At 61.8% G+C, this 230,081-nt stretch carries 203 protein-coding genes and 1 tRNA gene (2 of these 204 running past the window's edge); 84 read left to right on the top strand and 120 right to left on the bottom strand.

Annotation, left to right across the window (positions count from 1 at the left end; all coding sequences use genetic code 11):
- From ACQY7R_RS02470 to ACQY7R_RS02450, 5 genes are all read right to left on the bottom strand, one after another.
- Window positions 1-220: the beginning of a Uma2 family endonuclease gene (locus ACQY7R_RS02470; protein ID WP_428304018.1), read on the bottom strand. It extends 335 nt beyond the left edge of the window; only the first 220 of its 555 coding nucleotides appear in the window; it begins with the start codon at window positions 218-220; its stop codon lies off the left edge, out of view.
- A 35-nt stretch (window positions 221-255) separates the two neighbouring features.
- The gene (gene sufB / locus ACQY7R_RS02465; RefSeq protein WP_428304017.1) at window positions 256-1,662 is read right to left on the bottom strand and encodes a Fe-S cluster assembly protein SufB; all 1,407 of its coding nucleotides are present in this window, start codon (window positions 1,660-1,662) and stop codon (window positions 256-258) included.
- 140 nt (window positions 1,663-1,802) lie between these two features.
- On the bottom strand, window positions 1,803-2,621 hold the full coding sequence (gene sufC, locus ACQY7R_RS02460; protein ID WP_428304016.1) for a Fe-S cluster assembly ATPase SufC: 819 nt from the start codon (window positions 2,619-2,621) through the stop codon (window positions 1,803-1,805).
- A 100-nt stretch (window positions 2,622-2,721) separates the two neighbouring features.
- Window positions 2,722-3,330, bottom strand: coding sequence for an NADH-quinone oxidoreductase subunit B (locus ACQY7R_RS02455; RefSeq protein WP_152099039.1), 609 nt, complete (start codon window positions 3,328-3,330; stop codon window positions 2,722-2,724).
- A 148-nt stretch (window positions 3,331-3,478) separates the two neighbouring features.
- Window positions 3,479-4,108 (bottom strand): helix-turn-helix transcriptional regulator, encoded by a 630-nt coding sequence (locus ACQY7R_RS02450; protein ID WP_428304015.1) that lies wholly within the window; start codon window positions 4,106-4,108, stop codon window positions 3,479-3,481.
- 208 nt (window positions 4,109-4,316) lie between these two features.
- On the opposite strand from ACQY7R_RS02450, the gene ACQY7R_RS02445 reads away from it, so the two are divergent.
- The 3 genes from ACQY7R_RS02445 to ACQY7R_RS02435 are packed head-to-tail and all read left to right on the top strand — an operon-like array spanning window position 4,317 to window position 6,648.
- Window positions 4,317-6,005, top strand: coding sequence for a sodium-dependent transporter (locus ACQY7R_RS02445; RefSeq protein ID WP_428304014.1), 1,689 nt, complete (start codon window positions 4,317-4,319; stop codon window positions 6,003-6,005).
- Complete coding sequence (locus ACQY7R_RS02440) at window positions 6,002-6,166, top strand: hypothetical protein (protein WP_428304013.1); 165 nt, start codon at window positions 6,002-6,004, stop codon at window positions 6,164-6,166. Before ACQY7R_RS02445 ends, ACQY7R_RS02440 begins: the two co-directional genes overlap by 4 nt.
- 47 nt (window positions 6,167-6,213) lie before the next feature.
- Window positions 6,214-6,648: a DUF2721 domain-containing protein gene (locus tag ACQY7R_RS02435; protein WP_428304012.1), complete on the top strand. Its 435-nt coding sequence runs from the start codon at window positions 6,214-6,216 to the stop codon at window positions 6,646-6,648.
- A 99-nt stretch (window positions 6,649-6,747) separates the two neighbouring features.
- On the opposite strand, the gene dusB is transcribed toward ACQY7R_RS02435, so the two are convergent.
- The gene (gene dusB / locus ACQY7R_RS02430) at window positions 6,748-7,800 is read right to left on the bottom strand and encodes a tRNA dihydrouridine synthase DusB (protein WP_152099043.1); all 1,053 of its coding nucleotides are present in this window, start codon (window positions 7,798-7,800) and stop codon (window positions 6,748-6,750) included.
- Window positions 7,801-7,873: 73 nt separating this feature from the next.
- A complete protein-coding gene (locus ACQY7R_RS02425; RefSeq protein ID WP_428304011.1) occupies window positions 7,874-9,223 on the bottom strand; it encodes a hypothetical protein in 1,350 nt (449 codons plus the stop codon).
- A 628-nt stretch (window positions 9,224-9,851) separates the two neighbouring features.
- Between ACQY7R_RS02425 and ACQY7R_RS02420 the strand changes: the two genes are divergently transcribed.
- The 5 genes from ACQY7R_RS02420 (at window position 9,852) to ACQY7R_RS02400 (ending at window position 14,151) form a co-directional block, all read left to right on the top strand.
- Window positions 9,852-10,154: a hypothetical protein gene (locus tag ACQY7R_RS02420; protein ID WP_428304010.1), complete on the top strand. Its 303-nt coding sequence runs from the start codon at window positions 9,852-9,854 to the stop codon at window positions 10,152-10,154.
- A 541-nt stretch (window positions 10,155-10,695) separates the two neighbouring features.
- Window positions 10,696-11,088, top strand: a complete 393-nt coding sequence (locus ACQY7R_RS02415) for a PEP-CTERM sorting domain-containing protein (RefSeq protein WP_428304009.1) — start codon at window positions 10,696-10,698, stop codon at window positions 11,086-11,088.
- A gap of 732 nt (window positions 11,089-11,820) precedes the next feature.
- Window positions 11,821-12,099: a hypothetical protein gene (locus tag ACQY7R_RS02410; protein WP_428304008.1), complete on the top strand. Its 279-nt coding sequence runs from the start codon at window positions 11,821-11,823 to the stop codon at window positions 12,097-12,099.
- Window positions 12,100-12,151: 52 nt separating this feature from the next.
- Window positions 12,152-13,237, top strand: coding sequence for an alkene reductase (locus ACQY7R_RS02405; protein ID WP_428304007.1), 1,086 nt, complete (start codon window positions 12,152-12,154; stop codon window positions 13,235-13,237).
- A 323-nt stretch (window positions 13,238-13,560) separates the two neighbouring features.
- On the top strand, window positions 13,561-14,151 hold the full coding sequence (locus ACQY7R_RS02400) for a hypothetical protein (RefSeq protein ID WP_428304006.1): 591 nt from the start codon (window positions 13,561-13,563) through the stop codon (window positions 14,149-14,151).
- 144 nt (window positions 14,152-14,295) lie between these two features.
- Here ACQY7R_RS02400 and ACQY7R_RS02395 read toward each other — a convergent pair whose 3' ends face one another.
- Entirely contained in the window at window positions 14,296-14,514 is a 219-nt protein-coding gene (locus ACQY7R_RS02395; protein WP_428304005.1) for a hypothetical protein, read from the bottom strand.
- A gap of 109 nt (window positions 14,515-14,623) precedes the next feature.
- On the opposite strand from ACQY7R_RS02395, the gene ACQY7R_RS02390 reads away from it, so the two are divergent.
- Complete coding sequence (locus ACQY7R_RS02390; protein WP_428304004.1) at window positions 14,624-15,049, top strand: hypothetical protein; 426 nt, start codon at window positions 14,624-14,626, stop codon at window positions 15,047-15,049.
- Here ACQY7R_RS02390 and ACQY7R_RS02385 read toward each other — a convergent pair.
- The gene (locus ACQY7R_RS02385; RefSeq protein ID WP_428304003.1) at window positions 15,003-15,401 is read right to left on the bottom strand and encodes a hypothetical protein; all 399 of its coding nucleotides are present in this window, start codon (window positions 15,399-15,401) and stop codon (window positions 15,003-15,005) included. The two genes, ACQY7R_RS02390 and ACQY7R_RS02385, sit on opposite strands and share 47 nt — an antisense overlap.
- 112 nt (window positions 15,402-15,513) lie before the next feature.
- Here ACQY7R_RS02385 and ACQY7R_RS02380 point away from each other — a divergent pair, with 112 nt between their 5' ends.
- The 4 genes from ACQY7R_RS02380 (at window position 15,514) to ACQY7R_RS02365 (ending at window position 17,721) form a co-directional block, all read left to right on the top strand.
- The gene (locus ACQY7R_RS02380) at window positions 15,514-15,996 is read left to right on the top strand and encodes a hypothetical protein (RefSeq protein WP_428304002.1); all 483 of its coding nucleotides are present in this window, start codon (window positions 15,514-15,516) and stop codon (window positions 15,994-15,996) included.
- A gap of 348 nt (window positions 15,997-16,344) precedes the next feature.
- A complete protein-coding gene (locus ACQY7R_RS02375) occupies window positions 16,345-17,025 on the top strand; it encodes a hypothetical protein (RefSeq protein WP_428304001.1) in 681 nt (226 codons plus the stop codon).
- Window positions 17,026-17,033: 8 nt separating this feature from the next.
- Window positions 17,034-17,342 (top strand): DUF7693 family protein, encoded by a 309-nt coding sequence (locus ACQY7R_RS02370; protein ID WP_428304000.1) that lies wholly within the window; start codon window positions 17,034-17,036, stop codon window positions 17,340-17,342.
- Between the two features lie 127 nt (window positions 17,343-17,469).
- Window positions 17,470-17,721, top strand: a complete 252-nt coding sequence (locus ACQY7R_RS02365) for a hypothetical protein (protein WP_428303999.1) — start codon at window positions 17,470-17,472, stop codon at window positions 17,719-17,721.
- Window positions 17,722-17,824: 103 nt separating this feature from the next.
- On the opposite strand, the gene ACQY7R_RS02360 is transcribed toward ACQY7R_RS02365, so the two are convergent.
- From ACQY7R_RS02360 to ACQY7R_RS02350, 3 genes are all read right to left on the bottom strand, one after another.
- Window positions 17,825-18,172, bottom strand: coding sequence for a hypothetical protein (locus ACQY7R_RS02360; protein ID WP_428303998.1), 348 nt, complete (start codon window positions 18,170-18,172; stop codon window positions 17,825-17,827).
- A gap of 134 nt (window positions 18,173-18,306) precedes the next feature.
- Window positions 18,307-18,975, bottom strand: a complete 669-nt coding sequence (locus tag ACQY7R_RS02355; RefSeq protein WP_428303997.1) for a hypothetical protein — start codon at window positions 18,973-18,975, stop codon at window positions 18,307-18,309.
- A 1,131-nt stretch (window positions 18,976-20,106) separates the two neighbouring features.
- Window positions 20,107-20,562 (bottom strand): PEP-CTERM sorting domain-containing protein, encoded by a 456-nt coding sequence (locus ACQY7R_RS02350; RefSeq protein ID WP_428303996.1) that lies wholly within the window; start codon window positions 20,560-20,562, stop codon window positions 20,107-20,109.
- A 413-nt stretch (window positions 20,563-20,975) separates the two neighbouring features.
- Between ACQY7R_RS02350 and ACQY7R_RS02345 the strand changes: the two genes are divergently transcribed.
- Complete coding sequence (locus tag ACQY7R_RS02345; protein WP_428303995.1) at window positions 20,976-21,293, top strand: hypothetical protein; 318 nt, start codon at window positions 20,976-20,978, stop codon at window positions 21,291-21,293.
- Between the two features lie 144 nt (window positions 21,294-21,437).
- Entirely contained in the window at window positions 21,438-21,659 is a 222-nt protein-coding gene (locus ACQY7R_RS02340) for a hypothetical protein (RefSeq protein ID WP_428303994.1), read from the top strand.
- Between the two features lie 525 nt (window positions 21,660-22,184).
- Here the strand turns inward: ACQY7R_RS02340 and ACQY7R_RS02335 are convergent.
- Complete coding sequence (locus ACQY7R_RS02335) at window positions 22,185-22,673, bottom strand: PEP-CTERM sorting domain-containing protein (RefSeq protein ID WP_428303993.1); 489 nt, start codon at window positions 22,671-22,673, stop codon at window positions 22,185-22,187.
- 264 nt (window positions 22,674-22,937) lie between these two features.
- Here ACQY7R_RS02335 and ACQY7R_RS02330 point away from each other — a divergent pair, with 264 nt between their 5' ends.
- On the top strand, window positions 22,938-23,606 hold the full coding sequence (locus tag ACQY7R_RS02330; RefSeq protein ID WP_428303992.1) for a DUF2306 domain-containing protein: 669 nt from the start codon (window positions 22,938-22,940) through the stop codon (window positions 23,604-23,606).
- Here the strand turns inward: ACQY7R_RS02330 and ACQY7R_RS02325 are convergent.
- Genes ACQY7R_RS02325 through ACQY7R_RS02310 form a run of 4 tightly spaced genes read right to left on the bottom strand, consistent with a single transcriptional unit; the run spans window position 23,571 to window position 26,898 of the window.
- Window positions 23,571-24,362 (bottom strand): DUF1559 domain-containing protein, encoded by a 792-nt coding sequence (locus tag ACQY7R_RS02325; protein ID WP_428303991.1) that lies wholly within the window; start codon window positions 24,360-24,362, stop codon window positions 23,571-23,573. The genes ACQY7R_RS02330 and ACQY7R_RS02325 overlap by 36 nt on opposite strands.
- 47 nt (window positions 24,363-24,409) lie before the next feature.
- On the bottom strand, window positions 24,410-25,195 hold the full coding sequence (locus ACQY7R_RS02320) for a DUF1559 domain-containing protein (RefSeq protein ID WP_428303990.1): 786 nt from the start codon (window positions 25,193-25,195) through the stop codon (window positions 24,410-24,412).
- Between the two features lie 56 nt (window positions 25,196-25,251).
- Window positions 25,252-26,079: a DUF1559 domain-containing protein gene (locus tag ACQY7R_RS02315; protein WP_428303989.1), complete on the bottom strand. Its 828-nt coding sequence runs from the start codon at window positions 26,077-26,079 to the stop codon at window positions 25,252-25,254.
- 18 nt (window positions 26,080-26,097) lie between these two features.
- A complete protein-coding gene (locus ACQY7R_RS02310) occupies window positions 26,098-26,898 on the bottom strand; it encodes a DUF1559 domain-containing protein (protein WP_428303988.1) in 801 nt (266 codons plus the stop codon).
- 196 nt (window positions 26,899-27,094) lie between these two features.
- On the opposite strand from ACQY7R_RS02310, the gene ACQY7R_RS02305 reads away from it, so the two are divergent.
- The 3 genes from ACQY7R_RS02305 (at window position 27,095) to ACQY7R_RS02295 (ending at window position 30,681) form a co-directional block, all read left to right on the top strand.
- On the top strand, window positions 27,095-27,628 hold the full coding sequence (locus tag ACQY7R_RS02305; RefSeq protein WP_428303987.1) for a hypothetical protein: 534 nt from the start codon (window positions 27,095-27,097) through the stop codon (window positions 27,626-27,628).
- 287 nt (window positions 27,629-27,915) lie between these two features.
- A complete protein-coding gene (locus ACQY7R_RS02300) occupies window positions 27,916-29,790 on the top strand; it encodes a phosphodiester glycosidase family protein (protein WP_428303986.1) in 1,875 nt (624 codons plus the stop codon).
- Between the two features lie 117 nt (window positions 29,791-29,907).
- Window positions 29,908-30,681, top strand: a complete 774-nt coding sequence (locus ACQY7R_RS02295) for a DUF3050 domain-containing protein (protein WP_428303985.1) — start codon at window positions 29,908-29,910, stop codon at window positions 30,679-30,681.
- Window positions 30,682-30,802: 121 nt separating this feature from the next.
- Here the strand turns inward: ACQY7R_RS02295 and ACQY7R_RS02290 are convergent, their stop codons facing one another.
- Window positions 30,803-31,210 carry a winged helix-turn-helix domain-containing protein gene (locus ACQY7R_RS02290; protein ID WP_428303984.1) on the bottom strand — a complete coding sequence of 136 codons (408 nt, stop codon included), beginning with the start codon at window positions 31,208-31,210 and terminating at the stop codon, window positions 30,803-30,805.
- A 233-nt stretch (window positions 31,211-31,443) separates the two neighbouring features.
- Here ACQY7R_RS02290 and ACQY7R_RS02285 point away from each other — a divergent pair, with 233 nt between their 5' ends.
- Entirely contained in the window at window positions 31,444-31,977 is a 534-nt protein-coding gene (locus ACQY7R_RS02285; RefSeq protein ID WP_428303983.1) for an MgtC/SapB family protein, read from the top strand.
- Between the two features lie 175 nt (window positions 31,978-32,152).
- Here the strand turns inward: ACQY7R_RS02285 and ACQY7R_RS02280 are convergent, their stop codons facing one another.
- On the bottom strand, window positions 32,153-32,479 hold the full coding sequence (locus tag ACQY7R_RS02280) for an HU family DNA-binding protein (protein WP_152099069.1): 327 nt from the start codon (window positions 32,477-32,479) through the stop codon (window positions 32,153-32,155).
- Between the two features lie 492 nt (window positions 32,480-32,971).
- Between ACQY7R_RS02280 and ACQY7R_RS02275 the strand changes: the two genes are divergently transcribed.
- The 13 genes from ACQY7R_RS02275 (at window position 32,972) to ACQY7R_RS02215 (ending at window position 57,414) form a co-directional block, all read left to right on the top strand.
- A complete protein-coding gene (locus ACQY7R_RS02275; protein ID WP_428303982.1) occupies window positions 32,972-37,600 on the top strand; it encodes a PQQ-binding-like beta-propeller repeat protein in 4,629 nt (1,542 codons plus the stop codon).
- Between the two features lie 34 nt (window positions 37,601-37,634).
- Window positions 37,635-38,669, top strand: a complete 1,035-nt coding sequence (locus ACQY7R_RS02270; protein WP_428303981.1) for a prenyltransferase/squalene oxidase repeat-containing protein — start codon at window positions 37,635-37,637, stop codon at window positions 38,667-38,669.
- A gap of 131 nt (window positions 38,670-38,800) precedes the next feature.
- A complete protein-coding gene (locus tag ACQY7R_RS02265; protein WP_428303980.1) occupies window positions 38,801-39,856 on the top strand; it encodes an AAA family ATPase in 1,056 nt (351 codons plus the stop codon).
- Window positions 39,822-40,721, top strand: coding sequence for a DUF58 domain-containing protein (locus ACQY7R_RS02260; protein ID WP_428303979.1), 900 nt, complete (start codon window positions 39,822-39,824; stop codon window positions 40,719-40,721). The genes ACQY7R_RS02265 and ACQY7R_RS02260 overlap by 35 nt, the downstream gene beginning before the upstream one ends.
- Window positions 40,722-40,851: 130 nt before the next feature.
- Window positions 40,852-43,077, top strand: a complete 2,226-nt coding sequence (locus tag ACQY7R_RS02255; RefSeq protein ID WP_428303978.1) for a BatA domain-containing protein — start codon at window positions 40,852-40,854, stop codon at window positions 43,075-43,077.
- Window positions 43,074-45,635, top strand: coding sequence for a hypothetical protein (locus tag ACQY7R_RS02250; RefSeq protein WP_428303977.1), 2,562 nt, complete (start codon window positions 43,074-43,076; stop codon window positions 45,633-45,635). The genes ACQY7R_RS02255 and ACQY7R_RS02250 overlap by 4 nt, the downstream gene beginning before the upstream one ends.
- 31 nt (window positions 45,636-45,666) lie before the next feature.
- Window positions 45,667-48,030, top strand: a complete 2,364-nt coding sequence (locus ACQY7R_RS02245; protein WP_428303976.1) for a hypothetical protein — start codon at window positions 45,667-45,669, stop codon at window positions 48,028-48,030.
- A 3-nt stretch (window positions 48,031-48,033) separates the two neighbouring features.
- Window positions 48,034-49,932, top strand: a complete 1,899-nt coding sequence (locus tag ACQY7R_RS02240) for a hypothetical protein (protein ID WP_428303975.1) — start codon at window positions 48,034-48,036, stop codon at window positions 49,930-49,932.
- Complete coding sequence (locus ACQY7R_RS02235) at window positions 49,932-51,005, top strand: hypothetical protein (RefSeq protein ID WP_428303974.1); 1,074 nt, start codon at window positions 49,932-49,934, stop codon at window positions 51,003-51,005. The genes ACQY7R_RS02240 and ACQY7R_RS02235 overlap by 1 nt, the downstream gene beginning before the upstream one ends.
- Before the next feature lie 48 nt (window positions 51,006-51,053).
- Window positions 51,054-52,280 carry an NPCBM/NEW2 domain-containing protein gene (locus ACQY7R_RS02230; protein ID WP_428303973.1) on the top strand — a complete coding sequence of 409 codons (1,227 nt, stop codon included), beginning with the start codon at window positions 51,054-51,056 and terminating at the stop codon, window positions 52,278-52,280.
- Window positions 52,277-54,055 (top strand): S1C family serine protease, encoded by a 1,779-nt coding sequence (locus ACQY7R_RS02225; RefSeq protein ID WP_428303972.1) that lies wholly within the window; start codon window positions 52,277-52,279, stop codon window positions 54,053-54,055. The genes ACQY7R_RS02230 and ACQY7R_RS02225 overlap by 4 nt, the downstream gene beginning before the upstream one ends.
- Before the next feature lies 1 nt (window position 54,056).
- Window positions 54,057-55,319 (top strand): S1C family serine protease, encoded by a 1,263-nt coding sequence (locus ACQY7R_RS02220; protein ID WP_428303971.1) that lies wholly within the window; start codon window positions 54,057-54,059, stop codon window positions 55,317-55,319.
- A gap of 10 nt (window positions 55,320-55,329) precedes the next feature.
- Window positions 55,330-57,414, top strand: a complete 2,085-nt coding sequence (locus ACQY7R_RS02215; protein ID WP_428303970.1) for a PDZ domain-containing protein — start codon at window positions 55,330-55,332, stop codon at window positions 57,412-57,414.
- Between the two features lie 100 nt (window positions 57,415-57,514).
- Here ACQY7R_RS02215 and ACQY7R_RS02210 read toward each other — a convergent pair whose 3' ends face one another.
- The 3 genes from ACQY7R_RS02210 to ACQY7R_RS02200 form a co-directional block, all read right to left on the bottom strand.
- Window positions 57,515-58,606 (bottom strand): hypothetical protein, encoded by a 1,092-nt coding sequence (locus tag ACQY7R_RS02210; RefSeq protein ID WP_428303969.1) that lies wholly within the window; start codon window positions 58,604-58,606, stop codon window positions 57,515-57,517.
- A 93-nt stretch (window positions 58,607-58,699) separates the two neighbouring features.
- Window positions 58,700-60,517: a Gfo/Idh/MocA family protein gene (locus ACQY7R_RS02205; protein WP_428303968.1), complete on the bottom strand. Its 1,818-nt coding sequence runs from the start codon at window positions 60,515-60,517 to the stop codon at window positions 58,700-58,702.
- Between the two features lie 2 nt (window positions 60,518-60,519).
- The gene (locus ACQY7R_RS02200; protein ID WP_428303967.1) at window positions 60,520-61,653 is read right to left on the bottom strand and encodes a DoxX family protein; all 1,134 of its coding nucleotides are present in this window, start codon (window positions 61,651-61,653) and stop codon (window positions 60,520-60,522) included.
- Between the two features lie 286 nt (window positions 61,654-61,939).
- Here ACQY7R_RS02200 and ACQY7R_RS02195 point away from each other — a divergent pair, with 286 nt between their 5' ends.
- Both ACQY7R_RS02195 and ACQY7R_RS02190 read left to right on the top strand, forming a co-directional pair.
- On the top strand, window positions 61,940-62,917 hold the full coding sequence (locus ACQY7R_RS02195) for a D-2-hydroxyacid dehydrogenase (protein ID WP_428303966.1): 978 nt from the start codon (window positions 61,940-61,942) through the stop codon (window positions 62,915-62,917).
- A 381-nt stretch (window positions 62,918-63,298) separates the two neighbouring features.
- Window positions 63,299-64,405, top strand: coding sequence for a serine/threonine-protein kinase (locus tag ACQY7R_RS02190; RefSeq protein ID WP_152099088.1), 1,107 nt, complete (start codon window positions 63,299-63,301; stop codon window positions 64,403-64,405).
- 168 nt (window positions 64,406-64,573) lie between these two features.
- Here ACQY7R_RS02190 and ACQY7R_RS02185 read toward each other — a convergent pair whose 3' ends face one another.
- Window positions 64,574-65,020, bottom strand: a complete 447-nt coding sequence (locus ACQY7R_RS02185; protein WP_428303965.1) for a transposase — start codon at window positions 65,018-65,020, stop codon at window positions 64,574-64,576.
- Between the two features lie 223 nt (window positions 65,021-65,243).
- On the opposite strand from ACQY7R_RS02185, the gene ACQY7R_RS02180 reads away from it, so the two are divergent.
- The 5 genes from ACQY7R_RS02180 to ACQY7R_RS02160 all read left to right on the top strand — a co-directional run bounded on the left by ACQY7R_RS02180 (window position 65,244) and on the right by ACQY7R_RS02160 (window position 69,037).
- Window positions 65,244-66,434 carry an FAD-dependent monooxygenase gene (locus ACQY7R_RS02180; RefSeq protein ID WP_428303964.1) on the top strand — a complete coding sequence of 397 codons (1,191 nt, stop codon included), beginning with the start codon at window positions 65,244-65,246 and terminating at the stop codon, window positions 66,432-66,434.
- Window positions 66,435-66,483: 49 nt separating this feature from the next.
- Window positions 66,484-66,891, top strand: coding sequence for a GNAT family N-acetyltransferase (locus ACQY7R_RS02175; RefSeq protein WP_428303963.1), 408 nt, complete (start codon window positions 66,484-66,486; stop codon window positions 66,889-66,891).
- A gap of 325 nt (window positions 66,892-67,216) precedes the next feature.
- Window positions 67,217-68,182, top strand: a complete 966-nt coding sequence (locus ACQY7R_RS02170) for a glycosyltransferase family 2 protein (RefSeq protein ID WP_428303962.1) — start codon at window positions 67,217-67,219, stop codon at window positions 68,180-68,182.
- Between the two features lie 109 nt (window positions 68,183-68,291).
- Window positions 68,292-68,630 (top strand): hypothetical protein, encoded by a 339-nt coding sequence (locus ACQY7R_RS02165; RefSeq protein WP_428303961.1) that lies wholly within the window; start codon window positions 68,292-68,294, stop codon window positions 68,628-68,630.
- 83 nt (window positions 68,631-68,713) lie between these two features.
- Window positions 68,714-69,037, top strand: coding sequence for a YbjQ family protein (locus ACQY7R_RS02160; RefSeq protein WP_428303960.1), 324 nt, complete (start codon window positions 68,714-68,716; stop codon window positions 69,035-69,037).
- Window positions 69,038-69,077: 40 nt separating this feature from the next.
- On the opposite strand, the gene ACQY7R_RS02155 is transcribed toward ACQY7R_RS02160, so the two are convergent.
- Window positions 69,078-70,550: a sulfatase family protein gene (locus ACQY7R_RS02155; protein ID WP_428303959.1), complete on the bottom strand. Its 1,473-nt coding sequence runs from the start codon at window positions 70,548-70,550 to the stop codon at window positions 69,078-69,080.
- Window positions 70,551-70,716: 166 nt separating this feature from the next.
- Between ACQY7R_RS02155 and ACQY7R_RS02150 the strand changes: the two genes are divergently transcribed.
- On the top strand, window positions 70,717-72,270 hold the full coding sequence (locus tag ACQY7R_RS02150) for a serine hydrolase (RefSeq protein WP_428303958.1): 1,554 nt from the start codon (window positions 70,717-70,719) through the stop codon (window positions 72,268-72,270).
- Window positions 72,271-72,392: 122 nt separating this feature from the next.
- Here the strand turns inward: ACQY7R_RS02150 and ACQY7R_RS02145 are convergent, their stop codons facing one another.
- The 3 genes from ACQY7R_RS02145 to ACQY7R_RS02135 all read right to left on the bottom strand — a co-directional run bounded on the left by ACQY7R_RS02145 (window position 72,393) and on the right by ACQY7R_RS02135 (window position 75,116).
- Window positions 72,393-72,764: a hypothetical protein gene (locus tag ACQY7R_RS02145; protein ID WP_428303957.1), complete on the bottom strand. Its 372-nt coding sequence runs from the start codon at window positions 72,762-72,764 to the stop codon at window positions 72,393-72,395.
- Window positions 72,765-72,838: 74 nt separating this feature from the next.
- Complete coding sequence (locus ACQY7R_RS02140; protein ID WP_428303956.1) at window positions 72,839-73,321, bottom strand: DinB family protein; 483 nt, start codon at window positions 73,319-73,321, stop codon at window positions 72,839-72,841.
- A gap of 214 nt (window positions 73,322-73,535) precedes the next feature.
- Complete coding sequence (locus ACQY7R_RS02135; RefSeq protein ID WP_428303955.1) at window positions 73,536-75,116, bottom strand: sulfatase; 1,581 nt, start codon at window positions 75,114-75,116, stop codon at window positions 73,536-73,538.
- Between the two features lie 164 nt (window positions 75,117-75,280).
- Between ACQY7R_RS02135 and ACQY7R_RS02130 the strand changes: the two genes are divergently transcribed.
- Entirely contained in the window at window positions 75,281-76,612 is a 1,332-nt protein-coding gene (locus tag ACQY7R_RS02130) for a sulfatase-like hydrolase/transferase (protein WP_428303954.1), read from the top strand.
- Between the two features lie 463 nt (window positions 76,613-77,075).
- Here the strand turns inward: ACQY7R_RS02130 and ACQY7R_RS02125 are convergent, their stop codons facing one another.
- The gene (locus ACQY7R_RS02125) at window positions 77,076-77,504 is read right to left on the bottom strand and encodes an OsmC family protein (RefSeq protein WP_428303953.1); all 429 of its coding nucleotides are present in this window, start codon (window positions 77,502-77,504) and stop codon (window positions 77,076-77,078) included.
- 416 nt (window positions 77,505-77,920) lie between these two features.
- Here ACQY7R_RS02125 and ACQY7R_RS02120 point away from each other — a divergent pair, with 416 nt between their 5' ends.
- The 3 genes from ACQY7R_RS02120 to ACQY7R_RS02110 all read left to right on the top strand — a co-directional run bounded on the left by ACQY7R_RS02120 (window position 77,921) and on the right by ACQY7R_RS02110 (window position 81,794).
- Window positions 77,921-78,658: an ELWxxDGT repeat protein gene (locus ACQY7R_RS02120; protein ID WP_428303952.1), complete on the top strand. Its 738-nt coding sequence runs from the start codon at window positions 77,921-77,923 to the stop codon at window positions 78,656-78,658.
- The gene (locus tag ACQY7R_RS02115; RefSeq protein WP_428304975.1) at window positions 78,633-81,320 is read left to right on the top strand and encodes an ELWxxDGT repeat protein; all 2,688 of its coding nucleotides are present in this window, start codon (window positions 78,633-78,635) and stop codon (window positions 81,318-81,320) included. The genes ACQY7R_RS02120 and ACQY7R_RS02115 overlap by 26 nt, the downstream gene beginning before the upstream one ends.
- An 81-nt stretch (window positions 81,321-81,401) precedes the next feature.
- Window positions 81,402-81,794: an HPF/RaiA family ribosome-associated protein gene (locus ACQY7R_RS02110; RefSeq protein WP_428303951.1), complete on the top strand. Its 393-nt coding sequence runs from the start codon at window positions 81,402-81,404 to the stop codon at window positions 81,792-81,794.
- A gap of 157 nt (window positions 81,795-81,951) precedes the next feature.
- Here ACQY7R_RS02110 and ACQY7R_RS02105 read toward each other — a convergent pair whose 3' ends face one another.
- Window positions 81,952-83,019 (bottom strand): hypothetical protein, encoded by a 1,068-nt coding sequence (locus tag ACQY7R_RS02105; protein ID WP_428303950.1) that lies wholly within the window; start codon window positions 83,017-83,019, stop codon window positions 81,952-81,954.
- A gap of 17 nt (window positions 83,020-83,036) precedes the next feature.
- A complete protein-coding gene (locus tag ACQY7R_RS02100; RefSeq protein ID WP_428303949.1) occupies window positions 83,037-83,798 on the bottom strand; it encodes an NTP transferase domain-containing protein in 762 nt (253 codons plus the stop codon).
- A 558-nt stretch (window positions 83,799-84,356) separates the two neighbouring features.
- Here ACQY7R_RS02100 and ACQY7R_RS02095 point away from each other — a divergent pair.
- Entirely contained in the window at window positions 84,357-87,110 is a 2,754-nt protein-coding gene (locus tag ACQY7R_RS02095; RefSeq protein WP_428303948.1) for a hypothetical protein, read from the top strand.
- Between the two features lie 106 nt (window positions 87,111-87,216).
- On the opposite strand, the gene ACQY7R_RS02090 is transcribed toward ACQY7R_RS02095, so the two are convergent.
- On the bottom strand, window positions 87,217-87,837 hold the full coding sequence (locus ACQY7R_RS02090; protein WP_428303947.1) for a TetR/AcrR family transcriptional regulator: 621 nt from the start codon (window positions 87,835-87,837) through the stop codon (window positions 87,217-87,219).
- Window positions 87,838-88,252: 415 nt separating this feature from the next.
- Between ACQY7R_RS02090 and ACQY7R_RS02085 the strand changes: the two genes are divergently transcribed.
- The 3 genes from ACQY7R_RS02085 (at window position 88,253) to ACQY7R_RS02075 (ending at window position 94,363) form a co-directional block, all read left to right on the top strand.
- A complete protein-coding gene (locus ACQY7R_RS02085; RefSeq protein WP_428303946.1) occupies window positions 88,253-89,485 on the top strand; it encodes an efflux RND transporter periplasmic adaptor subunit in 1,233 nt (410 codons plus the stop codon).
- Between the two features lie 6 nt (window positions 89,486-89,491).
- Window positions 89,492-92,692: an efflux RND transporter permease subunit gene (locus ACQY7R_RS02080; RefSeq protein WP_428303945.1), complete on the top strand. Its 3,201-nt coding sequence runs from the start codon at window positions 89,492-89,494 to the stop codon at window positions 92,690-92,692.
- A 306-nt stretch (window positions 92,693-92,998) separates the two neighbouring features.
- On the top strand, window positions 92,999-94,363 hold the full coding sequence (locus ACQY7R_RS02075; protein WP_428303944.1) for a Gfo/Idh/MocA family oxidoreductase: 1,365 nt from the start codon (window positions 92,999-93,001) through the stop codon (window positions 94,361-94,363).
- A gap of 567 nt (window positions 94,364-94,930) precedes the next feature.
- Here the strand turns inward: ACQY7R_RS02075 and ACQY7R_RS02070 are convergent.
- The 17 genes from ACQY7R_RS02070 to ACQY7R_RS01990 form a co-directional block, all read right to left on the bottom strand.
- Window positions 94,931-96,343, bottom strand: coding sequence for an aspartate aminotransferase family protein (locus tag ACQY7R_RS02070; RefSeq protein ID WP_428303943.1), 1,413 nt, complete (start codon window positions 96,341-96,343; stop codon window positions 94,931-94,933).
- Between the two features lie 45 nt (window positions 96,344-96,388).
- On the bottom strand, window positions 96,389-97,678 hold the full coding sequence (locus ACQY7R_RS02065) for a Gfo/Idh/MocA family protein (protein ID WP_428303942.1): 1,290 nt from the start codon (window positions 97,676-97,678) through the stop codon (window positions 96,389-96,391).
- Between the two features lie 74 nt (window positions 97,679-97,752).
- Entirely contained in the window at window positions 97,753-98,439 is a 687-nt protein-coding gene (locus ACQY7R_RS02060; protein ID WP_428303941.1) for a GntR family transcriptional regulator, read from the bottom strand.
- Window positions 98,440-98,575: 136 nt separating this feature from the next.
- A complete protein-coding gene (locus tag ACQY7R_RS02055) occupies window positions 98,576-99,841 on the bottom strand; it encodes a Gfo/Idh/MocA family protein (protein ID WP_428303940.1) in 1,266 nt (421 codons plus the stop codon).
- 53 nt (window positions 99,842-99,894) lie between these two features.
- Window positions 99,895-100,851: a Gfo/Idh/MocA family protein gene (locus ACQY7R_RS02050; RefSeq protein WP_428303939.1), complete on the bottom strand. Its 957-nt coding sequence runs from the start codon at window positions 100,849-100,851 to the stop codon at window positions 99,895-99,897.
- A gap of 214 nt (window positions 100,852-101,065) precedes the next feature.
- On the bottom strand, window positions 101,066-101,323 hold the full coding sequence (locus ACQY7R_RS02045) for a DUF5985 family protein (protein WP_428303938.1): 258 nt from the start codon (window positions 101,321-101,323) through the stop codon (window positions 101,066-101,068).
- Between the two features lie 2 nt (window positions 101,324-101,325).
- Complete coding sequence (locus ACQY7R_RS02040; protein WP_428303937.1) at window positions 101,326-101,583, bottom strand: DUF5985 family protein; 258 nt, start codon at window positions 101,581-101,583, stop codon at window positions 101,326-101,328.
- Window positions 101,583-101,972, bottom strand: coding sequence for a hypothetical protein (locus ACQY7R_RS02035; RefSeq protein ID WP_428303936.1), 390 nt, complete (start codon window positions 101,970-101,972; stop codon window positions 101,583-101,585). The genes ACQY7R_RS02040 and ACQY7R_RS02035 overlap by 1 nt, the downstream gene beginning before the upstream one ends.
- An 89-nt stretch (window positions 101,973-102,061) precedes the next feature.
- Window positions 102,062-103,714, bottom strand: a complete 1,653-nt coding sequence (locus ACQY7R_RS02030) for a response regulator (RefSeq protein WP_428303935.1) — start codon at window positions 103,712-103,714, stop codon at window positions 102,062-102,064.
- Window positions 103,711-110,004 (bottom strand): HAMP domain-containing protein, encoded by a 6,294-nt coding sequence (locus ACQY7R_RS02025; RefSeq protein ID WP_428303934.1) that lies wholly within the window; start codon window positions 110,002-110,004, stop codon window positions 103,711-103,713. The genes ACQY7R_RS02030 and ACQY7R_RS02025 overlap by 4 nt, the downstream gene beginning before the upstream one ends.
- Window positions 110,005-110,251: 247 nt before the next feature.
- On the bottom strand, window positions 110,252-111,580 hold the full coding sequence (locus ACQY7R_RS02020; RefSeq protein WP_428303933.1) for a PQQ-binding-like beta-propeller repeat protein: 1,329 nt from the start codon (window positions 111,578-111,580) through the stop codon (window positions 110,252-110,254).
- Between the two features lie 62 nt (window positions 111,581-111,642).
- Window positions 111,643-115,176, bottom strand: a complete 3,534-nt coding sequence (locus tag ACQY7R_RS02015) for a DUF7133 domain-containing protein (protein ID WP_428303932.1) — start codon at window positions 115,174-115,176, stop codon at window positions 111,643-111,645.
- Between the two features lie 66 nt (window positions 115,177-115,242).
- Window positions 115,243-117,063 (bottom strand): hypothetical protein, encoded by a 1,821-nt coding sequence (locus ACQY7R_RS02010; RefSeq protein ID WP_428303931.1) that lies wholly within the window; start codon window positions 117,061-117,063, stop codon window positions 115,243-115,245.
- A gap of 110 nt (window positions 117,064-117,173) precedes the next feature.
- Window positions 117,174-118,178, bottom strand: a complete 1,005-nt coding sequence (gene rbsK / locus ACQY7R_RS02005; protein ID WP_428303930.1) for a ribokinase — start codon at window positions 118,176-118,178, stop codon at window positions 117,174-117,176.
- An 81-nt stretch (window positions 118,179-118,259) separates the two neighbouring features.
- Window positions 118,260-119,273 (bottom strand): hypothetical protein, encoded by a 1,014-nt coding sequence (locus tag ACQY7R_RS02000; protein WP_428303929.1) that lies wholly within the window; start codon window positions 119,271-119,273, stop codon window positions 118,260-118,262.
- A 38-nt stretch (window positions 119,274-119,311) separates the two neighbouring features.
- Entirely contained in the window at window positions 119,312-120,883 is a 1,572-nt protein-coding gene (locus tag ACQY7R_RS01995; RefSeq protein WP_428303928.1) for an ADP-ribosylglycohydrolase family protein, read from the bottom strand.
- Window positions 120,884-121,004: 121 nt separating this feature from the next.
- Window positions 121,005-122,039, bottom strand: a complete 1,035-nt coding sequence (locus tag ACQY7R_RS01990) for a LacI family DNA-binding transcriptional regulator (RefSeq protein ID WP_428303927.1) — start codon at window positions 122,037-122,039, stop codon at window positions 121,005-121,007.
- A 370-nt stretch (window positions 122,040-122,409) separates the two neighbouring features.
- On the opposite strand from ACQY7R_RS01990, the gene ACQY7R_RS01985 reads away from it, so the two are divergent.
- The 5 genes from ACQY7R_RS01985 to ACQY7R_RS01965 all read left to right on the top strand — a co-directional run bounded on the left by ACQY7R_RS01985 (window position 122,410) and on the right by ACQY7R_RS01965 (window position 132,084).
- Window positions 122,410-124,293: an autotransporter-associated beta strand repeat-containing protein gene (locus tag ACQY7R_RS01985; protein ID WP_428303926.1), complete on the top strand. Its 1,884-nt coding sequence runs from the start codon at window positions 122,410-122,412 to the stop codon at window positions 124,291-124,293.
- A 159-nt stretch (window positions 124,294-124,452) separates the two neighbouring features.
- Window positions 124,453-125,493 (top strand): DUF1559 domain-containing protein, encoded by a 1,041-nt coding sequence (locus ACQY7R_RS01980; protein ID WP_428303925.1) that lies wholly within the window; start codon window positions 124,453-124,455, stop codon window positions 125,491-125,493.
- A 44-nt stretch (window positions 125,494-125,537) separates the two neighbouring features.
- Window positions 125,538-127,010, top strand: a complete 1,473-nt coding sequence (locus ACQY7R_RS01975; RefSeq protein ID WP_428303924.1) for an arylsulfatase — start codon at window positions 125,538-125,540, stop codon at window positions 127,008-127,010.
- 279 nt (window positions 127,011-127,289) lie between these two features.
- On the top strand, window positions 127,290-130,886 hold the full coding sequence (locus ACQY7R_RS01970) for a sulfatase-like hydrolase/transferase (protein ID WP_428304974.1): 3,597 nt from the start codon (window positions 127,290-127,292) through the stop codon (window positions 130,884-130,886).
- A 466-nt stretch (window positions 130,887-131,352) separates the two neighbouring features.
- Window positions 131,353-132,084, top strand: coding sequence for a PEP-CTERM sorting domain-containing protein (locus tag ACQY7R_RS01965; protein ID WP_428303923.1), 732 nt, complete (start codon window positions 131,353-131,355; stop codon window positions 132,082-132,084).
- 325 nt (window positions 132,085-132,409) lie between these two features.
- On the opposite strand, the gene ACQY7R_RS01960 is transcribed toward ACQY7R_RS01965, so the two are convergent.
- Window positions 132,410-133,141 (bottom strand): PEP-CTERM sorting domain-containing protein, encoded by a 732-nt coding sequence (locus ACQY7R_RS01960; RefSeq protein ID WP_428303922.1) that lies wholly within the window; start codon window positions 133,139-133,141, stop codon window positions 132,410-132,412.
- A gap of 228 nt (window positions 133,142-133,369) precedes the next feature.
- Window positions 133,370-133,690, bottom strand: a complete 321-nt coding sequence (locus ACQY7R_RS01955; protein ID WP_428303921.1) for a hypothetical protein — start codon at window positions 133,688-133,690, stop codon at window positions 133,370-133,372.
- Between the two features lie 39 nt (window positions 133,691-133,729).
- Between ACQY7R_RS01955 and ACQY7R_RS01950 the strand changes: the two genes are divergently transcribed.
- Entirely contained in the window at window positions 133,730-134,206 is a 477-nt protein-coding gene (locus tag ACQY7R_RS01950) for a hypothetical protein (protein WP_428303920.1), read from the top strand.
- A 124-nt stretch (window positions 134,207-134,330) separates the two neighbouring features.
- A complete protein-coding gene (locus tag ACQY7R_RS01945; RefSeq protein ID WP_428303919.1) occupies window positions 134,331-134,471 on the top strand; it encodes a hypothetical protein in 141 nt (46 codons plus the stop codon).
- 103 nt (window positions 134,472-134,574) lie between these two features.
- Here the strand turns inward: ACQY7R_RS01945 and ACQY7R_RS01940 are convergent, their stop codons facing one another.
- Together ACQY7R_RS01940 and ACQY7R_RS01935 are read right to left on the bottom strand one after the other, a co-directional pair.
- Window positions 134,575-134,763 carry a hypothetical protein gene (locus ACQY7R_RS01940; protein ID WP_428303918.1) on the bottom strand — a complete coding sequence of 63 codons (189 nt, stop codon included), beginning with the start codon at window positions 134,761-134,763 and terminating at the stop codon, window positions 134,575-134,577.
- On the bottom strand, window positions 134,760-135,104 hold the full coding sequence (locus ACQY7R_RS01935; protein WP_428303917.1) for a hypothetical protein: 345 nt from the start codon (window positions 135,102-135,104) through the stop codon (window positions 134,760-134,762). Before ACQY7R_RS01935 ends, ACQY7R_RS01940 begins: the two co-directional genes overlap by 4 nt.
- Before the next feature lie 34 nt (window positions 135,105-135,138).
- Here ACQY7R_RS01935 and ACQY7R_RS01930 point away from each other — a divergent pair, with 34 nt between their 5' ends.
- Entirely contained in the window at window positions 135,139-135,441 is a 303-nt protein-coding gene (locus ACQY7R_RS01930; protein WP_428303916.1) for a hypothetical protein, read from the top strand.
- 251 nt (window positions 135,442-135,692) lie between these two features.
- Here the strand turns inward: ACQY7R_RS01930 and ACQY7R_RS01925 are convergent, their stop codons facing one another.
- The 34 genes from ACQY7R_RS01925 to ACQY7R_RS01760 form a co-directional block, all read right to left on the bottom strand.
- Window positions 135,693-138,086 (bottom strand): hypothetical protein, encoded by a 2,394-nt coding sequence (locus ACQY7R_RS01925; RefSeq protein WP_428303915.1) that lies wholly within the window; start codon window positions 138,084-138,086, stop codon window positions 135,693-135,695.
- Between the two features lie 3 nt (window positions 138,087-138,089).
- The gene (locus ACQY7R_RS01920; RefSeq protein WP_428303914.1) at window positions 138,090-138,557 is read right to left on the bottom strand and encodes a hypothetical protein; all 468 of its coding nucleotides are present in this window, start codon (window positions 138,555-138,557) and stop codon (window positions 138,090-138,092) included.
- Between the two features lie 107 nt (window positions 138,558-138,664).
- Window positions 138,665-139,645, bottom strand: coding sequence for a hypothetical protein (locus tag ACQY7R_RS01915; protein ID WP_428303913.1), 981 nt, complete (start codon window positions 139,643-139,645; stop codon window positions 138,665-138,667).
- The gene (locus ACQY7R_RS01910; RefSeq protein ID WP_428303912.1) at window positions 139,645-141,411 is read right to left on the bottom strand and encodes a hypothetical protein; all 1,767 of its coding nucleotides are present in this window, start codon (window positions 141,409-141,411) and stop codon (window positions 139,645-139,647) included. Before ACQY7R_RS01910 ends, ACQY7R_RS01915 begins: the two co-directional genes overlap by 1 nt.
- Window positions 141,412-141,651, bottom strand: coding sequence for a hypothetical protein (locus tag ACQY7R_RS01905; protein ID WP_428303911.1), 240 nt, complete (start codon window positions 141,649-141,651; stop codon window positions 141,412-141,414).
- A 20-nt stretch (window positions 141,652-141,671) separates the two neighbouring features.
- Entirely contained in the window at window positions 141,672-142,091 is a 420-nt protein-coding gene (locus tag ACQY7R_RS01900; RefSeq protein ID WP_428303910.1) for a hypothetical protein, read from the bottom strand.
- Between the two features lie 49 nt (window positions 142,092-142,140).
- Window positions 142,141-142,452, bottom strand: coding sequence for a hypothetical protein (locus ACQY7R_RS01895; RefSeq protein ID WP_428303909.1), 312 nt, complete (start codon window positions 142,450-142,452; stop codon window positions 142,141-142,143).
- A 53-nt stretch (window positions 142,453-142,505) separates the two neighbouring features.
- A complete protein-coding gene (locus ACQY7R_RS01890) occupies window positions 142,506-142,955 on the bottom strand; it encodes a hypothetical protein (RefSeq protein ID WP_428303908.1) in 450 nt (149 codons plus the stop codon).
- Between the two features lie 4 nt (window positions 142,956-142,959).
- Window positions 142,960-143,454: a hypothetical protein gene (locus tag ACQY7R_RS01885; protein ID WP_428303907.1), complete on the bottom strand. Its 495-nt coding sequence runs from the start codon at window positions 143,452-143,454 to the stop codon at window positions 142,960-142,962.
- A complete protein-coding gene (locus tag ACQY7R_RS01880; protein ID WP_428303906.1) occupies window positions 143,454-143,972 on the bottom strand; it encodes a hypothetical protein in 519 nt (172 codons plus the stop codon). The genes ACQY7R_RS01885 and ACQY7R_RS01880 overlap by 1 nt, the downstream gene beginning before the upstream one ends.
- Complete coding sequence (locus ACQY7R_RS01875) at window positions 143,973-144,350, bottom strand: head-tail adaptor protein (protein WP_428303905.1); 378 nt, start codon at window positions 144,348-144,350, stop codon at window positions 143,973-143,975. It lies immediately after the preceding gene.
- Window positions 144,350-144,955, bottom strand: coding sequence for a head-tail connector protein (locus ACQY7R_RS01870; RefSeq protein ID WP_428303904.1), 606 nt, complete (start codon window positions 144,953-144,955; stop codon window positions 144,350-144,352). The genes ACQY7R_RS01875 and ACQY7R_RS01870 overlap by 1 nt, the downstream gene beginning before the upstream one ends.
- 13 nt (window positions 144,956-144,968) lie before the next feature.
- On the bottom strand, window positions 144,969-145,187 hold the full coding sequence (locus ACQY7R_RS01865) for a hypothetical protein (RefSeq protein WP_428303903.1): 219 nt from the start codon (window positions 145,185-145,187) through the stop codon (window positions 144,969-144,971).
- A 101-nt stretch (window positions 145,188-145,288) separates the two neighbouring features.
- Window positions 145,289-146,728 (bottom strand): phage major capsid protein, encoded by a 1,440-nt coding sequence (locus ACQY7R_RS01860; protein ID WP_428303902.1) that lies wholly within the window; start codon window positions 146,726-146,728, stop codon window positions 145,289-145,291.
- A 189-nt stretch (window positions 146,729-146,917) separates the two neighbouring features.
- Window positions 146,918-147,631, bottom strand: a complete 714-nt coding sequence (locus ACQY7R_RS01855; RefSeq protein WP_428303901.1) for a head maturation protease, ClpP-related — start codon at window positions 147,629-147,631, stop codon at window positions 146,918-146,920.
- Window positions 147,624-149,270 (bottom strand): phage portal protein, encoded by a 1,647-nt coding sequence (locus tag ACQY7R_RS01850; RefSeq protein WP_428303900.1) that lies wholly within the window; start codon window positions 149,268-149,270, stop codon window positions 147,624-147,626. The genes ACQY7R_RS01855 and ACQY7R_RS01850 overlap by 8 nt, the downstream gene beginning before the upstream one ends.
- A gap of 5 nt (window positions 149,271-149,275) precedes the next feature.
- Window positions 149,276-151,006, bottom strand: a complete 1,731-nt coding sequence (locus tag ACQY7R_RS01845) for a terminase large subunit (RefSeq protein ID WP_428303899.1) — start codon at window positions 151,004-151,006, stop codon at window positions 149,276-149,278.
- Window positions 150,987-151,478 (bottom strand): P27 family phage terminase small subunit, encoded by a 492-nt coding sequence (locus ACQY7R_RS01840; protein WP_428303898.1) that lies wholly within the window; start codon window positions 151,476-151,478, stop codon window positions 150,987-150,989. The genes ACQY7R_RS01845 and ACQY7R_RS01840 overlap by 20 nt, the downstream gene beginning before the upstream one ends.
- Before the next feature lie 169 nt (window positions 151,479-151,647).
- A complete protein-coding gene (locus ACQY7R_RS01835; RefSeq protein ID WP_428303897.1) occupies window positions 151,648-152,229 on the bottom strand; it encodes an HNH endonuclease in 582 nt (193 codons plus the stop codon).
- Between the two features lie 194 nt (window positions 152,230-152,423).
- On the bottom strand, window positions 152,424-154,673 hold the full coding sequence (locus tag ACQY7R_RS01830; protein ID WP_428303896.1) for an SGNH/GDSL hydrolase family protein: 2,250 nt from the start codon (window positions 154,671-154,673) through the stop codon (window positions 152,424-152,426).
- 49 nt (window positions 154,674-154,722) lie between these two features.
- Window positions 154,723-155,571: a hypothetical protein gene (locus ACQY7R_RS01825; RefSeq protein ID WP_428303895.1), complete on the bottom strand. Its 849-nt coding sequence runs from the start codon at window positions 155,569-155,571 to the stop codon at window positions 154,723-154,725.
- A gap of 14 nt (window positions 155,572-155,585) precedes the next feature.
- The gene (locus ACQY7R_RS01820) at window positions 155,586-155,834 is read right to left on the bottom strand and encodes a hypothetical protein (RefSeq protein ID WP_428303894.1); all 249 of its coding nucleotides are present in this window, start codon (window positions 155,832-155,834) and stop codon (window positions 155,586-155,588) included.
- Window positions 155,831-156,340, bottom strand: a complete 510-nt coding sequence (locus tag ACQY7R_RS01815; protein WP_428303893.1) for a thermonuclease family protein — start codon at window positions 156,338-156,340, stop codon at window positions 155,831-155,833. The genes ACQY7R_RS01820 and ACQY7R_RS01815 overlap by 4 nt, the downstream gene beginning before the upstream one ends.
- 97 nt (window positions 156,341-156,437) lie before the next feature.
- A complete protein-coding gene (locus ACQY7R_RS01810) occupies window positions 156,438-156,707 on the bottom strand; it encodes an SEC-C metal-binding domain-containing protein (protein ID WP_428303892.1) in 270 nt (89 codons plus the stop codon).
- A gap of 263 nt (window positions 156,708-156,970) precedes the next feature.
- On the bottom strand, window positions 156,971-157,324 hold the full coding sequence (locus ACQY7R_RS01805) for a hypothetical protein (protein WP_428303891.1): 354 nt from the start codon (window positions 157,322-157,324) through the stop codon (window positions 156,971-156,973).
- An 85-nt stretch (window positions 157,325-157,409) separates the two neighbouring features.
- Window positions 157,410-158,249: a hypothetical protein gene (locus ACQY7R_RS01800; RefSeq protein ID WP_428303890.1), complete on the bottom strand. Its 840-nt coding sequence runs from the start codon at window positions 158,247-158,249 to the stop codon at window positions 157,410-157,412.
- Window positions 158,250-158,260: 11 nt separating this feature from the next.
- Window positions 158,261-158,479: a hypothetical protein gene (locus tag ACQY7R_RS01795; protein WP_428303889.1), complete on the bottom strand. Its 219-nt coding sequence runs from the start codon at window positions 158,477-158,479 to the stop codon at window positions 158,261-158,263.
- A gap of 22 nt (window positions 158,480-158,501) precedes the next feature.
- Window positions 158,502-159,821: a S1C family serine protease gene (locus tag ACQY7R_RS01790; RefSeq protein ID WP_428303888.1), complete on the bottom strand. Its 1,320-nt coding sequence runs from the start codon at window positions 159,819-159,821 to the stop codon at window positions 158,502-158,504.
- A gap of 4 nt (window positions 159,822-159,825) precedes the next feature.
- Complete coding sequence (locus ACQY7R_RS01785; protein WP_428303887.1) at window positions 159,826-160,005, bottom strand: hypothetical protein; 180 nt, start codon at window positions 160,003-160,005, stop codon at window positions 159,826-159,828.
- Entirely contained in the window at window positions 160,002-160,700 is a 699-nt protein-coding gene (locus ACQY7R_RS01780; protein ID WP_428303886.1) for a hypothetical protein, read from the bottom strand. The genes ACQY7R_RS01785 and ACQY7R_RS01780 overlap by 4 nt, the downstream gene beginning before the upstream one ends.
- Window positions 160,701-160,733: 33 nt before the next feature.
- Window positions 160,734-161,153 (bottom strand): hypothetical protein, encoded by a 420-nt coding sequence (locus ACQY7R_RS01775; protein WP_428303885.1) that lies wholly within the window; start codon window positions 161,151-161,153, stop codon window positions 160,734-160,736.
- Entirely contained in the window at window positions 161,150-161,335 is a 186-nt protein-coding gene (locus tag ACQY7R_RS01770) for a hypothetical protein (RefSeq protein WP_428303884.1), read from the bottom strand. Before ACQY7R_RS01770 ends, ACQY7R_RS01775 begins: the two co-directional genes overlap by 4 nt.
- 11 nt (window positions 161,336-161,346) lie before the next feature.
- Window positions 161,347-161,598 carry a hypothetical protein gene (locus ACQY7R_RS01765; RefSeq protein ID WP_428303883.1) on the bottom strand — a complete coding sequence of 84 codons (252 nt, stop codon included), beginning with the start codon at window positions 161,596-161,598 and terminating at the stop codon, window positions 161,347-161,349.
- Window positions 161,599-161,749: 151 nt separating this feature from the next.
- Window positions 161,750-162,001 (bottom strand): hypothetical protein, encoded by a 252-nt coding sequence (locus ACQY7R_RS01760; RefSeq protein WP_428303882.1) that lies wholly within the window; start codon window positions 161,999-162,001, stop codon window positions 161,750-161,752.
- 64 nt (window positions 162,002-162,065) lie between these two features.
- Between ACQY7R_RS01760 and ACQY7R_RS01755 the strand changes: the two genes are divergently transcribed.
- Window positions 162,066-162,335, top strand: coding sequence for a hypothetical protein (locus ACQY7R_RS01755; protein WP_428303881.1), 270 nt, complete (start codon window positions 162,066-162,068; stop codon window positions 162,333-162,335).
- 197 nt (window positions 162,336-162,532) lie between these two features.
- On the opposite strand, the gene ACQY7R_RS01750 is transcribed toward ACQY7R_RS01755, so the two are convergent.
- Window positions 162,533-163,174 (bottom strand): SOS response-associated peptidase, encoded by a 642-nt coding sequence (locus ACQY7R_RS01750; RefSeq protein ID WP_428303880.1) that lies wholly within the window; start codon window positions 163,172-163,174, stop codon window positions 162,533-162,535.
- A gap of 45 nt (window positions 163,175-163,219) precedes the next feature.
- Between ACQY7R_RS01750 and ACQY7R_RS01745 the strand changes: the two genes are divergently transcribed.
- The gene (locus ACQY7R_RS01745) at window positions 163,220-163,441 is read left to right on the top strand and encodes a DUF551 domain-containing protein (protein ID WP_428303879.1); all 222 of its coding nucleotides are present in this window, start codon (window positions 163,220-163,222) and stop codon (window positions 163,439-163,441) included.
- Here ACQY7R_RS01745 and ACQY7R_RS01740 read toward each other — a convergent pair.
- The 9 genes from ACQY7R_RS01740 to ACQY7R_RS01700 all read right to left on the bottom strand — a co-directional run bounded on the left by ACQY7R_RS01740 (window position 163,438) and on the right by ACQY7R_RS01700 (window position 167,181).
- Complete coding sequence (locus ACQY7R_RS01740; RefSeq protein WP_428303878.1) at window positions 163,438-163,707, bottom strand: hypothetical protein; 270 nt, start codon at window positions 163,705-163,707, stop codon at window positions 163,438-163,440. The two genes, ACQY7R_RS01745 and ACQY7R_RS01740, sit on opposite strands and share 4 nt — an antisense overlap.
- Before the next feature lie 154 nt (window positions 163,708-163,861).
- On the bottom strand, window positions 163,862-164,128 hold the full coding sequence (locus ACQY7R_RS01735) for a hypothetical protein (protein ID WP_428303877.1): 267 nt from the start codon (window positions 164,126-164,128) through the stop codon (window positions 163,862-163,864).
- A complete protein-coding gene (locus ACQY7R_RS01730; RefSeq protein WP_428303876.1) occupies window positions 164,125-164,334 on the bottom strand; it encodes a hypothetical protein in 210 nt (69 codons plus the stop codon). The genes ACQY7R_RS01735 and ACQY7R_RS01730 overlap by 4 nt, the downstream gene beginning before the upstream one ends.
- Window positions 164,334-164,723, bottom strand: coding sequence for a hypothetical protein (locus ACQY7R_RS01725; RefSeq protein WP_428303875.1), 390 nt, complete (start codon window positions 164,721-164,723; stop codon window positions 164,334-164,336). Before ACQY7R_RS01725 ends, ACQY7R_RS01730 begins: the two co-directional genes overlap by 1 nt.
- Window positions 164,724-164,874: 151 nt before the next feature.
- Complete coding sequence (locus ACQY7R_RS01720; protein ID WP_428303874.1) at window positions 164,875-165,936, bottom strand: hypothetical protein; 1,062 nt, start codon at window positions 165,934-165,936, stop codon at window positions 164,875-164,877.
- Window positions 165,937-165,977: 41 nt separating this feature from the next.
- Complete coding sequence (locus tag ACQY7R_RS01715; protein ID WP_428303873.1) at window positions 165,978-166,403, bottom strand: RrF2 family transcriptional regulator; 426 nt, start codon at window positions 166,401-166,403, stop codon at window positions 165,978-165,980.
- Between the two features lie 24 nt (window positions 166,404-166,427).
- Window positions 166,428-166,649: a hypothetical protein gene (locus ACQY7R_RS01710; RefSeq protein ID WP_428303872.1), complete on the bottom strand. Its 222-nt coding sequence runs from the start codon at window positions 166,647-166,649 to the stop codon at window positions 166,428-166,430.
- Complete coding sequence (locus ACQY7R_RS01705) at window positions 166,642-167,007, bottom strand: VVA0879 family protein (protein WP_428303871.1); 366 nt, start codon at window positions 167,005-167,007, stop codon at window positions 166,642-166,644. Before ACQY7R_RS01705 ends, ACQY7R_RS01710 begins: the two co-directional genes overlap by 8 nt.
- Window positions 167,008-167,181 carry a hypothetical protein gene (locus ACQY7R_RS01700; RefSeq protein WP_428303870.1) on the bottom strand — a complete coding sequence of 58 codons (174 nt, stop codon included), beginning with the start codon at window positions 167,179-167,181 and terminating at the stop codon, window positions 167,008-167,010. It lies immediately after the preceding gene.
- A gap of 70 nt (window positions 167,182-167,251) precedes the next feature.
- Here ACQY7R_RS01700 and ACQY7R_RS01695 point away from each other — a divergent pair, with 70 nt between their 5' ends.
- Entirely contained in the window at window positions 167,252-167,533 is a 282-nt protein-coding gene (locus tag ACQY7R_RS01695; RefSeq protein WP_428303869.1) for a hypothetical protein, read from the top strand.
- A 141-nt stretch (window positions 167,534-167,674) separates the two neighbouring features.
- Here ACQY7R_RS01695 and csrA read toward each other — a convergent pair whose 3' ends face one another.
- From csrA to ACQY7R_RS01665, 6 genes are all read right to left on the bottom strand, one after another.
- Window positions 167,675-167,872: a carbon storage regulator CsrA gene (csrA, locus tag ACQY7R_RS01690; RefSeq protein ID WP_428303868.1), complete on the bottom strand. Its 198-nt coding sequence runs from the start codon at window positions 167,870-167,872 to the stop codon at window positions 167,675-167,677.
- 413 nt (window positions 167,873-168,285) lie between these two features.
- Entirely contained in the window at window positions 168,286-168,621 is a 336-nt protein-coding gene (locus ACQY7R_RS01685; RefSeq protein WP_428303867.1) for a hypothetical protein, read from the bottom strand.
- A 46-nt stretch (window positions 168,622-168,667) separates the two neighbouring features.
- Window positions 168,668-169,003: a hypothetical protein gene (locus ACQY7R_RS01680; protein WP_428303866.1), complete on the bottom strand. Its 336-nt coding sequence runs from the start codon at window positions 169,001-169,003 to the stop codon at window positions 168,668-168,670.
- 226 nt (window positions 169,004-169,229) lie between these two features.
- On the bottom strand, window positions 169,230-170,294 hold the full coding sequence (locus ACQY7R_RS01675; RefSeq protein ID WP_428303865.1) for a tyrosine-type recombinase/integrase: 1,065 nt from the start codon (window positions 170,292-170,294) through the stop codon (window positions 169,230-169,232).
- Between the two features lie 512 nt (window positions 170,295-170,806).
- Complete coding sequence (locus ACQY7R_RS01670) at window positions 170,807-171,241, bottom strand: hypothetical protein (protein ID WP_428303864.1); 435 nt, start codon at window positions 171,239-171,241, stop codon at window positions 170,807-170,809.
- Between the two features lie 165 nt (window positions 171,242-171,406).
- A tRNA-Phe gene (locus tag ACQY7R_RS01665) sits at window positions 171,407-171,479 on the bottom strand.
- Window positions 171,480-171,953: 474 nt separating this feature from the next.
- Between ACQY7R_RS01665 and ACQY7R_RS01660 the strand changes: the two genes are divergently transcribed.
- From ACQY7R_RS01660 to ACQY7R_RS01625, 8 genes are all read left to right on the top strand, one after another.
- The gene (locus tag ACQY7R_RS01660; RefSeq protein WP_428303863.1) at window positions 171,954-173,540 is read left to right on the top strand and encodes a hypothetical protein; all 1,587 of its coding nucleotides are present in this window, start codon (window positions 171,954-171,956) and stop codon (window positions 173,538-173,540) included.
- Window positions 173,541-173,636: 96 nt separating this feature from the next.
- Window positions 173,637-174,269 carry a MotA/TolQ/ExbB proton channel family protein gene (locus ACQY7R_RS01655; RefSeq protein WP_428303862.1) on the top strand — a complete coding sequence of 211 codons (633 nt, stop codon included), beginning with the start codon at window positions 173,637-173,639 and terminating at the stop codon, window positions 174,267-174,269.
- Window positions 174,270-174,287: 18 nt separating this feature from the next.
- Complete coding sequence (locus ACQY7R_RS01650; protein ID WP_428303861.1) at window positions 174,288-174,779, top strand: ExbD/TolR family protein; 492 nt, start codon at window positions 174,288-174,290, stop codon at window positions 174,777-174,779.
- Window positions 174,776-175,390, top strand: coding sequence for an ExbD/TolR family protein (locus ACQY7R_RS01645; RefSeq protein WP_428303860.1), 615 nt, complete (start codon window positions 174,776-174,778; stop codon window positions 175,388-175,390). The genes ACQY7R_RS01650 and ACQY7R_RS01645 overlap by 4 nt, the downstream gene beginning before the upstream one ends.
- 99 nt (window positions 175,391-175,489) lie before the next feature.
- Window positions 175,490-176,425, top strand: coding sequence for a hypothetical protein (locus tag ACQY7R_RS01640; protein WP_428303859.1), 936 nt, complete (start codon window positions 175,490-175,492; stop codon window positions 176,423-176,425).
- A 51-nt stretch (window positions 176,426-176,476) separates the two neighbouring features.
- On the top strand, window positions 176,477-179,953 hold the full coding sequence (locus ACQY7R_RS01635) for a PQQ-binding-like beta-propeller repeat protein (protein ID WP_428303858.1): 3,477 nt from the start codon (window positions 176,477-176,479) through the stop codon (window positions 179,951-179,953).
- A 41-nt stretch (window positions 179,954-179,994) separates the two neighbouring features.
- Window positions 179,995-182,496, top strand: a complete 2,502-nt coding sequence (locus ACQY7R_RS01630) for an ABC transporter substrate-binding protein (RefSeq protein ID WP_428303857.1) — start codon at window positions 179,995-179,997, stop codon at window positions 182,494-182,496.
- An 86-nt stretch (window positions 182,497-182,582) separates the two neighbouring features.
- A complete protein-coding gene (locus tag ACQY7R_RS01625; RefSeq protein ID WP_428303856.1) occupies window positions 182,583-184,001 on the top strand; it encodes a hypothetical protein in 1,419 nt (472 codons plus the stop codon).
- A gap of 110 nt (window positions 184,002-184,111) precedes the next feature.
- Here ACQY7R_RS01625 and ACQY7R_RS01620 read toward each other — a convergent pair whose 3' ends face one another.
- Together ACQY7R_RS01620 and ACQY7R_RS01615 are read right to left on the bottom strand one after the other, a co-directional pair.
- The gene (locus ACQY7R_RS01620; RefSeq protein ID WP_428303855.1) at window positions 184,112-185,482 is read right to left on the bottom strand and encodes a serine/threonine-protein kinase; all 1,371 of its coding nucleotides are present in this window, start codon (window positions 185,480-185,482) and stop codon (window positions 184,112-184,114) included.
- A gap of 141 nt (window positions 185,483-185,623) precedes the next feature.
- Window positions 185,624-186,667, bottom strand: coding sequence for a substrate-binding domain-containing protein (locus tag ACQY7R_RS01615; RefSeq protein ID WP_428303854.1), 1,044 nt, complete (start codon window positions 186,665-186,667; stop codon window positions 185,624-185,626).
- 103 nt (window positions 186,668-186,770) lie between these two features.
- On the opposite strand from ACQY7R_RS01615, the gene ACQY7R_RS01610 reads away from it, so the two are divergent.
- The 4 genes from ACQY7R_RS01610 (at window position 186,771) to ACQY7R_RS01595 (ending at window position 190,117) form a co-directional block, all read left to right on the top strand.
- Complete coding sequence (locus ACQY7R_RS01610) at window positions 186,771-187,595, top strand: DNRLRE domain-containing protein (RefSeq protein ID WP_428303853.1); 825 nt, start codon at window positions 186,771-186,773, stop codon at window positions 187,593-187,595.
- Between the two features lie 8 nt (window positions 187,596-187,603).
- Window positions 187,604-188,632 carry a DUF1559 domain-containing protein gene (locus tag ACQY7R_RS01605; protein WP_428303852.1) on the top strand — a complete coding sequence of 343 codons (1,029 nt, stop codon included), beginning with the start codon at window positions 187,604-187,606 and terminating at the stop codon, window positions 188,630-188,632.
- Window positions 188,633-188,798: 166 nt separating this feature from the next.
- A complete protein-coding gene (locus ACQY7R_RS01600) occupies window positions 188,799-189,413 on the top strand; it encodes a hypothetical protein (RefSeq protein ID WP_428303851.1) in 615 nt (204 codons plus the stop codon).
- Complete coding sequence (locus ACQY7R_RS01595) at window positions 189,410-190,117, top strand: hypothetical protein (protein WP_428303850.1); 708 nt, start codon at window positions 189,410-189,412, stop codon at window positions 190,115-190,117. The genes ACQY7R_RS01600 and ACQY7R_RS01595 overlap by 4 nt, the downstream gene beginning before the upstream one ends.
- A gap of 119 nt (window positions 190,118-190,236) precedes the next feature.
- Here the strand turns inward: ACQY7R_RS01595 and ACQY7R_RS01590 are convergent, their stop codons facing one another.
- Window positions 190,237-190,941, bottom strand: coding sequence for an RluA family pseudouridine synthase (locus tag ACQY7R_RS01590; protein WP_428303849.1), 705 nt, complete (start codon window positions 190,939-190,941; stop codon window positions 190,237-190,239).
- Window positions 190,942-191,391: 450 nt separating this feature from the next.
- Here ACQY7R_RS01590 and ACQY7R_RS01585 point away from each other — a divergent pair, with 450 nt between their 5' ends.
- The 5 genes from ACQY7R_RS01585 (at window position 191,392) to ACQY7R_RS01565 (ending at window position 198,723) form a co-directional block, all read left to right on the top strand.
- Window positions 191,392-192,003 (top strand): Maf family protein, encoded by a 612-nt coding sequence (locus ACQY7R_RS01585; protein ID WP_428303848.1) that lies wholly within the window; start codon window positions 191,392-191,394, stop codon window positions 192,001-192,003.
- A 260-nt stretch (window positions 192,004-192,263) separates the two neighbouring features.
- Entirely contained in the window at window positions 192,264-193,253 is a 990-nt protein-coding gene (locus ACQY7R_RS01580) for a Gfo/Idh/MocA family protein (protein ID WP_152099234.1), read from the top strand.
- A gap of 726 nt (window positions 193,254-193,979) precedes the next feature.
- Complete coding sequence (gene tkt / locus ACQY7R_RS01575; RefSeq protein ID WP_428303847.1) at window positions 193,980-196,037, top strand: transketolase; 2,058 nt, start codon at window positions 193,980-193,982, stop codon at window positions 196,035-196,037.
- A 77-nt stretch (window positions 196,038-196,114) separates the two neighbouring features.
- Entirely contained in the window at window positions 196,115-196,798 is a 684-nt protein-coding gene (trhA, locus tag ACQY7R_RS01570; protein ID WP_428303846.1) for a PAQR family membrane homeostasis protein TrhA, read from the top strand.
- A 158-nt stretch (window positions 196,799-196,956) separates the two neighbouring features.
- A complete protein-coding gene (locus ACQY7R_RS01565; RefSeq protein WP_428303845.1) occupies window positions 196,957-198,723 on the top strand; it encodes a hypothetical protein in 1,767 nt (588 codons plus the stop codon).
- 31 nt (window positions 198,724-198,754) lie between these two features.
- Here the strand turns inward: ACQY7R_RS01565 and ACQY7R_RS01560 are convergent, their stop codons facing one another.
- The 8 genes from ACQY7R_RS01560 to ACQY7R_RS01525 all read right to left on the bottom strand — a co-directional run bounded on the left by ACQY7R_RS01560 (window position 198,755) and on the right by ACQY7R_RS01525 (window position 209,173).
- Entirely contained in the window at window positions 198,755-199,933 is a 1,179-nt protein-coding gene (locus tag ACQY7R_RS01560) for an amidohydrolase family protein (protein ID WP_428303844.1), read from the bottom strand.
- Window positions 199,934-199,993: 60 nt separating this feature from the next.
- On the bottom strand, window positions 199,994-202,327 hold the full coding sequence (locus ACQY7R_RS01555) for an ABC transporter permease subunit/CPBP intramembrane protease (protein WP_428303843.1): 2,334 nt from the start codon (window positions 202,325-202,327) through the stop codon (window positions 199,994-199,996).
- 18 nt (window positions 202,328-202,345) lie between these two features.
- Complete coding sequence (locus ACQY7R_RS01550) at window positions 202,346-203,113, bottom strand: ABC transporter ATP-binding protein (protein ID WP_428303842.1); 768 nt, start codon at window positions 203,111-203,113, stop codon at window positions 202,346-202,348.
- 173 nt (window positions 203,114-203,286) lie between these two features.
- Window positions 203,287-204,432, bottom strand: coding sequence for a cyclic dehypoxanthinyl futalosine synthase (gene mqnC / locus ACQY7R_RS01545; protein WP_428303841.1), 1,146 nt, complete (start codon window positions 204,430-204,432; stop codon window positions 203,287-203,289).
- Window positions 204,410-205,243, bottom strand: coding sequence for a menaquinone biosynthetic enzyme MqnA/MqnD family protein (locus ACQY7R_RS01540; protein WP_428303840.1), 834 nt, complete (start codon window positions 205,241-205,243; stop codon window positions 204,410-204,412). Before ACQY7R_RS01540 ends, mqnC begins: the two co-directional genes overlap by 23 nt.
- A 253-nt stretch (window positions 205,244-205,496) precedes the next feature.
- Window positions 205,497-207,311, bottom strand: coding sequence for a putative ABC transporter permease subunit (locus ACQY7R_RS01535; protein WP_428303839.1), 1,815 nt, complete (start codon window positions 207,309-207,311; stop codon window positions 205,497-205,499).
- Window positions 207,312-207,329: 18 nt separating this feature from the next.
- Window positions 207,330-208,052, bottom strand: coding sequence for an ABC transporter ATP-binding protein (locus ACQY7R_RS01530; protein ID WP_428303838.1), 723 nt, complete (start codon window positions 208,050-208,052; stop codon window positions 207,330-207,332).
- Window positions 208,053-208,144: 92 nt separating this feature from the next.
- Window positions 208,145-209,173, bottom strand: a complete 1,029-nt coding sequence (locus ACQY7R_RS01525) for a hypothetical protein (RefSeq protein WP_428303837.1) — start codon at window positions 209,171-209,173, stop codon at window positions 208,145-208,147.
- 744 nt (window positions 209,174-209,917) lie between these two features.
- Between ACQY7R_RS01525 and ACQY7R_RS01520 the strand changes: the two genes are divergently transcribed.
- Window positions 209,918-210,160 (top strand): response regulator, encoded by a 243-nt coding sequence (locus ACQY7R_RS01520; RefSeq protein WP_428303836.1) that lies wholly within the window; start codon window positions 209,918-209,920, stop codon window positions 210,158-210,160.
- Window positions 210,161-210,263: 103 nt separating this feature from the next.
- Here ACQY7R_RS01520 and aroA read toward each other — a convergent pair whose 3' ends face one another.
- Entirely contained in the window at window positions 210,264-211,559 is a 1,296-nt protein-coding gene (gene aroA, locus ACQY7R_RS01515; RefSeq protein WP_428303835.1) for a 3-phosphoshikimate 1-carboxyvinyltransferase, read from the bottom strand.
- Window positions 211,556-212,872, bottom strand: a complete 1,317-nt coding sequence (locus ACQY7R_RS01510; protein ID WP_428303834.1) for a PQQ-binding-like beta-propeller repeat protein — start codon at window positions 212,870-212,872, stop codon at window positions 211,556-211,558. Before ACQY7R_RS01510 ends, aroA begins: the two co-directional genes overlap by 4 nt.
- Before the next feature lie 204 nt (window positions 212,873-213,076).
- Between ACQY7R_RS01510 and ACQY7R_RS01505 the strand changes: the two genes are divergently transcribed.
- Window positions 213,077-215,365: a molybdopterin-dependent oxidoreductase gene (locus ACQY7R_RS01505; protein ID WP_428303833.1), complete on the top strand. Its 2,289-nt coding sequence runs from the start codon at window positions 213,077-213,079 to the stop codon at window positions 215,363-215,365.
- A gap of 72 nt (window positions 215,366-215,437) precedes the next feature.
- On the opposite strand, the gene ACQY7R_RS01500 is transcribed toward ACQY7R_RS01505, so the two are convergent.
- Window positions 215,438-216,418, bottom strand: a complete 981-nt coding sequence (locus tag ACQY7R_RS01500) for a hypothetical protein (protein WP_428303832.1) — start codon at window positions 216,416-216,418, stop codon at window positions 215,438-215,440.
- A 553-nt stretch (window positions 216,419-216,971) separates the two neighbouring features.
- Between ACQY7R_RS01500 and ACQY7R_RS01495 the strand changes: the two genes are divergently transcribed.
- Window positions 216,972-218,096: an Lpg1974 family pore-forming outer membrane protein gene (locus ACQY7R_RS01495; protein WP_428303831.1), complete on the top strand. Its 1,125-nt coding sequence runs from the start codon at window positions 216,972-216,974 to the stop codon at window positions 218,094-218,096.
- Window positions 218,097-218,208: 112 nt separating this feature from the next.
- Here the strand turns inward: ACQY7R_RS01495 and ACQY7R_RS01490 are convergent, their stop codons facing one another.
- From ACQY7R_RS01490 to ACQY7R_RS01475, 4 genes are all read right to left on the bottom strand, one after another.
- Window positions 218,209-220,173: a preprotein translocase subunit SecA gene (locus ACQY7R_RS01490; RefSeq protein ID WP_428303830.1), complete on the bottom strand. Its 1,965-nt coding sequence runs from the start codon at window positions 220,171-220,173 to the stop codon at window positions 218,209-218,211.
- 357 nt (window positions 220,174-220,530) lie between these two features.
- Window positions 220,531-221,628 carry a hypothetical protein gene (locus ACQY7R_RS01485; protein ID WP_428303829.1) on the bottom strand — a complete coding sequence of 366 codons (1,098 nt, stop codon included), beginning with the start codon at window positions 221,626-221,628 and terminating at the stop codon, window positions 220,531-220,533.
- A 525-nt stretch (window positions 221,629-222,153) separates the two neighbouring features.
- A complete protein-coding gene (locus ACQY7R_RS01480) occupies window positions 222,154-222,639 on the bottom strand; it encodes a hypothetical protein (RefSeq protein WP_428303828.1) in 486 nt (161 codons plus the stop codon).
- Window positions 222,640-223,184: 545 nt separating this feature from the next.
- Entirely contained in the window at window positions 223,185-224,684 is a 1,500-nt protein-coding gene (locus tag ACQY7R_RS01475; protein ID WP_428303827.1) for an FAD-binding oxidoreductase, read from the bottom strand.
- Between the two features lie 181 nt (window positions 224,685-224,865).
- Between ACQY7R_RS01475 and queG the strand changes: the two genes are divergently transcribed.
- From queG to ACQY7R_RS01455, 4 genes are all read left to right on the top strand, one after another.
- Window positions 224,866-225,996: a tRNA epoxyqueuosine(34) reductase QueG gene (gene queG / locus ACQY7R_RS01470; RefSeq protein WP_428303826.1), complete on the top strand. Its 1,131-nt coding sequence runs from the start codon at window positions 224,866-224,868 to the stop codon at window positions 225,994-225,996.
- Between the two features lie 432 nt (window positions 225,997-226,428).
- Window positions 226,429-227,505, top strand: coding sequence for a tRNA dihydrouridine synthase (locus ACQY7R_RS01465; RefSeq protein ID WP_428303825.1), 1,077 nt, complete (start codon window positions 226,429-226,431; stop codon window positions 227,503-227,505).
- A gap of 180 nt (window positions 227,506-227,685) precedes the next feature.
- A complete protein-coding gene (locus ACQY7R_RS01460; protein WP_428303824.1) occupies window positions 227,686-229,167 on the top strand; it encodes an MATE family efflux transporter in 1,482 nt (493 codons plus the stop codon).
- 194 nt (window positions 229,168-229,361) lie between these two features.
- Window positions 229,362-230,081: the 5' portion of a transposase gene (locus ACQY7R_RS01455; protein WP_428303823.1), read on the top strand. It continues 159 nt past the right edge of the window; the window shows 720 of its 879 coding nt (coding positions 1-720); it begins with the start codon at window positions 229,362-229,364; its stop codon lies beyond the right edge, outside the window.

Raw genomic sequence — 230,081 nt, 5'->3', positions numbered from 1 at the left:
CTAACTGCACGAGAAACGCAACGTTGTCTCCGTACGCCCGTCCGCCGTGGAGTTTGGCGTAGGTTCTGAGGCTGACGGCGATCTCCATTCCGGCGCTGCCAGGCTCATCTCCCGTTGGGCTCATGTACACAATCCTGCCATCAACAATTTCAGCCTTGCCTTCAACTGTATAAAGTTCGGCAACAAGCTTCTCAGTGATTGGATCAACGACCGTGCTCATGACAGTCCTTCCTCGCAATTGAGGCTCGGGCGCTCTTACCCCACGCTCCCTTCCATCTGCAGTTCAATCAACCGGTTCATCTCGACGGCGTACTCCATCGGCAGCTCTTTGATCAGAGGTTCGATGAACCCGCTGACGATCATCGAGCTCGATTCGGCTTCGCTCAGGCCGCGGCTCATCAGGTAGAAGAGCTGCTCCTCGCCGATGCGCGAGACGCTCGCCTCGTGCTCGATCTGGACGTCCGACTCTTCCACTTCGATGTACGGGTAGGTATCGCTGCGGCTTTGCGGGTCGAGAATCAGCGCGTCGCACACGACGTTGCTCTTGCATCCGGTGGCGCCGTCTTCAACCTTGCACAGGCCGCGGTAGCTGGCGCGACCGCCGTTCTTGCTGATGCTCTTCGAGATGATGCGGCTCTTGGTGTTCGGAGCACAATGCACCACCTTGGCGCCGGCGTCTTGATGCTGGCCCTTCGACGCGAACGCGATCGAGAGGATCTCGCCGCGGGCGCCTGGCTCCATCATGTAGACGGCCGGGTACTTCATCGTGAGGCGACTACCGAGGTTGCCGTCGATCCATTCCATGAGGGCGCCTTCGTAGGCCATCGCCCGCTTGGTCACGAGGTTGTAAATGTTGTTCGCCCAGTTCTGGATCGTCGTGTAACGGCAACGGCCATGTTTCTTGACGACGATTTCCACAACCGCCGAGTGCAAGCTTTCCGACGAGTACATCGGCGCCGTGCAACCTTCGACGTAGTGCACCTCGGCGCCTTCGTCGACGATGATCAGCGTCCGCTCGAACTGGCCCATCCGCTCGGCATTGATGCGGAAGTAGGCCTGCAGCGGGAATTCGATCTTCACGCCCTTGGGGACGTAGATGAACGAACCGCCCGACCAGACGGCCGAGTTGAGCGCCGCGAACTTGTTGTCCTCTGGCGGGATGATCTTGCCGAAGTATTCCCGCAGCAGATCGGGATGTTCGCGAATCGCGGTGTCGGTATCGGTGAAGATGACCCCCTTCTTGCCGAGGTCTTCTTGCAGCGAGCCGTAGACGACTTCGCTCTCGAACTGGGCCTTCACGCCGGCGAGGAACTTCTTCTCCGCTTCAGGGATGCCGAGCCGGTCGAAGGTTTCCTTGATCTCCTGCGGCACGTCGTCCCAGGTCTTGCCCTGTTCGTTCGTCGGCTTCAGGTAGTAGTAGATGTCCTGGAAGTCGATGCCGATGTTGCCGCCCCAATTGGGCATCGGCTTCGATTCGAAGATCTTCAGCGAGCGGAGGCGGAAGTCGCGCATCCACGCCGGCTCTTTCTTCATCTCGGAAATCTGCTCGACGATCGTGCGGTTCAGCCCCTTCGCGGCGCGGAACACGTCGTGCGACGGCGTGATGAAGTCGTACTTATTGATATCGCCTAAGGCGTCTTGTTCGAGCACGTCGGAGGACATGGCTATGCCTGTTGCTTTTCTTGACAGGGTTGCAGGATTGCGCGGATCAACGGGATGAATTGAGCGAAGGGCTTTTCAATTCCGTTGACTCTGTAAGTCCTGCTGTCCTGTCGAAAGATTCTTATCTGTTCTGTTTCCAATTAAACGGCGGCAGCGGTCGATTGCTGCATCTCGGCGTCGACCGCCGCGGCTTCCGGGTACGCGGCGCGGATGCGGTCGTAACCCTCGGTGTACAGTTCACGGGCGAGTTCAACGCCGCCCGTTTCGACGATGCGGCCGCCGAGCATCACATGCGTGAAGTCGGGCGTGTTGTAGTCGAGCAGCTTGTCGTGGTGGGTGATGATCAGGATGCCCATTTCCGAGCCGCCGATCTCCGCGATGCTCTGGCTGGCAAGCTTGACCGCGTCGACGTCGAGACCGCTGTCGGTTTCGTCGAGGATCGCGAACTTTGGCCGCAGCATGGCGAGCTGCAGGATCTCGGCTCGCTTCATTTCGCCGCCGGAGAAGCCGTCGTTGACATAGCGGCGAGCGAACTCGACGTCCATCTTCAGCTGGTCCATCTTCTCGGTTAGTTCCTTACGGAACTGGCGCATCGGGATTAGCTCTTCGCCTTCCTTGCGGCGCGGGTTGCGGACGTTGGTCGTCGCATGACGGAGGAAGTCGGCCATCTTCACGCCGGGGACCGACATCGGCCGCTGGAACGCCATGAAGATGCCGCCGCGGGCCCGTTCCGATGCGTCCATCGCCAGGACGTCTTCGCCGTTGAGCGTGATCGAGCCTTCGGTCACCTCGTAATTCGGGTGGCCCATGATCGCGTTGCCGAGCGTGCTCTTGCCGGAGCCGTTCGGTCCCATCAAGGCGTGAATTTCGCCACGGTTGATGGTGAGGTTCACGCCCCGGAGGATTGGCTTGCCTTCGACGGAGACATGGAGGTTCGTAATCTTCAGCGTTTCAGCCATCGCAACAATAATTTCACTTTCGAGACTTGTTGTGAACTAAGCAGCGAGCCGGGGCGTCTCGCCCCCGGCGCACTCATACTCATTAATCTCAGCGTTTCACTTACCCAGTAATCTTCTGGTGATCGAACACCGGCGTCACGTCGATTTGCGGCGCGACGTAACCGCTGTGATGCGGCACCGGCAGTTCGTCTTCGACCTTCTTGCCGATCGCCTGGCCGGCGACGCGAGCAATCCGGTGTCCTTTGATCTTGTCCTGAATTCTCATTAGCCCTTCGAGCAGCGCCTCGGGCCGCGGCGGGCAACCGGGAACGTACACGTCCACCGGGACCACCAAATCAACCCCCTTCACCACGTGGTAGCCATACTTGAAGTACGGTCCGCCGCCGACGGTGCAGGCGCCCATCGCGATCACGAATTTCGGATCGGGCATCATGTTGTAAAGTCGCCGCACGCGGCTGGCCATTTTGTAAGTGACCGTGCCCGCGACGATCATCAAATCGGCCTGACGCGGCGTGGCGCGAAACGCCCCGGCGCCAAACCGATCCATGTCGTAACGACTCGCTCCCGCCGCCATCATCTCGATCGCACAGCAAGCTAACCCGAACGTCAGCGGCCAAATGCTGGCTTGCCGCGCCCAGTTGATCGCTTGCTCGACGGTCGTCGTGATGACGTTCTCCTCAAATCTTCCTTCAATCCAAGGCTGCGACATGGCGGTTCAATCGTCCTGTGAGTTGTTACCACGAGTTCGATAGCCACTAGCCGGGCTTCCGCAGCGTCTCCGCGCCAGCGGCTAAGCCCTTACGGTGAAAGGCTTAGCGTATCACGCTAGCTTTCGGCCGCCTAGGAGCCGAACTTCGCTACCCGGCTGCTCCGCTCGCCTCGAAGGTGCAACAGTTTGCACCGTCGAGACGGCACGAACTCAGCCGCACCGACTCTCCCAATACGCTCGACAGCAACATCTTCTCCATCGCACAAATCCCCCGATCTTGTTCCGCCAGATCGGGGTAGGGGCAGGCCAGCGCGGTGAGCACCGGCAACTGCTCCAACTCCTGTAGTTCAAACGGCATGTCCTGGCTCGCCATCAGGCGGGCTAAGTCAGCCATGCGCTCCTGCAGCGTTTCGCCATGCACCTCGTTGCGATAGGTCTCGGCCAACCGCTCCGAGATTCGCTTCAACAGCCCGCGACGCACCTCGATGTCGCGAATCTCGCGGATTTCGTTCCACAAGACCTGCACGAGTTGGTCGTAATTGTTAGCGCCCGAGCGGACGCCGGCGGGCGTGAGCGAATACCGATGGGTTGGCCGACCGCGGCCGACGACCTCTGCTTCTCGCGCGAGCAGCCCTTGCTCCATCAGCCGAACGAGCCGCTGGCGGACGGCGGTGGCCGTGACGCCGGTGAACTCGACCATATCGCCCACCGTCGCCGCGGGGTGGCGGCGGAGGTAGTCGACAATCGTGCGGTCGGAGAGGTCGGTAATCGCGCTCATGATCCCATCGCAGGTTGGGAGTCCCACCGACGGCAGGCCGTCGCGTGGATACTCAATCCTACAGGTGATCTGATTTATGACAACCGGCTGTTTGAAAAATGCCTAGTTGCGTCAAACCGAACGAGCGTAAGTGATTGACCCGCCGAGGCTTATCGTATAAAAGCGGGCCTGCCAGCTGCCCTTTTTAAATCGGTGACGAGCGACGCCCATGTCTGAGAAGCCCGGCGGTGAACAGTGGACCTCCCGGATGGGGGTGATCATGGCCGTGGCGGGGTCGGCCGTCGGGATCGGCAACTACCTACGGTTCCCCGGACTGGCGGTCGAGCACGGCGGGGGGGCGTTTATGCTCCCCTATTTCGTCGCCTTGCTGCTGCTCGGCATCCCCCTTTCCTGGGCGGAGTGGACGATGGGCCGCTACGGCGGCATCCGCGGGTTCAACTCGGCGCCCGGTATTTACAGCGTCATTTGGCGGCATCCAGCGGCCAAGTACTTTGGCGCCCTGGCGCTGATGATCCCGCTGATCGTCTACATGTATTACGTCCTCATCGAGGCGTGGTGCCTGAGTTATGCGATCGACTACCTCACCGGCGACCTGATGACGGGCCACGGCGGGCGGATCGATCAGGTGATCGCCGGGATGGACGTCGCGGGCGACGGGGCCGAGTTGAGTTCCGCCACCAAGGTCGCCGCGTTCAGCAAGTACTTCGACGAGTTTATTGGCGCCGGCCAGGATGGTTCGGCGATCTTCGGCGGGCGAGGCGTGTGGCTCGTCATTCTCACGTCGGTTTTTCTGCTGAACTTCGCCTGCATTTACCGCGGGCTGAGCCACGGCATCGAAAAGCTCTGCAACATTGCCATCCCGGTGCTGTTTGTCCTCTCGTTCGCGGTGCTGTTCCGCGTGCTGACGCTCGGTACGCCCGACCCCTCGAAGCCCGATCAGAACCTCATGAACGGCCTCGGCTTCATGTGGAACCCGAGCGAGAAGGCGATCGCCGAACTCGCGGACCCAAAGACCTGGCTCGATGCGGCGGGGCAGATCTTTTTCACGCTGGGCGTCGGGTTCGGAATCATCATCAATTATTCAAGCTACCTCCGTCGGAAGGATGACATCGCGCTCAGCAGTCTCACGGCGACTTCGATCAACGAGTTCTCCGAAGTTTGCCACGGCGGCCTCATTACCATTCCGGCTGCATTTGTCTTTCTCGGCATCGGCGGGCTGGCGGCGACGAATCTCGACTCGACGTTTGCCGTTGGCTTTGTCGCGCTGCCGAACGTCTTCGATGCGATGTGGGGCGGGCGGCTCTTCGGGTTCATGTGGTACTTCATGCTGTTCACGGCGGCGATCGCGGCGTCGGTCTCGATGCTACAGCCGTGCATTGCGTTTCTAGAAGAAGGCTTTGGGTTGAAGCGTCGCGCGTCGGCCGCGATCCTTGGCGGCGTCTCGGCGTTTGGCTGCACGTTTGTGCTCTACTTCTCGAAGGGAAGCGTGGCGCTCGATACGTTTGATTTCTGGGTCGGCACCTTCCTCATGTTCATGCTCGCCTTGGTGCAAACCATCCTCTACGGCTGGGTGCTCGGCATCGAGCGCGGGCACAGGGAACTCCACCAAGGCGCCAACTTGAACGTCCCCTACTTCGTCCAGTACGTGCTGAAGTACGTGACGCCGACGTATCTGGTCACGGTGTTGATCGCCTTCATTTGGCTGAAGCTTGGATCGCAGCTGGAGGCGGTCGGCAAGAGCGTCGTCGCGCAGCTGTCGCTGGGGATCATCGCGATCTTGCTCGGCGGCCTCATGGTGATGACATGGAGCGCGGGGAGGCGGTGGAGCCGTGAGGGGCGATTTAACGGGCTCGATTCGATCGGCGAGCAAGGACTCGAACCAGGAGAGAAGCGATGAATCCGGCTGGCTGGGCGATCATGATCGTTTCGATTGGTTCGGTGTGCGCGCTGTCGGCGTTTTGCTTTTACCGACTGCTGATGCTGCCGCCGCGGGAACTGCTGGAGCATGAGAAGGCGCCGCTCGACATTGATACGCGCGACACGGATGAATCGCGGTAGTCGCTGCTCACGCGTGCGATCGCCCTCAGCATGGATGTAAACCACCTGTGCCGCTCAACGAACTCATTCCCGTCCTGCAAACCGCGATTGGTCCGGTGATTCTCATCTCCGGCATCGGGGCGCTGCTCCTCTCGATGAATCATCGGCTGGGGCGAATCATCGATAGGTCGCGGAACCTCGTCGATCTGCGGCGGACAGCGAGCGAGAAGCGGCTACTGCGGATCGAGCTGCAGCTCGGCATTTTGTGGCGGCGAGCGCGGATCTTGCAGAAGGCGATCACCCTGGCGGTGACGACGGCGCTGCTGGCCGTGACGATCGTGATCGTGCTGTTCATCGGCACGCTATTGGTGCTGCCGATTTCGGTGGTGATCGTGATTCTGTTCAGCGCGTGCCTCGCGTGTTTGGCGGCATCGCTGAGTTTCTACCTGAAAGATATCAACCTCTCGCTGCGGGCGCTGGCGCACGAGCTCGATCAGGAGTAGGTCGCGCTTCCTAGCCCCGGGGTTCGCCCGGGGGTGACGTAACGCCACGCGCGACGATGTCGATCGGAATGGAGAGCGACCCCCGGGCGGAGCCCGGGGCTAGAGGGGGAAGTAGCGTTCCACCACGTCGAAGAATTCCTGCGGCGTCGAGATCGTGGCGACGTACTTGCGAAACTCGCGGGCGCCGGGGCGGCCTTGGGCGTAGCAGCAGGCGTACTTCCGCATCAGGACGCTCGCCTTCTCCTCGCCGAAGCGTTCGCAGACGAGCTGGTAATGGTGGAGCATCAGCTCCTTTTGCTCGGGGAGCGTCGGATCGGGCGGGATCGGCTCGCCGCGCACCGCGGCGGCGGCTTGGGCGTAGAGCCAGGGTTTGTTGAGCGCCGCGCGGGCGATCATCACGCCGTCGACGTCATAGCGCTTGAACGCATTGACGACCTTTTCGGCCGAATCGAGGTCGCCGTTGCCGATGAGCGGGATCCGCTTGAGGTGCGGCTTGATCGAACTGATGCGATCCCAATCGGCCTCGCCGGTGAACATGTCGGCCGCGGTACGGCCATGCACGGTCAGCGCCGAGGCGCCGGCGCCTTCGACAACCTGGGCGACGTCGATCGCGTTGATCTGGTCGCGAGTGCAGCCGAGGCGGATCTTCGCCGTGACCGGCGTCGGCGCGCAGGCGGCGACGACGCGCTCGATAATCTGCCCCATCAGCTCGGGGAACCGCAGCAGGTAGGAACCGCTATGGGCCCGCTGCGTTACCTGCCGCACGGGGCAGCCGAAGTTGATGTCGACGACGCTCACCTGATACTCGGTGGCGAGGCGATGGCCGACCTTGGCGAGTGTTTCGGGCTCGTTGTCCCAAATTTGCACGGCGAGCGGGCGGGCTTCGGCGGCGACGCCCCACAGGCGGTCGGGGTGTTCGGCCTCGTGCTCGTCCATCCAAACGAAGCCGCGAGCGTTGACCATCTCGGTGGCGAGGAGCCCGGCGCCGCCAAACTCGCGAACGATCTGGCGGAAGGCGTAGTTGGTGAACCCCGCCATCGGAGCCTGCAGGATCGGCGGGTCGACCAGCTGCGTGCCGATGTAGAACGGCTTCGCCAGCGGTCGCGGGAGGTCGGCGAAGTCGATCGAGGTTTCGGTCGTGGCGGCTGGCATGATGTGCGAAGAGCCCCCGGAATGAACCCGGGGGCTCGCTAGTTGTTATGTTCTCGCTACTTTTCCCGAACGCTTAGTCGCGATCAAGGACGTCGCGGAGGTGGCGGACGACGATCGAACGCTCGCGTTCGCGGCCGAGGAGCCGTTGTAGCGGGCGGCGGACTTCCTGGTGGCGTTCGGCGAACGTCGACGGCGTGCCGTCATTCTTCCTAGTCGCTTCGGCGCCTTCAGTCGGCGTCACCGGCTCGGTCGCGGCGACCGGCTCAATGCCGCCTTGGCTCCAATTCAATGGATCGGTCGTCGTCGAGACGCGGATCATCATCGCTACCAGCCGATCGGCCGGCACTTCCGCGGGAGCGGCAAGCTCCGTGTAAGCGGCGATCTCTTGGTTGTACTCGCGAGCGCGAGCGACGAAGGCCCGACGCTGGAGAGAGAGCAACTGTTGTGCGGCGAGCAGGTCGCTGCCGTCGCCCGACGGGTTGCGGTTGGCGCTGACCAACGCGCGGAAAGCTTGGGCGTCTTCGATCGCTTGGGTCATGTCGCGGAGTTCCGCGTGGCGGAGCGAGAGCACTTCAGCGAGCTTCTTCGCCACCAGATCTTGGCGCTGGGCGAAGATCTCTTCGTACTCAGCGTTGTAGCGACCGCAGTGGGGGACGTCGGCCGGCAGCGGGAGCGAGGAGAGGCCGCCGCCGAGGAGGTTATGAAGTTGCAGTTGAGCGGCTTGAGCCGCCTTCTTTGCTAGGTCAACGCGGCTCGCCAATTCTGTACCGCGGGCGTCCCATTGCTGGCCGGGGAGGTTGACGCCGGCTCGCAACGTGGCGAGTTCCTGCGATTCGAGCAAGGCGAGATAGTAGTCGGCCGTCGCGGCGGCGAGATCCCAGTAGGCCTTCGCCCGTTGGGTTTGGTCTTGGCGAGTGCGGGAGTCGCGGACCGCTTCGCCGAGCGTGACCGGCGTTCCGGTGAGCGTCGCCGTGGCGGGGGCCTGCATCAGGTCCTGCATCATCTTCGAGGGCTTGGGGCCCTTGGTGAGGAGCGACCGTTGATCGCTGCCGGCGGGTTCGAGCGCTGCGGCGGCAGCCGGTGGCGTGTGAACCGCGGCGGCGCTGGCGGCGGGATCCGCGACCGGGTTGAATTCAGCGGCGGCGGGAGCCGGAGCTGTGAACGGGTTGCCGGCAGGCGTCGGCTCGGCGGCGCCGGCGGGCGGGGCCGCGATCGTCGGAGCGGGCGACGCGTCGAACATGTTCTTCAGGTCGGCTTGCGCCTCGGCGGCTTCTGCGGGAGCGGCGGCCGGTTGGCTCGCCTCGGCTGCGGGAGCCGATTCATGGGCTGCGGCTGGGCTGCCGGATTCGGAGTAACGGCCTTCTTGAGCGTGGGCGACATGCCCGAGACAAGCCAGGGTCATCCCGGCGAGAAGCAGCCTCATCGTGTAAATCCTCCGTCGGTGGTCGGCGCCGGCGTGGCGGGCGAGATGCGTTGGCAGGCGGGCGAAGTAGGCGGGGGGTGTCCGAATCCCCGGAAAGCAGAAGGTATTAGGGTCGCACGGTGTGGGCCGGGAGTCAATCGTTTGGCGGGCTTCCGAGGGGAGAGATTGGGGCCGAAGTAGCCACTTCGGCTGAGCTTGGGAGGGGTGGGCAGTTCGGGGTGAGTTGCGGGCAATAATATGCGGTCGGGATGTCGTGTCGCGTTCCTCTAAGGAGCAAAAGCGATTTCAGGCGACACTAAGGAGTTGTCGTTAAGTCCTTATGGTACAATCGGTTGCATTGCCTCCGGTCGTCACTGATGTCGCATTGAAGGCGACACTCGAAGCGATACGACACGCAGACGGTTGCGGCACTGGCGGACTCATCAGTCGGAGTTCCAGGTAGGTCGTGTGGTGTGTACGGGTGTTCATTGTCGCTGGTGGCGCGGCCAAATGCAAGTCGAGAAATGCTATATTTGCTCGGCCGAAGCTGCCGGAGCCGCGGGAAGACGTTTCCGGAACACGGATACAATGTCTGCCGCGGTTGGAGCGGAACCAGGCGACTCAAAATGGACCCCATGGCGCGAAGCCGATGAAAAGCGATCCCACACCCGCCGCCTCTACTGAGGAGGTTGCCGCGCTGGCGGCCTCGGCAAGCGAGTCGTGCGTCCGGAAGCAGGGGGCCGTGGCCGTGGGGGCGCAGGCTTCGGGGGCGATGGCGATCGCCGCGTTCACGGTCGGCGCGTTGGCCGTGGGAGCGGTGGCGATCGGGGCGCTCGCGATTGGCCGCCTGGCGGTGAGGCGGCTGACGGTGCGGCAAGCTCGGTTTAACCGACTGGAAATTGACGAGCTTTCGGTGGGGAAACTGCGGGTGCGCGAGATTGTGACTGACTAGCGCGGTGCGCTGGGCCCGTACCGCGCTGGTGTGGAAGGCGTGCGCGCCGCCTCTTGCCAACTACGCCGCCCCGGTAGGCGAGTATGCCAACCGGGGCTAGTTAATGTTTGATGGGGAGACGCCAACTCTCGACCCATCATGTCGACGCTTCGCGACGACGTGTCACTCGCCGCCGTCTATTGGGCGCTCAACTGTCTGATTTGCTGAGATACGCAGCGATGCGTATATTGGCCGATATTGTACTCTTCCCCCAAATGACGAGGGTCTCATGAGATCGTTAGGAATAGCCGCCTCGATTCTCCTCTGTTTACGTTGCGTTGTCGTTGAGGCGGCATCCACTCCGTTGCTATCCGTGGACCCGGCAGTAGACGCTTGGTTTGTCGAGCCTGCGAACAACAAAACGTGGGGGTACTTGTTCGAGGTCAAGTCGCCGATCACCGCGACTCATCTTGGATGGAACGACACGGGTCGTAACGGTCTTTCCCACTCACACCAAGTCGGGATTTGGAAAGACACCGTAGGGAATGGTCAGCCTACCACGTTGTTGACTAGCGCAACGATTCCGGCTGGTTCAGTTGCCGAACTCAGCGGGCCATGGCGCCGCATCCAAATCGCACCGCTTGTACTCCAGCCAGGGTTTTACTCGATTGGCGGGCAGAACAAGGCGCAATCCACTGACGACATGGTCTACATCGGCGACCCGCCGCTATCGGTCGTCGACCCGCGCGTGGACATTATCAGCTTCGACTTCAATATCAATGGCCCCGACGGATTTCATCCGCCCGGTTCGGCGCCTTCGGGGTGGTACGCTTTTCGAGGCGTCGAATTGGGGCCAATGCTCTTTGTTGAAGCTGTCCCCGAACCAGCCACAGCGTCGCTCTTCTTGATTGGATTAGCGTTTCTCGCCGGGCGGAAGCGGCGCAAATTAAGGTGACTCAATTCGTCGGTGATTTGCAACTATATCGACGAAGGCGCGGTCTGCTAACGGTTGAAAAAGCGGGTTGGCGTAGGCCGAGAGCGATAAGGGTTAAGGTGAGCATCAATTTACGCGCATGGCCTTTTTGCTGCGTTTGGGCGCATTAATTTTATGGTTTTCCACGTCAATCGGCTGGAGATTGCCGAGCTGTCGGTGGGGAATTTGCGAGTGCGGAGGTTGTTGCTGACTGACGGTAGTTGGCAACGCCGCTTCGCTGGGATCGTTGAGCTGATGCCTCTTGCGGCTTCGCCGCCCCGGTAGGCGGATACGCCAACCGGGGCTGCCCGACGCCTTACGACGACATGCCACTCGCCGCTGATTTGTAACGTCGCGTGTAGACGCTCGCGCTGGCATGGCATGCAACGCGTCCACCGCGACCACCGCGACCAACGGTCGCGGCTTTTTGTTTGATCGCGGCGTTTGCTACACTGCTGAGATGCGGTTCAGCGTTCGTTACATTCTTATGTGCGTGATGCCATACGTTGCGATCGTGGCTTGGGTCAATTCGTTAGATCACGATCGGCTTTCAGCGAGAGCGCGCATTCTCGTGACATTGCTGTTTCTCGTGATCTGGGCAAGCGTTTTCGTCGTGCCCGAACTTCGCGCCTTGCGCGGTCCTAAACGCCGCGTTAACGACGAGTAGCATTGGCGAATGCGTCGACTTGACGTTCCCGTTTTGGAGTTTGTGCGATGAGTGGTGCGAAAGATGGAGCCGACGAAGCCAAAGAACGAGACGACGTGCGAGACGATCTGCAGCAAGAAGTTCACGAGCACTTGGCTGAACTCCAAGAACTGCTCGAAGATCCCAAGTCTCGCGCTCGATCCTTGGCTAACGGCGATATCGATTTGGGCGAGCTGTTGTCATATCACGATGCGCTGATCAAAGCTTGCGAGAAGTTCGCGCTGACGGAAGAGCTGGAATTGCTTGCCGAAATGCGGGAACATCCTGTGCAATGGTTGCGGGAGTAAAGCTCTTTTCGCGGCGAGGTAAGGCGGCGGTCTTCATTGAAAGAGTATTGCGATGAACGATAACGATGTGTTGTTTCAACCGCTGCAGGTCGGGGCGATCGAGTTCCCGCATCGGATTGTGATGGCGCCGCTCACGCGGGCGCGGTCGACTGGTCGTGTGCCGAACGCGATGATGGCTGAGTATTACCGCCAGCGGGCCGGGGCGGCAATTATCGTGACCGAGGCGACGGCGATCAGCGCCGAGGGGTATGGCTGGCACGGGGCGCCGGCGATGTACACCGATGAGCAGGCGGCCGGTTGGGCGCGTGTGGTCGCGGGCGTGCACGAGGCGGGTGGCCGGATCGTGCTGCAGTTGTGGCACATGGGGCGGGTGTCGCATCCCGATTACCAGGCGGGCGGCGCCGCGCCGGTGGGGCCGAGCGCGATCGCGGCCGCGGGCGAAGCGCACACGCCGACGGGGAAGAAACCGTACGTCGTGCCGCGGGAGTTGACGGTCGCCGACGTCAAGCGAATCGTCGGCGACTACGCGACGGCGACGCGGCGGGCACGCGAGGCGGGATTCGACGGCGTCGAAATCCATGGCGCCAATGGGTATCTCATCGATCAGTTCCTGCGCGACGGTTCGAACCAGCGGCGCGACGAGTATGGCGGTTCGATTGAGAATCGCAGCCGGTTTCTCCGCGAGGTGATCGAAGCGGTGACGGCGGCGTGGTCGGCCGATCGGACCGGCTTGCGAGTGAGCCCGACGATGAACGGACAGGGGATGTCGGACAGCAATCCGATCGCACTCTATTCGTATGTCGGCGAGATGCTCAATCAGTATGGGCTCGCCTATTTGCACGTGGCGGAGTCGATTCGGCCGGGGCGGTTATTCAACGCCGACGCGCCGCGGGTGACGCCGTCGATTCGCGCGGCGTATCGCGGCGTGTTGATTGCCAACGGCGGCTACGACAAGCAGACCGCGGCGGCGGCGATTCGCGACGGCGCGGCCGATGCGATCGCGTTTGGGCAGCCATTCATTGCGAACCCCGATTTACCGGCGCGGCTGCGGAGCGATGCGCCGCTGAATGAGCCGAACGTGGCGACGTATTACTCGGAGGGGGCGGCAGGGTATACGGACTATCCGGCGTTGGCGTGAAATCGCCTCGTTTTCGGCAAATCGCAAACTGTCCAACGCATGTTCTAACGCACGGGCGACATCGTTGCCGTCGCCATGCAGGCCTCGCCAGCTAGTTCTGGCGGTTCGTTCTTTTACCGCTCGAACTTTGGCCCACGTCGCGCGAGCAGCGTCTCGGCGCGGGCAAGAAGTCGTCGATTTTTACGCCATGCTATCAATTTTAAAAAAGATAGAGAAGGGAGTAAATGTGTATTGATTTACGGATTAAGTTGTTTCTAATGCGGGCAATTCTTATCAACGCGACACATTCTGTCGCTAACGCCCGCATTCAAAGGAGTTCGACGATGCGAAGAACAAGATTGGCGTATTTTGCAATCGCTTGCTTAGCCGTCGCGTTCGCAGGCGGCACTGCGATTGCCGCGGACGTCGAGTATCAGATCTTCATCAATGGCGTGCGAGCCGCCACCCATCAGCTTTCGCCGGGTTGGCATACGATCACGATCAAAGGAAAGGTTTCCAACAATGTGATCGTTACCGGAATCGACGGCGGGTTCCTCCAATCGGCAGTTAACCTCAGCGACACTAACGACGAAGTTCTCTGGGAGGAGGCGGGCACTTCAGGAACATGGGATTCGACGGCAAACGCCTCTTTCGATGGTCATTTCCCTGGGACGCTCGTCGACGGGGACACTGAATTCATCGCGGAGACGGCCTATGTCACTCCAGGAAACTGGAACACGAAGTACGACGCCATCGGCGCCGACGTCTTCGACATCGTCGCAACCGGCGATTTCTACTGGAGCGGGGAAGAAAGTACGATCGACCTGGACGCCTACACCGACGAGATCGGGGTGGCGACGCTCAAAGGGTCAAACATTGGATTCAAAATGCCGGATAGCGTCACCGGCGACTCCACTTCGCTGGAGCAGCCTTAGGATTTCGTTCCAGCGCTGATGAAGTTGTCGCTTTGAGAGGGACCGGCACTTGCTTGCCGGTCCTCTTTTCGTTGCGTCGAGGATAGCCAACCTTCCGCTGGCTGCTTTTTGACTAACGCGGAGAGGGGCTGCTTAAGAAAGGGATTAGTTACGATGCCTCGCCGAATAGTCCTTCGGACGCCAACGAACCTTCGCAGCCAAGTCCTGGATGAAGGCGTCTCCCTCTACCTCGTACCGCTGGCGTTCAGCTTCATTGAGGGCTATCGTCACCACGAATTCCCCGATGGCGCCGCACAGTACGCTAAGCACCAACTCGGGGCCATCGTCACGCAGCAGCACGCCGTATTCGATCTCCTTTTCCATGCCTCTCACTATAGCGGCGGTGATCGTGTTCGCCCGCGCCGTCCGCTATACTTCCCCGATGCTCACCAACCTGCGCTACGCGCTGGCGACGATCTGATTCGCGCTTAGCGTGGCATGCTTGGGGCTGTGGGGATGGACAAACTGCTACAGCAATCACCGGCTAGTCGTCGAACACATCCATAAGGAGCATGCGCCGTTCGAAACAGTCAGCGAGCTGGTAGTAGTCATGGATGGTGGAGCGAAACTGATAGTTCCCGCGAGCGCCCGCATCGGCCGCTACCGCAAGGCCTTCGTTGAGGAACTTCACTCAGTGGCGAAGGCGCACATTACTCGCAACTGGGAGGGCGAGGGCTATTTCTATGCATTGGAGCACTGGCCGTACACTGCCTATCGATTCCCCCTCTGGTACGCCGCCCTCGTCTTCGTCCTCGCTGGCGTCGGCGCTCTCCGTCTTGGTCGCCGCTTCACGCTCCGTTCGGTGAGCATCGCTACGACGGTTGTGGCTGGGCTGATGGGGATGGTGGTGGCGTTGTGACGGATATCGGTCTCCCAAGCAATTCCAGCAACTTTTCGCCAACGGCACGATAGTGCGGCTGCATTTGCCGGTAGTACAAGCGACGTTCCTCGATGGTGCGCCCGTCCCTGACGTAGGCATGCCGGTCGTCGTAGTAATTGCGGGACGCAAATTCAATCAGCATTTTTTGCATAGCGAGACGAGCTGACTCCGGCAGAATCCCTAAGCATGGCTCGGCGGCCGCCAATTCACTTTCCATAACCACGACCAGAAATTCATTTGCGAGTTCATCATCGCAAAAGCCATTGGCGTTGCGGTCACGGAACGACGAGAGTTGAGTAATCCTGCGGATTGCGGATTCTGCGTCGGTCACTGCTAGGGTCCTGATTGTAAATGATCGCTGAAGCATTCACTGATACACTAGGTTCTGTTACCCCAGCTTAGCAAAGTTCCCACTCGCTTCGGCGGCGGCTAGAATGAGCGGTATGACGCTCGATGAGGCTAAACACGCTGCAAAGATCATGGCTGGCGAGAAAGGCGTCGTCTTGGGCGAGTTGCTCTGGAGTCAGGCCGCGATTGAAGAAGGCGCATGGGCTTTAGGATACGCGGTGACAGACGAGTCGCTGTGTTTTTCCTGGAACTTTCTGCTCCGCCCGTCACGCCAGAATGAAATTATGGTCTGCGCGCCGAACGTCCCGAAAAGCTGGCGTCCCGGCACGGGTGGAGTGCTAAGCATGAAATGGAAGAATGTCTTAGGTGCTCTATTTGTGCTCTTCGCCGCCCTGGCGTTTCTGTACGCCACAGGACTCACTGTCGTTTTGGTTCAGGCCTCCGAGTTTAAAGAGGCCTCGTTCGTCTGGGCTGTTGGAGCATTTATCGCGATAGTCCTGCTCGTCGCGAGCGGAATAGCGTGGGCTGGTGTTCGGCTTCTCCGTCGGCCTAACCCTGCCCCGGAATCCGGCGACTAGGTCCGCTCACAAGGGCGCTCAGTATGGATGGCCGATTAATACTATCGGGAATGCCGCTGGCGACTGCTGTCTTTGGGCTTTGGTTAGCAGGCCGATTTCGCGGCCGCCAACGCAATGCGACCAAGGAAGAAAAAACTCTCGCGGCGGTCGTGTTGGCGTGGTCAGCTCTGCCGCTAATCATTTACTACGGGCTGTACTGGCTGTCACTTGAAGGAGGCTAGGTCTGCTTTCACTGGGGAGCGGCGAGAAGTAGAATGCCTATTGCGGCTATTTGGGTCGTATAGCGTCGTGCAGCTTCGATTGACATTCCCGAGGTGACTAGTGAATTTGAGGCACATTGTAGGCGTCATGGCGTTGCTTGCGGCGTACTACGCGCCGGCTACGACCTCTGCCAGTTTGGATCAGTATTTCACGCCGAGCACGGTTAGCGGGGCTCTCAACGTGGGCGACTCGAACCAAGTCGACTGGGCGCAAACGTTTACTGTGGGAATGACGGGAACGTTATCCGGTTTCGATATCTGGATCGAGCGACATCCGACGGTTCAATTGCCTCTACTCTTCGACATCCGCACCACGTCAGGCGGTCTACCTACCCTGTCGGACGTGGGTCCGCACATACTGATTGCAGGCGAGAAAGCCGCATCAGATATTCCAGTCGATCGACACGATCTCTCTTTGCCGCTTGAGCTCGTGCATTTCGATTTGTCGTCAGCCTCCATTGCTGTAACAGTCGGCGACGTTCTAGCAATCGTGCTACGCAGCGACGACCCAAGCGGTCAACCGGATGGGCTGACATACAGTTGGTTCGCAGCGTCTGCAGGCGGGGTGAATCCATTCTATCCCGGTGGAGAGTCCTACGCGTTCTCCGGCGGTTGGTTTGATTTGCCGGCAGCAGGCGACGCCGTGTTCCGCACTTACGTGACGCCGATTCCAGAGCCCACAGCCTGCTGCCTCTTGGGATTGGGCTGCGTAATGTTCGGAATGGCTCGATCGAGACGCTTTCACCCCGCCCGTCGCCAGCGGATGTAGTGAGGGGCATGGGAGACGAAGTACTTCATCTGCTACGTTGCGTTGGTAAAGGAGACGTTTTTCCAGTCCTTATCGATCTGCCTTCCGCGATCGAGATAGGGCTCGTTTCTTTTGGCGTGGCCGATTGGACTGTGCGGATCTTTTTTGATGTCGGCGCTTTTGACTACGTTGACAGAGCAATCTCCCCAAACGGCCAAGCAATTGAGTTTGGCGAACGCCCGGAAAATTCTCCTGACAATGCGTTGCAGCTCGAATCATCAAGCCTCTATGCAGCTATGGTGAACGCGTTTGAAAGTGCGACGCAGCAGCAGCTTTAATCGCATATCCTGCGGTCGGCGGCGGGACGGGGGGGTGGGGGAAGCGGGAAGAAACTGGCCAAGCTTCCTGAAGCGGCGGCGAATAGAATGAGTTCGGCAGTTTCCCAATCACCTTCAAGCTTTCCTTATGAAAAACAACGTCGCCATCGCTTTGATCATCATGGGAACCATGCTAGTCATGGCGCCAGCCGTCTCCGACTTCCTTTATCAACTGAACGTCGTCACCGTTCTATCTCAAGCAAAATCGGAAAGCGTCACATTGCAGGGGCAGATGGGCGACTATTACCGCTTCGCCTGCTGGGCGACGGGCGCCGGCATGATCGCCGCTGCGACATACTGTTCGCTTTTCAGAAAAGAGCCGTGCGTTGCAACGGCATAATTTGCGGCCGGGAGGCGAGGGCGGTAGAGCGGCGGGCAAAACGGGCTCACGATGACTCCAATTCGAAAACGATCGCTGCTGCTGAATCTCCTCGAAATCATCATTACCCGTCTTCATCGCTTTCTGGCGGGCAATATATTTCGACGTACACCTTGTCGGCTTCAGGAAATAGCGATTCGATCTCTTGCTCGTACACGGCGTCGCCCCCTTCGTAGGCCGGCCCCACGCCCCAGATCTCCGAATAGCCATGCTCGCCGAAGAGGGAGAGTATTCCGGGGGCTCGCACTGCTGGATCTGGCTCGGCCATGATCGCGCCTCGTGCTAGGCAGTCACGGCGTTGCTGGAGCCAGTTCATCTGGCGCCACATGAGAAGCGAGAGCAACGTCATCGCCGCGAGGAGCACCCGCAGGGAATAACGAGGTAGCCAGCGATTGATGATTTCAACACTCATGGCCGCCAATCTCTTTTCGGAACGTTTGCTTTACAAGCGTCCCGAATTTTTCGCCGCATAGATTGAGCGGTGGTGCGTCTGCGGCGGTTGGCGATGGGAATCAGGCGCGCAGGCGACGGGGTGCGTTCAGGGCGCTAGCGCCCTGAACGCGACGCCCATGATTTCCGCCGAGCCACTACTGCCACTGTGCTCGCGACGGCAAGCAAAACAGCGCTCGGTTCAGGAACGGTGACGTAGCTAACGTCGTCCATTCCGTATCGCTCTAATTTATCGTTGGCATTGCGGATATCGACCTCACTGAACGGCGTTGTTGACACCACCCCGAAGAAGTTAGAGAGATAACCTCCGGGCCCGAAGGGTGATATTCGAAAGGATTCGCCGGCGACGCGAACGTCATCAATACCGCGGTCGTCGAGGGCGCCGAAATTTGCTGCAAACGCCGTGATCGGTTGGTGGAACACAAGCGTGTTGAAATGCGGTCGGGACCACTCTGGACTATGAACGTCGCCCACGAAGTAGGCGCCGGTTAAGTACGGAGTTTCGTAAACGCCATCAGCGCCGTTATCTACGCCAATGCGGCCGTGGTTGGCGTCAACGACGATGTCGAATGCCGGCGTAACGAACGTTCCACCGATTTGCGGCAACTCTGTGAAGTCGGTAAACGACTCGAATGTTTCCGTCTGATGTGGCCCTGCCGCGGCCGCCCATGCAGTCCGATCGGTGTAAATCGTGAGAGCTGCGTTCGTGCGGCTCGCCGTGAAGATCGCGGCGGCTGCGGCGATCAATGCGGTGGTTCGGTTCATGAGATCTGGCGCTAAGTGGATAGTGAATGAGGACAGGCCGCAGTGTAATCGATCGGGCTGCCAATCTCAAAGAACTTGCCTTCCCTCAATCTTCATGTGCTTCTGCTGAAAAATTCGGTACTCGGGCATCCTCGCCCGCTACCTACGGGGGATGAAGCGCGAGGACGACAAGGTTCAGCGCTAACGACCCGACCAACTGGGGCCTCAAGCTGGCCAACCAACTGATGCAGGAGATAGAAGAGGGCGAGTCGATTGACCTCGACGACTGCTGCCCGACCGCGGTGGAGCGTGTGGCTGCTGATGCTCGTCGCGTTAGCGTCAAGCGGGATGTGATTCCGTTTCGGGCAAAGCGACAAGAATAAGGCGTGTAGTCGTTTTGCAGCTTTTCAATGCCGCGCGGGCAGACAGCGGGGTTATTTGCGAGGGCGGAGGGCGGCGAAGTCGAACACGGCACCTACGATCGCCCCCAAAATAGCTCTCTTTAAGAATTCGACTCGACTTATCGCGAATGTCGTATCTAAGGGCTCCAAGTAAACAAAGCCTAGTAGCGAGGCGCCTAGCAGCATGCAAATCGTCAAGCGAATCGGATTGATGATGTTGTCCCACTGCGAGTCGTAAGTGATCCTCGCCAGCAAATCATGTAATCTGGCGACTCCCAGCAGCAGGGCAAAGCAGAAAACTAGGATCGCCGGCATTGAGCCGAGCGTACCACCAATGGCCGCGGCGGCTGGCGAGGCGTACACGATCGTGTCAACTATCCCAATGCGCTTCATTATTGCAACAGTATATCGCTCCCGGTGACCAAACGCCCCCCGAGTATAGTAAAACGTCGGCGAGCAAAGCACTTAATGTGGTGATTGAGACTGTCAGCGAGCACGGGGTCAGCGGTGAGAGCGGATAGCGGTGTCGTATGCGGGGATCAGGACGCTAAGCAAGTCCCCAACAAGGAAGGCGACGGCGAATACGATTATCCATTCCCAGCCGATTGGTTTTCTGAATCTCATGCTCTGCATTCCAACCGCCGGCTCGTGCTAGAGTGCAGTCCAACCGAGACCGAACCGACACGTTTTCGTTGACGTCGAGCAGAAAAGCCCGGGAAGTGCGTGGGGCGGGAGCGGGACCTAGGGAGTGTTAACTACGGCGGCGGAGCGCTGCGAGGGCGAGTGGTACTCCGCCAACCAACGCAAGAGTCGAGGGCTCCGGAATGTCGGCAACGTAAGTACGGAAGGCGTAGCCTTGCACGGTGTCCCATCCTCCCCACTTCTCGTAGCCAAACCCGCTTAGATAGAAAGCGTCGCCGCCGTCGTAAACATGGTCGAAGTAGCATGCCAACTGGACCGGTTGAGCCGCGTTTTGGCGGTTACCGACCGCGATAGCGAACTTGTCGCCTACGGAGACGGGCATCGCAACGTCAATACCAGCCCACGTAAAATCGCCGCCGAAGGAGTCGCCAGTTTTTAAGAGATCGATCGTGGCAGAAGTAATTCGGTCACTGAGCAATTCGCTTGGGCGATCGTCATTAGTGACGGCGAGGAGGTGAAGTTCGACCGACACGCGTTCCAGGTCGTTGTCGGGTCGTATAGCCAACTCAACGCGGGACAGTATGCCTGACCGTCCCACAGTGAAAACTTGCGCCGGCGCGGGTGCAGACGCGAAGCCCGAGTGAAGTCGCTCGACTGCTTGGTCAATCGTGCCAACTGGACTGGCAAAGCACTGCGCAGAGGTGTGCAAGAAGAGCACGAGAAGAAGTTGTCTCATTAGCCTCTAGCTCCCGTGTTGTTCCCCCCACGGTCAGCTCTGGCTGAGCATAAGAAGTTCGGAATGCTGAGTCAACGGAATTTTGGATACCCCTGTGTTTGTTACCCCTAACCTTTGGAGACCCGCCAATCGCAAGCTTAAGCGAAGGCGCCGAAGGGCGTCGCATCTATTTCAAGAGCGCGAATGGTTCGCGGCCGATTATCTATTGCACTCGGAGGACTAAGAAGCAGTCTGAGGGCGTAATGCGGCGCCTGAACGACCTGGAGCGTTGCCGAATCGATGGCAGCATACCGGCGGCGGCGACGGGCGTTTCGAGCGATGGCCGCGAGATATGGGAACTGACGCGCGACTATCGGCTTTCCTTGTGGGCGACCGGCGCGTTGGGGGCGTTGCTGTGGTGTTTCTACTGCGCGACGGCGGCAGGCGTCGGAGTCGTTGCGGCGGCGGTCGTCCCGGTGATTTGGCTTATTGACTTCTGGCGGTCGCAGTGGGTGCGGCAGGTGTTCGTCTATCCGCTCGCCGATTCAGCAGCGGCCGGTGCTGCGGATTCGCTGCGGTGATCCGCATGGCGGCGACGCCGCGACGAGGCACAAATTTCTGAACCTGAAGCGGATCTTATCTTCACCTCACCGGGGTCTCAGCCGGCTGGGCGATGATTCATGCAGAGTTGATTGGCAACTCTCTGTGAGTCAAAGGAGCCAGCCATGCGTCACACGTCGCCCCAGCAACTTTCGTCGCCCGCCCACCAATCGCCGGAACGGAGCCTCGCCATCGCGACGGCGATCGCCTGCCTGATCGCGGTCGCGTGCCGGTTGCTGGCCCGGCTGATTTCCGACCACCACGCGGAGCTCGACGGCTTTATTTTCCTGGCCGCGATCATCGCGACGCTCGGGGCGGGACTGCTTGGCGCGGTGGTCGCTCTGTAGGGCGCCGCCGCGGTAAGCTTTGAGCATAGTTCGGTTGGCGGCCGCATCCCTAGCCCCGGGCTCCGCCCGGGGGTTGTTCTACGCGGGGCGAAACGTCACGGAATGGTTAGTAACCCCCGGGCGGAGCCCGGGGCTAGTTGTTCGCCGCGAGCCAGTGCTAGTGTGAATTCAGAGCAGCGCTTTCGCAACGCTGAGAGCGAGCAAGACGCCGGCTGAGACGAGTAAAGCGGCGCCGGTGCGCCCAAACAACGCACCCAACGCTAGTATGGGCCAGCAGGTAACGGCGAGCACTTGGAGACAGTGCAAAAGGAGGACTCCGTCGAACAAATTCGGAGCCCAGTGGGAATCTCGGAGATCTCCGACGACGAGCTGAGTCAGGCCCGCGGCGACCCAAAACGTTGCTAAAAGTGCGTTTTGCAGTTTGAATCGAAAGCGGCTGCTCAACTGCGAGACGATGCTAAAGGCCATCCGCACCTCGAGGTTACCTACTTCGCTCCGCTATTGGCGGAGTGAGTATCGCCCGCCCTAAGCAACTTGTCGAGAGCAGCGACGGACCGAAGCGAGCGCAGTCAACCCGCAGAGTAAGAGAACTGTCGTCGCGGGTTCGGGAACTTGAATAATCGTCCCCTTGCGTAACGCCACTGCGTTATAAGGATCGTAGTAGCTTAACTCTTCGATCGGCGTTCCTGGAGGAACAAGTCCGCGAAGCAACACTGAGTCTAAGTTGAACTCTCGCGGCCAGAGAACAAAGGTTTCACGCGGGGTCATGCGGAGGTACTGTGGAATCAGCGGCTGCGATGGGAAAAAGTCGATCGAAGCAATTGAATAGTTGACGTCGAAGAGGCTAGACGCTGAGAAGATGTGGAAACTAGTCAGGCGAGGTCCGCTCATTCCTTTGACGCGCACGTCTCCCGTCGCGGGATTATATTCTGCGTAGGCGGGCGCCTGCGCCGACGCCGTCGGCAGGTTGAGGAACGCGAAGAGAGCAGAGAGAACGAGAAGAGAGGGCCGCATCGCTTGGACTCCGGCGTGGATCGGCATTTGCGAACGAAAATCATCATACAATTAATTTCTGGAGTATCAAGAAGCATTTCGTGACCGCAAGCAGCGGTGAAGTTTCAGCGTTGAGCCGCGTATCGGCAGCGTTCCCGGAAGGGGCGGTTGGCGGTAGGCTGGAGCACGGAAGAGGCGAGAACGACGGTTGAACTACGGGCTTCCCAATCCCCAAACTGTTCGAAGCGCGTCGGCTCGTGCGGCCGGCTCAGTGAGAGCGCGAACTTGAAACGAATTATCGCCCTGCTGGCCTCGCTGCTGATCGTTAAAGTCACGATCGGCGTCGTACTGAACTACGGCGACTATTTTCCGGTTAGCTTCCGCGCCGACTTTTTGTTGGGACGGGCCTCGTATTTCTTTGGCGCCTACTCGTGGGCGTTTTATGCCCACATCGTCACGGGGCCGGTGACGTTGCTGTTGGGGCTGCTATTGGTGAGCGAGTGGTTCCGTCGACGGTGGCCGCGCTGGCATCGGCGGCTGGGCAAGCTGCAGATCGCGCTTGTGACGCTGGTGCTCGCGCCGAGCGGGGCGTGGATGGCTTGGTACGCGCAGTCGGGAGCGGTTGCGGGCGCCGGTTTTTTTGCGTTGGCAATCGCCACCGGCGCTAGTGCGTTGTTAGGGTGGAGCGCGGCCGTGCGGCGAGACTTCGCAGCGCATCGACGATGGATGTGGCGCTGCTTCTTGCTGCTCTGCTCCGCGGTGACGCTGCGGCTGGTCGGCGGACTCGCCGTGGTGGCGAAGTTCGACCAGGGGTGGATCTATCCGGCGACGGCGTGGCTGAGCTGGCTCGTGCCGCTGGCGGCGTTTGAAGTTGTTGAGATGGTGCGCGGCCCTGAGCGGGCGTCGCGCGAGACGCAGCTATCGCTCGGGGATAGCGGCGTTGTCGTCAGCTGAGACTGTGATGAGCGCGCGGCGGGCGTCGTCGTCAAGCAAGCTGTGGAGGAGTTGCGAATGACCGTCGGCGAAGCCGGCCATCATCACCGCGCCGGCCTGCTGACCGTTGCCTGAGTGCTGCGAGTCGCTGACACGACCGAATTCAAGCAGGACTTTCTCGTCGGCGTCGTAGGGCGACATCCAAGGGACGGCTTTGCCGGGAGGCGCGTCGATGAAGATGACGGTGTTCGAGCTGTCTTCGAGTTCGCCGTGGGAGATCGACGTACCTGCTCGTAGGACGCTGTCGGGCGTCACGAGTGCGAGGTAGGTCGTGAGGTTCCCCGCGTTTTTTACCGCTGAAGGGAGGGCCGGGCACTGATAGAACGAGAGCGGCGTGCTGCACGCGGCGGCGTTCACCGGATCGTCCCACGGCTTCGTCAGATCGATTGAATCGTAGAGTCCCTGCTGCTCCATGTAGGGCAAGATCAGCGTTCGCCAACTATGCAGCGGTTTGCCGTTGGCGTCGGTGGTGTACGCGGGCGGGAAGCGGCCGTGCTCAGACTCGTAATTCGAGAGCCCCAAATAAATCTGCTTTGTATACCCGTGGCAGTCGTTGAGGAGGGCATTGCGCATCGCGCTGCGGAATCGTGGAATGAGGACGTCAACGGCGACGAAGATGATGGCGAGCCCGGCGACGATTGCCAGAGCGGTTGTCCATGTGGCGCGTACCTGACGCTGGAGAACTTGATCGTCGGCGGGCGGGGGAGTCGTGGTCATCGGCTGTCGCGAGTTGCTGCTATGTTTTCGAATGGGGGGCGTGCCACTCACTTATCGATGGCGTCGTCGTCATCGGCTGAGACGGTCATCATGGCCCGAAGGGAATTGGGAGCGACCCCCTTGGGAATCGCCGCGCCACGGCCATCGGCGAACATCGCGAGGAAGAGGTTGCTTGGGTGCTGAGTTCGCGGTTCATCGCCCGCGAAGATGCTCAGTGCAGTCGCCTCGTCGACGTCTTCCGGCGACATCCAATGGACGGCGTGTTGTTTGGGGGCGTCGATGACAAGGAGCGTGTGGCCGGCGACTTGCTCGACCTCCTTCGGCGTTCGCGAATCAGTTGTACGGATCACGCTGTCGGGGCCGACGACGGCGAGATACGTCGTGAGCGGCGATTGGCCATCGCCAAAGTCGACTCTCGGGCACTGGTAGCACTCGAGTATTGCGCTGGCTGCTCTCGCGTTACTTGGATCGTTCCACGGTTTTCTCAGATTGATCGTTTTGTAAAGCGCTTGCATCTCCATGTGAGGAAGAATGAGCGTTCGCCAACTGTGAAGGCGATTCCCTTCCGCGCCGGTGGTGTAGGCGGGTGGAGAATGGCCATGTTGCTTGGCATAGTTTTCGAGGCCGATGCTGATTCGCTTGAGGTTCTCAAGGCAAGGGTTGCGGACAGGTGGCACTCGACCGGCGATGAATATCGGTAGGGCGAGCAGGGCGATCAGTGTGCAGATCGCTAGTAAAGCAACTAACTCAACGACGGGTGTCTTGCGACTGCGAGGTGAATTTAACTCCCTGCGCGACGCCTGCTGCTCTTCGCTCGGCTGGTTTGGGCTCATCGAGAGATCCCTGTTTTTAAGTAGCTATGAGCTGTTGGTGAGTTGCGTCTCTGTCGCTATCGGGGCGAGTCGTTGGCGTCGGTTGGTTGGGCTGTCTGCGATTCTTCCGTGGAGGTAGTCGCGTCGGGGGAGGCGTTCAGCATCGCTTGAAGGACGGCTTGGTCAGTCTCCTTCGAAATGGCAGCGACGTGATAATCGGCGAACAGACCCAGGAGAATGCTGCCGGCATGCTGCAGTTGTGCATTGTCGCTGTTCAGCATTTCCGACAACTCCGTTTCGTCAGCGTCTTCCGGCGACATCCAGTGGACGGCTTTTTCTTTAGGAGCGTCGATAACGAGTAGTGCGTTGGCGGCAACCTTTTCGAGCTCTTCGGGCGTCCGGGAATTGGCGGCCCGGATCGCGCTCTCCGGGGTGACGACGGCGAGGTACGTTGTCAGCGGCGACTTGGGATCGTCGAAGGCGAGCGAAGGGCATTGGTAGCATTCAACGACCGCGCTTGCGGCTTTCGCGTTGGCGGGATCGTTCCAAGGCTTCGTGAGGTCGATTGACGGGTATAAGGGCGAGCTTCCGTAGTACGGTAGGACAAGCGTCCGCCAACTGTGGAGCCGGTTGCCGGCTGCGTCTGTCGTGTAGGCGGGCGGATAGTGGCCATTGACTGAGGCGTAATTCTGAAGCCCAAGGCCGATTTGCTTAAGGTTGTTGAAGCAACTATTGCGAAGGGCCGCTTCGCGACTGCTTCTCACCGCTGGCAGCAACATCGCAATGACGAGGCCGACGATGGCGAAGAGGGCAAGGAATTTGAGCACGGGAGTTAGCCAATCGCGACGAGGCTGCAACTCGTTGCGGGGAATTTGGCGTTCGTCGTTTGGCTGGTCTGCGTTCATCGTAACCAATGGCCGTGGTTAGTACGTTTGCTCGTCAGTCGAGATGGCGCCGTCGTCGTCCCGCGAGACAGTGATCATCGCACGCAGTGCTGCTGGGTCGAGCGTTGGTTGCAGCGAATGGTAACTGCTATCGGCGAAGAGCGCGTTCGCGACGTCGCCGCTGTGGTGCGAGCGGTATTCCTCGCCGCTCCAAGCCGCGAGCAGGCTTTCCGCATCGATGTCCTCGGGCGACATCCAGTGGACCGCTTTTTCCTTGCGGACTTCGATGACCATTAGCGCGTGGCGAGTGACGTCGCCAATCTCTTCCGGCGTGCGGGATTCGCCGGCGCGGATGACGGTGTCGTCGCCGACTGTGGCGAGGTAATTCGTGAGCGTCGCGTCCTCTTCATCGCCGGGGAGGGAGGGGCACTGGTAGACGCCTATCGTCTGTTTCGCTGCGAGAGCATTGGCGGGGTCGTTCCACGGTTTCGTAAGATCGATGCTTTTGTAGAGCGCTTGCTGCTCCATGTATGGCAAAATGAGCGTTCGCCAGCTGTGGAGGCGGTTGCCGGCGTCGTCGGTGGTGTATGCCGGTGGATAGCGGCCATGCACGTCGGCGTAGTTGTTGAGCGCGAGGCCGATTTGCTTGAGATTGTTCAGGCACTGATTCCGACGGGCCGCTTCTGGGGCCGAGCGAGTGGCGGGCAGCAACATCCCCACGGCTACGACGACCAGGGCGATGGCGGCGAAGACCTTGAGCACCGGCGTGAGCAGATCGCGAGATGGTTGCAACTCGCTGCGCGGGGTTTGCCCTGTTTCAACTGGTTGGTCGGCGTTCATGGATTAGATGAATTCGAGGAGCGATTTTGGGACGCGTACCGCGCGAGGAGAGCGTTGCGGCGCCGGCTCCATCATACAACCGCATGCCTGAAAATCGATGGCGGAGTATACTTCTAGCGACGCTGGCGAACGTCGGGAGTGCGCAAGCTTGGCGTTCCTGCTTATTGGGCGTGGTTCTCTAATCGAAGGTTTAGTCATGCGAAGAATTTTGATTGCGGCGGGAGTCTTAGCGATTGGTTACCTGGCGGGCGGAATGCCTGGCGTCGCTGAGGAGGCCAAGCCGATCGATTTGGCGAGCGCGCCGGCGGGCGATGGAAATACCTTGATGGGGATGCTCGGCCCGTGGGCGTATCCGGGCGCGACGTGGGTTGAGGGCGCCGAGATGGCGGATGGCGGCAATCCCAAACTCCAGTCGGTGAAATGCAAGACGGTGCTCGTGACGCCTGATTCGTTTGAAGATGTAACGAAGTACTACGCCGAGAAGCTGAACATTGATAAGAAGGGAAACGATGCCGTCAAGAAGCCGCAGTTGGGCGGCGATGGCGGCCGGTCGGTGACGGTCATCAACGACAGCGTTTTCGACGAGGGTGATGAGCGGCCGGTGAAACTGCAGGTCATCACGGTGAACAAACCGGAATCGTCAACGACGCTGGTGATTAGCCGGGCGGCGGAGGAGCGGGAGACGCATATCGCTTGGTCGCATTTCAAGCGCGTGGGCGGCGAGAAGTAAAGCAGTCGGGAGTCGTCGGGCGGTAGGCAGAGTTCCCGCGACTGGCAGCGGGAATAGTCGAGGGGATTGCGGCTGATTGCGATTTAGTTGCAAAAGTTGGTGCAACGGGGCAATCGCGGGAGAACCTTGCTAAACTGTAATGTAAGCCATTTGGCTTCGTACGCAGGGTGGCGCGCCCCTCCGTTTGGCCCGTCCGTTGGAACAGAGGTCGTTTCGCACCGGCCCCGTCGTCGAATTGTCGGCGGCAGGCGCGGTGGGCAGCAGCGGCCGATCGCAGCAGAGCAATGATGCTAGATTCCCTCCGCCGGCCTGCGGGCCGTCTGCGCGTGCTCGCGCGTTGTTGGTTCACCGTGGCGTTGGTCGCGGTGTTCGCGAACGCCGCCCGCGATTGTTGGGCCGCGTTGCCGGCGTGGTTGGCGCCGATCACGCAGACTTCCGAGCCGTTCATCGGCGTGACTTATTACCAGATCACGCAGTCGCTCAACTCGCCTACGCCGTACGTGCTGCCGCGCGAGGTGTCGCTGCACATCGTCGAGATCGATCCGACGGCGCCGGGCGTGTCGTTTTTAGGAACGCCTGGCAACGGGACGACGGAACTCGAATACACGCGCCGCACCACCAGTTCTTTCGTCAATGCGAACGATCTCGCCGTCGGCATCAACGGCGACTTCTACGACACGAGCACGGGCATCAACACGAACGTCATCGGGCTCGGCATGAGCAACGGCGAGGTCGTCTCCGCGGCAGCGAGCGGCTGGCATTCGTTCATCACGCGGGCGGACAACACAGCGACGATCGTTTCGAACGGAACAGTTCCGGCGAACGCTTGGAACGCGGTGAGCGGCAACCAACGAATTGTCACCAACGGCGTCAACGTGGCGCCGAACGACACCTACACCAACACGCTGAACCCCCACACGGCGGTTGGCATCGGCGCGGACGGCAAGGTGTTTTTCATGGTCGTCGACGGGCGGCAGGGCGATTTTTCGAAGGGGATGTACACCAGCGAAATGGCGAACATCTTCATCGACTTCGGCGTGCGGAACGCGATCAACCTCGATGGCGGCGGGAGCAGCGCGCTAGTGTTCGGCGACGGGACGGGCGGCGCGGCGCGAACGATCAACAGCCCTTCCGACGGATCGTCGGAACAAAGTCCCGGCGGCGAGCGATCGGTAGCGAATCATTTCGGTGTCTACGCGATGCCGAATCCGAACTATGTGCGGCTGACGTCTCCGCCGCGGCCGGGGACGCCGACGCCCGATCCGCTGATCACGACGCTGACGGTGCTCGATGGGTTTGACGGCAACGAAGGCCGCTACGCGACCGCGCCAACTTTTAGCGGAACGAACCGCGGCATCGCCGCCACGACGACGGCGGACTACTCGACCGAGGCGGCGCACCAGGGCGCTGGCAGCGAGAAGCTGACGATCGTGCGCGACGCTCAAGACGTCGAGGGGCGGCTGCGGTTTCTTGCCGGCGGCGGCACGCCTGCCAACAATCGCGTCACGGTGGGCTCGCAGCAGCGGGCGATGGGCACGACGGGGTTCGTCGGCTTCTTTCTCAAAACGGACGACGCTGGGCTAACGGTAAATATTGGGCTCGACGACGGCTACCGGCTCGGGACGACCGGGATGGAGATCAGCACGGCGTTGCCGGTGATCGCTGACGGCAAGTGGCATCTTTACCAGTGGAATCTTGCTGACGCGAATCTGTGGAGCAATTTCACGGCCGGCAACGGCACAATCAACGGGCCGAATTCGTTCATCGATTCGATCTTCATCAACGGCGGGGCGCCGAATCAGACGTCGGTGGTGTTCCTCGATACGGTGGCGTACAACCCGGCGGGGAATCTCAATTCGCTCATCGTGCCGGAGGTGTTCCGTCCGGCGGATTTCAATCGGGATGGTCGAATTGATGGCGGTGATTTGACGGTTTGGCGAAATTCATTCGGCTTCAACGCCAACGCCGATGCAAACGGCGACGGCGTGACGGACGGTGCTGATTTCCTCCTATGGCAGCGCAGCGCGGGCGCACCGGGGGCGGAAGCCGCAGTGTTAAACGTCCCGGAGCCTGTGGCGAGTTTGCTGGGGACGACTGGAGCGGTGGGGCTCTGGGCGAGGCGACGGCGCAACGGGGCGGGGAGCGGTGCGCCCTCGGTTTGAAGAACCGGGGGCTAAAAAGCGGGCGTTGTCGTGGTATCTTCAACGGCTTGGTGCGACGGCGTGGCCGCGCACTGGGCCGTTTTTCGTTTGTACTTCCGCTGAACCCTTGGCCGTTCCATGCCTGCCGTTGATTCGCTGCAAGAACTTCAGTTGCGGCTGTTGCCGCTTCGCACCACGCTGCTCGAACATCCCCTGTACCGTCGCATCGACGGTGCCGCGGCGTTGCGGACGTTCATGGAGCACCATGTGTACGCGGTGTGGGATTTTATGTCGTTGCTCAAGGCGCTCCAGCGGCAACTGACGTGCGTCGAGATTCCGTGGCGGCCGACGGCGGACCCCGCGGCGGCGCGGTTGGTGAACGAGATCGTGCTGGGGGAAGAGACCGACGAGGATGGCGAAGGTGGCTATGCCAGCCACTTCGAGCTCTACCTGCGGGCAATGCGCGACGCCGGTGCGAATACCGCGTCGATTGAGAAGTTTGTGAAGCACATCGACGAGGGCGCGGGGCTGGAGACGGCGCTGCAGGTGGCGAAGGTTCCCGCGGCGGCGGCGGAATTCGTCGAAGCGACGTTCCACACGATCGAGCAGGGGAGCTTAAGCGGGCTGGCGGCGGCGTTCACATTTGGGCGTGAAGATTTGCTTCCGAGCGTGTTCGAGAAGATCGTGGCAGAGGCCAATGCGACGGCGGGCGGATTCGGACGGTTCGAATTCTATCTCAAGCGTCACATCCAACTCGACGGCGACGAGCATGGGCCGATGGCGGCGCGGTTGGTGCGGTCGCTCTGCGGAAGCGACGCGGAACATTGGCGGCAGGCCGAGGCGGGGGCGCTGGCGGCGCTGCGAGCGCGGGTGAAGCTGTGGGACGGCGTGTTGCAAGCCGTGGGGACATAAAGCCGCGGCCGTTGGCCGCGGGCCTTTTGCGGCGCAACTGCAGCGCGCAAAACCCGCCGTGGGTGGAATGTCGCGGGGCAACGCCGTTTTCGGATCGCTCCGGCGGGTCGTTGACCCGCGGCTACTTCAGGGTGACGGTGGGCGTCTTCTTGCTGGCGTCGAGTTCGACCTTGTCTTCGCGGGCGAGCCAGCCGAGCGCGAGTAGCACATGATCGGCGGGAGCGGCGACGGCCTTCTTGAGCGCGGCGAGCGTGACGCCGCCGTTGTCGTTCGCGGAGAGGGCGCCCCAGACTTCGCCGGCGACGTGGCCGATCTCTTCAACCGTCAACGGGCGGACCGACGCCGACGATGCAGCAGGGGCAGCGGCCTTCTTCTTGGGGGCAGGAGGCTTGGCGGCTTTGGCGGGCTTAGCCTCGGCAGGTTCATTGAACAACGTCTTCGGGGCAGCGGCCGGCTTGGCAGCGCTCTTCGCCGGCTTCGCGGCGGCGGGCTTTTCTTTCTTCTCGTTCGATGCTTGTTTCTTGGCCACGGCAGTTTCTCCCCTCGATGCGCCGGCAAACCCACCCCAAGCTGCCTGGCATGGCTAAATGGCTCACTCCAACAGATCAGGAGTATACGGGGGACGGCCAGTCCGGCTCAAGCATGTTCATCAGCGAGATCCCGCGGCACGCGATTCGCTTTTGTCGTAAGCTAAACGCGGATATGGCAGGTGTCTATTTGCGGCTTTTTCAGTGGCCGGCGTCCAGGGAGAACGACAGACCGATGGTGCAAGAAATAGTCGATGCGATTGCGGGCGAGTTCAATGATTTAGCGGATGCCGGGCAGGCGGCGGTGGTCGTCTTTCGGCTGTTTCTCGCCGCCATGCTGGGCGGAGCGCTCGGCTATGAGCGCGAGAGTGCCGGAAAAGCGGCGGGCGTCAGAACGCACATGTTGGTCGCGATCGGCGCGGCGATGTTTCTGATGGCGAACACGCTCGCGGGCGGGGGCGGGCCGGAGAACTCGCGGATTATCCAAGGGCTCGTCGCCGGCATCGGGTTTCTGGGCGCCGGGGCGATCGTTAAAGGGAAGACGAATGAGGAGATTCACGGCCTCACGACGGCGGCGAGTATCTGGACGACGGCTGCGATCGGCATGACGGCCGGATTGGGGCACGCGTCGACGGCGATTCTTAGCACGTTCTTTGCGCTGGTGATTCTGGCGGTGATGCAGCGGTGGTGCGGGGGCCTGCATCCGAATGGGCAGGGGCATCGGCATGGCGGGGGACGGCGCGAAGCGGATGCGTCGGAGAGAGAGTAGGCGAGCGCTGGGTCGGGGAATGTTTGGGGCGACGTTGTTTTTGGGCGCTCCGGCGGGTCGTTGACCCGCGGCTACTTTGAAGTGTGGTATACGCGCATAAAAAACCGCCGAGCGGGCCTGGGGCGCGCTCGGCGGTTAATTTTTGCTCAGGCCTGGGCCAGCATCGCGGGTGCGATTAGGCCATGTCCTTCAGCTTCTTCAAGGCGCGAACCTTGACGATGTTCTTGGCGGGCTTGGCAGCCACGTCCATCATCTCGCCCGGCTTGAAGGGGTTCGGGACGTTCTTCTTGGCCGGTTGGGCCGGCTTGTGCTGGACCACGATCTTGCACAGACCGGGGATCGTGAAGGCTTGCGCGCCCTTCTTGCTGAGGGCCTTCGCGATTTCGTCCGACAGAGTGTCGAACACAGCCGAGACGTCCTTCTTGGCCACGCCGGTGGCTTCCGAGATGCTCGCGAAGATTTCAGTCTTGGTGGGCGGCTTCTTGGCAGGGGCTTTCGCCATGATCGGAACCTTCCTTAGTCAGTTTGAAAATTGGGTGGGGATGACACTTGTTTCGGGTGTGGCCCGGGGCCCCGGGCCTCGACGTACTAGCAATCTAGCACGCAACGTGCTGATTTAAGGGCGATAGCGGCTAAATTACAAGCCGAAAGTCGGCAAAAACCCTAGAAAAGCCGTGGTTTCCCCAACTTTCCTCCCAAAAGGCCCTAGAAAACTGGGGCTAAAGTTATGGGCGCCCTCGTTTTGGGCCGGAAAATAGGGGATTTGGCGGTGCGGGCAGGCGCGGGCCCCCAACCGTGGGGCTGGCGGGGCACCGCCGGCACCGATCGCTCAATTGCCATAATCGTTACCCGGTGTAAACTTAGAATGGGCAAGGTGTTACGGGTGGCGCCGGCGCCCTGCGGAGGGATTGGCCGCCGGGTGAGGAGCGCCCGTGGGTAGGGATTTCGGTCCATTGGCTCGCCGAGCCGGCTACTAAGGGAATAGGAGAGCGCCATGTCGAGCTGGAGGATCGGACGGACCGCTAGGCACTGCCTGGCGGCGGCGTGGAGTCTCCAACTCGCTTTCGGGCTACCTGGCGTTTTTTGGGGTGAGGGGCCGGAGACGGCTTCAGCTCAGGAAATCATCCGTCGGGCTCGCACCGTCTTTGGCCGGAACGCCCCCGATGAGGCGATGGTGGGCGTGCAGCCGCCGACCGATCGGACGCTCAGCCGCGGGATGCAGCGTGCCCAGGAGAGCATCGCCGGCGGCGAGTATTCGCAAGCGATCCGCTTTCTCGACGAGATCTTGGGTCGCGACGAGGACTTCTTCGTCGAACTCGGCGAAGCGGGCGAGTATTCCGGAATGAAGCAGGCCGCGCGGCGGCTGATCCGCGACTTGCCGCCTGAGGGGCGTCAGTCGTACGAGAATTCTTACGGCGCCGAAGCTCAGCGGCAGCTCGAAGCGGCGATCGCCAGCGGCGATTCGGCGGCCCTTGCAAAGATTTCGCAGCGATATTTGTTCACGCCGGCGGGCTACGAAGCAGCCCTGCTGTTGGCGATGGACGAGGCGGACGCAGGGCGTCACTTCTCGGCGGCCCTAGCTTACGAACAATTGCTCGAAGCGCCTGAAGCAGCGCGACGGTTCGAGCCATCGCTCTCGATTCGCGCCGCCTCGAGTTGGCTGGCTGCTGGCGAAGAAGAGAAGGCCCGTAAGATTCTTGAGAATCTCCTCGCCCATGGCGAGCAGTCGATCGAAATAGCTGGCCGGACGCGGAAGTTTGATTCGCAAGCAGCGGCTATCGAATGGTTGCGCGAAGTCGTCGGAGAGCCGGCGGGTATGGTCGCGCAGCAAGAGCGCCAATGGCTCACCTATCGCGGCAACGCGGCGCGCAATGGCTCAGTGAACGGCGGCCTGCCTCACCTCCGCGTCCGTTGGGAAGTGCGGCTGCTAGGGCCCCCGCGGCTCGAAACGATTTTCGAGAACCTCATCGCCGAGTTTATTCGCACCGAGCAACCAATGCCGGTCGCGGGCAACGTGATTGCCGCTGGCGATTACATCGTCACGCGCACGCCCCAAGGGGTGTTGGCAGTCGACTTCCGAACGGGCAAGCTTGTCTGGCGAAGCCAGCCGCAGCGTGAGAAAACGCTGGATGATTTGATTCAGTCGTCGCTCAACGGCGATGAGCAGTCGGGCAGCCCCGAGCCGTTGCGGGCGTTTGCGCGTCGCGTGTGGGAAGACTATCTCTACGGCGTTGTGAGCAGCGACGGCGATCGCATCTACGCCGTCAACAATCTGAACATGCCGGCGGCGTTGCAATACGATATGTCGCCAATGATGGGCGGCGATATCCCCGCCGATCGCATCGCGACCAACCGATTGACCGCTTACGACCTGGCGACGCAAGGCAAACTGCTGTGGGAAATCGACGGTCAGCAGGCCGACGGCGACTTGGCAGGGACGTTCTTCCTCGGCGCCCCGCTTGCGGTGGGGCAGTCGCTGTACGTGCTGGGAGAAGCCAAGAGCGCGGTGTACCTCATCGCTCTCAATCGCGAGACCGGCGCCGTCGAGTGGCAGCAACAGTTGGCGAGTCTCGAGGCAAGCGTGCAACTCGACCTGCGGCGACGGTTGCAATCGCTGTCGCCGTCGTACGAAGGCGGTATTCTTGTCTGCCCGACGGGGTCGGGCGTCGTGATGGGGATCGATCTTGCCAAGCGGTCGTTCGCGTGGGCCTACCGCTTCGACGCGCAGTCGACGATTCCGAACATGTATCAGGGGGGCCGCGACGACGGCAATCCGTTCAATGCCGCGAATCGTTGGACCGACAATGCCGTGGCGATTGCCGACGGCAAGGTCGTGCTGACGCCGCCCGAGTCGACGTCGTTGCATTGCGTCGAACTGCAGAGCGGCAAGCTGCTGTGGAAGGCGAAGCGGGACGACATGAAGCGGCTCGCATGCATCGAAGAGGGCCGCGTGCTACTCATCGGCAATCGCAAGGCGAAGGCGTTGACCCTGTCTGACGGCAAGCCTGCCTGGAAAAAAGAGACGTTGGGCTTTGCAAGCGGCGCTTTTCCGGCGGGAACTGGATTTGTAAGCGACGGCAAGTATTTCCTACCGCTCACCTCCGCGGAAGTGATCGCGATTGATTTGGCGGGAGGTCGCGTCGTCGCGCGGACCGCGCCGGCGGACGGGGCGCCGTTGGGCAATCTAATTTGCCACCGCGGCTCGGTGATCTCGCAAAACGGCAAGTATCTCGATTGCTACGACCAAATCGACGTGCTGCGGAAACGCTCGGTGCGAACGCTCCAAGAAAATCCGAGCGACGTCGAGGCACTGCGGACGTTGGGCGAAGTTGCCTTCAACGAAGGACGCCTAGGCGACGCGATCCGCATGTTAGAGCAAGCCTACCGTGCGGCGCCGGACGAACTCGAAACGCGCGAGGTGCTGGCCGAGTGTTTGGCGGAAGCGCTCGATGCCGACTTCGCGGGCAATCGTGAGAAGCTGCTCCTGCTGCAAGAGTTGAAGGACGGCGGCGTTGCGCGGCAGATGGCGACGTTGCGGATTGAAGCGAAGGGGATGCTCGAAGTTGGCGAGCCGCTTATTTCGGCGGACGCCTGCCTCAAGTTGTATCGGCTCAGCGGTCCGGCCGACGAACTGATGCCGGTGAGCCGCGATCACCAGACGACGGCTGCGCGGTGGGTGCAAGCGCAGTTGGCGGCAATTTGGGAAGCGGCGAACGACGAGCAGCGAGCGACGCTGAAGAGCCGCATCGATAACGAGTTGGCCTCCCTAGGCGCGGAGCCGCGGGGCGAACCGCTGGAGCGGACGCTGGCGTTTTTCGGCAACCTGCCGATGACGGAATCGTTGCGGCTGCTGTGCGCCCGCGAGTTGGCGCTGGCGGGGCAATCGCTCGAAGCGCAGCAGATGTTTCTCGACCTGGTCGATTCGGAAGACCTGCGGATTCATCGCGAGGCGGTCGGGCGGATCGCCTGGCAGTTGCACGAAGCGGGACTTCACTCGCTGGCGACTGCCTACGATGCAGAGCTGGCGGGGCCGTTGGCCGATGAGATTTGCTTTGATGAATTCACCGGTAACGCGTTGGTTGCGCGGTGGAAAGACGCGACGCCGGTCGACCCGAATACTTGGCCGCATGGCCGTGTAACGGTCGCGGAGGCGCAAACGACGCCCTCAATGGGAGCTCGGATGCGGATGCCAACCGTCGGCATTCGCATGGAACGAACCGACTCGATCCTGGGTTATTCGTCGCCGCAGTTTTCCCAACGGGGCGGCGAGGTGCTGCTGACCGACAATTACGGCCAAGAGTTTTTCCGCACGAACCTCGAAGCGGAGAACCAAGGCATGTACCGCTACAACCCGGGGAATTACTACGGCGTTTCGCGCGGAAACTTGCTGGTCGTTTCGTTCGGGACGCAACTGGCGGCCTTCAACACGCTGTCGGCGACCGACGCCTTGGCGCCGAGCGTGATGTGGCGCACGAGCATTGTCACGAATCTGAATTACGACCAGCCGTTCCCGCAAAGCAGTTCGGGAGGCGATACGGCGCGGCCTGGTTCGAATCGCGCCCCGCGCGCAGCAGACGCCGACGGGAAGTTGATCGGCGTCATTGGCCCCGTGACGAGCCGCGGGGTGATTTTCCAAGATCAGCGGCGCCTAGTCTGTCTTGATCCAACGTCCGGCAACGTGCGGTGGTCGCGGACCGACGTGCCGCGCGGTTGCGAACTATTCGGCGATGACGACTACTTATTCGCCATTCCGCCAGGCAAGACCGAGGCCCGCGTCTACAGCACGGTCGATGGTCGGCAGCTAGGCAAGCGGGCGGTCCCGCCATTCCGCGAGCAAGTCGTGTCGATCGGGCGGAAGCTCCTGCGGTGGAAAACGGCAGGCGCTCAGGCGACGCTGTCGTCTGTCGATGCGTGGAGCGGCGAGACGGAGTGGTCTCGAGAGTTCGGTTCCGGCGCAGCAATCGACGTTGATCAAAGCCGTTACGTGTCGATCGTCGACGGGAAGGGACGCGTCGTCATTCTCGACGGAACCAATGGCGAAACGTTGGTCGACTACCAGACTCCCGATGCGTTGCGAGCGGACGAGCTCCATCTCCGAGTCGGACAGGATGATTTCCTGCTGCTCGTCCGCGGGCCCGCGTCGATGAATCGGGGGCCGACAATGCAGGGCTTCACGCCAGATTCGCCGGTGATCGACGGCGTCGCGATGCTGTTCTCTCGCCACAGCGGCGAGATGCGGTGGAATCGCCCCGCGGAAATCGAGCAGCAAGCGTACACGTCCAACCAGCCAGTTGATTTGCCGTTCATCCTATTTTCCGGACGATTGACGCGCGAAGGGAATACCGGTCAACAGACTGCCATGTTGGTGCTCGACAAGGCGACCGGCCGCGCGATCATGCGGCGCGACGATCTGCCAATGAACAACGGCGGCATGGTCTTGGCGCGGATTTCCGACGCGGCGCAGCATCAGGCAGTCATCGAAACGGCGGGAAAAACGTTCTTGTTACAATTCACCGATCAGCGTCGACCGCCGGAACCTCCCTCGCTTGCCGAGGTTGAATCTGAACGGAAGACGAGCGGCGGCGGCTTGATGGGCATCTTGTTCAAGTTCGGTCGCGAGTAAACGGCCGCCGTACTTTCGGAAGTTGGACGCTCTGATGTTGAAATGGATCTTCACACTCTTGGCGACGATAGCGACGGCGACTTTGCAGCCGGTCGCTGCGCGTGTCCCGGATCCTGCCGTGCAGGCGCACGTCAATGGCGGGCTCGAGTGGCTCGCCTCGCAGCAGCACAAGTTGGGCCACTGGAGTGCGCAGGGGCGGTATCCGACCGCGATGACGGCCCTTGCCGGCATGGCCATGCTGTGCGAAGGCTCGACGACGACGCAGGGCAAGTATGCCGAGAACATTCGCCGCGCCGTCGACTATCTCACCAACCGCAGCCGACCGAACGGTCTCATCGGGGACGCCGACGACGATCGCTACACCTACGGCCACGGATTCGCCATGCTTTTCCTGTCGGAAGTGCTGGGCGAAGAGGAAGACGTCGAGCGGCGCGCAGAATTGATTCGGGTCCTCACGAAGGCGGTTGAATTCACCGGGTACGCTCAGACGCCGGCCGGCGGCTGGGGGTATGTAAGCGCAAAGGATGGCGGCGGCTTCGACGAAGGCTCGACGACGATCACGCAAGTGCAGGGGTTGCGCGGCGCCCGCAATGCGGGGATTCCCGTGCCGAACGAGGTGATCGAGAGAGCGGTCAAGTACATCCACAATTGCACGCTGAAGGATGGGGCCGTGCAGTACAGCTCGAAAGGCGGGGGAGGGCGGCCGGCCATAACCGCCGCGGCCATCGCCTGCCTGTACAACGCCGGAGAATATGACGATGATTACGTGCCGCGAATGATGGAGTACTGCCGGAAGCAGCTCGATCCCGCGGCGCAAGATAGTTTCGGCCATTGGCACTACGCCCACTTCTACTATTCCCAGGTGCAGTACCGCGAAGGTGGGGACGCGTGGAACGACTATCGCGCGGCAGTGGAGAAGCGGATTCTCGCCGAGGCGACCGCCGTGAAGATGGGCGACGGCACGGCGTACACTTGGAGCCAAGGGTACGTCGGCCCGGTCTACACGACGGCGCTGAACTTGATCATTTTGCAGTTGGACAACGCTTACTTACCGATTTACCAAAGGTGAGGGTTCGGGTGTTAGGGTTCGGGGTTCAGGAAATGCGAAATCGCCTTTCGTGCTGACCCCCGAACCCCGACGCCTGAACCCTCGTAGCTGAACCCTGAACCCCGACACCTGAACCCTCTGAGACTTCCTGCATGAACGATTCCGCGGATGCCGTCGCCGACGGTCAGGTGATTGAAAAGCTCGGTTCGGCGGTCGAACGGATTCGGGGCCAGTTGGCTCAGGTGATCGTTGGTCAGAACGACGTCGTCGATCAACTCCTGATCAGCCTGTTTAGCCGCGGGCATTGCTTGCTTGAAGGCGTGCCGGGGCTGGCGAAGACGCTGCTCATCAGCACACTCGCGCGGACGATGAACCTGTCGTTCAGCCGCATTCAGTTCACGCCCGACCTGATGCCGGCCGACATTACGGGCACCGACATCATCGAAGAGAATCGCTCGACCGGGCAGCGCGAGATGCGGTTCCTCGAAGGCCCGCTGTTTTCGAACGTGATTCTCGCGGACGAAATCAACCGGACGCCGCCGAAGACGCAGGCCGCGCTGCTCGAAGCGATGCAAGAGCGGCAAGTGACGGTCGGCCGCGTGCGACATCAGCTGAGCGATCCGTTCTTCGTGCTGGCCACGCAGAACCCGATCGAGCAGGAAGGAACCTATCCGCTGCCGGAAGCGCAGCAAGACCGGTTCATGTTCAAGGTGCTGGTGACGTACCCCAGCTTTGCGGAAGAGTTCGAAGTCGCCCGCCGGACGACGGCGGCGATCACGGACACCGTGTCGTCGGTGATTTCGCCGGAAGAAATTCTCACGTTGCAGCGATTGGTGCGCGAAGTACCAGTGAGCGATCACGTGATTCGCTACGCGTTGTCGTTGGTGCGGCAGACGCGAGTCGGCGAGCCGGGAATTCCGGACTTCGTCGCCGACCAGTTGGCATGGGGCGCCGGTCCGCGGGCCGTGCAATTCCTAATCATTGGCGCCAAAGCCCGCGCGCTGATGGAACGGCGCACGCATGTGACCGTCGACGATATCCAGGCGCTCGCCAAGCCGGTGCTGCGGCACCGCATCGTCGTCAACTTCGCCGCCGAAAGCGACGGCGTCACGTCGGACGACGTGATCGATCGGCTCATCCAGTCCACCCCGGCCCGCGAGGATGAATTGGCCAATGACGCCCGATTCAAAGCGATTTTTGCATCCTGAGGCGATTCGGCGGATCGGGCGCCTGGAGATTCGTGCACGGCACGTCGTCGAAGGGTTCATGAGCGGGATGCATCGCAGCCCGTATTTCGGCCGATCGATCGAATTCCTGCAGCACCGGCAGTACGCCCCGGGGGACGATCTGCGCCACGTCGACTGGAAAGTCTGGGCGAAGGCCGATCGTCTCTATGTGAAGCAGTTCGAAGAAGACGCCAGCATGCGCTGCACGCTGCTCGTCGACGTTTCGAAAAGCATGGAGTATGGCAGCGGGCCGCTGAATAAGTACGAGTACGCGGCGACGGCGGCGGTGAGTATCGCCTATCTGCTGTTGCGGCAGCATGATGCGGTGGCGTGTCTGGCGTTTGACGAAAAGATTCGCGCGCGGACGCCAATGCGGAGCACGCAGGTGCATCTGGCGTCGATCGTCCAGGCGCTCGACGCGAATCGGCCGCAAGCGAAGACCGATCCCGGTAACGTGCTGCGGTTGATTGCGGAGGAGAATTATCGCCGCGGGCTGATCGTCGTGGTGTCGGACTTGCTAGGCGATCCGGCGTCGACGTTGCGGGGGTTGCGGCTACTGCGGCAACGCGGGCACGACGTGCTCGTGTTGCATGTGATGGATGACGACGAGCTGGATTTTCCGTTCGACGGGCCGACGCGGTTCGAAGGTTTGGAGTTGCCGGCGCATCTCAATTGCAACCCGCGGGCGCTGCGTGAAGGGTATTTGGAGGCGGTCGAGAAGTTTGTGTCGACGCTGCGGCATGGATGCGCACGCGACGCGGTTGATTATGAGTTGATTCGGACGAGCCAGCCGATGGACGCGGCGCTGGCGGCGTTTTTGAGCCGGCGGTTGGCGGCGCGGAAGTAGTAAGGAGGTGATCGGTTACTGGTGATCAGTGATCGGTTAATCTCGGCAAGCAAATATCTCAGTAAATCGAAGGCCCTCGGGCACTACGAATTCCCAATCACCAATCACCAGTAACTGATCACCCCACGACGTGTCGTTTCTGCTCCCCACACTGTTGACGCTCGGCTTGCCGCTTATCGCGGCGCCGCTGGTGATCCATCTGATCAACCTGCGGCGGCATCGGCGGATCGAGTGGGCGGCGATGGACTTTCTGCTGGAGAGCCAAAAGCGGAATAAGAAGTGGATCGTCCTCAAGCAACTACTGCTGCTATTGCTGCGAACGGCGGCGATCGCGGCGGTGGTGTTTATGTTGGCTGGGCCAGTGATCAAGTCGACCTGGGCCGGGCTGTTCGGCCGCGGGGTGACGCATCACTTGCTGCTGCTCGACGACAGCTACTCGATGACCGACCACTGGGATGAGACGTCGGCGTTCGAGCAGGCGAAGCGCGTCGTCGCCGCGGTGCTGGAGCAAGCTCAGGGGCGGTCGGAGAATCAGCTTGTTACGCTGTTGCGGTTTTCGGAAGCCCGTCGCCTGGCGGCTGGCGCTGGGCCGGAGATTGATCGGCGGCCGCTCGATGCGGCGCTGCTCGCGGAGTTGGAGCGGACGCTCGGCGAAATGAAGGCGTCGGAAACGAACGCCGGGCCGATCGACGGGCTGCAAGCGGCGACGCGGTTGCCCGAGGCGGTCGAAGGCGAGACGCGGATTGCGTACCTTGTCACCGATTTCCGCCGGCCGCAGTGGGAAGAGCAAGCGCAGCTGCAGCAACTGATGACGGAGCTTCGTGGACGGGTTGGCGACTTGCAACTCGTGCAGACCGTTTACGACGAGCGGCCAAACCTCGCGATCACGCGACTCGAGCCGGAGTCGGGCATTCGCGCGGCGGGCGTTGAAACTTGGATGGAACTGACCGTGGCGAACTACGGCAAGGCGCCGGTCGCCGCCGTCACCGTGGCGGTCGAGCAAGATGGCAATCGGTTGCCGGCGGTGGAGTTCGACGAAATTCCTGCGGGCGAAACGGCAACGCGGCGGTTCCGCGTGACCTTCCCGACCGCCGGCCCGCACGAACTGACGGCGGGGCTCGAAAGCGACGCGGTGCTCACCGATAACAAGCGATACTTCGCCGCGGAGATTCCGCCGGTCTTCCCGGTGCTGGTGATCGACGGTTCGGCGAACGGCGACGATGGCTACTATCTGCGGACGGCGCTTAGCCCCGGTGGAAAGAATGTGGGCGGTTGGAATCCGCAGGTCGAGCCGCCGAGCTATCTGCGGAACCACGAAGCGCTCGCCAACTACGCGGTGATCGTGCTGCTCGATGTGCCGCGGCTCGACGACGCCGAAGTTGAAGTGCTCGAGTCGTATGTGCGCAGCGGCGGCGGGTTGGCGATTTTCGTCGGGCCGCAATCGCAGCAGCCGTTTTACAACGATCAACTCTTCGCCGATGGTGCGGGGCTGCTGCCGGCGCCGCTGAACGTGCCTTCGCAGCTCTTGCGCGATCCGTCGGAAGCGGGCGCCGACGTTCGCGTCGCCGAACATCCGATTTTCCGCGTCTTCGCCGGGCAGCGCAACAGTTTTCTGTCGGTGGCAAACGTTGATTTCTATTACGCACTCGATCCGAACTGGAAGATTCCGGAGTCGGGTGACGTGAGCGCAATCGCAACGCTCCGCAACGGCGCGCCGCTGGCGCTGGAGAAGAAGTTCGGCGAAGGCCGCGTGCTGCTTCATTTGGCGAAGCTGGCCCCGACGCCGACTGACCAAGGGGTCTGGACGAACTGGAGTCTCAATCCAGTGTTCCCGATCTACGCGAACGAACTCGTCGGGTACCTGTCGGCGACGCGGCGGCGATTTGATGTGCGCGGCGTCGACGAACCGATCAAACTCGCGCTGCCTGAGGCTGCCTATCTGCCTGAAGTAAAAGTTCGCGCGCCGGGCGTTGGCGAAAGCAATGCGACGCCGATTGTCGCGGCGGCGAAGGAGGGGGTTTACGAGATCACGGCGCCGGGACAACCGCGGAGCGGCGTGTGGCGGTTTGAGCTGACGACGCGCGAGGGGAAGCCGCAGGTTCGTTATGTCGCGGTGAACGTGCCGACCGGCGAAGGAGAGCTGGCGATCTTGCCGCAGAGCGAACTGGCCGAGCGGCTGCCGGGCGTGGAGTACCGGTACGCGCTCGCGTCGGAGTTCACGAAGGCTGACGATGAGTTGGAAGGTTATCAGCTGGGCGACGCGTTTCTTTACGCATTGGCGGCGATTCTCATCTTCGAGCAGTTGCTGGCCGTTTCGGCGAGCTACCATCCGGCCGCGGCCAGGAGCGCCGCATGATCGCCTGGAACCGCTTGCTGCTGCTCGCGCAAACGACCGCGGAGTCGCCTGGCGCAGCAACCGATCCGGCCACGCCGGCGGTCGCACCCACGCTTGGGGAGGGGCTGACAAGCTACCGGTTCGGCCGGCTGGAGCAATTCGACGATCCCCGCTGGCTGTGGCTGGGCGTCGCGGTGGCGGCCGTGTTGCTCGTGCTGTTCGTCGTGTGGCAGTATCGCCGCGAGCATTCGGCGCTGCCGACCTGGGCGACGTTCGCGCTGGGAGCGTTGCGATTGGCGGCGTTTGCGGGGGCGATTTTATTTTTTCTCGATCCGCTCAAGCGGACCGATCAGGAGATTGTCACTGAATCGCGGGTGACGGTGCTCGTCGACGCCAGCCAAAGCATGGCGGTGGAAGATGAGAAGAGCGGCGACGATGGCGTGAGCCGCAGCGAGGCGGTGTTGCAGGTATTGGCCGATTCGCCGCTCATCAGAGAATTGCGCAGCCAGCACGACGTGACGGTAAAAGTATTCGACGCCGAAGTTCGCCGCATCCAACAATGGAAACGCGATAAAGCCGCGACCGGCGGTCGCGTGCATTCAGCAAACGACGCCGCCACCGAATCGAACGATGACGGCGACGGCGCGCGTGATGGCGGCCGTGATGAAGACCGCGACCAACGGTCGCGGCTTTTTGACGCTGGGAAACCGATTGGGGCCGAAACGCGGTTGGGCGATGCGTTGGCGGCGACGCTGGCGGAACCGGTGGCGGGGCAACTTGCGGGGGTGTTCGCGTTCTCCGATGGCGGGCAAAACCTCGGCGTCGACCCGCTTGCCGTTGCGGATGCCGCGGCGATTGCGAAAACGCCGATTATCACCGTCGGCGTCGGTTCGACGGCGCCGCGGCGCAACTTGCGGCTGCAAGAATTGATCGCGCCGTCGCGAGCATATCCAGAAGATAAGGTCGCCGTGCGAGCGCTCGTGCAAGGCGAGGGATATGCGGGCCGCTCGTTCGACGTGGAACTCTACGCTCGCGAAGGCGAAGGGAGCGCCGAGGTTCGCATCGGCCAAGAGTCAGTGACGCTCAACGCCGACGGCGAGACCGTGCCGGTGGAGTTCGACATCGAACCGTCGGTAATTGGGCGGTTGGAGTTGGAGGCCCGCCTCGTTGCGCCACCCGACGACCAATACAGCGACGACAATCGCCGCACGGCGGAAATCGACGTCGTCGAGACGAGTACGAAGGTGCTGCTCATCGCGAGCGGTGCGACTCGCGACTATCGCTTTCTGCGGAACCAACTGAAGCGCGATCGGCACGCCAACGTCGACGTCTGGTTGCAAATGTCGCCCCCCGGAATCTCGCAAGACGCCGACAAGGTGCTGCAGGAGTTTCCGAAGACGAAGGACGAGCTCTTCGACTACGACGTCATCGTCGCGTTCGATCCCGACTGGATGCAACTCGACGCGCAACAAGTCGACTTGCTGGAGCAGTGGGTCGCCGAGGAGGCGGGTGGCATGATCGTCGTCGCGGGGCCGGTCCACACGGCGACATGGGCGCAGAGCCCGGAGCATGGCAAAATTCGCGCGCTCTACCCGGTCGAGTTCCAACGACGGATGGGCTTGCTCGACGACGGGTTGTACGGCTCGCCGACGCCTTGGCAGATTGACTTCACGCGCGAAGGGATGGAGGCCGACTTTCTTTGGCTCGGTGACACGCCGGAAGAGAATCGCGCGCGGTGGGGACGCTTCCCGGGCGTCTTCGGTTGCTACGCGGTGAAGGGGCCGAAGCCTGGCGCGCAAGTGTACGGTCGGTACAGCGATCCTGAGGCGGGGATCTCGACCGAACGGCCGGTTTACTTTGCGGATCAGTTCTACGGCGCCGGCCGCGTTTTCTACATGGGAAGCGGCGAGCTGTGGCGGTTGCGGACGCTCGATCCTGGCTACTACGAACGACTCTACACGCAACTTGTGCGGCATGTGAGCCAAGGGCGATTGCTGCGCGGCTCGTCGACCGGCCGGTTACTGGTCGAGCGAGATCGGTACTTCGTCGGCGATACGGTGGTGGTGCGGGCGCAGCTGAGCACGCCCGATCGCGAACCGCTGGTGGCGCCGCGCGTTTCCGCGCGAGTTACTGGGCCGAACAACGCCGGGATGAACGTCGAACTGATCGCCGACGAAAGCCGGCCGGGGAACTTCGTGGGGCAGTTCACCGTCTCAAACGAAGGTTCGTACCGCATTGAACTGTCGCCGCCGGGCGATCCGGGTGAGTCGCTGGTGAAGCGAATCACGGCGGCGGTGCCCGACTTGGAGTTTGCCGAGACACGGCGGAATGAAGCGCTGCTTACGGCGATCGCGGCTCGGTCGGGCGGCAAGTACTACGCGAGCCCCGCGCTCGCGGCGAACGGCGACAGCGGCCTACCGGCGGCGGGGACGCTGATTGAAAGTCAGGCGAAGACCGAGATCGTCCGCGGGCAACCTGACAAGGCGTTTGCGGAGTCGCTCCATCGCTGGTTGCTAGCGGGGATTTGCGGGGCGCTCTGCTTGGAATGGTTGCTCAGACGGTTATTGAAATTGGCGTAAGCCTTCAACGTGCGAGAGATTGACTGACGAAATGGCTACGGCGTCGTTACCCTTCGAAATTCCCCGTCCGGTCGCGCAGAAAGTGTCGCGACTGCGGATGTTGGTGCGGCTATACAGCCTCGCCGAGGGGGTGGCGGCGGTGGCGATTGTCGCGGCGCTGGCGTTCTGGCTAGGGCTGGCGATCGACTGGCTGTTCGAGCCGTCGGCCGGCATGCGGATTCTCATGTGGCTGGCGGCACTCTTCTCAGTGCTGGTGACCGGCTGGCGGTACATCGCGCGGCGGCTGTTCGCGCCGCTGCCGGATGATAGCCTGGCGCTACTCGTTGAACGGCAGTACCCGCAGTTGCGCGAGGGAATGATCACCACCGTTCAAGCGGCGGGCGTTCGCGCGGGGATAGTGCGTGATGCGGAAGCGGTGGATGCGACCGACGGCGAACAGTCGCATGGCCACGGCGAGCAGTCGGCGCTGGCCGGCGCCAATCGCGAGTTGATCGACGCCGCCGGGCGGAACGCGGCTGCGGCGATGCAACAAGTTTCGCTGCGGCGAGTGTTCGACATGCGGCCGCTCGCACGCAAAAGTGCGGCGGCCATCGGCTTGTGCGCGGCGATGGCGATTTTCGCGCTAACGCAGCGCGGGGCGTTTGATTTTTACCTCGATCGGCTCGCTCTGGGCGAACAGCTGTGGCCGCGTCGCGTGCAGCTTACGGTCGTCGGTTTCGAAGATCGCGAAAATGCCGACGTGGTGAACGTCGCCCGCGATGATGATTTTGAGTTGACGGTGCTGGCGTCGATCGTCGGCAAGCATACAGCGCCAGACGAAGTCGAGATCCGCTGGCGGCGTCCGAGCGACGGCGGCCGCGGCAACGGTCCGATGCTCAAGATCGGCGAGGCTGAACCGGGCCGCGACGAAGCCCAGGAATACAACTACACCTTCAAGGTGAGCAGCGATATCGAGTTCGACGTCATCGGCGGCGACGATCGGATTCGCAACCTGCGGCTGCGGGCGGTCGAGCGGCCGGCGATCACGCGGGTGTGGCTTGAGGTCGATTACCCGAAGTACATGGAACGCGAGCCGCGGTCGGTGCCGGTAAGCGGCCGAGCTGAGTTGCCGGAAGGCGCCAAGGCAGTCTGCCGGATTCAGGCGAACAAGCCGCTCGTCGCAGCGACGGTGCGCGACTCGACGGCACAAACGAATTTGGCGACGACGATCGACGGCAAAAACGCGAAAGAGTTCAGCTTCGAGATTCCCGCCGCGTCGAGCGATCAGGTCTTTAGCATTTCGCTCCGCGACGCCGATGGCGTCGAGAATCGCGATCCGTTCCGGTTGCCGGTCTCGGTGCTGCCCGACCAATTGCCCGAAGCGTCGGTGGCGTTGCGCGGGATTGGTTCGGCGATCACGCCGCAGGCGCGGATCATGCTAGCGGGGAACGTGTCGGACGACTACGGCCTCGAAGAGGCGTGGTTCGAGTACATGGTGAACGAAGGCGCCGCGAGTCGCCGGCCGTTGCGCACGCAACCGGATGGCCTCACCGACCTCGCTCTGACGGAATCATTCGACTTGGCCGACGCCGATCCGCAGACGAAGCAGCCGCTCGTGGCGGTGGCGCCGGGGCAGAAACTGTCGCTCGCGGTGAAGGTTCGCGACGCTTACGACCTGGGCCAAGAACCCCATATCGGGGGGAGCCAGCGGTTTGTGCTCGACGTCGTCACGCCGTCGGAATTGCGGGCGATTCTGGAACGCCGCGAGCTCGGGCTGCGGCAGCGGTTCGAAGCGATCCACGAGAAAATGGTGGCGGTCCGCGAGTTGCTCGACCGCATTGATCTTGCCGCCGCGACGCCGCAGGCGGACGATACTGCGAACGCTGCGGGCGAGACCGACGCCGCCCCGGCGAATGACGAGAGCAATGCCTCGGCGACAGAACACGAACGAATCCGGCAGCGCGACTTGTCGCGCATCGGCGGTGCGCGGCAGAGCTCGACGCAGATCGCGTTCGAGACGGGCGGCGTGGCGACCGGGTTCGACGACATCGTCGCCGAGTTGATCAACAACCGCGTCGATACGGAGGAGTTGAAGGAACGGCTCGAAGGAGGCATTTCCGAACCGCTCAAAGAGATCAGCGGCGAACTGCTGCCGGCGTTTGAAAAGGAGCTCGAAGCGCTGGAATCAGCCTACGAAGCGGGGCCGGCCGAGGCGGCGGAACCGCTGGCGGCGGCGAAAGCGGCGGCTCAAACGGCCGAAGAAGCGATGAAAGCCGTGTTAGATCGTATGCTGGAGCTGGAAGACTACAATGAATTGGTCGAGTTGCTGCGGGGCATCGTGAAGGATCAAGAGCAGCTGAAAGAGCGGACGCAGCAAGAGCAACGCGACAAACTGAAGGGCCTGCTGGAAGATTAGGCGATGAGGACGACGCTCCAATCCTGGCGCTGGTGGACGATGGCAATGTTGGTTGCCATTTGCGGTGCCGGTGTTGGCGGAGCTCGCTTCGCGGCGGCCCAAGAGGCGCCGCCAGTGGTGGATGGCGATCCCGCTGCTCAGCCCGGCAGCGACGAAAGCCTCGCCCAGATCGAAGCCCGGCTGGCCGAGCGCTTTGCCCGCTTGGAAACGCTCGTCGAACGGCAGGCCGAACTCTCGCGCGGCACGCAGCCGCGGCGGGCCACGCTCTTGCGGCAGCTGATCACGCAGAGTCGCTCGCGCGACGTCAACGGGCAGTTCAACAAGGTGATCGCGGCGCTCGAGCAAGAAAGCTTCTCGTCGGCGATCGACGGGCAGGCCTCGCTTGAGACCGAACTGAACAAGCTGCTCGAACTGTTACTGCAAGAAGATCGTGACCGGCAGATCGATTCCGAACGGAAGCGGGTGAGCCGTTACCTGCAGGACGTCAACCGTCTCATCCGGATGCAGCGCGGCGTGAAGGCCCGCACCGACGGGGGCGACGATGACAAGGAGCTTTCGAAGGATCAGCAAGCGGTCGGCGATAAGACCGACAAGCTGGGCGATGAGATTGAAGACTCGGAGAAGATGGCTGCTCAGAAGGCGGCCGAGTCGCAAGAGTCGAGTGAGAAGAACAGCGAGTCGCCGCAGAGCAAATCGGGCGAATCGCAATCGGACTCCGAGTCGAAGGGCGAAGAGGGCAAGCAGAGCGAGGGGAAGGAATCGTCCAAGTCTGACGAAGCGGAGAATTCTGAGAAGACGGACGAAGAAAAATCGAACGAAGGCAAGCCGGCCGACGAAGACTCGAAAGAGAAGGAAGAGAGCAAGCCGAGCGATTCGAAGCAGGGCGAAAGCAAGCCAAGCGACGGAGAATCGAAGCCAAGCGAGTCGGGCGAATCGGAGTCGAGCGAGAGCCAACCAAGCGAAAGTCAGCCCAGCGAGGGGCAGCAGAGCCAAAGTAAGCCGAGCCAGGGTTCACCATCGGAGCAGCAGCCAGGTCAGTCAGGGGAGCAGTCGCCCCAAAACGGCGAGCAGCCGCCTGATAATCCGATGCAGCGGGCCGCGCAAAAGCTCCGGCAGGCACAGCAGCGGATGGCCGAGGCTCAGAAGAAGCTCGAAGAATCGCAGCGAGACGGCGCCGTCGAAGAACAGTCAAAGGCCGTTGAGGAACTCGAACAAGCGAAGGCCGAACTCGAGCGGATTCTGCGGCAACTGCGTGAGGAAGAGCTGGAGCGGATGCTCGTGCTGCTCGAGGCCCGCTTCCGCAAGATGCTCGACGAGCAGATCGAAGTGTACGACGAGACAAAGAAGCTCGACGCCGCGTCGCAAAAGGCGCCGGCTCACGAACTGGAGATCGCCAGCGGCCGGCTCGCGCGGAAGGAGACGCTGATCGTCCGCGAGGCCGATCGGGCGCTCGTGCTCTTGCGCGAGGATGGGACGTCGACGGCGTTCCCCGAAGCGATCGAGCAGGCCCGTGATGACATGGAGTCGATTGCCGAGCGATTGCGCGAGACGCGGGTCGACCTCATTACGCAAGGGTTGGAAGAAGATGTGATTGCGGCGCTTGAAGAGACGCTCGCCGCGTTGCAGCAGGCCCTCAAAGATTTACGCGAGCAGAAGCAGCAAGGCCAGCCGCAGCAGGGCGGGGGCGAGCCGGGCGAAAAGCCGCTGGTCGACCAGTTGGCGGAACTGCGGATGATTCGCTCGCTGCAGGTGCGCGTCAACAAGCGGACGCAGCAATACGGCGCGATGATCGAAGGGGAGCAGGCCGAGGATACGGACCTGATCGAGGCGATTGAAGGCTTGGCGGTGCGGCAGCAGAAAATCTTCCAAGCTACGCGCGAACTGAACACGAAGGAAGACTGATGGACTCGATGCGCGACATTCGCCGCTTCGTACTGGCCGCCTGCTGCGTGATCGCCGCGCTGGCGCCGACGATGGCGTTTGCGCAGGTCGATTTTGAGGCGAGTTGGGACGCCCCGACTTACCCCGTGGTGCGCGAGGAAGTGCTGGCGTGGCTTGAGCAGAGCGATTTGAATCGCGTTGAGGCGGCGAGCGTTCGCAAGCTGTGGCCCGCGAAGCCGCCAGAAGAACTGAACTCCAGCCAGATGCTCGATTTGGCGGCGGCTTCTTTCGCGGCCTCGTCCGAGGATGCAGCGAAGCTCGTCGCGATGTGCAACGCCGCCTACAAGGGGCCGGCGGTGGCCGAACCGGAGTGGTTGGCCGACGCCGACGTGCCGCTGCTCGTGCGTCACAATCTGCGACTCTACTACGCGCGGTGGCTCGCGCAGTACGGCCTGTACGACGAGGTGCTCCACCAGATCGGCGACTTGCGGCCCGATGAAGTGATCGATCCTGCGTCGCTGTTGTTCTATCAGATGGTCGCGTACCACCAATTGGTGCAGCCTGACGAAGCGCGGTCGGCGATGGTGCAATTAATGGAACACGACGATTCGCTGCCACGGCGGTTCTTACAAGTGGCGCAATTGGTGGAGCGAGATTTGGCGGGGCTCGAGGACGAATCGCTCGACCACATCGCGCGCCGCATGCACGACATTCGTCGCCGGCTGGCCTACGGCCGAGCGGGCGATCAGGTGCAGAAGATCGAACAGGGCGTGCTCGATTCGCTCGACAAGATGATCAAGGATCTCGAAGATCAACAACAGCAGCAACAACAATCGTCTTCGTCGTCGAGCGGCGGCCAGCCGCAGCAGGGCTCTCAGCCGATGCAGGATAGCGGCCTCGGCGAGACGAAGCCGGGGATGCAAGCGGAACGCCGCGACATCGGCGACAAATCGGGCTGGGGCGACCTACCGCCGAAAGAACGCGAGCAAGCGCTGCAGCAAATTGGCCGCGAGTTTCCGGCCCACTACCGCGAGTTGGTTGAGCAATATTTCCGTGAACTCGCCAACGAGCAGGCCGCCCCCGCCGACAAATAATCGAAAACTCGCGTTTTCCGTTCCGACACCCCGACGAACAACTACCGCATGACGCCTTGGTTCGCCTTACTCGCCGCACTGCTCGCCGTCTCGGGGGATGAGGCGTCGCTGACGACGCTCGAGGGGCAGACGATCAACGGCGTCGTCTCCGCGTGGGATGGGACGGAGTTGACGATTGACGCCGCGGAAGGCGCTCAGCAATTGGCGACCGATGCGATCATGGACGTCGCGTGGAAGCGGGAACCGAGCGACGGTCCGGCGCTGCGCGTGGCGGAACTCGTCGATGGCTCGCGACTGGCGTTCGAAGAGTTCACGATTGCCAAGCGAACGGCGACGTTCCAGCTGCCGGGGCAGCAAGCGAAGGTCGACGTCCCCACGGCGCGGATCAAACGTATCGAGCTCGTCGCGGCGAGCGAGCCGCTCGCAAAGATGCTCGCTGAGATCGAACAGAAGCAACCCGCCGGCGACTCGCTGGTGATCGTCAAAGGCGAGGCGATGGATTACCTGTCGGGCGTCGTTGAAGACGTTACCGCGCAGCAGGCCGACTTTCGCTGGGATGGCGAGAAGGTGCCGGTGAAGCTGTCGAAGATCGCCGCCATCGTTTTTTATCATGCGAAGGAAGCGGCGCTGCGGGAGGCGCTATGCCGAGTTTCGTTTACAAACGGCAGCGTTATCGCGGCGAAGGATGCGACGCTGAAGGATCAACAGTTGCAACTCAAGTCAGTGGGCGGCGTCGATGTTGAATTCCCGTTCGACCAAGTGACCCGCATCGATTTTTCTTCCGGGAAGATCGCCTATCTCAGCGATCTTAAGCCGGCGACGAGCCGCTGGACGCCGCGGGTGGCGCTGCCGGCAGACGCAAAGCTGATCGCCAGTTTCGGCGCGCCGCGGCAGAACGTGGCGTTCGACGGCTCGCAGCTCTCGCTGCTGTGGGACGACGATCCCGTGCCGGCTCGTCGCGACGTGCGGACCTACTCGCGCGGGCTGGCCGTGCGGAGCCGGACGGAGCTGACGTATCTTGTTCCCGAGGGGATGACGCGGTTTGCCGTGACGGCGGGGATCGACCCGGCGACGGCCAGTCAGGGGAACGTCGCGCTCGAAATCCGCGGGGATGACCGGATTCTATGGGAAGGGACGATTGACGGGGGGCAACCTCCGGTCGAGATCGACGTAGAATTGCAGGCGGCGCGCCGGTTGCAGTTGGTCGTCGACTATGGCGATAACCTCGATTACGGCGATCGCCTTCACCTGATCGAGGCTCGCTTCATCAAATGAATTGCTATCACCCGATCTTGATCGCCGCCTCGCTGTTGTGCAGCGCTGCCGCGGTGCGCGGCGCCGTGACGCCCGATCCGGCCGTCCTGAAGGCGGAGGACGAGCGGGCTGAGGCGATTGCAAAGGCCTCGGCCGCGACGGTGGCGGTGTTCGATGGGGCTGGCGGCGGGGGCGGTTCAGGGGTGCTGATTTCCCCCGATGGCTTCGCCGTGACGAACTTCCATGTGACGTCGCCCTGCGGCGCCGCGATGAAGTGCGGGCTCAACGACGGCAAGCTCTACGACGCGGTCATTGTCGGCATCGATCCCGTCGGAGACGTGGCCCTAATTCAACTGCTAGGCCGTAACGACTTTCCGGTGGCCGAGATCGGCGACAGCGATCAGGTGCGCGTTGGCGACTGGTGCTTCGCCGCCGGCAATCCGTTTTTGCTCGCGGACGATTTTACGCCCTCGATCAGCTACGGGCTGGTGTCGGGGACGCATCGTTACCAATACCCGGCAGGCACGCTGCTCGAGTACACCGACTGCATTCAAACCGACGCGGCGATCAATCCAGGGAACTCGGGCGGTCCACTGTTCGACGCCAAGGGACGGCTGATCGGCATCAACGGTCGCGGCTCGTTCGAGAAGCGCGGCCGCGTCAACGTCGGCGTCGGCTATGCAATCTCAGTCAATCAGGTGATGCGGTTTGTGCCGATGCTGAAGAGCGGCCGGATCGTCGACCACGCGACGCTCGGCGCGACGGTGTCGACCGAGAAGGGCTCGGTCGTCGTTGACGACATTCTGGAAACGAGCGACGCCTTCCGTCGTGGCTTGCAGTATGGCGACAGCATCGTTCGCTTCGCCGGCCGCGAGATCTCGACCGCGAACGCACTCAAAAATGTGCTGGGCGTTTACCCCAGCGGGTGGCGGGCGCCGCTGACGTACCGCCGGAACGGGCAGGCCTTCAGCACGCAGGTGCGGCTGATGGGCGTGCACGACGAAGCGGAGCTGATTGAACTGGTGCAGAGCGAGGAAGAGCAACCAAGCGGCCATCCCGGCGATCCGCAGGAGAAGCCGAAGGATGAAGGCCCCAAGCTGCCGATTCCTCAGCTGGAAGGATTGCTCAAAAAGAAAAAGCTGCCGCCGGCGGTGGTACAACGCTACGAAGCGCGCCGGGGCTACGCGAACTATTGGTACAACGAGCAGGCGCAAGAGCGGCTCTGGACGAATTATGTCGATCGGAGCGCTCTCGCTGACCTTGGCTACGACTGGCGCGTCAGCGGCAAGGTTGAAACTGGCGGCGTGTTCCAGCTGGTCACGTCGGCGAATCGCTCGGAATTGACGCTGCCGTCGGGCCATTCGGGCGCGATCTTCAACGGCGATGTGGCGGGGCAACTTAGCCCGCCGCGCTCTGGGGGCCTATTGCTGACGATCAACGCTTGGCAGCGGTTCATCGACAAGGGTCTGAACCGTTTCGGCGAAATCTACTACCTCGGCAAGCTGCCGCACGGCCCCGACGGGACGCCGGAAGATTGTCTCGTCGGTTACTTTGAGGGAATGGAGACACGGTTCTTCTTCGCGGAAGATTCGGGCGATCTCACTGGCATCGAACTCTTTTCGGCCGACGACGCCGATCCGTGCGAACTGAGCTTCAGGGAGTTCAAGGATATCCAAGGAAGGCGGTTGCCGGCGCGGTGGCTTGTGCAGCATGGCGACGGCGTGTTTGCGGAACTGGCGATTGAGCAGTGGGACGTCGGCCAGCCGCCGAACGGTCCGCAGGATGGAGCCAACTAGCTTGACTGAAGCTCGCCATCAATTCTCGCGACTGCTGCTGGCCGCGCTCTTCGCGACGAGTGCGCCGCTGGCGGCGTTGGTTGTTCACTCGAACGTTCACGCCGCTTCGTTTCAAGAAACGATCCGCGACGTGCAGCGGAAGGTCGTGAAGATCTACGGCGCCGGCGGGATGAAGGAGTTGGAGGCCTATCAAACGGGCATCCTCATCTCCGGCGAGGGGCATGTCCTCACGGTGCAGAGTTACGTGCTCGACACCGACGACCTGGCGGTGGTGCTCGACGACGGCCGGAAGTTTAAGGCCGAGGTGCTGGGCGTCGACCCGGTTCGCGAACTGGCCGTGCTGAAACTGCCGGTCGAGGCCGATGCGTTGCCGCATTTTGATTTGAACGCGGCGCCGCTGGCGAAGGTCGGCGAGCGGGTGTTGGCGGTGAGCAATTTGTTCAACATCGCCGGCGGCGACGAACCGGTGAGCGTATTGCAAGGCGTCGTAAGCGGGATCGCGCCGCTCGACGCCCGCCGCGGCGCCCATCAGGCGAGTTTTCACGGCAACGTTTACATCGTCGACGCGGCCGCGAACAACCCCGGCGCGGCCGGCGGCGCCCTAGTGAATTGGCGCGGGCAACTTGTCGGGCTGCTCGGCAAAGAGTTGCGGAGCCGTTCGACCGGCGCGTGGCTGCACTATGCGATTCCGGTCGATCAGTTCGTCGCTTCAGTGGAAACAATGGAAGCGGGGCGGACGATCGACGCCGACGATGAGACGGTCGCAAAGGCGAGCGATCCGCTGACGCTAGCGGCAGTGGGGATCGTGCTGGTGCCCGATATTTTGCCGCGGACGCCGCCGTACATTGATTCGGTCGTTGCCGGTTCGGCGGCGGAGCGGGCCGGCTTGCGGCCTGACGATCTGCTCGTGTTCGTGGAAGGCGAGCCGACGTCTTCTTGCTCGGTCGTTGCCGAACAGTTTGGCCGGCGCGAAAGTTTTGATGATGTTCGGATTTCCGTGTTGCGCGACGGCAAGCTGGTCGAAGCGACGCTAAACGCCGAGGTTGCTGAAGAGCCTGTGGAAGACGAACCAAGCGCCTCCGACGAAGCCAACGCCAACTTACCTGGCGAGAGTAGCGGCGAGGTTGACGCTGAAGCGGCTGTCGATGGCGACGAGCCTGTCACGGAAGATGACAATGCGTCGGAAGGCGACGAAGCGAGTGAAAGCGACGCAAGCGATGCCGAGGATTCTAACTCCGATCAACTTGACGCCCCTACTGAGTGAGCCACGGCTGGTGACGCGTTTCTTCTCACGATTGGCGATTTGCTTCGCGCTCGGCATGGCGGCGGCTTCGCCCGTGCGCATGTTCGCTGCCGATGATCTCGATCAACTCGAACAGCAAGCGATCTCCGCCGCGGTGAAGGCGGCCGAGAAGTCGGTCGTCCAGATTCGTACGATCGGCGGCGTCGATCAGATTGACGGCAAGACGCTTGCCCAAGGACCCACGACTGGGGTGATCATTAGCGACGACGGGCTGATCGTCTCGAGCGCTTTTAATTTTGCTCAACAGCCAACGTCGATTTTGGTGCGCCTGCCTGACGGCGAACAAAAAGCCGCGCGGATTATCGGCCGCGATGAGAATCGCATGCTCGTGCTACTCAGGGTGGCTGCAGACGAACCGCTGACAGCGGCCGAGCCGGCCCCGCTCGACGAGGTGCGCACCGGCGATTCGGCGATTGCGTTGGGGCGGCCGTTCAATCCTGAGGATGTGAGCGTTTCGGTCGGCGTGGTAAGCGCGCTCAATCGGATGTTCGGCCGTGCGATTCAAACCGATGCGAACGTTTCGGCTGCGAACTATGGCGGGCCGCTGATTGATCTCGAAGGCCGCGTCCTGGGCATCCTGGCGCCAATGGCGCCGCCGTCGCCCGGAGCGAGCGAGGCCGACGTCACCGCCGGAGCGGAATTTTACGACTCGGGGATCGGGTTCGCCGTGCCGCTCGTCGACGTGTTGGCGATCGTCGATCGTTGGACCGACGAGAAGGATTTGCATCGCGGGCTGCTGGGGATTGGGCTGAAGGCGGGCAACGCCCATTCGACGGCGCCGATCATTACGAACGTCTGGCCCCGTTCGCCGGCGGCAATTGCCGGTTGGAAGGCGGACGATCGCATCGTTTCAGTCAACGGCGTGAAGGTCAACACGCAGACGGCGCTCCGCTTTCAGACGATGCCGCGTTACGCGGGCGACACGCTGGCGGTGACGCTGCGTCGCGGTTCGGGCGACAAGGCGAAGGAAATTGAAACCAAGATTCGGCTCGTTGCGAAGTTGCCGCCGTACGCTCATCCGTTCCTGGGCGTGCTGCCCGAGCGCGCGGCATCCGCCAGCGGCGAAGAGGCTGACGCAGATGGTGCGGCCGACGAGAAGAAGGATGATGTAGCGGACGCCAAAACAAAGAAAGACGACGCGGCAGGCGTCGTGATTCGCAGCGTCTGGCCGGATAGTCCCGCCGATGACGCTGGGCTTCGTGCCGGCGATCGTATCGTCAAACTGGGCGACAAGAATATCGCGAGCGCCGGCGAGGCCAGGTCGGAACTGAACGCCAAGGCGCCTGATGACGAACTGGCCGTCGTAGCAAAACGCGGGGACGAAGAGCAGGAATTCGAAGTGAAACTCGGCGAACTGCCGACGGCCGTTCTCGACGCGGCCGATCTGCGAGCAGACTCGGAACGGGCAAGCGACTCCGGTAGCCTTGGCGATCCGAAGTTGCAGACGCTCAAGCTTCCCGAAATGTCGCAAACGGCCCGTTACTTCCAACCGCCCAGCGGCGGTGCAACGCCTGGGCTGCTGATTTGGCTCGGCGACGGCAAACGTGAGACGGCCGAAGCGATGGCCGCCGACTGGCAGCGCACCTGCGTCCGCGATCGGCTCACCCTGCTGATGCCCGAACCGGGCGATGCCGGCGGCTGGACGAACGACGATTTGGAGTACCTGGCCCGGTTGTTGCAAACGGCCGGCAGCCGCTGGCGGATCGACCCAAGTCGCGTCGTGATCGCCGGCGAAGGGAAGGGGGGGCAACTCGCGTACGCCCTCGCCTTGCGAGGCCGCAAGATGATCCGCGGCGTGGCGGTCGTCGACAGCCCGTTACCGCGGACGCTGGAAGTTCCCGAGAACAATCCAAACGAGCGACTGGCGATTCTCTCCGTCGAGACGCAAAACACGCCCCTGTCGCTGCTGATTCGGCAGGATCTCAAGAAGCTCGAAGACGCCGGCTATCCGGTGACGCAACTTGTGCGTCGCGGCGAAGAGAGCCGCTCGACGACGCTCGACGCGGCGACGCGGGCGAAGATCGGGCGATGGATCGACGGGCTCGATCGGCTGTAGAAGCGACGGTTGTTCTGCTGCCAGCCCTTCTTAAATGCTTAACGGTTAATCGCCTAACCACGGAGTATGCAGAACGCCCGCTGTTGCGAGAAAATTCAACCTACTCCGCTGGCTGCGCCGCCCGCTCCGCTTCCAGCTTTTTCTTTTGCTCGTCCCACCGCTTCTCCATCTCCGCGAACTCCTCCGCGGTGGTGAACTTTAGCGTCAGCCGCGTGAAGTCGTCGACGGGACGGAAGTTGATCTCGAGCATCTCGCCCGCTTTGTTGCGGTAGATGACGAACGACTCGAAGCCCTGCTCCGTGGGGTGGTCGAGCGTCGGCTCCCAGCCGAGTTTGCCGAGGCTTTCGCGGTACCAATTGTCGGCGGCCGTGAGATCGCCGGGGTATTCGACGTACAGCTGAACCGGCGGCTCGGAGTACTGCACTGCCTTTGCATCGGCGGGAGCGGGGAGCTCGGCGGAGAGAAGTTCCGTAAAGTAAGTGACGACCGTCTTCCCTTCTTGCGCGGGCGCTGCGGCGGTCGTGGCGAGCAGGCGGACGGCGTTCTTGCGATAGAACCGCGTGTCGCCGGCCGTGCCGTAGGTTTCCCAGCCGGCGGCTTGGAGGTCTTTGTCGATCGCCAGGGAGACCGCTGCGACGCCTTCGGGGGTGACGTAGGCGAGGCTGGCCGGCATGTCGTAGAGGACCTTCGCATTCGGGGGCTTCGGCAGCGTGCTGAGCGTGAGGTTGCCGAGGTTCGACGCGAACACCATCGTCGCGGGTTTGTCGCCGCCGGCAACTTGCGACGCCTGCAGCGTGACGGTGAAGCCGTCGCGCGTGAACGAGCCGCTGCCCGACTCTTCGGTAATCGACTCGTGAGGCGCGATCTCCCAGCCGGCGTCGACAAGTTGCTTCTGGTGAAACTCGTAAGCCGCCTTCGGCGAACTTGGCGCTTGGTAGGCGAGTCGCGCGACTGAGCGGCCGCCCGGGTTCTCGCTGCCGGCGACGAGCGGCAGCGTCCGCAGGTCGAGCACCTTCACGGCTTCGGCGACGGTCGGCGGGGTTGCGTTCGGTTTGCCTGCGTCGGCCTTCGCGGCAGCAACTTGCCCTGGTTGGCCGCCGGCGGTTGGCGCTGCTTGTCCGCAGCCGGCGCACTCCAGCAACAACGCCAAGCCCACGCCTGATGCGACGAGTCCGAGTCGTTCGGAGAACATGATTCCAACGAGGCGTTTCGGCCCCGATCCTTGGTGCTAACGCCTCAGTCCGTCCACCTGCCTAATCGCCGCGAGCCGACTCGCAACGCGCGGCTACACTAACGTCTCAGTCTTTCGCGGGTCGGCGGCGCCATCGACGCCGAGATCGACTTCAGGCGACGCATCGTTGTGGATGTCGAACCACTCTTTCTTGAACTCGATCCGCTTGCCTTGCTTCATCGCGATGTTGGACGTGAGGGCGATGATCGCGTCGGCCATGGCGACCTTGGCGCCGCACTTCGGCTGGTTCTGCGGCGAAGGATTGCGGATGCACCAAGCCCAGTGCTCCATCTCTTCCTTGTAACCGCGGCTGACGTTCTTCGTCGCCGCTGCAGCCGCCGCGACCGGCGGACCGCCGCCGGTTTCGTAGGTGCTCATGGCCGCTTTCTTGCCGCCTTCGTTCACCTGGATCTTGGTGTTGGCGTCGCCGCTCTTGTAGAGCATCACCTCTGACTCTCGATCGAGCACCAGCGTGCCGCCGGTGCCGAGGACGACTTCGCCGTAGCCGCCGAAGCCGTTGCCGTTGATCGACGAGTAGGTGACGACGATCTTACTGTTAGGATCCTTGACGTCTTTCTGCTTCTGAATGTCCTCGTAGTAGTTCTTGCCGGGGAATTCAAAGTTGCAGTGGACGTGATCGTCGACGTCGCGGTCGGCCGGGAAGAGCGAGCGGAAGCCGATGCCTTGGACGGCGATCGGGTAGACCTTCACCCCGTCATTCGCTTGCGAGCTGACGAAGATGCTTGAGGCGTCGAGTTGGTGGCTGCCGAGCTCGGCCATCAGGCCGGCGCCGGTGCGGTCCCACAACCGCCAGCGGATCAGCTCTTCGAGGGCCGATCGCTTGTTGCCGTTGGCGAGCGTCTTCGACTCGTAGCCGTAGGTCTTGCCGGCATCGAGTTCGATCGAAATGTCGGCGAGTTGCTTCTCGATTTGGGCGAGCTTCGCCTTCTGCAGATCGATGTCGGAGCCCTTGGCGTTCTTCAGCGCGCCCTTGGCGGCGCGGAGCTTCGTGTACAGCGGGTGAGCCGCAACGAGGGCCGCCTTCGCCTTGTTGTCGCCCGCCCTTTCGGCTTCGACGATGGCGGCGTCGAAGACGTCGTATTTGTAGTCAGCCGCTTCAGGGAGCGGCGGGCACCAGCTATCGTTGCCGGGCAAGTTGCCGCGGTGCCACTGGGCGCGAATGTGGTGAAGTTCGCCGAGCAGGCCGCGGCGAATTTGGTCGACCGCGTTCGCGTAGAGGACGCTGTAGTGGCGTTGGTGGCCGACGGCGAAGACGATCGGATCGCCGTTCGTGGCCTTAAGTTGCTCGGAAAGGCGGCCCATCTCCTTACAGCGTGAGACAGTTTGCCCCATCAGCTTTTCGGTAAGGACGTGCTTGCCAGCCCGCATCGCCTTGAACGCGGCGACGTCGTGAAGCCACAAGGGGAGGGCGATGATGACCGCTTCGACGTTCGGATCGTCGATCAACTCCTGGTAGTCGCCCGCGTAGACCGTAATGTGCTTCTTCGCATCAGCTTCGTCGGCGTAACCGTATTGCTTGATGAGGCCGGGACGGGCGCCGATGTTGTCCTGATCGCCGTGGAACGCGCGATGCTGGTTGTAGGGGCGGATGTCGGCGATGGCGACGACGTCGAGGTACTCAGGGTTCAGCGCACCGATCAGGACGCTTCCCTCGTCGCCGGTGCCGATGATGCCGATGCGGAGCGGCTCTTCAACCTTGGCGCCGTAGCCGAAGTACATGGCGCCGAGGCTGCCCGCGGCAATCGTGCCGGCGGCGAGGCCCATCATCATCTCGCGACGATTGAGGTCGGAGCCAACGGCCTCGTTGAAGTTCTGCTTGCCGATGTCGCGTTGTTCAGGCGTAAGATTCATGACTAAACAGACTCCTTGCGGCTGCAGCACTTACCGGTGATGCGGCTGATGAAATAATCGAGACCCGCGTAGCGTCCTGCCGAGGAGGCGAAGATGACGGCAAAGGCGGCGATCTCGACGAGCTGGAAATAAAACACGGGGTTGTTGCTTCCGGCGACCCACGGCGGTTGCGTGGCGATAACCGAAAGCAAGAAGGCGATGCCCGCCACCGCTGCGACTCGCGTGAAGAGTCCCAGAAGAAGGCAGACGCCCGTGCCGATGATCAGTGCGGTGACCGCGACATTGAGCTGGTGAAGTTTACGCGCGTCCTCGTCAACGAGCGCTTCGTCAACGAGTTTCGAAGTGGCGGGATCTTCCGCTTGCTCGACAGTGATGATTTGGCGAAGGTCGCCCTTGTAGCCGTCTTCGATCGAACGAACCTCGGCGATCCAAGCGCCGCTGGCGGCCTTCGTTTCGGCCGCCTTCTCGCTGATGCGAGTTCCCAGGAACGGCAGGCTCACCGAGCCGGCTTCGTTTTTCATTTGGTCGAGCCGATAGAGCTCGTGCTCCCATTCAGCAATCGCGTCGGTTTGCGATTCGAGGTAATCGGCCAATTGCTGATGACGGTAGTCGAGGGCAGCGGCAGCGGCTGCCCGCTGATCATCCGAAAGACCCGGGATGATCACGAACTGGTCATGGGCGCTGCGCCAGCCATCTTCAATCCGGTCGGCCCAGTCGTAGTAAGGCGAGTGAGGGGGAAATTCAATCGGCGCCGGTTCCTTCTTGGCGAGAGCGGCTTTGCGGCGGGCGGCGTAGTCGGCCTCCCACTTCGCGCGGGCATTGAGTTCGTCCTCGGTCGAGGGCCGCGCCTGGCGCGGAACGGCGAGATGCTTCTCCCAGTCGTAGACGTTGGGGAGCGTTTCCTTGATCATTTTCGCCGCGGGGCCGACGGCCATCCGCAGCATTGGCTCGGATGAAAAGACGAGCGTCGTCTGCCCGGTTTCCGGGTTGTAGGCGAGTTTCTTTGTCCCTTCGCGGTAGAAGTGCCAGCCAGTGGCCAAGCGAAGGACGATCAGGGCGATGACGAGGCCGGTGGGCAAGTACACTGCGGGGCGTACTGGGGCCGGCTTCGGTTCATCATGATGGGGATGGGCCATGGCGCTTGTGGGTTGAGCGGAGCCGCGTCTGGATTAGGCGACGAACGTCGCAGTCGGTTGTCGCACAGACGCGAGGGAGATGCAGTAAAAGGGTACGTTGGCTGCACGCTTAGCCCTGCGGGGGAAGTCGCCTTCACCCACCTGCCCACGCCGCCTCGGTAACGATATTCTACGAAACAGGTTGCCTACGCTCTAGGGTATGGCGCCCCGTCAGCCCGATCCAGCAAAATCAGTCACTCACGAACCTATAGCGGTCGTTTCTCCGAACGCCGTGAAAGTGTTTCTCATGCGAATTGTTCTCTGCTACCCGGTTGAATCGCAACACCTTGCCCGCATCCAAAGCGTTTGGCCGGAGGCCGAACTGGTCGACGCCGGGCAGGAGCGGATCGCCGCACAACTGCCGACCGCCGACATCTACTGCGGGCACGCCAAAGTGCCGGTGCCATGGGACGAGGTGGTGGCCGGCGGCCGGTTGCAGTGGATCCAATCGTCGGCCGCGGGTCTCGACCACTGCCTCGTGCCGAGCGTGGTCGACAGCAGCATTACGGTGACAAGTGCCTCGGGGGTTCTGGCGAAACAGGTTGCGGACCAAACTTTTGCGTTGTTGCTCGGGGTTTTGCGGAATTTGCCGACCTATTTCCGGGCGAAAGAGGCGCGGGAGTTCATCCGCCGCCCCACCCGCGACTTGTACGGGGCCCGCGTCGGCATCGTCGGCTTGGGGGGGAATGGCCGGCTGTTAGCGAGATTGCTGAAGGCGTTCGATTGCTCAGTGATCGCCACCGATTGGTTCCCAGAGCAGGAGTCGCCGTTCGTCGACGAGATTCTGCCGGCCGACCGTGTGGACGATCTGTTGCCGCGAGTCGATGTATTGATTCTGGCGGCGCCGCTGACCGATCACACCCGCGGGCTGATCAACGCCCGCCGGCTGCGGATGTTGCCGGCCGGCGCGGTGGTGATCAACGTGGCTCGCGGGCCGATCATTGTCGAAAGCGATTTGGTCGAGGTGCTGAACTCCGGCCACCTGTGGGGCGCGGGCGTCGACGTCACCCAGGTGGAACCGTTGCCGAACGACGGTCCGTTGTGGGCGGTTCCGAATGTGATCATCACGCCTCACGTCGGCGGGCAGCGGGCGAGCCGTATCGACGACATGACGGATCTGTTCTGTGAGAACTTGCGGCGCTACCGCGCCGGCAAGCCGCTCGCGAACCTCGTCGACAAGCGTTTGGGATTCCCCGAGCCGAGCCAAATCTACGGCGCGGTGTAACGCACCGTCCACGGAACGTCGCCACTCATACAAAGCCGCGACCGGTGGTCGCGGTCTTCACCATCGCGCCCCACATTCGTGGCAGCGCCCAACGCCCCCCACGTGGAAGCCTCTCAACGCCACGAAGTCAATTGCGAATTCCCGCACCAAGATTGCGTGTTTTGTCGCGAAAGTGTCTACAGAATGGGCAGTTTGCGTAGACTTCCGATCTGGACCGCGGCATCACCCGCTGCGTAATATAGAGGAGTTAGCAGGCGGCCCGCGCAGTCGGACCGCCAAGCGCCGCGTGATGAGCCGCACCAAATTCGACCAGGAGGGATTCTGGCGCTGGGGTGCGAACCTCAAGCTCGTCCGCCGCGACTTATCTTCCGAAGGACAACTATGAACCCCTCGACGACCATTCTTCAAGGCACTCGGACGATTACGTTCGATGGGCAGGAAGCCAACCGCTGCCCGACCGATCTTTACGATCGGTATGAGCAACTGCTGGAAGGTCAACACCTCGGTTGGACCGAACACCTCCGCTTTCGTCGCCTGCTGGGGACGGGTGGGCAGGGGGTCGTATACCTCAGCGACCGTCGCGGTTGCGACGGCTTTACGCTGCCGGTCGCGGTGAAGGTGTTTTCACCGGAACGCTTCTCAAGCCAACAAAGCTACGACATGGCGATGGCTCGCATCGCCCAAGTGTCCTGCAGCGTCGCGAAAATTCAGCACGACTCGCTGCTCGACGTGCAGAACTTCATCGAGCGCAATCGCATCCGCATCATGGAGATGGAGTGGGTCGACGGCTATGACCTCGATCGGCTCTTGACCCCTGCGATGCTCGCCCGCGTTCAGCAACGCGTGAGCCATCGCCGCTGGGAATATATCAACAACGTCATCGTCACCGCCGGCCCCGTGCGGCCCCGGTTGAAACCGGGCATTGCCGCGTCGATCATTCGGCAATGTCTTTCGGCCTTGGCCGCGCTCCACCGCGAAGACATCGTTCACGGCGATCTGAAGCCGGCGAACATCATGGTGAAGCGGACCGGCAACGCCAAGATCGTCGACATCGGTTCGGCGCTCCACTTGAATAACATGCCCGACCAGCGGACCTGCACGCCGCAGTACGCCGCGCCGGAGATGTTGGAGCGGAACGAGTTCACGCCGCGGAGCGACTTGGCGAGCCTCGGTTACGTGCTGATCGAAATCCTCGCCGGCCGGCCGCTGTTCGCTGGGCTGAATAGCTTGGGCGAATTGCTCGAAGCGAAGTGGACGCTGCCGCAGCGGCTTGAGCGGATTTTGCCGGACGAAGTCGCCGACAGCGAACTGCTGATGTCGGTTTGCCGCCGGCTGACGGCGCCTGATCCGCTGCTGCGATTTGCGTCGGCGGAAGACGCTAACACCGGCCCCGACGGGCTCGCCGAATTCCAGCGGACGTTAGTGATCGGCGATCTGGCGAGCGAATACGACAACGAGCTGCGGGTCTGGCTCGAGGAACTCGACTGATCCGTTCAACAAATCGCTCGATAAAAAAGCCGCGACCGGTGGTCGCGGGCATTTCGCATTTCTTGCATCGCGCGGTTGTTGTCACGCAGCAACGAACCGCGACCACCGGTCGCGGCTTTATGCGGTGCGGCGTTCGTTGTGGCGATCGATGTACCGTTTGGTGTTCCACTAAATGTGCTCGTCGAAAATGAACGAGCGCCAGCGGCCTTTGCACCAGACTGGGCGTTGGTACGGCGTCTGGCGATGAATCGCTTTTGTCGTCTGGTCCTTCATCCACTTTACGACGTTGTCGATGTCGCGATCCGTGCGCGTCATCAGCAGATGGACGTGAGTTGCCTCGATCGCCGCGGCAGCGAATGACCAGTCTGATTCAATTTCGCAACGCTCTAGCATTGCGGCGATCACAGCTTGCATGCGCGGAGTGAATTTCGTCGGTGGAAACTTCTGCCGCTCTTGCGCCATCCTTCGACGCATGGCATCGCCGGCATGCAGAGTATGCGGCTCGACGAATCCAAGCTCCGCATCCCACGCCTCCGACCAGTGGCCTCGCTCGTCGCCGGGTAGCCACAGGCCGTGACCGGAAATCACGATGTGGTAACCGATGGTTTGTGCCATGCCGGCGATGGTATTTTTGATGAGCGGAAAATGCCACTGAATTTATTGCCGTTTTGTGCAAAAAGCCGCGACCGGTGGTCGCGGACCCGCATTTCCCCCGTATCCCAACGAATGACGACGCACAAAACCCCGCGGAAAATGCCCGCGACCGCCGGTCGCGGCTTTTTGGCCTACAATTGTCGTCGCTGGATTTCCACCCGCTGGGTCGTTGGGGCTGTTTGCCATGTCGTCCGCCGAACGTCCGCTAATTGTCGGTGCTGGTCCCGTCGGGCTTGCCGCTGCATTGTTCCTTCAGCGCGAAGGATTTAAGCCGCGCATCGTCGAGACGAAAACCGAAGCGGCGCCGCAGTCGAAGGCGCTGGCCGTCAATCCGCGGACGCTAGACCTACTCGAATCGACTGGCGTCACCGCGCGGATGCTGGAACTCGGCAGCCCCGTGCGGGGGATGCAGTTCCACCGCAACGGCAAGGTTGTCATTGGGCTGAAGCTCAACGGCATCCATCCGAAATATCCGTTCATGCTCGGCCTCTCGCAGGCGACGACTGAGCGGCTCCTCGCGCAAGCGTTCATCGCCGCGGGCGGCGAGATCGAACGCGGCATCGAGATGACCTCGTGCAGCAACGTCGACGGCGGCGCGAACGTCGAACTGCGCCGCATTGCCGACAATGCAACCGAATCAATCGCGACGCCGCAACTGCTTGCCGCCGACGGCGCCCGCAGCTTGGCGCGTCACCAATTGAACGTCGACTTCGAAGGCTCGACGTTTCCCGGCGAGTGGTACCTCGCCGACGTCACGCTGAAGACGTCGCTACCGCCCGAATTCGCCCACATCATCTACTGCCGCAACGGCGGGTTCTTGTTCGTAATGCCGGTCTACGGCGACGAGCAAGCCCACACGAACGGCCAACTGCTGTGGCGGGTGCTCGGTAATCGCCCGAATCCACTGGCGATGCTCGAGGAGGCTGAGCCAACCGCCGCGCCGGTATGGGAATCGAGCTTCCATGTCTCGCATCGCGTCAACGCGAAGCTCTCGGTTGGCAATGTTTACTTCGCCGGCGACGCCGCCCACATTCACTCGCCGATGGGCGCCCGTGGAATGAACCTGGGCGTCGAAGATGCGTGGGTCTTCGCAAACTTGCTTCGCATCGGCCAACTGGGCCGTTACCATGACCTGCGCCACCCGGTCGACGTGAAAGTGGTGAAGGAAGTCGAGTTCTTCTCAAAGCTCGTTGCTTCCGACGCGGCTCCCTTCCGATTCGCTAGACGTTACGTGATGCCGATCGTCGCGCGGACGCCGCTCAAGTCGCGCATCAAGCAAACGGTGACGGGTCTCGACCATTCTCTGCCGGCCGACTTGGAACCGCCGGAACACGAGCCGTCGCGCGAACCTGGCGTGAAGCAACTGGCTCTCTGAGCTAGCTCGGAATCAGCGCCGCCATATTCCCCGCGAGAGACGCATCGCCATGGACGAAATCGCGTACCAGCTTGAACCACAACTCACGGCCGATGAGTTCGTCGACGTGCTCCGGCGTTCGACGCTCGCCGAGCGCCGGCCTGTGGAGCATCCCGAGCTGATTGCGCGGATGCTGGAACATGCCGATCTCATTGTGACGGCACGCAATGCCGCCGGCAGATTGGTGGGCGTCTCTCGTGCGCTGACCGACTATGGTTACGCCACGTACCTCTCCGATCTCGCCGTTGATGAAGCCTACCAGCGGCAAGGAATCGGCCGCGAACTCATCCGCCGCACGCATGAGGCGGCCGGGCTCGAAACGGCGCTTATCTTGCTCGCCGCGCCGAAGGCCCGCGACTACTATCCGCACATCGGAATGGATCGCCACGACTCGTGCTGGATTATTCCGCGCCGCTAGTCCTCAATGGCGTTGCGAGCGGCACGTATTCGAATTTGGTGCAGGCGATTAGCCGTGCGCTTGAATGTGCAGCGGTGATCTAGAAGCTGCTGGCCGCAGCTCTGGTTGTGGGCTCGTATGAGTCGGTACAGAAATATGGGCGAAGCGAGCGGAACTTGCGTGACTTGTGCGTTTGCCTAGCTTACCATGGCGTCGTATTGTGATGCCCCGCCGATCGCATGCCAGCCTGAGCGTTCTCTCGCAGGGCGCTCAACCGTTCACGGCCCGCCAGAACCTTTGAGCACGCACCACTTCCATAGCTGGAAGCCCGGGCGTCGCGCTTGCCATGCCAGACGCCTTTGACGACGCCCCGTCGCGACGCCTGCTTTCGATCGTCGTCCCCTGCTACAACGAGCAGGAGGTTATTGAGACGACTCATGCGCGGTTGCTGCAGCTGTTGGCGTCGCTCGACCTTGATGGCGAGATCATCTACGTCAACGATGGCAGCCGCGACCGGACTTTGGAAATTCTGCGGTCGCTGCAAAAGTCGGACGAGCGGGTGCGAGTCCTCTCTTTCTCGCGCAACTTCGGGCACCAGGTGGCTGTGAGCGCCGGCATTGACGCCGCCGCAGGCGACGCGGTCGTGCTGATCGACTCGGACTTGCAAGACCCGCCTGAGCTTGTTCCAGAAATGATCGCTAAATGGCGAGAAGGTTACCAAGTCGTCTACGGAGTGCGCACCCAACGTGCTGGCGAGTCGGCGTTCAAGTTGCTCACGGCCAAAGCGTTTTATCGCTTGATCAACGTCATTTCCGACGTGGCGATTCCGCTCGATACCGGCGACTTCCGGTTGATGGACCGCCGCGTCGTCGAGGTGCTGCAGCGCATGCCGGAACGCGATCGTTTCGTGCGGGGCATGGTGAGTTGGGTCGGCTTCAAGCAATTTGCGCTCGCGTACTCGCGCGCCGAGCGCGCCGCAGGGGAGAGCAAGTACCCGCTGCGCAAGATGCTGCTGTTCGCGCTCGACGGCGTGATCTCGTTCTCGCTCATGCCCCTACGGATTGCGATGGGATTCGGGCTCGTCGCCGCGTTGATGGCGACGATCGGCACGCTCTACGTGATCTGCCGCTGGCTGCTGACTGACAACTGGTCGCCAGGCTTCGCACTGTTGTTCGTCGGGGTCTTTTTCTTGGGCGCCGTGACGCTGGCTTGCCTGGGGATCATCGGCGAATATGTGGGGCGCATTTACCGCGAGATCAAGCGCCGCCCCCTCTACGTCGTTGACGAGCGACTCGGGTTCCGCGACCAGTAATTGGCGGCACGGAGCTCGCGCCCGAGTTGCGGTCGGCGTAGTTATCGCGAATGTAGCGGTTGCTCTGAGCAGGCCCTGCGACGCGAATCATGAGCTACGCTTGGTAGCCATGGATAAGCAGACTCTCGCCATCCTCGTGACGATCGGTTTCAGCGTCGTCGGCGTCATTGGCGATTACTTTCTGAAGCGGGCCAGCCTTGCGGAGCATTCGCTGCGCTCGGGGTGGTTCTACGTCGGCTTCATCGTCTACGCCTCGACGGCGTTCGGCTGGGTGTTCGTGATGAAGCACCTCAAGCTGGCGACCGTTGGCGTCGTTTATTCAGTGTCGATGATCCTACTGCTCTCCGCGATCGGAGCTATCGTCTACCGAGAAACGCTCAACGCGACCGAGTTGGCGGGGATCGCGCTCGCCATCGGGTCGCTCGTGCTGCTAATGCGTTTCGCTTGACTCCGAACTTTGCCGGCGGCGAATCGCGCCGTCGAATGAACTAAAAAACGATTCCAAGCGAATCAACTTTCCAGGAACCAAACATGATGATCGTCACCACCGGCAACCAAATCAGCGGTTACGAAATCACCGATTACCTCGGCGTCATCCGTGGCGTCGTCGTCCGTTCGCCAAGCATCACGCAAGGGATCATGGGCGGTTTGAAGCAGATCGTCGGCGGCAACATCGAGTCGTACGCCCAAATCTGCGAGGCGGGTCGCGAGGAAGCCTATGTGCGGATGGAGCAGCACGCCGCGAGCGTCGGCGCCGACGGCGTCATCGGCATGCGATACGACGCGTCGGGCTTCGCGGAAGGCGTGACGGAAGTCCTCGCCTACGGCACTGCCGTGAAGTTGCAGAAGGCGTAACCTGCTTACGAGGTTCGCAGATTGCAACGTAAACGGCCGCCTAGCGGCGCGCTTCAGCGAGCTTTGCTTTTAACTTGGCAACCTGTTCGGGATGAGTCTCGAACAGGTTGCTCTGCTGCGCGGGATCGGCCTTCAAGTCGAACAACTCGCCGGGCGACTGGTGAGCTTCGTATCCTTGCGATTTGTTGAACCAGCCCGGCGCCTTCGTCACATTGCCTGTCGGCGCGTCGATGTAGACCCAATCTCCGTCGCGGATCGCGTAACGCTCGTTGGGAGCGGCGTGAACGATCGTGTGTCGCGGGCTCGGCCCAGTCCCCTCCCACAGCGGCAAGAGGTTGTGACTGTCAGGAGCGGCCCCGGCCGGAATCGGCGCGTCGCCGGCGGCGGCGAGGGTTGCGAACAGGTCGATTTGGCTCACTAGCGCATCGCTCATGCCCGGCTTGACGACGCCGGGCCAGCGAACGAGCAGCGGCACGCGATGGCCGCCTTCGTAGAGGTCGCGTTTGAGTCCGCGCCATGGCCCGGTGCTGCGGTGCTCAAGCTTTCGCAGCCGCGGATAGGCGTAGCTCTCAGGGCCGTTGTCCGAACTGAAGATCACGATCGTGCTCTCGTCGAGACCGTTGGCTTTCAGCGCTGCCAGCACGGCGCCGACGGTGGCGTCGGTTTGCAGGAGGTAGTCGCCGTAGCCGCCGACTTGTGACTTGCCCGCGTACTCGGAAGTCGGCAACATCGGTGCGTGCGGCGAGGTGAACGGGAAGTACAGAAAGAATGGTTCGGCCTTGCCTTTTTGCCGGCCGATCCAGTCGACCGCCCGCTTCGTCAGCGTCGGCATCACCGCCGCGAAATCCCAGCCCTCGACCATGGGGCCGGGACGGCATTCCCAGCCGCCCTCGGCCGGCTTGCCGGGCGTGGTGCGCGGAACCGACGGCGGCGTCACGATGCGATCGTTCTCGAACCACGCATACGGCGGAAAGTTTGGAACGTCGTCGCCGAAATATTCGTCGAACCCGTGATCCAGCGGCCCGCCGGGGATTGGACGCGACCAATCGAAGGCATCCGGCGCGTAACCAGCTTCGCGCGACGGAACGGCTCCTGGCCGTTTGATCGCATTCCAATTCCAACCGAGGTGCCACTTTCCGATGCAAGCCGTGCGGTAGCCGGCGCTGCGCAGGACCTCGGGCAACGTCGCCTCGCCGTTGAACGCCGACGGCCCAAACGAATCGACGATGCCGTGGAAGCTTCGCCAGTGGTAGCGTCCGGTTAGTAGCGCGTACCGACTTGGCGAGCAGATGCTTGCCGAACTGTGAGCATCGGTAAATCGTAAGCTCTGTCGAGCCAAAGCGTCGAGATTGGGCGTTAGGACTTTGGCTGCGGGATTTTGGACAGCCAAGTCGCCGTAACCCATGTCATCGGCGTAGAGGATGACGATGTTCGGGCGCTCCGCCGCAGTCGCGTAGAACGGAGCGACAGCAACGACGAGCAAAACGTAAGTGAGTGTTCGAAATCGATGCATGATATATAGCCGGAGCATGATGGGTGTGATCGTGCAATCATCATTCGCTCGGCCAGCGCCGCGTCACTGTGAGTCGATGACGTGAGGCCCTGACGAGTGCCGTGATGTCAGCTAGGATACAGGAAAGGCGGCCTTCGCACTTCCGACACGCTGAAATGGAGTTTGTATGCGGTATCTCGCGATCATGGTTTCGGCGTTCACGCTGTCGCTCGGCTTAGCTGGGGACGGCTTGCGTGCAGAGGATGCAGCGAAGGGGAAAATATCACGGGAGCGGATCAACGAAGCGATCGCCAAGATCGAAAAGCTCGCCCAGGACACGATCAAAGCGAACGGGGCGCCCGGCATCGCGATCACCGTCGTCCACCAGGACGAAGTCATCTACTCCAAGGGTTTCGGCGTCCGCGAAGCGGGCAAGCCAGAACTGGTCGACGCCGACACCGTCTTTCAGATCGCGTCGATGTCGAAACCGCTCACGTCCACCGTGTTAGCGCGGATGGTTGGCCAGAAAGAGGTCGACTGGGACGATCGCATCATTGATCACGACCCCGGCTTCGTCATGTTCGATCCTTACGTGACGCACGAGGTGCGACTCCGCGACATGCTCTGCCATCGCAGCGGGCTGCCTGCTCATGCGGGCGATTTGCTCGAAGACATGGGCTTTTCGAAGGACGAGATTCTGCATCGGTTGCGGTATCAACCACCGAGCAGTAGCTTTCGCGCAGGGTACGCGTATACCAATTTCGGCTTCAGCGAAGCGGGTTACGCCGCGGCAAAGGCCGTCGACAAGTCGTGGAATGACCTCGCCGTCGAAAAGCTGTTCAAGCCGCTCGGGATGGCGTCGACCAGCTATCAGTTTGCCGACTACGAGAAAGCGAAGAACCGAGCGAAGAATCACGTACTCGTCGACGGCAAGTGGACGACAAAGTACATCCGGCAACCCGATGCGCAGGCCCCCGCCGGCGGCGCCAGTTCGAATATCAAGGATCTCGCCCAATGGATGCGGCTCCACCTAGCTGAGGGGAAACTTAGCGGAACGCAATTGATCGAGGCCGATGCGATTGAGGAAACGCACACGCCGCAATTCGTCACTGGGTACACCCCGGCAGAGGGGCGGATTGGCGCCTATGGCCTCGGTTGGAACGTCAACGCCGAACGGGGCGGCCTCATCACGCTCAACCACTCGGGAGAATTTTCGCTCGGGGTTCGTTCGCAAGTGGCGCTCATTCCGATCGAGGAACTTGGCATCACTATCCTCTCGAACGGCGCTCCCACCGGTGTGCCGGAAGGAATCTCGCAGAGCTTCTTCGACTATGTGCTCGACGGCGAGTTGCAGCGCGATTGGATGACGCTGGCTAACCAGAAGTTCGAGCAAATGACGCAGGAGGATAAAGATCAGTTGGCCGACTACAGCCATCCTCCCTCCGACCGTGGGGCGCCTCTCAACCTGAAATCCTACGCGGGCAAGTACCAGAACGATCTGTACGGCATCATCGAGATCGCCGAAAAGCAGGGAGGCCTCGTGTTGCGATCAGGCCCACAGCTGAATGAATTCAAGCTACGGCACTGGGATCGTGATCTGTTCACCTACGAACCGACCGGGGAGTCGGCCGCGGGGACGGCGGGTGTGATGTTCACGATCGGTCCGGAAGGGAAAGCGGAGCGCGTGTCCGTCGAGAATCTGAATCTCGACGGACAGGGCGTGTTCAAAAAGGTCGACTGATCGTCGTATCTTTAGCCCCGGGCTCCGCCCGGCGGTCGGCATGCAGTTCGTGAGGCATCGCCGTACGTGACGCGCCCCCCTGGCGGAGCCAGGGGCTAGAAATACGGACGATGGCTGCTGGGCTACAGCACGATCATCACCAAGAACCCGCACGCCACCGCAGTCAGAATGAGGCCGACGCAGAACAGCACGTCGACGACTAGCGTCATGCCAATCGCCCGTTTCCGCAGCGGCGTCCGCAGGGCGATGAACGAGATGATCGCGGCGCCAAGGTAAACGAACGACGTGGCGGCGAGAACCTCGTCGCACAGCGTTTCGATTTCGGCCGTCGCTTTGATGACGCCGATCAGCCCGATGGCCGTGAGGCAAACGCCCAGCATGCCGGCCGAGACCGAGATGATATTCAGCAAGTGATCATGCAGCTTGTCATCGCTGTTGTGATCTTGCATCGGGATATGCGTCGGCTCGTGGTGGTCGTGTGGCTCGTGAAGCATGGGCTCGTTCAGTGAGTAGAAGCGGACGCCAACCCTGTGTGCAATCTCTGATTCTTCGGCTTCTCGCAGTATCGCTAAAACAACGGCGGACGACCGAGTTGACGCCGCACGATCACCCACTGGCCCGAGTGCATCAGCCAGTGGCTGCCGGCCATCGAGAAGAGGGCCGCGACGGTCGGCGCCCAGAAGACGCCCGTCTCGCGGTCTAGATCGGCGTCGCTTTGCTGGAAGAGGGCCTCGATGGTCGCTTGCTGCTGAACCTCGCGGGCGGCGAGCAGTTCAGCCTTCGTGAGCAGCTTCGCGGGATCGTCGACACTTGCCGTCTCGGCGTTGTAGATCGACGTGAACCCCTCGGGCAGCGGCTTCAAGAACTTCGGCGCGCTCATCTCGAGGTGATGGTGGTCGGACCAAATGAGATGGCCGACTTGCCAGTTGATATGATTGGCGCCCGGGGCAGGGCGGTGGAGCATCTCGGCGTCGGTGAGATCTTCGAGGTAGGAGAGGGCGACCAAGGCGCCGCAATCGATGGAGATTTTGATGGCGTCGCGGGCGTTCATGCTGGCGTCTCCAGGATCGACAGATAAAGCAAAATCGGGGCGGCGCTGTCGAGCAGCGCCGCCCCGATAAGCTAGTTTGATCTGACGCGGAGGCCAAGAGGGGAATGGGGATTCGTGGATTGGCGAAGCTGGTTGCGCCGCGGTGGCGTGAAACCATCTTGCGAAGCGAGCCCTCCTCCAAATCCCTCCCTTTGAGCGAGGGGGAGTCGCTCGCTTACGACTGAGCCGCGGCGGGCCGCTTGTTCTTCTTGTTCTTGCCTTTCGCCTTCGCCTGCCCCTTGCCTTGGCCCTTCTTCGCAACGACTTGCGGCTTCGCCTCGGGCTGCTTCGCTAAAATCTCGCGAAGCTGGGCGACGACTTCCGGCTGCTCGGCCGCGAGGTTTTTCGATTCCTCAGGATCAGCCTGGAAGTCGTACAGTTCGAAGATCGCCTCTTCAGCCGGGGCGCCCGGCGTCTTCCACTCGACGAGCCGATAACGATCAGTCCGCACGGCGCGGCCGAGCAACTTGCCGCGCGGGAAGACATGGAACGCGACGCCATCGGTGTGGGCCGCTGCGTCGTTGAGAACCGGCGCCAGACTGGAGCCGTCGAGCTCGTACGGCAGCTCGATGCCGGCGAGTTCGCACAGCGTTGGGTAGATGTCGACCGTCTCGACGAGTTCCTCCGAAACCTCGCCCGCGCGCACGCCGCTGGGCAGGTCGATGATGTACGGAATGCGGGCCGCCTGCTGGTAGTTCGTGTGCTTGCACCACATCCCGTGATCGCCGAGGTGCCAGCCGTGGTCGCCCCAGAGGACGATGATCGTGTTCTTGTCGAGGCCGTTGGCTTTGAGCGCGTCGAGTACCTTGCCGATCTGAGCGTCGGTATAGCTCGTCGCAGCGCAGTAGCCGTGGATGAGTTTGCGCTGGAGTTCGTCGTCGACCGGGCCGCTCTCGGGAGCATACTTGTACTGGCGAAGCTCTTGCCACTTGGTCGGCGCGAATTCGGGCGCTCCTTCGGGAGCTTCGCGAAGTTTCGCCAGCTCAAACTTGGCCGGATCGTACAGGTCCCAATACTTAGTCGGAGCGCAGAAGGGAAGGTGAGGCTTCACAAAGCCGACAGCGAGGAAGAACGGCTCGTCCGGCTTCTCGGCAGCGGCGGCGAGGCGCTTCACTGCCTCTGCAGCGACCTGGCCGTCGGCGTAGACTTCGTCTTCCACGTCGGCCGACTCATAAGCGGCGCCGCGCGGAAGTTTGCCAGCCTTCAGCTCAGGCACATTCGTAAAGCGAGCTTCTTCGCGCGTCCCTTCGGGATTTCGATTCTCCGCCAGCGCGTAATCGCCCTTTCCGCGAAAGTGCGGCACGCTCCACGAAGCTTTGTCATCAAAATTGCCGTGGCCGACGTGAAAAATTTTGCCGAGGTTCTCTGTGCGGTAACCAGCGTTTTTGAACGCTTGCGGCAAAGTCACTGCGTCGGGCTTTCCTTGGCGGAAGTTAGTCTGCAGATCGTAGATGCCAAGCGTCTGCGGTCGGAGACCGGTGAGCAGCGAATTCCGCGACGGAGCGCACACCGCCTGATTGCAGTACGCCGCATCGAAGCGGACGCCTTGCGACGCAAGACGATCGATGTTCGGCGTCACGGCATGCGGATCGCCGTAGCAGCCGAGGTATGGTTTGAGATCGTCGATGCAGATCAGCAGCACGTTCGGGCGCTTGGCATCGGCGGCCTGCAAATCTGCGGAGCTGCAAGCAAATGTGACTGCCAGCGCAGCGGTGATGATGGCCAAGCAGCGAGATGTCGCGACGAGTTGTTTCATGGCAATTTCGAATCAGCCGTGGAGGGCGGCGGTGACTCCCAAACGAGACTGGTTGTGAGTACGATCAAAGCGCTGGAGCAGCGCGAAATGGCGGCAACGCTCCGTTTACTTTAACAGATTTGAACGGGGTAGGTTTCGCGATGCATCGGTATTCCGGATTCGTCATGGCCTTGGTCTTGCTGCTCGTGCTCCCCTCTGCGGTGCAAAGCGCGGACCGCCCGCCGAACATCATTCTCATCATGGCCGATGATCTCGGCTACGAGACGATCACGGCGAACGGCGGCGAATCGTACCAAACGCCCAATATCGATCGCCTCGCGAAGGCAGGGATGCGGTTCGACGATTGCTACGTCCAGCCGGTTTGCACGCCGACGCGCGTCGAGCTGATGACGGGGCTGTCGAATGTTCGCAACTACATCGAATTCGGCGTGCTCGATCCTGAAGCGAAGACGTTCTCGCAGTTGTTCAAGCAAGCGGGCTACGCCACCGCGATCACCGGCAAGTGGCAGCTGGGCCGGAAGCTTGGTTTACCGCAGCATTTTGGCTTCGACGAATCGTGCCTGTGGCAGCAAACGCGGCGGCCGCTGCGATACGCGAACCCCGGGCTCGAATACAACAATGAGGAACGCGATTTCACCAATGGCGAGTACGGACCTGATCTCATCAACGAGTTCGCGCGTGATTTTATCACGCAGCACAAGGACCAGCCGTTTCTACTCTACTACCCGATGCTGTTGACGCACGATCCCTACGTGCCGACGCCCGACAGTCCCGACTACAACCCGCACGCCAAGGCCGAACGCGAAGACCAAGCCCCGCGGCACTTCGCTGAGATGGTCGCGTACATGGATAAGGAAGTCGGCAAGATCGTCGCTCACGTTGACGAACTTGGCATTCGGGACGAGACGATCATCATCTTCCTCGGCGACAACGGCACCGGTCCCTGGATGACTTCGCAGTTCAAAGGGAAGTCGTACAAGGGCGGCAAGGGAACGAGCACCGCGCGCGGCATGCATGTGCCGCTCATCGTCAACTGGCCAGGCCACGTGCCGGCGGACAAGGTGAACGACGACATGATTTCAGCGGTCGACTTCTTCCCGACGCTCTGCGCGGCCGCGGGAGTTTCCATTCCTGCATCGCTGAAGCTCGACGGCCAAAGCTTCTGGCCGCAGGCGTTGGGCGAAGCTGGCAAGCCGCGCGAGTGGCGGTACTCATGGTTTTCCTCCGACGGCGGGGAGAACAACAAACGCGAGTTTGCGATGACGAAGGAGTACAAGCTTTACCGCGATGGGCGGCTGTTCGACTTGGGCGTCGATCCCTACGAGGAGCGTGAGCCGCTCGATCAGTCGAAGCTAAGCGACCAGCAGCGGAAAGTCGTTAAGCAGTTGCAAGACGTACTGGCGTCGTACAAAGACGCCCGCCCGGCGAAGTTGCTCAAGCCGGGCCAGCCGTTGAAGAAACGCAATGTGCTGCCAGGCGCCAAGGCGGGCGAGTAGTGTCGCGTCGTCGCGTGGGGTGAATGCGATTTTAGGCGACAATAAAGCATCGCTCTAAGTTGTTCGCACGGAGTAGCTTGCGGCAATTGTCGCTCGTCGCGTGATGTCGCGAGGCGACATTAAAGGCGATTGGCGACACGGAGTTCGCGCCTCACGATGGTTCCCGCCCGGGTCGGCGGCGAGCGAACGATGGGTTGTCAAAGACCGGGTTAGCGCGCAACATCTCCTGGGATGCCTCCACGTTAGCAAATTGGATTGAGGATGTCCGTTACGATTTTCGGCCACCGCCGGGCTCGGATGTCCGCCATCGCTCACCAGCACGTTGCGAGCGACGATGCGAACCGGGATAGATGCCGACCCCCGGGCGGAGCCCGGGGCTAGGAATGCGCAACAATCAAAAAAAGAGCGAGGGCGAAGCTCCATGCTTCGCCCTCGCTCTTATCAATCTGCACAATCGCGGGCGTTAGCTCACTAGCTTCGCGTCGAGCGTGATCTCCGCCGCAGCAAGGACCTTCGACACTGGACAGTTCTCTTTTGCCGCCTTGGCGATCGCCTGGAACTTCGCGTCATCAAGCCCCGCCACCTTTACGGCGGTCTTCAACTTGATGCTAGGGATCTTGAAGCCTTCGCCATCCTTCACCAGGGCAACATCTGCGGATGTTTCAATTTTCTCCGGCGGGTGGCCTGCCTTCGTGAGGGCGCCGCTGAGGGCCATCGAGAAGCAGCCGGCGTGAGCGGCGGCGATCAGCTCTTCTGGGTTGGTTCCCTTGCCATCCTCAAAGCGAGACTTGAACGAGTAAGGGCCCTCCCAGGCGCCGGTGCCGAGTTTCATCGTCCCGTTGCCGGACATAATATCGCCGTTCCAAACGGCGGTGGCGGAGCGTGCGGGCATGGTATTTGTCCTTTGGGGATGGGTGCGTGGTCGGACGGCGCGGAAGTCTGTAACACGATCGCCGAGCTTCTGGCGATTTTAGCCGACTTTAGGCCGTAGCGGCAGCTGGGGGCGTAACGCAGGAATTTCCAGGAATCGTGTAGCCTCATTTCCGGATGTTTGTATACTCAGGGAGTTGCCGGGCCAGCAGCGTGGCTATACCAGCAACTCTAACGACGTCGTGGCACGGGAAACGGCCAGGAACAGCGGCGTCGCTTGTCTGCTAATTGTTTTCCGAGGCGTTGATCGGGGCTCAACGCATGTCGGGCAACTGAAGAGGCAATCTCGTGGCAGAGAACACACCGAACGAAAGTTCCGGGCGTCGCCGTCGTGGTCTGCGCGCTATTCGTAGCATCCCTCAGCATTCGCGACGTCGCTTGGCGGTCGAGTCCCTCGAAGACCGCCGCATGCTGGCGATCGACTTCGGCCTCATTGAAGACATCAACACTGCCGGACTCCCCCTCCAAATCGGGAAGCCGACGAGTCTTACCAAGGTTGGCGAGACGGTCTTCTTCACGACCGAACGCATTTCGTTTAGCGACCGCGAATCGCTCTGGAAGATCGATCCGACGACGCACGAAGCCTTATTGCTGAAGACGTTCTCAGCTTCTTCTGACGGCATATTAAACTTGGCGCGTGCCGTCGAGTTCAATGGCTCGCTCTACTTCACTGCCAACGACGGCGCGAGCGGCTTTGAACTTTGGAAGAGCGACGGGACGGCCGCGGGAACGGCCCTCGTGAAGGATACCATCGCAGGGGTTACCGGCGGCTCTCCCACGTCGCTTACCAACGCGAACGGCGTCCTTTATTTTGTCGTCTCCGACGGCTCGACAACGCCGTCGCGGCCGATCCAGCTCTGGAAGAGCGACGGCACGACCGCTGGCACGACCGCCGTGACCAACATCGGGAACAGTCTTGGTACGATCGGAGTTGGCGACTCTTATACGAAAGTTACCCGCAGCATCACCGCCGTGGGGAGTGAGATCTACTTCGTCGCCAATGGTACAGGCGGCGTAGAGCTATGGCGCAGCGACGGCGCAGCGACGGCGCAGCGACGGCACAGCGGCCGGCACCGCTGCGGTCGCGGACATCCGCCCTGGAACGCTCGGCAGTAATCCAGTCCAACTCACGGCCGTCGAAGATCTGCTGTACTTCAGCGCCAACGACGGCGCGCATGGTCACGAGTTGTGGCGGACAGACGGCACCGTCGCCGGCACGACGATGGTCGTCGATCTCAACCCAGGCGCGGGCAACGGTTTCTTCCGCGAACTGATCGAGGTCAAAGGCACGCTTTTCTTCCGCGGCAACGACGGCATTGAGGGTTCCGAACTCTGGAAGAGCGACGGTACTGCCGCAGGCACTCAGTTTGTGAAGGGCTTTGACGCCGATCAATTCAGCGGCGCCCCCGACATGTTCTACAACTGGGCGGGCTCACTCTATTTCACTGCAAGAGATTACGGCGGTTTTGGGCTGTGGAAAACGGATGGGACGACGGCGGGAACGAATCTCGTCCGCTCGATTGCCGACGGCGGCCCTTACCTCGACCTGCCGCGCGATCTCGATGCCGGCACGCCGTGGGCTGCGGTGATGGGAGGCGAGCTCTACTTCCTCGGCGATTTCCATAACCGACTGTGGAAAACCGATGGTACGTCTACAGGGACCGTGCCGGTGCGGCAGTTAGTAGACGTTGTCCAGCCTACCGTGCCGTCCGGTGAAATCGAGACTTGGATGATCGCGGCGGGCGACCGCGTCTACTTTGTCTATACGCCGTACCCCGGCAGTGGGCAATCGCCCCGGCTGATGGCGTCCGACGGGACTTCGGCTGGTACGCTGCCGATCTCCGCCGCTGATTCAGGCACAGACCACGCGATTAGCACCTGGTTACAACAGACGGTTGGCGGGATCACATACTTCGCCGCGACAGACGTAGAGCATGGCTGGGAGCTTTGGCGCAGCGACGGCACAGTTGCGGGAACATACATCGTTCGCGACATTAATCCGGGCGTCTTAGGATCCGGCGTCGGCCAGTTTGCCGCCATGAACGGGCTTTTTTATTTCTCCGCTCAAGACGGCACGACCAGAAGCCTGTGGCGGAGCGACGGAACAGAGGCCGGCACTTGGCAAGTAAAGCCGCTTGCTTCCGGCCTGTCATGGCCAACCGTAGTGGACGACGTCCTCTATTTCCAGTCGTACGTTTACAACGTCGGTTGGGAACTCTGGCGTACGGATGGAACGATTGAAGGGACTTCGATCGTTAAACTTATTTCGCCAGGTTTCGTCTCGCCGAGCGCGAGTCGGATGATCGCATTCGACGGAGAGCTTTACTTCAAAACGAACGACGGCGTTAGCGGGCCGGAGTTGTGGAAATCCGACGGCACGGTCGAGGGGACCGTGCTGCTAGCGGATATCGTTCCTGGAATCGCAGGAAGCTATCCTACGAACTTCACTGTCGCGGGAGACTTCCTTTACTTTGCGACAGGGCAGTTGACGCGGGATCTATGGCGGACTGACGGCACGGCGGCCGGCACGGTGAAACTCAGCAGCAGTTCGTCCTTCTCGGTGTTAGGCGAGTTCGAAGGTCCTGGATTTCAGGAAGCGAGTGGATTGCTCTACTTCGTGGGAACCGGAGCCGATGGAACAGGCAACGAATTGTGGCGCACCGACGGCTCGGCGGGTGGGACGTTCAGACTCGCTGACATCTCGCCGGGAGCGACCAGTTCGAACTTGGCGAGCTTCACGAACGCCAACGGAGTTCTCCTCTTCACGGCCCGCGACAGTTCTTCGCAGCGGCAACTCTGGCGGAGCGACGGAACCCTCGCCGGAACGACGCTGGTAACCCCGATTGTCGCTAAAGCTGGGACGGTCGTCTCAGTCGGCGGTTTGAGGCAGGTTGGCGACGATACTTGGTTCACCGTTGGTAGCTCCTCGAATGAAGTGGAATTTTGGCGGACTGACGGCACTGCTGCGGAAACGATCTTCGTGACGGCAGTGGGCGGCGTCACCCTCTCCCCGTCAGCGCCGCCGCCGATCGTCGTTGGCGACCATCTGGTTCTGCCGCTGAGAACCGTCGCGTACGGCATCGAACTCTGGTCGGCGACATTCGTCGAGGCAGCCCCGCTCGCCGGCGACTTCAATCGCGACGGCGTCGTCGATGGCGCCGACTTCCTTCTCTGGCAGCGTAATCTCGGCGCCGCCGCGAATCCCTACGGCGCCGGAGCCGATGGCGATCAAAGCGGTCGCGTGGGGAGCGGCGACCTCGACGTGTGGAAGGGAAACTACGGTCCGGCAGTTCCTGCGCTCGCGGCAGCCACAGCTCCGGCGTCATTGGTCACGCAAGATGTCCACGACGCTTCGTTGCCTATCGTGGCGCCTCTTGCCGCAACAATCGCAGCGAGTCCAGACGAGGCCAATTCTTGGTCAGTGGTTGCCCAGAGACCAAGCCCGCGGGCGGAGCAGGGTCGCCTGACTTGGTTCCTCGATTCTCTATCAAGAACCACCCCCGCCGGCCGTTCTGCGGCGTTCCACGTCGCCGGGCGAGAGTCCACGGTTTTCCCGGCGGGCGCGCCTGCCGCATTGTGGAAAAGCGAAGCCGCCCAGGCATGGGATTTGCTCGCCCGAGAGTCGCTTGTCGCCGGTGCGTCCGGCCCGGGCGACGTCTCTTCCTCGCTACGGCCGGAAAAGTCGTCGCCTTTTGACGGCGAGGAGATCGACTGGCGTTTGGAACAACTGTTTCAAACGGAACGACTCGCCGGGACCGATAGCCGCGACGAGCTATAATTACTTGGTGAGTTCTCGGCCGCCTTGTCAGTCTTTTCCGACGGCCGAGCTCCCGGTGGTCCTGGTAGAGGAGAACGCAACGTGCAAGTTCAAGTTCACACCGACAACCACGTCAACGGCAGCGCTGGATTGACCAGCCATGTAGAGGACGTCGTGTCGGCTGCGTTGAGTCGATTTGGGAACCGCGTCACTCGCGTCGAAGTGCACATTGGTGACGAGAATGGTCACAAGGGAGGCAATCACGACAAGCGTTGTGCGATGGAAGCGAGACTCTCCCACTTGCAGCCGATTGCCGTGACGGCCACGGCGCCAAGCGTCGACGCCGCGATTCACGCGGCCGCTGAAAAGCTGCTGCGGACGCTCAGCAAGTCGCTAGATAAGAAGTACGACGCGAAGGGCCGTACCTCGACCGCTGAGTTTGCCGCTGTGCAGCAGGTTGAAGAAGACGTTGAGGAGTTTGCACTCGAAGATTAAACGTGACGCTTGTCGTCGCGTAGTGTTAACGAACTAAGTTCAAGATCAGGCCGCGGGAGGCGACTTCCGCGGCCTGCTTTTTTGCGAGCGGATTGTGCGTGCTACCCGCGGGCGCCGCCCGCGGCTTTATGGCGAGGGGCACGCTTTGTACATCGCTCTACGCATACTTCTCGCGGAGCCGCCGGGCCGCGGCGACTTGGTTCTTTAGCTTCGTGTAAACCTCGTCAATGCTCACCACCGCCGCCGAGCCGGGCGCAAAGCCGCAGTCGGGGTTGAGCGTGATCCGCTCAGGCGCCAAATGCTTCAGCGCCAGCTCGACGCGATCGAAGATCGCATCAGCCGAGTCGATGCAGCCTGGCTGGCAGCTCACGCATCCCAGGCCGATCTCGAAGTCCTCGCGCAACTTCCCAAATACGGCCATGTCGCCGGCGCCGGGCGCGGTGAACTCCATCGTGAGATGCTGCACTTGCAGTCGATTGAGCTGCGGGATGATCGCGTCGTAGCCGCCGCTGTGTTGCAGTTCACCGCGACCACGAGCGCCAGCGCGGCGGCATAAATGCACCGCAAGATGAACATCCTTCACGCCCGATACGACTTGGTTGGTCATCTCGACGGCGAAGTCAGCAGCGCGGTCAGGATTTTCGTACTGCCGCCGCACTTCGGGATCGACGAACAGGCACAAATGGGGATCGTCGATTTGCACCACCGACGCTCCTTGCTTCTGCAGCAGCTCGAGTTCGCGCCGTAAGATCGGTACGCACGCTTCGACGAACGATTCGCGCGTCGGGTACGCCTTCGCGGAAAGCTTGGCGTCCCACATCCGTTCGCCGAGCAGCGCGGGCGCGGGGAGCGTCGCTTTGATCTGCCGCTTGGTGATCGAGCTGAGAAACTCTGCTTCGCGGGCGATGAAACCTGGATTCTTCGGCGACAGCTTGTCGACCACGATCGTCCATGGCCGGCCGTCGGCCGGATTGCGGCTCAGCTCGAAGCCGTGGGCCAATTCGGCAATGACGCCAATGTAAGACTTCCGCCACCATTCGCCGTCGGTCACCACGTCGAGGCCCGCGCATTCTTGCAGCGCGACGACCGACCGAATGGCCCCTTCCATCCAACGGTGATAGTCGCCCGGCGAGCCGGTGAAATCGTCCGAGATGAGATCCTTCACATAGTCGGGCCGCGGCATCGAACCGACGACCGACGTGGGGAATAACACAGATCCGCCCATGGCTTGCTCCAGAAATGCTAGACCCCGCCGCTCGCCCAATTGCGGCGGGCGAAGTCAAAATCTTGCTGCGTATCGATCTCGATATACCCGCCCGGCGTATCGGTGTGGCCGAACCGCTCGCCCGCTTCGACCATCAACTGAAACAGCTGAATGAGATATGCCTTCTCGAACGTGCGGCCGTCGCGGAACTCGCCCGTAGCATATTGCTCGCGCGCCTCATGATAGTGCTGCGTCAATCGCCGCGCCCCCTCGGCCGTGAATTTCGCCACGCCGGTGAACTCGCCGTACGCTTCGCCCTCAGGGATCTTGCGATCGACTCGCGTGACCAATCCGCCCGCGACCGTCGCCTTTTCCGCATCGTCCGACGGATGTTCGGTCCGTTCGCCGTAGCGGTTGAGCCACTTGGTGTCGATCGACAGCGTCATGTCGTCGCGGCTGGCGAGCAGGCCCTCGATCACCGAAGGGCGATACAAAATGTCGGAATAGCTGCAAATGAACGGCTCGTCCATGAGGTCTTCGGCGAAGAAGAGCGAGGCGAGAATGTTGTTTTGCTCCCAAGCGTGATTGTGGCGGAAGTCGAACTCGGGATACGCCGCGCGGAGCTTTTCGATTTGGTAGCCGCCAATGTACGCGACGTCGGTAACGCCGTTCTGTCGAAAAGCCTCGATGGCCCAGTCGATAATGCGCATGCCACCGACCTCGGCGAAGCACTTGGGAGCGTCGGCAGTGGTCGGCATCAACCGGCTGCCCCGGCCGGCGCCGATGATTATGGCACGCATGGCGATCAAGTTCCGAACGAAGGGGATGAGAAGCGGCCGGTATCGTAGCGGAGTCGCGGGCGAGTCGCAAACCGCTCGGAGTTCTGTTTGAGCGAGTTGTGCAATTCAAAAAGATTAACCGCCAAGGACGCCAAGAGCGCCGAGGGAATACAGAAGAATCTAGGAACCGCCGATGGACGCAGATGAACGCTAATAAGAAATATCTGCGTTGATCTGCGTCCATCGGCGGTTTCAATATCCCCGCATTCCTTGGCGCTCTTGGCGTCCTTGGCGGTTCAAAAATCTGCAGTACTTCCAAGGCATCGGCAATAAACCAGCGGCTGCAGCGAATCGCCTACAACCACCCCACTCGTTGGTCGCCGCATCCCAGCCACTCCACACTGGCCGATACGGCGAAAAACCGTCCCAATCGGCGTCTCCACAACGCCCCGCACCCCGAGAAAACCTCTAACTGATATCCCCCACGTCCCATCTCTAAAGTAGACTTTCGCACACGCGCATTTAGAGCAACCTGCGCCGTCGGTCTGTTGAACAATCCGTCTCGCTGGAGCTCTCGAAATGTCGATTCCGATTCGCTGCGTTTGCGGCCGTCATCTTCTTGCGCGCGACGACTTCGCCGGTGCGCGGGCTGAATGCCCGACCTGCGGGCGTACTCTGCAGATCCCTGCTGATCCCAGCGCGCGCAGCCCGAATGCCGGTCCAGCTTCGCCGTCGTCCCCGCCGCCCGCTGCCGCCAGTGCGGCGGCTCCCGATATCGAAGCGATCGAGATCACTGAGTTCCTCGACCCGCCGAGCGAGTCGAGTGTTGGCGCGTCCAGCGGAACTGCCGGCGGGGCAGGGGCTCCTCCCAAACCGCCGAAGTCGGTCGCCGCGCGGATGTTCGAGGCGCTCCTCGATCCCCGCAGCATCCAGTGGATGCTGATGATCGGCGGCGGGCTCTGCGTCCTCGGACTCATCGTTTGGCTCGTCAGCCTCGGCGTCTTCAAAGATCCTCACGTACTGGCCGTCGTGCTCGGCGTCGGCACCCTCGCAATTCTCGGCGCCGGTTGGTTCGTCGCGCTTCGCACGCGGTTCAAGGTTGCGGGCCAGGCGCTCACCTTCCTCGGCTGCGTCGTCGCTCCGCTCAACTTGTGGTTCTATCACGCCCAAGGGTTGCTAACCGTCGACGGCCATCTGTGGGTCGGCGGCGTTGTGTGCTGCTTGCTCTATGCAGCGACGGTCTATGTGCTGCGCGATCCGCTCTTCATGTATGCGGTGGAAGTCGGCGTCACGTTGACAACGCTGCTTCTGCTGGCCGACATGGGCAAGATCACTGACGCCCCCATGCTGGCGATGTTCTTGATGGCCCTCGGCCTGATTTCGGTTCACAGCGAGCGGGCCTTCTCGCCTGCCGACGAAGCTCAGTTCCCGCGCCGCCGATTCGGGCTGCCGCTGTTCTGGTCGGGGCACGTGCAGATTGGCACGTCGCTGTTGATTCTGCTCGCCTCGCAACTCCTCAGTTGGCTCCTGACGCCGGCGCAAGATCTGTTCGACATCGAATGGACTGGTAACTTGCTGACGACGAACCATTTGCTCGCCGGCGGGCTGTGGCTCGCGGCCGTCTACGCTTACCTCTACTCCGACCTGATTGTTCGCAAAATTGGCCTCTACCTCTGGCTGGCCGGTTTTTCGTTGGTGATGGCCGAGTTGACGCTGCTCGTCGGCTTCCATGTTCCCATGGAGTGGATTCTCGCCGTCATGTCGGCGACAGCGCTCGCGGTGAACCTTGGTTGGAGCCGCTTCGCGAACGACGATCTCAAACTGGCCCGCATCGTTCCGCCGGTGGGGATGGCGCTCAGCCTGCTACCGGTCGCGGCGGGGCTGATCTTGCACATCCGCGCCACGAGCGGCGCCTTCAACGCGATGGACTGGGGCTACAACACCGGTTTTGCGTTTGTCGTGGCGATGCTCATTGCCGCGGTCTGCAATCGGATTTCGGCGGCGCTTTATCGCCGCAGCGACGCCCGCACCTCACAGCTCTACTTCTTCCTGAGTGCGGCGTGCGTGCTGGTGGCGGCAGCGGGGCAGCTGCGTGATCGCGGGCTCACCGATTGGAGCGATCAGGCCCCGTGGCTGATGCTCATTCCGCTCGCCTACCTGCTGGGGGCCCGACTCTGGCGCGGCCACAGCGCCGAACGGCCGCTGTACTATGTCGCTCAAGCGGCAACGGGCGTCATTCTCGCCGCCGGATTCATCGCGACGATTAAGGATCCGACCGCGTTCCGACCGCTACTGGGCGAGCGCACCAGCTTGCTCTACGGGCTGGTGTTCAGCGAAGCGGCGATCTTCTATTTGCTTGCCGGGTTCTTCAAACGCCGGAGCTGGAACACCTACCTCGCCGCGGCCGCAGCGTGCGGCGCCATTTGGCAGTTCATGGGCTACTACGGCATCGACGCCAGCTACTACACGATGCTCTATGCAGGGCTCGGTCTGGCTTGCCTCGTCGGCGCACGCTCGTTGGGGCTGCAGCCGGTGACCGTCTACCGCGAGCGCTATCGTTCAACGACAGTGCTCCGTGGTCGTGGTCTCGCATTGCTACAGTGCGGCCATGGCATCCTCACCGTCGCGTCGCTCGCGGCGTTGATGCAGGGTCTCGCCGGTCTCGCCGCACGCGACGCGCAGGTGATCGACATCGTCTCGATCTTCGTGACCGCCATCGCAGCTGGGGCGGCCAGCTTTGTGGCGCCGCCAAGTCCCTGGAGGCGTTTGTACGCCACCGCGGCGGTCGCCCTAGCGGCGGTGGGCTTCCTACGTCTTAACATCCTCATCGACTTGAACGGTTGGCAGAAGTTTGAAATCTTCGCCGTCGTCGCCGGAGCAATCATGCTCGCCGCGAGCCATTGGGCGCTCTTCCGCGACACCGACACGCAGCATGACGACTCCGTGAGCATCGGTCTCACGCTCGGCAGCGTACTCGTTGCGGGCACGCTCCTGGTCGCCGTCCTGTACCACCGTTGGGCGGGCGACGGGCCGTCGCTGTACGACGAACTCGCGCTGCTGACGTTCACCATTATCATGGCGGTGACCGGCGTCAGCTGGCAGATTCGCGCGACAACGCTCTTCGGCGGCGGAGCGCTCGCCATTTACCTCGTGGTGCTCGTGACGACGCTTGCTTACCGGCCGCAAGTTGCCGTGGGCGTCTACCTTGCGGTGGGCGGCGGCTTGGTCTTCGCCACCGGCATCGCGCTGAGCGTCTACCGTGAGAAGTTGCTGCGGCTGCCGGAGCGCATCTCCAACCGCGAGGGGATTTTTAAGATCCTCAACTGGCGGTGAGGCATCGCTTCAAGGTAAGAGAAAGGCCGCTGGAGCCATGCTCGGCTCCAGCGGCCTAATTTTTTATGCAAACGGCTTGCGTTCTGATCCATCGGCGGCGACAGGCCTACTTCTGCACCGCCAGGCCATTGAACAAAATATCAATCATCGCCGCCGAGCGTTCCGACAGCGGCCCCTTGCTCTGGCCTTCGAAGTAGTTGAAGAACATCGCCCCGAAGACGAACCGCGACAGCGTGTCTTGAATCTCCGCGACCGGGATCGGCCGAATCTCGCCCGCGTCGATCAGCTCCTGCAGCCGTACCGCCCATTCGGCCTTCCGCTTTTCGTCATGCTCAAAGAACAGCGACGGCCGGCGATTGCGGAACAGCGACCGCTCTTCGATGATCAACTCGACCACTTCAGGCCGCGAGTCGAAGAATCGCAAAATATCGTTGATACACGCCCGCATTTCTTGCAGCGGCGGCAGGCCTGCCTTCTTCGACGCATCGACGGCGACGATCATCTGATCGCGGGCATGCGCGACGGCGGCGAGGAACAGCGCCTCCTTGTTGCCGAAGTGGCGGTAGACCGTTCCCTTGCCGATGCCGACGCGATCGGCGATCTCCTGCACATCGGTCGAGTTGTAACCGTTGGCGGCAAACGTCACGATCGCCGCGTCGAGAATCTCGAGCGAGCGTTCGGCGTGTGGCGTTTCGCGGCGTTCCGGGGCGAGGGATTCTGTATCCATCGTGTCTCGAAGTGGTGAAGTGATCTGTGGCGATCTCTTCTATATGGTTCCGCAGGGAATGTGACAATCTATTTGCAAATCGGCCAGCGTGAGCGAGTCGAGTTCTACCTGCTCGCTGAGCGTTGGTTTCAACCCGTCTACAGCTAACTGATCGACGCCACACGCCGCGGTTTGCCGCAGTTTCTGGCACCCTGCTTAAAATCGGCCGCGAACCTCGGTTGGCTGGCGGCCGTCTTTCAATATTAGCGTGGACGGGCGCGTCCGTCCACGTTATACTTTATCATCGGTCCGGCCCTCGCCGTGAATACCCAGGCCGACCAGGCCCAAAATCCTCGCCCACCCGACACCGCCCCTGCCTGAGTCCACCTGCCTGCGAAGCAGACAGTTCTGCGAATCCACCTAGGCGTCAATCTCTATGAGTCCTCGTTCCTGCTGGATCGGTTCAGCCCTCGCCGTTGTGGCGCTAGCCGGCTGCAACAATGTCTCCAACGAGATGGTCAAGATGCCGCCGCCGGCGGTGACGGTTGCCCAGCCGGTGGAGCGCGAAATCGTTCACCAGCTCGAGTTCACCGGTAACACCCGGGCTACTGAAGCGGTCGACGTTCGCGCCCGCGTGAACGGCTACTTGCAGAAGATCGACTTCGAGGATGGCGCCGACGTGCAAGCGGGCGATGTGCTGTTCGTGATCGAGCCGGCGCCGTTTGAGGCGGCCCTCGACGCGGCGAAGGCGGCTCAGCAAAAGGCTGAAGCGACCCTCGCGCTTGCCAATGCCGACCTGGCGCGGACGCAGCCGCTGGTTCAGCGCGGGGCGTCTACCGAGCAGGAACTCGACGTGAAGAAGGCCGACGTGGCGACCGCAGCAGCCGACGTCGCCTCGGCGAAGGCGGCGCTAACGCAGGCCGAACTGAATCTTTCGTACACGCAAGTGAAGTCGCCGATCTCGGGCCGCGTCTCGCGGCACATGGTCGACATCGGCAACTTGGTTCAGGCTGAGCAAACGACGCTGACGCGCGTCGAAGCCTTCGATCCAATCCACGCCTACTTCGCGATCAGCGAGTCGGACGTGGTTGAGCTGATGGCCAAGTCCCCCGGTACAAGCGCCGCGTCGCTCAAGGCGAACCCGCCGACCATCTATGTCGGACTCACCGGCGAGAAGGGATACCCGCACGAAGGGAAACTCGACTTCGCGGAAGCGGGCATCGACCCTCAGTCTGGTACGCAGATGCGGCGCGGGATTTTTCCGAATGCCGACAAATTGCTCGTTCCGGGTATGTTTGTCCGCGTGCGGCTCCCCGTCGGCTCGCCAGCGCCGGGGCTCATGGTTCCCGATCGCGCGATTGGAATGGACCAGAGCGGCGAATACGTCTTGGTGGTTAACGAGAAAGATACGGTGGAGCGGCGGTCGGTGAAGCTGGGCCTGCGCGTCAACGGTATGCGTGTGGTGAACGAAGGATTGGAGGTCGGCGAGTGGATCGTCATCAACGGCTTGCAACGCGCTCGTCCCGGAGCGCCGGTCAAGCCCGAGCGGACGACGGAGATCGTCGAAGCGAAGCAACTCGACGCCTCGAACGACCCGGCGATCGCGAACAGCGGCGCCCAACTCTCGACGACGACCCCCGCCAAGGCGTCGGCCACGGGGGGAAACTAACGTCCTATGTTAAGTCGATTCTTCATTGACCGACCGATTTTCGCCAATGTCATCGCGATCGTCACGATGATCATGGGCGGCGTCGCCGTGTTCGGTCTGCCGATCGAGCAGTACCCTGACGTCACCCCCCCAACCGTCGTGGTGAACGCCGTCTACCCTGGCGCCAACGCGAAGGTTGTTTCCGACACCGTCGCTTCGCCGATCGAGCAATCGGTCAACGGCGTCGAAAACATGCTCTACATGTCGTCTGTCTGTTCCAGCGACGGCACCTACGCGCTCACCGTGACGTTCGAAATCGGCACCGATCTCGATCAGGCTCAGGTTCTCGTGCAGAACCTGGTAGCCGTGGCCGAACCGCAGACGCCGGAAGAAGTTCGTCGTCAAGGCATCACGGTCAAGAAGCAGTCGACCGCGATTGTGATCGTGGTGAGTTTGACGTCAGAGAACGACCGCTATTCGTCGTTGTATCTGTCGAACTACATGAGTCTGCGAATCAAGGACGAAATCAGCCGCGTGCCGGGCGTCGGCGGCGTGCAGATCTTCGGCGGCAACAACTACTCGATGCGGGTGTGGCTCAACCCCGAGAAGTTGAAGGCCCGCAATCTAACGACCCAAGACGTTTACGCTGCCATCTTGGAGCAGAACGTCCAGGTGGCGGCGGGGCAAATAGGGCAGCCCCCGTCGCCCAATACACTCGACTTCCAGTACATCGTCTCCGCGCTCGGACGGCTCAGCGATGCTGAGCAGTTCGAGAACATCGTCGTCAAGGCGAGCGAAGACGGCCGCGTGACGTATCTGAAAGATGTCGCTCGCGTGGAACTGGGAGGCCAGAACTACGATCAGTATGCCGAGAAGGGGGGCGTGCCTTCTTCGAGTATGGCCGTCAATCAGCTTCCGGGGGCGAACGCCTTGGATGTCGCCCAAGGCGTGCGCGACGCCATCGCCAAGATGAAGTTGTCCTTTCCCGAAGGGATGCTCGTCGACTTCCCGCTTGATACGACAGAGTTCGTCGAGGCGTCGATTGAGTCGGTCTATCACACGATCATCGAAGCTGGCGTGCTCGTGCTCATCGTGATTCTGGTCTTCTTGCAAGACTGGCGGGCGGTGCTGGTGCCGGCGACGACGGTGCCTGTGACGATTATCGGGGCGTTCGCCGCGATGTACGTGATGGGCTTCTCGGTGAACATGCTGACGCTGTTCGGCCTCGTGCTCGCGATCGGCATCGTCGTCGACGACGCGATTGTCATCGTCGAGGCTGCCGCTCACCATATCGAAAATGGCTTGCCGCCCCGCGAAGCGACGATTCGCGCGATGGAGCAGGTGCTGGGCCCGATCATAGGCATCACCTTGGTGTTGATGGCGGTGTTTCTTCCCACCGCGTTCCTCGGCGGCATCACTGGCCAGCTCTACCGGCAGTTCGCGCTCACTATCGCCGCGACCGCGCTCATCAGCGCCATCAACGCCGTAACGCTCAAGCCGGCTCAATGCGCTACCTACCTTCGCAAGCCGTCGGAGAAGAAGAACTGGTTCTATCGCGGCTTTAACTACGTTTACGACAAGTTTGAACGCGTCTACGTGGCGATTGTTCGCGTGTTGCTTCGCTTCCGCTGGGTGACGATGCTCGCCTTCGTTGGCCTGGTCGCCGGCACAGCGTACTGGTACCAACGCGTGCCGACCGGCTTCTTGCCAATCGAGGATCAGGGGTACATCATCGCCGCTATCCAACTCCCCGATGCCGCTTCGCAGTCGCGTACGAAGGCGGTCACGGACCAGATCAACGAGATCATGAAAAAGGAACCGGGCATCATGACCTGGTTCAACGTCGGCGGTCTGTCGTTGCTCGACGGTAGCGCGGCGTCCAATGCGGCGACCGTGTTCATGCGGTTTGATGACTGGGACAAACGCGAGGACCCCAGCCTAAGCTTGCAGGGAATTCTCGGTAGCCTAATGGGCAAATTCTCGCAGATTCGCGAGGCGTTTATTGTAGCGTTCCCTCCGCCGGCGATTCGAGGGCTCGGCTTCCGCAGCGGTTTCCAAATGCAAGTGGAAGATCGATCGGGCGTCGGGCTGGAAGAACTTGGCGCCGCGACGGCGCGGATTGTGGAAGCCGCCAACGCCCAGTCGAAGCTGGCCGGCGTGAGCTCGACCTTCCGTCCCGGCGTGCCGCAGCTTTACATCGACATTGATCGCGTCAAGGTGAAGACGCTCAACCTGCCGTTGTCGGCGGTTTTCGGCGCGCTGCAAACGTACCTCGGCTCGGCCTACGTTAACGACTTCAACAAGTTCGGCCGTACCTTCCAAGTCAGGGTGCAGGCTGAAGAAGATTTCCGCATCGACCCGCGCGATATCGAACGGCTCGAAGTGCGTAATCTGCGCGGGCAGATGATTCCGCTCGGCTCGGTAGTGAAGGTGTCGCGGTCGTTCGGACCGCAAATTATTCAGCGTTACAACCTCTACCCGACCGCAGCGATTCGCGGCGAGCCGGCGCCAGGCGTCAGTTCGGGCGAGGCGCTCGCCATTATGGAGCAAATCGCCGCGGCCGAACTCCCCGATTCGATGGGCTACGACTGGACCGGCGAATCGTTCCAAGAAAAGCGCATCAGCGGCCAAGCCGTCTGGGTGTTCGCCTTCGCGGTGTTGCTGGTCTACCTCGTGCTTGCCGCTCAGTATGAAAGCTGGATTTTGCCGGCGGCGGTCATTCTCGTGGTGCCGCTTGGTTTGCTCGGCTCGGTCGCGGCCGTGTCGTTCCGCGGCATGGACAACAACATTTACACGCAGATCGGCATCGTGCTCATCATCGCCTTGGCGAGCAAGAACGCGATCCTGATCGTCGAGTTCGCCCGCGACCTCCGCAAGGAAGGCCGGTCGATTTACGACGCTGCGGTGGAAGCGGCCCGCTTGCGGTTCCGCCCGATTCTAATGACCTCGTTCGCGTTCATCCTCGGCGTGGCCCCCCTCGTGTGGGCCACCGGGGCGGGCGCCGCGGGCCAGCAAGCGCTCGGTACGGCGGTGTTCGGCGGCATGATCACTTCGACGATCCTCGCGGTCTTCTTCACTCCGGTCTTCTTCCTGATATTGCAGGGAGTCTCGGAATGGTGGAAGCCGATGGTCGCGGCCGAACCGGCGATCCACAAGTTCGCCGGCGACGACGATGATGATCACCATCACCCCCGCCGCAAACCGCTGCAAACCGCCGGCACGCACTAAGCGAATACAAGCCACCGGCTCCGCCGGTGGACGAAGCTCGTGCGGCACCGCACACAAAATTCAGCGAGCCTCTCCCTTCATGGGAGGGGTATCATCAAGATCAAGAGGCCCCTCAAGGAGCGACGCGGGAATTCGCCCCCCGACTCGCGTCGCTCCGAACGGGGCCTTTTCTCATTCCCGCTCCATCTGTTGCGAGATTTCACGAACTGAACTCCCTGGCGCCGCTGAACTCGCGCACTTCGTATACTGGAGCGGTCGGCTCGCACGCCGCATTGCATTCCCAGCACCAGTTGACGAGGTAGGTTCATGTCGGCCGATCGCTCCCCCGCTCGCGAAGGCAAGTCTGCCGTTCGATTCACCCGCCGCGACGCCTTGCGAATTGGCGCCGCTGCGATGGTCGCCGGACCGTTTCTCCGCACGGGCCGATCGTTCGCTGCCGGGCCTGAGCAAAAGGCTCGCATCGCGTCGATCGGCGTCGGCAACAAAGGCTGGACCGATCTGCTGGCGGTCGCATCGGCTCCGGGCGCCGAGATCGTGGCCATCTGCGACATCGACTCCAACTTCCTCGGTGTCGCCCAAGAGAAGTTCCCGCAAGCTCAGGCCTTCCGCGACTACCGCGTGCTGCTCGACAAAATGGGTAACGGCATCGACGGCGTCTTGATTTCCACTCCCGACCACATGCACGGCGCCATCGCCCTGGCGGCGATGGCGCTCGGCAAGCACGTTTACGTGCAGAAGCCGCTGGCTCACAACCTGGCTGAACTCCGCGCCATGTGCAACGCCGCGGCAGAGCAGGGGGTGATCACCCAGATGGGAACGCAAATTCACGGCGACGAATCGTATCGCACTGCGGCGAAGATGTTGCGCGACGGCGCCATCGGCAAGGTGAGCGAGGTCCACTGCTGGATCGGTCGCGGCCTACCCTTGCCGGCGAAAGAACGTCCTGCCAATCGGGCCGACAAGATTCCCGCGACGGTCGATTGGGATCTATGGCAAGGCGTCGCGCCTGAAGAACCGTACGTCGAAGGGTTTTACCACCCGTTCAACTGGCGGATGTGGCGTGACTACGGCGGCGGCGTCTTGGGGGACATGGCGAGCCATATTTTCGACCCGATCTTCACCGGAATCGATTTAAAGGCCCCACTCACGCTCCGTTCAGGCGGTCCGGCTCATCTGCGCGATACTTACGCCACAAACACCGAGGTTCTTTACACTTTCGCTGGCACGCCGTTGACTGCTGGAGAGGTCAAATTCCGCTGGACGAACGGCACGTTCAAGCCAGATGCAGCGAAAGCACAACTTCCCGACGGCGTGAATTTGTCGGCCTCGGGATCGTTTACCGTTGGCGAAAAGGGCGTGATGGTCCTGCCTCACTGGGGCATGCCAACCTTCTACTCTAACGGCAAGCCAATGGATCTCGAGATCAAGTCCGAGGGCAACGTCGACCACTATCACGAGTGGGTGGCGGCGATTCGCGGTGAAGGCCAGACGAGCACGCCGTTCACGTTCAGCGGCCCGTTAACCGAAGCGGTGATCGCGGGAACGGTCGCAGGCGCATTCCCCGAAGAGACGTTGGCGTGGGATTCGGCCGCGCTGAAATTCGATCACGACGGCGCCAACGCCCTAGTCCACCGCAAATACCGTGACGACTGGCGGCCGCTCGGCGTGTAGCGAGAAGCACAGAAGCCACCGACTCCGCCGGTGGACGGAGTGACGCGCTCTAGCCCCGGGCTCCGCCCGGGGGTAAGTCTCCATTCCGTTTAGCTGTTGCCGCACGCAGTGTCACCCTTTGGCGAAGCCCAAGGCTAAGAATCGCGATAACAAGTTGCGAGACGCCCCAACTCGCGATACAAGCTGAGCATCGCCGCACCACACGGAGCGGCCAAAAATAGACCATTCAAATCGCATGTCAATGACGGTAGGTTCGATGATGAGTCCGCCGAAGCTCTTTGACAATTAAGTGACCCGCCAGATCGAACAGCGCACCCTCGCCGCTGTCGGTCAAAGCGACGTTTGGGGAAGACTTTTGCGCGTTCAGAACGAATCAAAGAAACGCAAAAGTCCCAGATCGAATTCCGCGCGTTGACGCGAATTCCTCGAGAAATCTCGCGTCAACGGCGCTGCAGCGATTTCAGGAGACCGACTTTTGCGCCACTTTAATGGGGCCCCCCGGCCACGCGCAAAAGTCTCCCAGCGAGCCACGGGTATCTCGCCCGGGGCTTACGATCGCCAGCCCTCTCAGCCAAGACGCTCAACAATCGCAAGCATCGCATCGAGATACTGCTGCGCTTCATCAAGCTCCATCGTCAGCGGCGGAGCAACGCGAATGACGTCGCCGTTGAGCGGGCCGAGCAAATGGATGGCCAGTCCAGCGTCGTCGCCGTCGTAGCAGGCACGGACGACTTGGCTGGCGACCTCGTTCGACGTGCGGCCAGGCAGGGCGCCGCACTGGATGCCCCACACGTTTCCCTCGCCGCGGATGGCCGTGATGGCGGCCGTTTCCGTGAGACGCTGGAGCCCAGCTTCGAACACCTTCGAGAGTTCACGGCCATGAGCCAGCACATTGTTCTGTTCGAACTCATCGAGCGTCGCTAGCACCGCCGCACAACCGAGGGGATGACCGCTCCACGTGTCCGACGCTTCGCCGTAGGTCAGCTTTTCGAAGAGTTCGCGTCGACCGACCACGGCATCGACCGGGATGCCGTTGCCCATCCCTTTGCCGAGGATGACCATGTCGGGTTGGACGCCGTAGTCGGCGTAAGCAAATAGCGATCCGGTTCGTCCGAAGTTCGATTGCACTTCGTCGAGGATGAACAAGATACCGCGCTCGCGACAGAAGGTTTGCAGTAGTTGCAGGTATTCCTTCTGCGGATGGTAGGAGCCGCCGCCGCCGAGATAAGGCTCGGTAATAAGGCAACAAATTTGGTCGCCGAGTTCGTCGGCCAACTGCTCCAACTCCTTGATGTAAGGCAGCAAGTTAAGCGGTTCCAGTCGCTTCTCCAGCGAGCGACATTCCTCGCGCGGAAAGCTGACGAAGCGAACGCGGGGATCGCGTTCTGCATCTCGCTCGCTGCCAGTCACGGCGCCCGCTAGTCCTTTTTTGCCGTGGAAGCCGTGCCGCGTCGCAAGGATCATTTGCTTCGCTGGATCTTGCGCGAGCGCCGTTCGTAATGCTTTGATGACCCCTTCGCTGCCGCTCGCCGACCAGACGACTTGCTCGAATCGACTCCCGCCCGGCAACGCTCGCATTGCTGCGAGGAGTCGCCGGCAAGCTTCAGCTTCAAGCGGCGTGATTGCGTTGTAAGCGGTCAACGGAGTGGCGGAGAAGTACCCGTTCTCCGTGCTGCTGCCGGTTGCTGCGTTCGACGTGCTAAGCAACTCCGGCGTGTGACCAAGGTACTCGTAAACCCGCTGCCACCAGCGGCGCGGATTGTGGCCGAGATTCGCGACCAACACGCCCGATGTAAAATCCGCGAGCTTAGCGCCGTCCGCTGTGTAGTGGTAAGATCCGGCGCTCCGCTCGATCACCGCCAGCGTCGGCGTGAAGGTGCGCAGCGCTCGCGGCTCAGCTTGCCCGATCGATCGTCGCGTCGTCTCGCTGAGCGGTTCGTGGCGCTTGGCGACTTGGCGGATTGGCTCAACGGAACTCATAGCGAACTTCGTTGGTAGGGGGTAGACGTGTATAGGAAGCGCCATTTAGACGGCAGGCGCATAGATGACTTCGTCGCGGGATTCGCCTGGAACTTTCAAGACAAGCCCGCCCGCAGGAGCATTCACCTCGACGACGCACTCGGGGATGCCCGCGGCATGGCGCGCCAAGATGATTTCCATCGCTTCGACGGCGGCGACGACTTGCCGGTCCGCGGCGAGATCGTTGTAAGCCAGTTCACGCGCCGCGGCCAAACGCACGGAGCGTTCTTCGAGCGGACCGCCGAACTCGACGGTGGCGGCTTCGCGCATGAATCGCTCGATCACTTCGACGCCGTAGCCGCGCTGCGAGCGTTCGCCCCACGGTTCCAGCACCGAGGCGTTGTAGTGGTTGTTGATCGTATTCTTGATCTTGTAGGGCGTCGCGCCCTCGACGGTGCACTCAACGCCGCGTTTACGGCTATGGCCATTCCAGACGCCGTTGTCGAACCTAAACTGCACTTCTTGCTCAACGTACCCCGGGAAGTTGTCGGGCGTTACCCAGCTCGTGTGGATGTCGAACGCCGCTTCGCGTCCATCGTCATGAGCATAAATGAGCCGCAACTGCGTCGAATCCCACGTTGGCCCATCGGCGGGGCCAACGATGCCGCGTTGACCAGTGCAGGTCACTCGCTTCAGTTTCAGGCCGAACGTGAAGTCGATCAGCTTGATGTAGTGGACGGCGACATAGGTTCCAGGGTTGCGGCCGACGATCCATTCGGCGAACTGTGATCCAGCAATCGACTTCGGCTCAAGCAGAGAGCAATAGCCGTTGTTCACGTGTTGTAGGACGCCGTCGACAATGAACGTGCGGAGCTTCTTGTGATCGGGATCGAGGAGCTTGTGATAAACGACCTTCGCGAGAACGCCGTGCTCCTGGGCGAGTGCGTTGAGCTCATCGAGCTCTTGCAGGCGCAAAACGGACGGTTTCTCGATCAGAACGTGCTTGCCCGCGTTGATCGCGAGTTTCGCCGCGGCGAAATGACGATCGTCGGGCGTCGCGATGCACACGACGTCGACTGGCGAGTCGATCAGTTGATCAACGGCATCAACGCCGAAGAAGTTTTGGAAGCCCTGGAGGTTTTTCGGCGCTTTCGCGCGGTAGGCGGCGGCCCGCTGGCCCGTTCGCGTGGCGACGGCGTTCAGCGGCGCCGAGCAAATACCAAGCTCCGGCGCGTACAGCGGTTGGCTGGCGACGCGCTCGAAGAACGGGCGGTACGTTTCGTCAAAGATCATCCCCATGCCGACCATGCCGACGCGGAGTTCACGGGGGCCGACGGTATTAGGAGATTGCGTCACAGCAGTATTCGAAGGGAGTTACGGCAGCTTGCGGCGGGGCGTTGGAACGGGCGAGGGGCGATGCAACGGCGGCGTTAAACGACGCGACCTTCCGGGCGATACGACGAAGCCAATCGCAGGTGAAGTTCCATCGCCGCCGAAGCCGTCGCCCCATCGCGGGCTGCAAGCGCCGCGAGAATCGTGCGATGCTCGCGAAAACCGCGGAGGATCGCGTCGGTCCGTTCAGGACCGAGTTTGTAGGAGAGCTGCTTATACTGCCAGCATTTGTTGATGGCGCCGCGTAGCGGTTGATTTGCGGCGTGATCGGAGATGGCGAGGTGGAGGGCAAAGTCGAAGTCGCGAGCGCGACGGATCCAGTCGTCGTCGTTCTGGGGATCGACCGCTTCCGCCTGACGCTGCAGCCGTTGAATCAACTCGAGCGGCATATGCTGCGCGGCTTTCGCAGCAGCGGCCGGTTCCAAGAGTAATCGCAGCTCATGGATTTCGACGAGCCAGTTCTCCGCCCCGGGGCGAACGACCGCTCGCATGTTCATCTTTTGCGTCACGATGCCGTCGGCAATCAGTCGAGACAGTGCTTGGACGACCGGCGTTCGGCTAACGCCCAAGGCTTGAGCCAGTTGCGTCGACTTCAGCTCGCTGCCGCCCGGCAACTCGCCGCGAACGATGCGGGCCAAAATTTCGTGGTACACGTCGTCGACGCGCGACTGTTGCGCATCGTCGTCGCTGATTTCGGGAGGGGCGATGGCGGCCGTTTTTGTCATTTGCATACCGCAGGAAAATGAATTCACTTTTTGCAGTGTTGCTGACTCGTTCCTAATCGTCAAGTGCGGGCCAGGAAAAGCTGGGATAATCCCGCGGCTTAGGTTGAAACACTTCCAGCACTGCTCGGCGCTGGCTTTAGACGCGAGGCTCCCAGCCTTGGCGGTACTCGCACGACCACAGCTTCTTACCGTCGGGGCTGTCAACAAGATGCCCCGACGCGGGGTCGACCTGAATTGACTCCCCAGTGCGGTAGGCGATGTTCCCTAGATGGCAGAACAGCGCGCTCTTGTGCCCTTCTTCAATATTCAGGGCGGTGCGATGGCCGTCGCGAACGGCGTCGAGAAAGTCGCGCAAATGCTCTGCGTCGCCGCGGCTTCCCTGGAATTCGTCCACAACCTTGCGATCCAAGTCGTACACGACGGCGCCTTCGTCGTCGACGCACATCACTCCCTCGGTTCCGCGAATCTCGATGCCAAAGATGCTCGGGCTCCCCACCGGCCGCATCCAACTGATTTGCTCCCATGTGATGAGCTTGTCGCCGCATTCGAAAATAGCAGTCGACGTATCGGGGGTTTCTTGGTCGTCGTCGTAGCGCAGTCGCCCGCCGGCGCACGTGACGCGCGTCGGGTAATCGACGCCTAGCGCCAATCGGCAAATGTCGATTGAGTGGACGCCGTTGTTGCCAATCTCTCCGTTGCCCCAGTGCCAGAAGAAGTGCCAGTTGTAAGGAATCACGTTGCTCTGAAACGGTCGTTCCGGCGAAGGGCCTTGCCACAGTGCATAGTCAAGCGTGGGGGGCGGCGCCGTTTGCTGCCCGCGGCCGATCGAGGGGCGAGGGGTGTGGTACCACGACTTGGCGTGCAGGGGCGCGCCAATGGCGCCGCCGCGGACCTTTTCAATCGCTTCGCGATAGAGGGAGCCGCTGCGGCGCTGCATGCCGACTTGGACGACGCATCCCGATTTATTCGCGGCGGCGATCATTAACTCGCCCTCCGCCGCCGTATGGCTGCACGGTTTCTCCACGTAGACGTGCTTGCCGGCTTTGCAAGCGAGAATCGTCGCGGGAGCGTGCCAGTGATTGGGGGCGGCGCAGATAAGGGCGTCAACTGTAGGATCGTCGAGTGCTTGACGAAAGTCGCGAATCCCTTGCGGTTTAGCCGCTCCACGCGACGTCGCTGCAGCGATTCCTTTGGCGATTGCCTGCTCGTCGGGATCGCAGATGTAGGCGATGCGACAGCCAGTTTGCTCCGCAAATTGCTCGGCTAGTTGCGAACCGCGGTTGTTCGCTCCCATGATCGCCAGCACGACTTCGCTGCTCGCTTCCGCGGCGTGAACGCGGGTTGCAGCGATGGCCGCCAGTCCGGCGGAAGCGGCAAGAAAGTCTCGACGCGTCGAATTCATAGTCGTTACCCGCCCATCGAACAGATCGGATTAGCTTACGAAACGGCAGCGTGCTATTTGGTTGCCTTGGCCGCCAGCGACTTCTCAGCGCGATCGATCATTTCAGCCGTGCTAACGAGCGCTCCGCCGCGGAGGAGGCTCTCGTCAGCCGCCTCCATCAACGCGAACATTTCGATAGTTTCGGCCGCCGGCACTGGTGGTTTGCCGTTCACGAAGAACGTGCAAATCTCGTCCACCAGCGGTTCGTAGCCCGAGAAGCCGCGATCAAAAGCGATTCCCTGCGACCCAAACGCCGTGAACGCGTAGTCGTGTCCGCCCTTGAGGCCGCGCCACACGGCAAGTCGGCCATCCGTCCACTTGCCTGTGACGATCGTCGCAGTGGCTCCGTCGACGCGGCTCACGGCTTCGCAGCCTGGTTTCATGATCGCGTAAATCGCCTCAATGCCATGAATGCCGTACCAAGCGAGATCAATATGGCGCGGCTCAATCTCAAACGGACTGGCAACGCTACACCCCGTCACGTCGCCGAGGGCAGGGTCGTCGGCGAGTTTGGTCACTGCCGTGCAGTAGCGGAGGGCAGATGACGAGAAGCAGGGAGTCTTGGTTTGTTCTGCGATGCGGAAGATAGCGATAACGTCGGCGAGATTTGCTGCCGCTGGTTTGTCGATGAAGACCGGCTTGCCAACGGCGAGCTGTTCGAACTGCTTGAGGTGAGGGCGTCCGTCGACGCTTTCCAGCAGGATGACGTCACATTTCTCAGCAAGTGCAGGGATGGAATCAACGATCTCGACACCCATCTCGCGGAGTTCCTTGACGTATCCCTCCACGCGATCGGCGCTGCTCGGAAGGTCAGGACTGCCGCCAGGAAACGCCGCGACAACCTCTACTTCTGCCCGTGCGCCCGTCGCCTGCGGATCATTAATGAGCTTAGTGAATGCAATTGCATGCGAGGTGTCGCAGCCGACGATACCGGCCCGTAGCGGCTTCGCTGCTTCACAAGCTGAGGGCATAGCCGAAAGTATGCTGACCAAGTAGAGAATAACCCGAGGCACCAGAGAACCTCCGCGAGAGGCTTTGGGGGAAGTGCATGCAGTATTTTCAGCTACGGTAGCCCGAACGCCGGGCTGGTGTCAATCAGCTTTTTAGAACGGCGGCGGGCGCCGAGCCCGCGGAGTAAGAACCTGGCGTCGCTGTCCCCCTTTTCCTGGCAGCAATTGTGCGAGGTCAGCGTTTATTCTTATCCGCGATCGCGACCAGGATGAGAATAAACGCCGCCAACCGCACCCAATACCAAGAGGTATTTCCCTCGGAGGCGTCTCCCGACATCGCCAAGCCTAACCGCGTGAGTCCCAAAAGAACGAAGGCGACGGCGAACATCGCGAATAGCCGATCATGCGTATCTCGCCAGAAGCGGAGGAAGAACGCTGCGACGACGAGCGACGCCATCGCAATCGCCCCCATGATGAAGTGTTCCATGGCCATTTTTACTCCGACTCCCAGATCAATCCGAACAGCAGCACGACTGTCGCGATCAGGCCCGGAATCTTCCGCCAAATCACCATGCGGACTTCCGGGAATAGGTGGAGGTCGGCGTAAAGCATGCAGTTGTCGATCATCAGTCCGAAGAAGCAGATCGCGCTCCAAAACAACAGGGGCACGCGCCGCTGGCGATATCCTCGAAAAAGGAGAATCGAACAGAGCAGGCATGTAGCCGCACACAAGATGAAAACGGTTCCCGGCATCATGGTTTGCCATCTTTCCGTAAACGAAAGGCGTCGGCGAATGTTTGGACTTTGGAGATTGGCGTCGAGTGAATTTCGCTAATCACCGCGACTCGTCGCTCGCGATAAAGGTCTTCGAGAAGTGCAATCATCGAATCCGCCTTGAGATCCGCGCACTCGTATCGCACAGAGTTGCTATCCGAAGCCCGAACGAGGAACTTACGTCGCTCCAAGTCATCCAGCATGGCTTGGCACATGTTCTCCGAGAGATAGAGACCCTGAGCAAGCTCCTGAGCATTCCACAATCGGTGTGAATCGCGCCGTAGAAGAAGTAGCGTTTCAAGCTGCGCCACGGACTCAATTTGATGAGCGAGGAAACGGCGGACGTTCAAAGGCAGCGGATCGTTCACGGCATTTTCGGCAGGGGTCGTTGTTGCGCCGCAACCGACGGTCGAGAGCTGACTCGAAATCGCCGCTTACATCCACGAAGTGTTTTTGCTTATGTCGTAGGTTTGTGGGGCGACAGCTCTCCGTTGTCGCGAACCGTTGATTCCACTGTTGAAATGAGCTCACGCAAATCGATGGGCTTCGAGAGATAATCTTGCATCCCTGCCGCCAAACATCGCTCGCGATCGCCCATCATCGTGTGGGCTGTGAGGGCGATAATCGGCGGCTGCTTCCCCGGCAACGCGCGAATCGCGGCCGTCGCCTCAAATCCGTCCATGTCGGGCATCTGCAAATCCATCAGAATGACGTCGTACGTTCCGCGCCTGGCAAGATCAACGGCGGTTCTTCCGTCGCCGGCGACGACGACATGGTGTCCCCGCTTGGCGAGGGCGTGTCGCACCAGCAATTGATTTGTCGGCGTATCCTCGGCCAAGAGGACTCTGATCGGCGGCGCCGCGGCGCTCGCGATAAAAGCATCCGTCAACATGCGCCCTGATTCGGTCGCCGCGTCGGGAACGTCGTCGATCTTCTTTCGATCGACCAGAAGCGGAACGATGAAGCTGAACTCGCTCCCCTGGCCAGGCGCGCTCTTCACCGAACGGCTGCCCCCCATCGCGCGAATCAAATCTGCGGAAATCGCCAAACCAAGCCCGGCGCCATCGCGGCGTCGCTTCGCCGAAGCGTCAACCTGAGTGAACGGCGAGAAGATGCGATCTTGGTCTGCCGCAGAGATGCCAATTCCCGTGTCGGAAACCTTAAACTTGATCCAAGCTTCGCGATCGCAAGACGACTCGACGCGAACGTCGAGCCTGACTCGCCCGTGCTCGGTGAACTTGATGGCGTTTGTCAGCAGATTGAAGATCACTTGCCGCAGTCGGAGTGAATCGCCGATCAAATGGTTCGGCACCGCGGGGTCCGCGACCACCTGAAGTTCCAGCCCCTTTTGATCCGCGCGATGGCCGAACGTTTGCTTTAGCTCGCCCAAAATTTTGCGGAGCTGTAGAGGCGCCGACTCCAGCGTCAAGGTCCCTGATTCGAGCTTCGACAAATCCAAGATCTCGTTAAGGAGTTCCAACAGCAGGTGGGCATTGGTGCGAACGGCTCCTAGATACTCCCGAACATTCGCCGACAACGCCTCCATCAGCGAGAGGTCCGTCATGCCAATAATCGCAGTCATCGGCGTGCGTAATTCATGGCTGATATTGGTCAGAAACTGGCTCTTGGCGATGCTCGCCCGCTCCGCCTCGGCCCGAGCCGCTTGTTCCTGCGCAAGCTGGATGCGTTGCTCGGCTTGCCATTTCACTTGCTCCGTTTTTTGGAACAAATCTACGAAGACGGCGACTTTAGCTCGGAGCATGTTCGGTGTTGCCGGCATCAACAAATAGTCGACGGCGCCGAGCGCGTAACCCCGATCCTCGAAGGCATCGTCTGCGTACGCGGTAAGGAAGATGATCGGCGTATGTTCCGAACTACGCCGCTGGCGGATGTATTCGGCAGTCTCGAACCCGTCAACTCCCGGCATGTTGACGTCGAGGAGGATGACCGCGAAGTCCTCGGTCAGTAGACGCCGGAGCGCTTCTTCGCCGGAATTCGCCGAGACGATCGTTTGATCGAGGCTGTGCAACACCGCTTCGATCGCCATGACCTTGGTCGGGTCATCGTCGACGACGAGTATCTTGGCTTTGGGCAGCGTGCCGTCAATCATGTGGAGAGCCAGGCGCGGAGTGCGGTGAGCATTTGTTCGGAATCAACGGGCTTCGACAGATAATCCCAAGCGCCCGCTTCGATGCACTTTTCGCGATCGCCCTTCATCGCCTTGGCGGTGACAGCCACGATTGGCAAGTCTTTGAACCGGGAGATCCTCCGGATCGCGCGCATGGTATCGATTCCATCCATTTCCGGCATCATGATGTCCATGAGGACGACGTCGACGTCGGTCGATTCTTCCAACAGACTGATCGCTGAACGCCCCGTTTCTGCAGAGACAGTCGCCATCTCATGCCGCTCTAGAACGCTAGTCAGCGCGAAGATATTGCGAATGTCATCGTCGACAATTAGCGCCTTCTTGCCCGCGAGAATCGGCGACTGATTCATTACCTCGATAATGCGACGCCGCTGCTGATCGGGAAGATCGCTGATCGGTTGGCAGAGTGCGAGCGTTGCGCGATGCAATAGGTCTTCAGAATCTTCGACGTACCGCAGGTCGAATTCCTTCGCGAGGTGGACGAGGCGGTGCTTACTTTCCGCCGTCTGTTCCCCCTCGGCACACAGAAATACAGGCACTCCGTCGGATTCGCAGCGGGAGATGGCAAACTCTGCCAATGTCGGCAAGCTCATGTCAACGGGATCTGGCGTGATCACGACGCAGTCCGCGCGTCGCTGCTCCATCGTTCGCACAGCGGTGAGCCCGGAGTCCAAGGCGACGACTTCGACTTTCGGGCTCGATAGCATGTCGTAAAGTCGATGGCGTCGATCGGCATCGGGCTCCATGATGATCACGGTGCGCTCGTCTCGATCGACGAATCGCCGCACGCCCTCAAGGAACTGCTTCAACTGCTCGGTTTTCTGAATGGGCTTCTGCAGGATCCCCTTCGCGCCGAGGTGCGTCCCGTGTTCGAGATTGTCAGCGCTGGAGACGAGATAAATCGGAATGTGCCGCACATGCGGGTCGTGCTTGAGTCGGCGCAGCACCCTCCAGCCGTCGATGTCAGGCAGCGAAATGTCGAGCAAGATCGCGCGAGGTTGAAAATCTTTGGCTAGGGTGAGCGCCATCGCGCCCGAGGCTGTTACGAGCGTTTTGAAGCCTGTTGTTCGTGCGGCGTCTCGCGCGAAGTCAGCGAACCCGCGGTCGTTGTCGACGATGAGAATCGTCCGGTCGCCTGCAGCGATTGAGTCGCGGTCGTCTGCGGCTTGGAGCGACTCGCCTTCATCGCCATTCTGGTCCGCATCGTTGGAGCGATCCGGATTTGCTGCACCGGAGAAATCCTTATCTGGCGGAGAGGGCGCCGTGGGGGCCGACAGCCTTCGTACGGTTTTCTGTGGGACGAAAACCTGCGGCAAGTAGAGCGTGAATTCGCTACCAACGTCGGGTGTGCTGATGAGCCGGATCTCGCCGCCGAGCAGTCGCGCCGTCTCGCGGCTAATAGCCAGCCCCAAACCGGTTCCGCCGTACTTGCGGCTGGTGCTGCCGTCGGCTTGTTGGAAGGCTTCGAAAATGATCTGCTGCTTGTCGACCGGAATGCCAATGCCCGTGTCTCGCACAGTAATCGCGATGACGGAATCGCTGGATGCGAGGGCTGCATTATCGGCATGCCAGCCATCGTAGGCGATGCCGATCCGCAGCGAAACTTGGCCGTGATGCGTGAACTTGAACGCGTTTGATAGTAAATTCTTGATGATCTGCTGAAGTCGCTTGCTATCTGTCGTGAGCGACCGGGGTAGATAAGAATCTAGCTCGACGACAAACTCCACGCCGCGGTTTTCCGCGACATGGCGGAAGGTCCGCTCGATGTAATTGTGGAGATCGCTAAACCTCAGGTCGCCAACGTCGAGCACCACTGTGCCCGATTCGATCTTCGATAGATCAAGGATGTCGTTAATGAGGATTAGCAGGTCGTTCCCAGAAGAGTGAATCGTCTTCGCGTAGTCGGTCTGCTTCGTCGTGAGATTTCCGTCGGGGTTCTGCGATAGCTGGTCCGAGAGAATCAGCAGACTGTTGAGCGGCGTTCGCAGTTCATGCGACATGTTCGCGAGGAACTCGCTCTTGTATTTTGATGTGAGGGCCAGCTGCTCTGCTTTTTCTTCCAGCGCTTGGCGGGCTTGTTCGACCTCGGTGTTCTTTTGCTCGACTTCGACATTCTGATGCGCCAGCAGACGCGCCTTGTCCTGGAGCTCTTGATTCGTCTGTTGCAGTTCGTCCTGCCGGCTGCCGAGCTCTTCCGCGAGCGACTGCGACTGCTTAAGCAGATCTTCGGTGCGCATGTTCGCTTCGATCGTGTTGAGCACGATGCCGATGCTTTCGGTCAATTGGTCGAGAAACGCTTGATGCGTTGGATTGAACCGTTCGAAAGAAGCGAGCTCCAGCACAGCTTTGACTTGTCCTTCGAACACCACCGGGAGCACAATCAGATTCACCGGCGGCGCGCTGCCGAGGCCGGAGGAAATGCGGACGTAGTCTGAAGGGACGTTGGCGAGGACAATCTTTTGCTTTTCCAACGCGCACTGTCCGACAAGTCCCTGGCCGAGTTCTAACTGCTTGCCGACTTCGCTCGGCCGCTCGTAGGCGTAGCTGGCGAGGAGCGTTAGGCAGGGCTGTTCGCGCATTGCGTCGTAGGTATAGAAGACAGCGTGCTGAGCAGAAACCACCGGCGCGAGTTCTGAGAGAATTAACCGGCCCACCGTCAGCAAATCTTTCTGCCCCTGCAGCATGCGGCTGAACTTCGCCAAGTTCGTCTTCAGCCAGTCTTGTTCCGCGTTCTTGAGCGTCGTGTCCTTCAGGTTCACGATCATCTCGTTGATGTTGTCTTTGAGCAGCGCGACCTCGCCCTGCGCCTCCACCTTGATCGAGCGAGTTAGATCGCCCTTCGTTACCGCGGTCGCGACTTCCGCAATTGCTCGCACCTGCGTCGTGAGGTTGGCGGCAAGCTCATTGACGTTATCCGTCAGGTCTTTCCACGTGCCGGCCGCTCCGGGAACGCTCGCCTGACCGCCAAGCTTGCCTTCAACGCCGACTTCGCGCGCCACCGTCGTCACCTGGTCGGCAAACGTCGCGAGCGTTTCGATCATGCCGTTGATCGTGTCGGCAAGAGCGGCGATTTCGCCCTTCGCTTCAACCGTTAGCTTCTGCTTGAGGTCGCCATTCGCAACGGCCGTGACGACGCGAGCGATACCGCGGACCTGGCTGGTGAGGTTGCCGGCCATGAAGTTCACATTGTCGGTGAGGCCTTTCCACGTGCCTGAGGCGCCCTTCACTTGAGCCTGTCCGCCGAGCTTGCCTTCCGTGCCAACTTCACGAGCCACGCGGGTCACTTCCGCCGCGAAGGAACTCAACTGGTCGACCATCGTGTTGATAGTCACCTTCAGGTCGAGAATTTCGCCTTTCACATCGACGGTGATTTTCTTCGAGAGGTCGCCGCTGGCCACGGCCTTGGTCACTTCCGCGATGTTGCGAACCTGGCCCGTGAGATTGCCAGCCATCGAGTTGACGCTGTCGGTGAGATCTTTCCAGGTGCCGGCGACGTCGCGGACTTCAGCTTGGCCGCCGAGCTTGCCCTCGGTGCCGACTTCGCGGGCGACGCGCGTCACTTCGGAGGCGAACGAGCGAAGCTGATCGACCATCGTGTTGATGGTGTCTTTCAGTTCGAGAATTTCGCCGCGGACATCGACGGTGATTTTCTTCGAGAGGTCGCCGCTGGCCACCGCCTTCGTCACGGCGGCGATGTTGCGAACCTGCGCCGTGAGGTTGCCGGCCATGAAATTGACGCTCTCCGTCAGGTCCTTCCACGTGCCGGCGACGCCCTTCACGTCGGCCTGCCCGCCAAGCTTGCCTTCGGTGCCAACTTCACGGGCGACGCGCGTTACTTCCGAAGCGAACGAGCGAAGCTGATCGACCATTGTATTGATCGTGTTCTTCAGCTCGAGGATTTCTCCCTTCACGTCAACCGTAATTTTCTTTGACAAGTCGCCGGTCGCCACCGCCGTGGTGACGTCGGCAATGTTGCGGACTTGGCCGGTGAGATTGCCGGCCATCGAGTTAACGCTGTCGGTGAGGGCCCGCCAAGTTCCTTCGACGCCGCGGACGTCGGCTTGTCCGCCGAGCTTCCCTTCGGTGCCTACCTCGCGGGCTACGCGGGTCACTTCATCAGCGAACGAGCGAAGCTGATCGACCATCGTGTTGATGGTGTTCTTCAGCTCCAGGATTTCGCCCTTCACGTCGACGGTGATTTTCTTGGAAAGATCGCCGCGCGCGACCGCCGTAGTGACGTCGGCAATGTTGCGAACCTGGCCGGTAAGGTTGCCCGCCATCATGTTGACGCCGACGGTGAGGTCTTTCCACGTCCCCGCGACGCCGGTCACTTCGGCCTGACCGCCAAGCTTTCCTTCGGTACCGACTTCTCGCGCGACGCGTGTCACTTCCGACGCAAATGAGCTCAACTGATCGACCATCGTATTGATGGTGTTCTTCAGCTCCAGGATTTCGCCCTTCACATCGACCGTAATCTTCTTCGAGAGATCGCCATTCGCAACCGCAGTAGTAACCTCAGCGATGTTGCGGACCTGGTCGGTCAGATTGCCGGCCATGAAATTGACGCTATCAGTGAGATCCTTCCATGTGCCGGCGACGTCGCGGACTTCGGCCTGTCCGCCAAGTTTGCCTTCGGTGCCGACTTCGCGCGCCACGCGCGTCACTTCAGACGCGAATGCGCGGAGCTGATCGACCATCGTGTTGATCGTGTTTTTTAGTTCTGAGATCTCGCCGCGGACATCGACGTCGATCTTCTTCGACAGGTCGCCGTTGGCCACGGCTGTCGTCACCTCGGCGATGTTGCGGACCTGCGTCGTCAGGTTACCGGCCATGAAGTTGACGCTATCGGTGAGACTCTTCCATGTGCCCGCGACCCCTTTCACCTCCGCTTGCCCGCCGAGTTTGCCCTCGGTGCCGACTTCGCGTGCGACGCGCGTCACTTCGTCGGCAAACGAGCTAAGCTGATCGACCATCGTGTTGATGGTGTTCTTCAGTTCCAGGATTTCGCCCTTCACGTCGACGGTAATTTTCTTCGACAAGTCGCCGTTGGCGACCGCGGTGGTGACCTCGGCGATGTTGCGAACCTGGTCGGTAAGATTGCCCGCCATGAAATTAACGCTGTCCGTCAGATCTTTCCAAGTGCCCGAGATGCCCCTCACCTGGGCCTGCCCGCCGAGCTTGCCTTCGGTGCCGACTTCACGCGCCACGCGGGTCACTTCGGCCGCAAAAGAACTGAGCTGATCGACCATCGTGTTGATGGTGTTCTTCAGCTCAAGAATCTCGCCTTTGACGTCGACGGTGATTTTCTTCGTCAAGTCGCCTGTAGCGACGGCGGTTGTCACGGCGGCGATGTTGCGAACCTGCGAAGTAAGATTCGACGCCATGAAGTTGACGCTGTCGGTCAGATCTTTCCACGTGCCTGACACGCCTTCCACGCGCGCCTGTCCGCCGAGGCGTCCTTCAGTACCGACTTCACGAGCAACGCGCGTCACTTCCGAGGCGAAAGAGCGGAGCTGATCAACCATCGTGTTGATCGTGTTCTTCAATTCCAAGAACTCACCGCGGACGTCGACGGTGATCTTCTTCGACAGATTGCCGTTCGCCACGGCCGTCGTCACTTCGGCGATATTGCGAACCTGCCCGGTAAGATTGCCGGCCATCGAGTTAACGCTGTCGGTCAGATCTTTCCAAGTGCCGGCGACGCCTTTCACGGCCGCCTGACCGCCCAATTTGCCGTCGGTGCCGACTTCCTGCGCCACGCGGGTCACTTCAGAGGCGAACGAGCCGAGTTGATCGACCATTCGATTAACGGTCTTAGCTGTCCGCAGAAACTCGCCTTCGAGCGGTCTGCCATCAAGGTCGAGAGCCATCGTCTTCGACAGGTCGCCCTTGGCAACAGCGCCAATCACTCGAGCCATTTCGCTGGTCGGATGGACAAGGTCGCTGATCAATGCATTGACGGATTCGATATTTCCCGCCCAAGCTCCGCTAAGTCCCCCCAGGGACGCCCGCTTCTTGATCTTCCCCTCTTTACCAACGACTCGGCTGGTCCGCGCGATTTCCTCCGTCATGCCCTCCAATTGATCCATCACCGCGTTGAACGTATCGCCGACTTTACCGGCAATTCCGACCCAATTGGCCGGCAACCGCGTGCTGAAATCGCCACGGCGCAGCGCAGTGAGCGCTTCGAGAAGCATCGAGATGTCGACTGAATCAACTTCCGCGTGGCTCGGCTCGGCGACAGTCGCCATGAGGGACGCTCCCTTCCCGTTTTGGAGTTCGCAATTGGCAGGTCGCATCTTTGCGACCATGTGCGCGCAACAACACTGGTCAGAAAGCAGTCAGCCTGCTTTCGAAGCGACCAAGTGCGTACGCCTTACCGGCACTTGTCAGTTATGTGGTTGCAGCCAGCAACCTGAAGCACGCGCTGTGCCAAGGAAAAGGCAGATTGGCGGTTGTGCGAATTTTGCGGATTGCTAGGGAGCTTCGGCCCGTGCGTCAGCGACCCATCACTCGGTACAACGCACTGTCCGTTCTTAGCAACAAGTTCCCATCGACGGCCGCGGGCGAGGCCATGAGCATTCCGTCGACCTCGTTTCGCGCGAGCACCTCGAATTTCTCCGAGTCTGCGATGACAGTGGTGCGTCCTTCGTGACTCCAAAAGTAGACGCGACCGCCGCCGGTCAACGGCGATGCCGAGTACTTGCCCGGCATGCGCTCGCGCCATAGCGTCTTGCCGGTTTCGCTATCCAAGCAGCTTGCTACTCCCCCGTCGGACACCATGTAGATGCGTTCGTTGCTCAGCGCTGGCGACGACATCGCCGGAACCTGTCGCGTCTCACGCCATGCCACGTGCGTCTCGCTCACATCGCCGGCGCCGTCCGACCGCACGGCCCACAGCTGGGCCTTTCCGAGACCGGTGTTGAGGAAGAGCAACCGTCCATCGAACACAGGCCGCGCGATGTTCGAAAATCCGGAACCATGTTCGATGCGCCACAGTTCGGCGCCGCTGAGCGGATCGTAAGCGACAAACCACTGGGCGCCAGGAATCACCGCCTGCGGTCGACCGTTGACCTCGATGATGAGTGGCGTCGCAAAGGCCTTATGCTGATCTGTGTTGCTTTCCCGAATCGGAGGTCGGCTCCGCTCCCAAACCGTTCGGCCGGTTGCGGCATCGAGTGCTGCGATGTACTGACGATCAATGCCGTCGTTGGGGACGATCAGCAGATTCCCATACAACGCGGGCGAACTTCCCGGCCCGACGACGTGATCAAGCTCGAGTCGCCGCTCCCAGATCACTTCACCCGAGTTCGTGTCAATGCAGCATGTCCCGAATGTTCCGAAGTGGCAGAACAGTCGTCCAGTCTTAATATCCAACACCGGCGTTGGCGACGCGTAGGTGTTCAGCCCGTGGATCGGCGGCGGCGACTCCCGCTCAAAAAGACTAATCTCGCGCAGGATCTTACCGGACTCAAAGTCGACTTCGATCGCCTTGAGGGAGATCGAGTCGAACTGCAGGAACTGCTCTTTGACGGGGAGCTTTTCGTAGGACTTCAGTAGTTCCGCTCGCTTGGCTTCGTCCTTGGCATGTTCCACGGCGGCTGTTAGCCAGATCCGTCCATTGGCGACGACCGGCGACGACCACCCTCGTCCCGGGAGCGACGTCTTCCATTTGATTCCCTCCGATTCGTTCCACTCCAGCGGCAGCCGCTCCTCTTGCGCGTCTCCCTGGCCCGTCGGCCCGCGAAACTGAGGCCACGCATCGGCAGCGCGGGCAGTCGCCCCGGCCGCCAAGATGTGAATCGCCAGCAGAACTTCTTTGCGCATCTACTATCCAACCAGACGCCCGCTTTGCGCGGCGTCATTTGTTCAGTGGCGATCCATTTCCACTACTGTTGTTTCAGGCTAAGAAGATATGCCAAGAGCGCATAGTAGTCGTCCGGCGGAATCTGATCGGCCACGTTGTTCGGCATCGGAGAAAGCGCGGTCGACATGCGTTCGACCACTTGGTCGACTGGCACTCGATGCTCTTTGCCTTCCGCGTCATTGAAGACCAGTTCTTTCCCTTCTTCGCGAACCCCAAAACCGCCGAAGACTTGGCCTTCATCCGTTAGAATGGTCACGGTGCGGAAGGCGGGATCGACGTTGCGGTTCGGATCGAGCGTGTCTTCCAGTAGCCGATCGAGCCCGCGGTTCCCGATGCCGTCGAGCGCGGGGCCGACGTTGCTGCCGACGTCGCCAATTCGATGACAACTTGCGCAGATGCTCTTGGCGAAGACCGCGCGACCCTGTTCAGGATCGAACTTCCCTGCCGAGTAGGCCGCACGCCGCTCTGCGATAAGGTTGGCTTTCTGCGAGTCGGCTGTTTCCAGGTCTGCGGTTAGCCGCGCGATGCGATCATTCACATCGTGTACATTTCGCGATCGGAGTCGCTCGACGACCAGCGGCTCAAGCAAGAGCGACGCCGAGGCTTTTCCTTCTTCGATCATCTGAAGAAACGCTTCCGCCGATTCAGCGCGAGCGGCGATGCTCGCGGCGATCGTCGTTGCTAACGATTGGGGGGCAGAGGGGAGGGCAGCCAGTAGTTGACGACGAGCTTCGTCGGAGTCGACCTGCCCCAGTTGTTCGGCGGCCGCAACGCGCGCGGCCATGGGCAGGTTCGAATCAGCCAACACAGCGCTAAGCGGCGCAACCGCCAACTTGGCGTCTAAGGCAACTAACGCTTTGGCGGCTGCCAGTCGCACGGGCGCGTTTTCGGTCGCCGATGTAGCCAAAACCTGAATATGTTCTTGGAGAGGATCTAGTTTCAACTGGCCGACCAAGTCGATGAGTCGCAGGCGAGCGTTTTCCTGGCTCTCCACTGCACCACGGGGGAGCGCGGCCGCGGCAGGCTCGAAATTCGAGACGGCAAGCCAAGCAAAACCGTCGCGATCCGTCATGCCGTCGACGACCTCGATTCGTCCCCAATTCCCTTCATGAGATTGCACGTCCCACTCATAGCTCTGGGCGAGATCGTTACGAGGGGGATAGCTGCGGGCGATCTCTGTTCCATCCGCCAAGACAAGTCTCGCATAATTCAAGCGCCGGTCGGGCTCGTTCGGAAGTCCGTCGTGGCCGCACATCCAGAAGTGGATGCGAGCCGAGAGTTGAAACTCTGGACTGCGGAGCACGCCGCCGCCGCGCTCTCCCTGTCCAGCTAACGAGCTGATCATGTCGAGAAGGCCGCCTTGATTGGTCGGCCGTTGCTGACGCTCCCAGGGGCTCGGCGTGGCGGCCTGGCCATCGAGAGGAGCATTGTGCCACTCAAGAGCGGCGTTGCCGGACAGCACCGGCTTGAGCAGCGCCGCCATCGCTTCGCGCACCGGGGCACTCAGCGGAACGCCGCGACGTACCGATGCTTTGGCGAGAGCTTCGAGCGCCATCAGCCGACTGGCTGGCTTCGACGCAAACCGTTGCTCAACGTGGTCGAGCATGGCGGCAATTCGATCCGTATCGACGTACTCGGCCGCCGTGGGAAGTGCGTTGAGCAACGCATCGTCGTCGCTGCGACCGTCGAGGGCCTCGTCGAAAATCAAAATCGCAGCAGGGCCCTTCGGGGCCGTCACAGCAAAAGCGACCAATTGTTCGCGTTCAGCCGCGGATAACTGAAGATTCAGTAGGTCGTTCGCGATGGCCGGACTGGCGATCTGGTTGCGAATGGCGATGCGCGTCTGATGGTACAGTTGCGCATCTTCTGGATCAGTTGTGTTGAGCAGGCTGAGCAGCGGAGCAAGATTCTGGGCGTCTGGATGCTTGGCAAGTGCTTCGGCTCCGGCGCGACGGACAAAGGGGTCGGTATTTTCCAGGGTGCGACGGACTGCTTGGAAATGCCAAGGCTGCCAGTCGGCGGTTTCTCCGAGCGCCTTGGCCAGATGGACCTGGACTTCGCGCGGGACGCCAGAATGCAAAAGCCCCTCCGCTATTCCCTCGGGAATTCCGTCAGTACGTTGCAAAATGCAAACGGCATGACTCGCCTGATGCGCGGCGTGGTCGAGCGAGTCGTTGTCGCCTTGCGCAGCTGCCTGAGCGAACCCCGACAGCAATTTGCTCGCCATCGCGCCCGCCTGTTGAGGGAATTCATCCACGAGTCGGTTCGTGGCGAGAACCCTGGTCGTTAGGTTCGCATGGCCGAGAAAAGAGAAGAGTACTTCTGCGTCCAATATTTGCAGGTCGGGCGCCGGCTGAATTGCGTTTGGCGAAGTCGCTGCTTTGTCGCCGACGTAGACGATCCGCCAAATTCGGCCGCGTTCGCGGTCGCGTTTGGGATGTTGCAGCGGCACTTCGTAGTGCCCAATGATGCAGTTGTAGAAATCGGCCACGTACAGAGCGCCATCAGAGCCCGCTTGAATATCCACGGGACGGAACCACGGATCGTCGCAGGTGAGAAAGTCTTCGACTTTGTCGACGACAGGCGTCGATCCGCTCCACTTCAGTCGATCGCAGTGGACGCGGTTGGTGATGACGTTGCCGACGAACAACACGTCGCGATACTTGCGTGGAAAGTCTGGCAGTGTGCTGTAAACCACGCCGGCGATGCCGGTGCCGCCATGATCGAGATTCGTCATCACCGGAGCGTACCCGAGCCCGTCGTGCGGTTTGCCAAAACTCTGGTAGTAACCGCCGCGCAGTAACATCGAGACGGCAGACGAGTGGCAGTCCGCGGAGTAGAGATTCCCCAATGGGTCGAAGCTAAGCCCGAAGGGGTTCACTTGCCCCCAGGAATACTGCTCGATCGCCGAACCGTCGGCGCGAAAGCGGTAAGTGTTGCCCGATTGAAGCCGGAGTACTTCCTCGCCCTGGCCGCCGATCTTCACGCTGCTGTCGTTGTTGAAGCCATGATTGGCGTAGACCCATCCGTCGATCCAGCGCGTAAACGCATTTTGATTTCCATGCGTGTCGGTAATGCCAAACGGACCGAAGGCGATCGATCGTTGGTCAGCCACTCCATCGCCGTTGGAGTCGACGAAGCGGTAGATGTTAGGAATCGACCAGGCGAGCGCCTCGCTTTCGCCGAGCGGGAGCAGGCCGATAGGAATGTCAAGGTGATCGGCGAATTGCTGAATCTTTTGCGCGGTCCCGGCCGCGGAGAACGAACTCAGGATGCTAATCGCGTCTCTGGCCGCTTCGTCGTTTGCCGCTGGAAACGGATATTCGAGGCTGTGCGAGACCCACAACCGGCCGCGAGCGTCGAACTTCATGTTCATCGGCTTGTGAATCTCCGGCTCCTGGGCGACGAGCTGGATCTCGAACCCCGCCGGAAGATGAAATTTCTTCAGCTGCTCTTGCGCGGTGAGCGGTTGCGTTTCGGCGACTAGCGATTGCGAGAAGGCGCCGGTTGCACAGGTGATGCAGTAGAAGAAACTCAGAAGTGCTGCGTATCGCATGGAGTAACGTCCAAACTAGTTTTCTGGTGAAGCCGATCGCATCGCCAAATCGTCGACCAAGCACACCTAATGCGCTATTGCGCCGGCGTTGTGATTGGTAACGACGCGCGCTGCAGCAACGGCTCGGCCAATTTCATTTAAGTCGAGTTCAACGGTGATATCTTCAACGTCGCTGACTTTGAGAATGCGATCAACCTTTTGCCCTGCTTCGATAGTGATCTCAGGAGCCGAGCAAGTACATCCTTCGACCTTCAGCACCCCCTTGGCTGTTTCGTCGCCGAAATTGTATGCGGTTAGGCGCAGCTCCCGCTCCGCATCAAGCTGAAACGCCGCTTGTTTGACGTCGCCGGCGCCCGAAATCTGCAGCACAACAGGGCAGGGGCTCCCTTCGCTCCAAGCGGGCTTCGCGGGCGGAGGCATGATGGTGACGCCGGGAAATCCTCGGGGAGAAGTCACCAAAAATAGCGGCGCTCGCGTGAGCTGCAGCGCGGCGACGTCGGCGACTTCGCGTCCCAGATAGTCGTACGCTTTGTCGATCGAACCGAGCTTGAGCGCCGCGGGCTTTGTCTCGCTCCATGCAACGAGCGTGCAGCGTTCCTCGCCGTCGACGACAGTGCGGAAGAGATATGCTTTTAGTAAGTCGTCGCCTAAGTCGATCCGCCCCAGAGGCTTGGCGCCGTTGAGCAGCCGCCCCGCTGCGGCAAAGGCGACGTAAGCGGGCCGGGGCGTCAGGTCGTGGTGGACGAGTCCGTATTGTAGATTTCGCTCGACATAGTCGCCCAGAATAAAATAAAAGGCCTTTTCACTTCCCTCATGCAGCGCTTGCGAGAAGACTTTCGCCACGCGGAAGCCTTGTACTCGTAACTCTTCTTGCGAAGGCTCTTTCGTGGCTTCGTTGGACCAGTTCACCGGAAGATTAAACTCGGTCGTCCACAACGGTCGGCGACCGCTGACGTCGCGGTGCCGACCGTAAGCGCGCGAGTATTGCGGCAGCGCGATGTAGTGATGCAAGTCGTAGCGATCGAAGTACCGAAAAACTTCGTTGGCGCCGAATTCTTCGAGAGTTTCTGCGCGGTCGATTGCGAAGACCGTTCCGCAAACCGGTTGCTGTGGATTGCCCGCTTTCAGTCCCAAGTACGCGGCCTTCTGAAATGCGGCGATCTCGCAGCCGGTGTGACCGCCGAACAGCTCGATGTCGGGTTCATTCCAAGGCTCGATGGCGTCGGCCAATCCTTTCCAACGCGCGGCCAAACCGCGATAGAACTCGTAAACAAGTTGTAGGTCCTCAGGAAACCGCGATTGCGTGTCCGTCGCCCAAGTGGGCGAGGCGTGGTTGACCTGCAACACCTTGAGTCCCGCTTCGTGCTCGATGCGCATGGCCCGTTCGTAGCGTCCCTCGTCCGCCCACACTCCTCGCGCGGGTTGCAACTCAGGCCAACTCAACCGGTCGCGGACCCATTCGACGCCAGCGAGGCGGCAAAGGGTGCACGCATCGCGAATTTGCTGCGGCTCGGGGTAAAACCACGCGATCGCGGTGTCGAGCGCGATCGGCGTGTCGGCGACCGGTTCCACGGGGGCCAACACCGCGGCGGTGACGATTCCAGGCCCCGCCGATTCCAGGACTTCGAAGTAGCCGACGGGCAGCTTCCCTAGGTCGACCGGATCTTTCGACAAGCTACCGCGGCCGATCTCCTTGCCATCGACGTCGATAGCGCGCCAACTGGTCCAGGTCGCTGGAATCGGGACGCGTACCGTCTCTCCCACGACATGGACATTGCCGGGATGGTTCGCGACCAGGGCGGAATGCTCTTCAGCTTGCGTATGGCGGAGCGATGTCAGCCAAGCCGCGGTTAAGCACAAGCAGAGCAGAACTGCTGAAGTTCTCATGAAAGATCCTCTCTGTACTCCGTAGCGGCATAGCGAAAGCGTTTGGCTTGCCGCGCAGCATGTCCTCACGCGATTCCAGCCTTGCTCCGGTGATTCTCGCTCGACGGACGCTAGGGGGAGGCGACCGCTCGACGGCGCGAGCCGCCAGGGGCGCGAGACTTCTTGTTAGAGGGTTTCACAGCCGCGTCGGTTCTTTGCCGCTTGCCTTTGACAACCTTCTCGATTTCGCGACGCGTGGGAGCGGACGGCTGAGCGCCGAAGCGAGTCACGGAAATCGCGCCGGCCGCGTTGGCGAACCGCACTGCTTCGAGAATGGATACTCGCTCTGCCAAAGCGACGGCAAGGGCCCCATTGAAGGTGTCTCCGGCGGCGGTCGTGTCGACGGGCTTTGCAGTGAACCCCGGCACGCGTTCGCTTAGCGTCGGGGAGGCGACGAAGGCGCCTCGCGAGCCAAGTGTGATGATCACCGTTTCAACTCCGCGAGCGCGAAGGATGTCGGCGGCGCGAACGCACGACATATCGTCGCTGATCCGTACGCCTGTCAGCAACTCCGTCTCAGATTCATTGGGAGTCAGGATAGTAACATGTTTGAGCAGTTTTTCTGACAAGGGCTGCGCAGGCGCGGGATTGAGGATCACTGTCGCGCCGCCGGCAGCGGCGAGTCTGGCTGCCGTTTCGATGGTTTCTAAAGGAGATTCCAACTGCATCACGACGACATCGGCGTCAGCGATGGCTGATTTTGCCTTACGAACGTCGGCCGGCGATAGCTTTGCATTCGCGCCACTGCCAACGGCGATGCTGTTCTCGCCGTCTTCGCCGACGAAGATTAGCGCCACTCCAGACGGGGCCTTGTCGGCCTGCACGAACTGCACGTCGATGCCGTTCTCGACCAGCCCAGCGACGGCTTGCTCGCCGAACATATCCTGCCCAACTCGCGCGACAAACGCCACGGAACCGCCGGCCCGCGCCGCGGCGACGGCTTGATTGGCGCCTTTGCCGCCAGCGGCAGTTAAAAACTCTCCGCCGAGCCGCGTCTCTCCTGGCTTCGGAATGCGGTCGAGTTTGATGATCATGTCGGTGTTGGAACTGCCGACCACGACGATATTGGCTTTCATCATTGAATCACCAGCGGGTGGACTAAATGCTCATATGTTGAAGCAATCCGTTGGCTTCAGGCAGGCGGCTCGCTCGTCACGCTATTTGATATTCGCGTAGATGATGAACGCCAGACCGACGACGAACAGCAAAAACATTAGCGCGAGCAGGCGGTCGGCGCGAGGTTGCGCGTCCTTGAATTCCTTCCAGATGAAGACGCCCCAGAAAGCAGCGACCATCGTCGCCCCTTGTCCCAGTCCATAAGAGATGGCGTACCCTGCCGCGTCGCCAGCAAGAATCGCAAACGACATGCCGACGCACCAAATCATGCCGCCCAACACGCCGACGAGGTGGAGCCGCAGATTTCCTTTTCGAAAATAATCTCCGAAGGGCACAGGTTCGCCCACGAATGGTTTCATCATAACGGCCGTGTTGATCACGAAGCTCGACAGGAACAAGCCGAGGGCGAAGAAGAAGAGCGCCGTGTAGGGCGTGAGCTTCCCGGCGTTCTCCGGAGCGTTGATCTGGTCGAGAGGAGGCATCGCGGCCGCGACGAACTGAAAGAACTGTCCCATCAGAATGCCGCACAGCACTGAGAGAACAATTCCCTTCACGGTCGTCTTCTGCCCGCTTGATGGGATGCGCCGGTATGCTAAGGCGTCAACGATAATGGCGACCGCGACGCAGGCGACGCCGGCGAACAGCAGGAATGGATCTCCCGAAGGATCGACGCGGTAGGTGGTGATGACGCCGATCACCAGGGCGAGGCCGATGCCGACTGGAAAGGCGACGGCCATGCCGGCGATGTCAATGGCGGCGACCAGCAGAATATTCGCCACGTTGAAAATCACGCCGCCGATTAAGGCGTAGCCAATGTACTTGCCTTGGGCCTGACGCAAGTCATCGAGAAAGCCTCGGCCACTATCGCCCATGCTGCCAAGCGTGAACGCAAAGATCAACGTGAGCAGCAGCGCGCCGAGGCAATAGTCCCAGTAGAACAGTTGGAACCGCCACTCTTTCGTCGCCAACTTCTGAGTGTTCGCCCACGATCCCCAGCAGATCATCGTGACGATGCACATCAGCACGGCGAGTGGATAAGATTCAACAATAACCATGGATTCAATCCGCCTGAAAAGCGATGGAAAAGACGCGGCTACTTTGCGGGCGCCTCATCCGCGTGAGTTGTTTGATAAGTGATGGCCGAGAGCAGCAGCATGCGCCTGCCCTTGCTGTTGGGATCGGCGTCCTTTCGCACCACCACACGCACCGTATGCTCCCCGGGCGCGAGCCCGTAGACTCGCCACAAGTCGTCGTCGATGGTGTTCGGCACGATGTAGTTGTCTGCCACGAGATCGCTCTTCACCCCGTCAATGTAGACGTCTGCACGGCCGCCTGCTTCGGAAAGATTTCCCATCAGCGCCAAACCCGTTCCGTTGAATCTCAACGTCGCCTCGCTGCCGGGGACGTTCGTCACCTTAGCGGGGGCGTTCTGACGGTCCTTCACGTCGCGCCACTTTCCAGTCCACTTCCAGGCGGGGTCGTTCGCTTTCCAGACCTTCGTGGGAATGCCGAAGTTCCATAGTTCAAGCTGCGGCGGTTCGGCCGATTGCGGCGGGATTGTCACTTCGGTATCAGTCACCGTTCCGCCCGCGCGGCGGATGACTTCCAGCGCGCGGGTCTCGGTCGACTTCACGATGTCGTTGAACGAGTAGTCGGTGTGGCTGAACTTGGTGTCCGCCAGCTTCGTCATTTCTTCCTGATCACTGCTGGGGAGCTTGTCGAACCCAAGCATTGCCCCCAAGACGCCGAGGGCGCTAGCAGGGTTGCAATCGGAATCTTGCCCGCAGCGGGTCGAAACCTCCATCGTCTGTTGCCAGTCGCCGTGCCCGTAGAGCAGCCCCATGGCGACATAAGCACCGTTAAGCTTGGCGTCGATGTTAAACGGCCGATGAACGCCGTTGGGGCAAACGTCGTGCTTGTCCCATTTGTCTTCGAGTTTCTGCCAAACCTTGCGCCAGTCGTCTGGTTCCTCCGCCGACCACGCGAGGGTGTCGGCAATGATCTGCCCGTAAGGACTGTCCGCGGGAATACAAGCCAGACCCGCTTCGACGACTTTGCGCGGGTCGGTTTCGAAATAGGCGGCTGAATACATCCCAGCGATGAACATCCCGCCGTACAGGCCGTCGCCGTAGTTCATCACGCGACCCACTCGATCGCAGAAAGCGTTCGAAGCTTGCGGCAGGCCGGGGCACATGATGCCGATAAAATCTGCTTCGATTTGAAAGTCGATGTCGTCGGCGTGCAGATTGTAGGTCGGGTGGCCCGACATCGGCGCCGTGATGCCGCGATTGAGGTTGCGCCGCGCCGCGGCATTGGCGTGCCACAGCTTGTACTTGGTTTCTTTGAACGCGTCGCCGTAGTCGGCGGTCGTTGCGTCAAGTCCTTTGGAGTCCATCACGCGCGCGAACGTCATCTCGACGTACAAATCGTCTTGATCGATGGCGTTCGAAAGCGGATCGCCTTTGATCTCGCCCTCAATTGTCTTACCGACGGTTTTGAATTCCGTCGGCGCGCCGTACGACACCCCGATCATCTGGGCTGCCCAGGCGCCGCGGATTTTGTCGCGTAAGACGCTGCGCGAAAGCTGCCGAGCAGGTTCCGCGTGAAGCTGTGCGCCAACCGCTAGCGTGGCCAAAAACAGCGAGAGAGTTCGTAAGTTGAGCATGGCATGAGTGCGATTCGTCTGCCGAACTCGGCAGGCGAGCTTCGCTTCAATTGATAAGAGGGATGAGTGAACAGCGAGTGAAAAGGAGACGCTCGGTCTTCGAATCAGCGAAGAACCAAGCCTATCCGACGTTTTTAGGTGCAGCCACGGAACTCCGCGACACGAACTCCACCGGCAGGCGATGGAGTAAGTCGCGAGGTTTCTTTCCAGTGCGAATTTGGTCAATCAACAGTTCCGCCGCTCGGTGGCCGATCGCGTCGACGTCTTGCCGAACGACGCTCAGCGGGGAGGCGAGGAATTCAGCGAACGGGGCATCGTCGAACATCACCAGCGATACGTCGCTGGGAATGCTGACTTTCCTTTCGGCGAAGGCTCGCAACGCGCCCAAGGCGTTTTGGTTGCTAAATGCAAACACGGCCGACAGGTCGGGATGCGCGTCAAGCAGTTCGCAAGCCGAACGATAGCCAGACTCTTCGCTGAAGTCGTCGCCCCGAACGAGGGTGGGATCGACTTCAATGTTGTTCGTTTGGAGCGAATTCTTGAATCCCAACAGACGCTCGTCGTTGGAAGACGTCCCCGGCCGGCCTTGCAAACAGCCAATGCGCCGATGTCCTTTGTCGATCATCGCGCTCGTCGCCATGAACGCGCCGCGCTCGTTGTCCGACGTGACCGTGGGGAGGCGCACCTCGGAAAACCAACGGTCGACGACCACGACGTTCGTTCCTGCCCGCTTTAGCGTTTGCAAATGCGAACTTGAGCCGCCAATCGAGCAGATGATGAGGCCTTCAACCTGCCGCGACTGGAGATGGGTTAGAAGTTCCTTCTCGTGGTCGATCGAATCGTGGCTGTCCGCTAGCAACGTCGACAAGCCATGCTGCTCCGCGAAGACGGTCGCTTTGCGCGCGATTGCCGCGAAGAAGGGGTTCGAGGCGTCGGGGACCAGCAAACCAATCAGGCCAGATCGGCGATTGCGGAGAGACCGCGCGACATGGCTAGGTTGAAATCCTAACCCTTTGGCCGCCAACAAGATCGCCTCTTCCGTCTTCGCGCTGATCCGGCACTCGCGTGCCTTTCCGGCCAATGCTCGAGAGGCCGTCGACGTCGAGACGCCCGCCGCGGCGGCGACGTGCTCCAGCGTTACGGGTTCTTGAGTCATTCCGCCTCCGGCGATCCGGTCGTCAAAATTATTTCGGAAAAACCTTGCACAATCGTTTGTGCAAGGTCATATTGCACCCAAGCGAAGAAAATGTCAACTGGTTTCGGCAAATGGAGCGCTGACCGGTTGGAACAAAACTCATCTTCTTCTGACTAATCCATCGGCGTCGTTCGCGCCACGGAATCAGTCGAGAGCGGTTAGGTCGGATTGGCCGTTCGACTGGAAACTTTTCACTTTTCGGGGACTGATCAACGTCGCGGTAAACGCCGCTTTTCATGCGCAGGCGTGAACAAGATCGGTGGGCGTCTCGCCATTTCCGCGATGGACTGATTGATTGCCACAGGCGGAATCAACTAGGAGGGCTCTAGGCATGGCTCGAAGCAGTTGGGCGTCCATCCAGGTAGCGAGTAATACGCTCGCTTTGATTTTAGTGCCGTTCACCGGACTCGTCTCTGAAGGCCAGGCGAGTACCTACAACACCGACGTCGACGCCTCGGGGTCTTGGCACGCGGCAGGGAGCTGGGATAGCGGGATCCCAAACGCAACCGACGCCGTGGCGATTCTGAATCAGCCCATTTCGACGGGCGTTGCAGCCGGTTCGACGTACACCCTCTCGCTTGGAGGCAACGACACCGTCGTCGGGACGCTCACTTCCAATAATCACCCGAGCGATCCGACGAAGTACTTCCGCACTCAAATTACGCAAGGCACGCTCGTTTTTAGAACCAGTTCCGGTTCCGCGACGTTGAACGAGAATCTCGGCGCGGCTGATCAACTGGAAAGCCGTCTGCGCATCAACGTCCCCGTTCGCGTCGAGTCCGATCTCATCATCAACGCAAACAACTCGCTAAGCAGGAACACGAATACTGAGTTCGCGCAGCGCATCGACGGCGCCGCTGGCCGGACCATCACAAAAGAAGGCCTGGGCAATTTGCAACTCGGCTTTGCCGGGACGCTGGGAGCGACGGAGGGCTTTTCGGGGAATCTCGTCATTAACGCCGGCGGCGTGCGGCTAATCATTCCTAACGGTTCCGCGCCAGGCACGCTGAACCCCACGCTAAGCAAAGCGGCAGGGGTCACCGTCAACAACGGCGGCCAGCTACAATTCGGCAACGCGCTCTCGAGCGTCACCCTCGGCCCGGGCGCTGAGTTGAAACTCAACGGCCCCGGCAAGCCAGCCTTCCCAGGATTGGTCACTCAGAACGGCGCCTTGCGATTCGATGGCGCCGGCGAGATAGTTTGCAGTTTCAATAGCCCCGTCAACTTGCAATCGGCGTCGCAGATTAACGTCGCCTCGGCCGACTCCACGGGAGTGCTGTCGGCTGAGGTGCGAGGCGTCGGCCAACTCCAGAAAACTGGCAACGGCTTGCTGAAGTTGGCGTCTGCGAACATCTATGCAGGCGGGACGACCATTTCCAACGGCGCCCTGGCAGTCAACAATGCCTCCGGCTCGGGCGTGGGGACGGGCGACGTCGCCGTCAACGCCGCAATCCTCGGCGGCACTGGCACGTTAGGCGCGGTGGGCGACACTGCGAACGTCACTCTCACTGGCGGCACGCTCGCGCCTGGCGAACTCGCATCGACGTTGGGCGCCAATTTGCCGACTCCGCAGTTGCCGAACCTCTACACGTCGCCCGGCAGACTTACCATCTTGGGCGATCTCTCCTTCGATGCGGCGTCGACGATGCAAATCGACCTGACTAGCGCCGTCGCGGCAACCGGCTACGACCAAGTCGTTTCCAGCGGCGCCATCTCGCTAAGCGGCGCCACGCTTAATCTATCGCTCGGCGCCTTTGTGCCGGCTGGGACGGAAACGTTCACGCTGATCAACAACACGGGGACGGGCGCGATCAACGGTGCGTTTGGCAATTACGCTCAAGGCGCCGCCGTCGATCTGGCCGGTAAGACTTTCTACATCAACTACATGGGCGGTACTGGCAACGACGTGGTGCTGAGCGCCACCCAACCTAGCACAGAAGACGCAGACTTCGACGGCGACGGCGACGTCGATGGCGCGGACTTCCTCACTTGGCAGCGCAATTTCGGCACTGCCGGCGACAAAGCGCACGGCAATGCGAACGGCGACAGCGTTATCGACGGCTTGGATCTAACGGTCTGGCGCAACCAATTTGGCGGAGGGAGCCCCGCGATTGCGGCGGCGGCCGTTCCCGAACCCGCGTCGTCGGCGCTGTTGCTACTCGCCGCGGGCGCCTTGGCTGGCGTACGTCGATCAGCAACCGTTAGCCGGAAGTAGGAAAGTCCTTGGACCGCGGGCCGTTTCGGAGGAGAGGCCGAGCCTGGCCGGTCCAACATGTTCGATGCCCCTAATGAAGCGGTGTCCGCAATGAATGCTCAAAGTATGATTAAGTCCCTTGTCGATACGCGACTGAGATGCGCTCGCAATTCTCGCGAGATGCGTCGATCGGGGTTCACGCTAGTAGAACTGCTCGTGGTCATTGCCATCATTGGCGTGCTAGTGGCGCTGTTGTTGCCGGCCGTGCAAGCGGCGCGAGAAGCGGCGCGTCGCTCTCAATGCATCAACAACCTGAAGCAGTGCGCTCTGGCTGCACTCAACTACGAAGCCGCAAAGAAGGAGTTTCCCATTGGACGGCGGAGCGGGCAGAACGCCGATACGTCGACGATCACTCAGTGGGGGCACTTAGCCCATATTCTGCCTTACGTCGAAGCGAACACAACGCACCGGCAGATCGATTTCAAGGGCGCGCCTAAAGACAGTCCGATTAAATTCGTGTCGTTTCCATTCTTCCTTTGTCCGTCGGACCCCGAAGACCGCGTAAACAACGAAACCTGCACCGCTGGCACAGACTGGCTCAATGTGGGGCGAACTGGCGTCCGCGGCAACGGCGGCAGCGATACGGGAGTGACGCCGATTCCCGGAATGGTGCCAGCGCCCGGCCGTCCTCCTTTGGAGCGCAACAACGGCATGTTCGTGACGAATGCGGCCATCAGGATCAAAGAGGTGACCGACGGCATGTCGCACACCGCACTCTACAGCGAACGCGTGCGAGGCGACGGCGATACGTCAGTCGTCGAGGACTCAAGCGACTGGCTGAGAATGAGCGGCGCCGCCGAAGATACCGCCGACCAGTCGTATACTTCGTGCACGTCGATTGCTAGTCCTAGCGTATTGACCGGTGCAAATCAGTTTTGCTGCGGCGGGCGCAACTGGTTGCACGGCGACTACTCCACCTCCCGTTACAACCATTTGATGCCGCCAAATTCTCGCAGTTGCACGCACGGCAGCGGTGGTTTGACTGCTGTGCCGGTCAACGAGCAAGGTACGGCAACGACGGCTTCGAGCAATCACAACGGCGGCGTGAACTTGAGTATGGCCGACGGTAGTACGCGCTTTGTCGCTGACGGCGTGGATCCAATTGTTTGGCGAGCCGCAGGCTCACGGGATGGCGAAGAGACGGTAGGCGACCCCTTATGATGCTTTCACATTTTCGATCGATCATTGGCCGACGATCTCGGCCCGTGACTGCGGCATGGCATTTGTCCCTGCTGCTGACGTCGTTGTCGGCGTTTGCCGCGAGTTTTCCCGAGGCAGCACTCGCGGCAACGCTGGCCAGCGGCGAAAAGCCGAACATTGTCCTGATTTTGGTCGACGATCTCGGTTACGGCGCCTTGGGATGCTACGGCCAGAAGCTGGTGGCCACGCCGAATATCGACCGCATGGCGGCCGAGGGCTTGCGCTTCACCGATGCGTATTCAGGCGGACCTGTGTGCGCCTCGTCGCGTTGCGTGCTGATGACCGGGGTGCATGGCGGCCACGCTCGCGTCCGCGGTAACGGCGATGCGGCGATGCCGGGGCTGTCCCTGCTGGCGAGCGATGTGAGCCTGCCGCGCGTGATGAAGGATGCGGGATACGCCACGGGCCTCATTGGCAAGTGGGGATTGGGCGACGTCGGCAAAGCGCAGGCCGGTTTGCCGACTCGACAAGGGTTCGACTACTTCTTCGGCTATCTGCGCCACGGCCACGCGCATAACTATTATCCGGCGTTCTTGTGGCGAAATGAGTCGAAGGTGATGCTTCGTAACGGGCCGACGAGAAGCTTGGCCGCCGATCGCGGAACGTCGTCGAAGAAGATCGAGTACAGTCACGATCTGTTCGCGGAAGAAGCCTTCAAGTTCGTGCGCGAACATGCTGAACAGCCATTCTTCTTGAACCTGGCGTTCACGATTCCGCACTGCAACAACGAAGCCGGCGCGAACGGGATGGAGACGCCGGGCTATGGCTCGTACGCCGACCGCGATTGGCCCGAGCCGCTGAAAGGTTACGCGGCGATGATGGAGCGAATGGACGGCGACGTCGGTCGCCTGCTCGCGCTGATCAAGCAACTAGGCATTGATGAGAAAACCTTAGTGATCTTCGCTTCGGACAACGGGGCGCCCAGGGATGAAGGCGGATTCGACGCGAAGTTCTTCAACGCCAACGGGCCTCTCCGCGGCTACAAAGGCCATGTGACCGAGGCGGGCATCCGCATTCCCCTCATCGCCCGTTGGCCGGGGCACGTTCCCGCCGGCAAGACCACCGCGACGCCTGTCTACTTCGCCGACGTGATGCCAACCTTCGCGTCGCTCGCCGGCGGCAACGCTCCGCAGCAGACCGACGGTAAGGACTTCTCGCCGACGCTTGCCGGTAAAAATCAGCCGGAGATGGCGGACCGATTCTTCTACTGGGAATTCGACAAGCTCGATCTCCAGCAGCAAGGCTCTCGTTGGAACAATTGGAAGGCGATTCGTGACCCGAAATCAGGCTCCATTGAACTCTTTGACCTCGCCGCCGACATTGGCGAAACAAAGAATCTGGCGGCCGAGCGGCCGGACATCGTCGCCAAGTTCGTAGAGTTCTTCCGCACGGCGCGGACCGATTCGCCCTACTGGCCGGCGACCGCTAAGAGCACAGGCCCGACGAAGCGGAAAGCAACTGCAAACCCGGCAAGCTAAATCGCCGCGAATACTCGTCCGCCCTGCCTGGCCCCTGGTCACACGCTGAGCGGCCGTTGCGACGCGCCAGCCATTGCGATGGAACGTCCTCCGACGACCCTGGCGATGGCGTGAATGGGCTCACTGCGGCGCTCGCCAACTCATTCAATTAAACGAATGTGCCTGAACCTACCGCGATCCTGCTCGCCGCGACTGCGGTAGCGGGCGTTCTCGCAACTGTTCGCGGCCGCCGAGGGGCGTCGCAATTCGATAACACGCAACGACGACCACGCCGTGAACATGACGTCCCGTTTTTGGTTGATTGGGCTGGCAGCGCCGGCTTGCATGGGGCTGCCAGTTCCAATATCGCGGGCCGACGCCCCGCGTCCAAACATCGTTCATATTCTCGCTGACGATCTTGGCTGGGGGAGCGTCGGCTTCAACGGCCAAACGCAGATTGCCACGCCCAATCTCGATCTGCTCGCCGCCCGCGGGATGCGGTTTGAAAACTCCTACTCGGCGCCGGTCTGCGCGCCGAGTAGGGCGATGCTCTACACCGGCTTCCACCAAGGCCACGGCAGCCTGGACGGCAACGATGAGATTACCGACGGTTTTCGCGCTGAAGACGTGATGACGCCGCAAGTGATCGCCGCAGCAGGCTATAACTCAGCGATTTTCGGCAAATGGGGCTTTGGCGCGACTCAGGGGAGCGCTAACTCAGCTCCGGTCGTCAACGCCCCCGCAAGTTTGCCGAACAACCACGGCTTCAGCGATTTTTACGGTTACCTCAACCATGGCGCCGCTCACGACTATTTCAACAAGTGGATGTGGCAAACCAGCAGCGCTCCGCAAGGCGTGTCGACGACGATCAACAACGGCGGCCCCGGCGGTACGGCTCAATACACGCACGATCTGATCGCCGCCAAGAGCGAGCAGTACGTCGCTGCGCACGCCGCGGACGAGGCGCCCTTTTATATGGAGGTCGCCTACACCATCCCGCATTTCGATCTCGACGCCATCAGCAGCGCGCCCGGCGGATATGGCATCTACGCCTCTCAATCGACCTGGACGTCGCAGCAAAAAGCCTACGCCGCGATGATCACGCGAATGGACGCCAGCATCGGCTCGCTGATGGCGCGGCTCGACGATCCCAACAACGACGGCGATCACTCTGACAGCATTCGCGAGAATACGCTCGTGATCTTCACTTCCGACAACGGCGGAAGTCCCACCGAGGACAATGCTCCGATTGATTTTTTTAACGCCAACGGCGATTTCCGCGGCGGCAAATTCGAGCTCTATGAAGGGGGCATCCATTCGCCGACTGTCGCCTACTGGCCTGGCACAATCGCCGCAGGGTCGGTAAGCAGCTACCGCACCGATCTGGCCGACTTTATGGCCACCGTTGCCGATTTGGCCGGCGCCGAAGCGCCGGTCGGCATCGACGGCACGTCGATCGTCCCCACGCTCACTGGCGTCGGGCATCATCGCGAACGCGACTATCTCATCTTCGAGCACCAAGGCTCGCGTGGCGGCGATCCCGACCCTCGCATTGGCCGCTGGGCAGTCGTCCGTCAGGACGGGATGAAGCTGATTCAGTACTACGATGAGACGCAAGCGCTCTTCAATCTCAATGCCGATCCCAGCGAATCGAGCCCGCTGAGCCTCGGCAGCCCCGCCAACGCCCAAATCGCTGCGGAATTGCAGGCGGCGGCTGTTGCGGAAGGCGCGCTGCGCGGCGTCGTCGAATACCGCACCTACACGGGCGGCAACGGCAGCAGCGTTCAAGACGACTCGAGTTGGGATGGCGCCGGGCGTCCTAACGGATATTGGTCTGCGACCATCACGAATAACGGCGCCACGCCGCGGATCGCGCACGTGAGCGGCGACGTGACGACGTTGGGCGTTGAGATTCGCGGCGAGTCCGCCGAACAAGTGGTCGACATTCACGCCGGACAAACGCTGACTGGTCGAAATGAAGTTCGCATCGGAGCACATGGCCGCGTCGATTTGAGCGGCGGTACGCTCTCCTCGAACCGCTGGACGAACATTCGCGCCGGTGGCGAGCTTCGCGGCCAAGGGCAAATCGTCGGCGATTTGTACAACGAGGGCAAACTCTCGCCCGGCCGCGCTGATGCGACCGCTTGGCCTGTCGTCGCTCCCCCCGCGCTTCCGCCTAGCTCGCTTAACACGGGCATCGTCACCGCCGCCAACTTCAACTTTAGCGGCGTACAAGACGACGTCCCGCTCCAAGCCACGACCGCTCTCAGTCCCTACGCCGAAGTTTCGCACGGCCTCGACTTCGGTCCCGGCATCTCGCCCAAACTTGGCAACGGCGGCACCGATGCGGGCGACGAGTTTAATATCATCGGCCAGACGGGTTCAACGCTCGCCGCCGCGATCAACAACGGCGACTACATCTCGTTTACCGTTGACCCTGTCGACGGTGCGGGCGCCATTCCTTCCAGCGTGAGCTTTCGCGTCTGGCGCAACGGCGGCGCCGCTGCGAAGAATTTTGCAATTCTCTCCAGCATTAATGGCTTCGCGTCAACGGCAACACTTGCTCAAGCAACTTACACCGACACCGGCAGCGGCAATCAGCACACGCTCACGGCGACGCTGCCGGCGATCACCGCCACCAGCGATCCGATCGAGTACCGTCTCTACGGGTGGGGCGCCACGGATGGCGGAGGTAACACGCACGTCAATCTAGCTTCGTTGAACGCCAAATTCGTCGGGATACCAACGCTCGAATTCGATTTCGGTCAGCCCAACAATGGAGAGCCGTTGACTGCCCTGAAACACACCGACTCGCAACTGGAGCTTGCGGCAGGACTGGCCGCGGGGCCGGGAGTCGCTATGCCGAGCGGCGGCAATACTCCCAATGAACTCGGCGTCACGGGATTCTCAGCCGGCGCCTCGTTGCAATCGGCCATCGACGGGGGCGACTACCTGTCGTTCGCCGTCCGACCGATTGAGGGCATGGCGATGTTCCCCGACAGCGTGAGCTTCTCGTTGTGGCGGGACAGCGCGGCTTCAGCTGCGACCTACGCTGTGCTTTCAAGCGTCGCTGGTTTCGTCCCCGGCCAACAACTCGCAGAAGTCAACAATTCCTCATCGGGTTCCACCAACCGCTTCGAGATTACCGGATCGTTCACCGCCGCTCAGGCAACTACCGAACCCGTGGAATTCCGCCTGTACGGCTGGAACGCCACGGCGTCCCTCGCGAGCACGCACCTCGTCGGCGCCTCGCTGCGAGCCAGGTTCGCGTCAATTGCTGGCAGCGAGGTAGACCCGACCGGCCAGCTGTCGGTGGATGGCGACTACGATCACCTCGCCGGAAGCACATTGGCCATCGACCTTGGCGGGCGCTCGGCTGGCGTCGACTTCGACGTCGTCAATGTGGCCGGCGCCGTCAATCTTGAGGGACGTCTCAGCGTATCGCTCGCCAACGCGAGCGGTCAGCTCTTCTCGCCGGCTCTCGGCGATGCATTTGAAATCCTCACAGCCGCGCAAGGTTTGTCGGGAAGCTTTAGCGGCGTCTCTCTCCCGACGCTCGCCGCCGGTCTCGATTGGTTCGTCGAATATTCGCCGAATAGCGTGTCGCTCGATGTGGTGGCGTCAGCCGATTTCAACAGCGACAGCCGCGTGGATCGCGACGATCTACTGATCTGGAAAAGCAACTTCGGAAGCGATCTCGCCGTCCGCGCGAATGGCGACGCCGATCGCAATGGCGTCGTCGACGGAGCGGATTTCGTCTACTGGCAGCGCCAAGTCGGCATGACGGCTAGCTTCGAACGCGGATCGCAATTCTCGATTCCGGAGCCCGGCAGTGCGGTTTTAGTTTGTGCCGTATTCAGTTTCTTCCCGATATTTACGAGGGTGCGCAACCGGTAGCGAGGAATACGTGCTTTCTCACACGGCTGGTGAGCGCTTACGCTCGGCAATCATTACCCACGACGGTTGTCGCCTAGCGATTGAGCATCACGGTGGCGTTTTAGGAAGACCAGTCGCTACTCCTCGCACCCGAGGTCCTGGCACGACGCCCAATAAAATCCCAACACTACCGTGACCGGTAAGACGGCAAAGCTCCAAAGGGATTGCGTCGCCAAGCAAAATCCTAGAGCGAGACTGGCGGAAACAAACGCAATTGTTAACAGAGTTAACTTCATCGCCGCATTCTATAAGCTCCTTCCAGATTGACGCGGCTTTCCACTCGCCGCGGCGCGGAAAACAGGAAATTTACATTGCAAACGCCGCCGTCCGAATAGAGAATAGCCAGCGGAACAGTTTTCTCTTTTTGGAGGCACGTCTAATGGCGATCTCAAGATCGGTCCGACTGTGTGCGCTAGCGCTTCTGACGATGTTGGCTGTCTTACAAGCCGTCTCCCTCGCGGCGGTTCCAACGCTCATTAGCGTTTCGTTAACCGAGCGTCGCAATCCCTCAGGCGAGATCACGTATCGTCTCGACGGAGCAGCCGGACTGACGTTCTCACGCTCTGAGTATTTGATCACGCCCACGGGTAAGCCCATCGCGAACTTTGGGTACTTGGAATTCCAAAGTTGGGATGCGTTGGTTGGCGAAAGCGTTGGCGATTGGAAATTTGTTTCCACATCGAAGACAGACCCTTCAGACACGCAGGAATACGGCTTTACGATTTCGTCGCCCGTTTATGAAGAACTAACGCCTCAATTCCCGACAGTATCGCCGTCAAGCTTGAGCGTCGTCACCAGTCCGTTGACGATAACTTGGAACCAGCCGAGCAGCGCTTATTCCGGCGGCGCGAGCCAAGTAGCAGGCTTCAAGTCAACATTTATTGATCCCGGAAAGCTTCAGTACGTCTTCGGAAAAAGTTACGACAGCAGCGCACGCCTTCGCTTCGCTACCACCGAAAGTCAGAATTTAAGCAATCTGATATCGAACGTCGTGACGCCTCCCGTTGAACCCATCTATCAGGTCACAACACGACTTTGGTTCGGCCGACAGACCGCTGTGGAATACATTCCAGCGGATGCGGTTCCAGAGCCGGCGTCCTCATTGCTAATCGCTGCAATTGGCCCCGCGTTGTTAGCTTCAGTGCGCCGTAAACGCTAGTTTGCGGTCGGGGCGAGGGCGGTAGAGCAACGAAAGACAATCCTGCGGAGAATTCCGCGTTTAGTGAATCGGATGGTCTCTCCATCAAGTTGGCCGCTTCTCTAAGCTGCGGCAGATTACCGATTGAAGTGTCTAAAATAGAAGTTCGCAAGTCGACGCCGTGCCGGGGAGCAGCCTCGGCACGGTCGCCGACTTCGCGAAGTCGTAGGGCGACTGCATTTGCGAAGGTGCAGCGCCCAATAACGTCGTTGCAAGACGTCGACTAAGGTGCTCGCGGAAAGCGGCGAGGTTTCGGGTAACCACTCGCCGCGGGCAGGCGGCGGGGTTATTTGCGACGGCGGAGGGCGGCGAGGCCGAGTAAGCCAGAACTTGCCATCAACATCGACGTAGGTTCCGGCACGCCGATGGTCCAGTTTCGCGGAGTGGAGAAGGACATATTAACGACTGCAACAATGTCACTGCGCACAGCGTCGCCGATTGGAGTGGCAGGGCCGAGAATCACTCGATTGTAGTTGAAAGCCCAGTCGGTAGCAGAGATTGGAAAGCTTCCCGGCTGTCGACGTGATTCGTTGACCTGTCGATTAAAGGCGTAGTTGATAAAGCTTTCCTTTCCACCTGCGGTTACACCAGCGAGGGCATGGCCATCGCCAGTGTGTTGAATTTCAAAGATCGCCGGTAAGCGCGCACCATCTGCGGGGCTAATTATCTCGGGTACGGGAAGCGTTGCCGCCAACTGCTCACCCGTAACTGAGAAGCGATATTGCCAACCCGTCAGCGGATCTCGAATGGACCAGTTACCCGCAAATCGATTTAGTAGCCCGCTTTCACTGAGGCCGCCCACGACATCGCCCGGCCTGGTACGGAAAACTGTACCGTCAGGAGCAGTGATTGTGTTAACAAAACCAGACGTGGCTTCAATCTCAAACGCATTTTGCTCCGGATGGAATCCGACTCGCACGATGGTCGTTGCGAGCGGTGTCGTTTGAGCCGCTGCAACAGAGTGAAACATCAGCGTCGCAGTGGAGAAAATGGTGAGGACGAGTCGCTGCGCGATCATGAGCCTTCTCCGTTCCAGAGTTGAAGAGTTGTCGTCTCCCCGTTCCGGCAGGGAGGACGGCTTCAGAGTAGCGAGGGCGGAAGCCAACCGCAAACCAACATCCAGAAATCCGTAGATTGCTGTAGACCAACCGGGACCGAATCAGCCCGTTTTCGTTGGCGATGAGCAGGAAGGCCCGGGAAGTGGCCGGGCTGGGAGCGGGACCGGGGGTGCAGACCGTGGCTGCCATCAGGGTTGTTTGCCCGCGCCCCATTCCACGGCGCGAGCATCAAGCTGATCCATCGCTCGCTGGTATTCGAGCGGCGTCATATTCGTCCGCCAAGTCTCGTATCGCTTCCTTTCTATTTCAATGTTCCTGATGGCGTTACGCCGGGCCGCTTCGCGGGCACTTGTAAGAAACGCAGCCAAGACGCAGGCGGCGGTGACCGCCACGAAAAGCATTCGCACCGTGAACCGCTTCCGTATGATCGCGACCACGAAGCAGATCAGCAGCGACAGAAGGGCCGAGACAAACAACCCAAACAATCCAATTTTGGTAATCGCGTCCATTCCGCTGATTCTAACCCCAAACCCTTTGGAGACCCACCAATGGAAGACATCAAAGTACACGTTGTGAAGTACCCCGACCGCACTCGGCTGATGATGCGGGATAAGTACCCCGACAGCGGACGGCAGATCGCGCGCTCGACGGGCACGAAGGATGAGAAGGAAGCGGACCGCGCCGCGGCGAAACGAGAGGCGGAGCTTCGCGAAGGACGGTACAAGCGTCCGTCTAAGATGACTTGGGAGGAGTTCCGCAATCACTTCGATCGCAACGTGATGAGCGGCCCGCGTGAGTCGACGGCGCTCGCCTACGATTCGACGTTCAACGTGTTTGAGCGGAAATTCCGACCGGGCAAGCTCGCGCAAGTCAACACGACGATGGCGCCGGAGTACGCCCAACTACTCGACACGGTTCTTGCAGACGGAGCAGGGGAGTGGCGTTCTGGTTCCACAATGGGACGCTACGGGCGCTCCACGCCGCCTGTAGGATGTTCGCCGCGGTGGGCGAGGCGGCTGGTGTGAGGATCAAAGAGACCGGACGCGCGAAGGGCTCGAAGGGGCTGATGGCCAGCCAGAGACGGTCTCGCAGTTCGCCACCGCTCACGATCTTATCCGCAGCCTTGGCTTCCGGTGGTCCCGTCGCGTCATGCCGACAGTTCTACGAGAGCTCCTGCGGCACGAGAGCATCGAGACGACGATGCGTTTCTACGTCGGCCAGAATGCCGAAGCCACGGCCGATGAGCTATGGCGTGTCGTCGAGAACGGGACGACCGAGGTAGCAGTCTAGGTAGCAGACCGCAAATATAAGTGGACAGAGCCGGGATCGAACCGGCGACACATGGATTTTCAGTCCTTTGATTTTGCGCCGAAAAGAGAAGCCGCCTCGAAGTTCAATCGTGGCGGCGTTGCTGCAGGAGCTCCTGGTTTGCTTCCTGCAGGCGGCGGGCGGGAGAGAACTTGGCGAGCGTCGCGACTCGCGCTTCGAGCTCCTGGCGCAAGCTGGGGCGTTTGCGACGCGGCGCCGCCTGACGACGGCGCCGCGGGGCAGGGGCATCAAATTGCAACGGCAACTGGTTCATAACGCGACGACGTTGAGCTTGTCCGAATCCGGCGGGTGCTGGCGAAGCCGCTCCGCTTCGTCATGCCCCATCGCTCGCTCGAACTCCTGCGCCCAGGACACGCGGCCGGGCTCTGTGGTGATCGACGCCCGATGGCCGCAGCATTTGACGATCCGTTCCGGCCCGCCCTCTTGCTCAATGTAACGGGTGATTTCCGCCGCCAGCCGCTTCTCCTGTCGTTCGAAGGCTCCCGCCTCCCGACTCTTCGCCAGGCGATTCTCGCGGGCTTTCAGATAGGCTTCGAAGGTTTTGCGGGTCGGCTTCGTCGCCGCCTGCGCGGCGGGCTTGCGTGCTTGGGCCATGGTCGCCTCGGGAGAATGGAGCTGGTAGAGCTGCGTGAGCTCTTCCGAGGCTACGGGGCAGGGCGGCATTTTCCTGATGGGCGGACATGTACTGCGGACAACGGCAGCCGGCCGGCGTGCCGTCGATCGCGGCGAACTCGCGAGTCTGGATGCAGACGCCGTGGACGCCGCATTCGTAGAGCGGCAGATTCTGGCCGTCCTCAAGGCCCAGCACCGTCAGCAGCTCGCGACTGTTGCGGCCGACGCCGAGCTTGTCGCCAACCCAGTTCACTCCGCGTTGACGTTTTCCGCAGCCGCCGCAACCACCTTGCTCGTCGCGCTCGACTTCCACGAATAGGGCCATCGTGTCGGCGAATCGTTTCTTGGTGATGCCGATCGAGCTGAGCACCTTTTCTGCCAGGTCGCCGGCGCCATCTTTCGGCGGGAAGAATTCGCCCGTCGCCTTGCCCAGATGGGCGCACGGCCGCGGCGGGCCGGCCGGCTGCTTGCAGTTGCAGTTCGCCCGGATCTCCGGGTACTTGTCGACGACGGAGAATCCGCATGCGGGGCAGCGGTGCTCGTAGCGTCCGGGGGCAAGTAGTGTGTGCGTTAGACCCATTCTGTTTCCAGGAACACGCTTGAGGGAAACGGGTTGCAACCGCCGGCGTAGGAATTAAACGAATCCAGCGGAATGTCACCCTGGATGATGCTGCAATCTACGGGGAAGCCGCCAAAAACCGGATCGCCGATCGGGTCCCACGGACCCATGTCCCACTCCTTGGAATAAACCGCGTGCGCTCCGCCGCCTTCGATAATAATTGTCACGCCGATTAACAGGCGATCGTCTTCAATGTGGCAATAAACGAGACCGTAAATAACAAAATAGGACTCGCCGCCAACTTGTTCGCAACCAAAGATATGGCCGTCGTCGTCGCCCGTGAGCGTTCCGTAGTCAAACGTGCAATCGCCGCGCTCGCCGAGCTTCATCAGGTAGACGCCGTTCAGGCTCAAGCAGCCGCCGCAGTTTTCGAACTCCGCCCATCCGGCGAGCGTCAGGTAAACGCGGCGATTTGATCCCAGGCAGCAGGGCAGACACTGGATACATTTGAGCGGCACGATCACTTCATCGTGCGCACAGCCGTCGCTGTAGTCGCGGAAGCGCCAGCGCAGGATCGTCGACGACGTCGCCGGCTCGATCTCGACGCACTGGCCGTCGGTGAGCTGGCCGACCACATCGTCATACTGGTACTCGATAACGGGCGTTCGGCCGTAGCAGTTGCTGCCGAACGGATGCGGCTCGATCGAGGCGCACAGTTGCCACTTGCAACCCGCAAGTGACGTCACGGTGAGGCCGCCGCCGGTGACTTCGCAGCAGCCGCACGACATGCTGCCGGTGTAGCAGTAGTAACAACCATCCGTCGTAACCGCGAGCGCCGTGATCGAATCTCGCTTGCTGTCGCCGCTGTTCGCATTGTTGCGGATCGTGTGGGTGATCGGGTCGAGCCCGGTGCTCGTCTGCCCGTCGCTCCAGTAGATCTTCGCGATCGTCTTGCAGGCCGTGATAAACGGCGTGAGCGTCTTCGTGCAATCGCCGCCGCTCGCGCGAAACCCAAACACGACGGGCACTCTGATATAGGGCTTCTCCGGATCGGGAGCGCACGTCTTGCAGCCGTCGGGAACTTTGCAGTTCTCGGTGACGACGCGAACCGTGCAGGGACCGTCGTTGAAGGTGATCGGGTCGGGGACGCAGACTTCGTTGTAGGCGTAGTAGGTCCCGGTGATCAGACCTTCCGCCACCCATGGCCCTTCATCGCAATCGAGCAGGCCGTCGCGGTGGTGACCGTGAGCGAACGTCGGAGCCGGCGGCTCCACATCGCCGCCGCCGCATCGAATCGCTTCCTCGCGACACGGGCCTTCCGAGACGCCGCCATCGATCACCCAGCCGACCGCCCGGTAGCCGCCGAACTCAGGGAACGCGGCCCCGCCGTAACTGCCGCCGGTCACCATCCAGATGTTCGTATCGACGGGATACGCGGGGTCTATATCGTGAAGATCGACTTCCTCCCACACTGGCGGCGGGATGATGTTGAAGTTGATGGCGTCTTGCAGGTCCTCCCACGCCAAATCGGCTAGCGGAATCAAGTCGGTCACGGCGAGCGGGACGCAATAGTTGTACGCCTCGCCGTCCCAGTTGCCTTCGCGCTCGGCGATAATGTCGGCGTCGCAGGCGTCGACCCCAAGCGTTTCATTCTGGCAGCCGACGACGCCGGCGGCGGCTTTCTCGAACTGCATCCGCAGCAGCAGCGTGAACTGCAGGCAGGGCTGGTCCTCTTCGTTGAGGCGACAGGCGACCTTGCAATCGATGTAGAACTCTTTGTTTTTGCCGTACTTGGCGGCCGGAGCGTAGACGGTGCGCGGCGTGTTCGTGTGATGCGTCGCCTCAAATCGGCTGCTCGCGTAGCTGAAGTAGCCGCCGAAAACGTCATACCACGAATCGAACGTGTAGTCGCCGGCGTCTAAACCGTAGTAGTAGCCCCACCACCAACCGAACCAGCCCCACGCTCCCATCCCGTACCAGCCGCCCTCCCAATCGCCGTACCAGCTCCAGGGGTTCCGGCAGAACGTAGCGGCGTCGCGAAAGCCGCAGTCCCCGTCGGTGAGCTGCGTGCCGCCGGTGTTGCTCTCGCCGGTCGCCTTATGCGGGAACGCGAGGTAGGTGCCGTTCCATTCGTCGGTGCCGTCCGAGTCGCTGAATTGCGCAGCGTAAACGGCGTTCGCCGCCAACACCTTGTCGGCCGACATGGAAACTTTCGGCAGCCACGCCGAGAAGTCGAGCCCCGGAATCGTCAGTTCCAGCGGCGTGCGGCGTAGGCAGAGCATCCAATCGTCACAGAGATCGCAACATGGATGCCCCTCCGGCACGGGCTTGCCGCAGATTTTCGGCAAGTCGAACAGGTTGATAATCGGTTTGTCGTCGGGGCCGATGAGAGGTTCCGCAGCCATGCGCTAGCCTCCCTCGTCGCCGCACGGGCCGCCCTCGGCGACGGTCGCCTTCGAGCCATCGTGGTGCATGAGCAACTGGCCGCGATCGTTGTCGGGGTTGAGAACGAATCCGTCCGCGGCCGCCAACGGGTCGATGAAGCCGAGTATCATGAACGCCGGTACGTTGTAGAAATACTCCTCGGATTCCTCATCCTCTGAGTCGTAATCAGGGTTCGGCACGCTATCGAGCGTGTGCGCGACGCCCCACACGCGGATCGGCGTGACGACGTCGCCGCGAATCGCGGAGTAGAGCGAAGGGTTACAGCCCGTCCAGGTGACAAGCTCACCGTCTGCGTCGAGCCTGGCTGTGAACCACCCGCCGGCCGGCAGGTCGTACAAATAGACGGCTCCATACAACGCACTGTTGGCGTCGATCGTCTTGACTAGCAGACCGTAAATGATCTCCTGGCCGCCGCCTTCGCTATCGCGCACGATTCGTGGGCGCTTAGGAGGAAACGCATCGACGGTCGTCCCTCGCTCCCAACCGACAGTGGCTGCGATAACTCGCCGAGCTCCGCGTGGTGTGAACCCAACGCTCATTAACCCGTCCCCACGCCGAGGAGAGTAAAGTCGGTTTTCGGCGACGTCCGCCAGTTGATGATCGTGCCCATCTCGTCGTCGCCGGCGAGCGTGCCATCGAGCTTGAGATTGACCGGTTCGGTCACCAGCCGCGGTTGGCCGCCAGGTGTATCGGGCTTGCGCGTCGCCTGAACAAGTTCAAAGCCGCCACCGTCTTTCGCCTTCAAATGATCGAAGCCGCAATTCACCATCGGGAATGAGTGGCCGCGCTCGTTGTACAAAACGCGAATCGTTGCGATACGATACTTTTTGTTGCCGGCGAAAAGGAGCTTACTCGGCTCGATGCTGCGGCAGATCACCTTCCCAGCTCCGCCGCCGTAGAACGTCGCATTGCAGAGCGTGTCGGTGTGCGAGTTCGCAAGCGTCATGATCTGCGTGAGAGCGTCGTTGCCCGGCAAATCCTTGAACGGCTTTTCGAAGATTAACCCCGGCAGCCGTCGGCGTTTGGTGAACGGCGTGCCAGGCTGCTTGCCCGCGGCCGTGACGATGGCGCCGAACGTGTCGGCGTCGCGACCGATGCCCGGCAGCTCTTCGTCATTCCAGCCGACGTCGCAGACTTCCTGGATCTCTTCCTCGTAGCCGTCGATGATGATCGGCTTGAGCAGCGGATCCTGATCATTCGTCCAATCGTCGTCGGGGTCGCTTTCACTGGGCGACCAGTTCACCGTCACGAGCCAAATGCAGGCGTTGTCCTTGACGCTCTCGCGGACCGCCGTGAATTCTTGCGCGAACGCGTTTGGATCAGACGATCCGAGCAGCACGTAACTCGCCTTCCAAGACGGGATAGGATCGGGCAGCGCGAGCGCAGCTCCGAACAGCACCTCCATATCGGTGTCGTCGCGGGCGTTGCAGAAGACGCGGAACTTCGCCCAGTGCGTGAACTGGCCCTTGCTGTCGAGGCCGCCGCCGCAATCAATCAACTTGCTTCCGATGACAGCCATTAGAAATTGATCACGGTGCCCCGCGCCTTTTCCTGCTGGAGGCGATTGTTTTCTTCCATCAGTTCGATCTGTCGATCGAGCTTCACGATTTGCAGATCCTTCACGTTGGATCGCAGTTGCGACCAACCTTCGACGGAGCGGGCGTCGAGGATCTTGTCTTTGCCGCTGCGGCTCTCCAGTTCTTTGCGATCTTCCTTGAGAGCCTTGAGGCGATCGTCATTCCCCTGCAGCCGCTTCAACGTTGCGAAGTGCTTCTCCGCCTCGGTACGTTGCGCAGGATCTTCCAGGCCGCGGAGCGTTTGATCTCGCTCTTTCTGCAGATCGGATTTGCCGAAGTCGCGGACGCGATCGCGAAGCTTTTGCATGGTCTCTTCATCCTTGCGGATATTCTCCATGTGCTTGCGCTCTTGCTCCTGGCGTTGCTTCTCGCTCTCTTTGATCTTGTCCTTGCGAGCCTGCTCGGCGTCGGCTTCTGCTTTCTTCCGCTGCTTGTCTTCCTCGGCTGCAGCAGCTGCGTTGCGGCGTTCCGCCGCCAGCTGATCGGCGCGAATGCGTCCGTATTTGATCTGGTCCTCGGTGTACTTGACCGAGGTCTCGCCGTATCGGGAAACCCTCGCCTGTCGTTGCAGCTCCGCGACTTGCTTCTGGTATTCCTCGGTGGTCTTCTCGGCCGCAGCCAACGACTCGGCCTGGACCTTGGCCGCGGCGGCCGCGGTTTCCGCCGCCGCTTTCTTCGCCGCCGCTTCGCCGCCGCCCTGCTCGTCGCCGCCGCCAAGGTTCAGGAATAGCGCCGGGTTGGCGATCTTCATGAATGTTTTGAAGTGATCCGACGTCACGTAGTCGGTGATCAGATTCAGCGACTTCGTGATGGCGGGCGCCATCTCGACGGCGAACGTATTGGCAGCGCCCTCTGCCGCGAATCGCAGCCGATCCATTGCGTCGTTCGCTTCGCCGATCTTCTCGAGATCAGTCTTACTGACGACGATTCCCAGACGCTCGGCGTCGGCCGCATACTTGGCAAGGCCTTCGCCGCCGAGGCGGAGCGTGTCCATCAACTCCAAGCCCTGCGAGCCGAAGAGCTTGAAGGCGAGCCGCGCTTGGTCGGCCGGGTTGGGAATCGCGGCAATCTTGTCGGCGATCGACGCGAACTTCTCCTCTACCGACAAGCCGTTAATCTTCGCGGCGTCGAGCCCCAGTTCTTTGAGCGCGCCCGCGGCTTTGCCGGTACCGGTCGCCGCCTCCGAAACGCGGCGGTTGAGCTGCGCGAGGCCGGCGCCCATCGTATCGAGATCGGAGCCGCTCATCTTCGCGGCATAGCCCAGCCGAGCGAGCTGCTCAGGATCGATGCCGAGCCGACTCGACTTGTCGTTCATCTCGTCGAGTCGCGTCATCGCTTCCTGCAGCTGACCGAACGCAACCTTGGCCAGGCCGACGCCGGCGACAGCGATGCCGGCCGCCGTCGCGATCCCCGCCAGTTGCGGAGAAAACATGCCGACGCCTTGCATTAGCTTCTGCAGGACGGGATGAATCTTGTCGAGTTCCTTCGGAACTTTCTTCACCTCCAGCAAATCGGGCGCGAGCTTCTTCACATACTCGTTGAAGTTCAGCCCCGACCGTTTGACCGCATCATCCCAACGATCGAACGAGGCGGACACGACGCCCACAGCCGGCGGGATCGTAGCGATGCCGGCGCGCATGTTGGCGATGCCGGCGTTGAATTCGCCGATCTCGGCCGCGGCCGTAACGCTGAGACGCCCGATTGACACTTACCATCCTCCGTCGCTGTCGGCGTCCATCTGATCTTCGGCCGCTTGCGTCTTGCGATCGCTCGCCGTTTCGTCCGGTTTGATCGGCACGAAATCTTTAAGGTCGCCGCCGCGGGCAACGAACGCATGCCGCTGCAGCCCGAACCAGAGATCAGGCTGCCAGGTATAAAGCCGCTTGAAGGCGAGCAGCTCCGTGAACTCTTCGCTGGAGATCTCGCGCTGCAGCTTCCACAACGGCATGCGCATCAGTAGGGAGAGCTCTACCCAGGCTTGCCTTTCTGGGCGGGCTTCAAGTTTTTTTCCGCGTCCTCCGCGGAGTTGGCGGCGAGGCCACTCGCCTTCGCGAGTGCTTCGTAACAGCGATCGATCGGGGCGCCGCTCTTCGTGCCGAGCGCGAGGATCTGCAGTTCCGTGATCGGCGTCTCCGGCTTGACGCCGTTCTCGTTGCACCACGCCTTCGCAATGCATGCCGCCCGAACGCCGCGCCAGTCGGCAAGCTCGGTGCTGACCTTACCGTTGTCGTCGACCGGATAACGCTTCTTATTCATCATCTGGTCGTACCAGTCCCGCTCGTCGCCGCTGAACGGCAGCAGGCAGACGTCGCCCTCCCACTCGGGGCATTTCACCGTGATCATCTGGCGATCTTTGGCCGCCAGTACTTGGTCAATTGTCAGGGACATGGCAAACACTCTGCGGGTGCTGGTGTGGAAAACGCGACGCGGCCGGCGACTACATCCCGGCGAAGATGCGATCGAGCTCGCCGCCCTCGGCAGTGCGCTCTTTGACGATCCGCTCCATCTCGCCGCGAGCTTTCTCGGCGACGACGAGCCACTCTTGATTCGTCAGCGTCGGCTGCTTAGCGGAACCCTTCGGCAACGGCGTGATCGGGAACGGGGCCTCGTCGATCACGTAGGCGACGCGCCGGCCGCCAACGAGAATCTCGTATAGGTCCGCCGACTCGGCGTGCCGAGAGTTCAGTTTGATTTCCGTCATCGAGCCGATGTCGCCTTGCTCTTCCGGCTTCGCTGTTGCCTTCGCCATGATGGCTTCTCCCGTGCTGAATTTGATTGGATGGCCGCCGCGGCCGCGGCGGATTAAACGGTGCCGGCAACTTTCGTGATCGTGCCGGCGACCTTCACAATCAGCTCGATCGTGCAGCGCACGCTGGTTCCCTGAAGGCTTTCCTTCACGCTCTTGATGTAGCCGGTGAACGCGCGTGTCGCTCCCGTCGAGTTGCCGGTGGCGACGGGCTTCGTCCAAGTGACGGTCTGTTTAAGCCCCTTCGCTTTCTTGAACGTCGCTCCTGTCGACGCGCTATTGGCGTGGACGAACTGCGTGTTCTGATCGTCGGCGAGCAAGACGCGATAGGTGCCGCCTTCAACCAGATCGCCTGGTTCGTACGGCACGCCGTCGCCGACATTGAGGCTCAGGTCCGGACAGGCGATGTCCGACACTTCCTCCGTCGACGGCTCGATCTCGATGATCTTCAGAGCAACAGCGACGGTCGTAAAAACGAGCGTGCCTTTTTGTCCGGTGACACCCATTCAATTACTCCTCTTCAAAAGGCTCGTCTTCAGGAACGACCGTAAGGCTTGGAACTGGCTCGGAATGCGTGACGATGAAATCGACGTTGCGCGTGAACGCCCACTTCGCACTGCCGGCGGTGGGCTTCTCGCGTGTATCCCACTTGTTGTCGAGAATGCAGTCGGAGATCTCGACCGTCTCCGCGTCGTCGATGTAGCCGGTGAATCCGTCGAACAGATCGCGAATGATCTTCGCCACCGCCTTCGCTTCTCGCTGCGAGTTGCCGCAGCAACCGAAACGCACGCGAGATTGCGCTGATCCGCTCGCTCCCTCCAAGTCGTGGTTTGGATCTGACTGCGTCGTCTCGTACCAAACCGCTGGCCGCTCGTCTTTCTCGTGCAAGGCGCCGGGGCGGAAGCGATCGCCGATGAGCGTGCGCAAACGGCGATCCTTCATCGCGTGAAGCTGCATGAGCTCCGCGACGTCGGTATCGTCGTCGATGTCAGAAACGTCACTCATCAAGTTTGAGCGTTTAGCTCCGCCAACCACGCCCGCATGCCTTCGCGCACGAACGCCACAATCCTGTCTTGATTCGGGTATAAGGCTCGCCTTAGGAATGAGTCCGCTTCGACGTGGACGCCGCCGAAGTGATCCCAGCCAAACTCGATGAACCCGCCGTAGTACGTGTCGCCGGCGAACAGCGAATCGTCAGGAAACCCGATCCGATATCCGACCGACGTCCGCGATCGCCTGGTCGCCCGTACGGTGAGCTGCGATTCCAGGAACCCGGTGTCCCACGGCATCAGCTCGAGCACGGCCGGTTTGACGATTTGCTTGACTGCTTCGCGGCACAGTCGCCGCATTGTTTTGTTGATGCCTCGGGCGTTGGTCTCGTTGGCGAGTTCCTGCAGCTGCCGATCGAGCTCGACGAGCCCCGTGAGCGCAATGCGGATCTTTCGCTTGGAGTCACTTTTTCCGAACGAAACGGCGGGCGTGCTTGACGCTCCGTCGCCGCTCGCTCGTTTGTAGTAGCCCACCTACTTCACTTCTTTCGCTTCGATCACGTTCCACTTCCGCCGCCCCTCGCGATCGTGGATGGTCACAATCTCGAATTGGCGGAACTTCTCCACCCGACCGCCGTCAACCTCGACGACGTCATTGAACAGTTCGATGAGCATCGTTTCCTGCAGGCCGCGGATGTAGCGGAGGACGAAGACGGCCGTCGTCTCCGTCTTGGTCTGTAAGTCGTGCACCATCTGCCCGCCGGAAACCTCGGCGAACATGGCCGGAACTTTGCGATGCAGTCGCGTCCACGGATCTGCGACGTCCTGGACGACTTGCCCGCTCTTGTCGCGAGTTTCGTTGGGAGTGCAGAAGTTGATCTTGTTGCGAAGCTCGCCGATCGCCGTCGCCATCACCCGCCCTTTTCGTAGTTGACGTAATCGTCGCCGACGCGATGTTGTTCGAAGATGTCCGACGCGCTTTTGGGAATCAGCGTGGCGATCGTTCCGGTGAGCACCTCTTGCCGGTTCTCATACCAGTGGCCGATGGCCATCAGCATTCCCGCCTTCAACAGGTGGGGAACGTCTTCAGCCGCATCGCCGTACCCAACCCGGAATTTGATTGAGACTGCACTGCGGCGGCGGCAATGGGTGGCAGGCCAGTAGTCGACGGGTTCGATCTCGGCTGGCTCGCGATCGTCGAGCAATCGCCAGAGCTCGTCGTCGAGGATGGTTTCGGTTCCGTCGGGCGCGACATACTTGATCTCTTCAACCGATTGCACCCTGCCTTTCGGCAGGAGGATGACGTCGCACGGGAATCGCGGAAGCGTTAGCTTCCACGTCGCCGTGATGAGCTGACGGCCGGTTTCGATTTCCGCCCGCTGACGGGCGGAAGGGATCATGACGTTCTGAATGTACGGGCCATTCGAATCATCCCACTCGTTGCAGTGCTTCATGACCTCGGCCAGGTCGAGAGGCTCCGCACCGGGGGGAGTGATTTGAATGAGCCCGTAATTCATGAACGCGAAACCTTTACGCTTCTTCCTTCACCGGGATCGCGACGCCGGCGGCGTCGACTTCGTAGCCGCCGCCACGCTCGACTAAGTACGCCAGGTCTTCCTTGGTGACTTCGACGATCTCGTCGATGTCACCCTCGCACCCCGGCCGGCGGCAGTTGTGCGTGAGCTTGAAACGGATTTTCCCCTTGGCCGCGGCATTTTCCGGCGGCTTGTTTTCAGCGGCTTTCGCCATAGCAGTGGATCCTTAAACGCGTGAGAGCTGAGCAAGCAAACAAAACTGGCCGGCGGCGGAGCTCGCCGCCGGCCAGGTGCAAAACGAAACGAGACGACGGATTACAGCTGCTGCAGATACTTCACCGGCGCCGTGCCGGCCGACAGCAAGTTGCCGTCCTCGCGCAGAAGCAAGATGAAGCCGTCTTGATCCGTGTCGCGGTAGCGTTCTTCCAGCCGATAAAGGCGGAAGCCGTTGACGCGGCGGATCTTGTAGCGCGAGAGCTGGCCGTACAGCAGCGTCTTGTTGCCGGTCGCGATCGCGGGCATCGCTTGGTTGACGACGATCGGGGCGTCGGCGAGCGTGTCCGGCACGCCGCTGTTGAAGCCCGACTGCCACAGGTACTGCCCTTGCGAATCCTTCTTCTTACGAAGATGGAGAAGCACGGTGTCAGCGCACATGAACGAGGCGCCGATCCGGTAGGCGGGATCCACCGAATGCTGCAGATCGTAGATCTCGTCCGGAGCGATGACGGTCGCGCTCGCGGCCGTGACGCCCAGCGACGCCGCGGTCAGGATGCCGCGAGCCTGGCTGCTCCCGGTGCCCGTCGTGTAACGGGTGTTGCGGAAGCGGCCGATACGCTCGCCCATCATGTCGCCGAGCACCTTCGGCAGATTGACGACGTTGTCCTCAAGCAATTCGTACGGCACGAGAATCGCCTGGCTGGAAAGCTTATAGGCATTCCAGGTCAACTTGCCGATCGTCGGAATCGGGCCGCCGGCGCCGGCGTTGGCCACGTCGGAGTTTTCACCGATTTGAACACCGGTGTTGCCGGTGTCGTCAGCAGTCGGCCAAGAGAACGGCTCGCCCGTTTGCGTGACCATGAGCTCTGCGACTTGCGCCATGGCGCCGAAGGCGAGCATGTTGATTTCAAGCGCCGTCTGCATCGACTCCGGGATCCGGATGAAGCCGCCGGACGAACCGGTACCCACGGTCATGGGTGCGTTGTAGAACGCCGCCGGATTGCGCACGTCGATCTTCGACGGGTGAGTCGACGAGTACTTGTGAGCCAAGCCGTTGATGTACTCGGTCGACGGGCTCTTGAACTTCAGCTGCCGTTGCCGCGGGCTGATGCCAGTTTTGGCAACCGCTTCCTTTTGGCTGCGCGTCAGGTTCTTACCAACCTGGTAGCGCATCCAGCCCGCGAGCGCTTGGGCGTAGTGCTGTTCGGTCGGCTGTTCGTCGCCGCCGCCCAGCATGTCGCGACCGCCGGCGCCGCCGCGGAGCGTTCCCGAGTTGTTCGGAAGCGGATTGAAGTTGCCGTTCAGCAGCTCGCTTTCCTGCTGATTGAGACGATCGAGGCGGGCCTGCACGTTGACCGCGGCCTGCAGCGTGTTCATCTCCGCGACTACGGCATCGTAGTCTGCGTTCATCTTCTCCCACGCCTTCGCCTCTTCGCCGTCCTTCCACGCCTTGTTGTTGGCGTTGAAGCGTTCGCCGTACTGGCGCAGCGTGACCGCGAGATCTTTACCCTTCTTCTGCAGTTCAGCGAGTGCTGACATCGCAAACTCCTAGTGAGCTGTGACGCCGGCCCCGCCAAAAAGAAAGCGGCGGCTTGCCGGCGATAGTCTTGTGGAACTACCGTCAGAAAGCCGCCGCCGATGCTCAGCTAAGCGCTTACTGTCCGCGGGGTGAGGCCGGCTGCGCCAGTCGCCGCACCCCGCGGCTATGTTTGGTGACAAGGAAGAGTATTACGCTGCCTCGTCAAGGTCAAGCATTCGCAGCCTGACAGCAACCTCGTCGGCCATCCGCTGCGACTCCGCCATCGCCGCGAGCTCTGCGTTCGGCGCCTTCGCTTTGAGCGATGCCGGCGGGTGCTTGAAGCGGCTCAGATCAAACGTCATGGCCATCGCCGATTCCGTGGACGAGTCGTCGTCGTACACTTCCTGGACGAAGCCCATCTCCAGCGCACGCTCGGACGGGAGCCAGGTCTCTTCCTTCATGATTTGGAAGATCTCCTCGCGCGGCGTCGACGCCGCGGCCGCACAGTAGATATCGAGGATCTTCCCTTCCATTGATTCGAGCGTGACGGCCGTCTGCCGCATGTCGTCGGCATGGCCGATGCAGACGTTCCACGCGCGATGGATCATGAAGTGAGCATTCTTGGCGATCTCGCGTTTGTCGCCGGCGAGAGCGATGACGCTGGCAATGCTCGCCGCGACGCCTTCGATCCGCGTGGTGACTTCGGCTTTGTGCGCTCGGAGCGCGTTGAAGATCGCAAACCCTTCATGGATGAGACCGCCGACGCTGTTGATCCGGGCGACGATTTCGTCGACGTCGCCCAAGTCTTGCAGCTGCTGAATGAAGTCTCGCGCCGTGATGCCGCCGTAGTACTGACCGCCAATGTCGCCGTAGATTAGCAGTTCGGCTTTGCGATCGCTGACCCGATTGAATAACTTATTCACCGTTTGGTTCTCCCATGGGAATGACTTCCTCGGCGATCGATTCGCACGAAACGTCGGCGAGGGTTTGGTTGACGGTCGCCTTGAGGGCGCCGGCGGGTACAGTGTTCGCCAACTGCAGGAGCGTCACTCGCATCTGCAGCATGAATGAGCTGGTCGCCTTCGCAACGAGTGGCTCGGCGTCGACGCCGGCGACGGCCGCGTGCGCTTCGATCACGGGCGTCACTGCGGCTCGCACCGTTTTCTGCAGGCCGGGCAGCTTTGCCGAAACCCATTCAATCAGGTTGTTCGGCAGCGACGAGTTGCGCGAGGCTTTGCCGTCGACCATCGCGACCATGCGATCGAGCGTGTTGGCGAGCAGCTTGCGATGAGCGGCCGCGACGGCCGCGGCGTTATCGCTTCCCTTATTCGACGTCGTGTTCGGATTGCCGAACTTGTCGCCGCCGGCGTCGTCGCGACGGTTGTAATTGATCACCGCCCGGCATTCATTCGGGCTGAGGATTTCAGCTGACCGTAGCACTGAGAGCGATTCGCAGACGCTCTTAAAATCCATCTGCAGCAGAGCGGCGAGGTTGTACTCGAGATAGTAGCCGGCCGCGAGTTCTTCTTCCGTCAGCAGCTTGTCGTTCGACTGCGCGATGATCGACGCCAGATGAGGGGAGAGCGTCGTGTCGAGATAGTCGCGATTGTCTTCCGACTTACTGGCGAAGCTCGCCTTCGCTTCCTCGCCGAGCCTACTCGGCCGAGTGTTAAAGTAGCGAGCGGCGTCGCGCACCGAGTCGCGGCTGCTCTCGGTCATCTGCGTTTGCTCCGGGCTCAGCTGAGCCATGTGGAACTTAGCGCCTTCGCGAAGGATGACCGTCTTGAACGCTTCCTCAACCGACTCATAACTCTTTCGGAAACCCTGCTCGATCTTATCGGCCGTGCCTTTGGCGACTGCCGAAGAGATCTCCAGAATGCCGCCCGTGCGCATGCCGTTCTGGAAGAACTTCGCCGAGCACTTCTGCCGAGCGAGCGCTAGGCCGAAGGCCTCACGCGCGAAGCGCATCATATTGAGCGCGGTGAGACCATCGCAGCAAATCCCCTCAATATGCCAGACTTGCTCAGGGAATAACCGGTAAACAGTGCCGTTCACTTCGGTGTCGTAGAACAATTGCCCGTCGACGCGCACCGCTTCGGTGCGATCGGGCAACATCGGAATCAGTTCGTGGATAGTTCCATTGAGTCGACGCGAAATGTAAACGTACGCGTTATCCCAAAAGAGCCGGTGCACCATGACGCGGCGCCAGAACTTGTAGGCGTCCATCTCACGGTTCGGCTTGCGGCGGACCAACTTGAACACCGGATGTTCAAGCGCCTCCTGGCGATCGTCGGTCTCTTTGTTTTTCTTGAAGAGATCAATCGGAAGCTTGGCGACGTCGCCGCTGATTTGGTCGATCGCCTGCCACACCGCGGGAATGGCGAGCGCACGCGCACGGCTGACGGCGACGCCGCTGCCCGACTCGATGCCGTCGGTGAGATCGTCGTACGCCTCGGGATCCGCCAAGCTGACGCGCGGGTTTTCGAGCGACAGGTTGAGCGGCATTTCCAGCGGCGACGATTGGCCAGGAGCAACCACGGATTGGGACCACAGATCTAACATGGTTGTTATCCTGCCTCGAATTCATGAGAGTCGTAGAAGCTCGCCGCTTCCCGTTCGCCGAACAGGCATTCGCTGAGCGACATGATCACGGCGCACGCGGGGTCGATCTTCTCTTTCGACTTCCGCTTTTCGGGTTTGATGTAACCGCGGCTATCGGTGCTGGCGATGATGTTCTGCATCGACCAGGCGAGGAGCGGGTTGTCGCCGTGGAAGAATCGCCGTTCGCGAACTGCAGTAATGAGTTCGCGCGTCGGCTCGTTGTAGCGGCCGTGCGTCTGCCCGAACCAAAACGGTTCGATGCCATACTCCGCCTGAATCCGACTGCCGAACTCGCGGCAGTTGTTAGGATCCATCGCCCACGAACGGATGCCGTAAAGTTCCTGCCACTCGGCCAGCTGGCCGTAGATCGCCGCGGTGTCCGTCGTCTCGCCGGCCGTGACCTTGAGCCAGCCGCCGGCGATCCAACCCGCCCACGGTTCCTCGGCCAGGTTGCGCTTGGTTGATTCAGGGATGAACGCCTGGCAGAGCGTCGCGTACGATCGCAGCAGCTCGTCGCCGACGGCAACTCGATCGAGCGGAAACGTCAGGGCCATCGCCGCCAGGTCGTCTTTCCATCCCCAGTCGAAACCGCCGCGGCCGGTGAGATCCTTAAGATCCGGGAGCTTGCCGCCGCCGCGGGCCCAGAGGTCACTGCTGATCAGCTTCGTAAGCGCGGTGACCTTGGTGTTGCACCGGTACCGGAGAAAGTTGTTCTTCTCAACGGGATCCTCGCGAGCGATCTTGGCGAGCGAGCGGAGCTCGTCGATCTTGATCACGCCGTCGTTCATCAACGGGTTCGACTTCGGCCAAATCTTTTCGTCGTACCACTTGTCGCCTTCGTCGATCTCGCAGATCATCACGAACCAATCGTCGAGATTGAACGCGACTTTCGGGTCGAGGATCTTCACCGCCAAGTCGTATTGCTCCTCCCACAGTTCGCTCTCGTCGCTGCCCGCCGTCGTGATGATCAGGAAGAGCGGCTGCCGCCGCTTGCCCATGGCCGTCGTCAGCTTATCCCACAGTTCGCGATGCTCATCCATCCACGCGTGCAGCTCGTCGCAGATGATGAGGTGAGGCCGTTTGCCGTCGGCACTTTTCCCGACGCCGCCTAGCGGTTCGAACGTGGCGCCCGTCGCCGGCACAGTCATCACGTTCGCGAAGATGCGAATCAGCTGCTTGAGTTCGGGCCGCGCTTCGACGAGCGCTTTGACGTCGCCCCAAACTTGGCGGGCTTGCTTCTTGGTCGTCGCCGCGGCGAAGCATTCCGCCCGCGGTTCGGGCGGACAATCGAACGCGAAGAGCAGCAGCGTGAGAACCGCGGCGAAGTAAGTCTTGCCGTTGCCGCGAGCCATCGACAGAAAGGCGCGACGATAGCGCCGCATGCCATCCTTCACGCGACGCCAGCCGAAGAGACACCACACGATGAACAGCTGCAGCGGTTTCAATTCGAAGGGCTGACCCGCCCACTCTCCGTCAGTGTGTTTCAGTAGGGGAAAGAAATTGCACGCGCGCGTCGCGAGATCTTCGTCAAAGTAGATTCCGCTGCGACGCGATCGCTTGAGATCTTTCAGGTGCCGACGAACGGCTTGCTTCTCCAGGAGACCGGTGACGCGCCGGCCGCTGATGACGTCTTGGATGTACTGCTCAAAGCGCCCTTTCGGATCCGTCGGCTCCGGTCTATTTCTTGGTCGGGCCATTGCCTTTGCCTTTGGCTTGGGTTTTGGTTTGGGCCGGCTGTTGCCAGAGCGCGAGGAACGGGTTTTCTTCTTTGCCATCCGGCGCCACCTCTAGCCGTGCGCGATCGCTCGGCGTCATACCGAAGCGAGCCGCGAGATCCCGCCACGCGCGAAGCGCGCTGCTAATTAACATTTGCCGCTTACGCCGCACGTCGATGAATTCGGGATCCACTCGCATTGCGATCGCTTCGCAGTACTCCGACCAGGCCTCGCACATCGCGGCAAGCGCCGGCGCGTCGATCGCCTTCGCCAACCCGCCCTCGATCAGCGCGGGAACGACGACGTCCCAATGCTTTCGCGCCGCGAAACTCAGCCCCGCCGGCGGTGTCGGAACGCCGTCGAACTTCGGTGAGTTCTTCCGGCCGGCGTGGCGATCGGCTCGATAGCCGCCGCTCGCTGCGAGCTGCTCTTCAGTCTTTGGGTGCCTCCCCATCCGCTTTATCTCGGAACCAAAAAATATTTTTTCGCCAAAAAAACTGCACGCTGGGGGAAGCGGTAGTTAAAGGGGGCCTGGTCACTTTTTGACCACCCCCCCCGTCTAGTTTTGAGACGGCTGCCACTTTGGCTGGTCGCAAAACGACCAACGCCGTCCCGTTTGTAAGTTAGCTGCCGTAACGGCATTTTCGGTCGATATGACGCTCGGTTAGGTGCCGCACGACGCCTCTCAGCTCCCTCGCAACGAGCGCTGCAGTGAGCGTCGACGCGACGATCACGATGCAGGGGCCGCTCTGCTCACCGATCCACGCTGATCGGGCGGGGATGATCTGCTCCCACCCGCTCAAGCCCAGCTCATCGGCGTCGAACACCGGCACGCTTTGCGCGTGCGCCCATGTACTCTTGCCCGTGCCAGGCACGCCGCACACAACCACCCGGCCTCTATTCGGTAACCATTTTTCTCGCGGTTCCTTGGTGGTCTTATAGGAGTGGCATGTCCAACAAAGCGCAGCCCAGTTCTCTGCCTCCATCTTCAGTTCAGGGCAGCAGTGGATGGGGATGATGTGATCAACGCATTCGCTCGGGCTCACCTTCCCTTTCAGTTCGCACAGCACGCACGTCGGATGCTGCCTCCGATAGAGCGCACTCGCTGCAGTCCAGCCGGCGTCATAACCACGCTCAGTAGGCGTTAGCCGCCGTGTGTCGATCTCCTGCCAGGGGCGGGTGCGTTTGCGTGGGCCGTTGGGCATAGGGGTCTTAACGCGTAAGAATTGGTGACTTGCTGAAACGCCTGCGACTCGATGTCGAGTCTCCCTATCCGCTCCACAACCACCGTCGGCGCCTTGCCGTACTCAAGCACGATGGTCGCTTTCCGAACTCCCTCAGCAGGGATGCCCAGCGCCTCGAGCAGCGGGGCGCCGTGCACAATCGCTTTAGACATGGGTCATCTCACAATCAATGTGCAGTCCATCGACGGCGTCTGGCCGTCGACCGTGCTCACGGTGGGCGTCACTTTGTAAACGCCCTTCACCGCGAGGTCTGGAACGTTGAAATGAATCTGACGGCCGTCCGCCGATTTCTTAAGATCCGTGGCCGTGAACTCCAGCGGCTCGCCGTCGACGACGGGTCCGATGATCGTGACGTCCTCGGGCTCGTCGATGTCCGCATCGGGATTGAGCGGCATGATCGCCGCGAGCGTCCCAATCACGGGGCCTTTGACCGTGACGATGTTCTCGGCCTTCGAGGCGTTGAGCGGATCTGGCCGCCAAGTGCGTGCCTTGTCGACGGTGATTGGCGAGATATAGGTCACGCCACCGGCAGGCGCGTCGGCGAGCGATTGCGGTGTGAACTGGCCGGACGCATCCATCGTCGCCTTCATCCAGTTCAGAGCCTGTCCAACGCTGTTGTTGCCATTGAAGCTCGCCAGCGTTGCTTGGAGGATCGAATCGCGAATTTGTACGTCGCTCGGCTTATCGCTTAGCACGCGGCCGGCGTCGCCCTCGCCGTTGTGATCGCTCACCGGCTCATCCCAGAAAGCGTCGACGATGACGTCGATCCCGCCGGCAGCGATGCCGGCGATCTGGTTGCTCGCATTCACCGTGGGCAAGCCGCCATTCGTGCCAGCCGGGGCGGGCGGAAGATTGTTGGTCCGCCCCTTGATCGTCACCGCGTCGGCCGCCGCGGCCGTCGATTGCGTCGCGGCCGTCGTCGCCTTATCGACGATGTTCGCGAGCAATAGCCGATCGGTCGGCGAGAAGCCGCTGCTGTTGCCGATCAGCGCTCCGGTCAGTGACGCGCAATCGTCGGCGATCATCTTGGCCGCGACGTCTTTGAAGTGGATCTTGTCAGCGTCGAACAGCGTCGTATTGTTCTGGGCGCCGGCGATGCCAAGCTCCGGGTGGGCGCCGACGTCGACGATGAAGTCGCAGGAGAGCGTTCCGCCGGGCGACTTTGCGAAGACCCGCGGCCCATAAGGCGTCGGCTCTGCACAAGCGGCTCGGATGAGCGTGTTGAAGTTGCCGCGATACGTCTCCGTGTTCGCGACGATGCCCCGGGGCAGCATCGTCAACACGATGACCTTGTCCCAGCCGGCCGCCTTCCTCGCGGCGCAATACGTCTGGAGGCGAGCGTAGGCCTGGGCGCCGGTCTGGCCGGCGAGCTCGATGTCGTTCGTGCCGGCAAACACGAACAGTAGGTTCGGCTTCCCTTTTTGAATGAGGACGTCGACGCGGGCGGCCGCCGCGGTCTGTAGCCCGTCGAGCTGCATGCCCGCTTCGGCCAGGTTGTACTTCGCGACGTAGCCGTAAGGCTGCATGAGCTGGTTGAACCAGTTCTGCCCCATCGTGCATTTCACGCCATCCGAGTTCGAGTCGCCTTCGCAAACGACGACGGCCGGGGCGTTCGCCGCGTCGACGACGCCGCGATAGTTCACCGCCCAACGATAGAGGGCTTCTTCCTGCGCGTCGGTGAGCTGGCGCGAGTACAGCAGGATCTCTTTGACGCCGCCGTGCGTCCCTCGGGCGGCCGCATTGAAGCCGACTTGAAACGTCGTGAATGCGGTCGACGACGTTGCGGGCCCAGCCTCGGTCGCTCCGTTCACGCGCACGCGGTAATTCGTGCCACCGGAGTAACCGATTAGGCATCGCGACGACGGGACGCGGAGATTGGTGTGGGTATAGGAGCCCGCGAAAAACGAGAGACACCCGGGGTTTCCGATCTGGCCGACGCCGCCGAGGTCCTGGCATGACATGGAAAAGTAGATGGCCGGATCGAGGGCCATCAGGTCTCGCATGCCTCCGCCCGGTCCACTGAAAGCCGAACCGGTCCAGCCGCGTCGCAACGGCTCGATGTCGCCAATGAGGTAGAGGGAGAAGCTATTGCGATTGCCGCTTTTCGAAGCGAGCATCCGCTGGTCGGCTCCCGACTCAAACCACACGAGTCCTTTTTCGGCGTGCCACTTCGGCCGCTGGGCAGCAGTGGATTGCGCAAGTCGCAGCGACGCGACGAGATCTTGCCAGCCTGCAACCTGCCCGCCGGTTGCGGTAATCGCATTGCCGCCGGCGGTGGCGTCGAACAGACCCTCGCTGGCCCAACGCGACACCGGATCATCGGCGCCGGCCGGCAAAGGAACGGCGCCGAGGGCAACGGCCGTCGTCACCAGGCTGAGCCAAATCGCAGAGAGGAATCGAAACATCGTGAGGGCACCTATCACCAGGTTGACAACGAACGAACGACGGACAGGCTTACTTCAGACACTCAATAAATTCCGGCGTGCATTCGCCGGCGGGCGCCCACACGCTCCACTGGTCCCGGTAGCGATATCTCGCCCAGAGCACCCAAGCGCGGACGATTGCCGGCTTCACGGGAACACTCTTCTCGCCAACGGTCATCGGCCGAATCTGTGGAATGGCGGGCACGCCGGCCGCTTCAAGCGCGGCCGCCTTGCGCTCGCACATGATCAGGAACTTCTCCAGCCCCCACGTTTCGTTGTTCCAGCCGAACGGCACGTAGTTGTCCGTCCAATTCACGCCGCCGAGGTCGATCATCTGATCGCGTAGCGTCTTGCCCGGGTAAACCTGCAGCTCGGCCGTCGTCCGAACGTTGGCGAAATACTGCCGCGGCGAGTCGAGAATGAACTCGGGATTAAACGGCGTATGTTCGAACCAGCTGTAGACGCCGATGCGCGTCTTGCCCGCCTTGGCGGCAGGGCGAATCGCTTCCAACGCGTCATAGAGCTCGCGATGAGTCGCCGCGATCGCGTCGAGCGAGCCGAACCGCGGATCAAGCGGCTGCCGGCGAATCCCCTGAAGAGTCGTCGGTTCGTAATCGATCGTGACGATCGCGTTTTTGTGATCGCTGGGAACCTGCTTGTAGCCGAGCCAGGGATACGCGTTGTAGACGACGTCGACGGAAACGGATCCCTTCACGCCGGCGAGCTGCCGGCCGATCGTCGCGTCGTAACACTGGCCATGGCCGACGGCGCCGAACAAGCACGTCCACACGGTGGCAACAAGCATGGCGAGCAGAATGAGCCAGCCGCGGCGAGCTCGACGGCGATGGCGCAGCGCCACCTCTTCCCAAGACATGAACATGGCGGAGGCCTCCGTTACTTCGCGGCGACGTCGCGGCTATGAGAGAGCCGCTCTTGAGTCGTCAGCCGCGCTTCGTGATCGATGATGCTGGCGCCGTGATCGGCGAGCGTCTGATCGGCTGCCGCCTGGCGAGCTTCGACGGCGTCGATGGTTTTGCCGTAGCGGCCGAGCATGTTGCCGCCGAAGAACGCGGCGACGACCAACCCGCCGGCGAGCCCGATCGTCACGGGGGAGTTGTCGCTAATCGCTTTCGGAACGCTCACTGGCCAACCGGGTTACCCTTAGCGGTCGCGGCATGTTTCAGCCGCACCTGGTGTTCGGAGAGGGATTCGGCAAGACCTTCGACCCAGACGTGGCCGAGAACTCGATCGAAGGTAAAGACGTCGCCGACGCGACTCGCAGCGTCGGTCGGCACAAACAGGGTCGCCCGTTTGCCGACGGCTGCGGCCGACAGTTCAACCTTTGCAGCGAGGCCGGCTTTTTTCTCGGCCGCGTCGGTCGTTCGCGACTCGGGAGCCCAGCAATCGAGCAAGCGCACACGGACGCGGCGGATGACTTCCACCTCCAGCGTGTCGCCATCGACGACGCCGACGACCTGGCAGCGGAGCGAGACGCCTGGCGACGGCTTCACGACGTGCGGCCGCTCAACGGGAAGAGCTGCTTGCGCTTCGGCTAAGGCGGTACGCAAGTTGGTCGCGTCGATCAGGCACCAAATCGAGAGGGCTGCCATGGCGAGGCGGAAGCAGAACGATCGACATTCTTTACTCATAGTTTCGCTCCAAGTGATTCAACGGCCCACAGAGCCATCTGGAGAGCCAATATTCCGAGGCTCACCACCGCCCAGTACTCTTCTTCCGACAAACCTCTCACGGCAAAACTCCGCAGCAGACTTTGAACTTCCGCCCGCTGCCGCAAGGGCAGGGGGCATTGCGACCAGGCCGGACGTCCTTGGCGAGCTTCAACTTGCGGTGGAGGCCGAGCAGTTTCTTAGCGGTATAACGCGGCGGTGTCCGCTTTGGCTCTTGCATGAGCCGCTTGGCGAGTTCCTCAGCGAACTTCGGCGAGCCGTAGTACAGCTGCAGCTGCCGGCGCATCGCCGCGGTGTCGACCGTGTTGCCGCTTATTTCGATTCCCATTTGATCCTCGGTTTGCAGATGGCCGCGATCGGGATCCACCTGCCAGGGTGAAGGCCGATTCGAAATCGAAACTCCAACCCGCGCGCAACGACGAGCTCCGCCAACCACGTCGATCCAGTGATGCGAACTGCAAGGATGGCGAGCGGAACCCACCATCGGCGCCGCTCCTCAATGCAAACAGTGACCGCAGCCATGCCGCAGCAGCCTCGAACGATGTAAGTAATGCGTCGAAGCGACGCTCGTTTGTTAAGTAATGCGCGACGTTAGAGTTGGCTCTTTCCCTCAACGCCGCGGGCGACGCGATCACGGGTGCGCTTGTGGAGCCACATCAGGGCCTCCTGCAGCTTCGTCAATGCGACGGCATTCTCGCGGCAAGCGAACTTGCCAGCCTGGAAACCGATCAAACGGTCCTCGACGATGGCGAGCAGCACCTCGTTGCTGAGTCCGTTGGGCCCAGCGTCTCCGATGGGGCCTTTCTGAAACTTCAGCTCGTAACAGAAGTTCTCACTGGCCATGCGATACTCATGGTTCGCGTTGCCATCCCCCGGGATGTCGATGGCGTTGACGGTGATAGCCTCGTTGAGGCCGTTCACTTTGTGGCTCGTGACTTCATGCATGGCGATCGTCTCTCGAAAAAAAGGCTGGGGCCGCCTAGGGCGGCGGCCCCGATACGCTGTCTACTCCTGGTAGATGCGTGACCTGTTACGGTTGCGGCGCCGGCGGCATGACGAACCCGCTGGCGGCCGCGGCGGCGGATCCGGCCGCGCTAACGCCGACCGTCGCATCGGTGCGCGTGGCCGCGTAGTAGTCGGTGAGGTTGTTCGGCCAGGGCTTGAGCTCCGGCAGATAGGTGACCGGGATCCCTTCGCGGAGGAGTTCGAGACCGTCCTCGGTGAAGACTCGATCGAGCCGCGGCACCGTGTCGACCAGCTCGGTCGCCGTAAAGAACTTCGTCGGATCGAACGAGGTGAAATCTTCCTCGGCGAGTTCGAAGCCCGCGGCCATCGCCACGTCTCGAGTCTTGCCAAACAGCTCGATCGCCATGTTCTGATAGACCCGCGTCATGTACTGGCCGATCTGGCCAGCGAACGCCGTCGAGAACTCCAGCTCCTTACGGTTCTCCGTGTGCTGCATCGCCTCGGCGAGCGCGATTAGGATCCATTCCGCCCAGCGCCGCATAAACGGATTGCGGACCTTAAAGAATGGCACCGGATACACGCGGAAGACTTCACCCGCGGGGCGCGAGTGTACCGTCTCCATATTCGCCTCGTTCGGCGGGACGGCTCGGCCGGCGAGCAACTGCTTCGATCGCAAGTAGAGCTTGTGCACACGCCGGAGAGTATTGATCGACGGCGGGATCCGTAGATCGACATCCTCGTGATGCATCACAGCGAACAGCGACTGACCGATAAGATTGCAGACGTCAATAATGCCCGGATTGATAGAACCAACGTCGTTCGACCAATTCGGTACGCCATAGCCGGCGTCGCCGAAGACGCCTACGGAGTAGTGCAGAATCGCGTCGGTGTTTGTGACTGGCATGGCAGGCTCGCTTACTTTTGCGCTTTGAGGTGTTGCTGCAGCATCGCGTCCTCGGCTTCGAGGTACTCGACGCTTTTGGGATATTTGCGCGCCATCTGCTCACGCGCGAATGCGTGAGCGAGGCGATAGGCGTCGGTCTCGTAACCGACAAACTGCTGCTGCGGATGAATGACTTGGGGCGGCGGCGGCGAGTCGACCGCCACAACCCGTACGTCGTTGCCGGCGAACACCGCCGCCGCCGCCGGCGTTGGCTTAGCCGTTTTCGTAGGCGCGAAAGGGCGCGTCTTCAGAGCGACCCCCGGCGCTCGCGAGACGTTTCTTCAGCATGCGGCCGACCAGCCCGCCGGCGACGGCGATGCCGAGGCCGACCGGGCCGCTGACGCCGAGCGCCACGGCCAACATCTTGCCGACGCCGATCCCTTGCAGCAGACCAACCTGGCCGCTCGCGGCCGCGGCTGCGGCTCCTTCGGCGACGCCGGCGACGCCTTTGATCTTCTCGAGCAGCGTCTTATCTTCGGCGTCGGCTTGCTTGGCGATCGCGGCGACGTCATCGCGGGTCGCGACGTTCGACAGGTCGGGCGGCGCGGGGAGCTCGCTTGTTTTGACGTACCCGCTAAGATCGGGCGTATGCTGAGCCGCTTCGTCCCGCCGCAGATAGTTCGCCAGCTCGTCGCGCTTGGCGAACGTGCCGAGCGACGACTCGATCGAGCCGAGCCGCTTATCGATCGCGTCGAGCTTGGGCGGGCACTCGCACGCGGCCGCGGCCGGCTGCTGAGCTGCGGGTCCGGTGGGGATCGGATCGGCGCCCTGGATGAGTCGGCCGCCTCCATTGCCCTGGAATAGTCCGCCGCCGTTGCCTTGGAAGATCCCGCCCTGCGTCGTGCCCGGGCATCCCCCGGGGCCGCAGACGCTACCGCCAGGATTGCAGGGCTGGCAGAACTGCGTGAGCATCACGTTGAGCGGCCGGCCGCTCGTGACGTACGTTACTCCCTGCTGGAAGTTGCACCCCCAGACGACGCCGACAAGCTGGCCGCGGGCGTTGAGGGCAGGGCCGCCGGAATCTCCGGAGCGGACAGGGGTACCGACGACGAGATTCACCTGCGAGACGTTGTCGTTGATCAGCGTGCGGCCGCGTGCCGCTCGCCATAATCCTTCCCCGCCATAGCCGGCGACGATTAGTTCGTCCCCGGGCTGGAACGACGTCGCCAGCGGCACGGGAGCGACCTTCGGATTCTTGATCGCCAGCACAGCGAGGTCGGCAGCTTCGTTGCTCTGCACAACGAGCGCTCCGTGAGTCTGGCCGTTGGGAAACTCGATGACAATCTCGCGAGCGCCGGCAATGACGTGGTGACAAGTGAGAATGAGGCCGGCCGCTTCGCGCGTCGCCGTTGCCGGCCGGACGTCGACGAGCGTACCGCTGCCTAGCGAGTTGAGCTGATAGCCTTCCGGCGATCGCTCATCGGTCCGCACCTGGATCCGGCAGCTCGCCGGCAACTCGCCGGCGGCGCGGCACTTCGCCGCGACGCCGGCGGCGACTAGCAAAACTCCCCACAGGAGCAACAGGGAATACACGGCGTTAGCTCGCATTGTCGTAAGGCCTCTTGGAAGAACTGCCGCTGTAAGCGTCCCGCGCCGCACGCGCGGCGATCGCCTCGTAACAACAGCGACACCAGAACTTGAACTGACTAACGCGACCGGTCTCCGGATTGACCTTGTAGCCGTCGCGCGATTCGTGGCCGCAGCATTCGCAGATCATGCGACCGCCTCCGGAATGAGGGTGAACGCATAGCGGTAGAAGTCGCTGCGAGCCATGTCACCCGGCTCGGTGATTTCATCGGCGAGGTTCGGCACGACGTCGACGCCACCGCCAATGCGATCCGCCATCGCGCAGGCCTGGCTGCAAAACGGCATGCCGACCGGTCGCGACGCGTCGTCGACGTTCGGCGTCACGCGCCAGCGAATGAACGGTAGGTGAAGCGGCGCCGCGGCGAGCAGCGATCGCCAACCGTAGCTGCAGCCGGCGAGCTCGAGCATGTAGCGCACGACGCCCACGCGATTAAACTCGGCGTGGCAGTTCCGCCAGTTCGCTTGATAGACGTCGATCCGCCCCGGGTACCGCCGCACCTGGCTATCGAGCGTGACGATACGGCCGCCGACCATCTCGCGTACCTCGGCGACGAACGGGAGGCCGCCCCAAAAGGCGAGCTTCGCGGCGTGCGAGTGGATGCCACGCGAGGCGATGCAGATGAGTTTGCTGGTATAGGTGCGAGGATCTCGCCAGCTGAACACGACGCCGCGGAAGAGCAGCAGGTCGCCCGCCTGCAGGAGGCCGGCCACGCGAGCGTCGGTAATCGTCATCCGCACTTCGCTGCTGCGAGGCAACGGCGCCGGCTGCGGCGCGAAGCGGATCCGCCGTATCACCGACAGCAAGTTGAGAAGCGTGCCGAGCATCAGTTCAACAGTCGCCGCGAAGGCGGCATTTTCCTAGCGTGCGACCAGGTCGCGGACGGAGTACTCGCGGATCTCGACTCGCTGCGAGCGTCGCCGGCGGCGAAGCTGCGGTGGCTTCCGGGCTTCGATCTCTGCGGGCGACGGATCAAACGAACGCGGCGGCGCATCGTTGGCGGGAGCCACTTGCACGCCGAATCGCTTCGCCCGTTCGGCGCTGCAGTAGACACAGGGCATGGGGACGACGTGCCCGCAACCGCGGCAGTCGCCGAGCACTCGCTGCGAGCTCGCCGGCGACGACGGCCGCGGCCGATGTTTCCTGATGGCTCGCTCCGGATCCTGCAGGACGATGGCTACTGTGCCGCGGGCGACGTCGGCGCTTATCGCAATTTTGCGATAACTGAGTCCGGCGGCGCCGAGCTCGATGATCTTGTGAACAGCGTCGATCGAGATCACAGCCCAGCCTTTCGCATCTCGCACAACATGCAGGGGAACTTCTCCACCAATCCGCCGCATCCTGGACAACGCCAGTGCTTCAGCTCGTCGCGGAAAACCTGCGTGAAATGCGTTCCACTCTTGATGACGCGCACGGTCCGCTCGCCGATGCCGAGCTGGCGAGCGATCTGCGACGTCGGCATACCCTGCCGAATCAGTCGCTCCGCCTGAAGGATCGTCGGGGTCGGTAAGCCTCCGCGGCCGCTTCCAGGCCCTCCCATTGCAGCCTCGCTTTCATCACGCCGGTCATGCTGCGACGCATCGCCCGTGCTGCAGCCAACATCTCGGCAAAGGTAAGCGGTCGTTCGCCGTCGTCGTCGGCGTCGAACGTGTGCACATCCGCCAGGGCATCCGTCTCGACGCCGACCAGGTGAGGCGACCGCACTCGCTTGGGCCCGCAAACCATCACTCGCTCCGCTCGGCCCAGCGCACAAAAAAAGGCCCGTCGCCGCGCACGTGCGCAGCGACGGACCTGTGATCGTTCAGTGTCCGCTGGTATGGTCGGCCGCCCGATCTTCGGGTCGACCTATTTTATTTTGGCGGGCGACCGGCCCGCTCTACTTCACGCTAGCAATGAACCCGGCGCTGCTCGGCTTGTGGCCGTCAGGAGCTCCGGCTGTAACCGGAACTTCCAAGCTTGCCCTACCGTAAAGTCGCTGTCGTGCGGCCGCGGTGGCTGGGGTAAGCAGGGCGATTAGACAGCGGCTCCACCGTTCGACGGCCGCCGGGCCGGCGTCGGTTTTCTCCGCGGCGTCGAAGAGTGAATCGATCGCCGTGTGTGCTTGTTGCCGCCAATCCACTGAGTTCATGCCATAAGATTAGCAGCCGTCCGCAAAGTGGGCAGGGGAATCTCGGATCGACTATGATGGCGCCATGAGCGATCCACTTGAAAAGCGGGTTCGATACGGCTTCCTCGAAGATCTCGGCGACTCGTTCGTAAGCGAACTGCCGCTCCATGAGGTGCAGGCCATCAAGGTGGGAGAGCGCGTGACGTTGTCGTTGCCGTGCGCGAATGGCGGCCGGGTCGAGCTTCGCGGTTTCGTGGCGTCGATGGTCACTAGCTCTCCGCCTCGCCAAGTCTGCGTACGCTGGTCGGATCGGGAGTACTTCCCGCCCAACTCTCCCGCACCCGGCGGCCCCTAGCCCATTCGAAGATCGCGGCGGCGACGGCCAGCTTCTCTGCAGAGCCGTACGCGGCGAGCCAGCGTTGCATGAGTCCCTGGGGAAGCATGCGAAAGCAGCGAGCGCAAAGCATCAGCCGGTACTGAGAGTGATCGCCGCAGACATCGCACATTTTGCCCAGCGTAGCAGGGCAGGGCGGCATTTACTTACGGCCGTCGCTAGAACAACTTCCCAATCGGCTCAACCTCCAGCGAGCCGTCCGCTAGCGTTCGCATCAGGTCCTCCAGCGGACCGCGTTCGACGATCTCCGGATCCAACCAGCGCTCGTACTCGGCTTCGCTTTGCAAGATGACCGGCATCCGATGATGGCCGACGCTGCGAATCTCTTCATTGGGTTCGGTCGTCAGTAGCGTGCAGCTGAACACTTCGCCGTCGTCGCCACGCCATGTTTCCCAAAGGCCGGCAAACGCGAACGGTCGTTCACCTGCGAACGAGAAGTAGTGTTTCTTCTCTTCAAACTTCACGGCCGGGAGTAGGCAGCGACGTCGCTTGAACGCTTCCCGGTACGTCGGCTTGGTGTCAGCCGTCTCGCTGCGAGCGTTGAAGCATTGACGTTGAAACGCCGCTCGCTTCGGTTGTTTATCCGACGGCTTCCACCAAAACGGCAGCAGCCCCCATTCGCAAACGTCGAGGCCCCGCTCTCCGTCTTCGCCCAGGCGAATGACAGGGACGGGCTTCAGGGGGTAGAACCCGCCGTCAGGTACGATGCCGAGGCCTATCTGGCGCAGGTTCGAGCGGATGCTGAATGCATCGCCGTACATTGGATTCCCGGCCTTTTGGCCCACGTAGTGATGGCACATTTCGGCATTATGGATAGGGGTTTTTCGCCTGCCTAGAATGGGAGGATGGAAATCTCAGACCCAATTCCGGCAGACGAGCCGCCGACTGACGGACGGTTCGTCATGTGTTTCGACGAGAGCTACGGCTGGTGGCAGGGCAAGTACCTGCCCGACGATCAAGTCGAAGGCTACCAGCCTAACGCGTGGGACCTCATCGGCCTCTACGGAACGCAGGGCAAAATTACCCATTGGATGCCGATGCCGCCGGCGCCGCGGAAGCCGCACTAGTCGAGCATCACAAATCCCGCGGCGCCGTTCACCTCGTCGACGAGCGCGTCACGAAGGCAGACGATTCGCTCGATCCTTCGCCAGTCGGGCGGCAGGAAGATCTCGTCGCCCGCCCGCAAATCAATCGTCCGCATCTTCGGCGGCCGCGGCTTGCCGTACCAGTCGTGATGCGGCTTGTATAGCGGCTGACCGTCGCGGCCGAACTCGACGTCGATCGAGCGGCCGGCGGTGCAGTGATAGCGAAGCGTGTAGATAATGCGCGGCATGTCGGCGATGGTAACCGCGGCGCAAAAAACCTACGCTCGCCCATCGCACATCTTGCGGCCAGCGAACCACTGGCACACAACGCAGGCAAACGCAGCAAGGCAGATTGCCGCGATGAGCAAGTAATTGAGAACCGTTCGGTTCATTTCCACCCTTTCAGTTGACGACTGTCAACACGCTTTCCAGTTGATCGACGATGCGAGCCCACTCGCAACAGACAACAGACGGCGTCGACGCGTGCACGCAGGACGCTCCTCGCGCGAGCGGCAACACTTCGCCGAGCAGCAGCTCGAGCTGCCGGATCCGGCATGGGGCAGACTGGCTCCGCCCCGTGGCGTAAATGTGGGTGCCGCAGTTGAAGCTTCGCCGCCATGCCGGCGACTGGATCTTGGTTCCTGCTCGGCAGAGCGGGCAAAGCGTCATCGCTTGGGATCCTTCCGTACGGTACCGATGTGCCAGGCGCCGCAGATGTCGCAGTAGAACACCGTCGTACGAAAGCCGTCACCGCGGCGGCGATCGCGCTGCAGCAAACGCGATCGCGATCGCTCGGCGACCTTGCGCGACGGCATCGGCGCCTTGTCACATGGCCGACCAAACTCACCGCTTTTCCGTACGCGTCGCGTTCCCATCAAGCCCTCTTTCGGTTTCGACGTCGCAGTTGGGTCATCAACTCTGCCAGCGTGTCCTTGAGCTTCTCCGGCTTTGCGTAACCGCGGGCGGAGACTTCGTATTCCACGGAGATCCACACGTTGACGGCAATCAAATGCCAGGGGGCGTCACGCGTGTCGATGCATCGCACCTCAACTCGCGTCGGCCCCTCGACCAAACCTTGCGAGCAAAGATGCTCAACCGCGAGCTCAGCGGCCGCGGTCGCGTCGACCGCACGGAACCATTTGCCAATCGTGTCGGGATCATCGCCGTCGCCGCTGAGGACGACGGGCGTTCCCCATTCGTCGCGAGCCACCCACCGCGGGACATCTCGCGGCGCCGGCGATGCGGTAGCCGTGCGTCGAGTCATCGCGGTTTCCCTCGGCTGGTTACGGAAACGAACGCGATCGAGAGCACGAAGCCTACGGCAACCCCGGTTGCCGACGTCGGGCTGCCGGTGCAGAGGTAAACAAGAATCGTCGCGGTCAAACCGCACGCCGTTATGAACTGCCAATACCAGCTCAAAGCTCGCCTCCATCGCACATGCGCGCGGCTTCTCGCCAAGCGCCGCCGTCGTAACGCACGACGTCCGGCGGCGGCGTGGTCTTTGCCAATTCTCGGTTGAGCGCTTTGCCGAGCTTGCGCGTGGCGTCCTGCAGGACGCGGGTGAAGTAACTCCACCGATTGTCGATCGGAAGCTCGCCGCGCTTGCGACGTTCCGCATCAGCGGCCAGCACGCCGTTCACGGCGCTCCACAGCCACTCCTCGCCGAAGCGCTCGACGAGCATCGCCGCCTTGACGGCGAGCAACCAGTCGCCGGCGTTGCGGCACCGCCGATCGAGGCCTCGCTCGATGCGCTCGGCGAGGCCTCGAATCGCGGCGGGATCCGCCAATGTCTGCCGCCTCGGTGGCGCAATCGCCTGGCGAGGCGGCGGGCAGAGCGTGCCGACGCGCCCCGCGCCTCCGGCATGCTCCCCGTATTTTGAATCAGTCCCATTTTTCTGGTCGTCTGCCTTGTCGACAGTCGACCCTGTTGTAGGAACTATTGGACGAACTGACGAAGGAATTAATCCTCTTATAGAGTCGGTCCCACTTTGGGACCGGTCGGTCCCAGTTTGGCGCCGATCGGTCCCAGTTTGGAACCGGTCGGTCTCACTTGCTGGCGCCCGTTGGTCCGCCCCCGGCGCGACCTCCGGCTCCGATTGCAGCACGGTCCCCGACCTCGCTGCGAGCGCCCCGACCTGATCCCAATTGACGCGCCATTCGTTCGACGTTTTGCCGTTGCGGGCGTAGCGCTCATCCCCGATGAGCAGCCCCAGCTCTCCCGCCTTTTGACGCACGCGGAAGAACGTCGAGCGCGGTATGCCTCGCCCGCCGAACATCCGGTCGTACAGCGTTTCGCAGTAAGAGAAACACCCGTCGCGACCGGTGCACAGTTCGACTTGCGTGAGCAATTCAGCGATGTTGATCCAGCTCCGTCGACTCACGCCGGCGATCGCTGGATTGATAGCTCCGAGCAGCTTGAGGCGGGCGTCCCGCGTAAACGGGATCCGCCTCTGTTGCTCTCGCGGTGGTTGTGACACGACGGCCTCCTAGCCTTCGTTCCGATGCTGACGAGAAAAGACTAACGAGCCGCCGCCAGTTGCTTCTTACCGACTGTGACTTTGAAGCCAGCCAGCGTGGTTGCCTCTAAGTGTTTGCGCATGTCGGCCGAGACGTTGTTCATCACGTCGCGGATCCGCTGGGCGGACGCTGGCTGCAGACCCATCGCGTCGAACTCATCGACTCGCAGCGGGCCGTCGACCGCCTCATAGATCTGCGCGAGGTTGATCTCGCCGGCCGGCCGTGCGAGCCGGTACCCGCCGTCGACGCCGCGGGTCGACACGCAAATATCGTTGTTCACCAGGTGGCGCATCACCTGCAGCAGGAACCGCTCCGGCATGCTGCCGGCGACGGCGAGTGCGCTGCAGGGAACCGGCGGCGCCGACTTGTCGTGAGTGAGCTGCGCGGCAGCGCAGATGGCGTACATGACTGATCGATTGAGTCTCATGAATTACCTCTGATGTAAGGGGAGTTAGGTGGTCAGTTCTTCGAACAACGATCGCTGTTGCTCGCCGGCTTGGGCACGGTCGAGCGCCATCAGCGTGTGCAGTACGGCGTTCATCGCCGCGATTTCGTGATCGCATTCCACTTGCTTCATGCGGCGTTCCTTCACCCACCGCGGATAGACCAGGCCGCGTAGTCGAATCTCCCGTTCGACGGCTTTGATCTGTTGGCAAAGCGGAATGTTAGCCATTGACCGTCGCCTCCCTCGGAACGAGTGGATCGTCCGCGAAATCGAAGATGCGTACGGTTTGCGTCGGCGAGATGACGATCACCGGAGCGATCATGATGAGCCCGCCACCGGCGTAGTCGCACGGTCCGGGTCCGCCGGTGAACGCCGCCTGGCATTGGCCACGTCGATAACGACCGATGCACGAATACGCGAGCATCGAGCCGATGACTTCTGGCCCCATGCCCAGCGTTTCGAAATCGGCCCGCGATTGAACAAAGCCGCACGACGGGCACACGAACTTCGCGGCCGCCAGGTTGTCGCCGTAACGCCGCTGCAGCTCCTCCCGCCACTGCTCTTCGGTGAGCTTCACGTCCAGCATCTAAACCTCCTGAAACAAATTGAGTTGATTGGGATCGTCACTCCATCGCAGCCGCTTCCCGCGCGGCTTCTTACCGAGTTGCCGACGGATCTCGTCGAGCCATATTCGGTAGGGGTAGTAGCCGCGGTGGCTAAGCGGAAAAGCCCGACGAAGCTCGCGTCGCAACGTCCTCATATTGGTCGCTCCCACGCGCCAAATAACGCGAGCGATCGTCGGGCGAAACTGATCACGCCAGGTACCCGCCATGACGGGCCGCCTCCCTTCGCTGATTAGCACGCAGTCGCCAGTTGCAGGATCGACTGCTCCGGCAGATCCACACGAACCGAAACACGCCGGGCAGCTTTCCGTCGACGAATCTCTTCACCAGCAGCAGGTCGTCTTCGCGACGTTCGTCGCCGCAACGCTCACAGCGGAATCGATCGCTCATCGAACAGGCCCTCGCAAATCGACGATTTCGGATAACGACTTGCGGTCGTACGTGATGGCGCACGGCCAACAAAAAAAGTCGATCGGCCGAGCCAAGTGACCAAAGCGAGCGAGTGCGATCCGAACAGTCCGCGAGTCATACGCAACGTCACAACCGCAATCGCGGCACACCCCGTGCTCGACAGATTCCATGTTCGCCGCGATCTCTTCGCCCCGCCGTGAGCAGGTGATAATGATCGCGTCATTCGGCCACGGCTTTGACATCGATCTGGCCCTCGCTTCGCTTGATCGCCTCGTAAACCTCATTGCGGTGCACCGGAATTTCCCTTGGCGCTTCGACGCCGAGGCGCACCTTATCGCCGCGGATCTCGACGACGACGATCGTGATGTCGTCGTTGATCACGATCGACTGATCGCGCTTACGTGATAGCACTAACACAACTCCCCCTCCGTGAATCTCCAGCCCACGGCGACCGGCCGTGGTACGTTGCCATCCCGACGCGGCGCCTCCCTGCGCCGAGTCGGCCGAAACGTCCTTAAGTCGCACGCGTCTCCCTCTGCCCGAGCGAACGTCGCATGACTCCGGCCTTCCTGGCCGCGGACAAACCCGCCGCCCTCGTGGCGGCGGTCCTCCTCTTGATCGATCACGCCGCGCGCCGATGTTGGCGAACGCCCCGAGTGGCGAACTTCACGATCGCGGTCGCAGACTTCCGCAGGTTGCGACGGCTGCGACGCCGCGATCGCCGGCTGCGATCGAAGGAAAGTAACGCCGCACGGCTCTCGATTCTTCGCCAAGGTTCGCGACCAGTTTTGACAGACACTGCAGACTCCTTTCGAGAAATGAAGTGAGGCCTATGGCCAGAATGGTTTGCTGCACCACGCGATGAACGCGGCCGCATGTTGGTGATCCCACGCCCCCATCGCCTGCACGACGTCGAACTCCGGCACGCGATAAGGGCGCTTTCCGAACCAGCGATCGCGACCGACCGACACGCCGTTCCACACGCCCAGCACAAACGCAGCCGCCCACCGGCTGCCGCTCGTTGCGCCCGGACCGCTCGCCCACTGTGCGAAAATCTTTTGGTTCCAGGGGCGAACTCCCGGCTTGTTGAAAAGCGACGGGAACGACTCGCAGAGACGCGACATTTGCAGGTGGATGAGATGCTCTTCGTCGACGAGCGCTGGCATGATTGGTCGCCTCCTACTTACATGGGGTGAAGACTGACGTGATTAACTACCTGCAGCCGCTAACCGTCGACGCTTCGGCAGCAGCGTTGGCTGCGTCTCGATCGCGACGCTCGATCGAGATGGCCAACTGGCGAATGTCGTTCGCAGCTCTGTTGAGCAGATCAGCGAACTCCGGGAGCTGGCTCGGGCAAGTCGCCGCCATCTTCCCGGCCAGCGTATGGGCGGAGCCAATAAACTCGTACGAGCTCGACCGAAATATCGCCGTCCGAGTGACATCGATGTCGCCGCCGAATTTGCTGACCAGATCGTTCGTCACTTTCTCGCGATCCTCGGCTGACATCGAGCCGCCCATCAACGATGCGAACAGGTGCGCAGGATTCATGCTCCCCTCCAAAAATAAAAAGCCCGCCGCGTCGTTCGAGGAACATCCTCGAACTAATGACGCGACGGGCTCACGCAAGTACGAAACGAAAAGCCCCAGCGCACCTGGCTTGCACGATGCAAACCGATCGATGCGCTGGGGCCGGGCATGGAAGCTTCGTCGACGCGACGCTGCGAAGGGACAGGCTGCAACAAGCAACCAGCCCAACGTCGCGTCGACGAAAAGATTAACTCGCCTCGGGGTGCCACACGCGTAGCGGCATCTCGGCCGGCTGAACGGGCGGCGGAGTTGGCGGCGGTGGATCCGGCGTCGGTTGCCGCAAAGGCGGCACGACGTTCCGTGCGCTGACGCGCGGCAGATATCGTTTGTCGAGATAGCGACGCGTGACCGAAATGTGCGAATGGCCGAGCAGCTGGCGCACGGTCTCTTCGTCGCTGTTGGCGCACGCGTGCGTCGCGAAGGTCCGACGAATCCGGTGCGATAGATCCCATCGCGTGACTTCGTCCACGTTGTGGCGCAGGCCCGCGGCTACGATGATCTTCCGCAGTCGCATGTTGAAGTTGGTGATATGGCCGCGCCAGTCGCCGAAGAGCAGCTTCAAACCCCGCTCCTGGCTGCGCAATCGGCTGATCGCCTTGACGGCTTCCGGTAGCAGCTCCACCCGCTGGTCGGCATTCTGCTTTTGCTCGTCGGCCGGCAGCAGCAGATCGCCTCTCACTGCGTCGAAGTCGTCGCTCGGAATCGCGAGCGTCACGCCCTGCCGCGAGCCCACCGAATAGGTGCACCACAAGTATGCTGCGAAGAATATCTTCGCTTCGACGGCGCCGACCCAACCCTGCAATCGATCGGCGGCGTCGAGAATTCTCTCGTACTCCGCCAAGCTCCAGCACTGCGGCTCGCGCTTCGGTTCCTTGAAAGCCTTCGTCCGCGGCGGCGCAGCCATCAGCCCGCGATCGAACGCGTCTCGCCAGATGGCGCAGAGCGTTCGATAAAGTTTGTTGGCGGTAGGAACGGCTCGCCCTCGATCGACTTGATACGTCATGGCGGCCTTGAGCATCCAGTCCGTGAGATCTAGCATCGCGGCGTTGCGCAGTTTCTTCCCTTCGTCCGCTAAGCGGAACCGCAAGGCGGCGTTGAACGTTCGGAGCTCGGTGCGAAACGAGTCGCGCGTGGTGTGGCTCTTCGGCAACGCGTGTTTGTCGGGCCGATAGATATGCTCGTAGTATTCGGTTACCTCGGTGTGGAGCGTTGCCACGAATTCCAGACTTTGCTCCGAATCGCCGGTCGTCATTCGACCCCCTTAACGCCCGCTCCGATGTTCCACGATCCAACGTGAAGCGGCCGCGTTTAACTTCCGTGGCTTGCAAACTCCCTTCCGCGACTGATTGGATAAGCAGACGAGATAGTCTGCATGATGCTTGCCGCCGTGGTGGTTTGCCACTCTTGACAAACCGGACGTTGCGACTCCGTAATCGCGCAGCAAACGATTGCTTCCTGCGAAGAGCCCTCATGGCCGATCCTTTGTGCGCACCCTCAGCGCACGCCCTAGTCGCACGATTTGCGCGCACGACTAGGGACGGGCGCCGAGTGGCGCAACGAACGGGTTTACGGAAGCCGGCAGTAGCCGCGAAGCGTCGAACGGCCGACCAGCGTCGCCATCTGGTCGCGACTTCCGTTGCCCGAGAATTGGGCGAGAACGGGAGAGAGGCCTTAGACGACGCTTCTATTTCGAACTGCGTCGGCGAAGATACAGGATGGCCATGGCGCTTGTCAACTAGAAGCGCAAGCGGCGGTTATTCGCCGCTATTCAGCTGGTCGCTTCGGCTTTCGCGGGAGCTTGCGGCTGCCGTCTGGCCATTGCGGCGGGCCATCAATGATGTCGAGGTCGCACTGTATAGGCGGCAAATCTAGCTTCACGCCAAACTTGCTGACTTCCCAACCGAAGCCCTTCGAACCGCCGACGATCATCGCTTCGCACCATACGAGGTGATCTAACCGCCCCGCGTTGGAGAGTTGGTATCGATACGTTCGCGCATCTTCGGGACTCAACAGCCCGACCGCAGACCCATTGATCTCAACTGCGACGCCTGCCTCCGTGATGCGGAGCAACGCTTGAGTGCGAAACTGACGGCCGTTCTGAGTGGGGCCACCGCACGCTTCAGACAGAAAAGCTTGGCACGTCGACTCGCCGTGGACGTCGACGTAGTAGGAGTCAGAGCCCTGAATGTAGCTCTCCACCGTCTCTCCCAGCTGACGAGAGCGCGACAGGAGTAATAATCCAGTCGCGCGCGATTGGGTAGATTAGAGAGCTCTGGCTACTGCGCTGCAGTTCGAAAGAAGCGTCGTGAGACTCTCAATCTATGCGGGGCCGTCAGCCTCGCTCGCAACAGCCAGAGCTCTCAGTGGACAGAGCCGGGATCGAACCGGCGACACATGGATTTTCAGTCCATTGCTCTACCAACTGAGCTACCTGTCCCCATGGCGCAAGCACCATCGAAACCGCGCATCCTAAAGAGCGGAACGCACGCTGTCAATGAGGCGAGACGCGATCGTTGAGAAGACTTTTCGGCTATTCAGCGGCGGCCGGCCAGTTCGTCTCCGACGCACGGCATAACCAGCGCGAGCCGCCTACTCGGGCCCCCCGGCTGCTTGACATTCCGCGAAAATTGCAGCTACGATAGATAGCTTGCAGAACATGCTTTGCGGCATGGACGCAACGATCGTCGCAAACCTATGAGGCATGGTAGGCGACGGGTCGAGGACGACTCACTCTGAGGAGCGGCGACGGGTTTGTCCCGAGTCGCCAGCGTCCAGGTAACGGAACACAGAAGCTACGTTTGAGGCACGCCACGCGATGATGGCCGTAGTTGCTATCGATGCGCGCCGCTGCGGTCATTCCGCGGTCAGGCGGCGCGCGCGCATCCTTCTTTCTGGCGTCACCCGCCTCGCCATGGCGGCGATTTTGTGTACAGCGATACTCGGCCTGGCTTTCGTCTCGCCTCGAAACGCGCACGCTTATACGCCGGAGAGCCCGGAAGTCGTCGCCCTGATCGACAAGGGGCTGAAGTATCTCGAGACCACTTCTCATACAGAAGTGGGCGGGCAATGCCTGATTGCGCTGGCATTTCTCAAACGCGGCATGCCGGCTGACCATCCGAAAATTGAAGAAGCGGTCGAGTGGTGTCGACGTTCCGTCAACGACGAGCAGCAGCGGAGCTATATCTACGGCAAGTGCATCGCCATCATCTTCTTGACGGAACTCGACGCGGTCAAACATCGCGACCTGATCAATAGCTACCTCTCACAGCTAAAAGATCACCAGAAGGAACATGGCGGCTTCAGCTACAAGGGCGTGCCGACTGGGGATACGTCGCAAACTCAGTACGCCGCGCTGGCTTACTGGGAACTCTTGAACCACGGCATCAGTCCCGACGCAGATTCGGTGCAGCGCTGCTTGAACTGGGTCATGCGAACCCGCGATCCATCCGGCGTGTGGGGGTATCAAGGGATCGATCCTGGCAACTTCACGCTGATTGAACAGCCCGATAAGCCCGGCGTTTCGATGGCTGCCGCCGGAATGAGCGGCACGCTGATCCTGGGGAACCTCGTCGGCATTCTCAAGCCTCCGCAAGAAGCCAATCTGACCGCCGCCGGCGATGAGCTGCCCGACGCTCTGAAACGCGTCGAAACTTCGAAAGTCGCCCGCGCGCCAACTCTTCCTCGTGGGAACGTCGAACCGCAACGCGTCACCGAATGCGTTGCGGCCGGCGCAGCTTGGTTCGACAAGAATTTCACTTTCGAGGTTCACGAATACCAGAGCTATTACCTCTACTCGATCGAGCGTTTCCGCAGCTTCCAAGAGTATCTCGACGGTACCGTGACGGAGGAGCCAGAGTGGTACAACCACGGCGTTGAGATGCTGAAGAAGTCGCAACAGGCGAACGGCAGTTGGAACGACAATGCCGGTGAAGCTTGTGCGACTGCATTTTCAGTTCTCTTTCTCCTGCGTTCGACGCAGAAGAGCATCGAGGCCAGCCTGGGCGAGGGGACGCTCGTCGGCGGACGCGGCTTGCCGCGTGATCTTTCGAAGATGAAACTGCGGGGCGGCAAGCTAATTGTCGAGCACAAGCCGACTGAAGCCGATCAATTGATGGGGATGCTGGAAGATTCGAATTCCGCCGCCCTCGACGAATTACTCGATAATCCTGCTGCGCTTAACGTCGACAACGTCACCGCCGCCGACGCCCGGCGTCTACAGCAGGTCGTGAAAAGCGGCTCGGCAGGGGCTCGCGTCATGGCTGTTCGCGCGCTATCGCGACTTCGCGACGTCGAGTATGCCCCCACGCTGATTTTTGCACTGACGGACCCCGACAAACGAGTCGTTCGCGAGGCTCGCGACGGCCTTAAATCGGTCAGCCGCCGCTTTGAAGGTTATGGTCCGTCCGACAATTTCGAAGACGCCGAGCGGCGCGCGTCCGTCGAACGTTGGAAAGAGTGGTACCGGACCGTCCGTCCCGATGCCCCGCCCCTCCCATAGTCGTTCAGCGGCGTGGGCTTCCAATGCACGCGAGAAACGACGCTCGCCGTCCATTGAAATATTAAATTCAAATAGTTATTTAGAAGGCATTCGAGAATGAACGTCGCCAATACTTTTGCTTCCGTACTCGAAGATTGGTGCTACGGGTTTCTCGCGCTGAACTTCTTCTGGGGGCTGTATCACCTCGTTCTAGGCTTCCGGCGAATTAAGCAGCTCAGCTTCAAGACGCACGACGATCAAGCGGAACTCATGGACGAGTTACTCCCGCTGATTGAGTCGAAGCAATACGACGCCGTCGAGGAAATGTGCGCCGAAGACTCTCGCGCGCTGCCGCAACTGGCTTACATGGCGGTCGCCAATCGAGACTTAAACGAAAGCCAATTGCGGCAAATGGTCGCGGAAGTCGTGCAACGCGACATCGTCGGCGACCTGGAGTATCGCTCGCGTTGGATCGCGACCGTGATCAAAAGCGGTCCGCTGCTAGGGCTGTTCGGAACCGTGCTCGGCATGATGGCGGCGTTCGGACGCATCGGCACCGGCGCCAAAATTCAGCCGTCTGAAATCGCCGGCGAAATCAGCATCGCGTTGATCTGCACCGCGATGGGATTGCTCACGGCCATCCCGTTCAACTTCATGATGGCGAGTCTCAACAATCGCATTCGGAAGTTCCAAGACGCGCTCGGCGCCGGGTTGGTTCGAATTCTTGACGCCCTGAAGCACCGGTCGTAGGCGTAAGGGAGCGCGAGTATGCATTCTGGAGGAATGAACTTGGGAGGCGACCACGCCGGCGGCGATACGCTGCTCGCGCGCCGACCGCTCGAAGACGACGCCGAGTTCGACATCACGGCCATGATCGATTTGGTGTTCATGATGAACATCTACTTCCTCGTTTCGTTCCTCACCGCCTCGATGGGCGACATAGCCCAACCAACTGCCCGGCACGTCTCCGCTCTCGATGGCGACACGGCGGTGCGGATCACTGTTCTGGGCAGCCTCGACGGCGAGTCGGTCAGCGTCTACCTCGGCAACGGCAAGGAAGGCGAAGAGATCAAGGATCCGGAGCAGCAAGAACTTAGAGTCCGCGAGTACGTCGAGAAGGCTCTGGAAGAGGGCAAGTCGAACGTCCTGATCAAGGCGGAGGCGAAGGTTCAAGAAGGGCAGGTCAACCGCATCTCGTTGGCGGCGGCGATCGAAGGCATGAAGCTCCATGCGGGCGTCACGGAGATCGACGAACCATGACAATCTCCTTCGCCTGCCCAATTTGTGGAAAGAAGCTCTCGGCGCCGGAATCATTGGTCGGCACCGAACGGACATGCCCCAAGTGCCGCGCGAAGATCAAAGTTCCCACCGCTGAACAGGCCGCACGCCGTAAACCGGCGAGCGATTCGCACAGCAGTTCGCCTCACAGCCTGCTCAATTCGTCGGGCGGCGAGCATGAGGAAGATCTGATCGACATGACGGCGATGGTCGACATCGTCTTCTTTCTGCTGATTTTCTTCATGGTCACCTCGCTCAGCGCCGTCGAATCGGTCATCGGACTTCCTCAGCCCCAGAAGAAGACCTCGGCGCCGGTGGCCCAGGCGGCGCCCGATATGGCGAACGACCCAAGTTTTGTCTCCGTCACCATTGAAGCCGACGACACCGTTTGGGTCGAAGATGAGCAAGTCTTCGGCTCGCAAAGTCTGCGCGTCAAACTACGAGACCTCCGCAACCGCGATTTTCAACCAACCGGCATGATGATCAGCTGCAATCCCAAGGCGAGCCACGGCACGGCGGTGATGGTGCTCGATTCGGGCGCTGACGTCGGTATGGAAGATATGCGGCTGGCAGTGACCGATTCCGTAGAATAGAGACGCCGCACCTCCAACCGATCCGTAATCACGCAACAATTTGTTTTCGCGGGCAAGCCTGCCCGCCACGAGACTAGTTCACAGCTTACCACGATACCTATGGCCATCGTCCCGCCACCCGCCCCTGAACAGCCGGCCAAAGCCGGTGAAAAGGCCGAGAAAGCTGCGCTGAAGGTCAGTTCGTACGAGCAGGCGGCGACGCTGGTGATCACGCTGCTCGTGATCTTCGGCACGAGCTTCGGCGGGTTGGCCATGATCTTCTTCGCCGACAAGTTCAACCGCGAGGAAGTGGTCGAGATTGCGTTCGTCCCCATGGAAGCGACCAGCCCCACTGCCAATGGCGGCTTCGGCACCGATCCGGATCCGCCTGGCGTCGAGGATGGCTCCGAACTAGTGGAACCGAACCTGGAAGATACGTTAGCGGCCGTTGAAATGACGACCGATTTGTTGAGCGACTCGATCATCAGCGACGCCTCAGTGACCGATCAATCCCTCCAGGGAACAGCAGACCAGGCAAGCAAGGGAAGCGGCGTCGGCGACGGCCGGCAACCAGGCCCCGGCGGCGACGGCGTGATCGAACGCGTGCCGCGCTGGCAGCGCTGGAAAATTCGCTTCGAGCCGAAGTCGGCCGCCGACTTCGCCAAGTGGCTCGATCAATACAAGATTCGCATTGGCGTCCTGGGCCGCGACAACAAAGTCCACGTGGCTTTTGGCTTCACGAACGGAACGCCGCAAGTCGAAACAGCTGATCCCGCGGTATACAACAGCTGGGGGCAAACGCTGCCCGCCGACGGTCCGATGCCGGCGCTGACGAAAGACCTCGCTCGTAAGGCGGGCACGCTGCAGCGTGGCCCCATTGCGCTATTGTTCTATCCCAAAGAGATCGACCAGCTCCTCTACACGCTTGAAAAAGCGCACATGGAGAAGTCGAACTACAAGTCGCACGATGCCAACAAGATTCGCGAAACGGTATTCACTGTGGTGCAAGACAGCAGTGGCTATCGCTTCGTCGTCGTCGACCAGAAGTATTTTTAGTTGTTCTGAGTCGCCGTTTTTACCGCTCAACGTCAAGTCCGGATTGTCGCCGTGATTTCCACTGAAGATTTCATCACCTTGCTAGAAAAGCGGGCGCTCATCTCCGCTAGCGTCACTCGGCAGCTGCGCGCCAAATCAGAGCAGGGTGATTCGCGAATCACGCCGAAATCGATTCTTAAATACTTGGTGAAAAAGGAGCTGGTGACGCGCGATCAGGCAAAGGAGCTGCTCGAAACCACGCTAACCGTCAGCGATAAGGCGGAGTCCAGCATTCTGGGGCTTTCGCCGCTGCCGGACGAAATCATCGCCAAGTCCGCTGAGCAGCGAACGCCTAAGCCAGCCCTTCCAAAGCCACCAGCCGATCCTCCGCCGCTCGTCCCGCCCGCGTCGTTTTCCGGCGACATGTTCGACTCGGAAGAACCCGTGCAGTTGATGCCGGCGTTCGACGACGACGGCGATCAATTGACTGCGGATGAAACGGAGACTGAAGCCGAAGCAGAGGGTAAACCATCGCGTCGCGCCGCCGGCAGCATGCTCCGCCCTGGGGCTGGTAAGAAGTCGAAGCCAAAGAAATCGACTTCCAAGAAGCCAAAGAGCAAGGCCAAAGACGGTTCCGCCAGTCAATGGGATTCGCCGCTGCTGCTCATTGGCGGCGGGGCGCTGGCCGTCATGGCGGTTGGCAGCGTCGTGTTGTGGTGGTTATTGTTCCGCGAGACCGCCGACAAGGCGCTCGTCGAGGCGGAAGACGCCTTCAAGCAGGGCAACTACGCGGCGGCAACCGTCCTCTACCAAGATTTCGTGACGAAGTATGCGCACCACAAGGACGCCAGCGAGGCCAAAGTTCGCGTCAACATGTCGCAACTCTGGCAAAAGGCGGAAGCAGGGGATTTTTCCGGCGCCGCCGAAGCCGCTCCCGGGTTGATCACCGCGATCGAGAACGAGCCGGCGTTCATCTCAAATGAAGAGCAGACGAACAGCGTCACGCAGGCGAAGCAAGATTTGTCTTCGCTGCTCCCTCGCATCGCGCAAGGGCTCGCTGGCCAAGCGGAGCGCGGGGGCGACGACGCGGTAGTTGCTGAGCGCTTAAAGCAAGCCGACGACGTCTTGGCGATGGCCTCCAACACGAAGTACATCCCCGAGGAATTGCGGAAGCCGAGCGAGATCGCGGCGATTCAAGAGACGTTGGCCCTCGCGAAATCTCGCTTGCAGCGCAAAGTCGATCTCGCCGAGGCTCTAAAGCAGATGGAAGCTGTGACCGCGGAAGGCAAACCTGCCGAGGCGCTCAAGATTCGCGATACGCTGCTACTCACGCATGCGTCGCTCGATGGCGATCCGGCGCTCCTCGAGATGGTCGCCAAAATCGGCGTTGCCGAGCAAGCCGCCATCAAATTCGTCGACGAGCATCGCGCCGCCGTCACTACTCCCGCAAAAAGCTCGGTTCTCGCGGAGGTCGCGTTGGCAGATCGCCGCGGCCCGGTCGCCGAGGGCGCCGCCTCGCCGTTCGTCGTTCGTATCGACGGCGGCTTGTATGGCATGAGTTCCCGCGACGGCTCGCTGTTGTGGCGGCGGTTCGTCGGGTTCGATAGCGCATCGCAACCGATCGTGCTCCCCTCCGGCCTCGTCGTCGCCGCCGATGCGCAACGGAGTGAACTTGTGGCCGTCCAGGCGATGACAGGCAAACTAGCTTGGCGTTTGCCTCTCGAAGGAAAGCTGGCCACGCCGGTGGCATTGGGAGAGCGACTGCTGGTCTCCAGCGACGCCGGCCGCGTGTATGTCATTGAGCCCGCAAGCGGCGAGATGATCGGTTTCGTCCAATTTCCGCAACCGATTCGCCAGCCTCCCGCCGTCAACGAGCGGGGCGATCGCGTTTATGTGCTGGGCGAGCACTCGAATCTATATACGCTCTCCGCCGACAAGTTTGCCTGCGTCGGCGTCTACTACCTTGGGCACGCCGCGGGCGGAGCGGCAACGCCGCCCATCGCTCTGCTCAATAAAGTGGTCGTCGCTGACAACTCTGGCGCCGAAACTTGCCAGGTGCGGGTCATCGCACTCAACGATCAAGGCGCAGCGAACGCCGACGCGGCCAAGTATCGCCTCTCAGGATTGGTGACGACGCCGCTGCAATCGGCTGGTCGACGCTTTGCCACGGTCACGACGCAAGGCCAAGCGGTCGTATTTGAGGTCTCCGCCGCGAACGACAAATCGTCGCTAACCGCGCTCGCCTCTCGCGAAGCGCAAGATCGTGACCAGTTGGCGCGATTCAGCGTGTTGCATGACGGGCATCTCTGGCTGGCCGCCCGCGAGTTGACGAAGCTAGCCGTCCTACCGACTGGCAATCAGCTGCCCGTCCGCAGCATCGCTCGCGACTACCGCGGCGACGCCTTCGACTACCCGCTGCAAACGATCGGCAATCTCATCGTTCATGTCCGCCGCCCTGCACGGCAAGCGGGGGCGATCGTGGCGGCTATGGACGCCGCCGCCAACAAGACGCTATGGGAAACAGCCATCGCTGTTCCCGCCGCCGGCGCCCCGGCGATCGATGCCAGCACGCAGCAGGTCGTAGCCGGGTCATCCTCAGGCGTCGTTTATGTTCTCGATCGAGAAGCGCTCGGCCGCCGAGTGCAAAACGAAGCGATCCATCTCGAGACGACGGCCGTGCGTCCGCCAGTGTTCAACGACGCGCTCGATCTGGGGAGCGGCCGCCTGGCGTTGGCCGGTGACGGGGCCGAGCAAATTATCCACTTCAAGCCGCAGGACCCGCGGCAACAACTCCGCGAGGTGACGCTGCCAGGTCCGTTGAGCGGCAAACTGGCTGCCTGGGGCGACGGATTCGCCGCGTCCAGCGAAGTTGGGCAGATTTACCTGTATGGCGCCGACGACGCGGCAGCGCTGGGAGCGCCGTTTCAAGCGGAGCTAACCCCAGGCCAAAAGTTCCGCTGGCTCGCGCCGACCTCTATCGGGGAAGCGGCCGCGAGCGAATTGATTACCAGCGACGGCGTCTCGAAGGTCTATTTGCTCCGCCGCGTCGCCGAGCCAGAACCTCATTTGGAGGTCGCGGCAAGCGTTGACGTCGGGCCATCGCCGTTGACGTCGCCATTCGCTGCCGTTGGCTCGACCGCGTTTGTCGGCAACGACGCCGGACGACTAGCCCGCTTCACCGTGCCCGATCTCGCGCCCGGCGAAGCGACCGATCTGGGCGGTCGCGTGGCATGGGGGCCATTTCCAGTCGCCAATGGCGTCATGGTCGCGACAGATGCGAACGAGCTGTTGCTCGTCGGCGTCGACGGGAACGTCATCTGGCGGCAGAAGCTCGCGCACGGCGCACTGAGCGGCAAGCCGCTGATCGATAACGGCCAAGCATGTCTGCTGCATGGCGGAGGCGGCGTCTCGAAGATTTCGCTCGCCGACGGCGTGGAAGCCAGCTATGTCGACGTTGGCCAAACGCTCACCGCCGGTCCCGTATCGTACGCAGGCCGCCTGTTGGTCACCGCCGCCGACGGAACGCTGTTGGTCGTCGACCAACCATAACTTCCGTCACCTCGAATCCGCCCTCGCCCTCGACAGCCCCTATGCCACGCCAGCCTGCTCGCATCGATTCCGCCATTCGCGTTCTCGCAACGCGTTTGACGCTCGCGTGCGCGCTGCTGTTCGCCGCCCGCGTCTGCTATGGCCAGGAAGCAGCTGGCGAGGCGCCCGCGCCGGCCGACAAACCGGCGGCCCCGGCAGCGGCTACTGAAGAATCGGTGGAGATCCCCGTCCCGCTCATTGAGCGGACGCCCTTCGATAAAATCACGCTCGACGCAGCGAATCAGGGTCTTGAGATCGAAACGGTATTGCTGGAGCTTCCCGATCGTAAAGTCCCGTCGCCGCTCCCGACGAGCGGTTCGCTCGAACTCCGTCGCTTGAGCCATCCGTCGATTCCGTACACGGTGCAGTGGTCTTCCATCACCAAGGTCGAACTCTTCGAAGACATGTTGCTCGCCGAGGCGGATCGCCTCACCGCGGCGGGTAAGTTCAGCGAAGCGTTCAACTACTTGGCGTTTTTAGCGGCGAACTATCCGCAGCTTCCAGGGCTCGAGCGGGCGCTTCAGGCGCATCTGTGGCGCGAAGCCTCGACTGCCTACGCCGAGAAGCGATACGAGGAAGCCTGGCCAGCGCTCGTGGCGCTCTACGAACGAAACTCGGACTATCCCCGCTTGGTCAATGCCGTCCAAGCTGTCAGCGACGACTTGATCAATCAAAGATTGCAAGCTCACGACTACGCTGCAGCCCGGCTGCTCGTCGACGCGCTGGGTCGCAGCTTCCCTCAGTTGCAATTGACGAACATCGCCCGTTGGCACACTAAGTTCATCACCGATGCGACTGAGCAGCTAACGCGCGCTCAAAAAGCTTTCGCTCAACAAGATTACTCGGAAGCAAGAGACGCGGTTAATTTCGCGCGCTCGATCATGCCCGAGATCGCCGGCGGCGCCGAGTTGTGGAAGCAGATTCAGGAAACGGCCCCCGAAATTCGCGTCGGCGTCACGCAAGCGGCGACGGGCAGCGTGATGTCGCAAACGCCCACTTGGGCCGTGGCGAGAGTTAGCGGGCTGGTCAATCCACGCCTGGTCGAAATGGTTGACTTCGGCGCGGAAGGCGGAGTTTACGCGTCGCCGTGGGCCGACGTGAAACCAAGCGACGATGGCCTTCACACCACGATCACGCTCACGCCTGCAGCTCTCAATCGCGGCCTCTATCCCGGCAAACTTGCCCTTGGCATGGCCGAAATGGCCGAAGCGGGCAACTCGCGCCAGCAATCCGATTTCGCCGCGCTCATCAACCGAGTAAATCTCGTCAACGGGCGCGACGTGGAACTGGGTTGGCGTCGCCCGCACGTCCGTCCCGAGGCGTTTCTCCAAATCCCGTTACGCTGGCTCGGCTCCGTCCAACAGTCGCCGGGACTTTGGTTTGAACCGCAGCCGGCGAAGCGCAACGGCATGGAGTGGCCCTATCAACGGACTGGAACGCCCGCCGACGCTGCGGGCGAGCCGCGGCTAGTGGTCGAAACGTTGTTTGAAGACGACCAGGCGGCCCTCGACGCCTTATTCCGCGGCGACGTCGACGCGATCGATCGAGTGCCTCCATGGCAATTGAATCAAGTCAGGAACTCGCGAGACGTCGTGGTCGTTCCTTACCGCTTGCCGACGGTTCACGTCCTGATTCCGAACCCGGCGAATCCCTTGCTGGAACTGCGCGAGTTTCGGCGAGCCTTAAACTACGGCATCGACGCGAACGGCATTGTTCGCGACATCATCCTCGGCGGCGAACAGCAGACCGGCTTCCGCACCTTGAGTGGGCCATTCCCCGCCGGTGTTGCGCTGAACGATCCGGGCGGCTACGCCTACAACCAAGAGTTGCTCCCCAGACCGTACGAGCCGCGGTTGGCTGCATTGCTAGCAGCCGTGGCGCGGACGACGCTCACCAAACGAGCCGCCGATAAGCAGAAGGCCGAGGAGGCCGCAAAGGCGGAGCTCGCCAAGGCCGAGGGGAAAAAGCCGGAAGCTGCAAAGGAGCCGTCGCCTCCGGCTGATACGCCGCCTGCCCCCGCGCCCGCAGAGGAGAAAGCGGTCCCGCCGACGCCGCTCGTCCTCGCCCACGGGACCGATCCCGTCGCCAAGCTCGCGTGCCAAGCGATCAAGATGCAACTCGACCTGATCGGGATTCCCGTCACGCTCAAAGCTTTCAGCGGCGCCGCACCGCCGCAAGATCTGCAGTACGACCTGCTCTATGTTGAGTTGGCCGTGTGGGAACCGGTGTACGACGCGCGGCGCTTGCTAAGCTCCAACGGCGTCGCCGGCCGCGCCACGGCAATGATGTCCGCCGCGCTCGATCAACTCGATCGTGCGGAGAACTGGAGTCAGGCTCGCGACCAGTTGCGCGAAATTCACCGCATTTCGCATTACGATTTGCCCATGATCCCGCTGTGGCAGACCGTCAATTACTTCGCCCACCGCAAGGCGCTCACGCAGGTCGGAGACGCGCCGGTCACGCTTTATCAAAATCTTCCGCAGTGGCGGAAGGCGCTCGAGTAGGATTCGCCGTGCAGTTGCATGCAAAACAGACGCGAACTCGCTCCGCTCGGCTGGCGAACCCAGTGCGGGGTCTGCTCTGCGCTCTCATGGCGACGCTCTGCACCATCGCTGCCCGCACCGAAGCGGCCGATCAGCAGCCGTGGGAGCATACCCCGTACAAAGTGATCGCCACGGTCGCTTGCGACGACTCCGCGCGACCGCAGCCTGGTCTCGAGGCGCAACTGGTCCAAGCCGTTCGCGATCGCGTCGAAGCGTCGCTGCGACCCCTTTGGAAGTTCACTGCGAACGCTGCCGCGACGCCGGCGGAGCGGCGGCAATGCTTCGCGCTCAGAGAGATTCCGTGGGCGGAACTGACGCCCGAGCAACTCGCGGCCGACAAGCTGCTATGGCTCGGCGTGAAGGCGACGCCCGCAGGGTACGAACTCTCTTGCCGCGAGTTCGATCTCTTCTTGCGCCGCTGGAGTCCCGTGCGGACTCGTTTCGTGCAGCAGGAATCGTACCTCGGCGAAGCTTGCTTCGCGCTGCTCCGAGAAACGTTCTCGCCACTCGCCATGATCGAACCGATCGAAGGCAACAATGAGCAAGTGCAGCTCCGCTTCAAAGGAAGCAAGTTGCCGCGTCCCTCCGGCGAAGAGGCGTTCGTCGCACTTGGCGATGCGTACCTGCCGTTGTTGCGACGGACCGATCGTTCCGGCAAGCTGCTGGAAAATGGGCTCACTCCGGTCGCTTGGACCTATCTCGCCATCGACGATCTTTCCACCCCAACGGCGAAAATCTTTAGCGGCTCGCGCCTGCCGTTCGGCAGCGCCAAGCGCGGCATGGTGCAGCAAGTCGCCATCGGCGTGCGAAACACGCCCGGACCGACTCCGGTTCGGTTCCATTCGCGTACGGACAAGACGCAAGGTCTCGCTGGCTACGAAGTGTTTCTGGCGGGGCCAAACGACGAAAACACTCCGCTCGGCGTCACCGATCGCGACGGGGTCGCCGTTATTCCTCCTGGCGCCGAAAACATTTCGATGGTGCTCTTGCGCAGCGACGGGCAGGTGCTCGCGAAAGTGCCGGTCGTCAGCGGCGGCGTGATGCAGGAAACGCCGATTGCCGACAATGTCGCGCGGCTGCAAGCTCAAGCCGAAGCGCAAGTGGTGCGCGAGGAACTGATCGACCTCGTCGCGCGGCGCGCGATCATGATGGGCCGAGTCAAATCGCTGCTCAAGAATGGTCGCGTCGACGATGCGAAGGAATTGATGTCGCAACTCGATGCGTTGCCGTCGCCTTCGGTTTTCAGCCGCACGATCGACAACGCCTCGCGACGCATTCCGAAGTCGGGCGACGCTTCCGTGCAACGGCGCATCGACTCGCTGTTCAGCTCGACGCGCGACATGCTGTCGAAATTCCTGAGCACGCGGGCGATCACCGACTTGCAAAACGAGGTGAATGCCGCCGCCAGCGCTCCCGCTGCGGAAGAGCCGTCCGAGACGCCAGCCGCCGAACCGCCGACGAGCTAAGCTGCAACGCTCGTCTCATCACTCTAGCCCCGGGCTCCGCCCGGGGGTCGGCGTGAAGTCAGCGCGACGTGCCATTGGCATGGTGCACAACCCCCGGGCAAAGCCCGGGGCTAGGTAAAGATCGTGAGTCCCGCCGCGACGATCGCCACCAGAATCGCCGTCCCAAGCAGCATAAACAAGCCGAAGCTGATGCCGGCTTGCTCCCATAGCTTTGCTGCAGCAGCTTCTTCCGTTTTCGGCCGGATGAAGTAACTCATCGAATCGCTCATCGACACAGGTAATCCCGCCAGCGGCATCGCCGGCGCGGAACGGCTCGGCGTCTGCTCGCCGGTATCGATTTCCCCTGCCTCGACGGCGACGGTATCCGCAAGGTTGCCGGCGATGAACGAATCTTCGCCGGGGTCGGCCGCGTACTGACCAATCTGTCGCCACGTGTTTTCATCGGCGGTGGAAGTCCAACGCCGCAACCGATCGACCACTTCGGCCGCCGAGCCAATCCGCTCCTCAGGCCGCTTGTGCATCATCTGCGCGATGAGATCGGCGAGTAGCGGGTCGAGTTTCGGGGTAAATCGCAACGGCGTGATCGGCGCCTCGTCGAGATGCCGACGCAGCTTGTCGCGCGTCGCGCCGCCAGGGTAGGGGACTTTGCCCGTCACCGCGTAGTAGAGCGTGCAGCCGAGCGAGTAGATGTCGCACGACCGTCGCACGTCGCCCGGATTGGTGATCGCCTCGGGAGCGATGAAGTCGGGCGTTCCCACGATATGCCGCGGCCCGCCGTCGGCTGCCGGCGCCGCGTCGGAGGAGAACGAGGCCAGCCCTAGATCGGTTAGCTTCGTCAGTCCCTCGGGCGTCACGAGCAGGTTGCCTGGCTTCACGTCGCGATGGACCAGCCCTTGTTCGTGAGCATGGGCGAGCGCCTCAGCCGCTTGTGAAATCGCCAACGTCGCCTGCTTTTCGGAGAGTGCCCCATGACGCCGCACGAGACGCCGCAAATCGCTCCCAGGAATGAACTCGGAAACCAGGAAGTACGTTTCGCCTTCCTTGTCCGCGTAGGAAAGTCGCACCAAGTTCGGATGATCGAGCTGTGCCTGCGCGCGAATCTCACGGCAGAAGGCGTCGATCGACCGCGGATCCATCTGGCTCTTCGGCAACACCTTGATCGCTTCGATGCGGCCGAGCAAAAAATGCTCGCCTTTAAACACGTACCCCATGCCGCCATGGCCGATCGCGTCGAGAATTCTGTACGGTCCCAGCGTGAACTTCGTCCGCCCATGGCGTAGCTGCTCCGCCTGCCACGGATTGAGATAGCCAAGCTTAATCAACTGCTCGCTGAGGACGTCGTCGGAAAGGTTCTTGAGCGACTGAATCCCCGACAGCAATGGATCAACCATCTCGTGCCAGGCGCGGTCGATCTGCTCCTGCGTCAGCAATCCGCTGGCAAGGCCGGCCTGTTCGAGAATGGAGTGATGCGAATGGGGCAATGAATAACCAGTCCGAGGGTTCGGGCGATGCACGGTGCCCGCTTTTGCGCACAACAGGACGCCGCCATAGTATAGCCTCTGCAAATATGCGGCCAGATAGGCTCGGGAATCGGCGCCGGTGAGCATCTGAAGGGGCCGAGACTAACGCAACTCGCCCGCCGCCACGGCCTGGTGCCCCGGCACGTCGCCCATCAGCCGGCGGTAGCGAGGCGATTGCAGCACCGAGAGCAGCGCGCGAAAGCGGCGATCCTCCAGCAACTCTTCGGCGACGCACAAGTCGTACGCTTCAGTTCGCACAGGCAGGAACTCAAGCCGCGACTCGCACGCCACGACCCGCGGCGTCACGCCTGCATCTGCCCACCCCGACCGCACCGCCTCGGCCACGCCGCGATGATCGCTGGCGATGCGGCGAATCGATTGCTTCCCTTCGAGTAAATCGTCGAGACACTGTCGGGCGCCCGAACCGACTTCCCGGCCGACCCAACGGACCTTCGAGTTGACGAGCGCCGCCACATTGGGCCGCCGCCGCTCCGCCGTCGTCACGAGTCCCGCTTCCCACGTCGCCAGATGCACGAGCCGATAACCCGCGCCAAGAATCGTCTCAACAGCCTGCTGATTGCCGCCGCTCGCATCGCTTCCTAGGTGAACGCCGGCCAAATGGACCCGCCCCGCCTTAAGTAGTTCCAGGGCGTGCCGGCTGCTGCGAAAGTAACTCAGCAGCCGCACGCCTGTCCGCAGAGCGAGTTCATGGGCAAGGATCGAGACGGTCGGATCGCAACAAGCGATCACCAGCGTCGGCGGCGCGGCCCGCAGTTCGTCGAGCGATTCGTCCCCCTCGACGCCATCATGGGGAAAGGCAAACGGGATCGCCGCCTCGCTTGGGTAGCGAAACGTGCGGCCGCCAACCTCTGCCAGCCAATATCGCCCCGCAGGTTCGCCGCCATGCCACGCCCACTCAACTTGGGCAGGCGCCGAGCCCTCCAACTGGAACAAGTCTTCGACGCGGCAGTTAAAGGCTGCAGCCAACCGCAACGCGGCGACCGTCGACGGCACCAGCCGGCCCGCCTCGATGGCGCTAATGTTCGTCCGGGGCAGCCCGGCGGCGTCGGCGAGTTGCTGCTGCGACCACCCGCGGGCGGCGCGAAACTGCTGCAGGCGGCGAATGAGCGACGGGCTGTTTGACATGATTCTGTCCCTATGATAGACACTATCCTGCCAATTCCAATTGGGAATGCCGCGGTGACCTGATCGCCCTTCGCCGTTCCCCCGACGAAAAAGATACCCACCTATGAAGACTTCCCGCCCTTCGTTCACGATCCTTTCGGCCATTTTTGCCCTCCTAGCGGCAACCACGCAGTTCGCTACCGCCGCCCAGGTGACGCTCGCACCGAGCAAGGACAACTCCCTCATTCAGGTCACCTCCGCCAGCGCGGCCCAACTGAGCAACGGTCTCGGCGACATCTTCGTCGGCCGCACCAACCAAGACGGCCAAGGCCCTGCGACGATCAGCATGCGGCGCGGCCTGATGGCGTTCGACGTCGCCGGCTCGGGCATCCCCGCGGGGGCGACGATCACTTCTGTTTCGCTCACGATGCGCGACGTGATGGGCCTCAACGGCGATCGGGCGGTGAAGCTGCACCGCACCTCGGCCGATTGGGGCGAGGGAACCTCGTTCTTCAGCGGCGGCCAGGGTGGTCCCGCGACTACCGGCGATTCCACTTGGTTCTACAGCTTTTACGACGCGACGACACCGGCCGCGAGCACCCCCTGGGCGACCCCCGGCGGCGACTACGCGCCGACGGCCAGCGGTTCGTCGATCGTCTCCGACGACCTCGGGGCCGGTCAGCTCTTTACTTGGTCGAGCGCGACGAATCCGGCAATGATTGCCGATATCCAGTTCTGGCTCGCGAACCCCGCCTCAAACTTCGGTTGGACCCTCATCGGCGACGAGTCGGCCGGTCAAACGGCCAAGCGGCTCAACAGCAGCGAATCGACCACTGCGCCGAACGTTCCTCCCTCGTTGGTAATCGAATACACTGCCGTACCGGAACCCTCCACGCTTGCGCTCGCAACTGTGGCGTTGATTGGATTTCGCGTACGCCGACGTACCTAGCTTGCTTGATGCCAACCAACCGACTCGCCGCACCGCCGCATTGCCACCGATTCGCTCGGCGTCAGTCGAGCGCACAGGCCGCGTTCACGCTCGTCGAGTTGCTCGTCGTCATCGCCATCATCGGCGTGCTGGTTTCGCTCCTACTCCCTGCCGTGCAAGCAGCCCGCGAAGCCGCTCGCCGCACGCAGTGCGCCAGCCAACAGCGGCAACTTGGCCTCGCGTCGCTCAACTACGTGAGTGCCAAGGGCGAGCTACCTCCTGGCATCAATCAGTGGTACTTCAACACCGCCGTCTCCCACCGCGGCGTCCCGCTGTTCGCTTACCTGCTCCCCTACTTTGAACAGGGGACGATGCTCGCCGATTGGGACTACGTCGACCCGATCCATAACTCCGACCAGGGCGCCAATTCTAATACCGCCGCCCTCATCCCGCTGCTGATCTGCCCCTCCGACGAGATGCCGCAGAACCCCATCGTCATGCCGGCGCGCGACTGGCACTACGCCCTCACGAGCTACGGCGGCAACGGCGGCACGCGCAGCTACTTCCCGCAGCAATCGACCGCCGATGGCTTGTTCCACACCACCGGCGAAGCGTCGGAGCCCGCCAACAACCAAGTCGCCGTCGAACCCCGCGCGATCACCGACGGCTTGAGCAACACGATCGCCTTCGGCGAGCGGACCCACCTCGACCCCAACTACCAAACCTTCAACGACGCCGGCTGGGGCGAACCGCTGCTCGAATGGGGCTGGTGGGGGGCCTCGACGAGCCGCAAAATGATCGGCCACGTGTCGATGAGCGCTCACGCCCCGTTCAACTATCAGCTGCCATTCGACTACGCCAGTCGCAGCGGCCAATCCCCCTCGGCCAGTTCGTTCGCCGACTTCCAGCACTATGTCGACATGCGAATTTCGGCGTTCGGCAGCAACCACCCCGGCGGCGCGAACTTTTGCTTCGCCGACGGCAGCTTGCGATTCTTAACAACTGAAACCGACCGCCCGCTCCAGCTCGCGCTCTGTACCCGCGCGGCGGATGATTAGTGTTTTGTCATCCCGAGCGGAGCGAGGGATCTAGCGGCTCAAACGAGCTTCCAGATTCCTCGCTCCGCTCGGAACGACGCTAGTATTAACTGATAGCCGCTCCGGGGACGGCAATTAAGATTCAACGACTGAACTTTGGCGATTGAGCCACTCGGAGGACCGCAGCGTGATTGCTTCGTGGACTGAAAACCGCAACCTCGCCGATCGCTCGCGCCTCGGCGGTTGGCAGCGAACGCTCGACGGCTACGCGGTGCGCGAGGCGGCGATCTTGCTCGTCCTCGGCCTGCTCGCCGCCGGACTAACGGCGATCGCAGCGAGCCCAATTCGCCTCCCCGGCCACGCAATTCTCCGCGGCACGCTGCCGATGATTCTAGGCCTCAGTCTCGTCCCCCGTCGCGGCGCCGGCATGATCATGAGCGTCGGCGCCCTCCTCGGCTTCGCCCTCTCGCTACCACTCGGCGGCGCACGATTGCCGGTCGCGGCCGCGTGCGGCCTGGCGTTCCTCGGCCCCGCGCTCGACGTCGTCACCGCGAACGTCCGCGCGACCGGCTGGCAGCTTTACCTGCGCTTCGCAGCGGCAGGGCTCGCAGCCAACCTCGCCTCGTTCGCCGTGCGCATGGCCGCCGGCGGCAGCGGCTCGGGCCGCGGTCCCGGTTCCGGCACTGGAATGGGCTGGCCCTTAGCCCTCGTCAGCTTCGCGATCTTCGGCCTCGTCGCCGGCGTGGTCTGCGGAGCGATCTGGTTTCGCGCCAAACCTCGCTCCGAAACGGTAGCAACATGATCTACATCGGCATCGACGACACCGACACCCGCGAGACGCCCGGCACGAACAAGCTCGCGATGTACCTGTCGGAGCTGCTGCGCGATCGCTTCGAAACCCGCTGGATCGTCCGCCACCAGCTCCTCGAAGATCCGCGCGTGCCGTGCACCAACCGCAACGGTTGCGTTTCGCTATTATTCGAACCGCTCGGAAGCGACGGCGTCGCGGAGCTGACGAACATCTTGCGCGATGAAATCGCCCGCTGGATTCCTGAGGGGAGCGATCCGGGCCTCTGCATCGTCACCGATGCGCCGGAACGACTCTCGGCCTGGGGACGCACGGCTCAGCAAGAACTTGTGACGCAAGCCGCCGCGTGGGAACTCGCTCACACGCTCGGCGTTCACCTCGAAGCCCTCGGCGGCACCGGCGACGGCGTCATCGGCGCCCTCGCCGCGGTCGGCCTGCTCGCCACCTGGAACAGCGGCCGCGTCATCCGCTGCTACCGCGTCCCGGCTGACGCGTTTGATCTCACCGGCGAATTCACCGTCGAGCAGCTCTATCAGATGGGCGTCGACGACATCTTCACGACCGACGACGGCCGCCGCCTCGCCGCCGGAACCGTGAACCTCGGCAAGCGACTCCGCCCCAACCTGCGTGACGGCCGCATGGTCCTGTACGTCGCGGGCGAAGGCGAACACTATGAATCCCAACGCGTCGTCGCGTAACTGGATGCCGCCGGCACCCCTAGCCCCGGGCTCCGCCCGGGGGTGACGCAGCGCCACGAGCGACGATGTCTATCGCGATGGTAGCCGACCCCCGGGCAAAGCCCGGGGCTAGCTCGGGGCTAGTTCGGCAGCGGCAACCGGCTCACCCCGCCATGCCGCGCCCACGACTTCGGCAACCGCGCCTTCAGCTCCATCGGCTCGCGCCGTACCGGATGCTCAAACTCCGCGCGATACGAATGGAGGGCAATCCCCGGCGAAAAATCTTCGCTCCCGCCATACTTCCGGTCGCCGACAATCGAACAGCCAATTTTCGCGAGCTGCACGCGAATCTGATGCTTCCGTCCCGTGTCGAGCTCGATCTCCAGCAGCGACAACCCGCCCGCGGAGCCGAGCAACTGGTAGCTCAGCCGCGCCTGCTGCGCCCCCTCGGCTCCCGCGTGCGTCACATGCACCTTGCGATGCCGTTCGTCCTTCCGCAAGTAATGCTCGAGCACGCCCGCGTCTTCGGGCGGCCGGCCCGCCACGACAGCCAGATAAATCTTGCGCACCTGCCGCGTGCGAAACGCCTCGCTCAACCGCGCCGCCGCTTTCGACGTCCGTGCGAGCAACACAAGCCCGGTCACCGGCGCATCGAGCCGGCTCACAATCCCAAGGTACACATTCCCCGGCTTGTCGTATTTCTCGGCGATGTACTCCTTCGCCACCGTGAGCAAGCTCTCACGATCCTCAGCCACCCCCATCGTCGGCAACTCAGCCGTCTTACTCACCGCCAGGAGGTGATTGTCCTCGTAGATAACTTGCAGCGAATCGTTCCGGGCAGACATAGATCAACAGCGGTGAAACTTGAACAGTGAAGAATCACCTACCATACCACGAACCGCGTGACGCCCACTAATCACTCGGCTTGGCCAATCGTGCTTAATGCCGAAATTTGAACCGCCAAGAGCGCCAAGGAAATGCGGGGAGTTTTTAACCACGAAACACACGAAATGACACGAAAATACGCACCGCTGATTGACGCTGATGTTCGCTGATAGGATTTTTAATTTATGAGCGTCTGATCAGCGTTTATCAGCGGTGAGTTGATTGGCTTATCCCTCGCTTCTTTAGTGTGCTTCTCTTTAGTGTGCTTCGTGTATTTCGTGGCAAAAAAGCATTTCTTTTCCCCTTGGCGCTCTTGGCGTCCTTGGCGGTTAAATCTTCTGCATATCAACCAATCGAGAAGGTATCCTGGGGGCCACCCATCCCTGAGAGATTCCCGGTACTTCAAACGCATGCCCACCCGCCGCCTCATCCTCGCCAGCAGCTCCCCCCGCCGTCGCCAATTGATGGCCGACGCCGGCTACCAGTTCGAAATCCTCCCCCCGCACGAATCGGTCGAGTGCGGCATCTGCTCGACCGGCGGCCCCGCGGCGCTCGTCGTCGAACTCGCCCTCAGCAAGGCGATCAACGTCGTCGCCCAGCTGAAGGAACTTGGGCAACTCGACGATCAGTGCGTCATCGTCGCCTGCGACACCGTGGCCGAGTGCGGCGGCATGGTCCTCGGCAAACCGGTCGACGAAGCCCACGCCCGCGATATGCTCGAGCGACTCCGCGGCACGCTCCACCGCGTCTACAGCGGCATTTCCGTCTGGCGGCCCGGGGCGACCGGCGACGCCGGCCAGCCCGACGTCCAACTGGCAACTTCGGAACTCCGCATGGATCAGATCACCGACGAGCAACTCGACGAATACCTCGCCAGCGGCCTCTGGGAGGGAAAATCCGGAGCGTTCGGCTACCAAGACCGCGCCGGTTGGCTCCACCTGGTCAGTGGAACTGAATCCAACGTCGTGGGCCTGCCGATGGACTTGCTGGCCAACATGCTCGCCCGCATCGATGGCGAGTGATCCTCTAGCCCCTGGCTCCGCCAGGGGGTGAGTCTCCATCTCACAACGGCGTCGCCCAACGCAACGCGACCCCCGGGCGGAGCCCGGGGCTAGTCCAACCCACCGATTGTTCCGATTAAACCGCTACGGAATCCCGCCCTCCGCCCTGAATCACCCGCCCAGCCACGGCAGACTGGGACGACTGCCAAGCGCCCGGTATACTTCAGTGGCTTTCCATTCCGTAGTTCCACGGTAGCCTTCACGCACAGCGCGCCAAGATTATGAGAATCAGGGTCGGCGTCGTCGGCATTGGGCCACTGTGGGAAACTCGGCACCTCCCCGCGTTGCGGGCGCTCTCCGATCGCTTCGAGATCACCGCCGTCTGCGATCCAGTGCAGCATCGGGCCGCGTTGGCCGCTCGCCAGCTCAACGCCGCCGTCCACGACGGCTACCGAGCCCTCACGGCCCGCAGCGACGTCGACGCCGTCCTGCTCCTCTCGCCCCAGTGGTTCGGCCCGCTGCCGATTTACGCTGCTTGCGAAGAGGGCAAAGCGATCTACTGCGCCGCCGCTCTGGAGCTCAAAGACGACGAAGCGATGGTCCTGCGGGACCGCGTTCGCGAGTCGGGCATCGCCTTCATGGCCGAGTTCCCCTGCCGGCTCTCGCCCGCGACGCTGCGGCTCAAGGAACTGATCGCCACCCGGCTCGGCACGCCGCGGATCTTGTTCTGCAATCGCCGCCGCACGATGGAAGCCGCCGGCGAACATGGCACCCGCTGCGAACTCGATCTGGTGGAACTGATCGACTGGTGCCGCTATGTTGTCGACGCCGAGCCAAGCTCGCTCGTGGCCATCTCGCACAATCCCCGCGGCGAGGGCTTCGCCGACTACTTCTCGCTGAGCCTCGACTTCGCCGACCCGACCGCCGAAGGGAAGGGCGCCATGGCGATGATCGCCTGCGGCCAGTACGTGCCGAAGTCGTGCGAAGAGTCGCTCGCCTACCGCCGCCCGGCCGATCTGAAGGTCGTCTGCGACAACGGCCTGGCGTTTGTCGACCTGCCGAACACGGTCGCCTGGTTCGACAGCGCCGGCCAACATCTCGAAACGCTCGACCACGAACGCCCCGTCGGCGAGCAACTGCTGATGCACTTCCACCGCGCGGTCGAAAGCCTGGTCCTAAAGACGGCGAGCCTCGAAGACGCCCACCGCGCCCTCGCCATCGCGGCGCTCGCCCGCCAAAGCTGCGCCACCGGCCAGCGGGTCTACTGCTGAGCCTCGCCGATTAGCTCGCAGCATCAGCGATTGCATCTAGAAATCGGCCACCTAATTTGATAGTGTACGAATGGATATTTAGTACTCCAGGAGGACTCACGCTCTACATGGCGTAGGGTTCGCTGCGCAGTTCCTGTTCCCTTGACGAGCCGCTCGCGAGCTCGAATCCATTTTGTCACCGACCAATCACCCGCCGCGACGCAGCAACTTCAACGCAGGCAACGACTTGGAATTCTGTCGCCAAAAACGCGTCTCGCGACAAAATGCCGCGACAGAATCGACACACTGCCTACTCGCCGAATCGAGCGCAACCGCTCGTAGCGCGCAGAAGAAAGGCGTTCAACAACGAAACACACGAAGGACACCAAAGCAGTTGTGGATTAAAGAAAGCCCGTGAACCGCTGATGAACGCTAATCGACCGCTAATGAACTCGAATTCTTATTAGCGAACATCAGCGTCAATCAGCGGTGCGCATTTTCGTGTCATTCCGTGTGTTTCGTGGCCAAAAACTCCCCGCATTCCCTTGGCGCTCTTGGCGTCCTTGGCGGTTAAGAATTCAACCCACCAAACCAGCACCGCAACTTGAGAAAATGCGTAACCCCCCAGTCCATTTGCACTTAACGAGCTCGACGGTTTGACACCTCGCAAATGCGTTCCCTATATTTGCGGTTTGCGCAAATCATGGCGACCACGCCAACGACTACTTTCTCTGCGGAAAATTCTGCATGGCCACGACTTCGAGCAACGTTACCGAACTGACGATCAACACGATCCGCACGCTGGCGATGGACGGCGTCGAGAAGGCCAACTCCGGCCATCCCGGCACGCCGATGGCCCTAGCGCCGGTCGCTTACGAGTTGTGGGCCAACACGCTCAACTACGACCCCAGCTCGCCGCTGTGGCCGAATCGCGACCGCTACATCCTGTCGTGCGGCCACGCCTCGATGCTCATCTACTCGCTGCTGCACCTCGCAGGTGTGAAGAAGGTCGACGCCAACGGCAAGATCGAGTCGGGCCTCTCCGTCACGCTCGACGACCTAAAAAGCTTCCGCCAGTGGCATAGCCGCACGCCCGGTCACCCCGAGTACGAGCACACTACCGGCGTCGAAACGACCACCGGCCCGCTCGGTCAGGGCGTCGCCAACAGCGTCGGCTTCGCGATCGCCGAGCGCTGGCTCGCAGCCCGCTACAACCGCCCCGGCTTCAAGCTGTTCGACTACAACGTCTACGCCCAGTGCAGCGACGGCGATCTGATGGAAGGGATCTCGCAAGAGGCCGCGTCAATCGCCGGCCACTTGAAGCTCTCGAACCTCTGCTGGATCTACGACGACAACAACATCACGATCGAAGGCCGCACGAATCTCGCCTTCAGCGAGAACGTCCCCGAGCGATTCCGCGCCCTCGGTTGGCATGTCGTCGAGATCGAAGACGCCAACGACCTCAACGCCCTGGCCGACGCCTACCAGTCGTTCCTCGATAACGTCGAGAGTCCAACGCTAATTGTCGTCCACAGCATCATCGGCTACGGCGCCCCGAAAAAGGCCAACACCTCGGCCGCTCATGGCGAACCGCTCGGCGCCGACGAGATTCGCGCCACGAAGGCCGCCTACGGTTGGCCCGACGAAGCGTTCCTCGTGCCGAAGGAAGCGACCAAGCACTTTGCCGAAACGCTCGGCGCCCGCGGCCGCGCGGCTCGCGAGGCGTGGGAAGCCCTCTTCGCCAAGTACAAGCAGTCTCATCCGCAGCAGGCCAGCGAGATCGAAACGCTCGAACGCCGTGAGCTCCCCGCCGGCTGGGACGCCCCGGTCACCGAGTTCCCGGCCGATCCCAAGGGATTGGCCACCCGCATCTCGGGCGGCAAGGCGCTCAACATGTACGCCGAGCGAATTCCGTGGATGCTCGGCGGTTCGGCCGACTTGGCCCCATCGACCAAGACGCTGCTCACGTTCGACGGCGCCGGCACGTTCACCGCCGATACCTACGCCGGCCGGAATTTTCATTTTGGCATCCGCGAGCATGGCATGGCCGCCGCCGTGAACGGCATGACGCTCAGCGGCCTGCGGGCCTATGGCGCCACCTTCTTCGTCTTCAGCGACTACCTCCGTCCGTCGATGCGGCTCGCGTCGATCATGAACATTCCGTCGCTGTTCGTCTTCACGCACGATTCAATCGGCGTCGGCGAAGACGGCCCGACTCATCAACCGGTTGAGCACTTGGCCGCCGCCCGCGCGATCCCGGGCCTCATCGTCCTTCGCCCCGGCGATGGGAACGAAGCGATCTACGCCTACCGTGCTGCCCTCAAGCAGAAGCACCGCCCTACGGCGATGATCCTCACCCGCCAAAACATGCCGACGCTCGACCGCACGAAGTATGCTTCGGCCGAGGGCGTCGAACGGGGTGGGTACACGCTCATCGACGCCGCGAACGGCAAGCCGCAGGTAATCCTCATTGCCACCGGCAGCGAGTTGTCGTTGGCCTGCGATGCGTATGAACAACTCACTAAGGAGGGCGTCGCCGCTCGCGTGGTGAGCATGCCGTCAATGGAACTGTTCGAGATGCAAGACGCCTCCTACCGTGAACAAGTGCTGCCGGCGTCGGTGACGGCTCGCGTCGCCGTGGAAGCCGGCATCCGCCAGCCATGGGACAAGTACCTCGGCTTCGGCGGCGGGTTCATCGGCATGAGCAGCTTCGGCGCCTCGGCCCCGGCTCAAACGGTGTACGAAAAGTTCGGCATCACCACCGCCGGCGTCGTCGCCGAAGCGAAACGCGTCCTCGGCAAATAACCGATCGGCGTGTCGTTTTAGAACGCAATCCTTTAGCCCCCGGTTCTTCAAACCGGGGGCTATTTCGTGAAGCCAGCATGCCGCTCACCCCCATCCCAGGATTCGCCGACCCCGTCTCCAGCCTCAGTCATCTGCTCGGCGCAGTAATCTTCCTGGCCCTCGGCTTCTTCCTAATTCGCCGCGGCGCCGGCAACGTGCCACGAATGATCAGCCTCGGCGTCTTCATCTTCGGCGCCGTGCTGTTACTCTCGGTCAGCGGCACGTACCATCTGCTCGATCCGAAGGGCAAGCCTCGCGAAGTGATGCGAGTGCTCGACCACGCCGCCATCTTCACGCTGATCGCTTGCACCTTCACGCCAGTCCACGTCATTCTCTTCCGCGGCATTGGTCGCTGGGGATCGCTGCTGGCGATCTGGGGATTTGCGGTCGTCGCGATCATCTGCAAATCGATCTACTTTTACACGATGCCCGAGTGGCTCGGCCTGTCGCTCTACCTCGGCATGGGCTGGATCGGACTCGCCTCAGGCGGAGCCCTCTGCCGCCGCTTCGGCTTTACCTTCGTCGCTCCAATTCTGTGGGGCGGCATCGCCTATTCGATCGGGGCGCTCCTCGATCATATGAAATGGCCCGAAATCTGGCCCGGCGCCATCCGCTCGCACGAAGTCTTCCACATCGCGGTCCTCATCGGCCTCGCGTGCCACTGGTCGTTCATCTACAGCATCGCCGACGGCCGGCTGCCGCCGATTGCCGACGAAGCGTAAGTTCCTCACGGCCCGCCTCGGCTTGCTCCCCGCGGACGGGCCGTCGATAATGCCAGCCGGCCCTGGCCAGATCGATTCGGCAAGAAGCAACGCGCCGCAGCGAACTTCATTCTCCAACGAGCTTGTCAGCGCTCACACAATCCAAACGGAACAACCGTATGCAACTCGCGCCTCTTCGTACCATTGCCCTCTTATCCGCGTGCCTGCTCGCGAGCCAAACGGCGAGGGCCGCCGGCATTCTCGACCAACTTCCGGCCGATGCGACCGGGTTCGTGGCGATTCACGACCTCGCGGCAACGAGCGCGAAGATCGAACGCGTCACCGCAATCTTCAAGGAACTCACCCCCGGCCCGGTCCCGCCGCCGCTGGCGATCGCGCAGGGAGTTACCGGCATCGGCCCCGGCCTCAACGAATCGGGCGACGCACTCCTCGCCCTGATGCCGGGCGACGACGCCCCGCTGCCGCCGCGCCCGCTGTTGCTACTACCCGTGAGCGACTACGCCGCGCTCGCGGAATCGATCGGCGGCGACGCCACCGGCGAAATCTGCCGCGTGACGCTCGCCGGCGAAGAGGTGCTGCTCGCCAAGCGCGGCGATTTCGCGGCGATCATGAACGTCGAACACCGCGAGGATCTCGAAAAGATCCTCGCGGCCGCACCCGCTCCGACCCCCGAATTGGCGCCCCTCGAATCGTGGCTTGCGACGACCGACGTCTCGGCGGGCCTCACCCGCTCGGGCGTCGAACGCCTGATCGCCCTGAGCCGCCGCAGCGCTTCCGATTTCCGCCAGCAGATGGAAGCCAACTTCGCCGATCCGGCGCTTAGCGAAATGATGAACGGCATGCGGCGCAACATCGAACTCGCCGACAAGGCGCTGGAGTTCCTGGGCGCCGAAGTGAAAGCCGGCGCTGTCGGCCTGACGATCGACGACGCGACCAACGTCCGCCTGGCCAAGCGAGTCATCTTCACGGCGAAGGATGGCGAATCGAAATTGCCCTCCTCCGAGCCGGCCGAGCAGTCGCCGCTCAGCGGCTTCGCAGCGGCGCCCTACGTCATCGGCGGCGGCGGCCCCATCCCCGCGGGTTACGGCAACCGCCTTGCCGCGCTCTCGCGACAGCTCCTCCAGAACCTTCCGCAAGGCCGCGGTTACACCGGCTTCGAAGAGGGGGATTGGCAGCAGCTCGAAAAGTCGTACCGTCTGATGTGGAAGGGGCTGAAGTCGATTGGATTCGTCTTGTACGAAGGCCAGAAGGCTGACGGCGTCTTGAGCAACTACTACTTCACGTGTGAAGTGGAGGACTCGCATGCCTACTTGCAGCAGTTCCGCGAATCGATGGAAATCAATAACGAGTTGATGACCAAGGCCACGAATGATCTGCTCCTCGAATACAAGCTGAAGGACGTGACGATCGCCGACAAGCCAGCGCTGGAGGCGGTGGCCGACGTCGTTGCGGCCGGCGCCGATCCGAACGTCGCCATGGTCGAACCGATGTTGAAGGCAATGTTTGGCGCCGACGGAAAGGTTCGCATGTACGCCGTGGCCGTCGACGCCGACACGGTGCTGATGGCGGTCGCCCCGCAAGCCGCCGTCGCCAAAGCGGTGGAGGCTGCGGCCAGCGACGCCCAGGGCCTCGCCGAGGATGCCTCGATTGGCGTCACGGCGGAGCTACTCGATCCGCAGGCGCCCTGGAGGGCATTCGTGAGCCCCACGGGCGCCATCTCGTGGGGAGAACGGTTCATCGCGGCCACCACGATGGCCTTCGGGGTCGGCGATGCGGAACCCAAAACGCCCGCGTTCCCCGCCACTCCGCCGCTCGGAGTTTCAGTGAACTTCACCGAGAATCAACTGCAAAGCGAAGTGGTCGCGCCGGTTGGTTTGCTCGAAGGCGTGGCCGCGTACGCGAAGGCGCTCACCAAAGGAGAGTAGTGCGTTCCCTAGCCCCGGGCAGAGCCCGGGGCTACAAGACGATAGGCTGCGCGTGGCCGCCTAAAAGCGTGGCGTACGGATCGCGTTCCGCTGCGTCGCAAGGCACGGCAATCAATCGTCCCGCCTTGCCGATCGCGATGCTGCCGAGCAAGCCCTCAAGCCCCAGCGCCGCAGCGCCGTCGAGCGTCGCCATCCGTATCAGCGTCTCGGGGGAAACGCCAAGATGATGCGCGGCCGCCAAGCGAACTTCGCTCAGCAGATTTAAGTCGGGATTCGACGCCCGGCTATCGGTGCCGAACGCGACGCGCACGCCTGCGGCTAGCATCGCCGCCAACGGATAGGGTTCGTGCCCAAAGTAGGCGTGAGTCCGCGGGCAGTAGACGACGCTCATCCGCTCGCGCTGGCTCGCGGCGAACGCGATCTCCTCGGCACCGAGGTAATTGCCGTGGATCACCAGCGAACGCTCGGCGCGGCTCAGCTGCCGCATATAGTCGAGCACGCGCGAGCCACGCGGAATCGCCGATGCGTCCCACATGCTGCGGTCGGCGAGCAATTCCTGGAACGGGCCGGCGCCGTCGCGCAGCAGTTCCAACTCCTCGCGCGATTCCGCCAAGTGCATCGCGACGGGCAGGCGGCGTTCCACGGCGAGGTCGACGAGCCGTTCCAGCAGCCGCGGGTGAACGGTGTAGGGAGCGTGCGGACTGATCCCGGCCGCGGCGGCGGCGAGCTCAACGCGGCGTTCCATCTCGGCAAAGACCGAGTCGACGCGGCCCGCCGAGAATCCAATCGCTTCTTGGAAGAGCAGGAGCGTGCCGTCGTCGTTCGCCTCGTACAAAGCCGTTGGCGAAGTGGCGATCTCGCCGATGGCGCCAACGCCCGCGGTGCGCGACTCTTTAAGACCGGCCGAAATCGCCGCAGCCGCATCTCGATCGCCGCGACCACGATCGGCGATCACCGAGCGGATCCACGTCGGCAAACTCATTCCCGGCGAGCCGAGCGGCTTGGCCAGGCCGCTGAATTCCAGATGGGTGTGCGCATTTACCAGCGCCGGCAGGAGCACCACGTCGCCAAGGTCGGTCACGGCGCCCGCTTCCGTCGCACGCGCGCCGACCGAGGCGATGACGCCGTCACGCAGCGTGACGAAGCCGCTTTCGAGTGGCGGCCCTTCGATCGGCAGCACCCAGCGAGCTCGTAGCGTCTGTTGCGTCATCGTAGGTTGGGCTCTCCGCCCGACAGCCTTTCACTACGGCCACGTTCGATCGACCCGTCGTCAGGCGGGGACGCCCGAGCGCCGCCCTTGTTGTTGGCGAGCTTCTTCCAATTGCTCTTCGGCCGTTCGCGAATGCCGCACGCCGTGCAAATTCCACAAGATGCCAGCCGCGATCGCTATACACAAGGCGACAGTCGGCCAGCGATAGATGAGCGGATCATCGCCGCTCAGCAAAAATGCGAGCGGCGATTCGGGGTTCGCTGTCGCGATCTGAGCCGCCTTGTGCACCGACAACTGCAACGAATTATGCACCGTGTGGAGCAAGATGCAGGGCCAGATGCTTTCGGTTTGCACGGCGACGTAGCCGATGATCACGCCCATCATCGTGGCCGAGATTTTCTGATGGAGGAACGTGTGGACGAAGCCAAACGCCACCGCCGATAGGACGATTGCCCACCACTTGTGACCGACGTGCCGGAAGCCGGAGAGCACGAACCCGCGGAACGCGAGTTCTTCGCAAACGGCCGGCAGAAGCGCCATCAGCGCGAGTGCGATAAGCCAGCCGGGCACGCCCCACATGTCTGGAACGCTGTTGAGCGCTCCTTCGATCTGCTGAGCGGCGTGGACGGTCGCTTCGGGGATCGGGTAGAGGTTGCCGATATACTCTGCGGCTCGCACCACGACCGGATGGAGCGCCAGGGCCAGAGCAACCACGCCAAATAAATGCCCCCAGCGCGGCGTGCGCTGCAGCAACAACGTCTGCGCCGGTTCGCGCGTCAGCATGATCGTCATCAGGATCGCCGGTGCAAAGACGCAAGCGAGCTGACTGACAATCAGCATCTTCGCTAGGTAAGCGAAGGTGAATTCAGCCGGCGCCGCGGCCGACAGGCTGACGAAAAATTGCACGATCAGAATCAGTGCCACGCAGAGCGAGGCTTGAGCAAAGCTCGGCGTCGCCTGTCGGTCTCGCACCAAATGGACCAGCCAGCGGCCGAGTTCCAGGCGTTCGCTCTCGCGGAACAGCACCGATTCGCGGTTGAATTGCTCCTCGGCCCAGCGAATGGCTAGTAAGCAGCAGATGAGCGTGACGCCGAGCACGGGCCAGACGAATTTGAACGCCATCGCGTACTGCCCCTCAATCACCGAGCGGAGCAGCAACACCATGCCCGTGACGGGGACGAAGCTGTTGCCAAGGTTCAGTTCAACGCCCGGCGACATTGGCAGCATCATCAGCGGCATCGTCACTAGCATGATCGGCATTAGGTAGTACTGCCCCTCTTTCGTGCTGCGCGCAAACGCCGCACATGCCAAGCAAAGTGCACTGAACAGCGCCGAGATTGGGATGAGCGCCACCGCCAACCACAACAGCGAGGGCAGCGGCGGCAGCGACATCGCCTCAATGGCATTGAAGGCGCCCGCCTTCGTGAGATTGTCGATCACGAACTTGCCGGTGAGCCCCAAACTGCCGAGGTTGAGTATCGCCGTGACGACGCTGAAGGTCATCACTGTGAGCAGCTTGCCCCAAACGATCTCGCGTCGTAGGGCAGGGCTAGTGAGTAGGGTCTCCAGCGTGCCGCGTTCCTTCTCGCCGGCGCACAAGTCGACGGCGGGATAAAAGGCGCCGGTAAGCGCCCAAATGAACACAAAGAACGGCAGCACTTTCGACCAAACGGCCGCTTGCCGCTGCTGAGCCTGGGCGACGTCGCGCGGATACAGCTCGAACGGCGTTGTCGCCTCGACCGGCACGTTGCTCGCGCTGAGGTTCTGCTCCGTGACCTCGCCGCGCCATCGCTGCAGCAGCTGCAACACGCGCAGTTGGGTCACTTGCGATTTGTCGTCGGGCGAGTTGTACAGAATGATCGGCGACGGAAATGACGTGCCCGCCGCAGCGGTCCGCTCGACAAGCGCCCGCCTCACTTCCACGAGCCGCTCTTCAAAACCGTTGGGGAAGACCAGGATCGCTTCGACCCGCCCAGAATCAAGCAACTCCTTGGCAGCGGCGTCAAACGCGACTTCGTCGGGAGTCGGCTGCTCCTTTTTCCCCTCGGTCGGCAGCTCTTTTCCCTTACGCAGGTCGTTGGCCAGGTCAGGAAAATCTCGCGGCGAGAGCACCTCGATTTTCTCGTGCCAGTCGGGCTGATCGAACAGCGGCAGCGCGAAGCGGTCGCCGTCGATCAGCGGCGGCAGCCAATCGGCGCCGCGCAGCTGCCGGGCGCCGACGACGAGCACGCGGGCTTCCACCTTTTGCAGAAACTGCGTCAGCTGGAAGAAGCTCGTCCCCAGCAGCGGGTAGAGCAACAGCGGCAGCACGGCGATCAAGAACAACGTCCGGCGATCGCGCAATTGGTCGCGCATCTCGCGGAGGTAGATCAGTTTGACGTTCTTGAACTGCATGCTTCGTGCAAGGCGGAGTTAATCGACTGAAGATCCGGCAGCTAAACGGCGTTCGTTCGCGCGGATCAAGTCAAAGAAAATATCTTCCAAATCAGGCTGCGAATGTTGTTCCCGCAGCTCCTCGATGCGGCCCTCGGCCAACAGGCGGCCATGGTGGACGATTGCCACGCGGTCGCAGAGCCGCTCGACCTCCCTCATGATGTGCGTCGAGAAGACGATGCACTTCCCTTGGTCGCGCAGCTCGGCCACCGCTTCGAGCAACGAGCGAGCCACGAGCACGTCGAGGCCATTGGTCGCTTCGTCGAAAATCAGCACCGGCGGGTCGTGGACGATGGCGCGGGCGATCGACACCTTCTGCTTCATGCCAGTCGACATCTTGGCGCCAAGCAGGTCGCGAATTTCTTGCATTTGCAGGCGGTCGAACAACAGCTCCATCCGTTCCCGCAGGCGTTCGTCTTCGAGGCCGTAGAGCTTGCCGAAATACTCGACCATTTCCCAAGCAGTCATCCGGTCGTAGACCGCCGTATTGGCCGACATAAAGCCGATATGAGCCCGCACGAGCGCCGGCTGCGTGACGACGTCGTAGCCGTTAATGATTGCGGTGCCGCCAGTCGGTTGCAGCACGGTGCTCAGGATCCGCAGGGCGGTCGTCTTGCCGGCGCCATTGGGACCGAGCAGGCCGTAGACCTCGCCCGGCTTGGCCGTGAACGACAGGCTATCGAGCGCAACGAACTCCCCGCGATGCAGATCGGCGTAAACCTTGCTGAGGTTGCGGGCTTCGATCATGAGTAGGTCAGACTTCAAGTCTGACGAGCTGCGGGCGCCGGCGCGAAGCCAACAAAGTCAGCGTGTGCGCGGGGACGACAGCCCCCACGCATCGCCGTCAGGCAGGAACGCCTGATCTACGTTGAAGCTTATCAGCCCACCCCGGAAAAGTCGACGCAAGTGACCGCAGCGATTCAGTTTACGATCGGCAAGGAGTACAGATTAGAGGGGCTGTGCGGGTGAAGCGACTCGACCTCCGCTTCCTGGTCGATCAGCTGGTAATGGACATTCCGCTGCCGGGGGATATATCCCAGCTCGGAAATGGAATCTCGAATCTGCTGCAGCGTGAGATGGTGGACTGTTCCCGCCTCGGCGACGACGTTCTCCTCGATCATCAACGAACCCATATCGTTGGCGCCGTAGAGGAGCGCGAGTTGCCCCATCTTCTGCCCCTGAGTGACCCAACTCGACTGAATGTTCTGGATGTTGTCGAGGTAGAGCCGCGCCACAGCGTTCGTCTTGAGGTATTCGAACGAACCGGCCGGCGGCGTATCGGCCATATCGGTGTGATCGGGCTGGAAGGTCCAGCAAATGAATGCCGTGAAGCCGCCCGTCTCGTCCTGCACTTCGCGCAGCCGTTCGAGATGCTCGATTCGCTCGGCCAGCGTTTCGACGTGGCCGAACATCATCGTCGCTGAACTACGGCCGCCGAGTTGATGCCACACGCGGCTGACGTTAAGCCAATCGTCGGTCATTACCTTGCCGCGGGTGATCGCCGAGCGCACGCGATCGACCAGGATCTCGGCGCCGCCGCCCGGCAAACTGCCGAGGCCGGCCGCCTTCAGCCGTTCCAAAATCTCCTGCAGCGGCAACTTTGAAACTTTGGTGAAGTGATAAATCTCCGGCGGGCTAAAGCCGTGGATGTTCACCTGCGGGAAGCGGCCTTTGATCGCCCGCAGCATCTCTTCGTACCACTCGATCTTGTACTCGGGGTGCAGGCCCCCTTGCAGCAGGATCTGATCGCCGCCGAGCGCAACGGTCTCTTCGATCTTCTGGAAGATCTCTTCGTGGCTGAGGACGTACCCCTCGGGCGACTTTGGCTTGCGATAGAACGCGCAGAAGTCGCAGACTGCCGTGCAGACGTTCGTGTAGTTGATGTTCCGATCGATGTTGTAGGTACGGTAGTTCTCCGGATGGAGGCGGAGCGTCACCTCGTTCGCGGCGCGGCCGAGCGCAGCCAAGTCATGAGACTCGAGCAGGCGCAGCCCTTCCTCGGGAGTCAGCCGTTCGCCGGCAACCGCTTTTTCGAGCAAGCCGTTAACGCTCAACATGGCAATCATGGAATCGCAATTTGAAGTGATCGGAAATGAGTCCCAGCTCGCCGGCCCGCCGGAAGTAGAGGTCGAGGCCGCGGCGAGCGGAATCGTCGAGATAGAAATTCAGGTTGTCGCGTAGGTATTGGAGCACCAGCGGCCGCGGCAAGTCCATCGCTGTGGCTTGCTCGGTGGCGATCGTTTCGAGTTCACGCAGGCCGAGGTCGCGGGCCGCATCGAAGGCTGGCTCAAGTTCCGAGGCATCGATACCGGGACGAGCGGCCCACACGGCAAAGACGAACGGCAGGCCCGTCTCGCGCACCCACTCTTCGCCGAGATCCCACGCTTCGCAGAAATCGCCAGAAACGGGTCGAATAGCGCGGTCGCCGATCACCAGCACCGCGTCCGCCGTGGAATCGAGCGGGGACGACGCGAGCGGCAGCAGTTGCAGACGTGGGCGCGTGCCAAATCGATCGGCGAGCAAGATCTGAGCGAGCACCGCGCTCGTCCGCGAACCCTCGTCGAGAGCCAGTGTCCGCACCTCGGCGGGCGAGCGGCGGAACAGCACCTTCACGCTGAGGACCGGTCCGCGGCAGCCGATACAGGCGGTGGAGACGATCGACCACTCGGGATGGCGGGCGACCTCAATGCAGGGCGCCAGCGCGACGTCGAGCCGGCCTTCCGCTAGTTCATCGGCCAATCGGCTCGGGTAATCGAAAGAAAGCTCCGCCGTCGGCAGCTGGGCTTGCAGCCCGCGCACGAGCGGAACCGTGTTGAGGTACGTGACGGCCCCAATGCGTGTGGCGGGAGCGGCGGGATCCGGCGCGGCGGAAGACATAGCGGGCAACGGGTGGCGGCGGGCTAACTTGTTTCGTGGTCGAATTATAGGGCGATCGGCGCGGCTCGCCTAGTTTGATGCGGCCGTTCGCACCCCTCCAGCATTAAACCGCGAGCAATATCCCGAGTTAACCAACGCTTCCCGCTAGCCCCGGGCTCCGCCCGGGGGTCGCGTAGCGTCACGCGGGACAACGTTTACCAGAATGGATGCCGACCCCCGGGCGGAGCCCGGGGCTAGAGAAGCCCAGCCAGGATCAGACTTCCAGCCGCCGGAACGCCTTCAGCCCGCCCCGTAGCGGCAAGATCGTGACGATCGCCGCCAGAATCATCGACGCCAAAATCCCCAGCATCAGCCAGAACCGCAGGTACTGCGGCTGGAGCAGCTTGGGCGGCATCTCGGCCTTCCCAGCCAGCAGGTAGAAATGGCAGGGGAGGGCGGTCATCAGCACCACCGCCATGATGTAGAGGGCGCTCAGCACGAGGTTCAGCGTCCCCCCGAACCCGGCCGCGATCTTCGACGGCGACTGCTCGCGGAAGTTCGGCATCATCGCCCCAAAGCCGACCGCCATGCCCGCCAAGCCGAGGCAAAGCAGCAGGCAAATCAACTGATGGACCGCCACCACCATAAAGGAAACGTCGAGCATCACGTCGCTGATGCCGACAAGCGCCGCACATGGCAGCCACGACCCGCAGGCCGCGAACAAGAACTTGCCCCACAAAATCGTATCACGCTCAACCGGCAACCGACTGAGGATCCAAAAGCGGCGACCTTCGAGGCTAATCAACGGATAGATGAACCGCGTCGTGAACGTCGACAGAATCAGCCCCACGACGGCGAGGTTGAGGAAGCTGACGATGTTGACCCACGTCAGCACGTTGATGTCCGACTTGTGCTGGCGGAAGCGGTCGACATTCGCGAAGTAAAGCAGTAGCAGGCCGAAGAAAATCAGGAACTGCGACCATTGCACCGGGTCGCGGCGGAACAGCCGCAAGTCCTTCATGATCAGCAGCTTGGTCTGGACGGGAAACGGCCGTAGTAGAAATGCCGCAACTCGATCGATCCAGGCGAGCGTCAACTTCGGCTTTTTCGCACGGCGCGAATGGAGTTCCCAGTAGCTCACGCGGTAGCAACGCTTCCCCAGCCACATAAACGCCAGGTGCAACACTAAAGCATTCGAGACGAGCACGACGAGATACTTGCCCGCTTCGAGCCAGGGTAGATCGCGCGGATTGTTGGGCGACCGCCGCACTGCTTCGATCAGCGCGTTGCTAAGCCAAGTGCTCGGCAGCCACTCGCCGCGCGCGAAACGGAATCGCTTGAGCGTGTCCTTGAACCAAGAGTTGCCGAGGAACTCCGTCTCGGAGAACTCCAGCGTATTCCAGATCGACTGGTACGCCACCACGATAATGGCAAGCGCCGCCACGCCGACGGCAATACGCCTGAGATTCGGCAGGCGGTAGATCAGCAACAAGCAGCAAATCGCGCCGATCGTGCAGGGGATGTAGGCGAACGACGCCATTAGCGGCAGCAGGTAGGCGAAGTAGTACCAAGGCGCCTTAGCCACTAAGCCGTACGCGAGCAGCATCGGACTCGCCAGCAGGAAGAATCCCCAGCTACTGAAGACGAGCGATTCTTGAAAGCGGTAAAACACCAGCCGCTCGTCACGCACTGGCAACGTCATCAGAAACGCCGTCTCGCGCGACGGATAGAGCCCGCCGTACAGAATGATGCCCGACGAAAAAATCAGCATCACCTGCAGAGACAGGAAGAAGAGCGGAAAGACGAACAACATCGTGTCCGAGTGATATCGCGAGCCCGGCGATTCAACGTACTTGATGACGAAATCGAAGCCCTTGTAGAAGAGCGCGAACAAGCCGAACCAGAAGAACAGGCTCAGCCCGACGACCAAGGCGGTACGCAACCGAGCGTTTGCTAGCAGATATCGCAAATGAGACTGCCCCATCTGCAGCCGTAACCGCCAAAAGATCTGCCCCTCGCGATCATGCGACGGCAGCTTGCTGCACAGCTCGATTAACTGTGCGTCGGTGGGAGGCGTCCGGTCGGTCATCTGCGTGTGCGGAACCTGCTAGTTGTCCATCATCGCAAGGTAGAGCGATTCAAGCGATTGCCCCGCCGCGGGGTTGAGTTGCCGCATTTGTTCGACGTTCCCCTCGAACACGATTTTCCCGCTCTTCATCACGCCGACGCGGTCGCAAATCGCTTCCGCCACTTCGAGCGTGTGGGTCGACATCAGCACCGCTTTGCCCGATTCGGCGTAGCTCTTCAGCAGATCTTTCACGAGCCGGATGCTATGCGGATCGAGGCCGACCATCGGCTCGTCGACCACCAGCAGTTCGGGCTGATGGAGCAGCGCCGCAGCGAAGACCGTTCGCTGCCGCATCCCGTGCGAGTAGCTTTCGGTAAGTTGGTCGAGGAAGTCGTTCAGTTGGAAGCGATCGGCCTCGCGAGTGACCGCTTCATTGGCGGCGGATTCCGACATCCCGTACATATCGGCGACGAATCGCAGAAACTCTCGGCCCGAGAGCTTGTCGTACAAGAACGGCAGATCGGGCACGTACCCGATCAGCCGACTCACTTCGCGGGGATGGTCGACGACGTTGTAGGGGCCGACGCTGATCTCGCCGCTCGTGGGGCGTAGCAAGCCGACGAGCATCTTGATCGTCGTCGTTTTGCCGGCGCCGTTGTGCCCCAGCAGCGCGAACAACTCGCCATGATCGATATGCAGATTCAAGCAATCCACCGCGACGCGTGCGCCGTAGGTGCGCGTCACGTTGTCGAAGCGGAGCATGAGCCGGTGATCCGTCAGCCTCTCCGGCGACGGCCTGTCAGGAAGTGGAACTGCGGCCGCGAAGTTTGATTCGGCCAGATGCTGAATGCAGCTTACAGTTGAGCATCAGCCTTCGCAGGAGGCAACTCCGCAGGGCGTTCCCAGTGACGACCTGGGCCTCGGTTCGGATCGTAGCGGTGCTCGCCTCCTTTATGGCCTGGACCGTACGTCCCATGGCCCCGCCCCCGGCCCCGACGTCGCCCGTAGTCCGACATCGACAGCAACTCATTGCCTCGTACCAGCGCCTCTTCATCGGAGAGACGATCAAATCGCAGCTTTGAGTTTGTAATGATCACGTCCTGACGCAGCACGACGCCATCCGATTGCCGCACCCAAGCAATCGCCTGCAGGCGGGCTTCTTCTGGGACGCCGGGCGCCGGCGGGCCGTGGAACTCGACTCGCATCACACGGTGGTTTTCCCCGTCCATCGTCAGTGTTTCGATGCCGGTGACTTCGACGTCGACGGTCTCGACAGGCGCGCTCGGCGCATGAAACGGGTTGTAGATCTCTTCCGTCCAACTGCGACCGACGTACAGGTGAGGAAGCTTTGCGTCCGGGAACAACGCCTCGCTCAGCATCGACTGGTCGCCAATCGGAACCTTCGGCTCGTATCTGACGTTGCCGAACTCGACGGTGAGATCAAGAAAAGCGCCGTTCACCTTGCCATCGAGGTGCAGGACGCTGCTTACCTCGTTGAGCGAGACGCGACTGTCAAATTTCGAAAAGTTATCGAGCGAATCGAACTCAAGCGTCGTGCGGGCGTCGAACTTCATGCTGCCAATGTCGCCGACCACTTGCCGCATGAGCGCCGGCACCAAGTCGAGAAGCGGAACGTCGTTGAGAATGACGCGGTTCTCGAGATTGGTGGTCCCGAGCACGCCCGGTTTGCGAACGCTGGCCGCGTAGCCAACTTCCCGGTCGCCCCAGGAGACGCGCCATGCCACCGGGACGTTTGGCTCGAAGCCAGCGCCTACCGGCGGCTCGCCCCCGTGGAACGAGGGTAAGACCTTGTCGATCATGAGCCAGGACATGCTGCCCAGCCAGATGACGATCACTGCGCATACGAACACTCGGTTGGCCATGAGAGGCTACTCCCCAACCGTGATGAAACCAGAACTTCCTGGCGACGGCAGCCCACAACCGACAGCCGCCTCCAAGCGACCGTTCCAGCGGCGCTCCCCCCGGAACGCTTCCGCCATCATAACGCCCTTCGCCGCAAACGGCGAAGAAATTCTCTAACTCGCGCGGAACCGCTGTCGGCGGCAGGCTTCAGCGAACGATCTACGCGCTCGCCAAAACTCGCCTGTTCATCTAACACCAGCATCTGCAGTTTAGTTCGCGCTGGAATCAAATCCGACACTTGCTGGTCAAATGCCGTTCTCTTGCCGCGAACCTCGCTGTCGGCTTTCTCCTCCTCCTCGCAGGTGTTGAATGCAGCGGCGGAGAACTTTAGTCTTAATTTCCGCAAGACTTAGGACGAGCCGCTGGGGTTAAACGATCGGGGAGAGTCGGGAAAATCGCAAGCCGCCAATTTATTGGCATGACGCTTGCACTGGCTCTGCCTCGAAGGATGGCGCCCCGCTACCGTGGGGGAAGTGAGGCGCTTCGCTGCCGATCAGGTTGAGTTTCCGGCCAATCGGCTTCCCACCGCGTTGTAAGTTCCGGCACTGTTTGAAGTTACGGATTTCCACAAATCCGGATCTTCACCTGGTTATTGCGAGTAATTAATCGGAAATTGCATTGAATTGCCGCCTTAGCGGCGATAACCTGAATACCGCCGCGGTGGAAGTGGATGCTTCCCCGACCCTAGCAGGAGATAGGTGCCCATGGCTGCCACATACTACGTCCAGGAATGCCCGACTTGCGGTCGCAATCTGCAGATCCGCGTGGAGTATTTGGGGAAGCGCGTAGTTTGTCAGCACTGCAAGGCAAAGTTCGAAGCCTGCGATCCAAGTTCGGCAGCCTATCCTCCGTCTGAATCGAGCCTATCGCTGCTCGCCCGCGCCGATCAATTGATCGAAAGCGCGACCCGCAGCAGCCTGAGCACGATCACTCGCAGTGCTATCTAACTCGCGCTTCCGCGAGAATTAGATGCGCTTCCGGAATGGTTTGCGAAACTGTTCCCATGCCCACGCGTATTGCGGCCGCCCGCAGTGATTGTTGGCCTACGCCCTACGCGCCGCGGATTAGTCGCGTCAAGTCCTCGAAGAACTCGGGGTACGTTTTCGACGTGCAGCCCGGGTTGCGGATTACCACCCCTGGGGTCCGCAATCCGGCCAGCGCGAAGCTCATCGCCATGCGGTGGTCGTTGTAGGTATCGATCGCCGCGCCTCGCAGCTTGCCGGGATGGACGGTGAGTCCCTCCTCGGTCTCGTCGACCGTCGCGCCGAGCTTCCGCAGTTCGCAAGCGGTGGCGCCAATGCGGTCGGTCTCCTTATGGCGGATGTGAGCCACGTTCCGCATCCGCGTCGGTCCGTCGGCGAACAAGGCGACCACCGAGAGGGTCTGCACCGTGTCGCTGATGCCGTTCATATCGACGTCGATCCCGTGAAGTTTGCCGCCTTGGACCGTGATCGAGTCTGGCCCGTATTCGACGCTGGCCCCCATCTGGGCGAGGCAATCGCAGAACTCGACGTCTCCTTGCAAACTCGCGCGGCTCAGATTCTCGACCGTGACCCGCCCGCCGGTGATCGCCGCTAAGGCGAAGAAGTAGCTGGCGGCCGAGGCGTCGGGCTCGATCGCGTACTCAATCCCGCGATATTGCTGCCCGTTTGAGACCGAGATCGTGGCGTAGTCGCTCGTCGCGGTAGCAGCGGCCCCGAACGACTCCATCACCTTGATCGTCATGTCGACGTACGGGATCGAAACGAGCGTACCGGAGACCTTCAGCGTGATCGGCTGCTGGGCGTAGGGAGCAGCCATGAGCAGTCCGCTAAGGAACTGGCTCGACACGTCGCCGCGAATCGAGGCTTCCCCGCCCGACAGGCCGCTCGCCGTCACCGCGACGGGCGGGCAGTCGTTGGCGCCGAGCGCCTCAATCTGCACGCCCAGTTGCCGCAGCGAGGAAACGAGATCGCCGATCGGCCGCTCGCGCATGCGGGCGATGCCGTCGAGCTTGTAGGCGCCGTGGCCGATGGTCGCCATCGCCGTGAGGAACCGCATCGAGGTGCCGCTGTTGGCGATGAACAGCTCCGCCGACTTAGCAGGAATCTTCCCGCCGCAACCCGCTACTCGCAGCGTGCGACCCCGATCGCTCACCTCGACCGCGATGCCAAGTTGCTGCAGCGCCGCGATCATTACGTGCGTATCTTCGCTCTCAAGCGCCCCGGTAAGCGTCGACGCTTGATCAGCCAACGCCGCGCAAATCAGCGCGCGGTTGGTGATGCTCTTCGACCCCGGCGGCCGGATCGACCCGTTCACGGGACCGGCGACTGGCGTCATTTCGATCGAATCGGGAGCGGCGCTCATTCAGCAATTTTCCAAAGATGGCTATGGCTGCGGACGAACATCGCGTTGCCCGAAACCGCGGGCGACGCAAGGATCTCTTCGACCATATTAATTTCCGCGATGATCTCGCCCTTCAAATCTAGCACGAACGCATCCCCCTTGGCATTGAAGCAATAGAGATGCTCGGGCCCCAGCAGCGGCGTGGCCCAGACGGAGCCTTTCAGTCGCGTCGTCCAGTCGATTTCTTCGGTCTCGAGGTCGAAGCAATTGAGCACGCCGCCGCGGTTGATCGCGTAAATTTTGCCGTCGCGAATGACGGGGCTCGCCGAGGTCGGCTTTAGTCGCTTCGCTTCCCACACCGGCTCGGCAGGCTCCGCCGTGGGGACGAGTTGCACCGCCGAGAGCCACTTGGCCGGCACATAGACGCGGCCTTCGTACGGCGTCGACGAGGAGATCGTGTCGCACTCCATGTCGACGCTCCACACCGGCTGGCCGTCGGCCGGCTTGAGCAGCTGGACTGCCTTGGGCGTTTGGAGCACCACGCCGCGGGCGTCGGGCTCGTCAATGAAGTAGGGCGATGTCCAGCTCGATTGGTTCGGCCGATCGACTTGCCAGCGGAGCTCGCCGGTCGCCGCGTCGTATGCCGCGACGAAGCCGGCCGTCTCGCCGTTGCACTGGATGATCACCACGCCGTCGACGACGACCGGCGAGCTCGCCATGCCGAAGTCGTTGCCGAGTCCCTCGTGCGCGGCAGTGAGGTCCTTCTGCCACACATCCTTGCCGTTGAGATCAAGGACGAACATATCGTTCGACGAGAAGAGCGTGTAGATCCGCTCGCCGTCGGTCGCCGGGGTATTCGCGGCGACGGCGGTCAGCTCGTTGATGACGACGTTCCCCTGGGCCTCGAACTCGCGGCGCCACAGCTCTTGGCCCGTCTCGGCGTCGAATGCCAGCACGAAGAGCTCGCGTTCCTTCTCGCCGGCGGAGCAGGTGACGATCACGCGCCCCGCGACGACGATCGGGCTCGAGACGCCGCGGCCCGGCAGGTCGGCGGTCCAGGCGATGTTCTTCGGCGGCCGAATCGACCAGTCGAGCGGTAGCTTGGCGGCGGTTTGGTTCAACCCGCCGCCGCGGAAGGAGGGCCAGTCGTCGTCGGTGAGTTGCGCAACCGCCGGACGCACGGCGAGCAGCGCAAGCGTGAGCGTCAATCCGCAGAGGCGGAGCCGCTTCCCCAGATTCTCACGCGCCGACATGTCCAAAAACAACGCCCTTCGGATGCTGCCCCAGCCTGTCGCGGAGATCGCGGTCAGCGTATGCTGAAGGCAGAGACTCACGGCTGAAATCTCGCTGGTTTCCCAACGACCGCCCCCGTGAGCATGGCAAACGGTATAGCCTATCTGCTCGACGAAGCCCGGACCAGCGGGCCCGAGCGGCGGCTTGCCGACGCTTATCTGTTGGCGATGAACGAGGGCCTGCGAATCAGCGCGGATCGCGCAGTTTGCGGGGCAATCCAACGAGCAGCACTCGGAAGCGGCGAGATGAGAAAAGTTAAGACCGGCGGCGGTTGGCCAGCGCTTCTCTATACCTTCCGGAAGGGTCGCGAAGCGGGCGGCATCTGGCAGCTCTGGAAGGCGATGCGCACCAAGAACGCCTGCAAGACCTGTGCACTTGGCATGGGGGGGCAGCGCGGCGGCATGGTCAACGAGGCGGGCCACTTCCCGGAGGTCTGCAAAAAGTCGCTCCAGGCGATGGTCGCCGACATGCAGGGGGCGATTACGCCCGACTTCTGGGCGAAGTACGGCCCCGACGAACTGCGGGGCCTTTCGCCGCGCGAGCTTGAGAACTGCGGCCGGCTCACCCAGCCGGTGCTGTACACGCCCGCACTGAAACGCTTCCAACCGATCTCCTGGGAGGATGCCTTCCACCGGATCGTCGGCAAGCTGCGCGAACTGACGCCCGATGAAACCTTCTGGTACTTCAGCGGCCGCAGCAGCAACGAGGCGGGCTTCCTGCTGCAGATGTTCGCGCGGCTGTATGGGACGAACAACGTCAACAACTGCAGCTTCTATTGCCACCAGGCGAGCGGCGTTGGCCTCACCAGCGTCACCGGCAGCGGCACGGCGACCGTCACGCTCGACGACGTTGAGAAGTCGGACATGGTGTTCGTCATCGGCGGCAACCCGGCGAGCAATCACCCGCGGATCATGCGGTCGCTGATGACCCTGCGACGACGCGGCGGCGAGGTGATCGTCATCAACCCAATCGTCGAGACGGGGCTCGTCAACTTCAGCGTGCCGAGCGATGTGCGGAGCATGCTGTTCGGCACGAAGATCGCCAGCCTCTATGTGCAGCCCCACATCGGCGGCGACCTCGCGCTGCTCACCGGCATCTCGAAGCAGATCGTCGAGATGGGGGCGCACGACCTGCCATTCCTCGAAAATTACTGCAACAACTGGGACGAACTGCGCGACTGGCTGGCGAGCGTCACCTGGGAAGAGATCATCGCCAAGAGCGGCGTTCCGCGCGAGCAGATCAACGAGATCGCCGCGCGGTATGCGAAGTCGAAAAACGCCGTCTTCAGCTGGACGATGGGCATCACGCATCATGTCCACGGCGTCGAGAACGTCCAAGCGATCGGCAATCTCGCCCTGCTGCGCGGCATGGTTGGCAAGCCAAACGCGGGATTGATGCCGATTCGTGGGCATTCGAACGTGCAGGGCATCGGCTCGGTCGGCGTCACGCCGAAGCTAAAGGACGTGCTGTTCGATCGGCTGCAGTCGCACTTCGGCGTCAAGTTGCCAACGACCGAGGGTCGCGACACGATGGCCTGCATGAACGGCGCCGACAACGGCGAGTTGAAGTTTGGCCTCTGCCTCGGCGGCAATCTATACGGTTCGAACCCCGACTCGACTTACGCGCAGCAGGCGATCGAGAAGCTCGACATGCTCGTCTACATGAGCACGACGCTGAATACAGGGCATGCGTTTGGCCTCGCCAAGGAAACGATCATCTTGCCGGTGCTCGCGCGCGACGAAGAGCCGCAGGCGACGACGCAGGAGTCGATGTTTAATTTTGTACGGTTGAGCGATGGCGGGCCGGCGCGGCATGCGGGGCCGAAGAGCGAGGTCGAGGTGATCGCGTCGATTGCTAGCGGCGTGGCGGATGGGCGGCGCGCGGCGGCCAACGGCAGCAACGGCGCTCACTCCAACGGCGACGCGACCCCCGGGCAGAGCCCGGGGCTAGGGGATCCGACGGGGCTGACCGCGGTGAATTGGCAGTCGATGCAAGACACGGGGCAGATCCGCGATGCGATTGCGGCGATCGTGCCGGGGTTCGAGCAGATTGCGGAAATCGACAAGAACAAACAAGAGTTCCAGGTCGGCGGTCGGACGTTCCACCAAGCGAGCTTCCCAACGTACAACGGCCGCGCGAACTTGCACACGCATCGCCTGCCGGAGATTCAAGGGCAGGGCGAGCGCGAACTGCGGCTGATGACCATTCGCAGCGAAGGGCAGTTCAACACGGTCGTTTACGAAGACTACGATCTGTACCGCGGCGTCGAGCGTCGCGACGTGATTCTGATCCATCCCGACGACATCCGCCGGCTCGGCGTCCACCAGGGAATGACCGTCGCGGTGCATGGCCCTGCCGGCACGTTGCGCAACGTGCGGTTGCATCCGTTCGAAGAGATTCGACCGGGCAACGCGGCGATGTACTATCCCGAAGCGAACGTGCTAGTGAGCCGGCACCTCGATCCGTCGAGCAAGACGCCGGCGTTTAAGTGCGTCATTGTGCGGCTGGAGGTTGAGGGGCTGGCGCTTGCGTAGGTTGAGCATCTCAGCCCGACGGCGGTGCGTGTGGGCAACATCGATCGAGCCCCCGGTTTGAAGAACCGGGGGCTAAGCAGCGCGGCGGCGGTTCTGACGTCGCTTCTCGCTTCGCGTCGCTTGTGTCGCTTGTGTCGCTTTCTTCGTTTTACGCGACATTAAGCGGTCGTACTTGTCGCGGTCTTTTTGGCGTTGCTCGTTTTGCATGAGACGCACGCCCCAGTCGAGGAGTTCTTGGTGGCGTTGGGCGCGCTCCGCTTCCGTAGGGTGGGTGCTTGCACCCACCTTTGCCGCGTCGAGGTCGTTTGATGCGACATCGTTGTTGGTTGTTTGTGGCGCTGGAGGTTGCTCGGTTTGCGAAGGGGCGATGGACTCCTCGCTGGGCGTGGTGGGTGCGAGCACCCACCTTCCCTCGGAGGGCTTGGCGTTGTGCCCCCGGTTTGAAGAACCGGGGGCTAAGGTTGGTTGCGGCGCGGCGAAGGACCACTCGTCGGGGGTGCCGAGGCCGTAGTTGTGGATCACCGGCGCCGACTTGGCGCGCTCGCGGAAGACTAACGGCGTGTCGGCCATCTTGGGTTCGCGCGGGCGGTCCCAGGGGCCGAGGCTCGGGAAGCAGCAGTCGAGCACGTGTTCGTAGGTTTTATCGAGGTGCTTGAAGAGTTCGGTGCGGGCTTCTTCCGGCGTATTGGCGAGCGCGGTTTCCATCATCAACCGCAGCGCCTTCGTGACTTTCAGGCCGGAGGCGAGGTCGCCGCGTTTGCGGGCGTAGGTTTCGGGCTTCGTGCGCTCGAGGAGCCAGGCCGCGGCGCGCCAGTGCGTGCGGGCCGCTGATTCCATCAGTTTGAGTGGGTCTGGCTTGGCGAGTTTCGCCATCCGCACTTCTTGGTCAAAATCTTCTTCTTCGCGGCGGTAGCGCTGCACCGTGCGGAGCGTGACGCCGACGCCTTGGGCGGCTTCGGCGAGCGAATAGCTCTTACGGACTAGCTCGCAGAATTTCACTTTCATCTCTTCGGTGAAGACGCGTTCGCGTTGGCGGATGTATTGACGTTGCATGTGATGGTCCCCTCTGTGTGAACGTGTAAATAGCCCCGGGCTCTGCCCGGGGGTGACTTAGTCGTGCTGGTGCGCGTCGACGTACGGTGCGCAACCCCCCGGGCGGAGCCCGGGGCTAGAATGTGCACTTCGCGGACGCGAGTTCACGTTAGCAAAACTAGTGGCCCGGTTTCGACAACTAAATTTGGCCACCGCGTATTTTATTGCGGCGCGAGAAGGGGTCGGGCGCAGCGCACCGCCACCGGTTTGAAGAACCGGGGGCTAATAAAACTGGACTTGTGGCTGATATTTGGGGGTTGACGAGGGGCGGCGCGAATCGAGTTTCGCTCCGGCGGGGGCGTTGCCCCGCGGCTACGCGTTGGGGGGAGTTTGTTGGTGGGGCAGGAATGGGGAGAGCGGCAAACCCTACGGGTTATGTCGAAGATAGCGGCCGATTTTGCCGATAGTCTTCGGCAACGCGAGTTCGGCTCGCATGGCTGACGGCGCGCTTGCTAGCGACTGCTTGGCCTTCCGGAGGTGGTTTTGGGGGCGGACTTTTCTCCAGGAACTTATCATGGCCAGGTTTTCGCGGTGGTCGTCGGGGTTGTTGCTAGCGTTGACGGCGGGAAGTGCGGCGGCCGCTGCGGACGCGCCGGCAACCGTCGACCAGGGGTTCGTCGACCCGGCTTCGTACGGCGCCACTTACCAGACGACGGCGCTCGCGGGCCAACTGCAAAAGCCGACGGCCGAGTGCTACAACCGGCTCGAATTCAGTGCGGCGCTCCTCTATCTGCAGCCGATCGCCGACAACTTGGAGTACGGCACGCAGGTGACGCCGCTGCCGGCGCCTTCGCCGCACTGGGTGAACCAAGGGGTCGATCCTGGTTTGAGCCCGGCCTTCAACATTGGCCTGCGCTACATCGTGCCGGAGAACGGCAACGATGTGCGACTCTCGTGGACGCACCTGAACGCTGACGGGAATGATTCGTTCACTGCCGACGCCCAGCAGTTCGCCGGCCCGCCTTATGAGATTGGTCCCGACTCGAATCTGTACAACGTTGCCCAAGGGAACGTTGAGTTCGAGTACGATTCGGTCAACCTCGAAGTGGGGCATTTGCTGACGGACAGCAGCCCGGCGCAAGTGCGGGTCTTCGGCGGGTTGCAGTACGCGCGGATCAGCGAAGAACTGACCGGCAGTTTCGCCAGCTTCGACGGGAGTTACTTATCCACCAACACGAACTCATCGCTATTTAACGGCGTCGGTCCGCGACTCGGCATGGAGGCGGGCGTCGTGAAGGGGCGGTTTGATCTCTTGGGACAGATCGCCGGCTCGGCGCTCGTTGGTCGGCAAGAGAACCAGCTCGACTTCGCCGCGATCTCGCCCGACCTGCCGGGCTTGGGGATCACGCCGCCGAATCGTCAATCGATTTCGTCGCCCGACGCGACGCGGGTGGTGCCGGCCATCGATTCGAAGCTGGGCGCCGGACTAACGATCCCGATGCAAGGGGGCAGCATTTTGCGAATCGAGGCGGGATACCAGGCTGCGGTCTACATCAACGCGATCAGCCAGTACGCGATCAGCGACGTCGTCGTGCCGCCGAACGTGCAAGGGATTGGCGTGTTCTTGGAATCGGCTTATCACCTGCACAACAATTTTGCGGTGCATGGGCCGTATGCTTCGGCGAGCTGGGCTTATTAAAAAGATTCCAGATCACTCCTGTATTCCAGCCCCAGGCTCTGCCTGGGGGTAGCAGCACGCGGGGCAACACCAACCGAAGTGGAAACCGCCCCCCGGGCGGAGCCCGGGGCTATTAGCCGGGCGTATCAAGATACGGGTCTTGCCCCATTTGACGTTGGACTTTTTGCCGCTCTTTTTCGTGGTAGAGCATTACCTTACGGTCGCGGAAGTGGCGGCGTTCGACGCGTTGTTGAGCTTTGCGGAAGACCGATTCGAGGCCTTTGATGGGGCCGGTGGCTTCGGCGCCGCGGCGCTTCAAGCGGTCTGACTTCTTGGGGCCGTAGCCGCCTAACAGGATTTCGTCGTCCAGTGCGAGAAACTGGCGGTAGGTGCCGGGGTCGCCTTGGCGGCCGCAGCGGCCGATGAGTTGGCGGTCGATGCGCTGGGCTTCGTGAAGTTCGGTGCAAATGACGTGCAGGCCGCCGACTTCGAGGACGCCGGGGCCGAGGCGGATGTCGGTGCCGCGGCCGGCCATGTTGGTGGCGACGGTGATTTTGCCCATCTCGCCGGCGGCGGCGACGATTTCGGCTTCGCGTTCGACATGCTTCGCGTTGAGGATCGTTACGGCGGCACCACGCTCGGCGAGCATGCCGGCGAGTTTTTCGCTTTTGTCAATCGAGCGTGTGCCGATGAGGACGGGGCGGCCGAGGGTGTGTTGGGCGACCGCATCATCGACGACTCCCGCCCACTTCTGTTCGGCGTCGCCGAAGACGAGCGTCGGCAACTGCTGACGAACCGGCGGGCGGTTCGTGGGGACCGGTTCGACGTGGACGGTGTAGATTTTGCGGAGTTCGCGGCTGCTGCTCGACGCGGTGCCGGTCATGCCGCCGAGGCGTTCGTAGCGGAGGAAGAGGTCCTGCACCGTGATGCGGGCGGCCTGGTTCGTGGCGAAGGTGATTTCGACCCCTTCTTGGGCCTCGACCGCCTGGTGGATGCCGGCCCGCCACTTGCGGCCTTCAGCGAGGCGGCCGGTGAACTCGTCGACGATGACGATTTCGCCGTCGCGGACGACGTATTGGCGATTGAGGAACATCTCGCGCGAGACTTTGATCGAGCGCGTGACGTACTCGTAGATCACCGACAGCGGTAAGCGGTCCATGGCGGCGGGTTTAGCCAATCCGCGGACAAGTTGCCGGCCGGCGAGCGAAAGTTCGATCGAGCGTTCGTCGTGTTCGTATTCGAAGTGCTCGTCTTCGACGAACCGTGATTTTACTTCGGCGGCCCAGCGGTAGGCCTCGGCGGCGATTTGTTCGTCTTCACCGGGAAGCGCGCTGATGATCAGCGGGGTGCGGGCTTCGTCGATGAGGATACTGTCGGCCTCGTCGACGAGCATGAAGTGGAGGCCGCGTTGGACGGGGTCATCGCTTTTGCCGGCGGAACCGCCGAGCATTTGGCCGAACAGATCTTGCTGGCCGCCGCTTAGGGTGCGCAGCAGGAGGCGGTCGCGGAGGAAGTCGAAGCCCATTTCGTTGGCCGTGCCGTAGGTGACGTCGCAGGCGTAGGCTTTGCGGCGGTCGTCTTGCGGCTGCTGGCCTTGGATGATGCCGACGGTCATGCCAAGGGCTTCGTACAGCGGCTTCATCCACTCGGCGTCGCGGCGGGCGAGGTAGTCGTTCACCGTCGCGAGGTGGGCGCCTTTGCCTTCGATCGCGGCAAGGTACATCGGCAGCGTGGCGGTGAGCGTTTTGCCTTCCCCCGTTTGCATCTCGACGATCGAGCGGTGATGAACCGCGGCGCCGCCGAGGAGTTGGACGTCGAAGTGTCGCATGCCGAGCTTGCGGCGGCCGGCTTCGCGGCAGAGGGCGAAGGCCTCGACGAGGAGGCGATCGAGCGGCTCGCCGCTGCGGGCGCGATAACGGAGGCCGAGGCTTTCTTTGCGGAGCTGGTGGTCGGCGAGCTTTTCGAGGCTGGGTTCAAGCTCGGCGATCTTCGGCAGGCAGGCGGCCCACTTGGCGAGTCGATCGCCGGCGACGGCGCGGACCGAGCGGGTCCAGCCGCGCGGGACTCGAGAGACGTCCATCCCGCGCTTGGTGTCCATGGCTTGCTGTGACCGTTAGCTAATTCTGTTGGCTGAGCTGAGTGAGAAATGGACAGGATAACAGGATGGCTTGGATTTACTGGATGGTAGCGGACGAGGCATTTGGAAATGCCTGATCTGCTCGCTACGTATCCTTCAATCCTGTTGATCTATGAAATCCTGTGATCCTGTCCATTCTTCCGCGGGGCGTTGCTTCTGATGAAATTGACGCCCTAACTGAAGAATAGGTTGCGCGGGCGGGGGGCGTCAAATGATGTGGCGGCGCGGAAGGGGTCGGGGGCCTTTTGCCACTAGCGATTCCACTTTGCCAGGAATATCTCTCGTGGCAAAAGGCCCCCGACCCCGTTTGCATCGCGACTACTGGCGTTGGCGTTGAACGGAGCTGACGCGGTAGGCTGGCATGTACGAGCTTTCGTCGATTTGGCGGCCGAAGAGTTGGCCTTCGACGGCGACGAACTCGCCTGGCGAGAGGTTGGCAAGGACCTGCGGGTTGTCGATCAGCACGCGGCCGCCGATTTGGTCCTTGGCGCCTTCGTCCATGTAGTTGATGCTCCACTCGCCCCGCTCGGGCCAGTACTCAAGTTGCCCGCGGAGCCATTCTTGCTTCGAACCGACGCCGTAGCGGCCGTTCGGGTTGTCGCCGGCGGCGGTTTGCTTGCCGATCGAGGGCGGGCGGAAGCCGGTGGCGCCGGAGGATTGGACGGCGGCTTCGGTGCGGGGTTGGCTGCCTTGGGGGCGGAAGCCGTCGGCAGCGAGTGTTGTGCCAGTTGCAGTCGCAGCGACGGGGGCGTCGAAACTGGCTTGCGTGACGCTGCTCGTGGCCTGCGAAGCTGCGTTCGGAGCCGGAGCGCCGGCGTTTGGCGTGAACGCGCGTGCGGCGCCTTCATCCATCGAACCGGCGACGGGGAGCATCGATTGGATTGGCGCCCGGAACTGGGACGCGGTCGGCTTGGTGGCCGAGGCGGCGACGGCAGCGGGGGAGGGGGTCGACGTGGGCGTCAGGCTGGCGGCGGCAAAGCGGAGTGATTGCTCGTCGTTGGGGACGCCGACGGCATCGCCCTTCGCTGCGGGAGCGGCAGATGCGCCGTAGTTGAGCGGAGCGGTGGGGGTGACGGGGTTCGCCGCGGGGTACGTCGAACCAGCTGGATACGCCGAACCTGCGGGGGCGGCGGGGTAGGCCGAGGCGGGCGGAGCGCCGGTGGGGGGCAGATACGCGCCGGCAGGTGCGCCTGCGGTCGGAATCTGCGGCATCCCGGCAGCGGGGACAGCGAGCGGCGCGGCGTTCGGCATCGCGTCGCCCTGATAATAGGGAGCCGCCATGCCCGGCGCGAGCTGCGTCGTGGGCGGCGGCACGCGATCGGGGGTGAGGAATGGATTCGCCATCGGCGTCGAATTGCTACGACACCCGGCGAAGATCGCGACGGCAACTATGGCAAGTGAGGCGGCGGACCGCATCGGCAGCATCCTTTCTGCCCAAGTGGCGACCGAGACGTAGCGCTACGCCGCGGTCGGAGATGGCGAGGATGATAGCGAACTGCCGGGAGGCGTCTATAGCAGTGCTGGCCGTTGCGCGGAGGGCGGGCGGCGGCGCCAAATGCAGCGAAGTTAGTGCATGCATGGAGCCCCAACGGGGCGAGAGTTAATAGCCAGGGGCGTCAGCCCCTGGTTCGTAGTCGAGTTGAAAGACCGCAGCCCCGAAGGGGCGACAGTAGGCCACGGCACTGTCGCCCCTTCGGGGCTACGGTTGTTGCTATCAATGCAAACCGGGGGCTTGCGCCCCCGGCTATTTACTTTCGCTCCGTTGGAGCTCGTTTAAATGTCGCTGTCAGCTAACCGCAATGTCATTCTGAGCGAAGCGAAGAATCTGGAAGCTCGTTGGTGCTACTAGATCCCTCACTCCGTTCGGGATGACGGACGCTACGCTTCAACTGAAGCACGCCCTAAGTATCGCTTGCTGCGAACTGGTTCAATTCAAATGAACTAGAACGCTTGGCTGGTGCTCGCTCCGGCGGGTCGTTGACCCGCGGCTACGGCGTTCTCGGTCTTCGAGAAGTAGGGGTTGAGGATCACTTGCGGGCCGCGGGTGGGGGCGACGCTGGTGGTTTGGTCGACCGTGTTGGGGGCGACCATCGCGGGGCCTTCGACGGCGGCGGGTTCCGGCGTGACGTACGGGTTGTTGATCACGGCCGGTTGGACCTCTTCGACGACCTCGGGGGTCATCACGCCCGGCGGGTAGGCGAAGGGGCTGTAGCCGTAGGTGCGCGGCACCGGCTGGCTGTAGTAAACCGGCGGAAAGGCGGCGAAGTAGGGAACGTTGTCGGCCATGACGCCGTAGAGGCGGCCCATGTCCCAGGCGCCGCCAAAACCGTAGCCGCCGCCGTAGGGGCCGCATTGGGCGTGGGCCTGGCTGCCGGCGGACGCGGCGGCGAGGAGGAAGGCGGACAACAAGATTCGTCGGAAGTTCATCGTGGGGACGCCTCGGGGGTGAGTCTCGCGGTAGGTGCAACGACTCGACTTGGTCGCTCTCCTATCCAGCCTAATCAGCCGAGTTTTCGCCGCAACGGTGGGGTGGGAGGGGGTGTGCGGGTTGTGCGGGCGTTTTTGAGGGAGCGGCGGGCAATTTTGGGGTTCAAACGGGGGCGTGAGGGGAGGATTGGCGGGCTGTTTGGGCGGCGATTTATTTGAAGCGTTTTCTTGCGGATGAAATTTATCCCAATTGAGTCCGAAATTCAGCCCCGAAGGGGCGTTCGTTAATAGCCAGGGGCGCAAGCCCCTGGACCCGTGCGTGAAACAAACGCCGTAGCCCCAACGGGGCGAAAGTGGGTCACGGCACTGTCGCCCCGTTGGGGCTACGGGTGTTGACGGCGACGTTTACCCAGGGGCTTACGCCCCTGGCTATTGACTGCCAGCCCCTTCGGGGCTCAATGCAGTTCGATCTTCACGGGCGAGTCGCCCGGCGCGTCTGCAATGGCAAGATGCCAGTGGCACCCTGAAACAATACATGGCGTTGCTCACTCGCCCTCGCCGTACTTCAGATGGAACTTGTTCTGAAAAACCCCGTCGGGGTCGTATTTCCGCTTCTCGGCAAAAAACTCCGCCCCTTGCGGGTATGCCCGGGCAAACTCCGCCGGCGTGGCGTGGAGGCGGTACGGCAAATAATACCGCCCGCCGGCGGCGAGGGAGGCTTCGATCAGCGCCTGCGACACCGCTTTCATTTCGGCCTCGGCAGCCGCGGTGGTCGGTTGGTTGAACAGCATCACGAACGCGAACATCTCTTCGGTGGCGTAGCGGAGGAACGTGTCGTGGTCCTCCTCGACGAAGCGGACCGTCACGTTCAGCAGGTCGATGTCGTGCTTGGGGATCGTCTCGCGCAGCGCGGCGATGAAACTGGCGACGCCGCTGCGGGGGACGAAGTACTCGTGCAAGATGTCGGTCGACGCGGCCGAGCGGTTTTGGAAGACCTCGACTCCCTCGTTGAGGAGCTGATTCCTCGAAAAGTACTCCTTGTTGAGGTGCGGTTGCAGCTTCGCCTCGGCCGACCAGCGGAGTTCTTTGCCGTAGTCGCTGCCCACCGAGCCGCGAAACAAATTGCGGCGGAGTTTGATCGAGTTGGCCGAGGCAAGCGGCGGGATCGGGCCGCCGGGGCCTTCGTGGAAGACGTTGATGATGACGTCTTCGAGAAAATGCGACGGCGCGATGCCGAGTCGGCCGTAGGCCATCGCCACGTCGTCGCGGCCGGCGATCTCGGCGTCGTACGTCGCGAGCGCCTGGTTGAGCGAGACGACGAATTGTTCGAGCCGGTAGCGGGCGTTCGGGATGACGCGGAGGTCGGCGTCGAGGATCACGCCGAACAGGCCGTAGCCGCCGAGGGCGAGGGCGAAGAGTTCCGCATTCTCGGTGCGGCTGCAGGTTTTGATCGTGCCGTCGGCGAGTAGCAGCCGAAAGCTCTCCACCGTCGAGGCGATCGGCGGCCGGCCATATTGCCAGCCGTGGCAGTTGACGCTCAGCGAACCGCCGACCGTAAAACTGTTGTTCGATTGCATGACGGCGACCGAACGGCCGACGGGATCGAGATAGGGAATGATTTCCGACCAGCGGGCGCCGGCCTGGACGCGAAGGAGGTTCGTTTCGGGATCGAACGACATCGCGTGGAAGGGCGTCATATCGATGACGATGCCGTCGGGTGAGATCGTGTGGCCTCCCATCGAATGGCGGGCGCCGGCGATCGAGATGCTCAGCTTGTCGCGGCGAGCGCGGACGAGGAGGTCGCGGAGCTGCGATTCGGCTTGCGCGGGATCGGCCGGGATGGGCCAAACTTCGGCGACGTGCGAGGCGTTCAGCCGGCTGGCATCGTCGATGTAGCCGGCGGCCAGCGGCTGGAGTTGGTCGGCGTCTTGCCAAGCGACGGTGGCGAGGTGCCCGGCCGGCCGCGAGACGGAAACGACGATGACGATGGCTACGATGAGGAGGGCGAGGAGAATTTTTCGCCGGCGCGTGAGGGGCCTTCGCATTGGCGGTTGGGAGTTAGAATGGTGGGTTTGGCGTTCTAGCCCCGGGCTCTGCCCGGGGGTCGGTTAGCACAACGCGGGGCAACGCTTACCGAAATGGTGAGCGACCCCCGGGCGGAGCCCGGGGCTAGGGCGCTGTCACGACTTTTATATCAGATTTTTCAACTCTCATAACGAACCAGTCGTGTCGCCAGCCGAACTTACCGCCGCTCTGAAGTTGCGAGCCAGTGAACTGGACTTTGCGCTTACGGGCGTGTGCGATGCCGCAGCGCCTAACGGCGTGGCGCGGCTCGGCGAGTGGCTTGATCGCGGCTATGCGGGGCAGATGAAGTATCTGCACGACCGCCGCGAGGCGTATGCTCATCCGCGGCATGTGCTCGAGGGGGTGCGGAGCTTGTTGCTGCTGGGGTTGCCGTATCGCACGGCCGAGGCGGCGCCGGCGGGGGACGGCGAGGGGCGGGTCGCGCGGTATGCGTGGGGCGAGGCGGACTACCACGATGTGATTCGCGACAAGCTGCATGATCTTGCCGACTACTTGCGCGAGCTGGCGCCGGCGGCGACAACGCGGGGCGTGGTCGATACGGCGCCGCTGCTGGAGCGGGAGTTCGCGCAGCGAGCGGGACTCGGCTGGGTCGGTAAGAACACCCTGTTGCTCAGCCGCGATGCGGGGAGCTATTTCTTTCTCGCCGCTCTGCTGACGGATGTGGAGCTAGCCGCCGACGACGCGTTTGAGGCCGATCACTGCGGCACTTGTACGGCGTGTCTTGATGCGTGCCCGACGCAGGCGTTTCCGCAGGCGGGTGTGCTCGATGCGTCGCGCTGCATTAGTTATCTCACCATCGAATTGCGGGATCACATTCCGGCCGAGCTGCGGCCCGGGATGCACGACTGGGTCTTCGGCTGCGACGTCTGCCAAGAGGTTTGTCCGTGGAATCGGTTCGCGCCGGTGAGCGAAATCGAGCGGTTGCAGCCGGTGGAGGCGATGAACCCGCTCGAACTGACATCGCTCTTCGAGCTGGATGACGACGCGTTCCGGCGACGGTTTCGCAAGACGCCGTTGTGGCGGCCGCATCGGGATGGGTTGTTGCGCAACGCGGCGATTGTGTTGGGGAATCAGGGACGGGCGTCGGCGCTGCCGGCGCTTGCGCGGGGGTTGAATGATGTAGCGCCGCTCGTGCGGGCGGCAGCCGCGTGGGCGCTGGGGCGGATCGCGGCAGCGGAGCCGGAAGTGGAAGCGGCGGCGTTGTTGCGGGCGCGATTGGGAATTGAAGAGGACGCGACGGTTCGTGCAGAGATTTTGGGAACGATGCCTTGAGTAACACACCAATGCACGAGCCGTGTGAAGAATAGCCCAGAAAGGGGCGACATGATGTAGCACACTAAACGTCAGAGTGATCTTGGAGTACCTGAATCTAATCATGCACCACGGAAGCACTATTTAAGTGCGTGCTGATCCACTCTGAATGTTGTGGCTCCCTCCCCCTTGAGGGGAGGGCTGGGGAGGGGGTGGAACCCTGGTACCCGCTGCCGCCCCCCTCCCTAACCCTCCCCTCAAGGGGGAGGGGACCTCATGGTTTCGTTATATGGAAGACTGGGGCTTGCAGTTGGATGAGCTTTTTTTCCCAGAGATTAGAGAATGCAGGGGATGCTTGAGTCGCTCGGCAACCATGATTGATCATTCAATCACACGCCGTCGCGCTTGACGGCGACGCTCGTTGCAGAAAAATGGGGCTTCCTACCTAAACCGATGACCACTGCCACCACTCACTCGCTGAAGCCCCTCCGCATCGGGAATATCGAACTCGATTTCCCCGTGGTGCAGGCTGCGCTGAGCGGATACAGCGACACCGCGATGCGGGTGATCGCGCGCCGCCTCGGGGCGAGCTACACGCTGTGCGAGGTGATGCTCGACTACTTCATCATGCAGGTGAAGGATCGGCCGCGCAACAGTCACCTGATGCATGTGGCCGACGAGGAGCATCCGGTCGCGGGGCAGTTGATGGGCGCCGAGCCGGAGCAATTTGGCCCGGCGGCGGTGAAGCTCGTCGAAAAAGGTTTCGACGTTATCGACATCAACTTCGGCTGCCCGGTGAAGAAGGTGCTGGGCCGATGCCGCGGCGGATTTCATTTGAGCCAACCCGAAGTGGCGCTCGAAATTGTGACTCGTGTCCGCGATGCGGTGCCGGCCCATATTCCGGTGACCCTCAAAATGCGCCGCGGGATTGATGATTCGGCGGAGAGCCGTGAGAAGTTTTTTGAGATCTTCGACGGCGCCTACGCACGTGGCGTCGTGGCGGTGACGGTGCATGGCCGGACGGTGCTGCAGCGATACGACGGGCCGTCGCGGTGGGAATTTTTGCGGGAGCTGAAGGCGTACGCCGGCGACCGCGTGATTCTGGGCAGCGGCGATTTGTTCAACGCCCAGGCGTGCCTCGACATGATGGAGTACACCGGCGTCGACGGCGTGACGGTCGCGCGGGGCTGCATCGGCAATCCGTGGGTGTTCCAGCAATGTCGCGTCTTAGCTACAGGCCAACCGCTGCCGGCGCCGCCGACGTTGCACGAACAGCGCGAGGTGATTGCCGAGCACTACCGACTGGCCGAGGAGCTGTATGGCGCCGAGCGCTGCATCCCGACGATGCGGAAATTTGGCATCAAATATTCGCAGCTCCATCCGCAGCATAGCGAGGTGCGAGCCGACTTCGGCACGGTGAAGATTGTTGGCGGTTGGCGCGACGTGCTCGCGAAGTGGTACAACGTCGACGGGCCGGGCGTCCATCCGGCGATTGAGGAGCCGAACCCGTTGGCGTCGCCGGCGGAGTGAACCTGCGCGGGGCGGGGGCTGTCTTGTTCGGCACGCATTGCGGCGAGAGTCGTTAATCTAGCCCCGGGCTCCGCCCGGGGGTCGGTTAGCACAACGCGGGGCGACGCCTACTAGAATGGTGAGCGACCCCCGGGCGGAGCCCGGGGCTAGAGGTACGAGCAACAGCGATAGGCGGAATTCATGTCGAACGGAAGCGAAGCGAGCGAAACAACGTCATGGTGGTCGCGGCCCGCGGGGGGACGTGAGGTGCTGCAAATTGCGGTGCCGATGGTTGTGACGACGCTCTCGTGGACGTTGATGCAATTCATCGACTCTGCGATTCTGATGCAGGTTTCCGGCACGGCAATGGCTGCGGCCTATCAGGCGGGCATTATCTGGTTTGCCTCGATTAGTTTGTTCTGGGGAATTTGTTCGTATAGCGCCACGTTCGTCGCGCAGTACTTCGGCGATGAGCAGCCGAACAAAATCGGCCCCGCCGTGTGGCAAGGGGCGTGGCTCGCGCTGTCGTTCTCGTTGCTCGTGCCGGTGGCGCAGTGGTTCGCGCCGCAGCTGTTTGATCTGTTCGGTCACGAGAAAGAACTCGCGCGGTTGGAGGCGCTCTTCTTTCAGATTCTTTGTTACGGCGCGCCGGGCATGCTGATCGCGCAGTCGTTGGAGTGCTTCTACAGCGGCCGCGGCAAGACTTGGGTGGTAATGGTCGTCGACGCCGGCGCCGTGGTGGTGAATCTCATTCTGGCGCTGATGCTGGTGCGGGGGTGGTTCGGCATCGAGTCGTGGGGGATCGACGGCGCCGCGTGGGCGACGGTGCTCGCGCAGTGGTGGCGAGCTGTTTCTTACGCCGTGCTCATTTTGCTGCCGGCCAATCGGGCGGCGTTCAATACAGCCGACTTTAAGCCGGACCGGCAGCTGTTGCGGCGGATGATTCGCTTCGGCGGGCCGAGCGGCATGCAAATGATGCTCGACGTCACCGGGTTCGCGCTGTTCATGATGTTCGTCGCGAAGATCGGCGTCGCCGAGGCGGAGGCGACGAGTTTGGCGTTTCGCGTGAGCCAAGTGGCGTTCATGCCGGTGTGGGGCCTGGGGATGGCGACGGCGGTGCTCGTGGGGCAGAAGCTCGGCGAAGATCGGCCGGAGTTGGCTCAGCGGGCCGCGCGGACGACGCTGTCGATGAGCCTCGTCTACATGGGCGTGATTTCGCTGGTGTTCGTGTTCGCGCCGCGGGTGTTCTTGCAGACGTTCTTCACGCATGGCGAGGCGCCGGTAGCAGCGGCGACGGAAGAAGTCTCGCCGGGAGCGGTCGCGGCCGAGTCGACGACTGCCGCGCACGATGAACCGGCGAAGGCTGGCGTCGAGGCGATGACGAGTTACCTGATGCGGTTCGTCGCGGCGTACAACATGTTCGACGCGGCGGTGATCATCCTGGTGAGCGTGCTGCGCGGCGCCGGCGATACGCGGTTCGTGATGATCGTGAGCTGCTTTATGTCGGCGATGGTGTCGCTCGGCAGCTACCTGGGCGTCAACGTGTTCAACTTCAACGTCTACGGAGCGTGGTGGTTTATTGCGATTTGGGTGTCGACGCTGGCCGTGATTTACGTGCTGCGGTATCGCACCGGCAAGTGGCAGGCGATGCGGGTGATTGATCAGATTCATCACGCGCATTAGGCGCCCCGCGCATCCTCTGGCTCCCTCCCCCTGGAGGGGAGGGTTGGGGAGGGGGGATCGCGCCTGGTACCAGCTGCCGCCACCCCTCCCTAGCCCTCCTCCTCAAGAGGATTATGCAACTGCTAGCAGCGTCTTGAAAAGAAGGAGTCCGCGTTCCACCTTGTCGGTAGCAAACCCCTGACAAGGAGAGTTTTATGGAACGCGAACTCTGGCTGGCACTTTACCTATTAGCGCGCGGATTGGACAAGCGTTGGGGAAGTTGGAAGTACTCGACGGCGGAGATTGTGGCGGTTTACTTCTGGGCGGTGGTGCACGATCGGCCGACGAGTTGGGCGGCGTGTGCCGAGGAGTGGCCGGCTGATCTGCGGCTCGATCCACTGCCGCCGCAGAGCACGCTCAGTCGACGACTGAAGCAGGCGGACGCCGTGGAGTTGTTGACGGCGGTAGAGCAGCAACTGCTGATCTTAATTGGTTTAGGGCGGCAGTGGATCCACATCATCGACGGCAAGGCCTTGGCGGTCAGTCCGATCAGTCAGGACCGGGACGCCGCCTGGGGTCGCGGCGCGAAGGGGAAGCAGAAAGGTTACAAGCTGCACGCCGTGTGGAATGGAGGGCCGTTGTTTACGACGTGGTCGCTCGCTCCGATGAACGTGAGCGAGAAGACCGTCGCGCGTCGGTTGTTCGAATCACTGCCAGGCGGCGGTTATCTGCTGGGAGATACGCAGTACGACGCGAACGGGCTCTACGATGCGGCGGCGCAAGCCGGGTTTCAACTCGTCGCCAAGAAGACGCCCAGTCGCGGTCGCAACGGCCTCGGCCATCGTCGCCAAAGCCCGAGCCGCCTGCGATCGATCGAACTGTTGGCCACGCCGTTCGGCCGCGAGCTCTATCGCGAGCGTGGCGCCATCGAGCGA

Source organism: Lacipirellula sp., assembly GCF_965279485.1.
Lineage (GTDB): Bacteria > Planctomycetota > Planctomycetia > Pirellulales > Lacipirellulaceae > Lacipirellula.
The sequence above is the reverse complement of the archived record's forward strand: the minus strand, read 5'-3'. Positions and strand labels throughout refer to the sequence as shown.

Bases quoted from the DNA above. Each gene is read 5' to 3' on its own strand.
- sufB (WP_428304017.1), bottom strand. From the start codon at position 1,662: ATGTCCTCCGACGTGCTCGAACAAGACGCCTTAGGCGATATCAATAAG.
- sufC (WP_428304016.1), bottom strand. From the start codon at position 2,621: ATGGCTGAAACGCTGAAGATTACGAACCTCCATGTCTCCGTCGAAGGC.
- ACQY7R_RS02455 (WP_152099039.1), bottom strand. From the start codon at position 3,330: ATGTCGCAGCCTTGGATTGAAGGAAGATTTGAGGAGAACGTCATCACG.
- ACQY7R_RS02450 (WP_428304015.1), bottom strand. From the start codon at position 4,108: ATGAGCGCGATTACCGACCTCTCCGACCGCACGATTGTCGACTACCTC.
- ACQY7R_RS02445 (WP_428304014.1), top strand. From the start codon at position 4,317: ATGTCTGAGAAGCCCGGCGGTGAACAGTGGACCTCCCGGATGGGGGTG.
- ACQY7R_RS02440 (WP_428304013.1), top strand. From the start codon at position 6,002: ATGAATCCGGCTGGCTGGGCGATCATGATCGTTTCGATTGGTTCGGTG.
- dusB (WP_152099043.1), bottom strand. From the start codon at position 7,800: ATGCCAGCCGCCACGACCGAAACCTCGATCGACTTCGCCGACCTCCCG.
- ACQY7R_RS02425 (WP_428304011.1), bottom strand. From the start codon at position 9,223: ATGAGGCTGCTTCTCGCCGGGATGACCCTGGCTTGTCTCGGGCATGTC.
- ACQY7R_RS02420 (WP_428304010.1), top strand. From the start codon at position 9,852: ATGAAAAGCGATCCCACACCCGCCGCCTCTACTGAGGAGGTTGCCGCG.
- ACQY7R_RS02410 (WP_428304008.1), top strand. From the start codon at position 11,821: ATGAGTGGTGCGAAAGATGGAGCCGACGAAGCCAAAGAACGAGACGAC.
- ACQY7R_RS02405 (WP_428304007.1), top strand. From the start codon at position 12,152: ATGAACGATAACGATGTGTTGTTTCAACCGCTGCAGGTCGGGGCGATC.
- ACQY7R_RS02400 (WP_428304006.1), top strand. From the start codon at position 13,561: ATGCGAAGAACAAGATTGGCGTATTTTGCAATCGCTTGCTTAGCCGTC.
- ACQY7R_RS02395 (WP_428304005.1), bottom strand. From the start codon at position 14,514: ATGGAAAAGGAGATCGAATACGGCGTGCTGCTGCGTGACGATGGCCCC.
- ACQY7R_RS02380 (WP_428304002.1), top strand. From the start codon at position 15,514: ATGACGCTCGATGAGGCTAAACACGCTGCAAAGATCATGGCTGGCGAG.
- ACQY7R_RS02375 (WP_428304001.1), top strand. From the start codon at position 16,345: ATGGCGTTGCTTGCGGCGTACTACGCGCCGGCTACGACCTCTGCCAGT.
- ACQY7R_RS02370 (WP_428304000.1), top strand. From the start codon at position 17,034: ATGGGAGACGAAGTACTTCATCTGCTACGTTGCGTTGGTAAAGGAGAC.
- ACQY7R_RS02365 (WP_428303999.1), top strand. From the start codon at position 17,470: ATGAAAAACAACGTCGCCATCGCTTTGATCATCATGGGAACCATGCTA.
- ACQY7R_RS02360 (WP_428303998.1), bottom strand. From the start codon at position 18,172: ATGAGTGTTGAAATCATCAATCGCTGGCTACCTCGTTATTCCCTGCGG.
- ACQY7R_RS02355 (WP_428303997.1), bottom strand. From the start codon at position 18,975: ATGAACCGAACCACCGCATTGATCGCCGCAGCCGCCGCGATCTTCACG.
- ACQY7R_RS02345 (WP_428303995.1), top strand. From the start codon at position 20,976: ATGCGGCGCCTGAACGACCTGGAGCGTTGCCGAATCGATGGCAGCATA.
- ACQY7R_RS02340 (WP_428303994.1), top strand. From the start codon at position 21,438: ATGCGTCACACGTCGCCCCAGCAACTTTCGTCGCCCGCCCACCAATCG.
- ACQY7R_RS02335 (WP_428303993.1), bottom strand. From the start codon at position 22,673: ATGCGGCCCTCTCTTCTCGTTCTCTCTGCTCTCTTCGCGTTCCTCAAC.
- ACQY7R_RS02325 (WP_428303991.1), bottom strand. From the start codon at position 24,362: ATGACCACGACTCCCCCGCCCGCCGACGATCAAGTTCTCCAGCGTCAG.
- ACQY7R_RS02320 (WP_428303990.1), bottom strand. From the start codon at position 25,195: ATGAGCCCAAACCAGCCGAGCGAAGAGCAGCAGGCGTCGCGCAGGGAG.
- ACQY7R_RS02315 (WP_428303989.1), bottom strand. From the start codon at position 26,079: ATGAACGCAGACCAGCCAAACGACGAACGCCAAATTCCCCGCAACGAG.
- ACQY7R_RS02310 (WP_428303988.1), bottom strand. From the start codon at position 26,898: ATGAACGCCGACCAACCAGTTGAAACAGGGCAAACCCCGCGCAGCGAG.
- ACQY7R_RS02305 (WP_428303987.1), top strand. From the start codon at position 27,095: ATGCGAAGAATTTTGATTGCGGCGGGAGTCTTAGCGATTGGTTACCTG.
- ACQY7R_RS02300 (WP_428303986.1), top strand. From the start codon at position 27,916: ATGCTAGATTCCCTCCGCCGGCCTGCGGGCCGTCTGCGCGTGCTCGCG.
- ACQY7R_RS02295 (WP_428303985.1), top strand. From the start codon at position 29,908: ATGCCTGCCGTTGATTCGCTGCAAGAACTTCAGTTGCGGCTGTTGCCG.
- ACQY7R_RS02285 (WP_428303983.1), top strand. From the start codon at position 31,444: ATGGTGCAAGAAATAGTCGATGCGATTGCGGGCGAGTTCAATGATTTA.
- ACQY7R_RS02280 (WP_152099069.1), bottom strand. From the start codon at position 32,479: ATGGCGAAAGCCCCTGCCAAGAAGCCGCCCACCAAGACTGAAATCTTC.
- ACQY7R_RS02275 (WP_428303982.1), top strand. From the start codon at position 32,972: ATGTCGAGCTGGAGGATCGGACGGACCGCTAGGCACTGCCTGGCGGCG.
- ACQY7R_RS02270 (WP_428303981.1), top strand. From the start codon at position 37,635: ATGTTGAAATGGATCTTCACACTCTTGGCGACGATAGCGACGGCGACT.
- ACQY7R_RS02265 (WP_428303980.1), top strand. From the start codon at position 38,801: ATGAACGATTCCGCGGATGCCGTCGCCGACGGTCAGGTGATTGAAAAG.
- ACQY7R_RS02260 (WP_428303979.1), top strand. From the start codon at position 39,822: ATGACGCCCGATTCAAAGCGATTTTTGCATCCTGAGGCGATTCGGCGG.
- ACQY7R_RS02250 (WP_428303977.1), top strand. From the start codon at position 43,074: ATGATCGCCTGGAACCGCTTGCTGCTGCTCGCGCAAACGACCGCGGAG.
- ACQY7R_RS02245 (WP_428303976.1), top strand. From the start codon at position 45,667: ATGGCTACGGCGTCGTTACCCTTCGAAATTCCCCGTCCGGTCGCGCAG.
- ACQY7R_RS02240 (WP_428303975.1), top strand. From the start codon at position 48,034: ATGAGGACGACGCTCCAATCCTGGCGCTGGTGGACGATGGCAATGTTG.
- ACQY7R_RS02235 (WP_428303974.1), top strand. From the start codon at position 49,932: ATGGACTCGATGCGCGACATTCGCCGCTTCGTACTGGCCGCCTGCTGC.
- ACQY7R_RS02230 (WP_428303973.1), top strand. From the start codon at position 51,054: ATGACGCCTTGGTTCGCCTTACTCGCCGCACTGCTCGCCGTCTCGGGG.
- ACQY7R_RS02225 (WP_428303972.1), top strand. From the start codon at position 52,277: ATGAATTGCTATCACCCGATCTTGATCGCCGCCTCGCTGTTGTGCAGC.
- ACQY7R_RS02210 (WP_428303969.1), bottom strand. From the start codon at position 58,606: ATGTTCTCCGAACGACTCGGACTCGTCGCATCAGGCGTGGGCTTGGCG.
- ACQY7R_RS02205 (WP_428303968.1), bottom strand. From the start codon at position 60,517: ATGAATCTTACGCCTGAACAACGCGACATCGGCAAGCAGAACTTCAAC.
- ACQY7R_RS02200 (WP_428303967.1), bottom strand. From the start codon at position 61,653: ATGGCCCATCCCCATCATGATGAACCGAAGCCGGCCCCAGTACGCCCC.
- ACQY7R_RS02195 (WP_428303966.1), top strand. From the start codon at position 61,940: ATGCGAATTGTTCTCTGCTACCCGGTTGAATCGCAACACCTTGCCCGC.
- ACQY7R_RS02190 (WP_152099088.1), top strand. From the start codon at position 63,299: ATGAACCCCTCGACGACCATTCTTCAAGGCACTCGGACGATTACGTTC.
- ACQY7R_RS02185 (WP_428303965.1), bottom strand. From the start codon at position 65,020: ATGGCACAAACCATCGGTTACCACATCGTGATTTCCGGTCACGGCCTG.
- ACQY7R_RS02180 (WP_428303964.1), top strand. From the start codon at position 65,244: ATGTCGTCCGCCGAACGTCCGCTAATTGTCGGTGCTGGTCCCGTCGGG.
- ACQY7R_RS02175 (WP_428303963.1), top strand. From the start codon at position 66,484: ATGGACGAAATCGCGTACCAGCTTGAACCACAACTCACGGCCGATGAG.
- ACQY7R_RS02170 (WP_428303962.1), top strand. From the start codon at position 67,217: ATGCCAGACGCCTTTGACGACGCCCCGTCGCGACGCCTGCTTTCGATC.
- ACQY7R_RS02165 (WP_428303961.1), top strand. From the start codon at position 68,292: ATGGATAAGCAGACTCTCGCCATCCTCGTGACGATCGGTTTCAGCGTC.
- ACQY7R_RS02160 (WP_428303960.1), top strand. From the start codon at position 68,714: ATGATGATCGTCACCACCGGCAACCAAATCAGCGGTTACGAAATCACC.
- ACQY7R_RS02155 (WP_428303959.1), bottom strand. From the start codon at position 70,550: ATGCATCGATTTCGAACACTCACTTACGTTTTGCTCGTCGTTGCTGTC.
- ACQY7R_RS02150 (WP_428303958.1), top strand. From the start codon at position 70,717: ATGCGGTATCTCGCGATCATGGTTTCGGCGTTCACGCTGTCGCTCGGC.
- ACQY7R_RS02145 (WP_428303957.1), bottom strand. From the start codon at position 72,764: ATGCTTCACGAGCCACACGACCACCACGAGCCGACGCATATCCCGATG.
- ACQY7R_RS02140 (WP_428303956.1), bottom strand. From the start codon at position 73,321: ATGAACGCCCGCGACGCCATCAAAATCTCCATCGATTGCGGCGCCTTG.
- ACQY7R_RS02135 (WP_428303955.1), bottom strand. From the start codon at position 75,116: ATGAAACAACTCGTCGCGACATCTCGCTGCTTGGCCATCATCACCGCT.
- ACQY7R_RS02130 (WP_428303954.1), top strand. From the start codon at position 75,281: ATGGCCTTGGTCTTGCTGCTCGTGCTCCCCTCTGCGGTGCAAAGCGCG.
- ACQY7R_RS02125 (WP_428303953.1), bottom strand. From the start codon at position 77,504: ATGCCCGCACGCTCCGCCACCGCCGTTTGGAACGGCGATATTATGTCC.
- ACQY7R_RS02105 (WP_428303950.1), bottom strand. From the start codon at position 83,019: ATGGGCGGATCTGTGTTATTCCCCACGTCGGTCGTCGGTTCGATGCCG.
- ACQY7R_RS02100 (WP_428303949.1), bottom strand. From the start codon at position 83,798: ATGCGTGCCATAATCATCGGCGCCGGCCGGGGCAGCCGGTTGATGCCG.
- ACQY7R_RS02095 (WP_428303948.1), top strand. From the start codon at position 84,357: ATGTCGATTCCGATTCGCTGCGTTTGCGGCCGTCATCTTCTTGCGCGC.
- ACQY7R_RS02090 (WP_428303947.1), bottom strand. From the start codon at position 87,837: ATGGATACAGAATCCCTCGCCCCGGAACGCCGCGAAACGCCACACGCC.
- ACQY7R_RS02085 (WP_428303946.1), top strand. From the start codon at position 88,253: ATGAGTCCTCGTTCCTGCTGGATCGGTTCAGCCCTCGCCGTTGTGGCG.
- ACQY7R_RS02080 (WP_428303945.1), top strand. From the start codon at position 89,492: ATGTTAAGTCGATTCTTCATTGACCGACCGATTTTCGCCAATGTCATC.
- ACQY7R_RS02075 (WP_428303944.1), top strand. From the start codon at position 92,999: ATGTCGGCCGATCGCTCCCCCGCTCGCGAAGGCAAGTCTGCCGTTCGA.
- ACQY7R_RS02070 (WP_428303943.1), bottom strand. From the start codon at position 96,343: ATGAGTTCCGTTGAGCCAATCCGCCAAGTCGCCAAGCGCCACGAACCG.
- ACQY7R_RS02060 (WP_428303941.1), bottom strand. From the start codon at position 98,439: ATGACAAAAACGGCCGCCATCGCCCCTCCCGAAATCAGCGACGACGAT.
- ACQY7R_RS02055 (WP_428303940.1), bottom strand. From the start codon at position 99,841: ATGAATTCGACGCGTCGAGACTTTCTTGCCGCTTCCGCCGGACTGGCG.
- ACQY7R_RS02050 (WP_428303939.1), bottom strand. From the start codon at position 100,851: ATGCCCTCAGCTTGTGAAGCAGCGAAGCCGCTACGGGCCGGTATCGTC.
- ACQY7R_RS02045 (WP_428303938.1), bottom strand. From the start codon at position 101,323: ATGGCCATGGAACACTTCATCATGGGGGCGATTGCGATGGCGTCGCTC.
- ACQY7R_RS02040 (WP_428303937.1), bottom strand. From the start codon at position 101,583: ATGCCGGGAACCGTTTTCATCTTGTGTGCGGCTACATGCCTGCTCTGT.
- ACQY7R_RS02030 (WP_428303935.1), bottom strand. From the start codon at position 103,714: ATGATTGACGGCACGCTGCCCAAAGCCAAGATACTCGTCGTCGACGAT.
- ACQY7R_RS02025 (WP_428303934.1), bottom strand. From the start codon at position 110,004: ATGGCGACTGTCGCCGAGCCGAGCCACGCGGAAGTTGATTCAGTCGAC.
- ACQY7R_RS02020 (WP_428303933.1), bottom strand. From the start codon at position 111,580: ATGCGCAAAGAAGTTCTGCTGGCGATTCACATCTTGGCGGCCGGGGCG.
- ACQY7R_RS02015 (WP_428303932.1), bottom strand. From the start codon at position 115,176: ATGCGATACGCAGCACTTCTGAGTTTCTTCTACTGCATCACCTGTGCA.
- ACQY7R_RS02010 (WP_428303931.1), bottom strand. From the start codon at position 117,063: ATGAGAACTTCAGCAGTTCTGCTCTGCTTGTGCTTAACCGCGGCTTGG.
- rbsK (WP_428303930.1), bottom strand. From the start codon at position 118,178: ATGAAAGCCAATATCGTCGTGGTCGGCAGTTCCAACACCGACATGATC.
- ACQY7R_RS02000 (WP_428303929.1), bottom strand. From the start codon at position 119,273: ATGGTTATTGTTGAATCTTATCCACTCGCCGTGCTGATGTGCATCGTC.
- ACQY7R_RS01995 (WP_428303928.1), bottom strand. From the start codon at position 120,883: ATGCTCAACTTACGAACTCTCTCGCTGTTTTTGGCCACGCTAGCGGTT.
- ACQY7R_RS01990 (WP_428303927.1), bottom strand. From the start codon at position 122,039: ATGACTCAAGAACCCGTAACGCTGGAGCACGTCGCCGCCGCGGCGGGC.
- ACQY7R_RS01985 (WP_428303926.1), top strand. From the start codon at position 122,410: ATGGCTCGAAGCAGTTGGGCGTCCATCCAGGTAGCGAGTAATACGCTC.
- ACQY7R_RS01980 (WP_428303925.1), top strand. From the start codon at position 124,453: ATGCGTCGATCGGGGTTCACGCTAGTAGAACTGCTCGTGGTCATTGCC.
- ACQY7R_RS01970 (WP_428304974.1), top strand. From the start codon at position 127,290: ATGACGTCCCGTTTTTGGTTGATTGGGCTGGCAGCGCCGGCTTGCATG.
- ACQY7R_RS01965 (WP_428303923.1), top strand. From the start codon at position 131,353: ATGTTGGCTGTCTTACAAGCCGTCTCCCTCGCGGCGGTTCCAACGCTC.
- ACQY7R_RS01960 (WP_428303922.1), bottom strand. From the start codon at position 133,141: ATGATCGCGCAGCGACTCGTCCTCACCATTTTCTCCACTGCGACGCTG.
- ACQY7R_RS01955 (WP_428303921.1), bottom strand. From the start codon at position 133,690: ATGGACGCGATTACCAAAATTGGATTGTTTGGGTTGTTTGTCTCGGCC.
- ACQY7R_RS01950 (WP_428303920.1), top strand. From the start codon at position 133,730: ATGGAAGACATCAAAGTACACGTTGTGAAGTACCCCGACCGCACTCGG.
- ACQY7R_RS01945 (WP_428303919.1), top strand. From the start codon at position 134,331: ATGCCGACAGTTCTACGAGAGCTCCTGCGGCACGAGAGCATCGAGACG.
- ACQY7R_RS01940 (WP_428303918.1), bottom strand. From the start codon at position 134,763: ATGAACCAGTTGCCGTTGCAATTTGATGCCCCTGCCCCGCGGCGCCGT.
- ACQY7R_RS01935 (WP_428303917.1), bottom strand. From the start codon at position 135,104: ATGGCCCAAGCACGCAAGCCCGCCGCGCAGGCGGCGACGAAGCCGACC.
- ACQY7R_RS01925 (WP_428303915.1), bottom strand. From the start codon at position 138,086: ATGGCTGCGGAACCTCTCATCGGCCCCGACGACAAACCGATTATCAAC.
- ACQY7R_RS01915 (WP_428303913.1), bottom strand. From the start codon at position 139,645: ATGGCTGTCATCGGAAGCAAGTTGATTGATTGCGGCGGCGGCCTCGAC.
- ACQY7R_RS01905 (WP_428303911.1), bottom strand. From the start codon at position 141,651: ATGCCGTTGTGGAAGCTGCAGCGCGAGATCTCCAGCGAAGAGTTCACG.
- ACQY7R_RS01900 (WP_428303910.1), bottom strand. From the start codon at position 142,091: ATGTCCCTGACAATTGACCAAGTACTGGCGGCCAAAGATCGCCAGATG.
- ACQY7R_RS01895 (WP_428303909.1), bottom strand. From the start codon at position 142,452: ATGGCGAAGGCAACAGCGAAGCCGGAAGAGCAAGGCGACATCGGCTCG.
- ACQY7R_RS01890 (WP_428303908.1), bottom strand. From the start codon at position 142,955: ATGGGTGTCACCGGACAAAAAGGCACGCTCGTTTTTACGACCGTCGCT.
- ACQY7R_RS01885 (WP_428303907.1), bottom strand. From the start codon at position 143,454: ATGAGTGACGTTTCTGACATCGACGACGATACCGACGTCGCGGAGCTC.
- ACQY7R_RS01875 (WP_428303905.1), bottom strand. From the start codon at position 144,350: ATGGCGACGGCGATCGGCGAGCTTCGCAACAAGATCAACTTCTGCACT.
- ACQY7R_RS01870 (WP_428303904.1), bottom strand. From the start codon at position 144,955: ATGAATTACGGGCTCATTCAAATCACTCCCCCCGGTGCGGAGCCTCTC.
- ACQY7R_RS01865 (WP_428303903.1), bottom strand. From the start codon at position 145,187: ATGGCGAAAGCCGCTGAAAACAAGCCGCCGGAAAATGCCGCGGCCAAG.
- ACQY7R_RS01860 (WP_428303902.1), bottom strand. From the start codon at position 146,728: ATGTCAGCACTCGCTGAACTGCAGAAGAAGGGTAAAGATCTCGCGGTC.
- ACQY7R_RS01850 (WP_428303900.1), bottom strand. From the start codon at position 149,270: ATGTTAGATCTGTGGTCCCAATCCGTGGTTGCTCCTGGCCAATCGTCG.
- ACQY7R_RS01845 (WP_428303899.1), bottom strand. From the start codon at position 151,006: ATGGCCCGACCAAGAAATAGACCGGAGCCGACGGATCCGAAAGGGCGC.
- ACQY7R_RS01840 (WP_428303898.1), bottom strand. From the start codon at position 151,478: ATGGGGAGGCACCCAAAGACTGAAGAGCAGCTCGCAGCGAGCGGCGGC.
- ACQY7R_RS01835 (WP_428303897.1), bottom strand. From the start codon at position 152,229: ATGCCCAACGGCCCACGCAAACGCACCCGCCCCTGGCAGGAGATCGAC.
- ACQY7R_RS01830 (WP_428303896.1), bottom strand. From the start codon at position 154,673: ATGTTTCGATTCCTCTCTGCGATTTGGCTCAGCCTGGTGACGACGGCC.
- ACQY7R_RS01825 (WP_428303895.1), bottom strand. From the start codon at position 155,571: ATGTTCATGTCTTGGGAAGAGGTGGCGCTGCGCCATCGCCGTCGAGCT.
- ACQY7R_RS01815 (WP_428303893.1), bottom strand. From the start codon at position 156,340: ATGAGTAAAGAATGTCGATCGTTCTGCTTCCGCCTCGCCATGGCAGCC.
- ACQY7R_RS01810 (WP_428303892.1), bottom strand. From the start codon at position 156,707: ATGGGAATCGAAATAAGCGGCAACACGGTCGACACCGCGGCGATGCGC.
- ACQY7R_RS01805 (WP_428303891.1), bottom strand. From the start codon at position 157,324: ATGCATGAAGTCACGAGCCACAAAGTGAACGGCCTCAACGAGGCTATC.
- ACQY7R_RS01800 (WP_428303890.1), bottom strand. From the start codon at position 158,249: ATGCCAGTCACAAACACCGACGCGATTCTGCACTACTCCGTAGGCGTC.
- ACQY7R_RS01785 (WP_428303887.1), bottom strand. From the start codon at position 160,005: ATGATCTGCGAATGCTGCGGCCACGAATCGCGCGACGGCTACAAGGTC.
- ACQY7R_RS01780 (WP_428303886.1), bottom strand. From the start codon at position 160,700: ATGCTCGGCACGCTTCTCAACTTGCTGTCGGTGATACGGCGGATCCGC.
- ACQY7R_RS01770 (WP_428303884.1), bottom strand. From the start codon at position 161,335: ATGCCGACGTCGCAGATCGCTCGCCAGCTCGGCATCGGCGAGCGGACC.
- ACQY7R_RS01765 (WP_428303883.1), bottom strand. From the start codon at position 161,598: ATGGTTTGCGGGCCCAAGCGAGTGCGGTCGCCTCACCTGGTCGGCGTC.
- ACQY7R_RS01760 (WP_428303882.1), bottom strand. From the start codon at position 162,001: ATGAACTCAGTGGATTGGCGGCAACAAGCACACACGGCGATCGATTCA.
- ACQY7R_RS01755 (WP_428303881.1), top strand. From the start codon at position 162,066: ATGAGCGATCCACTTGAAAAGCGGGTTCGATACGGCTTCCTCGAAGAT.
- ACQY7R_RS01750 (WP_428303880.1), bottom strand. From the start codon at position 163,174: ATGTGCCATCACTACGTGGGCCAAAAGGCCGGGAATCCAATGTACGGC.
- ACQY7R_RS01745 (WP_428303879.1), top strand. From the start codon at position 163,220: ATGGAAATCTCAGACCCAATTCCGGCAGACGAGCCGCCGACTGACGGA.
- ACQY7R_RS01740 (WP_428303878.1), bottom strand. From the start codon at position 163,707: ATGCCGCGCATTATCTACACGCTTCGCTATCACTGCACCGCCGGCCGC.
- ACQY7R_RS01735 (WP_428303877.1), bottom strand. From the start codon at position 164,128: ATGACGCTTTGCCCGCTCTGCCGAGCAGGAACCAAGATCCAGTCGCCG.
- ACQY7R_RS01730 (WP_428303876.1), bottom strand. From the start codon at position 164,334: ATGGGAACGCGACGCGTACGGAAAAGCGGTGAGTTTGGTCGGCCATGT.
- ACQY7R_RS01725 (WP_428303875.1), bottom strand. From the start codon at position 164,723: ATGACTCGACGCACGGCTACCGCATCGCCGGCGCCGCGAGATGTCCCG.
- ACQY7R_RS01715 (WP_428303873.1), bottom strand. From the start codon at position 166,403: ATGAGACTCAATCGATCAGTCATGTACGCCATCTGCGCTGCCGCGCAG.
- ACQY7R_RS01710 (WP_428303872.1), bottom strand. From the start codon at position 166,649: ATGGCTAACATTCCGCTTTGCCAACAGATCAAAGCCGTCGAACGGGAG.
- ACQY7R_RS01705 (WP_428303871.1), bottom strand. From the start codon at position 167,007: ATGCTGGACGTGAAGCTCACCGAAGAGCAGTGGCGGGAGGAGCTGCAG.
- ACQY7R_RS01700 (WP_428303870.1), bottom strand. From the start codon at position 167,181: ATGAGGACGTTGCGACGCGAGCTTCGTCGGGCTTTTCCGCTTAGCCAC.
- ACQY7R_RS01695 (WP_428303869.1), top strand. From the start codon at position 167,252: ATGACGGGCCGCCTCCCTTCGCTGATTAGCACGCAGTCGCCAGTTGCA.
- ACQY7R_RS01685 (WP_428303867.1), bottom strand. From the start codon at position 168,621: ATGCCAGCGCTCGTCGACGAAGAGCATCTCATCCACCTGCAAATGTCG.
- ACQY7R_RS01680 (WP_428303866.1), bottom strand. From the start codon at position 169,003: ATGAATCCTGCGCACCTGTTCGCATCGTTGATGGGCGGCTCGATGTCA.
- ACQY7R_RS01675 (WP_428303865.1), bottom strand. From the start codon at position 170,294: ATGACGACCGGCGATTCGGAGCAAAGTCTGGAATTCGTGGCAACGCTC.
- ACQY7R_RS01660 (WP_428303863.1), top strand. From the start codon at position 171,954: ATGGCGGCGATTTTGTGTACAGCGATACTCGGCCTGGCTTTCGTCTCG.
- ACQY7R_RS01655 (WP_428303862.1), top strand. From the start codon at position 173,637: ATGAACGTCGCCAATACTTTTGCTTCCGTACTCGAAGATTGGTGCTAC.
- ACQY7R_RS01650 (WP_428303861.1), top strand. From the start codon at position 174,288: ATGCATTCTGGAGGAATGAACTTGGGAGGCGACCACGCCGGCGGCGAT.
- ACQY7R_RS01645 (WP_428303860.1), top strand. From the start codon at position 174,776: ATGACAATCTCCTTCGCCTGCCCAATTTGTGGAAAGAAGCTCTCGGCG.
- ACQY7R_RS01640 (WP_428303859.1), top strand. From the start codon at position 175,490: ATGGCCATCGTCCCGCCACCCGCCCCTGAACAGCCGGCCAAAGCCGGT.
- ACQY7R_RS01630 (WP_428303857.1), top strand. From the start codon at position 179,995: ATGCCACGCCAGCCTGCTCGCATCGATTCCGCCATTCGCGTTCTCGCA.
- ACQY7R_RS01625 (WP_428303856.1), top strand. From the start codon at position 182,583: ATGGCGACGCTCTGCACCATCGCTGCCCGCACCGAAGCGGCCGATCAG.
- ACQY7R_RS01615 (WP_428303854.1), bottom strand. From the start codon at position 186,667: ATGTCAAACAGCCCGTCGCTCATTCGCCGCCTGCAGCAGTTTCGCGCC.
- ACQY7R_RS01610 (WP_428303853.1), top strand. From the start codon at position 186,771: ATGAAGACTTCCCGCCCTTCGTTCACGATCCTTTCGGCCATTTTTGCC.
- ACQY7R_RS01605 (WP_428303852.1), top strand. From the start codon at position 187,604: ATGCCAACCAACCGACTCGCCGCACCGCCGCATTGCCACCGATTCGCT.
- ACQY7R_RS01595 (WP_428303850.1), top strand. From the start codon at position 189,410: ATGATCTACATCGGCATCGACGACACCGACACCCGCGAGACGCCCGGC.
- ACQY7R_RS01590 (WP_428303849.1), bottom strand. From the start codon at position 190,941: ATGTCTGCCCGGAACGATTCGCTGCAAGTTATCTACGAGGACAATCAC.
- ACQY7R_RS01585 (WP_428303848.1), top strand. From the start codon at position 191,392: ATGCCCACCCGCCGCCTCATCCTCGCCAGCAGCTCCCCCCGCCGTCGC.
- ACQY7R_RS01580 (WP_152099234.1), top strand. From the start codon at position 192,264: ATGAGAATCAGGGTCGGCGTCGTCGGCATTGGGCCACTGTGGGAAACT.
- tkt (WP_428303847.1), top strand. From the start codon at position 193,980: ATGGCCACGACTTCGAGCAACGTTACCGAACTGACGATCAACACGATC.
- trhA (WP_428303846.1), top strand. From the start codon at position 196,115: ATGCCGCTCACCCCCATCCCAGGATTCGCCGACCCCGTCTCCAGCCTC.
- ACQY7R_RS01565 (WP_428303845.1), top strand. From the start codon at position 196,957: ATGCAACTCGCGCCTCTTCGTACCATTGCCCTCTTATCCGCGTGCCTG.
- ACQY7R_RS01560 (WP_428303844.1), bottom strand. From the start codon at position 199,933: ATGACGCAACAGACGCTACGAGCTCGCTGGGTGCTGCCGATCGAAGGG.
- ACQY7R_RS01555 (WP_428303843.1), bottom strand. From the start codon at position 202,327: ATGCAGTTCAAGAACGTCAAACTGATCTACCTCCGCGAGATGCGCGAC.
- ACQY7R_RS01550 (WP_428303842.1), bottom strand. From the start codon at position 203,113: ATGATCGAAGCCCGCAACCTCAGCAAGGTTTACGCCGATCTGCATCGC.
- mqnC (WP_428303841.1), bottom strand. From the start codon at position 204,432: ATGATTGCCATGTTGAGCGTTAACGGCTTGCTCGAAAAAGCGGTTGCC.
- ACQY7R_RS01540 (WP_428303840.1), bottom strand. From the start codon at position 205,243: ATGTCTTCCGCCGCGCCGGATCCCGCCGCTCCCGCCACACGCATTGGG.
- ACQY7R_RS01535 (WP_428303839.1), bottom strand. From the start codon at position 207,311: ATGACCGACCGGACGCCTCCCACCGACGCACAGTTAATCGAGCTGTGC.
- ACQY7R_RS01530 (WP_428303838.1), bottom strand. From the start codon at position 208,052: ATGCTCCGCTTCGACAACGTGACGCGCACCTACGGCGCACGCGTCGCG.
- ACQY7R_RS01525 (WP_428303837.1), bottom strand. From the start codon at position 209,173: ATGGCCAACCGAGTGTTCGTATGCGCAGTGATCGTCATCTGGCTGGGC.
- ACQY7R_RS01520 (WP_428303836.1), top strand. From the start codon at position 209,918: ATGGCTGCCACATACTACGTCCAGGAATGCCCGACTTGCGGTCGCAAT.
- aroA (WP_428303835.1), bottom strand. From the start codon at position 211,559: ATGAGCGCCGCTCCCGATTCGATCGAAATGACGCCAGTCGCCGGTCCC.
- ACQY7R_RS01505 (WP_428303833.1), top strand. From the start codon at position 213,077: ATGAGAAAAGTTAAGACCGGCGGCGGTTGGCCAGCGCTTCTCTATACC.
- ACQY7R_RS01500 (WP_428303832.1), bottom strand. From the start codon at position 216,418: ATGCAACGTCAATACATCCGCCAACGCGAACGCGTCTTCACCGAAGAG.
- ACQY7R_RS01495 (WP_428303831.1), top strand. From the start codon at position 216,972: ATGGCCAGGTTTTCGCGGTGGTCGTCGGGGTTGTTGCTAGCGTTGACG.
- ACQY7R_RS01490 (WP_428303830.1), bottom strand. From the start codon at position 220,173: ATGGACACCAAGCGCGGGATGGACGTCTCTCGAGTCCCGCGCGGCTGG.
- ACQY7R_RS01485 (WP_428303829.1), bottom strand. From the start codon at position 221,628: ATGCGGTCCGCCGCCTCACTTGCCATAGTTGCCGTCGCGATCTTCGCC.
- ACQY7R_RS01480 (WP_428303828.1), bottom strand. From the start codon at position 222,639: ATGAACTTCCGACGAATCTTGTTGTCCGCCTTCCTCCTCGCCGCCGCG.
- ACQY7R_RS01475 (WP_428303827.1), bottom strand. From the start codon at position 224,684: ATGCGAAGGCCCCTCACGCGCCGGCGAAAAATTCTCCTCGCCCTCCTC.
- ACQY7R_RS01465 (WP_428303825.1), top strand. From the start codon at position 226,429: ATGACCACTGCCACCACTCACTCGCTGAAGCCCCTCCGCATCGGGAAT.
- ACQY7R_RS01460 (WP_428303824.1), top strand. From the start codon at position 227,686: ATGTCGAACGGAAGCGAAGCGAGCGAAACAACGTCATGGTGGTCGCGG.